At 64.9% G+C, this 230686-nt stretch carries 201 protein-coding genes and 5 pseudogenes (2 of these 206 only partly in view); 118 read left to right on the top strand and 88 right to left on the bottom strand.

Going from position 1 to position 230686, the window contains the following annotated elements:
- Nucleotides 1-2936, top strand: partial view of an excinuclease ABC subunit UvrA gene (uvrA, locus tag WS87_RS32120; protein WP_059814737.1) — the 3' end only. It extends 2968 nt beyond the left edge of the window; the window shows 2936 of its 5904 coding nt (coding positions 2969-5904); the start codon falls outside the window, past its left edge; it ends in the stop codon at nt 2934-2936.
- Between the two features lie 86 nt (nt 2937-3022).
- Here uvrA and WS87_RS32115 read toward each other — a convergent pair whose 3' ends face one another.
- The gene (locus WS87_RS32115; protein ID WP_059814741.1) at nt 3023-3964 is read right to left on the bottom strand and encodes an amino acid ABC transporter substrate-binding protein; all 942 of its coding nucleotides are present in this window, start codon (nt 3962-3964) and stop codon (nt 3023-3025) included.
- Nucleotides 3965-3977: 13 nt separating this feature from the next.
- Complete coding sequence (locus WS87_RS32110; RefSeq protein ID WP_059814745.1) at nt 3978-5285, bottom strand: dicarboxylate/amino acid:cation symporter; 1308 nt, start codon at nt 5283-5285, stop codon at nt 3978-3980.
- Between the two features lie 633 nt (nt 5286-5918).
- Between WS87_RS32110 and WS87_RS32105 the strand changes: the two genes are divergently transcribed.
- Nucleotides 5919-6758 (top strand): HpcH/HpaI aldolase/citrate lyase family protein, encoded by an 840-nt coding sequence (locus tag WS87_RS32105; protein ID WP_059814804.1) that lies wholly within the window; start codon nt 5919-5921, stop codon nt 6756-6758.
- Between the two features lie 214 nt (nt 6759-6972).
- Here WS87_RS32105 and WS87_RS32100 read toward each other — a convergent pair whose 3' ends face one another.
- Together WS87_RS32100 and WS87_RS32095 are read right to left on the bottom strand one after the other, a co-directional pair.
- Entirely contained in the window at nt 6973-7350 is a 378-nt protein-coding gene (locus tag WS87_RS32100; RefSeq protein WP_059814748.1) for a hypothetical protein, read from the bottom strand.
- A 96-nt stretch (nt 7351-7446) separates the two neighbouring features.
- Nucleotides 7447-7899: a pyridoxamine 5'-phosphate oxidase family protein gene (locus WS87_RS32095; protein ID WP_059700995.1), complete on the bottom strand. Its 453-nt coding sequence runs from the start codon at nt 7897-7899 to the stop codon at nt 7447-7449.
- A 289-nt stretch (nt 7900-8188) separates the two neighbouring features.
- Between WS87_RS32095 and WS87_RS32090 the strand changes: the two genes are divergently transcribed.
- From WS87_RS32090 to WS87_RS32065, 6 genes are all read left to right on the top strand, one after another.
- Nucleotides 8189-9280 carry an Acg family FMN-binding oxidoreductase gene (locus tag WS87_RS32090; RefSeq protein WP_059814750.1) on the top strand — a complete coding sequence of 364 codons (1092 nt, stop codon included), beginning with the start codon at nt 8189-8191 and terminating at the stop codon, nt 9278-9280.
- A gap of 369 nt (nt 9281-9649) precedes the next feature.
- Entirely contained in the window at nt 9650-10729 is a 1080-nt protein-coding gene (locus WS87_RS32085; RefSeq protein ID WP_218929487.1) for a type II asparaginase, read from the top strand.
- Nucleotides 10730-10903: 174 nt separating this feature from the next.
- A complete protein-coding gene (locus WS87_RS32080) occupies nt 10904-12301 on the top strand; it encodes an MFS transporter (RefSeq protein ID WP_082750524.1) in 1398 nt (465 codons plus the stop codon).
- A 67-nt stretch (nt 12302-12368) separates the two neighbouring features.
- A complete protein-coding gene (locus WS87_RS32075; protein WP_059814753.1) occupies nt 12369-13379 on the top strand; it encodes a LysR family transcriptional regulator in 1011 nt (336 codons plus the stop codon).
- A complete protein-coding gene (locus WS87_RS32070) occupies nt 13345-14757 on the top strand; it encodes an aspartate ammonia-lyase (RefSeq protein ID WP_059814757.1) in 1413 nt (470 codons plus the stop codon). Before WS87_RS32075 ends, WS87_RS32070 begins: the two co-directional genes overlap by 35 nt.
- A 76-nt stretch (nt 14758-14833) precedes the next feature.
- Nucleotides 14834-15337, top strand: a complete 504-nt coding sequence (locus WS87_RS32065) for a YbaK/EbsC family protein (protein ID WP_059814760.1) — start codon at nt 14834-14836, stop codon at nt 15335-15337.
- 218 nt (nt 15338-15555) lie between these two features.
- Here the strand turns inward: WS87_RS32065 and WS87_RS32060 are convergent, their stop codons facing one another.
- Nucleotides 15556-15957, bottom strand: coding sequence for a hypothetical protein (locus WS87_RS32060; RefSeq protein ID WP_059690449.1), 402 nt, complete (start codon nt 15955-15957; stop codon nt 15556-15558).
- A 521-nt stretch (nt 15958-16478) separates the two neighbouring features.
- On the opposite strand from WS87_RS32060, the gene WS87_RS32055 reads away from it, so the two are divergent.
- On the top strand, nt 16479-16712 hold the full coding sequence (locus WS87_RS32055; protein WP_011549124.1) for a hypothetical protein: 234 nt from the start codon (nt 16479-16481) through the stop codon (nt 16710-16712).
- Between the two features lie 11 nt (nt 16713-16723).
- Here the strand turns inward: WS87_RS32055 and WS87_RS34615 are convergent, their stop codons facing one another.
- The gene (locus WS87_RS34615; protein WP_335671941.1) at nt 16724-17164 is read right to left on the bottom strand and encodes a hypothetical protein; all 441 of its coding nucleotides are present in this window, start codon (nt 17162-17164) and stop codon (nt 16724-16726) included.
- A gap of 684 nt (nt 17165-17848) precedes the next feature.
- Here WS87_RS34615 and WS87_RS32045 point away from each other — a divergent pair.
- Nucleotides 17849-18769 (top strand): LysR family transcriptional regulator, encoded by a 921-nt coding sequence (locus WS87_RS32045; protein ID WP_059814764.1) that lies wholly within the window; start codon nt 17849-17851, stop codon nt 18767-18769.
- Between the two features lie 141 nt (nt 18770-18910).
- Here WS87_RS32045 and WS87_RS32040 read toward each other — a convergent pair whose 3' ends face one another.
- Complete coding sequence (locus WS87_RS32040) at nt 18911-19774, bottom strand: NmrA family NAD(P)-binding protein (RefSeq protein ID WP_059814767.1); 864 nt, start codon at nt 19772-19774, stop codon at nt 18911-18913.
- A 213-nt stretch (nt 19775-19987) separates the two neighbouring features.
- Here WS87_RS32040 and WS87_RS32035 point away from each other — a divergent pair, with 213 nt between their 5' ends.
- Nucleotides 19988-20542 carry a TetR/AcrR family transcriptional regulator gene (locus WS87_RS32035; RefSeq protein WP_059814770.1) on the top strand — a complete coding sequence of 185 codons (555 nt, stop codon included), beginning with the start codon at nt 19988-19990 and terminating at the stop codon, nt 20540-20542.
- 419 nt (nt 20543-20961) lie between these two features.
- Here the strand turns inward: WS87_RS32035 and WS87_RS32030 are convergent, their stop codons facing one another.
- Both WS87_RS32030 and gltP read right to left on the bottom strand, forming a co-directional pair.
- Complete coding sequence (locus WS87_RS32030) at nt 20962-22251, bottom strand: aminotransferase class V-fold PLP-dependent enzyme (protein ID WP_059814773.1); 1290 nt, start codon at nt 22249-22251, stop codon at nt 20962-20964.
- 48 nt (nt 22252-22299) lie between these two features.
- The gene (gltP, locus tag WS87_RS32025) at nt 22300-23625 is read right to left on the bottom strand and encodes a glutamate/aspartate:proton symporter GltP (protein ID WP_059814776.1); all 1326 of its coding nucleotides are present in this window, start codon (nt 23623-23625) and stop codon (nt 22300-22302) included.
- A gap of 146 nt (nt 23626-23771) precedes the next feature.
- On the opposite strand from gltP, the gene WS87_RS32020 reads away from it, so the two are divergent.
- Nucleotides 23772-24680: a LysR family transcriptional regulator gene (locus tag WS87_RS32020; RefSeq protein WP_059814779.1), complete on the top strand. Its 909-nt coding sequence runs from the start codon at nt 23772-23774 to the stop codon at nt 24678-24680.
- Between the two features lie 593 nt (nt 24681-25273).
- On the opposite strand, the gene WS87_RS32015 is transcribed toward WS87_RS32020, so the two are convergent.
- The 8 genes from WS87_RS32015 to WS87_RS31975 form a co-directional block, all read right to left on the bottom strand.
- The gene (locus WS87_RS32015) at nt 25274-26071 is read right to left on the bottom strand and encodes a hypothetical protein (RefSeq protein ID WP_059814782.1); all 798 of its coding nucleotides are present in this window, start codon (nt 26069-26071) and stop codon (nt 25274-25276) included.
- 175 nt (nt 26072-26246) lie between these two features.
- Nucleotides 26247-27064 (bottom strand): IS5 family transposase gene (locus WS87_RS32010; RefSeq protein WP_107938028.1). Its coding sequence is split into 2 segments (ribosomal slippage): nt 26247-26716 and nt 26716-27064, totalling 819 coding nucleotides; the frame shifts between segments, so codons are not numbered across the junction.
- 32 nt (nt 27065-27096) lie between these two features.
- A complete protein-coding gene (locus tag WS87_RS32005; RefSeq protein ID WP_159085734.1) occupies nt 27097-28512 on the bottom strand; it encodes a hypothetical protein in 1416 nt (471 codons plus the stop codon).
- Between the two features lie 487 nt (nt 28513-28999).
- Nucleotides 29000-30892: an SAM-dependent methyltransferase gene (locus WS87_RS31995; RefSeq protein WP_059820008.1), complete on the bottom strand. Its 1893-nt coding sequence runs from the start codon at nt 30890-30892 to the stop codon at nt 29000-29002.
- A 236-nt stretch (nt 30893-31128) separates the two neighbouring features.
- Entirely contained in the window at nt 31129-31470 is a 342-nt protein-coding gene (locus WS87_RS31990; RefSeq protein ID WP_059535930.1) for a DHCW motif cupin fold protein, read from the bottom strand.
- Between the two features lie 176 nt (nt 31471-31646).
- On the bottom strand, nt 31647-32174 hold the full coding sequence (locus WS87_RS31985) for a RidA family protein (RefSeq protein WP_236873281.1): 528 nt from the start codon (nt 32172-32174) through the stop codon (nt 31647-31649).
- 268 nt (nt 32175-32442) lie between these two features.
- Nucleotides 32443-32727 carry a hypothetical protein gene (locus WS87_RS34390; protein ID WP_236873280.1) on the bottom strand — a complete coding sequence of 95 codons (285 nt, stop codon included), beginning with the start codon at nt 32725-32727 and terminating at the stop codon, nt 32443-32445.
- Between the two features lie 63 nt (nt 32728-32790).
- Nucleotides 32791-33696 carry a LysR family transcriptional regulator gene (locus WS87_RS31975; protein ID WP_059820011.1) on the bottom strand — a complete coding sequence of 302 codons (906 nt, stop codon included), beginning with the start codon at nt 33694-33696 and terminating at the stop codon, nt 32791-32793.
- A gap of 118 nt (nt 33697-33814) precedes the next feature.
- On the opposite strand from WS87_RS31975, the pseudogene WS87_RS31970 reads away from it, so the two are divergent.
- From WS87_RS31970 to WS87_RS31960, 3 genes and pseudogenes are all read left to right on the top strand, one after another.
- Nucleotides 33815-34404 (top strand): annotated as a pseudogene (locus tag WS87_RS31970) (flavodoxin family protein).
- A gap of 71 nt (nt 34405-34475) precedes the next feature.
- Entirely contained in the window at nt 34476-35531 is a 1056-nt protein-coding gene (locus tag WS87_RS31965; RefSeq protein ID WP_059820012.1) for an aldo/keto reductase, read from the top strand.
- Nucleotides 35532-35660: 129 nt separating this feature from the next.
- Entirely contained in the window at nt 35661-37100 is a 1440-nt protein-coding gene (locus WS87_RS31960) for a DEAD/DEAH box helicase (protein WP_059820013.1), read from the top strand.
- 108 nt (nt 37101-37208) lie between these two features.
- On the opposite strand, the gene WS87_RS31955 is transcribed toward WS87_RS31960, so the two are convergent.
- The gene (locus tag WS87_RS31955; RefSeq protein WP_059820014.1) at nt 37209-38153 is read right to left on the bottom strand and encodes a LysR family transcriptional regulator; all 945 of its coding nucleotides are present in this window, start codon (nt 38151-38153) and stop codon (nt 37209-37211) included.
- Nucleotides 38154-38289: 136 nt separating this feature from the next.
- On the opposite strand from WS87_RS31955, the gene WS87_RS31950 reads away from it, so the two are divergent.
- Complete coding sequence (locus WS87_RS31950) at nt 38290-39054, top strand: SDR family oxidoreductase (RefSeq protein ID WP_059820015.1); 765 nt, start codon at nt 38290-38292, stop codon at nt 39052-39054.
- An 81-nt stretch (nt 39055-39135) separates the two neighbouring features.
- On the top strand, nt 39136-39927 hold the full coding sequence (locus WS87_RS31945) for an SDR family NAD(P)-dependent oxidoreductase (protein WP_059820016.1): 792 nt from the start codon (nt 39136-39138) through the stop codon (nt 39925-39927).
- A 160-nt stretch (nt 39928-40087) separates the two neighbouring features.
- On the opposite strand, the gene WS87_RS31940 is transcribed toward WS87_RS31945, so the two are convergent.
- The 10 genes from WS87_RS31940 to WS87_RS31895 all read right to left on the bottom strand — a co-directional run bounded on the left by WS87_RS31940 (nt 40088) and on the right by WS87_RS31895 (nt 49478).
- Nucleotides 40088-40429 (bottom strand): cytochrome C oxidase subunit IV family protein, encoded by a 342-nt coding sequence (locus WS87_RS31940; RefSeq protein WP_059820017.1) that lies wholly within the window; start codon nt 40427-40429, stop codon nt 40088-40090.
- 8 nt (nt 40430-40437) lie between these two features.
- Nucleotides 40438-41145 carry a heme-copper oxidase subunit III family protein gene (locus WS87_RS31935; RefSeq protein WP_059690457.1) on the bottom strand — a complete coding sequence of 236 codons (708 nt, stop codon included), beginning with the start codon at nt 41143-41145 and terminating at the stop codon, nt 40438-40440.
- The gene (locus WS87_RS31930; RefSeq protein WP_059820018.1) at nt 41142-41756 is read right to left on the bottom strand and encodes a cytochrome c oxidase subunit 3; all 615 of its coding nucleotides are present in this window, start codon (nt 41754-41756) and stop codon (nt 41142-41144) included. Before WS87_RS31930 ends, WS87_RS31935 begins: the two co-directional genes overlap by 4 nt.
- Nucleotides 41753-43513, bottom strand: coding sequence for a cytochrome c oxidase subunit I (gene ctaD, locus WS87_RS31925; RefSeq protein ID WP_059820019.1), 1761 nt, complete (start codon nt 43511-43513; stop codon nt 41753-41755). Before ctaD ends, WS87_RS31930 begins: the two co-directional genes overlap by 4 nt.
- A gap of 13 nt (nt 43514-43526) precedes the next feature.
- Nucleotides 43527-44681: a c-type cytochrome gene (locus tag WS87_RS31920; protein WP_059820020.1), complete on the bottom strand. Its 1155-nt coding sequence runs from the start codon at nt 44679-44681 to the stop codon at nt 43527-43529.
- A 317-nt stretch (nt 44682-44998) separates the two neighbouring features.
- The gene (locus WS87_RS31915) at nt 44999-45511 is read right to left on the bottom strand and encodes a hypothetical protein (protein ID WP_059535952.1); all 513 of its coding nucleotides are present in this window, start codon (nt 45509-45511) and stop codon (nt 44999-45001) included.
- 56 nt (nt 45512-45567) lie between these two features.
- Entirely contained in the window at nt 45568-46077 is a 510-nt protein-coding gene (locus WS87_RS31910; RefSeq protein ID WP_059535954.1) for a hypothetical protein, read from the bottom strand.
- A 175-nt stretch (nt 46078-46252) separates the two neighbouring features.
- On the bottom strand, nt 46253-47431 hold the full coding sequence (locus WS87_RS31905) for a CaiB/BaiF CoA transferase family protein (RefSeq protein ID WP_059820111.1): 1179 nt from the start codon (nt 47429-47431) through the stop codon (nt 46253-46255).
- A 13-nt stretch (nt 47432-47444) separates the two neighbouring features.
- A complete protein-coding gene (locus tag WS87_RS31900) occupies nt 47445-48602 on the bottom strand; it encodes an acyl-CoA dehydrogenase family protein (protein WP_059820021.1) in 1158 nt (385 codons plus the stop codon).
- A gap of 18 nt (nt 48603-48620) precedes the next feature.
- Nucleotides 48621-49478 carry an FAS1-like dehydratase domain-containing protein gene (locus WS87_RS31895; RefSeq protein ID WP_059820022.1) on the bottom strand — a complete coding sequence of 286 codons (858 nt, stop codon included), beginning with the start codon at nt 49476-49478 and terminating at the stop codon, nt 48621-48623.
- A 131-nt stretch (nt 49479-49609) separates the two neighbouring features.
- Here WS87_RS31895 and WS87_RS31890 point away from each other — a divergent pair, with 131 nt between their 5' ends.
- Nucleotides 49610-50560 (top strand): LysR substrate-binding domain-containing protein, encoded by a 951-nt coding sequence (locus tag WS87_RS31890; RefSeq protein ID WP_059820023.1) that lies wholly within the window; start codon nt 49610-49612, stop codon nt 50558-50560.
- Here the strand turns inward: WS87_RS31890 and WS87_RS31885 are convergent.
- Nucleotides 50526-50705: a hypothetical protein gene (locus WS87_RS31885; RefSeq protein WP_059820024.1), complete on the bottom strand. Its 180-nt coding sequence runs from the start codon at nt 50703-50705 to the stop codon at nt 50526-50528. The genes WS87_RS31890 and WS87_RS31885 overlap by 35 nt on opposite strands.
- Before the next feature lie 393 nt (nt 50706-51098).
- On the opposite strand from WS87_RS31885, the gene WS87_RS31880 reads away from it, so the two are divergent.
- The 13 genes from WS87_RS31880 (at nt 51099) to WS87_RS31820 (ending at nt 68365) form a co-directional block, all read left to right on the top strand.
- Nucleotides 51099-52001, top strand: a complete 903-nt coding sequence (locus WS87_RS31880) for a sigma-54 interaction domain-containing protein (RefSeq protein WP_236873279.1) — start codon at nt 51099-51101, stop codon at nt 51999-52001.
- A 161-nt stretch (nt 52002-52162) separates the two neighbouring features.
- Complete coding sequence (locus tag WS87_RS31875) at nt 52163-52561, top strand: DUF3467 domain-containing protein (protein WP_059820025.1); 399 nt, start codon at nt 52163-52165, stop codon at nt 52559-52561.
- 9 nt (nt 52562-52570) lie between these two features.
- Complete coding sequence (locus WS87_RS31870; RefSeq protein ID WP_236873278.1) at nt 52571-56359, top strand: N-acetylmuramoyl-L-alanine amidase; 3789 nt, start codon at nt 52571-52573, stop codon at nt 56357-56359.
- Nucleotides 56360-56429: 70 nt separating this feature from the next.
- On the top strand, nt 56430-57548 hold the full coding sequence (locus WS87_RS31865) for a hypothetical protein (RefSeq protein WP_059820026.1): 1119 nt from the start codon (nt 56430-56432) through the stop codon (nt 57546-57548).
- Nucleotides 57545-57808 (top strand): hypothetical protein, encoded by a 264-nt coding sequence (locus WS87_RS31860; protein WP_059820027.1) that lies wholly within the window; start codon nt 57545-57547, stop codon nt 57806-57808. The genes WS87_RS31865 and WS87_RS31860 overlap by 4 nt, the downstream gene beginning before the upstream one ends.
- The gene (locus tag WS87_RS31855; protein WP_059820028.1) at nt 57805-58626 is read left to right on the top strand and encodes a hypothetical protein; all 822 of its coding nucleotides are present in this window, start codon (nt 57805-57807) and stop codon (nt 58624-58626) included. Before WS87_RS31860 ends, WS87_RS31855 begins: the two co-directional genes overlap by 4 nt.
- A complete protein-coding gene (locus WS87_RS31850) occupies nt 58623-60095 on the top strand; it encodes a S8 family peptidase (RefSeq protein ID WP_059820029.1) in 1473 nt (490 codons plus the stop codon). Before WS87_RS31855 ends, WS87_RS31850 begins: the two co-directional genes overlap by 4 nt.
- Nucleotides 60096-60153: 58 nt before the next feature.
- Complete coding sequence (locus WS87_RS31845) at nt 60154-61956, top strand: hypothetical protein (RefSeq protein WP_107938238.1); 1803 nt, start codon at nt 60154-60156, stop codon at nt 61954-61956.
- A 56-nt stretch (nt 61957-62012) separates the two neighbouring features.
- The gene (locus tag WS87_RS31840; RefSeq protein ID WP_236873277.1) at nt 62013-63059 is read left to right on the top strand and encodes a hypothetical protein; all 1047 of its coding nucleotides are present in this window, start codon (nt 62013-62015) and stop codon (nt 63057-63059) included.
- A gap of 33 nt (nt 63060-63092) precedes the next feature.
- Nucleotides 63093-64475 (top strand): hypothetical protein, encoded by a 1383-nt coding sequence (locus WS87_RS31835; RefSeq protein WP_059820032.1) that lies wholly within the window; start codon nt 63093-63095, stop codon nt 64473-64475.
- Nucleotides 64476-64478: 3 nt separating this feature from the next.
- Nucleotides 64479-65786, top strand: a complete 1308-nt coding sequence (locus WS87_RS31830; protein WP_082750705.1) for a hypothetical protein — start codon at nt 64479-64481, stop codon at nt 65784-65786.
- A gap of 3 nt (nt 65787-65789) precedes the next feature.
- Nucleotides 65790-66785 carry a hypothetical protein gene (locus WS87_RS31825; protein WP_059820034.1) on the top strand — a complete coding sequence of 332 codons (996 nt, stop codon included), beginning with the start codon at nt 65790-65792 and terminating at the stop codon, nt 66783-66785.
- Between the two features lie 224 nt (nt 66786-67009).
- The gene (locus tag WS87_RS31820; RefSeq protein WP_159085733.1) at nt 67010-68365 is read left to right on the top strand and encodes a hypothetical protein; all 1356 of its coding nucleotides are present in this window, start codon (nt 67010-67012) and stop codon (nt 68363-68365) included.
- Between the two features lie 172 nt (nt 68366-68537).
- Here the strand turns inward: WS87_RS31820 and WS87_RS31815 are convergent, their stop codons facing one another.
- Entirely contained in the window at nt 68538-69272 is a 735-nt protein-coding gene (locus WS87_RS31815; protein WP_059820036.1) for an ABC transporter substrate-binding protein, read from the bottom strand.
- A gap of 110 nt (nt 69273-69382) precedes the next feature.
- Complete coding sequence (locus WS87_RS31810; protein WP_059820037.1) at nt 69383-69676, bottom strand: antibiotic biosynthesis monooxygenase family protein; 294 nt, start codon at nt 69674-69676, stop codon at nt 69383-69385.
- Between the two features lie 229 nt (nt 69677-69905).
- Between WS87_RS31810 and WS87_RS31805 the strand changes: the two genes are divergently transcribed.
- Together WS87_RS31805 and WS87_RS31800 are read left to right on the top strand one after the other, a co-directional pair.
- Nucleotides 69906-71312, top strand: coding sequence for an HD domain-containing phosphohydrolase (locus WS87_RS31805; RefSeq protein ID WP_059820038.1), 1407 nt, complete (start codon nt 69906-69908; stop codon nt 71310-71312).
- Nucleotides 71313-71394: 82 nt separating this feature from the next.
- Complete coding sequence (locus tag WS87_RS31800; RefSeq protein ID WP_059820039.1) at nt 71395-73167, top strand: histidine kinase; 1773 nt, start codon at nt 71395-71397, stop codon at nt 73165-73167.
- Between the two features lie 18 nt (nt 73168-73185).
- On the opposite strand, the gene WS87_RS31795 is transcribed toward WS87_RS31800, so the two are convergent.
- The 6 genes from WS87_RS31795 to WS87_RS33830 form a co-directional block, all read right to left on the bottom strand.
- Nucleotides 73186-74265, bottom strand: a complete 1080-nt coding sequence (locus WS87_RS31795) for an extracellular catalytic domain type 1 short-chain-length polyhydroxyalkanoate depolymerase (protein ID WP_059820040.1) — start codon at nt 74263-74265, stop codon at nt 73186-73188.
- Nucleotides 74266-74557: 292 nt separating this feature from the next.
- Nucleotides 74558-74941, bottom strand: coding sequence for a GtrA family protein (locus WS87_RS31790; protein WP_059820041.1), 384 nt, complete (start codon nt 74939-74941; stop codon nt 74558-74560).
- A gap of 15 nt (nt 74942-74956) precedes the next feature.
- Nucleotides 74957-76000 carry a glycosyltransferase family 2 protein gene (locus tag WS87_RS31785; RefSeq protein ID WP_059820042.1) on the bottom strand — a complete coding sequence of 348 codons (1044 nt, stop codon included), beginning with the start codon at nt 75998-76000 and terminating at the stop codon, nt 74957-74959.
- 28 nt (nt 76001-76028) lie between these two features.
- Nucleotides 76029-77408, bottom strand: coding sequence for a glycosyltransferase family 87 protein (locus tag WS87_RS31780; RefSeq protein WP_059820043.1), 1380 nt, complete (start codon nt 77406-77408; stop codon nt 76029-76031).
- Nucleotides 77405-78643, bottom strand: coding sequence for a glycosyltransferase family 87 protein (locus tag WS87_RS31775; protein WP_059820044.1), 1239 nt, complete (start codon nt 78641-78643; stop codon nt 77405-77407). Before WS87_RS31775 ends, WS87_RS31780 begins: the two co-directional genes overlap by 4 nt.
- Nucleotides 78644-78893: 250 nt before the next feature.
- A complete protein-coding gene (locus WS87_RS33830; RefSeq protein ID WP_159085732.1) occupies nt 78894-79427 on the bottom strand; it encodes a hypothetical protein in 534 nt (177 codons plus the stop codon).
- 253 nt (nt 79428-79680) lie between these two features.
- On the opposite strand from WS87_RS33830, the gene WS87_RS31770 reads away from it, so the two are divergent.
- The 18 genes from WS87_RS31770 to WS87_RS31690 all read left to right on the top strand — a co-directional run bounded on the left by WS87_RS31770 (nt 79681) and on the right by WS87_RS31690 (nt 97574).
- A complete protein-coding gene (locus WS87_RS31770) occupies nt 79681-79863 on the top strand; it encodes a Flp family type IVb pilin (RefSeq protein WP_059451855.1) in 183 nt (60 codons plus the stop codon).
- A gap of 167 nt (nt 79864-80030) precedes the next feature.
- Nucleotides 80031-80237 (top strand): Flp family type IVb pilin, encoded by a 207-nt coding sequence (locus tag WS87_RS31765; protein WP_059536016.1) that lies wholly within the window; start codon nt 80031-80033, stop codon nt 80235-80237.
- A gap of 31 nt (nt 80238-80268) precedes the next feature.
- On the top strand, nt 80269-80808 hold the full coding sequence (locus WS87_RS31760) for an A24 family peptidase (protein ID WP_059820045.1): 540 nt from the start codon (nt 80269-80271) through the stop codon (nt 80806-80808).
- A gap of 32 nt (nt 80809-80840) precedes the next feature.
- Nucleotides 80841-82241: an ATP-binding protein gene (locus tag WS87_RS31755; RefSeq protein WP_059820046.1), complete on the top strand. Its 1401-nt coding sequence runs from the start codon at nt 80841-80843 to the stop codon at nt 82239-82241.
- A gap of 35 nt (nt 82242-82276) precedes the next feature.
- Nucleotides 82277-83122, top strand: coding sequence for a Flp pilus assembly protein CpaB (gene cpaB / locus WS87_RS31750; RefSeq protein WP_059536027.1), 846 nt, complete (start codon nt 82277-82279; stop codon nt 83120-83122).
- Nucleotides 83123-83237: 115 nt separating this feature from the next.
- Nucleotides 83238-85193 (top strand): type II and III secretion system protein family protein, encoded by a 1956-nt coding sequence (locus WS87_RS31745; RefSeq protein ID WP_059820047.1) that lies wholly within the window; start codon nt 83238-83240, stop codon nt 85191-85193.
- A gap of 20 nt (nt 85194-85213) precedes the next feature.
- The gene (locus WS87_RS31740; RefSeq protein ID WP_059594593.1) at nt 85214-85513 is read left to right on the top strand and encodes a hypothetical protein; all 300 of its coding nucleotides are present in this window, start codon (nt 85214-85216) and stop codon (nt 85511-85513) included.
- 25 nt (nt 85514-85538) lie between these two features.
- A complete protein-coding gene (locus WS87_RS31735) occupies nt 85539-86810 on the top strand; it encodes a pilus assembly protein TadG-related protein (RefSeq protein WP_059820048.1) in 1272 nt (423 codons plus the stop codon).
- Nucleotides 86811-86823: 13 nt separating this feature from the next.
- Nucleotides 86824-87357, top strand: a complete 534-nt coding sequence (locus WS87_RS31730; protein WP_059690483.1) for a TadE/TadG family type IV pilus assembly protein — start codon at nt 86824-86826, stop codon at nt 87355-87357.
- Nucleotides 87354-87797 (top strand): TadE/TadG family type IV pilus assembly protein, encoded by a 444-nt coding sequence (locus tag WS87_RS31725; protein WP_059820049.1) that lies wholly within the window; start codon nt 87354-87356, stop codon nt 87795-87797. The genes WS87_RS31730 and WS87_RS31725 overlap by 4 nt, the downstream gene beginning before the upstream one ends.
- A gap of 22 nt (nt 87798-87819) precedes the next feature.
- On the top strand, nt 87820-89028 hold the full coding sequence (locus WS87_RS31720) for an AAA family ATPase (protein WP_059536047.1): 1209 nt from the start codon (nt 87820-87822) through the stop codon (nt 89026-89028).
- Between the two features lie 19 nt (nt 89029-89047).
- Nucleotides 89048-90415, top strand: a complete 1368-nt coding sequence (locus WS87_RS31715) for a CpaF family protein (RefSeq protein WP_059536051.1) — start codon at nt 89048-89050, stop codon at nt 90413-90415.
- A gap of 33 nt (nt 90416-90448) precedes the next feature.
- Nucleotides 90449-91426, top strand: coding sequence for a type II secretion system F family protein (locus WS87_RS31710; protein ID WP_059820050.1), 978 nt, complete (start codon nt 90449-90451; stop codon nt 91424-91426).
- A 38-nt stretch (nt 91427-91464) separates the two neighbouring features.
- Nucleotides 91465-92439 carry a type II secretion system F family protein gene (locus WS87_RS31705; RefSeq protein WP_059690485.1) on the top strand — a complete coding sequence of 325 codons (975 nt, stop codon included), beginning with the start codon at nt 91465-91467 and terminating at the stop codon, nt 92437-92439.
- 383 nt (nt 92440-92822) lie between these two features.
- Nucleotides 92823-93005, top strand: a complete 183-nt coding sequence (locus tag WS87_RS33825) for a hypothetical protein (protein ID WP_159085731.1) — start codon at nt 92823-92825, stop codon at nt 93003-93005.
- Between the two features lie 341 nt (nt 93006-93346).
- A complete protein-coding gene (locus WS87_RS31700) occupies nt 93347-96079 on the top strand; it encodes a xanthine dehydrogenase family protein molybdopterin-binding subunit (protein WP_059820051.1) in 2733 nt (910 codons plus the stop codon).
- The gene (locus tag WS87_RS31695) at nt 96076-96594 is read left to right on the top strand and encodes a (2Fe-2S)-binding protein (RefSeq protein WP_059690487.1); all 519 of its coding nucleotides are present in this window, start codon (nt 96076-96078) and stop codon (nt 96592-96594) included. Before WS87_RS31700 ends, WS87_RS31695 begins: the two co-directional genes overlap by 4 nt.
- A complete protein-coding gene (locus tag WS87_RS31690) occupies nt 96591-97574 on the top strand; it encodes a hypothetical protein (protein ID WP_059820052.1) in 984 nt (327 codons plus the stop codon). The genes WS87_RS31695 and WS87_RS31690 overlap by 4 nt, the downstream gene beginning before the upstream one ends.
- A 117-nt stretch (nt 97575-97691) precedes the next feature.
- Here WS87_RS31690 and WS87_RS31685 read toward each other — a convergent pair whose 3' ends face one another.
- From WS87_RS31685 to WS87_RS33820, 4 genes are all read right to left on the bottom strand, one after another.
- Entirely contained in the window at nt 97692-98801 is a 1110-nt protein-coding gene (locus WS87_RS31685; RefSeq protein ID WP_059536073.1) for an S-(hydroxymethyl)glutathione dehydrogenase/class III alcohol dehydrogenase, read from the bottom strand.
- A gap of 58 nt (nt 98802-98859) precedes the next feature.
- Nucleotides 98860-99135, bottom strand: a complete 276-nt coding sequence (frmR, locus tag WS87_RS31680; RefSeq protein ID WP_006753040.1) for a formaldehyde-responsive transcriptional repressor FrmR — start codon at nt 99133-99135, stop codon at nt 98860-98862.
- A gap of 110 nt (nt 99136-99245) precedes the next feature.
- Nucleotides 99246-100208: a LysR substrate-binding domain-containing protein gene (locus WS87_RS31675; RefSeq protein WP_059820053.1), complete on the bottom strand. Its 963-nt coding sequence runs from the start codon at nt 100206-100208 to the stop codon at nt 99246-99248.
- On the bottom strand, nt 100205-100357 hold the full coding sequence (locus WS87_RS33820) for a hypothetical protein (protein ID WP_156441476.1): 153 nt from the start codon (nt 100355-100357) through the stop codon (nt 100205-100207). Before WS87_RS33820 ends, WS87_RS31675 begins: the two co-directional genes overlap by 4 nt.
- Here WS87_RS33820 and WS87_RS31670 point away from each other — a divergent pair.
- From WS87_RS31670 to WS87_RS31660, 3 genes are read left to right on the top strand one after another with little or no spacing between them, the layout of a single operon-like run.
- On the top strand, nt 100345-101514 hold the full coding sequence (locus WS87_RS31670; RefSeq protein WP_059820054.1) for a M20 aminoacylase family protein: 1170 nt from the start codon (nt 100345-100347) through the stop codon (nt 101512-101514). The two genes, WS87_RS33820 and WS87_RS31670, sit on opposite strands and share 13 nt — an antisense overlap.
- Nucleotides 101515-101567: 53 nt before the next feature.
- Nucleotides 101568-102362, top strand: coding sequence for an ABC transporter substrate-binding protein (locus WS87_RS31665; protein WP_059536085.1), 795 nt, complete (start codon nt 101568-101570; stop codon nt 102360-102362).
- Between the two features lie 55 nt (nt 102363-102417).
- Nucleotides 102418-103602 carry a porin gene (locus WS87_RS31660; protein WP_059820055.1) on the top strand — a complete coding sequence of 395 codons (1185 nt, stop codon included), beginning with the start codon at nt 102418-102420 and terminating at the stop codon, nt 103600-103602.
- A gap of 99 nt (nt 103603-103701) precedes the next feature.
- On the opposite strand, the pseudogene WS87_RS34610 reads toward WS87_RS31660, so the two are convergent.
- From WS87_RS34610 to WS87_RS31645, 3 genes and pseudogenes are all read right to left on the bottom strand, one after another.
- Nucleotides 103702-103827: pseudogene (locus WS87_RS34610) on the bottom strand (LacI family DNA-binding transcriptional regulator); the annotation flags it as partial.
- Between the two features lie 53 nt (nt 103828-103880).
- A complete protein-coding gene (locus tag WS87_RS31650) occupies nt 103881-104969 on the bottom strand; it encodes an aldose epimerase family protein (protein ID WP_059536093.1) in 1089 nt (362 codons plus the stop codon).
- A 27-nt stretch (nt 104970-104996) separates the two neighbouring features.
- Nucleotides 104997-106190, bottom strand: coding sequence for a XylR family transcriptional regulator (locus WS87_RS31645; RefSeq protein WP_059820056.1), 1194 nt, complete (start codon nt 106188-106190; stop codon nt 104997-104999).
- Between the two features lie 263 nt (nt 106191-106453).
- On the opposite strand from WS87_RS31645, the gene xylA reads away from it, so the two are divergent.
- From xylA to WS87_RS31615, 5 genes are all read left to right on the top strand, one after another.
- Nucleotides 106454-107776, top strand: coding sequence for a xylose isomerase (gene xylA, locus WS87_RS31635; RefSeq protein ID WP_059820113.1), 1323 nt, complete (start codon nt 106454-106456; stop codon nt 107774-107776).
- A gap of 4 nt (nt 107777-107780) precedes the next feature.
- The gene (xylB, locus tag WS87_RS31630; RefSeq protein ID WP_059820057.1) at nt 107781-109259 is read left to right on the top strand and encodes a xylulokinase; all 1479 of its coding nucleotides are present in this window, start codon (nt 107781-107783) and stop codon (nt 109257-109259) included.
- 108 nt (nt 109260-109367) lie between these two features.
- Nucleotides 109368-110396, top strand: coding sequence for a D-xylose ABC transporter substrate-binding protein (gene xylF, locus WS87_RS31625; protein ID WP_059536104.1), 1029 nt, complete (start codon nt 109368-109370; stop codon nt 110394-110396).
- Nucleotides 110397-110469: 73 nt separating this feature from the next.
- On the top strand, nt 110470-112029 hold the full coding sequence (xylG, locus tag WS87_RS31620; protein WP_059820058.1) for a D-xylose ABC transporter ATP-binding protein: 1560 nt from the start codon (nt 110470-110472) through the stop codon (nt 112027-112029).
- A complete protein-coding gene (locus tag WS87_RS31615; RefSeq protein WP_059820059.1) occupies nt 112026-113225 on the top strand; it encodes a sugar ABC transporter permease in 1200 nt (399 codons plus the stop codon). Before xylG ends, WS87_RS31615 begins: the two co-directional genes overlap by 4 nt.
- Before the next feature lie 27 nt (nt 113226-113252).
- Here WS87_RS31615 and WS87_RS31610 read toward each other — a convergent pair whose 3' ends face one another.
- Both WS87_RS31610 and WS87_RS31605 read right to left on the bottom strand, forming a co-directional pair.
- Nucleotides 113253-114209, bottom strand: coding sequence for a mannuronate-specific alginate lyase (locus tag WS87_RS31610; RefSeq protein ID WP_059820060.1), 957 nt, complete (start codon nt 114207-114209; stop codon nt 113253-113255).
- 111 nt (nt 114210-114320) lie between these two features.
- Complete coding sequence (locus WS87_RS31605) at nt 114321-115250, bottom strand: LysR family transcriptional regulator (protein ID WP_059536119.1); 930 nt, start codon at nt 115248-115250, stop codon at nt 114321-114323.
- Nucleotides 115251-115350: 100 nt separating this feature from the next.
- On the opposite strand from WS87_RS31605, the gene WS87_RS31600 reads away from it, so the two are divergent.
- A complete protein-coding gene (locus tag WS87_RS31600) occupies nt 115351-116226 on the top strand; it encodes an aldo/keto reductase family oxidoreductase (RefSeq protein ID WP_059820061.1) in 876 nt (291 codons plus the stop codon).
- Nucleotides 116227-116278: 52 nt separating this feature from the next.
- On the opposite strand, the gene WS87_RS31595 is transcribed toward WS87_RS31600, so the two are convergent.
- The 5 genes from WS87_RS31595 to WS87_RS31580 form a co-directional block, all read right to left on the bottom strand.
- Complete coding sequence (locus WS87_RS31595) at nt 116279-116677, bottom strand: cupin domain-containing protein (protein ID WP_059820062.1); 399 nt, start codon at nt 116675-116677, stop codon at nt 116279-116281.
- Nucleotides 116678-116822: 145 nt separating this feature from the next.
- On the bottom strand, nt 116823-116993 hold the full coding sequence (locus tag WS87_RS34115; RefSeq protein ID WP_162999306.1) for a hypothetical protein: 171 nt from the start codon (nt 116991-116993) through the stop codon (nt 116823-116825).
- 143 nt (nt 116994-117136) lie between these two features.
- Nucleotides 117137-118330, bottom strand: a complete 1194-nt coding sequence (locus tag WS87_RS31590; RefSeq protein WP_059820063.1) for a fumarylacetoacetate hydrolase family protein — start codon at nt 118328-118330, stop codon at nt 117137-117139.
- 35 nt (nt 118331-118365) lie between these two features.
- Nucleotides 118366-120147: an IlvD/Edd family dehydratase gene (locus tag WS87_RS31585; RefSeq protein WP_059820064.1), complete on the bottom strand. Its 1782-nt coding sequence runs from the start codon at nt 120145-120147 to the stop codon at nt 118366-118368.
- 242 nt (nt 120148-120389) lie between these two features.
- Nucleotides 120390-121427 carry a LacI family DNA-binding transcriptional regulator gene (locus tag WS87_RS31580; RefSeq protein WP_082750706.1) on the bottom strand — a complete coding sequence of 346 codons (1038 nt, stop codon included), beginning with the start codon at nt 121425-121427 and terminating at the stop codon, nt 120390-120392.
- Nucleotides 121428-121722: 295 nt separating this feature from the next.
- Between WS87_RS31580 and WS87_RS31575 the strand changes: the two genes are divergently transcribed.
- Nucleotides 121723-123069: an MFS transporter gene (locus tag WS87_RS31575; protein ID WP_059820066.1), complete on the top strand. Its 1347-nt coding sequence runs from the start codon at nt 121723-121725 to the stop codon at nt 123067-123069.
- A gap of 144 nt (nt 123070-123213) precedes the next feature.
- Here WS87_RS31575 and WS87_RS31570 read toward each other — a convergent pair whose 3' ends face one another.
- Entirely contained in the window at nt 123214-125319 is a 2106-nt protein-coding gene (locus WS87_RS31570; RefSeq protein WP_059820067.1) for a TonB-dependent siderophore receptor, read from the bottom strand.
- A gap of 402 nt (nt 125320-125721) precedes the next feature.
- On the opposite strand from WS87_RS31570, the gene WS87_RS31565 reads away from it, so the two are divergent.
- From WS87_RS31565 to WS87_RS31525, 9 genes and pseudogenes are all read left to right on the top strand, one after another.
- Nucleotides 125722-127305, top strand: coding sequence for an acetolactate synthase large subunit (locus WS87_RS31565; protein ID WP_059820068.1), 1584 nt, complete (start codon nt 125722-125724; stop codon nt 127303-127305).
- Between the two features lie 51 nt (nt 127306-127356).
- Nucleotides 127357-128169: an SDR family NAD(P)-dependent oxidoreductase gene (locus WS87_RS31560; protein ID WP_059820069.1), complete on the top strand. Its 813-nt coding sequence runs from the start codon at nt 127357-127359 to the stop codon at nt 128167-128169.
- Nucleotides 128170-128184: 15 nt separating this feature from the next.
- Nucleotides 128185-129222 (top strand): WD40/YVTN/BNR-like repeat-containing protein, encoded by a 1038-nt coding sequence (locus WS87_RS31555; protein ID WP_059820070.1) that lies wholly within the window; start codon nt 128185-128187, stop codon nt 129220-129222.
- Nucleotides 129223-129234: 12 nt separating this feature from the next.
- Entirely contained in the window at nt 129235-129750 is a 516-nt protein-coding gene (locus WS87_RS31550; protein ID WP_059820071.1) for a VOC family protein, read from the top strand.
- A 50-nt stretch (nt 129751-129800) separates the two neighbouring features.
- On the top strand, nt 129801-130406 hold the full coding sequence (locus WS87_RS31545) for an amino acid synthesis family protein (protein WP_059820072.1): 606 nt from the start codon (nt 129801-129803) through the stop codon (nt 130404-130406).
- Nucleotides 130407-130432: 26 nt separating this feature from the next.
- Complete coding sequence (locus WS87_RS31540; RefSeq protein WP_059820114.1) at nt 130433-131317, top strand: alpha/beta fold hydrolase; 885 nt, start codon at nt 130433-130435, stop codon at nt 131315-131317.
- A pseudogene (locus tag WS87_RS31535) lies at nt 131314-132942 on the top strand (bifunctional 3-(3-hydroxy-phenyl)propionate/3-hydroxycinnamic acid hydroxylase). Before WS87_RS31540 ends, WS87_RS31535 begins: the two are co-directional and overlap by 4 nt.
- Nucleotides 132932-133264 carry an NIPSNAP family protein gene (locus WS87_RS31530; RefSeq protein ID WP_059820073.1) on the top strand — a complete coding sequence of 111 codons (333 nt, stop codon included), beginning with the start codon at nt 132932-132934 and terminating at the stop codon, nt 133262-133264. Before WS87_RS31535 ends, WS87_RS31530 begins: the two are co-directional and overlap by 11 nt.
- Before the next feature lie 84 nt (nt 133265-133348).
- On the top strand, nt 133349-134800 hold the full coding sequence (locus tag WS87_RS31525) for an NAD-dependent succinate-semialdehyde dehydrogenase (protein WP_059820074.1): 1452 nt from the start codon (nt 133349-133351) through the stop codon (nt 134798-134800).
- 48 nt (nt 134801-134848) lie between these two features.
- On the opposite strand, the gene WS87_RS31520 is transcribed toward WS87_RS31525, so the two are convergent.
- Nucleotides 134849-135577 carry an IclR family transcriptional regulator gene (locus tag WS87_RS31520; protein WP_059820075.1) on the bottom strand — a complete coding sequence of 243 codons (729 nt, stop codon included), beginning with the start codon at nt 135575-135577 and terminating at the stop codon, nt 134849-134851.
- A gap of 312 nt (nt 135578-135889) precedes the next feature.
- Between WS87_RS31520 and WS87_RS31515 the strand changes: the two genes are divergently transcribed.
- Nucleotides 135890-136945 carry a porin gene (locus WS87_RS31515; RefSeq protein WP_059820076.1) on the top strand — a complete coding sequence of 352 codons (1056 nt, stop codon included), beginning with the start codon at nt 135890-135892 and terminating at the stop codon, nt 136943-136945.
- A gap of 59 nt (nt 136946-137004) precedes the next feature.
- On the opposite strand, the gene WS87_RS31510 is transcribed toward WS87_RS31515, so the two are convergent.
- The 13 genes from WS87_RS31510 to WS87_RS31450 form a co-directional block, all read right to left on the bottom strand.
- Nucleotides 137005-138153, bottom strand: a complete 1149-nt coding sequence (locus WS87_RS31510; protein ID WP_059820077.1) for a porin — start codon at nt 138151-138153, stop codon at nt 137005-137007.
- Nucleotides 138154-138347: 194 nt separating this feature from the next.
- A complete protein-coding gene (locus WS87_RS31505) occupies nt 138348-138911 on the bottom strand; it encodes a cytochrome b (RefSeq protein ID WP_059820078.1) in 564 nt (187 codons plus the stop codon).
- Between the two features lie 145 nt (nt 138912-139056).
- Nucleotides 139057-140421: an aspartate aminotransferase family protein gene (locus WS87_RS31500; protein WP_059820079.1), complete on the bottom strand. Its 1365-nt coding sequence runs from the start codon at nt 140419-140421 to the stop codon at nt 139057-139059.
- 56 nt (nt 140422-140477) lie between these two features.
- Complete coding sequence (locus WS87_RS31495; protein ID WP_059820080.1) at nt 140478-141923, bottom strand: aldehyde dehydrogenase family protein; 1446 nt, start codon at nt 141921-141923, stop codon at nt 140478-140480.
- A 255-nt stretch (nt 141924-142178) separates the two neighbouring features.
- Nucleotides 142179-143618: an APC family permease gene (locus tag WS87_RS31490; protein WP_059820081.1), complete on the bottom strand. Its 1440-nt coding sequence runs from the start codon at nt 143616-143618 to the stop codon at nt 142179-142181.
- Nucleotides 143619-143908: 290 nt separating this feature from the next.
- Complete coding sequence (locus tag WS87_RS31485) at nt 143909-144817, bottom strand: helix-turn-helix domain-containing protein (RefSeq protein WP_236873274.1); 909 nt, start codon at nt 144815-144817, stop codon at nt 143909-143911.
- Between the two features lie 501 nt (nt 144818-145318).
- On the bottom strand, nt 145319-147277 hold the full coding sequence (locus tag WS87_RS31480; protein WP_059820083.1) for a phosphatase PAP2 family protein: 1959 nt from the start codon (nt 147275-147277) through the stop codon (nt 145319-145321).
- 215 nt (nt 147278-147492) lie between these two features.
- Nucleotides 147493-149013 (bottom strand): GGDEF domain-containing protein, encoded by a 1521-nt coding sequence (locus WS87_RS31475; RefSeq protein ID WP_059820084.1) that lies wholly within the window; start codon nt 149011-149013, stop codon nt 147493-147495.
- 191 nt (nt 149014-149204) lie between these two features.
- A complete protein-coding gene (locus WS87_RS31470; protein WP_059820085.1) occupies nt 149205-150677 on the bottom strand; it encodes an NAD-dependent succinate-semialdehyde dehydrogenase in 1473 nt (490 codons plus the stop codon).
- A gap of 108 nt (nt 150678-150785) precedes the next feature.
- Nucleotides 150786-151277 carry an Lrp/AsnC family transcriptional regulator gene (locus WS87_RS31465; protein ID WP_006749694.1) on the bottom strand — a complete coding sequence of 164 codons (492 nt, stop codon included), beginning with the start codon at nt 151275-151277 and terminating at the stop codon, nt 150786-150788.
- Nucleotides 151278-151363: 86 nt separating this feature from the next.
- A complete protein-coding gene (locus tag WS87_RS31460; RefSeq protein WP_059820086.1) occupies nt 151364-152764 on the bottom strand; it encodes an aspartate aminotransferase family protein in 1401 nt (466 codons plus the stop codon).
- Between the two features lie 160 nt (nt 152765-152924).
- Entirely contained in the window at nt 152925-153851 is a 927-nt protein-coding gene (locus WS87_RS31455; protein WP_059820087.1) for a 2-hydroxyacid dehydrogenase, read from the bottom strand.
- Nucleotides 153852-153863: 12 nt separating this feature from the next.
- Nucleotides 153864-154724, bottom strand: coding sequence for a GNAT family N-acetyltransferase (locus WS87_RS31450; RefSeq protein WP_059820088.1), 861 nt, complete (start codon nt 154722-154724; stop codon nt 153864-153866).
- A gap of 432 nt (nt 154725-155156) precedes the next feature.
- On the opposite strand from WS87_RS31450, the gene WS87_RS31440 reads away from it, so the two are divergent.
- The 13 genes from WS87_RS31440 (at nt 155157) to WS87_RS31380 (ending at nt 170741) form a co-directional block, all read left to right on the top strand.
- Nucleotides 155157-155825 (top strand): haloacid dehalogenase type II, encoded by a 669-nt coding sequence (locus WS87_RS31440; protein ID WP_059536187.1) that lies wholly within the window; start codon nt 155157-155159, stop codon nt 155823-155825.
- A gap of 203 nt (nt 155826-156028) precedes the next feature.
- Nucleotides 156029-157567 (top strand): methyl-accepting chemotaxis protein, encoded by a 1539-nt coding sequence (locus WS87_RS31435; protein WP_059820090.1) that lies wholly within the window; start codon nt 156029-156031, stop codon nt 157565-157567.
- Nucleotides 157568-158258: 691 nt separating this feature from the next.
- A complete protein-coding gene (locus WS87_RS31425) occupies nt 158259-159842 on the top strand; it encodes an ABC transporter substrate-binding protein (protein ID WP_059820092.1) in 1584 nt (527 codons plus the stop codon).
- 79 nt (nt 159843-159921) lie between these two features.
- The gene (locus tag WS87_RS31420) at nt 159922-160875 is read left to right on the top strand and encodes an ABC transporter permease (RefSeq protein ID WP_059820093.1); all 954 of its coding nucleotides are present in this window, start codon (nt 159922-159924) and stop codon (nt 160873-160875) included.
- 30 nt (nt 160876-160905) lie between these two features.
- Nucleotides 160906-161865, top strand: coding sequence for an ABC transporter permease (locus tag WS87_RS31415; RefSeq protein WP_059820094.1), 960 nt, complete (start codon nt 160906-160908; stop codon nt 161863-161865).
- Nucleotides 161865-163736 carry an ABC transporter ATP-binding protein gene (locus WS87_RS31410; protein WP_059820095.1) on the top strand — a complete coding sequence of 624 codons (1872 nt, stop codon included), beginning with the start codon at nt 161865-161867 and terminating at the stop codon, nt 163734-163736. The genes WS87_RS31415 and WS87_RS31410 overlap by 1 nt, the downstream gene beginning before the upstream one ends.
- Nucleotides 163737-163902: 166 nt before the next feature.
- Nucleotides 163903-165180 carry an NAD(P)/FAD-dependent oxidoreductase gene (locus WS87_RS31405; protein WP_059820115.1) on the top strand — a complete coding sequence of 426 codons (1278 nt, stop codon included), beginning with the start codon at nt 163903-163905 and terminating at the stop codon, nt 165178-165180.
- Nucleotides 165181-165205: 25 nt separating this feature from the next.
- Nucleotides 165206-165352, top strand: a complete 147-nt coding sequence (locus WS87_RS33815) for a hypothetical protein (protein ID WP_159085730.1) — start codon at nt 165206-165208, stop codon at nt 165350-165352.
- 11 nt (nt 165353-165363) lie between these two features.
- The gene (locus tag WS87_RS31400) at nt 165364-165819 is read left to right on the top strand and encodes a helix-turn-helix domain-containing protein (protein ID WP_059820096.1); all 456 of its coding nucleotides are present in this window, start codon (nt 165364-165366) and stop codon (nt 165817-165819) included.
- A gap of 90 nt (nt 165820-165909) precedes the next feature.
- Nucleotides 165910-166644: a cupin domain-containing protein gene (locus WS87_RS31395; protein WP_059820097.1), complete on the top strand. Its 735-nt coding sequence runs from the start codon at nt 165910-165912 to the stop codon at nt 166642-166644.
- A gap of 2 nt (nt 166645-166646) precedes the next feature.
- Nucleotides 166647-167972: an NAD(P)/FAD-dependent oxidoreductase gene (locus WS87_RS31390; protein ID WP_059820098.1), complete on the top strand. Its 1326-nt coding sequence runs from the start codon at nt 166647-166649 to the stop codon at nt 167970-167972.
- Nucleotides 167973-168033: 61 nt separating this feature from the next.
- Nucleotides 168034-169503, top strand: a complete 1470-nt coding sequence (locus WS87_RS31385) for an aldehyde dehydrogenase family protein (RefSeq protein WP_059820099.1) — start codon at nt 168034-168036, stop codon at nt 169501-169503.
- A gap of 50 nt (nt 169504-169553) precedes the next feature.
- Entirely contained in the window at nt 169554-170741 is a 1188-nt protein-coding gene (locus tag WS87_RS31380) for a M20 aminoacylase family protein (RefSeq protein ID WP_059820100.1), read from the top strand.
- Nucleotides 170742-170817: 76 nt separating this feature from the next.
- On the opposite strand, the gene WS87_RS31375 is transcribed toward WS87_RS31380, so the two are convergent.
- Nucleotides 170818-173022, bottom strand: a complete 2205-nt coding sequence (locus WS87_RS31375) for a LamG-like jellyroll fold domain-containing protein (RefSeq protein WP_059820101.1) — start codon at nt 173020-173022, stop codon at nt 170818-170820.
- 649 nt (nt 173023-173671) lie between these two features.
- Here WS87_RS31375 and WS87_RS31370 point away from each other — a divergent pair.
- Nucleotides 173672-175861, top strand: a complete 2190-nt coding sequence (locus WS87_RS31370) for a TonB-dependent siderophore receptor (RefSeq protein ID WP_059820116.1) — start codon at nt 173672-173674, stop codon at nt 175859-175861.
- A 48-nt stretch (nt 175862-175909) separates the two neighbouring features.
- Here WS87_RS31370 and WS87_RS31365 read toward each other — a convergent pair whose 3' ends face one another.
- Nucleotides 175910-177028, bottom strand: a complete 1119-nt coding sequence (locus tag WS87_RS31365) for a helix-turn-helix transcriptional regulator (RefSeq protein WP_059820102.1) — start codon at nt 177026-177028, stop codon at nt 175910-175912.
- A gap of 233 nt (nt 177029-177261) precedes the next feature.
- On the opposite strand from WS87_RS31365, the gene WS87_RS31360 reads away from it, so the two are divergent.
- From WS87_RS31360 to WS87_RS31350, 3 genes are all read left to right on the top strand, one after another.
- Entirely contained in the window at nt 177262-179343 is a 2082-nt protein-coding gene (locus WS87_RS31360; RefSeq protein WP_059820103.1) for a hypothetical protein, read from the top strand.
- A gap of 686 nt (nt 179344-180029) precedes the next feature.
- A complete protein-coding gene (locus WS87_RS31355) occupies nt 180030-182162 on the top strand; it encodes a polysaccharide deacetylase family protein (protein ID WP_059820104.1) in 2133 nt (710 codons plus the stop codon).
- Between the two features lie 34 nt (nt 182163-182196).
- A complete protein-coding gene (locus WS87_RS31350) occupies nt 182197-183435 on the top strand; it encodes a S53 family peptidase (protein WP_059820105.1) in 1239 nt (412 codons plus the stop codon).
- Nucleotides 183436-183537: 102 nt separating this feature from the next.
- Here WS87_RS31350 and WS87_RS31345 read toward each other — a convergent pair whose 3' ends face one another.
- Together WS87_RS31345 and WS87_RS31340 are read right to left on the bottom strand one after the other, a co-directional pair.
- Nucleotides 183538-183819, bottom strand: coding sequence for a hypothetical protein (locus WS87_RS31345; RefSeq protein ID WP_059820117.1), 282 nt, complete (start codon nt 183817-183819; stop codon nt 183538-183540).
- A 673-nt stretch (nt 183820-184492) separates the two neighbouring features.
- Nucleotides 184493-184639 carry a DUF3096 domain-containing protein gene (locus tag WS87_RS31340; RefSeq protein WP_081053095.1) on the bottom strand — a complete coding sequence of 49 codons (147 nt, stop codon included), beginning with the start codon at nt 184637-184639 and terminating at the stop codon, nt 184493-184495.
- A 232-nt stretch (nt 184640-184871) separates the two neighbouring features.
- Here WS87_RS31340 and WS87_RS31335 point away from each other — a divergent pair, with 232 nt between their 5' ends.
- The 3 genes from WS87_RS31335 (at nt 184872) to WS87_RS31325 (ending at nt 186767) form a co-directional block, all read left to right on the top strand.
- Nucleotides 184872-185048, top strand: coding sequence for a CsbD family protein (locus WS87_RS31335; protein ID WP_082750707.1), 177 nt, complete (start codon nt 184872-184874; stop codon nt 185046-185048).
- 572 nt (nt 185049-185620) lie between these two features.
- Nucleotides 185621-186079 (top strand): helix-turn-helix transcriptional regulator, encoded by a 459-nt coding sequence (locus tag WS87_RS31330; protein WP_269467400.1) that lies wholly within the window; start codon nt 185621-185623, stop codon nt 186077-186079.
- A 394-nt stretch (nt 186080-186473) separates the two neighbouring features.
- On the top strand, nt 186474-186767 hold the full coding sequence (locus tag WS87_RS31325) for an H-NS histone family protein (RefSeq protein WP_059820106.1): 294 nt from the start codon (nt 186474-186476) through the stop codon (nt 186765-186767).
- 520 nt (nt 186768-187287) lie between these two features.
- Here the strand turns inward: WS87_RS31325 and WS87_RS31310 are convergent.
- Both WS87_RS31310 and WS87_RS31305 read right to left on the bottom strand, forming a co-directional pair.
- Nucleotides 187288-187602 carry a hypothetical protein gene (locus tag WS87_RS31310; RefSeq protein WP_059536285.1) on the bottom strand — a complete coding sequence of 105 codons (315 nt, stop codon included), beginning with the start codon at nt 187600-187602 and terminating at the stop codon, nt 187288-187290.
- 55 nt (nt 187603-187657) lie between these two features.
- Nucleotides 187658-188077 (bottom strand): DUF1810 domain-containing protein, encoded by a 420-nt coding sequence (locus WS87_RS31305; protein ID WP_059820107.1) that lies wholly within the window; start codon nt 188075-188077, stop codon nt 187658-187660.
- A 324-nt stretch (nt 188078-188401) separates the two neighbouring features.
- On the opposite strand from WS87_RS31305, the pseudogene WS87_RS31300 reads away from it, so the two are divergent.
- Nucleotides 188402-189976, top strand: a pseudogene (locus tag WS87_RS31300) (UPF0182 family protein); the annotation flags it as partial.
- A gap of 266 nt (nt 189977-190242) precedes the next feature.
- Nucleotides 190243-190599, top strand: a complete 357-nt coding sequence (locus WS87_RS31295) for an Arm DNA-binding domain-containing protein (protein ID WP_442861415.1) — start codon at nt 190243-190245, stop codon at nt 190597-190599.
- Here the strand turns inward: WS87_RS31295 and WS87_RS31290 are convergent.
- A protein-coding gene (locus tag WS87_RS31290; protein WP_179952362.1) for an IS3 family transposase occupies nt 190591-191789 on the bottom strand; the annotation gives its coding sequence in 2 pieces (ribosomal slippage) (nt 190591-191474 and nt 191474-191789; 1200 coding nt in all). The two genes, WS87_RS31295 and WS87_RS31290, sit on opposite strands and share 9 nt — an antisense overlap.
- A 94-nt stretch (nt 191790-191883) precedes the next feature.
- Between WS87_RS31290 and WS87_RS31285 the strand changes: the two are divergent.
- A pseudogene (locus tag WS87_RS31285) lies at nt 191884-192740 on the top strand (tyrosine-type recombinase/integrase); the annotation flags it as partial.
- A 348-nt stretch (nt 192741-193088) separates the two neighbouring features.
- Here WS87_RS31285 and WS87_RS31280 read toward each other — a convergent pair.
- Complete coding sequence (locus WS87_RS31280; protein ID WP_082750711.1) at nt 193089-193382, bottom strand: H-NS histone family protein; 294 nt, start codon at nt 193380-193382, stop codon at nt 193089-193091.
- A gap of 687 nt (nt 193383-194069) precedes the next feature.
- On the opposite strand from WS87_RS31280, the gene WS87_RS31275 reads away from it, so the two are divergent.
- Nucleotides 194070-194636 (top strand): hypothetical protein, encoded by a 567-nt coding sequence (locus WS87_RS31275; protein ID WP_082750712.1) that lies wholly within the window; start codon nt 194070-194072, stop codon nt 194634-194636.
- Between the two features lie 65 nt (nt 194637-194701).
- Here the strand turns inward: WS87_RS31275 and WS87_RS31270 are convergent, their stop codons facing one another.
- The 4 genes from WS87_RS31270 to WS87_RS31255 form a co-directional block, all read right to left on the bottom strand.
- Nucleotides 194702-195355 carry an acyl-homoserine-lactone synthase gene (locus tag WS87_RS31270; protein ID WP_082750713.1) on the bottom strand — a complete coding sequence of 218 codons (654 nt, stop codon included), beginning with the start codon at nt 195353-195355 and terminating at the stop codon, nt 194702-194704.
- A 243-nt stretch (nt 195356-195598) separates the two neighbouring features.
- A complete protein-coding gene (locus WS87_RS31265) occupies nt 195599-196381 on the bottom strand; it encodes a helix-turn-helix transcriptional regulator (protein WP_082750714.1) in 783 nt (260 codons plus the stop codon).
- A 344-nt stretch (nt 196382-196725) separates the two neighbouring features.
- Complete coding sequence (locus tag WS87_RS31260) at nt 196726-197652, bottom strand: 3-oxoacyl-ACP synthase (RefSeq protein ID WP_059820110.1); 927 nt, start codon at nt 197650-197652, stop codon at nt 196726-196728.
- Nucleotides 197649-198461 (bottom strand): 3-oxoacyl-ACP synthase, encoded by an 813-nt coding sequence (locus WS87_RS31255; RefSeq protein WP_159085729.1) that lies wholly within the window; start codon nt 198459-198461, stop codon nt 197649-197651. Before WS87_RS31255 ends, WS87_RS31260 begins: the two co-directional genes overlap by 4 nt.
- Nucleotides 198462-198497: 36 nt before the next feature.
- Between WS87_RS31255 and WS87_RS31250 the strand changes: the two genes are divergently transcribed.
- From WS87_RS31250 to tnpC, 3 genes are read left to right on the top strand one after another with little or no spacing between them, the layout of a single operon-like run.
- Nucleotides 198498-199040 carry a transposase gene (locus tag WS87_RS31250; RefSeq protein ID WP_059531437.1) on the top strand — a complete coding sequence of 181 codons (543 nt, stop codon included), beginning with the start codon at nt 198498-198500 and terminating at the stop codon, nt 199038-199040.
- The gene (gene tnpB, locus WS87_RS31245) at nt 199016-199366 is read left to right on the top strand and encodes an IS66 family insertion sequence element accessory protein TnpB (protein ID WP_059531434.1); all 351 of its coding nucleotides are present in this window, start codon (nt 199016-199018) and stop codon (nt 199364-199366) included. Before WS87_RS31250 ends, tnpB begins: the two co-directional genes overlap by 25 nt.
- Before the next feature lie 31 nt (nt 199367-199397).
- Nucleotides 199398-200963 (top strand): IS66 family transposase, encoded by a 1566-nt coding sequence (tnpC, locus tag WS87_RS31240; RefSeq protein ID WP_059820731.1) that lies wholly within the window; start codon nt 199398-199400, stop codon nt 200961-200963.
- Nucleotides 200964-201232: 269 nt separating this feature from the next.
- Here tnpC and WS87_RS31235 read toward each other — a convergent pair whose 3' ends face one another.
- The 8 genes from WS87_RS31235 to WS87_RS31200 all read right to left on the bottom strand — a co-directional run bounded on the left by WS87_RS31235 (nt 201233) and on the right by WS87_RS31200 (nt 209370).
- A complete protein-coding gene (locus WS87_RS31235; protein ID WP_236873272.1) occupies nt 201233-201784 on the bottom strand; it encodes a GNAT family N-acetyltransferase in 552 nt (183 codons plus the stop codon).
- A gap of 38 nt (nt 201785-201822) precedes the next feature.
- The gene (locus WS87_RS31230; protein ID WP_059815429.1) at nt 201823-202941 is read right to left on the bottom strand and encodes an acyl-CoA dehydrogenase; all 1119 of its coding nucleotides are present in this window, start codon (nt 202939-202941) and stop codon (nt 201823-201825) included.
- Nucleotides 202942-202969: 28 nt separating this feature from the next.
- Nucleotides 202970-204178 carry a pyridoxal-dependent decarboxylase, exosortase A system-associated gene (locus tag WS87_RS31225; protein WP_059815426.1) on the bottom strand — a complete coding sequence of 403 codons (1209 nt, stop codon included), beginning with the start codon at nt 204176-204178 and terminating at the stop codon, nt 202970-202972.
- Nucleotides 204175-205794: an acyl-CoA ligase (AMP-forming), exosortase A system-associated gene (locus WS87_RS31220; protein ID WP_059815422.1), complete on the bottom strand. Its 1620-nt coding sequence runs from the start codon at nt 205792-205794 to the stop codon at nt 204175-204177. The genes WS87_RS31225 and WS87_RS31220 overlap by 4 nt, the downstream gene beginning before the upstream one ends.
- Nucleotides 205795-205844: 50 nt before the next feature.
- Nucleotides 205845-206792 carry a 3-oxoacyl-[acyl-carrier-protein] synthase III C-terminal domain-containing protein gene (locus tag WS87_RS31215; RefSeq protein WP_059815419.1) on the bottom strand — a complete coding sequence of 316 codons (948 nt, stop codon included), beginning with the start codon at nt 206790-206792 and terminating at the stop codon, nt 205845-205847.
- Entirely contained in the window at nt 206789-207688 is a 900-nt protein-coding gene (locus WS87_RS31210) for a 3-oxoacyl-[acyl-carrier-protein] synthase III C-terminal domain-containing protein (RefSeq protein WP_159085728.1), read from the bottom strand. The genes WS87_RS31215 and WS87_RS31210 overlap by 4 nt, the downstream gene beginning before the upstream one ends.
- A 121-nt stretch (nt 207689-207809) precedes the next feature.
- Entirely contained in the window at nt 207810-208079 is a 270-nt protein-coding gene (locus WS87_RS31205) for an acyl carrier protein (protein ID WP_059815416.1), read from the bottom strand.
- A gap of 31 nt (nt 208080-208110) precedes the next feature.
- Nucleotides 208111-209370, bottom strand: a complete 1260-nt coding sequence (locus WS87_RS31200) for an acyl-CoA dehydrogenase family protein (protein WP_059815412.1) — start codon at nt 209368-209370, stop codon at nt 208111-208113.
- Between the two features lie 231 nt (nt 209371-209601).
- On the opposite strand from WS87_RS31200, the gene WS87_RS31195 reads away from it, so the two are divergent.
- Nucleotides 209602-210441 (top strand): FadR/GntR family transcriptional regulator, encoded by an 840-nt coding sequence (locus tag WS87_RS31195; protein WP_059815445.1) that lies wholly within the window; start codon nt 209602-209604, stop codon nt 210439-210441.
- Between the two features lie 44 nt (nt 210442-210485).
- Here WS87_RS31195 and WS87_RS31190 read toward each other — a convergent pair whose 3' ends face one another.
- A complete protein-coding gene (locus WS87_RS31190) occupies nt 210486-211916 on the bottom strand; it encodes an amidase family protein (protein ID WP_059815409.1) in 1431 nt (476 codons plus the stop codon).
- 505 nt (nt 211917-212421) lie between these two features.
- Nucleotides 212422-212808 (bottom strand): helix-turn-helix domain-containing protein, encoded by a 387-nt coding sequence (locus WS87_RS31185; protein ID WP_059815406.1) that lies wholly within the window; start codon nt 212806-212808, stop codon nt 212422-212424.
- A gap of 358 nt (nt 212809-213166) precedes the next feature.
- Here WS87_RS31185 and WS87_RS31180 point away from each other — a divergent pair, with 358 nt between their 5' ends.
- The 19 genes from WS87_RS31180 to WS87_RS31080 form a co-directional block, all read left to right on the top strand.
- A complete protein-coding gene (locus WS87_RS31180; protein WP_059815403.1) occupies nt 213167-214042 on the top strand; it encodes a branched-chain amino acid ABC transporter permease in 876 nt (291 codons plus the stop codon).
- Between the two features lie 3 nt (nt 214043-214045).
- Entirely contained in the window at nt 214046-215119 is a 1074-nt protein-coding gene (locus WS87_RS31175) for a branched-chain amino acid ABC transporter permease (protein ID WP_059815400.1), read from the top strand.
- Nucleotides 215119-215853 carry an ABC transporter ATP-binding protein gene (locus WS87_RS31170; RefSeq protein ID WP_059815398.1) on the top strand — a complete coding sequence of 245 codons (735 nt, stop codon included), beginning with the start codon at nt 215119-215121 and terminating at the stop codon, nt 215851-215853. The genes WS87_RS31175 and WS87_RS31170 overlap by 1 nt, the downstream gene beginning before the upstream one ends.
- Nucleotides 215840-216610 carry an ABC transporter ATP-binding protein gene (locus WS87_RS31165; protein ID WP_059815395.1) on the top strand — a complete coding sequence of 257 codons (771 nt, stop codon included), beginning with the start codon at nt 215840-215842 and terminating at the stop codon, nt 216608-216610. The genes WS87_RS31170 and WS87_RS31165 overlap by 14 nt, the downstream gene beginning before the upstream one ends.
- Before the next feature lie 8 nt (nt 216611-216618).
- On the top strand, nt 216619-217797 hold the full coding sequence (locus WS87_RS31160) for an ABC transporter substrate-binding protein (protein WP_059815441.1): 1179 nt from the start codon (nt 216619-216621) through the stop codon (nt 217795-217797).
- 52 nt (nt 217798-217849) lie between these two features.
- Nucleotides 217850-219262, top strand: a complete 1413-nt coding sequence (locus WS87_RS31155; protein WP_059815392.1) for an amidase family protein — start codon at nt 217850-217852, stop codon at nt 219260-219262.
- Nucleotides 219259-219813 carry an amino acid synthesis family protein gene (locus WS87_RS31150; RefSeq protein ID WP_059815389.1) on the top strand — a complete coding sequence of 185 codons (555 nt, stop codon included), beginning with the start codon at nt 219259-219261 and terminating at the stop codon, nt 219811-219813. Before WS87_RS31155 ends, WS87_RS31150 begins: the two co-directional genes overlap by 4 nt.
- 61 nt (nt 219814-219874) lie before the next feature.
- Nucleotides 219875-220912 (top strand): porin, encoded by a 1038-nt coding sequence (locus WS87_RS31145; protein WP_059815385.1) that lies wholly within the window; start codon nt 219875-219877, stop codon nt 220910-220912.
- 154 nt (nt 220913-221066) lie between these two features.
- Nucleotides 221067-221519 carry a hypothetical protein gene (locus tag WS87_RS31140; protein WP_059815381.1) on the top strand — a complete coding sequence of 151 codons (453 nt, stop codon included), beginning with the start codon at nt 221067-221069 and terminating at the stop codon, nt 221517-221519.
- Between the two features lie 280 nt (nt 221520-221799).
- A complete protein-coding gene (locus WS87_RS31135; protein WP_081052594.1) occupies nt 221800-222051 on the top strand; it encodes a helix-turn-helix transcriptional regulator in 252 nt (83 codons plus the stop codon).
- A gap of 755 nt (nt 222052-222806) precedes the next feature.
- Nucleotides 222807-223649: a ParA family protein gene (locus WS87_RS31125; protein WP_159085727.1), complete on the top strand. Its 843-nt coding sequence runs from the start codon at nt 222807-222809 to the stop codon at nt 223647-223649.
- Nucleotides 223642-224190, top strand: coding sequence for a hypothetical protein (locus WS87_RS31120; protein WP_082750546.1), 549 nt, complete (start codon nt 223642-223644; stop codon nt 224188-224190). Before WS87_RS31125 ends, WS87_RS31120 begins: the two co-directional genes overlap by 8 nt.
- Complete coding sequence (locus WS87_RS31115; protein ID WP_059815438.1) at nt 224190-224858, top strand: lytic transglycosylase domain-containing protein; 669 nt, start codon at nt 224190-224192, stop codon at nt 224856-224858. The genes WS87_RS31120 and WS87_RS31115 overlap by 1 nt, the downstream gene beginning before the upstream one ends.
- 48 nt (nt 224859-224906) lie before the next feature.
- The gene (locus tag WS87_RS31110; RefSeq protein WP_059815374.1) at nt 224907-225248 is read left to right on the top strand and encodes a TrbC/VirB2 family protein; all 342 of its coding nucleotides are present in this window, start codon (nt 224907-224909) and stop codon (nt 225246-225248) included.
- 18 nt (nt 225249-225266) lie between these two features.
- Entirely contained in the window at nt 225267-225587 is a 321-nt protein-coding gene (locus WS87_RS31105; RefSeq protein ID WP_059493347.1) for a type IV secretion system protein VirB3, read from the top strand.
- 1 nt (nt 225588) lies between these two features.
- Nucleotides 225589-228054: a VirB4 family type IV secretion/conjugal transfer ATPase gene (locus WS87_RS31100; RefSeq protein WP_059815371.1), complete on the top strand. Its 2466-nt coding sequence runs from the start codon at nt 225589-225591 to the stop codon at nt 228052-228054.
- The gene (locus WS87_RS31095; RefSeq protein ID WP_059815369.1) at nt 228054-229223 is read left to right on the top strand and encodes a type IV secretion system protein; all 1170 of its coding nucleotides are present in this window, start codon (nt 228054-228056) and stop codon (nt 229221-229223) included. Before WS87_RS31100 ends, WS87_RS31095 begins: the two co-directional genes overlap by 1 nt.
- 16 nt (nt 229224-229239) lie before the next feature.
- Nucleotides 229240-229935 (top strand): P-type DNA transfer protein VirB5, encoded by a 696-nt coding sequence (gene virB5, locus WS87_RS31090; protein WP_059815366.1) that lies wholly within the window; start codon nt 229240-229242, stop codon nt 229933-229935.
- A 209-nt stretch (nt 229936-230144) separates the two neighbouring features.
- Nucleotides 230145-230686: the 5' portion of a virB8 family protein gene (locus WS87_RS31080; protein WP_059676217.1), read on the top strand. The gene runs 157 nt beyond the window's last position; the window shows 542 of its 699 coding nt (coding positions 1-542); the start codon lies at nt 230145-230147; its stop codon lies beyond the right edge, outside the window.

Raw genomic sequence — 230686 nt, 5'->3', positions numbered from 1 at the left:
CGATGGACGGCGAAGCCGCGCTCGCCGACGAAGGCGTGCCGCTGCAGGCCGTGCTGAACGCCGCCCGCGAGCGGCGCGCGATCGAGGGCGAGGACGTCGTGCGGATCGTCAATGCGCGCGAGCACAATCTGAAGGCGCTCGACGTCGACATCCCGCACGGCAAGTTCAACGTGATCACCGGCGTGTCGGGTTCCGGCAAGTCGACGCTCGCGTTCGACATCCTGTTCCATGAAGGCCAGCGCCGCTACCTCGAATCGCTGAACGCGTATGCGCGCTCGATCGTGCAGCCGGCCGGGCGGCCGGAGGTCGACGCCGTGTACGGCATTCCGCCGACGGTGGCGATCGAGCAGCGGCTGTCGCGCGGCGGCCGCAAGAGCACGGTCGCGACCACGTCCGAAGTCTGGCACTTCCTGCGGCTGCTGTACGTGAAGCTCGGCCTGCAGCATTGCATCCACGACGGCACGCCCGTCACGTCGCAAACCGTCGAATCGATCGCCGCGCAGTTGCTGCGCGACCATCGCGGCGAGCACGTCGGGATGCTCGCGCCGCTCGTCATCAACCGCAAGGGTGTGTATACCGATCTCGCGAAGTGGGCGAAGGCGCGCGGCAGCACGCATCTGCGTGTCGACGGCGAGTTCGTGACGGTCGATCCGTGGCCGAAGCTCGATCGCTTCCGCGAGCACACGATCGAATTGCCGGTGGCCGACATCGTCGTGTCGCCGGACAACGAGGCCGAGTTGCGGCGCGTGCTCGACGAGACGCTCGAGCTCGGCAAGGGCGTGATGCACCTGCTCGCGCCGCTCGACGGGCTGCACCACGCGATGCAGAACGATCGCTCAACCGCGCGCGTCGGCGAGATCAAGGTGCTGTCGGTCAAGCGCGCGTGCCCGGTGTGCGGCACGAGCTACCCGGAACTCGATCCGCGGATGTTCTCGTACAACAGCAAGCACGGCTGGTGCACGACCTGCGTCGGCACGGGCGTCACGCTCACGCGCGAACAGCGCGCCGCGTATGACGACACGGTGCTCGCCGGGGACGATCGCGGCCGCGAGCAGACTCTGCCGTCGGACGAGCAGGAACCGGAAGGCGTCGGCAACGAGCCGTGCCCGGATTGCAGCGGCACGCGCCTGAACCCGTCCGCGCGTGCGGTCACGTTCGATGCGCATCCGATCGTCGAGGTCGCGCAGTGGACGGTGTCCGATACGCGCCGCTGGATCGACGCGCTGGAGCTGACGGGGCGCGACGCGCAGATCGCGCGCGACATCGTCAGCGAGATCGGCAGCCGCCTCGCGTTTCTCGAGGAAGTCGGGCTCGGCTACCTGAGCCTCGATCGCGCTGCGCCGAGCCTGTCGGGCGGCGAAGCGCAGCGCATCCGGCTTGCGGCGCAGCTCGGCAGCAACCTGCAAGGCGTGTGCTACGTGCTCGACGAGCCGACGATCGGCCTGCATCCGCGCGACAACCAGATCCTGCTGGATGCACTGCGCAAGCTCGGCGACAAGGGCAACACGCTCGTCGTCGTCGAGCACGACGAGGACACGATTCGCCGCGCCGATCACATCATCGACGTGGGCCCGGGCGCCGGCAAGCGCGGCGGCACGCTGGTCGCCGAGGGCGCGGTCGCCGATCTGGCCGCGCGGCCGGACTCGGTGACGGGGCGCCTGCTCGCGCATCCGATGACGCACCCGCTACAACCGCGCCGCGCGGTGAGCCTGCCGGGCAAGCAGGGTGCGCCGGCAGTGCCGGAGGGCTGGCTGACCGTGCACGGCGCGACGCTGCACAACCTGCGCGACGTCACCGTCGGCATTCCGCTCGCGCGGCTCGTCGCGGTGACGGGCGTCAGCGGTTCGGGCAAGTCGACGCTCGCGCGCGACGTGCTGATGACGAACCTGCTCGATGCGGTGGGCCGCTCGGTGCTGTCGTCGCCGGCCACGCGGCGCGCACGCAAGGCCGCGCAGCAGGATGCGCCGGCCACGAACCGCCGCTCGAGCGTGCTCGCGCGCAGCGCGCCGCGGCCGTCGCTGAACGTCACGCATGCGTGGCAGGGCTGCGAGTCGCTGAGCGGCTGGGAACGGATCGACCGCGTGCTCGAAGTCGACCAGACGCCGATTGGCAAGACGCCGCGCTCGTGCCCGGCCACCTATATCGGCGTGTGGGACACGATCCGCAAGCTGTTCGCCGATACGCTGGAAGCGCGTGCGCGCGGCTACACGGCGTCGCGTTTCTCGTTCAACACCGGCGACGGGCGGTGCCCGGCCTGCGAAGGGCAAGGCGTGCGCACGATCGGAATGAGCTTCCTGCCCGACGTGAAGGTGCCGTGCGACGTGTGCCACGGGCAGCGCTTCAATCCGGAGACGCTCGCGGTCACGTGGCGCGGCCGGAACATCGGCGACGTGCTGACGATGGAAATCGACGAAGCGGTGGAGTTCTTCGCGCCGATTTCCAACATCGCGCATCCGCTGCAGCTGATGAAGGACGTCGGCCTCGGCTACCTGACGCTCGGCCAGCCGTCGCCGACGCTGTCCGGCGGCGAGGCGCAGCGCATCAAGCTCGTCACCGAGCTCACGAAGGTGCGCGACGACATCACGCGGCGCGGCCAGAAGGCGCCGCATACGCTCTACGTGCTCGACGAGCCGACGGTCGGTCTGCACATGGCCGACGTCGCGAAGCTGATCCGCGTGCTGCACCGGCTGGTCGACGGCGGGCACAGCGTGGTCGTGATCGAGCACGACCTCGACGTGATCGCGGAAGCCGACTGGATCATCGATCTCGGCCCGGAAGGCGGCGTGGGCGGCGGCACGATCGTCGCGGCGGCGCCGCCCGAAGGGCTCGCGCAGGTGAGGGCGAGCCATACCGGGCACGCTCTGAAGCCCGTGCTGGCGCGAACGGCGACGGAAGGCGATGACGCGGCGCGGCAGGGAGAAGCGCGGGTCGGTTGAACGCGGTGCTTCATGTGAACGGCCCCGGTGTCCGCTCAGACACCGGGGCCGCTTTTACACGCGTCCGTGCGGTCAGCCGCGCAATCTCATTCGCCCTTGACGCCGATCGTCTCGATGATGGTTTCCAGTTGCGGGCTCATCGGCAGATTGAGACTCATGCCCGACGGAAGCGGGCGCAGGAACCAGCGCTTGTACTGTCGCGTGATCTCGCCGTCGACGGCCAGCTCCTCGAACGTGCTTTTCACGACCTGCGCGAGCTGCGGATCGTCCTTGCGGAACATGATTCCGTACGGGTCGTATGACAGGAAATCGCCAACCACGTCGTACTTGCCGCCCTTGCCCGCATTCTCGGCAATCAGGCCGTACAGCAGCACGTCGTCCGTCGCGAACGCGTCGGCTTGACCGTTCGCGACGAGCGCGAAGCCCTGCGCATGGTCCGGCACCACCTGCAGCTGGATCCCGAGCCTGAACCGCGCGTCCAGGTCGCGCAGCGCCTTCTCGTTGGTCGTGCCGGCCGTCACCGCGACCTTCTTGCCCGCGAGATCGCGGAACGAGCGGATCGGCGAGCCTCGCTTCACCATCACCTTCGTGCCGGCCACGAAGATGATCGGCGAGAACGCCACGCGCTTCTGGCGCTCCAGGTTGCTCGTCGTGGAGCCGCATTCCAGATCGACCGTGCCGTTGACCACCGCGTCGATGCGGTTGTCGGACGTGACCGGCACCCAGCGGATCGTCAGGCTCTTGTTGACCGCATCCTCGATCGACGACACGAGCGCCTTGCAGAGCTCGATCGAATAACCGATCGGCTGGTTGCGCGCATTCAGGTACGAGAACGGGATCGACGCGTCGCGATAGCCGATCGCGATCGTGCCGCTGCTGCGCACCTTCGCGAGCGTGCCGGTCAGTTGGGCCGGCGCGAACGGCTCGACGCGCGGCATCGTGGACGGCGCATCTTCCGCGCGCGCGGTGGCGCCCGCGGCAAGCAGGCCTGCGAGCGCGAGCGCACGCCAGAATCGCTGCATCTTCATCGCCGGGCCTCCGTCAGACATCCGCTGGATGCGCGATCGTCCCTTCCTGCTCCGCGTCGATGCGCGCCAGGTTGGCCTCGGCTTCCGCCTCCGACATGAGCTGGCCTTCCCACTTCGCGACCACGGCGCTGGCGATCGAATTGCCGACCGCGTTGGTGGCCGAGCGGCCCATGTCGAGGAACGTATCGACGCCGAGGATCAGCAGCAGCCCGGCTTCCGGAAGCCCGAACTGGTGCAGCGTGGCGGCGATCACGACGAGCGACGCGCGCGGCACGCCGGCCATCCCCTTCGACGTCAGCATCAGGACCAGCAGCATCGTGATCTGCGTGCCGAGCGACAGGTGGATGTTGTACGCCTGCGCGATGAACAGCGCCGCGAAGGTGCAGTACATCATCGAGCCGTCGAGATTGAACGAATAGCCCATCGGCATCACGAAGCTCGAAATTCTGCGCCGGACGCCGAACCGGTCGAGCGCGTCGAGGATCTTCGGATACGCGGCTTCCGAGCTGGCCGTCGCGAACGACAGCATGAACGCTTCCCTGATCAGCACCAGCAGCTTGAATACGCGGCGGCCGAGGAACAGCAGCCCCGCACAGACGAGCAAGGTCCAGAGCAGGAACAGGCTCACGTAGAAATCGCCCATGAACACCGCGAACTTCAGCAGCACCGACAGCCCGTTGACCGCGACGGTCGCGGCCATCGCCGCCAGCACCGCGAGCGGCGCGAGCTTCATCACGTAGCCGGTGATCTTGAGCATCACGTGCGACAGCTGGTCGATCGCGGCCACGAGGATCTTGCCGCGCTCGCCGAGCGCGGCGAGCGCCACGCCGAAGAACATCGAGAACACGACGATCTGCAGGATCTCGTTGTTGCTCATCGCCTCGGCGAACGACCTCGGCACCATGTGGCCGACGAAATCCTTGAGCGTGAACTTGGACGTCGCGAGATTCGCCGATGCGCCGATGTCCGGCAGCGGCAGGCCGAGGTTGTCGCCGGGCCGCAGCAGGTTCGCCATGAACAGCCCGAGCAGCAGCGAGATCAGCGACGCGGTGATGAACCAGCCGATGGATTTCGCGAACACGCGCCCGACCGATGCCGCGTCGCCCATGTGCGCGATGCCGACGACCAGCGTGGAGAAGACGAGCGGCCCGATCACCATCTTGATCAGGCGCAGGAACACGTCGGAGATGAGCGAGATGTATCCGGCGATCTCGGTGGTGGCCTTTTTGTCAGGAAAGCTCGTGAAGATCATGTAGCCGATCAGGATGCCCGCCACCATCGCGATCAGGATCCAGACGGCTGCAGCGTTCTTTTTCTGCATCGTGAGCCTCCCATGCACCGGTTCCGCAACCGGGGATGGAAGGACAATACAGGACCCGAACGGCGATGAACAGTGCAACCGGGGGCGGGTTTGCGCTAGCGCGGTGTCGCGACCGATTGCCCGGCGACGATTGCGCCGGTGGCGCCGCGGTGCACGGGGCCGGCGCAACCGGGTATCCGATTTGTGCGGAGCAGCACACGGCTCGTCTGATGGCCGGTGAATCTTGACGGCGGTTTCGCGGGGGAGCGGCGCGCTTTGCGCCGGCTTCCGGCTTCGGAGAAAGGCCGCGCGGTCCTCGAATCGCTGCGCGGGTGAATGCCGCCACTCATGCAGCGCACAACATTCGGAAGCAGGCAGGCGCAATGAAGGGGAGGCGTGGCCGTGGGGGACTTCTTACCGGCGCTCAAAAATGTGCGGCGCAATAGGTTCGGGCTATGACCGGCAGTGTCGATCGATAGTTGTCGCGTGGCGGGTTTCCGCGTGTAATGGCCTCCGAAACCGGATGATGCCAACGACTCGACGGAGGAGCCGCCCGTGAAGATGGCAGCAGCAGTGAAACGAGCGGTCGATGACGACGTGAAGGTCCGCGTAAGGTCGGACAACACGGGCGTCGACATCGCGGCGAAAGAGGCGATGCGCGTGAATGCCCGGTCATACCTGTTCGTGCCGGGAAACAAGCCTGAACGGTTCGACAAGGCGCTCGCGAGCGGCGCCGATGCAGTCATCATCGATCTCGAGGATGCGGTCGAGCCGGACGCCAAAGTGGCCGCGCGCGAGGCGATAGCACAGTGGGTTTCACCCGGGCATCCGGTGCTCGTTCGAATCAACGCACGAAACACGCCGTGGTTCGAGGCAGATGCCGCGCTCGGCGCGTTGAACGGGGTGGCCGGTATCGTGCTGCCGAAGGCCGAGCGTGCGGATGATGTGTGCGCTGCCGTTGCGCTTGCGCGCCGGCGTGTGCCGGTCTATCCGCTGATCGAAAGCGCGCGTGGCATGTGGAATGCGCTTGAGGTCGCAAAGGCACCGCATGTCGAACGATTGTTGTTCGGCACGCTCGATTTCATCGTGGACATGGGTATGTCGGATGATGGCGTTTCGCTCAATCACTTTCGCTCGCAGCTGACGTTGATTTCGCGCGTCGCCGGGATCGAATCGCCGGTCGACGGGGTGACGCCGGATATTCACGACGGTGAACGGATCGCGCGCGACGCGTTCAACGGAAAGCAACTGGGATTCGGCGGAAAGCTGTGCATTCATCCGAAGCAGATCGGATTCGTGCACACGTGCTTTCGACCGAGTGCGGATGAGGTGCGCTGGGCGCGCCGCGTGCTCGACGCGACGCGCGATGCGAACGGCGGCGTGGTGACGGTCGACGGGAAGATGGTCGATCGGCCCGTGTTGTTGCGTGCGACCCGCATTGCGGAACTGGCCGCGTCCGTCAGCTCGGCAGCGGAGGGGGCGGGCCGTGCATGACAAAGCGCGACCTTGCCGGCATCGGGACGAGATGCGACTCGTTCCTGGCGACATCGCACACGTTCATCGCCTGTCCACCGAAGCAGGTTCGTTCATCAGCTCGACAACCCAGTCGATGAACGATCCTGTTGTGGAAATTCGGAGACGTTGCTCATGAGCGACGTCGGCCCTCGCATGTGCAAGCACGGCGTTCAAAACCACGCGGCAATCGCGTTCACCTGCTCGATTCGATTCGGTGACCGCTCGCCTGCAGAAATGGAAAGCCTGCAAAGCAAAGTTGGCTTGCGAGGCCGATCGCGCCAGGCACAGACCAAAAGCCGGCAAAGTACTCGAGCACGGTCCTTCTGAACAGGAGCCAGCTCGTGCACCACTCCGCAAACGTCAATATGGCCAGCGCGATCGCGCCCATCAGCAACGCCTCGTTGGTGTCTGTCAGCATGTCGTATTTTTGCGCGCTCCAGCGCGACAGGTACCAACTCGCGGCAAGCATGAATGGCGCTTCGAGCGATACCGCTGCCGTCTCTCCCAGGAGCCGCACCAGCAGCAGGACACGAATCGCGCCGAAGGCGAAGCCGATCACAAAAACGGTCAATGCATAAACGCAGCCCGCTTTGGCGCAGGTTGCCCACCTGGGGCTACGATGCGAGCGCCGCGTCACGGAGTTTCACGTGTTTGATAGGGAGGGGCACTAGCAAGTGAAAAGATCGGTGTGTCCGAAGCCCTGCGAGTAATCGAGCACCGAAATGACTGTCGGAATCACGCGAAATATCCGGACTTCGTCAGGAGACGGCATCGGCATCGGCGGCGCCTGCATATCCGGATACTTCAGTGGAAGCATGCGCAAGACCTTCTCTGCTTCGGCACGATCGGTCACGGGTTGTGCGTGCGCCGCCATCGACAAGCCGGTAATCGCCATCAGATCTGACGTGTCGTGATCGATCGTGAGCGATACGCGGTCGTCGCGGGCCAGATTGGCCGCCTTCTGGCTTTCCAGACCACAAAGGAAGTAAAGCGTCAGTCCCTGGCTCACGTAGCCTACGGTGGTCGCCTGCGGCCAGCCGTCCGGCCTCAGCGTGGCGATCGTCATGATCCGATGCTGGTCCAGCAATGACAGGATCTTTTGCTTGATCTGCTCGTCCATGGATCACCTTCCCGTTCGTGAAATCCTATCCTGTACCACCGTGTCATACGACGCTTGATGCAAATCAAATGCCGAAGATGAGCAACTTCGAGACGCACGGCGCGCAAGAGCGACCGGCCCGCCTGCACGGCCCGCTTCGCAGGACTCGACTCAAGCCGACCGCAATTGACTGAAATCAACAGCGCCGGCATTTGCCTGACATAGGTTGAGGCACGGGGGATTTGGACTCGCGGTCCAAAGGGGGCATTGCGAATTTTCCGTTGCCCGCTGCAACGTACGGGAATCTGGCATGAACAGGCGAACTTTTTTCGTCGGCGCCGGCGGCGCCTTGTTGCTGGCAGGCGGCACGACGGCGTGGATGTCGTCCGTGGGATCGATGGCCGACTATCAGGCCTATGCAAAGCGCCTGCGTGCCGATCTGACAATGCCGCCGAACCTTGGCGGCCTCATCCGCCATGCGACACTTGCCGCCAACAGCCACAATACGCAGCCTTGGCGGTTTCATGTCGGCGACGGGTTCATCGACATTCTGCCGGATATCTCGCGCCGCACACCCGCTGTCGACCCGGACGACCATCATCTGTTCGTGAGCCTTGGATGCGCGGCGGAAAACCTCGCCATCTCGGCGGCGGCAACGGGCTGGCCGGGCGAGGTGCAGATGGTGCCCGGCGGAGACGGCGCGCGTTATGCATTCGTACACGGATCGACGAGGGCGAGTTCGCTCCATGCTGCAATTGCCAAACGACAGTCGACGCGCGCGGAATATGACAGGCATCCCGTTCCTGTCGTCGATCTCACATTCCTCGAGCAGGCTGCCGCCACGCCCGGCGTTCACTTGACCCTCATCACTGACCGAATGAGGATCGACAAGGTCAGAGATCTGGTTGTCGCGGCCAACGACGTTCAAATGGCGGATTCAGCTTTCATGAACGAACTGGAGCAATGGATCCGATTCAACCCACGCAGCGCCATGTCGTCGGGCGACGGCCTGTTCTCCGCTGCGAGCGGGAATCCCGTGCTGCCGAGCGCACTCGGCCGCTTCGCGTTCGAACGGTTCTTCAACGCCCGAACGGAGCGCGACAAATATGCACGCCAAATCGATTCGTCAGCGGGCATCGCCGTGTTTGTCGGCGATCGGGAAGACAACGAGCATTGGGTCAGGGTCGGTCGGGCCTGTCAGCGCTTCGCGCTGACGGCGACAAACCTTGGAATCAAGGTTGCCTTCGTCAATCAGCCCGTCGAGGTCGCGCGCTTTCGTCCGCTTCTGGCAGGCATCGTCGGCGATACTGGCCGGCGCCGGCCGGATATCGTCATGCGCTTCGGCTATGGGCCGACCTTGCCGTTCTCGCCCCGCCGTCGCGTGGAGGCGGTGCTGGTTTGATGCCGCCGGTATTGCCGCGCTGTTGGCGTCGTGGAGCACGATGTGAGGAAGTGACTGTTTGACCTGGAAAGTTGCCGTTTGCGTGGAACTCCGATCGCGATCGGGCATCGCCCGACGTTCGACAATGTTCACGAAATCTCTCGCTCGGTATCAGAATTAGTAATCGTAGTGTCCGACAAATTTGGCGCGCTCCGCTGCTCACTAAACTGCCCCTCATCGGACGCCAGGCACCCCAACGTCGTCGTTGTTCCGCATCCCGTCGGGACGGCCATCGAATAGTCCGATCAGAGCAACCGCGTCATCGCCCGATGCGGCCCCAGCTTTTACACTTTTCATTCGGAGTCCGTTGTGAGAGACGCGTGTGAGCAAATGAGCAAGTACAGAAAGGTGGTTCGCCGATTTTTTGCAATCGGTTGGATCGTTAGCGGGTCAGCGATGGCTCAGACCCCGCCTCAACCTCCAACGCAAATATCGCTTCCGCATGTCGCGGTGCTTGCGACAGGTGGCACCATCGCCGGGACCGCCGCCAGCGAAACGCAAAGCACGGGTTACAAGTCCGGCGTGCTCACGGCCGATGCGCTGCTGAAGTCGGTTCCGTCGCTCGGGAAGGTGGCGCAGGTATCGGGAGAACAGATATCGAACGTTGGAAGCGAAAACATCACCAATGAAATTCTTCTCAAACTTGCCAAGCGTGTGAACCAGCTCCTGGCTCAGCCCGACATTGCGGGTGTCGTCATCACGCACGGAACGGATACGCTCGAGGAAACCGCCTATTTTCTCAACCTCGTGGTGAAAAGCGAGAAGCCCGTGGTGCTGACGGGCTCCATGCGCCCGTCGACCGCAATCAGCGCGGACGGTCCGAGCAACATCCTCCAGGCAGTCACGATTGCGGCATCTCCAGCAGCACGCGGACGAGGCGTAATGGTTGTCCTCAACGACCGCATTGGCTCGGCCCGGTATATCACCAAAACCAACGCCAACACCCTCGATACGTTCAAGAGCCCGGACGACGGCTATCTCGGTACCTTGATCGACAATGTGCCGCACTTCGAAACCACCGTGGCCAAGCTGCAGACCACCCGGACGCCGTTTGACGTGTCGAAACTGGACTCGCTTCCCGAAGTCGACATCGTTTACGGTTACCAGAATGACGGCGGGTATATGTATGACGCTGCAGTGGCGCACGGCGCGCGCGGCATTGTGGTCGCCGGCGTCGGTGCGGGCAGTGAATCCCTGCTCACACTTCCGTCGATCAGGAAGGCCGTTGACAAGGGCGTTATCGTTGTCCGTTCATCGAGAACCGGAAGTGGCTACATCCCTGAAGACCCTGCGTATATTGGTCTGCTCGGCGATAACCTGAACTCACAAAAAGCCCGAATCCTCTTGATGCTCGCGCTCACGGTGACGAACAAGCCGGAGCGTGTACAGGAGATGCTTCACCAGTTTTGAGCGTTCGTGGGCGCGGTGAGGCTGTCGCATCGTCGCGCCCGTTTTCATCCCTGATGACAGAGAGTATTAGTATTACTGATACTGTGCAGACACATGCTGTTTTCTTGAAATCGCCGCTCTACACTGGTCTCCAAGGTGCATCGATATGGACACCACATTAGACAGGAGACGATTGTGAGCAAACAGGTACTACTCGAAGACTTGCCTCTGCACCCATTTCACGTCGGGGTTGCATTCAGTGGAACGGGCGGCCAATTCAGCGACGGCTTCGTGCTCGGCATTGTCGGCATCGCGGTCAGCATGGCAGTCGCGCCGCTGCATCTCGATGCGCTATGGATGGGGCTGCTCGGCGCGGCATCGCTTGCAGGCCTGTTTTTCGGCAGCATGCTGGCTGGCCCCATCGCGGACAAGTATGGCCGTCGGACGATTTTCGCGTATGACATGCTGCTCTTCGCAGTCGTCTCGGCGGCGCAGTATTTCGTGACGTCGCCCTCGCAGTTGCTCGTTTTGCGCCTGTTGCTCGGCCTCATCCTCGGCGCCGACTACGTGGTCAGCAAGTCCCTGGTGACCGAATACTCTCCACGCCGCTATCGTGGCCGTCTGCTCAGCGTGCTTGCGGCAGCGTGGGCGGCGGGCTATGTCGGTGCATATCTGGCTGGCTTCGCCATGCGCGATATCGGGCCCGATGCCTGGCGCTTCATGCTCGCTGCCAGCGGCATTCCGGCGCTGCTGATTCTTCCGTTCCGCCTGATCGTTCCCGAATCACCGATGTGGCTGATGAAGCGCGGCCGCGGTGACGAAGCGCTTGCCATCATTCATCGCAGATTCGGTCCTGAAGTCGCGCTCGCGACGACGTCGGCCGGACCGCAGCGACAAATGGGTGCGTGGTCGCAGTTGTACTCGACCCGCTGGCGCAAGAACACGTTGGTTGGCTGCGTCTTCTATACCTGCCAGGTCATTCCGTACTTTGCGTTGGGCACCTTCGCGCCCAAAGTCCTTGAAGCGCTGCATGTCAAAGACAAGTTCGTGGGCGGCCTCGTCTACAACGTCCTGCTCTTCGCCGGTGCCGTGATCGGCCTGCTGTTGATCGATCGCATATCCCGTCGCACGTTCCTCATCGGAACCTTCTACCTGGCCGCGCTCGCCCTGGCCGTGCTGACATACGGCAGTTTCGGGCCCATCGGCACGATGCTCGTCTTCGGTCTCTTCGCGTGCGTTCTCTCGGCAGCAGCGAACCTTGAATTCGTCTATCCGCCCGAACTTTTCCCGACACACCTGCGCGCGTCGGGCGTTGGCCTTGCGGTCGCTTCGAGCCGCTTTGGTTCGGCAATCAGTACGTTCCTGTTGCCAATCGCCGTTCAGCAGGTCGGCATTCGCACAGCGCTAGGTGTTTGTGTCGCGGTACTGCTCTTCGGCGGTGTGTTCTGCCACTTCATGGCACCCGAAACGGGCAAGGAGAATCTCTCCGACGTGAAGTCCGACAGTGTCGCCGAGGACCAGGTAAACACCGCCGGGCACCATGATGCATCTTTCGTCACATCGGCGTCGGGCGGCAGGGAGACGCGCCTTTGATGACTTCGGAAGTCGATGGCGACGAGATGCGAGAACATATGCCGAGACGCTCACATTAGGACACGCCATGCCGTCGAACAAACCCATTGACATGCATGCTGTACAAGTCTTCGTCGCTGTCGCGGAAGAGGGCAGCATGTCCGCCGCCGCAGCCAGGATGGGCATATCCCAGTCGGGCGTTTCGCAAATCATCCGGCAGCTCGAAGACGAACTGGGCGTCGTGCTGGTCAACCGGACGACGCGACCGATGGCGCTGACGCCCTTTGGCATTGCACTCAGAAATCGGGGAGCCGTGCTGAGCGAAGAGATCGCCAATCTCAAGGCGCAAGTGGTCGAAGCAGGTAGCGGCATCAAACCTGATTTGCGCATCGGACTGGTCGATTCGTTTGCGTCCACGTGCGGCTCGGTTTTTACGAAAACGCTGCTGGGAAAGGTGTCGCAGTTGTCGATTCGCACGGGCCTGAGTCCTCAGCAGGGAGAAGCCCTCCTGCGCAGGGACCTCGACCTGATTGTCACGAGCGACCCGCTGATGGATGCCAATGACGTTGTCCGATATCGACTGTTCTCGGAGCGGTACCTCGTGATAACGCCGAAAAATCTCGGCACGCCCGTGAAGACCATCGACGACTTGCGCACGCTGGTTAACAGCTTGCCCATCGTCAGGTTCAACCGAACGTCTCAGGTGGGCATGCAGATCGAACGGTACCTCCGGCGCATCGAGATACGCGTGCCGAACAGGCTCGAACTGGACAACGCCGATGCCTTGACATCGATGGTGGCGGAAGGAATCGGCTGGGCCATTACGTCGCCGATGTGTCTGCTTCAGGGCGTGACGCATGCGGGCAACGTAGCCACGCACGTCGTGGACAACCTGGGTCTCGAGCGCTCGCTGTACCTCGTCGCGCGCCGGGGCGAATACAACGCTTTCTTCGACGACGCTTGCGATACGGCGCGCGACGTGATCGAAACATCGTTCTTGCCGAGGCTGGCAGCGCTCGGCCGGGGCATTGAAAAACTCATCACTGTTGGTGGAAGGAAACCACATGAACAAGATTGCTCAGGGCGGACATCGAATTGAACGTGACTATGTCGGCGAGGTCTCCATTCCAGGAGACAAACTGTATGGCGTGAATACGGTTCGCGGGGTCGACAACCTCACCGTTTCGCCCTTGACCATCGCCCACTATCCGGCGTTTCGGGATGCTTTTGCGCAGGTCAAGTGGGCCGCGGCATTGGCCAATCGCGACAACGAGGTCATCACCAACGCGCAGTGCGATGCCATCGTTGCGGCGTGCAAGGAAGTCATCGAGGGGAAATTCGACTCCTCATTCGTGGTCGATCTGATGGAAGGATCGGGCGGCACCTCGACCAACATGAACTTCAACGAGGTCATCGCGAATCGCGCCCAGCAAATCCTGGGGCACGCTGCAGGGTCTTACGAAGTCATTCATCCGAATGACCACGTCAATCGCTCCCAATCGACGAACGATGCGTATCCTGCTGCCTTGAAGATCGCCACGTTCGCGATGCTCGGGCCGCTCATCAACGAAGTCACGCAACTTTCGGCCCTTTTCAGCGGAAAGGCCTCGATGTTCGCCGACATTCTGCACCTCGGCCGGACATGCCTGCAGGATGCTCAGCCGATGCGTCTTGGTCAGCTTTTTGGCGGCTACGCGTCTCTCACTGAGCGTCTGGCGGGGGAACTTGTCGCGGTGCGCGACAAGCTTCGTACGCTTCCGCTCGGCGGCACCGCAATCGGGACGGGCTTCGGCGCTCCAGCGGGCTACCGCGCGGCCGTGTACTCGCATCTCCGGGCCGTCACCGGCGTCAATTATCAGGCGCCGGAAAATCCGTTCGACGCCATGCAGAACATGGACGTGTTCTCGCGCGTTTCTGCCGAACTTCGAACCTGCGCCGTGTCGCTTGCAAAGATCGCTTCCGATCTGACTGTCTTGTCGTCAGGTCCGGTCGGCGGGCTCGCGGAACTGATGCTGCCGGAGGCACAGGCGGGTTCTTCCATCATGCCGGGCAAGATCAATCCGGTCTTGCCGATGGCGATGGTCCAGCTGAGTTTTGCGGTCGTCGGAAACGACGTCGCCGTCGCTCAAGCGGTTCAGTACGGCGAACTGGAAATCAATCACTTCGAGCCGGTGGTTGCTTCGCGCGTGTTCGACAGTATCGCCCTGCTCAGCAATGGTATTCGGCGTTTTGGCGACAAGTGCGTGAAGGACATCGCGGCAGACGTAGCGCGCAACGAGCAGCATCTGATGGAGTCGATGGCGGTTGCAACAGCACTCGTCCCGAAGCTTGGCTATGCCCGTGTGAGCAAGCTCGCGCGCCAATCCGTGGCCGAAGGTCGCTCTTTGGTCGAAATTCTGGAGGAGTCCGGATTGCTGTCAGCGGAGGAAACGATCGCGGCGATTCGCAAGGCGTCGCACCCCGTGTTCGACGCGTGACACGTAATGGGTGAGAGGGCCGGCCCTGGAGCGCGTCCGGGGCGGGTCGCCACCTTGAGATCAGGACGAACGACAGATGCTGGGAAAAGATGGAGTCTTGAAGCTCCTGGAAGAAACGGGGATTCCGTTCTCGTGCGAGGAGCACAGCTCGGTGTCCAACATGACGGAGTCCGGAATGTTGGCGCTTTCCGTAACGGGGACTCGCTGCAAGAACCTGCTTCTGCAGGACAAGAAAGGCCGCTGCTTCCTCGTCGTCACGACTGCCACGAAGTCGCTCGATCTGGCTGGTGTCGCCGAAACCATCGGTAGCAAACGTCTTTCGTTCGCGTCTGGTGACAAGCTCTTCGAGTTGCTCGGGATCCGTACGGGCTCCTTGAGCCCACTCGCGCTCGTCAATGACGAGGCCACACGCGTACGACTTGTCATCGACGCTGAACTGGACGGCGAAGAAATCTTTCTGTTTCATCCACTCGAGAACAATGCGAGCGTATCGCTCTCAAGAAGCGCTTTGGATACCTTTCTTCGCAGCATCGAACGCTCGGCGGACTGGCTACCTCTCGCTGCCAGAAAATCAGATTGAGGGAAAAAGGGATCGTATTCCGCCGGCGTGAGTCCAGAGGCTCGCCGCCGCAAGCGGCCGCGACAGCATCACTGGCCGGGTTCGGCCGCTCTGTGACGCTGGGGCATGCAACGGTCGCGAGCTGCGGTTGTCCATGCTCGGCCTTCCCGTGAAACGTAGTCTGATCGGCGAGCCTCTTTCCGTTTGAGTCGGTGGGTTCGGGAAAGTCAGCGGATCCGCTATCCGAAAACCCGAGCCCATACCGCCCGAAGGCGTCGCGCGCGATCTTCGAGCAGATATGAGGCCGCGAGCGTCAAGAGACCTGAAATTGCACCCGTCAGGATGTGCTCGACAAAGGGGATGCGGTAGTGACTCGTGTGTGAGTAGGCATCACCCAACGTTGTCAGGACACCAACGATCAGCGCATTGCCGTATCGATGCGTGTAGAGCTTCGCCGCGGGCGTGAAAGTCAAAAGTACAGCCAGGAGTCCGGTGAACAAACCTGTATGAAATGCAATGGACCAGTGGGCAAGGCTCGTGATATTTCCCCAGCTTCCCGGCATGCAGGTCATGCACGCACTGGTCGGCTGCCAGAAGCGCTGGATAAACAGTCTGACGCGGTGCTTCCACTCGGTTGACATGACGTATTCCCGTCGACGCCATCGTCACGGCCGACGCCACCACACGCATTGTTCAAGCGGTTTCCAAACCCTCCAACGAGCTTGCCGCCCTCGTCACGGATGGGTTGGCAGTGCGTCGCAGAGGCCGAGCAATAACTTGGACATTGGGGGAATACTACTCCACAATTAGACGGCTGCTGTTTCCGCCGAGACCGGAATTCAACTCTCGCGTCTATCGGTGCGGGCCAGTCCATGACGCGCATCGAATGATGTGCTTCCTCGCGACGTCGACGTCCGGCATCGACCCCGAACGGCCCTTCAGATTCATCCAAAGCGGCCAATCGTTGTGACCTGCGGCGGGATTTTGTAGCCACGCTCGATGAGTACTTGGCCTCGGCGCGACTGCGGAATCATTCCCGATTAAATCGCTTCTCGCGCAGCGTGCCGTTGGAACTTTCAACGGAGTCGTTCTGCCAAGGGCGGCAAGAACGGACACAGCGTGTACGATCTGGTCTTCAAGAAAACCATCCAGGGAGAGTGGAATGAATCCGGAACAGGCCCGAGCCGAAGAAACCCAGGCGATGGAGCGCATGGTGGCCGCCACGCTGCGTGTGCAGAGTACGTTCGCCTCGATGCAGAAGCAATTTCCGCCGCAAGGCAGCGGCGAGCCTTCGCCGTTCGCGCTGCAAACCTTCGATGCCGCCCTGCAGGAACTTGAAGACGCACAGGCTGCGTTCGATGCGCTGCTGAACGATCTGATCGACGGTAACCGCTAAAGGCTACGCCCTTATCTGCACCGATTGTCGACGATCAAAAATGCTGTGTCGAACGGCCGTTTGTGGCCGCCGACGGACTGGTCTGATCGATTGAAGTTGGTCTCGCCGATCACCTTGGCAAAGGCGAGCCAGCTCCAGGTCACCCCCTTTTGCTGATTTGCGCGTTGGGCAGATTCGGTTTTGATATTCAGCACTGTTCTAAAGTGACGGCTCCTTGCCAACCGAATGGTCTCCGCCGCTGAAACAGCAAACATCCGGCGTCCCTCGGGGACAGGGCCGTGGCGCAGAGACATTACTATCACGCCGTCGTCCCGTAGCAAGGAACTGATAGTCGACATCGCCTCACAACGTTCGCGTTCGTCCAGATGCATCCAAACGGCAGAAAGCATGATCAAGCCGAATGTTCTCTGCCGGGAACGGACATGCGTGAGATGCGGCAAACTGTCGTCCACCCATTCTATCCGTGAAGACGAGGCAACCCCATTCCTGCACGGCGCAACGCGTCCACAGGTTCTACTGCCACAACTGTATGTCCCATCGCTGCCAACGCAGCTGCGTCGGTTCCGATGCCAGCACCCACGTCGAGCACGTCGGTCGGGCGGAGGGGTAGGAGATGTATAACCGATTTATGTTTTATTTCGAATGAGACGTCCTGCCATCGCTCGATGAGCGACTGAGCATCTTCGTCGTAGCCTTCCGTTCCGCTTACGTTGATGGACACCACCGCCTCCACATGGAGCGATCCGACGCGAATTGCTGGATTGTCGCCAATCTAGCCACAGACGTCCAACGTTCGGTTATGGCCGACTGCCGACTGCCGCCTGATGCCGTTGGCCGAACCCGACGCCGAATAGCGCCGGACGTGGTCGCCGCCATCCGCTACCGCCCTTCGAATCCGAATGGATTGACTTCCGGCGTTGATAGACTTGTGCCCAACGCTTTCGTCCCTGAACACCTCGTATCAGTTCCCCAACAGTCCAGCCAGGTTGACGTGCGTGATCCGAGGAATCAGTGGCAAAGCGTCGTGGCGGCTGCCAAAATGGCGCCTCCCTCCAGCGGCCGCGAGGGAAGTCTCGACCAAGTGGCGCCCCAAGCCCTGAGTCCACCATCAGACGCGTATCCAGCAGGTAATCGCTTTGAAGTTGTCGTTTGAAGTTCTCGAAGTGCTCGATGCCATAGACCGGGCAGGCACGTTCGCGGAAGCGGCCGTGCTGCTTCATCGCGTACCGTCTGCATTGACTTACCTGGTGCAGAAGACGGAGGCTGATCTTGGCGTCGCCCTCTTTGATCGCAGCGGCCGGCGTGCGCAACTGACCGACGCGGGACGACTGCTCGTCGAGGACGGTCGTCGTTTGCTGAGAGCCGGGCAGGAGCTGGAGAGCAAGGTTCGAAGCGTCCATGCGGGTTGGGAGGCTGAGCTCAGGCTGTGCGTCGACGAGATTCTTCCGTTGTCTTCGTTGTGGCCGCACGTGCGTGATTTCTACGAACTGAAGATGACGACACGGCTTCGCTTGTCGACCGAAGTGCTCGGTGGCGTATGGGACGCGCTTGTGACGGGGCGTGCGGATATCGCGATCGGCGCCGCGGGAGAGCCGCCACACGCGCCGAACATTGCAGCAAGGCCGATCGGCCTGTTGCGTCACGTTTTTGTCGCGGCGCCTCATCATCCGCTTACCGCGAACGAAACGCCGCTCGACAGCGGCACAATTTCAAGTCATCGCGGCGTCGTCATCAGCGATACGTCGCGTGACCTCGAGCCGAGATCGGCGGCCATTCATGACGGACAACCGGTCATCGTCGTACCGAACCTGACCGCCAAGATCGACCTCCTTTGCGAAGGGATTGCCGTCGGCATGCTGCCCGCGCCCGTCGCCGAGGAATTGATACGACAGGGCAGGCTCGTCGAGCGCCAGGTAACGGGCGTGCGGGCGCACACGAACTGCTACCTCGGGTGGCGCGAGGACAAGACAGGACGCGCGTCGAGATGGTGGATTGAACAACTCGATCAGATCGATCTGATATCCAGGCTTTTCAGCACGCGCAGCATCGCTTCCTGAAGCACATGCGCGTCTCGCACCTCGGCGCCGGCTCGCTCGATCGGGAGGATGCCCGGTTCCGATTGCCGGATTCCTCCCGCCGATACACTCGCCGAGCACATTGCGACATCGCAGCTGCTCGAACGATCGACTGCAGTCAATTCAGACCAAGCGTTGACGATGCGCTTCGATAAACTGTTCCGGCGTTGTCAGCGGCTGACCGACTATCTGCTCCGCGGTCTTGTCGACGCCGGCAAGCAGTTGCTCCTGCTGATCGATCCTGGCCGCCGTGAAGTGGGCGGCAAACGAAGGGTCGCTATCGAGGCCGATGGCCTTTACGAATTCATCCGGCGACACCTGTTCGAAGCGAATCTCCTTTTCGAGCGTCCTCGCGAGGATGCCCGTGAGTTCGATGTGACTGACCTCGACCGGGCCTGTGACCGGAATGATCACGCTACCGAACGCTTCGTGATTCTCGAGAATCTTCACGACCACTCGCGCGATATCGATTGCCGCGACCGGCACGAAGCGACTCTCCGGATCGAACGGTGTCAGGTAGCGGCCGGCGCGGATCTCGGCCGCTATGTACAGCATCCATTCGGCAAAGAAATTGACTCTGAGGTGCGCTGTCGGGATACCCGACCTGTCGAGTATCCGCTCGGATAGCCAGTGGCTCATAGTCGCCGGGCTGCGTGCGTGCGGGCGCGATTGACGTTGCGACATGTACACGATCTGCTTCACACCGTGCTCGCTTGCCGCCTGCGCGAGTATCGCCGTCGCTTCCACCGCACCCTGCGTCAACGGATAGCAGAAGTACACGCCGTCGATACCCTGCATCGCACGACGAACGTCTTCGATCTTCAACATGTCGCCGATAACGATTTGCGTGCCCATTCGCTTCAGCGCGTCGGAACGTTCGTCTTCACGACGGACGAACGCCGCGACCGCGTGACCGTGGTCCAGCAGCAGACGGACGGTGGGAGCGCCTGTCGCGCCAGTGGAACCCGTCACGAGAAACTTCTTCATATCAACCTCCTGAGACTGAGGAAACCCGGGCCCGGCTTGCGCGCCGGTCCGAACGCTCAAGCAGTACGATCATCATGTTATGAGCCGCGCGTATGACCCCCGATCGCGTGGAACGCCGGCCTCAAACATGATGATCATCATGCTTTCGTTCGCGAAGCATGATGGCTATACTGCTTCCCGTCAATCATTTTCTTCGCAGTTTTCGGAGGACGTATGCGTTACCCGCCAGAAGAGACGGCAGAAAAACATGCCCGGATCCTGGAACAGGCATCCATTCTGTTTCGCGAACACGGGTTTTCCGGCGTCAGCCTGAGCGAAATCATGAAGGCAACCGGCCTCACCCACGGCGCCTTCTACCATCACTTCGAGTCAAAAGAGGACCTGATCGCGAAGTGCATCGAAGACACGTCGGGCAAAGCGCTCGAGTCGATGAGACAAGGCACGGCTCGCGGTGAGTCGAGAGCTCAATACCTTGACGGGTACCTCACCGAACAACATCGCGACGAGAGGGGCAACGGATGCATGATGGCAGGATTGGCAGGCGAGATTGCGCGTCAACCGGCAGCGCAACCGCCCTTCACGCGGCACGTCGAGGGTATGCTCGAACGCTTCGTCGAGTCTGATTCGAAGGCACGGAAAAAGCATGCGCGTCGCGATGCGATTCATGTACTTTCGAGCATCGTCGGCGCCCTCGTTCTGGCTCGCGCGGTCGACGACCCTGAACTGTCGCAAGAGATTCTTAGTGAAACACGAGCGGCGCTGGACTGACCTGCGTCTCTCGATTGAGGTGCCTGAGCCACGCCGTTAACGTAGTCGCGTAGGCTCCGCAGAAGTGCATCCGGGCTTTAAGCGTGCACACCGGTCGATGTCTGCAAGTCAGTGCAAATCCGGTGGTCGTATGACGGTGAAACGCAACGGTCGGTGACCGCTGATGGCCTGCTAGCACCCGACGACCGAGCGTGGCGATCGCCGCGGGCGCGACCTTTCATGCAGAGGGCATAAAGCGACCCTGAACTGCCCCTCGACGCGGCGTGTCGGCAGTCGGGTGTTGGCTGGAACTCGGCCATTTGTTTGGAAGCGATACCTGTGAATCTCCCAACATGCAAACTAGCTGCCCCTCCGACGTGGCTATGGGGACGCACCGAACATCACAATAAAATCTCGATGCGTCTCTGTCTCACCCTCCGCTATCCGACAAGCCGACTCGCGATCGCAATGTCCTCAGTCACTGCCAGGAACTTCGCAACGTCACTCGGCGCATGGCAATGCAAAGGAGAGATGCGCACCGCACCGTCGAGGCTGAACGATTTCAACATCCGCCCCGAGTAAAGGCTCGTCGCAATCCGCTCATAGACGATCACGCCCCGCTCTTCATAGGCGCGTACGGCGGCGGTCGGGTCCAGGTTATCGAAGTCGATGCCGGCGATCAGATCGCGGCGCGTCAGATCGTCGTGATCCCAGAACACGCGTACGCCTTCGATCGCTCGCAGCCCGCGCTGTCCGTCAACGCCGTCGAGTAACAACGAAAGCAGCGCGCGCTCGTGCTCTTCGATGCGCTGCATGCCTTGTACGAACCGTTCGCGCCGGTCTTCGGCGTCGCTAAACTGGGTGCCGATCCACGCGACATAATCGACAATCGCGCTCACCACGGCGAATTGCGCGGGCGCGGGGCTGCCGAGTTCCCAAACACCTTTGTCCTTGGCCGCGAGCCGATGGTGCGGAAGTTCGGCAAGCCGTTCGGACAGCCATGACACGCCAGAACCACGGCACCCGAAGAACTTGTACGGCGCGAAATTGATGCCGTCCACAGGGGTCTTTTGCAGATCGATAACCGCATGTGGCGCATGCTGAACCGCATCGACGATGATAAAAAGATCCGGCTTGCGCGCCCGCGCACGTTCGACGATGGTCGCAATATCGAGCTTCGCGCCCGAGATATTCGATGCGTACATCACGCTTAAAAGCGCTGTATCGTCGTCGATAAGCGCGACGATGGCATCGGTATCGACGCCGCCGGTTTCGGCATTGCTCGGTGCGATGCGAAGCTCCTTGCTCGTACGCTCGCAGTACATCGTCATCGCATCGAAAGACGACGGATGCTCGAGAATCGTGGTGACGGCGTTCGTGCCCGGCACGTTCTCCATCACCGCGCGGACCATGTCGAACATCGCCGCCGAAGCGGTCAGCGAGAGGTACACACTTCCGCCACGCGCGTTGAGGATGCGGCGCACGTCGTCTTCGCCGCGCGCCTGAATATCCTGCAGAAACAGCGCGCGTTCGTGGATACGCTCGGGGCAGTCCGGCAGCGCATCGATTCGCGCGAATGTTTCCACTGCCGATTTCAGTCTGAACGACCCGCCTGCGTTGTCGAAGAAAAGACGCTCACGGTTGTCGATATCGCGATCGACGTAATGAAAGCGCTGCTTGATGGCTTCCATCATCGATGCTGAAAACAACTGCCCGCGATTGCTGCTCATCGGATCTGCTCCTCGTTCCATGTTAGTCATTACTGAATTCAACGAATCTCATGCGTCCAGCGACGCGATATACGCCTTGCCTTTCTCCGCATCGTACTGGCCTTCCCAGCGGGCGATGACGAGCGGCGCGAGCGCGTTGCCCACTACGTTCAGCGCGGTGCGTCCCATGTCCATGATGCGGTCAACGCCTGCGATGAACGCGAGCCCTTCGAGCGGCAGTCCCGCACTGGCGAGCGTCGTGAGCAGGATCACGAACATGAAGCCGGGCACGCCTGCCGCGCCTTTGGAGGTCACGACCATCGTGAGCACGAGCACGATTTGTTCTTGCACGCCCAGATGCACGTCATAGAGCTGTGCGACGAACAGGGTGCCGATGCCGAGATAGATCGACGCGCCATCCAGATTGAATGTGTAGCCCGTGGGAACCACGAACGTCGTGATGCTCTTCGGCACGCCGAAGTCTTCCATCTTCTTCATCAGTTGCGGCAAAACCGTCGCCGAACTGCACGTCGAGAAGGCGATGATTAATTCGTCCTTGATGACGCGCACCAGCGTGAAAATGTTGAAGCCAAAGAGGCGTGCCGTAATGCCGAGCACGAACACCGCGAACAGCACGATCGCGAGATACGTCACCGCAACCAGCTTGATGAGCGGCAGCAGCGAACCGAAGCCGAAACTCGCGACTGTCACCGCGATTAGCGCACACACACCGAACGGCGCATAACGCATCACCATGCCGGTGACCTTGAACATCGCGTCGCTGATGCCCTTGAAGGTTGCGAGCACTGGCTGGCGATATTCGGCAGGCACGGATTGCAGGCCCAATCCGAACAGCACAGAGAAAAAGATCACTGGCAGCAGATCGCCGCGCCCCATCGCCATGACGATGTTGTCGGGAATGATGCTCAACAAAAGCGCCATGAAGCCGTGATGCGCCTGCGTTTGCTGCGTGGTCTGCTGATAGCGCGAAATATCGGTGTGGCCGAGCTGCGACAGATCCGTGCCCAGCCCCGGATGCAGCACGTTGCCGAGCACGAGTCCCAGCACGATGGCGATCGTCGTAATGACCTCGAAGTACACGAGCGTCTTCAGGCCGATGCGCCCGAGCGAGCGCCCGTCGCCGACGCCCGCGATACCCATCACCATGCTCGTGAACACGATGGGTACGACCACCATCTTGATCAGACGAATAAAGATATCGCCGGCAGGTTGCAGGAAGCCGTTGATGGCTGACTCGCGAAACTCCGGGAAACGGTTGAGCACCAGTCCGACCGCAATGCCGGCGATTAGGCCGATCAAAATTTGCCACGCGAGCCCGATGCGAGGCTTGCGCGCCGCGCGTTCGGGGTGAGGTGTTTCCATGACGGACTCCATGCGCTCTCCAGACACGTATCAGTTGATATAGACGAGTCGAGCCTCTGCAGGGACTCGTTAGAGGAAAAAGTACCCAGTCAAAATGAACTAAAAAAGCGATTTTTTCTATGAGAAACTATCGCTTTTAGTGATGCGAGTCCGGAGCCATGCTGACGTTCAAGCAAATGGAAGCCTTGTACTGGATCGTCCAGCTCGGTTCGTTCGAAGCGGCCGCGACGCGCCTGAATACCACGCAATCGGCGATCTCCAAGCGCGTGCAGGAACTGGAGCGGGCTTTCGACATGGCGGTGTTCGACCGCGCGAATCGCAGCGCGCGCCTCACGGAGAAGGGCACAGAATTCTTCGAGCACGCGAGGGAATTGCTCGAGCGGCGCGACCAGATCGTCGAGCGCATGAGCTCGAAAGAGGCGCTGGTTCGGCAAATTCGCATTGGCGTAACGGAACTCACGGCCCTGACGTGGCTGCCGCGCCTCATTGCCGCGATTCAGGCCGAATACCCTAAGGTCAAGGTCGAAGCGGAGGTCGATCTGAACGCAACATTGCGCGAGCGCCTGGCGGCGGCCACGGTGGACGTGATCATCGTGCCGCAGATGCACGAAGTCGAGCCGTATGCATCGACGCTCGTCGGTCAGGTTCGGAATGCATGGATGTGCGCGGCCAGTCTCGCGCCCGGAAAGCGTGCGATTCCCCTTGCCGATATCGCGAAGTTTTCGCTGATTTTGCAGGAGGGCCTGTCGGGTACGGGCTACGTGTATAGCCGGTTTCTGGAGGAGCAAGGGGTCGCGTTGCAGAAAGTGCTGGCGAGCAACAGCCTGATTGCGCAGATTGGGCTCACACTGTCGGGGCTTGGCGTTAGTTACCTACCCGAAGCCTGTCTTGCGCGTATGGTCGAGCGACGTGCGCTCGTTGTGGTGCCGACACAGCCCGCGCTCCCGCTAGTGCGGTACGTCGCCATGCATCGGGCGGAACAGTCGCATTCGCTCAGTGCCGCCGTGGCGCGACTTGCGGCGCAATCGTGCGACTTCTCCTCTAATCTGCTTGATCCGGGAATCTAGGCATCAGCAAAAGCGGTCGAAGTCGTTGACTCGTAGAATCGAGTGTACGCGGCGCTCGAAAGCACGCGATCTAGAGCTGGCAACTATTGCTCTTCAGTCTGGCGGAGCGAGCCGCTTTCGTGTGTCTTCAATCGGGACTGGACCGGCCACTTGGTCCGTGCATCAGAAAGTCCCCTTGTGGCCGAATCCGGAAGCTCGAAGTTGGTGGCCAGTCACCCGCGCTGGCACCGGCCGCCGAACTCCCACTGCCGACCCTCAAGAGACGTAGAACCCGGCGCTATCTGTGCGACCGTGTTGAGCGGTACAACGGTCATCCCTCTATCTGCAGCGGCCACCACATCCCTAGCCGGGTGAGTAACTGCCAGAGCGGCGCCATCCACGGGGGCACTCGCTTAGTCGCATGCGATCGTTCGGTAAATCCCAAAATGCCTGCGTGAGTGGCTCGGAGCCAGCAGAGCCGCCCCATTCTTGCTTCAGTTGATGGCCGCCCGCCAAAGGCGCGCAAGATCATGAGCGGGGTCGCGGGACTGTCCGGTGGCGGCCTTAACTCGGGCTCGTCATCGCGCGACGACGAGCCCTGGATTCCGCGATGGCTACTCTCCGAGCAAACACGCATTCAATCGCTCGAGTATCGACCAGCAAGGAATTGGCATCTTGACGACCTGGGTTGCATCGCCGCCCCGTTTCACCCACGAACTGGTGACAACCCGCGACGCCTTGCGATCGATCCTGTAGTCGGCCGTGTAGATATCGCCCAGCATGGCAACAAGCAGCGTCCCGTCCGCACACGGGTATAAATTGGCGACCTCGGGGCGATTGAATTGCGTGTCGAAATCGTGACAGATCCACGACGGACTCACGATCTTGCCTCTTCGGCATTTGAGCATCGAGGCATGCGTCGCGCACGCGATGCCTCCCTTTCCGAATAGCCACACATAGTGAGCATCGACCTCGATCGCGTTGTAGCTCTTCCAGCCTTCTGGACCTTCAACGGTGGACGCCTCACTCTTTTCCGTCACATACAACTGATTTTTGTTGCGAATCCCGCCATATGTGAGCACCGAGTTCGGTTTGGGCTGGTTGTCGCCGGTCAAGGCATCGCCGTCCGGGTCATCCGATAAAGCACTCGCGGGAGCATACACGGAGCGAATTTCCGCCAGGTTGGCCAGACCATGCCACCCGGTCACCCGGGTGGCCTTCCCGTCTTTCCCGATCGTGTAGTAATTCACATAGCGCGCATCGTTCATCTCCCTGTTCTCGATCGCAAGCGAAACGAGCGTCTTGGGGCGCGTGCTGCCTTCAACACCGAATGTGCCATCGTTGAACGCAAGTCCGCTGACGTCGAGGTACGTCTCCGGGTTCCTCCCATCCCGGAGATCGTCGCCGATCACGGGGCCGGTGTCGGACAGGTTGCCACTAACAGAATCGAGAAGAAAGTGCGAAACACGGGACGGACCTTTTTCTGTCGCCAGAAGTTCATATTGGGGGGTGAACGAGTCAATCTGGGCCTTGGGAGTATGGATGGAGAGGCTACCAAGCCAACCGGTGTTACTCTTAGAGACGGTTTCATAAAGGCTGTTCGGCGCGCCGGAGGGTATTCCAGCAGATCAGGCAGCAACCGAGTTTGAGGAACGCGCCGTGAATGTCAGCACGGCGCTCGAAACGAATACGGAGACGACGGAAGTGATGCAGCCAGGCATGCGTGCGTTCCACGACCCAGCGATATTTGCCAAGGCCGCTGCCGTGTTCGGTACGGCGCTTGGCGATCACCGGCTCGATACCGCGATTGCGCAACGCACGTCGATGTCGCTCGGAATCGTATCCGCGATCGGCGTAGACCACACGCGGTCTGTGCAGCGGGTGGCCGCGCAAACCGCGAATCGGCGGAATCGCGTCGATCAGCGGCAGCAATTGCGTGACGTCGTTGACGTTCGCGCCGGTCAGGATCGCGGCGAGCGGCGTGCCGTTGGCGTCGGTGACGATGTGGTGCTTGGAACCGGGTCGCGCGCGATCGGTAGGGTTTGGCCCAGTTTTTGGCCTGCCCCAACGGCGCGAATCGATGATGAATCGACAGCGGCTCGAGAGAAGTCGATCTGGTCTGCTGCTCGCAGCTTCGCGAGCAGCAGCTCGTGCAAGCGGTCCCACACGCCGGCAACCTGCCAGTCGCGTAGCCGTCGCCAACATGTCACGCCCGAGCCGCAACCCATCTCGGCAGGCAGATCGCGCCAGCGCAGTCCGGTCTTGAGAACGAACAAGATGCCGGTCAGCGCGGCGCGGTTCGAAACCGGCAGGCGGCCCGGGTTCTTCTTGCGCCGTGGCTTGGATGGCGGCAGTAACGGCTCGATCAGTGTCCACAACTCGTCGTCGATGATCGGCTTGGCCATCTCCTCAGTCTCGGTTGTTTCGATGCCTGAGGTTAACAGCTCGCCGCGAAAGTTAACAGCCCCAAGGGGCCATTTTGAAACCGTCTCTTATAGTCCCACGCGAAGGGGGCGGCTTTGCCATTACCGCGGGCGACATACAGCCCAAGACCGGTCCCGCGACGTCCGACGCGCAGGTAGAGTCCACGCTCACGCGCAACAGGCCGTACGGCTGTCAGGATATTGAGCATTTCCTTTTTATCCCCGTCCCACGAAATGGGAAGTGCTTTCACGAGTGCCCCAAGATAAAGCACGGCTTTATGGCACCGACGCCGGACACCCTTGGAAAGAGGGCTTGTCGTGTTCTCCTCTTGGGTAGCGGCCAACACCGCCTCCAGTTTTTCTCGACTGATTATGCAACTGAGCATCGTGTTTGCTGTCAGCAATTCGATATAAGTCTGGCACCATACGCCGAGGACTTCAGGCCATCCTTCCTTGCTCTGATTCGACGGCTTCAGGAGATATGCCGCCACTTTCCAGTTCAAGAAAACCGGGGAGTCGAGTTTCGCCTGATCCCTCCCAAGTCCCCAACCGAGCGCGATCAACTCCGTCATGAAAGCGTCCGCTTCGGTCTCGTTCGTGAGGGGCATGCCCAGAATTTCGTCGATGCTTCTTTTCACGATCTTCCGACGCCGGTACTGGCATGTGCCGGCTGACAGCGACTTTTCGTCATATTTCGTTGCCAGCGTCAAACTCGTATCGCTGTCGATCTTCTCGATCTGGTAGGGTTTTGTCGGCGCGTCGGAATCGAATGTGAGCCACTGACCGACCTCGGCAGTCGTGCTGAACTTCGTACCGGTTCCGACGACATTTGCTGAACCTTTTGTCAGGGAAACCGTACCGGGGAGCGCGACTGCCGCCATCCACGTCTTCTCACCCGAGCATTTCCAACGCAACGACGATGCGTAGCTGCTGATACTGTGGCCGAAACCCTTGATCGACTCGATCTCCTCGTCGGTCTTGAGTTGATCCAGCATCTTTTGGATCTTGCTTTCAAGCGAGGGCTGCTGCGGCGCGAAGAAACTGAGAATCTGCGCCACAACCGAGAACAGTGCGCCGATAAATACACCGACAGGCCCGCTCATTGCCGTCGCTGCGGTCAAAATCGGGAGTACGCTCGCGCAGATGCTCATCATCGACGCGGAGGCCGAAATATAGTCGCCCTTCTTGAACGCCTTGTCGGCTGCGTAAATGCCATTCACGAGAGCTGGGAGGTTCTTTGCGATGGAGTCACTGAGATCTTTGTACTGAGCGGAGGTTTTTCCCTTTTCCACCGCCAACTCATATTGCTTTTGGATTCCATCTATACTGCTTTTCAAGTTCGATTCGTCGACAGGGTCCATGCCATCCAGTTTTAATTGCAAGAGCAAATCGATTTGCGCTTTAATTTGTTTCTCTGCAGGCGTAGGCATGATTGGGTCCCCCGGCTTGAGTGTTGGATGCAACAGTGGTGTTTCTGCTCATGGATCTCGGTCAGGCAGCGGCATTATTCACCGCATATGCATGATAGCCGGGAATCTTTTCGGAAAATAGTGAGAAATCCCTGTAAGCGAGTCGCCGTTCTGCCGCGACTGGCAACGCTGGCTTCCGAGCCAGGCGTATCAGTCGCACGCTTGACGATGGAACACGGCCTGAACGCGAAATTGCTATTCAAATTCGGGTTCACCCGATGTTCTGAGCCATCGCAGCCGTGCTCTGACGTGGACCGCAAAATGGCTGACGAGTGGCCGCTCCCAAATGACATCTTGCCTTTCGAATGGCTCACTACCAGCCACGGTCGATGTCCGGAAGTGGCCGGTAGCAGGCTCACGTGGAGGCCTGCTTCCGACCCGAAGCGGTCCTTCAATCTTCCTCAAAGGAGGCGTTGAAAATCACCACATGGTCGAGGCGCAAGTAGTCTCAGACCGTTGCGAGAATCAGACGCGCGGGCGTCACACCGATGAGCAGTCCGTCATCGCGGTTCGCAAGATAGCGCTGGTTCAATTCCTCGGGCGTCCACGCATTGGTATGGTTGAATCCCAATGCACTCAGCGTCTCGGTAATGACAGCCGGTTCAAAGAAGGTCTTCCACGGCTCACCGCGCTCGGCGAATCGCGCCGTCAACTGCTCCATCGCAATACGCATGATCGGCGGCAAGCTCGAAAGCGGCGTCACATACTCGAACAGGACCGCGCTGCCTTTGGCGCAACCGGCGATGAAGCGCAACGTCTCGATGACGGCGACCTCATCGAGATACATCGTCACGCCGAGCCAACTGAAAACGGCCGGTGCATCAGCATCGAAACCCGCACGCGCCAATCCTTCTGCCAGTCCGACGCGCTCGAAGTCAACCGGCACGAAATGCAGCGACGGCGGCACCGTCAGGCCGGCTTCGCGCAGGCGCGCCTGCTTCCACGCCTGCGTCGCCGGCAAATCAACCTCGAAGATTCGAGCCGGTGTATCGGGATGCCGGAACGCGCTGGTATCGAGCCCCGCCCCGAGAACCACATACTGGCGAATGCCGCGTTCGACAGCCTCGCCCCACACGTCCTCGGCAAGCCGGCTGCGCACGATCACGGAGCTGCGCATTCCCACCGAAGTCGGATCGCGGAACCGGTCGATGTTGTCATGCAGTACCTGTGCTTCGGCGGCGCCGAGGATAGTCAGCGCAACGGGATCATCCAGCACCAACGGCCGATCGAGCAGTTGATGCGCGGCCCGTTGCGTCGCCACCATCAACGCGCTCGGCTTGGGCCCGGCGTCGATTGGCGACGTGTCCCGGCCGACGATATGCGCTTTGTGCAGATAGGCCAACAGCGAATCGTCGAGGCCGATGCCCAGTTGCAGATCCGGCTCGCGCATCAAGGCATCGCGCACACGCGCCTCCAGCACAGCGTCGTCTCCGCAAAAGCTGTCTCGGAACAGTTGCTGCCAGCGTTTGACGATCGCCTGCACGGGCGCGGCACCGGCGTCGACCCCGGCTTCCATATTTGCCCTCAGTTCGACCACCAGCGCCGGCCATGCATGATTTTTCGCGGTGGCGAATTGGCGACGCCGCACCTCGTCGGCCTGTGCCGGGCTGAGGTACTTGGCGAACAGCGCGCAGCGTGCGTGCGTGAAAGCCTCGTCGATCCATTCCAGCATCTCTGCCGTAATGCCGACGATTTGCCTGGCCCGCGGCTCGCGGAGCTGCATCATCATCAGCTTGGTTGCGAGGTCCGGGTCATTGCGGGTCATTCGGATCACGAGCCGGATCCAGCGCCAAGCCAATGCCTGAGCCGCATCGCTTTCGGTCGGCAACGCCTCCTGCACGGCAACGCGGACCTCGTCTATCAGACCGGCCCATGCCGGATCCGACGGCGGCACCGTTTCCGGCCCGGATGCCAACAGCGCATCGAGTTCCTCGTCATCAAGATGCTTTTGGTACATGTTCATCAGCTCCAGAGCATTCATCCAATCGGTCGCCGCGATCTCGCTGCCCGCGGACACCATGTCAACGATGTATTGCAAGTGACGGCCGAGACGCTGCGCGCGCAGTGCCTGCGCATTCAGTTCCGTGATCTGGCGTTGCAGAAGCTGCAGGGGGATGAGGGCCGGTTGACCGTCGAGGCTGGCCTTGATGTCCGGCAGCGAGTACCCGAACCGTTTCAGGGCTTCAATGCGATGCAGACGGATCAGGTCGTCCTGCCCATACAGGCGTGCGCCTCCGTCGGTACGCTGCGACGGTGACAGCAGCCCGATTGCGTCGTAGTGGTGCAGGGCGCGGACACTCAATCCCGTCTTCTTTGCCAGTTCGCCGATCTTTAGTCGCATTGCTTTCCCAGTCGTCGGTGTCAACCATAAAAGCTAACGTGGCGTCAGGTGCAAGCGAAATCGACGCGCTTGCGCGCCGGGGGGTAGCGTGCATGCACCGAAACTTGCAGTGGGCGTCGATCGGGTAGTTTTGGCCGGCAAGCGACCGCTCGCCGGTCGCGATGCCATCAAACCTCCGCTTGCTCTGCCATCTCAAGGGCGCCGTCGGCTTGGATGCCGAGATAGCGGGCCGGGCTTCAGTCCACAATGAAGAGCTTCGCTCCCGTTCTGGTATAGGACTGATGTGGCTCCGCGTCGTCGCCAACCTGGTAGCTCATACCTGCTGTCAAAACGAACTTTCGCCCATCCTCGAGCGTCGTTTCCAGTTCGCCTTCCATGCAGAACAAAATGTGTCCCTTTTTGCACCAATGATCTGCAAGGTAGCCAGGGGTATATTCGACCATCCGCACGCGAATTTGATTCGGGGGATCACCGAAAAACCGTGTGCGCCAATAAGCCATGCCGGTTTCGCCTTGGTGTTCCGTCTTTTCGACTGCCGCCCAGTTGGTCGTGCCGAACGCAAATGCATCCATTTTCATTCTGTAGATTCCTATGCAGGTCCACTTTATACGCGCAGGTCAATTCGCCACGGTGCTCCGAACGCTTTTTCCGAACTCGAGCGGCTTGAGGCAATAACAACGACGTTATTGATTATCTGATTTTCAACGATCGACGACGCCTGTGTGCCACGCTTGGAGTGGCGCCCGGCGATGCCTTAGTATCCGTTCACGATCTCTACGATCGCTTCGATTTCCACAGACATCCCGTTTGGCAGAGAACCCATCCCGACCGCCGATCTGGCGTGTCGGCCGCGATCACCTAGAACCTCGACCAACAGGTCTGAGCAGCCATTGATGACCTTCGGGTGATCATGGAAATCCGGCTCGGCGTTTACCATTCCGAAGATCTTCAAAACTCCCTCCACGTGGTCGAGCGACCCCACCGCCTGCTGAATTGTCGATAAAAGCTGTAGACCCACTTGACGGGCGTCGGCGTAGCCACGATCGACACTATAATTTCGACCCAATTTTCCCTTGATCACGGAGCCGGAAGCATCACGTGGCCCCTGACCAGATAAATAAAGAATCTGACCGGATCGACGCCAGCTCACGAAGTTGGCGATCGGGGTGGGAACTGGAGGCAGCACTAAACCTAAACTTTGAATGCGATCGGCGGTAGTCATGGCGGTCATGGTTTTAGTACCCGATTTGAACGCGAAAGGTAGATCAGCTTCGCTTGTCATTTTGGCATATCTGCGTGTGTTATATCCACGACGGCCTCAGCGTGAGTGAGGTGCTTCTATTAATGAAGCGTCCATTTTCGGGAACGTGGAGTCGATCGTGAACAAATCATGTGATGCCATCGAACGGTTGAATCCGCCGCGTTTTGAGCCATTCGACGCGACCGGCTGGTTCATGGGCGACTGGCCGTCGAACGAGCGCCAGGAATCCGGCACGGGCCCACGTCGGCCGCCCAGCCGCAATTCCCAAGATGGCGATCTGATAGCTGATCTAGGGGCGTACGCCGGCACCGCGAACCGCTTGGCCCGTTTCCCGTGCCGCGCGTTGACGTCCAATTTGCAAGAGCGCGATGCTCGCCAGAATCAGGACGATGGCCGCCGCTTTCTGCATTGGGCTGATCAACGCCGCGGCCCACTTCATGTAGATGAAGTTTGATCCCCAGATGAAGCCAAGAAGGACGAAAGAAACCTTGGTCAGTCTCATGGCGCGCCCCTGCCGGTCGACGATGAACACGGTCGTCAGTAAATCAAGGCACAACATCCGCTGATAGAACAAGCGCGGCATCGCCGTAGGACATATTGGTCGTGACGGGTGGGCGCATTCATCTACATACCGCCCTCAATCGAAATAAGGCTGCAACACCCCCTCGATCCAGTCCATGAACGCCCGAACGCGCGGCGACAGATTGCGCCGATGCGCGACGACGAGCGATGCCGCGAGAGGCTCGGGACGCAGATCGGGCAGCACCTCGACCAGCGCGCCGCTTTCGATGTGATTCGCGAGCGCCGAATACCCGGCCTGGATCAACCCGATGCCCGCAAGCCCGGCTGCGTGATAGGTCTGCACGTTGTTGACCTGCATCGCGCTCGGCAATGCGAGCGTCGCATAGCCGTCGCCGCTCGGATATTCCCACCCGGGGTGCCGCGCGCCGAGTGTCAGCGCGTAGTGGACCATCCGGTGTCCCTGACCGACGAGATCGTCGAGCGTTTGCGGCACGCCATACCGCGCCAGATAGCCGGGACTCGCCGCATTGATCATGCGCAGGCGGCCCAACGGCCGGGCAATCAGCGTCTCGTCCACGATCGGCCCCAGACGGATCACGCAATCGAATCCTTCCTGGACGAGATCGACGCGCCGATCAGTGCTCGAAAGTTCCAGTTCCAGCTCCGGATGTATCGCCATCAGTTGCGGCAGCGCGGGAACCACGACGCTGCGCGCGAGCTCGGTGGGCATGTCGACGCGCAATCGTCCGCGCAGCCGCGTGCCATTGCCGGAAAACATCGACTGCAGTTCCTGTACGTCGGCCAGCAGGTCCCGCGCGCGCGCATAAAAGGCGCGTCCGTCCTCGGTCAGCTGCACGCTGCGCGTCGTCCGATGCAGGAGCGCGACGCCCACGTCGCGCTCGAGCGCGCGAATCACCATCGACACCCGTCCTTTCTGGATGCCCAGGCTTTCGGCCGCGCGCGTGAAGCTCGTCATTTCGGCGACACGGGCGAAGATCAACAGCGCGTCGAGGTTTTGCATTGTTCTCCCCGGGAGTAACAGAACGTTCAATCGGCCGTCATTTATAACTCAATTTCAACTCAGTAAAGTGCTTTCCGATGTCGTCCCCCGACGACCACCTGAACGAAAGGGCACAACCATGACACAGCACATCTCTCCGGTTAAAACGATCGTCGTCTATCACTCCGGCTACGGGCATACCGAACGCATGGCGACGGCTGTCGCGAAGGGGCCGGCGGCGTTCTCGTCGCAATCGACGCCGATGGCAACATCGCACCGGACGCGTGGGACGCGCTTGCCGGCGCGGATGTCATCCTGTTCGGCTCGCCGACTTACATGGGCGGTCCCAGCTGGCAGTTCAAGAAGTTCGCCGATGCATCGTCGAAGGCCTGGTTCGAAGGCGCATGGCGCAACAAGATCTTCGGCGGCTTTACCAACAGCGCAAGCATCAACGGCGACAAGCTCAATACGCTCGAATACTTCGTTCTGCTTGCCGGGCAGCACGGCGGCATCTGGGTGAGCATGGACATCAAGCCGGCGAACCTGAAGGCGTCGATGCGTGACGACCTGAATCGCATGGGCTCCTATATCGCGCCGATGGCGCAGACGCCGGCCGATGCGTCGCCCGATGAAATGTCGCCGGGGGACCTCGAGACGGCACGCCGCTATGGCGCACGGGTCGCAACGATCGCCGGACAATTCCGGGCGGGACACGCTCGCATCAGCTGAAACCTGGCGTGCGGGGCGCCCCGGAACGGACGCCGCCGCAGTTTTTCCCGCCGACCTCGAAGGAAACGACCATGAAATACAAGCAACTGGGCCGCACCGGCCTGTACGTCTCCGAGCTGTGTCTCGGCACGATGACGCTGGGCGGCAATGCCGATGCCGGCATGTGGGCCGCGATCGGCGCGGTCGGCCAGGACGACGCGACCCGACTGATTTCCCGCGCACTGGACGAGGGAATCAACTTCATCGATACCGCCGACATCTACTCCTTCGGTCAGTCCGAACGCCTCGTCGGACAGGCGCTTCGGGACCTCGGCGTCGCACGCAGCGAGATCGTGCTGGCGACGAAGACAGCGGGCGTGATGGGCACGAAACCCAACGATCAGGGCGCGTCGCGCGGCCACATCATGGATTCCGTGCAGCGAAGCCTGGAACGGCTGCAGGTCGATCATATCGACCTTTACCAGATCCACGCGAACGATCCCGTGACACCGATCGAAGAGACGCTGCGGGCGCTCGACGATCTGACGCGTCAGGGGCTGGTTCGCCATGTCGGTGTCTCGAACTGGCGCGCCGGGAAGATCGGCAAGGCGCTCGGGCTCAGCGAAGCGCTCCATGCGACGCGCTTCGAGACCCTTCAGGCCTACTATTCGATCGCCGGACGCGACGTGGAGCGCGAACTGGTGCCGCTCGCGATCGACGAGCAGATGGCGCTCCTCGTCTGGTCGCCGCTCGCCGGCGGGCTGCTGTCGGGAAAGTTCGGCCCTGGCGCGCCGACCGAAGCGGGTTCGCGGCGCAGCCATTTCGATTTTCCGCCGGTCGATCTCGAGCGCGCCTGGCCGTGCGTTGCAGCGATGCGCGCGATCGCGGACGCGCGAGGCGTGTCGGTCGCCCGGATCGCGCTCGCGTGGCTGCTCGCCAAGCCGCACGTCACGAGCGTCATCGTCGGTGCCAAACGCGTCGAACAGCTCGAAGACAATCTCGGTGCTGCCGATATCGTGTTGACCGGGGACGAGCTTGCGCAGCTCGATGCCGTGAGCGCGTTGCCGCCCGACTATCCCGGTTGGATGATCGATCGTCAGGCGGCGGGCAGGGTGCCGCCGCCTTTCACGCGTGCGGTATCGAAATAGGGCGGCCGACGGCGATCCTTGTCGTGCTCGACGGGATCGCCCGATGCTGAACGCCGCCCCGCACCGGGTATCCGCACGGCGATCATCGCCGCAACCGCTAGAATTGCGGTTTTAGCCCGGAACACGTCCATGTCTTTTGCCTCGCTAGGCCTGATCGATCCCTTGCTGCGTAATCTGCAGGGCCTCAATTACCAGACACCCACGCCGGTGCAGGCCAAGGCGATTCCCGCGGTGCTCGGTGGCAAGGACGTCATGGCCGCGGCGCAGACCGGCACCGGCAAGACGGCGGGTTTCGCGCTGCCGCTGCTGCAGCGGCTGGTGCAGCATGGGCCGGCGGTGTCGAGCAACCGCGCGCGCGTTCTGGTGCTGGTGCCCACGCGCGAACTGGCCGAACAGGTGCTGCAGAGTTTCGTCGAGTACGGCAAGGGCCTCGACTTGCGGTTTCTGGCCGCCTATGGCGGCGTGAGCATCAACCCGCAGATGATGAAGTTGCGCAAGGGCGTGGATGTGCTCGTCGCCACGCCGGGTCGTCTGCTGGACCTCAATCGCCAGAACGCCGTGCAGTTCGATCAAGTCCAGACGCTGGTGCTGGATGAAGCCGACCGCATGCTGGATCTGGGCTTCGCGCGCGAACTCAACGCCGTCTTTGCCGCGTTGCCGGTGCAGCGCCAGACGCTGCTGTTTTCCGCGACGTTTACCGACGACATCCGTGCGATGGCGGCGAGCATTCTGCGCAATCCGGTCAATATCAGCGTCAGCCCGCCCAACGTCACCGCCAGCAAGATCAAGCAGTGGGTGGTGCCGGTGGACAAGCGGAACAAGCCTGACCTCTTCATGCACCTGGTGGCCGAGAACAACTGGGACCACGCGCTGGTGTTCGTCAAGACGCGCAATGGCGTGGATTACCTGGCGGCCATGCTGAACGATGCGGGTTATGCGGTCGACACGATCCACGGTGACAAGCCGCAACCCGCGCGCCTGCGTGCGCTCGAGCGCTTCAAGACGGGCGAAGTGCAGATGCTGGTCGCAACCGACGTGGCCGCGCGCGGGCTGGATATCGACGACCTGCCGCTGGTCATCAACGTCGATCTGCCGATCGTCGCGCAAGACTACGTGCACCGTATCGGCCGTACCGGCCGCGCGGGCGCCAGCGGTGTGGCGGTGTCGCTCGTGTGTGCCGACGAAGCACCGCAACTGGCCGCGATCGAGGCGCTGATCCGGCAAACGCTGCGCCGTGAGGAAGAGCCGGGTTTCGAAGCTGAACACCGCGTGCCGGAAACCAGCGCGACCGGGCAGATCATCAAGAAACCCAAAAAGCCGAAGAAGCCCAAGGTGCCGCAAGCGGGGGCGGGCGCCATGCCGGCGGCCGGCAAAAAGCCGCGACCGCAAGGCGGGGAAGGCAAGCGCAAGCCCACGGGGCAGCGCGCAGCGCCCACGGGCAAGGGGGCAAGCCTGTCGAGCGGTAGCCCGTTCAGCGTGCAAAAGCCGCGCGGCAAACCGGCCGGCAAGACGTCGGCGGGTTCGCGCAAGCCGGCTGGCAAGCCCGCGGGCGGGCGCGGGACGCGCTGATGCCGATCGGTGCGGCGCGGACTGTCGCCGTGTAGTCGAACATCGGTCGATCGCGCGCGCCCGAACCTGAATATCAGAACATGGCGGGCTTGCGTCCGGGATGCGCTTTCAGCCCGCCGCCGGCGTGGTGCCGGCCGAACTTCCGTCCTCGCGATCCCACGGCGGCACCCCGCCGAATGCATCGGCCAGGAAATCGATCATGACGCGCACCCGGGCGCTCAAATGTCGGCGGCTCGGGTAGACGGCGAGAACGTCGATGTCGGGCAGACGATACCCAGGCAACACCTGAACGAGTGTGCCGGCGCGGAGATCGTTGCCGATCAGGAACGTGGGTTGCCAGATCACCCCTTGCCCGGCGAGGGCGGCGGCGCGCGCCGTGTCGCCGTTATTGGTATGCATGTGAAAGTTGGACCTCACGCCATGGGTCCTGCCGCCACCGTCGATCAGTTCCCACTCATCGCCGGTGGCCGCATAGGTATACCCGATGCAGCGATGACGGATCAGGTCCTCCGGCACGGTCGGATGTCCGAAGCGCGCCAGATAGTCCGGCGACGCACACAGGATGTTTTGCGATGTCGCGAGTTTTCGGGCCGCGTGGCTGATCGAGCCCGCGCGTGAAATGCGAATGGCGAGATCGTAGCCTTCGTCGACGATATCCACGACGCGGTCAATGAGCCCGATATCGAGTTCGATTTGCGGATATTTCTGCATGAAACCGGGCCACAGCGGCGCCAGATACAGAATGCCAAAGCTCACGGGCGCATTGATGCGCAGTCGCCCACGGGGTTCCACCGACGCGGATGACACGAGCCCTTCCGTCTCCGCGACATCGTCGAGGATGGTCTTGCAGCGCGCATAAAGGGTCTCGCCGCCCTCGGTGAGAGACAGTGTGCGTGACGTGCGATTCAGCAGGCGCGTGCCGAGGTGCGCCTCCAGTTCGTGCACGTAGCGGGTGACGTTGGCAGGCGAGGTGCCGAGCGCATCCGCCGCGCGCGCAAAACCACCCCGGCTTACGACCGTCACGAAGACCTCAAACGCGCGCAGGCGGTCCATGCCCCCTCCGATCATTCATAAAAACTTAATGATACAACCACGTTTTATGCCTTTCTTCAATCAAAGTTGAATCCTATAGTGCTCTCACGGCCGAGGCATGGGGCACTGGCCAACGCAGTACATCAGGAGATGGAAAATGCAACGTTTGACAGGAAAGGTTGCCATCGTGACGGGTGCCAGCGCGGGAATTGGCCGGGCAACGGCGAAGTTGTTCGCGAAGGAAGGCGCCAAGGTCGTGATCGCGGCGCGCCGCGCGGGAGAACTTGAAACACTCGCGGCAGAGATCGCGAGCGAAGGTGGCGAAGCCGCGTATCTGGCGGGCGACGTGCAATCGGAGGACTTCGCGAAGGCGCTGGTCGCGCTCGCCGTGAGCCGCTTCGGTCGTCTGGACATCGCCTACAACAATGCCGGTACGCTGGGCGAGATGGGTCCGAGCACCGGTATTTCCGAAACAGGCTGGAACGCCGCGCTGGCGACCAATCTGACCAGTGCCTTCCTGGGCGCGAAGCATCAGATTCCCGAAATCGTGAAGCAAGGCGGTGGCTCGATCATCTTCACGTCGACGTTCGTCGGTTACTCGTTCGCGTTTCCCGGCACCGCAGCCTATGCGGCGAGCAAGGCCGGCCTGATCGGCTTGACGCAGGCACTGGCCGCCGAGTATGGCGCGCAGGGTGTGCGCGTCAACGCGGTGCTGCCGGGCGCGGTGGACACGGAGATGTATCGAGGCATGAACGACACCGACGAGTCGCAGCAGTTCGTGACCGGGCTGCATGCCCTCAAGCGCGTCGCGAAGCCGGAAGAGCTCGCGCGCTCGGTGCTCTATCTTGCGTCGGACGATTCGTCTTTCGTGACCGGCACCGCATCGCTGGTCGATGGCGGCGCGTCGATCACCCGTACCTGAGCACGCTTGCAATATCCGATCGATCAAGACTCGATATCGTCATTTCCACTTCGTTCAAGGAAAAGGAAAAGGAAATCACTCATGGACCTCAATCTGAAAGGCAAACTCGCGCTCGTCAGCGGCAGTACCGCCGGCATCGGTCTGGCCATTGCCCGCACACTGGCACAGGAAGGCGCTCGCGTGATAGTCAATGGCCGCGCCCAATCATCGGTGGATGAAGTGGTCGAGCAACTGAAGGCGGACACCGGCGGCGATGTGGTTGGATTTGCGGGCGACCTGAGTACGGCCCAAGCAGCCGACGAACTGGCGCAACGCTATCCGGGCGTGGAAATTCTGATCAATAACCTCGGCATCTTCGAGCCCAAGCCGTTTGAAGAAATCCCCGACGCGGACTGGACGCGTTTCTTCGACGTCAACGTCCTGAGCGGCGTACGCCTTGCCCGCCTGTTCCTGCCGGCGATGAAGCAGGCCGACTGGGGGCGCATCATTTTCATTTCGAGCGAAAGCGGCGTGCAGATTCCGGCCGAGATGATCCACTACGGGGTGACGAAAACCGCGCAGATCGCGGTCGCGCGCGGGTTGGCCGAGGCCGTGGCCGGCACGGGCATTACGGTCAACAGCATCCTGGCGGGGCCGACGAAATCGCGCGGCGTGGGCGAATTCGTCGAGACGCTCGCGAAGGCCGACGGCAAATCGTTCGAGGCGTTCGAGAAGGAGTTCTTCGAGAAGGTCCGGCCCACTTCACTCATCAAGCGATTCGGCTCGCCGCAGGAAATTGCGTCTCTCGTGGCCTATATCGCCAGCCCGCTTGCGTCGGCCACGACCGGCGCCGCATTGCGAGCCGACGGGGGCGTGATAAAGAGCGCCTTCTAGCTCCCGGGCCGGACTGGCTTCGGCCAGTCCGGATTGTGCTCGTTCAGTGTTCCGATGCGATCGGTCGATTGCCGGGCAAAGCCAGCCGTTCGCACGCCGGCGCGCCGGATCATACGTGATCCGAAGCATCCTTCATCCGACGAACGAACGCGAAAAGCGATCAGTGAAAGAAGAGTTCCCGCATCCCGAAGGTGTGATGCGCTTCGGCGGCCATCAGCACCATGAGCACCAGCAGGCACAGCGGCGGTATCAGGATCGCGTACACCAGCGCCAGCCGCTCCCACATCATGTGCATGAAGATCGATACGATCAGCCCGGCCTTGGCGATCATCAGCACGACGATCAGCACCCAGCGCATCAGGCCCTGCACATGGAAATAATCCACCAGATACGACAACGTGCTCAGGACGAACAGCAGGCCCCAGATCTTCAGGTAGATGCCGATCGGATGCTGCTGGCCGTGCGCGGCGTCGGGGTGATCGGCGGGATCGGAGTGGTCCATGGACGGCCTCACCACAAATAGAACAGCGCGAAGATGAACACCCACACCAGGTCGACGAAGTGCCAGTACAGGCCGGCGATCTCGACGATCTGGAAGTTGCCGTGCTCGGTGAACCCCGGCTGCAGGATCTTGCGCGCGATCAGCAGCAGGTAGATCACGCCACAGGTCACGTGAAAGCCGTGGAACCCGGTGATCATGAAGAAGCACGCACCGAATTGCGTGGCGCCGAGCGGGTTGCCCCACGGGCGAATGCCTTCGTGGACGATCAGCTTGGTCCATTCGAAGGCCTGCATCGACACGAAGGTCACGCCGAGCAGCGCGGTCGCCAGCAACAGTGCGGCGGCGCGCCGAGCATTGCGCCGGTAGCCGAAATTGACGGCCATCGCCATGGTGCCGCTGCTGGTGATCAGCGTGAATGTCATGATGGCGATCAGCAGCAACGGCACGTCGACGCCCGCCACGGTGAGGCCGAACACCTTCGACGTGTCGGGCCACGGCGCCGTGGTCGACATGCGCACCGTCATGTAGCCGATCAGGAAGCTGCTGAAGACGAAGGTGTCCGACAGCAGGAAGATCCACATCATCGCCTTGCCCCACGGCACCTTGAAGGCTTCGCGGTCGGCCGACCAGTCCGTGACGATGCCGCGCCAGCCGTCAGGCCCGGCGTCGGCGGGCGGGGTGGCAGCGGATTCCGGCGGGAGCGTGGGCGAGGTCATGGCGCGGCTCCATACAGCGGCCCGCAGATGGCGGCGACAACCGCGGGGGTGAGCCACCACATCGCCGCCAGCAGCACGAGCCAGACCGCCAGCAGGAAATGCCAATAGAGGGCGCACAGCGAAATGGCGCGTTGAGCCCGGAACGGGTCCACATGCCGGCGTTGCGCGATCGTCACGGCCCAGGCCGCCAGCCCGCCGAGCACGTGCAATCCGTGCAGGCCGGTGAGCAGGTAGAGGAAGCTGTTGGAAGGATTCGCGATGACGGTCTGCCCGGCCGCCGACAGCATGCGCCACGCGCTCAGTTGCCCGATCACGAACACGGCGGCCAGCCCGCCGCCGCACACCAGCCACGCCACGCGGTGCACGGTCAGTTGCCGGGCCCGCTGCATGGCGACGCTGGCCAGCGCGAGCGCGCCGGTATTCCACCACAGCAGCGCGGGATGCGGGATCGGCTGCCAGTCGGGTTCGCGCATGCGCATGCCGTACGCGAGCAGAAGCAGTGAAAACAAGGCCGTTGCCACGGCCATGAACACGATCAGGCCGACGCGGCTCGCATTCGGCAAGACGGGCGGTGGCGTGTCGGGAACGAAGGTGCGCGGCAGCGTGGTCATTTGCGTGCCTCGCCGGGTTGAATCGTCGAGCGGGCCGGTTCCGGTTGCGGTGCCGTCGCGGGCGGCTGGTTTTGCGGGACGAAGTCTTCCGCTTGTCCCGGCGGGCTGTATTCGTACGCCCAACGGTAGACGACGGGCAGTGCGGCCCCCCAGTTGCCGTGCGCCGGCGGCGTTTGCGGCGTCTGCCATTCCAGCGTGGTGGCCCGCCACGGATTGCCGTCGGCACGCTTGCCGCGCACGAGGCTCCACGCCAGGTTGTACAGGAACAGCAACTGCGCCACCGCCACGATCAGCGCGACGACGGTGATGAACGTGTTGAGCGTCTGCGCCGAGTGCGGAATGAAGCTGTAGCCCTCGTACGCGTAATACCGCCGCGGCATGCCGAGGATGCCGAGATAGTGCATCGGGAAGTAGATCGCGTAGGTGCCGACGAAGGTGGCCCAGAAGTGCGCGCGCCCGAGCGTGTCGTCGAGCATGCGGCCCGTCACCTTCGGATACCAGTGGTAGATGCCGCCGAACACCACCAGAATCGGCGACACGGCCATCACCATATGGAAGTGCGCCACCACGAAGTATGTGTTCGACAGCGGAATGTCCACGCTCACGTTGCCGAGATAGAGCCCGGTCAGCCCGCCCAGCACGAAGGTGCTGATGAAGCCGATGGCGAACAGCATTGGCACGGTCAGGTGGATATCGCCACGCCACAGCGTCAGCACCCAGTTGTAGACCTTGAGGGCGGTCGGGATGGCGATGATGAGCGTGGTGGTCGCGAAGAAGAAGCCGAAGTACGGATCCATGCCGGCGATGAACATGTGGTGCGCCCAGACCACGAAGCTCAGTGCGCCGATGATGACGATCGCCCACACCATCATCCGGTAGCCGAAGATGCTCTTGCGCGCGTGCGTGCTGATGAGGTCCGACGCGATGCCGAAGGCCGGCAGCGCGACGATGTAGACCTCCGGATGCCCGAAGAACCAGAACAGGTGCTGGAACAGCAGTGGGCTGCCGCCCGCATGCTTGAGCGATTGCCCCATCGACACCACGGCCGGTATGAAGAAACTGGTGCCGAGTGTCCGGTCGAGCAGCATCATCACCGCCGACACGAACAGCGCGGGAAACGCGAGCAGCGCCATGATCGTCGCGGTGAAGATGCCCCACACCGTGAGCGGCATGCGCATGAGCGTCATGCCGCGGGTGCGCGCCTGCAGCGTGGTGGTCACGTAATTCAGGCCGCCCATGGTTGCCGCGACGATGAAGATCGCGAGCGACACGAGCATCAGCAGGATGCCCCATTCGACGCCCGGCGTGCCGGGCAGGATGGCCTGAGGCGGATACAGCGTCCAGCCAGCGCCGGTCGGGCCGCCCGGCACGAAGAAGCTCGCCACCAGCACCAGCACGGCCAGCAGGTAGACCCAGTAGCTCAGCATGTTGAGAAAGGGGAAGACCATGTCGCGCGCGCCCAGCATCAGCGGGATCAGGTAGTTGCCGAAGCCGCCCAGGAACAGCGCGGTCAGCAGGTAGATCACCATGATCATCCCGTGCATGGTGACGAACTGGTAATAGTGGTTGGCGTCGATGAAGCTGAACTTGCCGGGAAAGCCGAGCTGCAACCGCATCAGGTCCGACAGGACGAGGCCGACCAGGCCGATGGCGATGGCCGTCAGCGAATACTGGACGGCGATGACCTTGTGGTCCTGGCTCCAGACATAGCGGGTCCAGAAGCTTTTCGGGACGTGATCGGTGTGCGCGTAGGGCATTGCGTCTGCTCCGCTAGGGCTGGCGGTTGGCCGCGGTGCTGGCAGCCGGGCCGCCTTGCGATTCGATGTAGGTCACGAGCGCGGTCAGCTCCTGCTCGCTCAGGTCGAAATGCGGCATGATCGGTGCGTACCCCTTTACGACGCGGGCCGTCGGGTTGCGGATGAACGCGCGCAGATAGGCTTCGTCCACCTTCGCGGTGCTGCCGTCGACCATCGTTTCGGTCTTGCCGTACAGGCCCTTCCAGGTCGGGCCCACGCGCGGACTGCCGTCAACGGTATGGCATGCGAAACAACCTTTGGCCGCCGCAAGCGCCTTGCCCTGGTCGGCGAGCGCCTGGGCGCTGCCGCCCGCCGTGGCGGCAGCGGCCTGCACGCCGGCCTGCTGCCGCTGCGCGAAGGTGGTCTGCTGCGCCAGCCAGCGCGAGAACGATGCCTCGTCTTCCACCACCACCACGCCGCGCATGCTGGCGTGCCCGAGACCGCAAAGCTGCGCGCACAGGATGTCGTAACGTCCCGCCTTGGTCGGCGTGAACCAGAAGGTCGTCACCATGCCGGGCACCATGTTCATGCGCGCACGGAACGGCGGCACGTAAAAGTCGTGCAGCACGTCGAGCGACCGTGTCAGGACCTGGACCGGCCGGTTCAGCGGCAGGTGGACCTCGGGCGTCTCGATCAGGTAGTTGTCGCGGCCGTTGGGGTCGCCGGGATTCAGGCCGAACGGGTTGTCGTTGCTGACGTAGCGCACGTCCGTCGTGCCCAGCTTGCCGCCGGGGCCGGCGAAGCGGAAGCGCCATTGCCATTGACGGCCGAGCACCTCCATCTGCAGCACGTTGCTCGGCGGCCGGATGTAGTCCGCGTAGACGAACAGACCGGGTGCCAGCAACGCCGCGACGCCGACGGCGGTCAGGCCGATCAGCCACCATTCCAGCCGCCGGTTGTGCGGCTCGTAGGCCGCGCGATGCCCGCCGCGGTGGCGGTAGCGCATCAGTGCGATCGCGATGAACAGGTTGATCGCGATGAAGAATGCGCCGGTGATGACGAGCGTGATCGTCAGCATGTCGTCCATGCGCACCCAGTTCGACGCGATCGGCGTGATCCACCAGGGACTGGCAAAGTGAAACCCCACCGCCAATGCGATGATCACGATCAGGGCAATCGCAAGCGCCATGGGCCGCCTCGCCGCGCGTCACACGCCGGAGCCGCCAACCCGCGCTCCTGGCATCGTCGTGCCGCCTTGCCGGATTTCGTATTACATGTTGCCGGCAGTCCACCAAGACCGATTCGCCAAGCGTCGTCGGCGGCTCTAAAGAAAAGGTAGTCTGCTCCTTTGCATCGTGCAAGGCAGCGGAATGGAGGAAGCACGCTCCCATACCCGCATGCATCGCACAACTGATGGTTCAATCTCCCGGCGACGACCAGCAAAACGGCCGCCGCCGGCGTGGATCGTCGAGGCAGCCGTCCTGCGCGGCGCGAAGCAACGGCGTGTCAGGGCGTCGCGTTCTGCTTGCGCCGTTCGAGCATGCCGTAGACGACGGCGGTGACCACCCCGAACAGCAGGTTGGCCAACAACGGTCCGGAGCCGCGCTCCGAGATGAACCAGGGGAATACGGCGGTCATCACGTAGAAGTTCCAGACATACGCGACGATCCCGAACGCCAGGCCGATGACGGCCTCCATGCCGACGCTCGAATCGAAGCGGAACGGGGCCATGATCGCGGCGAGGATCATCCCCATGATGGCGCCGAGCACGTAGTGCAACAGCAGCGCCACTCCCACGATGCTGAAGCTGAACACCGACATCTGTTCGAGCGCGCCACGGCCCATCACCATCGCCGCGATCTTGTGGGTCGGTTGCCACGGGCTTTCATCGAGCACCATGGTCGACCAGAAGAATTCGAGCACGATCACCAGGGCGCCACCCGCGAGACCGGCCACGGCAGCGGCGAGCCAGTCCGGCATGCGCCGTTGCCAATGGTGTGACTGAATGTGCAGTTCCATAGGACCTCCTTGCTGAAGGATCGACCTCAGCACTCAGGCAGGCCGGTTTCCGCGTGTCAGGGGAAAACCGGTGACGTAGGCTCGCCGCCTTCCAGATCCGCTTGCGGAAAATGTCGGGCGATCATCTGCTCGATTTCCTGCTCTCGCAGTGCCGGCACGTCGGCCATGATCAGAATCTGGCCTTCCTTGATCGCGTCACGAAATCGCTCGAGTCGCGCATTCGGCTCGGCGATGCCGATCATCCCGGCCGTCCACGCGCCGAAGCCCGCGCCCACCACCGTCAATGCAACGACGGCGCCGCCCGCGATCACGAGCTCGGCAGGGGGAAACACGAGCGCGACGAGACCGATGAGCGCCCCCGTCGCGCCGCCGAGTGCGACACCACGCTCGAGCGCGTGCACGACATCGCTGCTTTGCAGCAGAGACGCTTCGGGCAATTCTTCAAGGGTGACGCTGTGATCGGCGAGGACGTGGATATGGCGCCAGATGATGCGCGCGCGGAGCAGGTCATCCACGATCGCCTTGGCCATCTGCGTGTCGGGTACGAGGAAATAGAGGCGCCTCATGTCGGCCCCCTTTTTCAGTCTGGAGTACGTTCTATTTTATGTCACCATCGGCAGCGTGGTGCCTGCTCGCGCGTACGGGGTTACACGCGATCACGCTTCAGTGCGCGGCGGAAATTCGCACGGAACCCTTTTTATCGAACCCTTCGCGCGCTTCGCTCAACGCGGAAAGGCCCGGTCAGACCGCGCCGGATGCGTGCAACGTATGAATCTGTTCATCGGCATAGCCGAGTTCGCGCAGCACGCCATCGGTATGCTGGCCAAGCGCCGGCACCGGGTCCATGCGCGGCTCGTCGCTCGGTGCGACGCCGGGCGGCAGCAGGGCAGGGATCTCGCCAGCCGGCGTATCGACGCGGGTCCAGCGATGTCGCGCGGCGAGCTGTTCGTGCGCCCAGACGCCGTGCATGTCGTTCATCCGCGCGTTCGCGATGCCGGCTTGCTCGAGCCGGTCGATCACGTCGGCGGCCGTCAGCGTCGAGAACGCGCGGACGATGACGGACGCGAGTTCGTCACGATTCGCGACGCGGCGGCTGTTCGACCCGAAGCGTTCGTCGGTCGCCAACCCGGGCATGCGGATCACGGTCTCGCAGAAGCGTTTCCATTCGCGCTCGTTCTGCAGCCCGAGCATCACGATCTTCCCGTCGCCGGCCTTGAACGGACCGTACGGAAAGATCGTCGCGTGCGATGCGCCGGCTTGCGGCGGCGGCGATTGTCCGTCGATCGCGTAGTAGAGCGGATAGCTCATCCACTCGGCCATGCTTTCGAGCATCGACACGTCGATGTGCCGGCCGTGTCCGGTGCGGCCGCGCTCGATCAGCGCGGCGAGGATGTTCGTATACGCATACATGCCTGCCGCGATGTCGGCGATCGAGCAGCCGGCCTTGGCCGGCTCGCCGTCGGATCCGGTAATGCTGAGGAATCCGGATTCACTCTGGATCAGCAGGTCGTACGCCTTCTTGTCGCGGAACGGTCCGTCGAGCCCGTAGCCGGAAATGTCGCAGACGATCAGCCGCGGATAGCGCTCTCGCAGCGTGTCGTCGTCGAGCCCCAGGCGCTGCGTCGCGCCGGGTGCGAGGTTCTGCACGAACACGTCGGCATCGGCGAGCAGCCTGTGCACGATGTCGAGCGCCGCGGGCTGCTTGACGTTGAGTGTGATGCTTTCCTTCGAGCGGTTGGTCCACACGAAGTGGGACGCGAGCCCCGGTACGCGTTCGTCGTAGCCCCGCGCGAAATCGCCGACGCCCGGCCGTTCGACCTTGATCACGCGCGCGCCGAGATCCGCGAGCTGGCGCGTGCAGAACGGCGCGGCGATCGCATGCTCGAACGTGACGACCTTGATGCCTTCCAGTGGGCGCATGCTCATCGCTCCGTCAGAACGAACGCGGCAGGCCGAGGATATGCTCGGCGACGTACGACAGGATCAGGTTCGTCGAGATCGGCGCGACCTGATACAGGCGCGTCTCGCGGAACTTGCGCTCGACGTCGTATTCGCACGCGAAGCCGAAGCCGCCATGGAACTGCAGGCACGCATTCGCGGCTTCCCACGACGCATCGGCGGCGAGCAGCTTCGCCATGTTCGCCTGCGCGCCGCACGGCTCGTGTGCGTCGAACCGGCGCGCGGCCTCGAAGCGCATCAGGCTCGCAGCCTCGACGTTGACGAACGCGCGGGCGATCGGAAACTGCACGCCCTGGTTCTGGCCGATCGGGCGGCCGAACACGACGCGATCCTTCACGTACCGCGACACCTTGTCGACGAACCAGTAGCCGTCGCCGATGCATTCGGCCGCGATCAGCGTGCGCTCCGCATTCAATCCGTCGAGGATGTACCGGAAGCCCTGGCCGTCCTCGCCGATCAGGTTCTCCGCGGGGATCTCGAGGTTGTCGAAGAACAGCTCGTTCGTCTCGTGGTTCACCATGTTCGGGATCGGGCGCACCGTCATCCCGTTGCCGATCGCGTGGTGCAGGTCGACGATGAAAATCGACATTCCTTCGGATTTCTTCTTAACGTCCGACAGCGGCGTCGTGCGCGCGAGCAGGATCATCAGGTCGGAGTGCTGCACGCGCGAGATCCACACCTTCTGCCCGTTGATCACGTAGCGGTCGCCCTTGCGTACCGCGGTTGTCCTGATCTTCGTCGTGTCGGTGCCGGTGGTCGGTTCGGTCACGCCCATCGACTGCAGACGCAGCGCGCCGCTCGCGATCTTCGGCAGATAGCGCTGTTTCTGCTCGGCCGAACCATGGCGCAGCAGCGTGGCCATGTTGTACATCTGGCCGTGACACGCGCCGGAATTGCCGCCCGCGCGGTTGATTTCCTCCATGATCACCGACGCCTCGGTCAGGCCGAGGCCCGAGCCGCCGTATTCCTGCGGAATCAGTGCGGCGAGCCAGCCGGCTTTCGTCAGCGCGTCGACGAACGCGTCGGGATAGCCGCGTTCCGCGTCGATCTTGCGGAAATACTCGGCGGGGAATTCGCCGCACAGGTCGCGAACGGCTTCGCGAATGGCTTGGTGCGCGTCGGCAGGATTCATGTTTCGTATCGGGGAACGTCAGGCGAGGATCGCGCTCGCGGACATGGTCAGCCAGCCGTCGTGATCCCTGGCCCAGAGATCGACGGTCTTGCCGTCGTCGGCGAGGCGGCCGCACACGCTGAAGGTGTTGCCGAGGAAAGTCGGCCGTACCGCGCGATACGCGTATTCGCCGATCGTCGCACCGGGCAGCGAGCGCGTGACGAGGTCGAGCAGCAGCGTCGAGATCAGCGGGCCGTGCACGACGAGGTCCGGATAGCCTTCGACCTCGCGCACGTAGGTGCGGTCGTAGTGAATGCGATGGCCGTTGAAGGTCAGCGCGGAATAGCGGAACAGCATGACTTCATCCGGCGTGATGTCGCGCTGCCATTGCGCATCGTCGGGTGCGGCCTTCGGTGGGGGCGCGGCGGCGCCGGGCGCGGCCGGGCCGCGATAGACGATGTCGTGTTCCTCGCGGATCGCGACTTCGCCCCCGGATTCGATCACGTGCTCGACGGTGACGAAGCCGAGCGTGCCGCTGCGGCCTTCCTTGCGTTCGACCGACAGCACGCGCGACGTGCGCGTCGCGATCGCGCCGATCGTCAGCGCGCGTTCGAACGTCAGGCGGCCGCCGGCCCACATGCGCCGCGGCAGCCCCAGGTCCGGCAGGAAGCCGCCCTTGCGCGGATGACCGTCCGGGCCGAGTTCGGCCTGCTGCGCGATCGACCAGAAATACAGCCAGTGCCAGGCGGGCAGCAACGCATCGCCGGTCGCGGGAACGGTCGGATGGTCGAGCGTCGCCGCGAGGGCGATTGCCCGTTCGGCGCTGATCAGGTCGGTCGCGACCTGTTGGACATCGTCGCTGGCATGCGACCGGGGAGCGTTCACTGTCACCTCCATCGCCGGGCCGGCCGGCGGTTTCGACTTGGCATGAAGTGACTCTAGGTGAAGCTCGCGCGCGGCGGGAAATACCGTTTGAATGTGCCGGTCATAGGGGTACCCTATGACTTTCTCGCATCGACCGACCCGCCATGGACATCCGCCAGCTCCGTTACTTCGTCAGCATCGTTGAATACGGGAGCCTCGGGAAAGCGGCCGAAAAACTGTTCGTCGCGCAACCGTCGCTGAGCCAGCAGATCGCGAAGCTGGAGGGCGACATCGGCGTCACGCTGCTGGTGCGCAGCCCGCAGGGCGTGAAGCCGACCGCGGCTGGACAGGCCCTGTATCGCCATGCGCGGCTCGTGCTCCGGCAGATGGAGCAACTGCGCCAGGAAGTGCGGGAAGGCGCGGGCAGCGAGTCGGGCACGGTCGCGGTGGGTTTTCCCACCACGATGACGTCGAGTCTCGCCGTGCCGCTGTTCGAACGGGTGAGGGCGCGCTATCCGGGTATCCGGCTGCAGTACCTCGAAAGCATGAGCGGCTTCATCAACGAATTGCTGGCGAACGGGCGGCTCGACCTCGCGATCCTGTTCCGCGAATCCAACACCACCGGCATCACCGCGATGCCGCTGTTCGACGAGGTGCTGCATCTGCTCGGCGAGCCGGGCGGCGCGGTGTCGTCGCGCGCGCGCACGTGCACACTCGCATCGCTCGCCGGCGTGCCGCTCGTCGCGCCGGGCGTGCAGAACGGGCTGCGCCTGCTGCTCGAACGCACATTCGCGCGCGAGGAAGTGCCGCTCAACGTCATCGCGGATATCGATTCGCTGCCGACGATGATCTCGCTCGCGCAGTCGGGGCTCGCGTGCACGATCCTGCCGGCGTCCGCGCTGGCGTCGCGCGAGCCGTCCAGCCGGCCGAGGATGCGCCGGATCGTCGAGCCGGAAATTCGCCGGCCTGCCAGCCTGTGCTGGTCGAACACGTCTCCGGTCAATTCCGCCGCGCTCGCCGTGCGGCAAACGATCGTCGAGCTGATCGGCGAACTGGCCGCGAGCGGCGCGTGGACGGGCATCACGTTGCGCGAGGGCGAATCCGCGCCGTCGTGACGGGCAGGGTGAGCGGAATGCGCGGACCGCCGCCGCGGATGCGGTGTGCGAAGTCTCCGCGCGCGCCGCGTGAACGATACGCATTCTCCAATGCCGCGATCGGCTTTTCGTTCGGCATGCTGATTGCAGACGGATCGATGAACATGCGTGACACGACACATACATCACACATTCGCCATCGCGCCGAGCATGCCCGAGTCGATCGGATCGCCCGCGCACCGACGGCCGGCCGTTCGCGCGCAAACATCGGCCGTCGGCAGGTTGTACGAAGCGCGATATTGAAACTACACTGGTTATCGGCCGGCGCCGAGACACGCGGCTCATCCATTCAACACGCATCACAGTACTAATTAAACGCGTGCCGACAATCGCCATAGAGGATGCTTGCCTTGTTCCTCAACATCCACCGGGGGAAGTGGCGATGAAAATCGGGGCTGCGCGTCATCCGTCAGCGGTTTGTTAGCCGAACGGCGCGCGCATGAACACGACCGCAGGCATTCACGCGACGTCACTCGGGCTGCACGGCTCGAGCCCGGCGATGGCCGACCTGCGCCGCTATCTGGCGAAGGTCGCGCAGACCGATACGACGGTGCTCGTGACCGGTGAAACCGGCACCGGCAAGGAGCGCGTCGCCACCGCCGTCCACCGCCTCAGCCCGCGAACCGACAAACCGTTCATCGCTGTGAATTGCGCCGCGGTGCCCGACAGCCTGTTCGAGTCCGAGATGTTCGGTCACGAGCGCGGCGCCTTCACGAGCGCCCAGAACGCGTTTCCCGGCCGCTTCGTCGAGGCCGACGGCGGCACGCTGTTCCTCGACGAAGTCAGCGAGATGCCGCCCGCCGTTCAGGCCAAGCTGCTGCGCCTGCTCGAGGACCGCACGGTGATGCCGGTCGGCTCGCTGCGCCGGCGCCCGGTCGATGTCCGGATCGTGGCCGCCAGCAACGAAAGTCTGGAGGACCTGGTCGCGGAACGCCGTTTCCGCGCCGACCTGTTCTATCGCCTGAACGTCGCGCGCATCGAGATCCCGCCGCTGCGGGAGCGGCCGGAGGACATCGCGTCGATCGTCGATCACTTCGTCGCCGAGCACAACCAGCGGCGCGCGATGCGCGTGGGACGGCCCGATCCGGCGTTGCTCGAGTGCATGCGGCACTACCGGTGGCCGGGCAACGTGCGTGAGCTGCGCAACCTGGTCGAGGCGTTGTTCGTCGATGCGCCGGAAGGGCGTCCGTTCGGGCTGGGCGATCTGCCGCCGGCATTCCGCCGCCTGTTCCTGCAGGATTTCTCGGCCGGTGAGCACGAGCGCGAGCGGCTGGTCTCGGTACTGCGCCAGACCAACTGGAACAAGATGGAGGCGGCGCGCCAGATGAACTGGTCGCGCATGACGCTGTACCGCAAGCTGGCCAAGTACAACCTGGACGCCGGCAACACTGCCTCGGTGTGACAGCCGGGCTGTCACATGGTACAGCTCCGCCGCTTTCTCGAATCCCGCTCCGGTCGGGAAATTCCACGCCAAATCAAGCGCTTGTGTCGGCGCATATGCATTGGCCCGCTCCTTGCGAAGCAGAACGGACAGACCGCCCGTCGCCATGCAAGGAGGCCGTCGTGCACGTCATCGAGCCACTCCAGGACGCCCCGCCGGAACCGGCGCAGCCGGCCGGCCAGCCACGGCCGCTGCTCGCCAGCTATGCAAACTATTTCGAGGTCGGGCACAACGCGTTCGAGTTCCTGATCGATGCCGGGCAGGTCGAGCCGCAGTCCGGCAACGTCCAGTTGATGAGCCGCGTCGCGGTCAGCCCGGTGCACGCCAAGCTGCTCGCGCAATTGCTGGCGAGCGCGATCGCCCAGTTCGAGGCGACCCACCACGCCATCCCCGACATCGGCGAACCGGAAACGGATCTAGCGATTCTTCCCCCGCAGGAATTCGAGCGGCGCGCGATCGATGCGCGCAGCAAGCCGATGCTCGGCGGCCGTCGCGACGAGCCCGATCAAAACCAGAGCTGAGGACACGACATGGCAGCGCAACTCCATCCCAACCGCATGGTCCTGACCGACCGTTTCCCGATGCTGGGCTTCACGATTCGCGTCGGCCACGCGCCGTGCGTCGCGGAACTGGTGATCGCCACCGATCCCGCGCTGTTCACGCGCAAGGACGGGCGCACGTCGTCGACGTTCTACACCAGCCGCGAGGACGGCCTGCTGGCGATCCCGCGCGGCGAAGCGGTGTACATGGTGCCGCCGGCGGTGCTGGCGCGCTTCGTGGGCGCGGGCCGCCTGTGGTTCGGTCTCGCCACGGCCGCTTCGCCCGATGTCGATGCATGGACGATCGACGTGCTGCCGAATGCCGACAGCCCCTACGTGTCGCTGTCGGGGCTCAGCGATCGCGGGTTGCGCAGGGTCCGCGTGTTCCCGACGCGCGGTGGCGCCGCCGCCAGGAGTCCGCTGTTGAACTGGGCGGGCGACGGCACCCGGCCGGGCGCGACCGCCGTACCGGCGCCTGCCGCGCCGGGCGCTGCTTCCGCCGCGCCGCGGCCGGCCGTCGAACCCGTTGCGCCGCACCATGATGTTCACTACGACGACGGGTTCGGTCCGCTTCCGCCGCTGAATGTCGCAACGCCCGTCGAGGCGAAGCCGCAGGCACCGGTACCGGTGCCGGCGCCGGCCACGCACACGGCGCCCGCCGCCGCGCCGGCGCCCGTCTCGCAGGGGATGAGCGACGATGCCGAGTTCCGCATCGCCGGCGACCGACGCAGTTTTACCTGGCCGCGGCCCCGCAAGCTGTCGACCGTCGAGCGGGCCGCGCTGCGCGCGATCCTGAGCGCGAATCCGGCCACCGCGTCGCTGATGCTGCTGCTGCCGGTCGCGATGCGCAACGGCCTGTCGGTCTCGATCGGCGCGGGCGCGGGCGCCGGGATGGAGTCCGGGGCCTCGGGCGCGGTCGGCGTCATCTTCGACGCCAATGGCGACGACATCGGCGTGTTCGTGTCGGGCGAGCTCGACTTCGGCTACATCGTGTCGGCGAGCCTCACCGGCCAGATCAGCCTGCTGCGCGGCCATATCGACGACTTCTCGGGCACCGGCACGACCGCCGGCGTGATGGTCGGCGAAAGCGCGGCCGGGGGCATCTCGGCGCTGTTCAACGCCCGCGGCGAATTCGTCGGCGTTACATTGTCGGCCGGCGTCAGCGTCGGCAACCCGGTGAGCATCTTCGTCGGCGTCTCGCGCGCCGCGGCGGGCACGATTGCCACGTCGTCGTCGCTCGCGTGGTCGCGCGCCCTGAGCGACGACCCGGAGGCCTACGGCATCGATACGCCGCCGTACAGCGACGACGATGCGGGCGCCGAGCCGCCCGCGACGGCCAGCGCGCTGGCGCTGGGCGCGCGCGAGAACAGCCTCGTCACGCGCACCGCGGCCAGCCCGAATTTCGACGAGGGGCGCGGCAGCAAGACGATCGACCGCATCATCATCCACATCGCCGACGTACCCACCGTCCAGCGCGTGGTGAATACCTTCACCAATGCCACCTCCAAGGTGAGTTCGCATTACCTGGTCGGGCAGGAGGGCGAAGTCGTCCAGTTCGTCTCCGAGGCCGACACGGCGTGGCACTGCAAGGGCTCGAACCAGCGCAGCATCGGCATCGAACACATCGCGGTGAAGCGCGGCGGCGCCGACTACCCGCGTCGCAACGGCACCGTCCAGCATTTCGACGCGCTGGCGCCGACCCAGCTTCAGTACGAAACCTCGGCCGCGCTGGTCGCGTCGCTGTGCGACAAGTATCAACTGCCGATCAATCGCACGACGATCATGGGCCATCGCGAGGCCGACACCTCGACCGGCCATACCGCGTGCCCTGACGGCAACTGGGACTGGGACTATTTCATGCGGCTGGTCACCAGCCGCACCTGCCAGCCGCAAGCGGCCGGCCAGGCGCTGGGGCTCGCCGCCCGAGGCCTCGGCGACGACATTCCGCTCGACCCCGGCGTCGGCGGGCTGTCGATCGGCACCGACGCACTGGAGATCGGCGACATCATTCTCAGCACCACCGGCAATCCGGGCTCCGGTGTCATTCGCGCCGGCTCCGGCGCCGAGGTCAGCCACGCGATGCTCTATGTCGGCCAAGGCGGGCAGGTGATCGAGGCGATTCCCGGCGGTGTTCAGCTGCGTCCGCTCGCGGATGCGCTGGCCGATGCGCGCCTCGCGGTCGCGTTCCGGGTGCCGGGCCTGACCGATACGCAGCAGCGGCAGGTCGCCGATGCCGCCGCGCGCTATCTCGATCGCGGTTTCAACTACGTCGGGCTGGTCCGCTGCGGCAGCTATTTGATCGACCGTCGCGCGTGCGACCTGCTGTCGGGCGATGCGGCGGAGCGCTGCCGCCGCTTCGTCGGCCGCATCGAACTCGGAGACGGCGCCGACACCGACAACTTCTTCTGCTCGCAACTGGTCGCCCAGTCATTCCAGGACGCAGGCAGGCCGATCGTCACCGTGCCGCCTCACTGGGTGCCGCCGGGCGATCTCGCCAGTCTGTCGACCGGCACGATGGCCCCTGGAACGCTTGCATACGTCGGCCATCTGAAGGCGCCGATCCCGAGCCGCGGCTTCTTCGGCATGAGCCAGGCGCTGGCGGTCGCGCCGGGCGCCGCGCGCGCGCTGGGGGCCGACGACTGGACGGTGAACTGGGACGACGTGCAGATGACTCCGCAGCCCACCGACATGGGGTGCTGGGCGACGGCCGCGTCGATGGTGCTCGGCTGGCGCGACAACCAGAGTGTCGATCCGACGCTGCTGGCGCGCTGCATCAGCCTCGAGCGCCAGATGCGGGACGGCCTGGCGCCGGCCGAAGTGGCGGGGTTCGCCGCTGCGTCGACCCTCACCGTCGAGCCCAACGCGTGCTTCGCGCCCGAAGGCTTTCGGCGGCTGCTGGAGGCGAACGGGCCGATCTGGGTCGCCGAAGTCGTGCGTGCGCCGGTCAACTTCTTCCATGCGGTGGTGGTGACGGGCATGTATCGCAGCGGCGACGCGTATTTCGTGCGGATCACCGATCCGCTCGACCGCGTGGTCGGCACGCCGGGCCATCCCGGCGCGCGGACGCTGCCGCCGACCCACGCGACCGGCAGCCGCTACATCATGACCTACGAGGATTTCGTGTCGGAATTCGAGGCGGCGGCCGGCATCGGCGTGATCCAGCTCATGCATTCGGGCGGCACGTTCGGCCACATGATCAATCGCGGCAGCGCGGCGGGCGCGGGTTACGCGCTCGGCATCGAGCCGCCGTCCGCAGGCGGCGAATTCGGCCTCGGCGTGACCCTGACCCGGCGCACCGAGAGCCGCGACGGGCGCAGCTACGATCTCGCGCAGCTGGCGGGGCTGGTCCAGCCCGCCAACGCGCTGGCGGGCGGCGCGGGGCAGCCGCGCATGCCGGGTCAGCGCATCACGCTCGACGACTGGCCATACATCGACGGGCCGAGCGGCCGCACGTCGGCGCCGGTGTCGATCGACTGGGCGTGGCAGGGCGGCGCGGTCGGCGACGTGACGATTGGCGCGGCCCAAGGGCAGATGCTCGACGGCTGGACCGCATTCGTGCGCGCCGATATCGGCCGCGGTTCGGGAACCCCCGAGCGGGCGAGTGTCACGCTGCGCATCACCACCACGTTCCGGCATGCCGGCGAGGAGGAGCAGGTCGGGGTGACGGAGGTGGTGCTGAACGGCGACGGCCGCTTCCAGACCGTGCACGGCGCCGACGGCGCGCCGCCGCTTCCGGCAAGCGGCACGCAGCCCGCGCCGCGCGAACCGCAACCTGCCTGACCCTCGAGGGACACGCGCGATGGCCCGCCTCATCCCCCCTCCGCCACCACGCGGCGCGGTAACGCCCGCGGTGGCACTTGCTCGCGACGCATTCGGCCGCGAGATCGTCGACGGCTCCGGATCGAGCGACCCGGGCAGGCAGGACGGCGTGCTGCCGCAAGCGGCGCCGGCCGGCGCCGCGGTGTCCGGCGCGCCGGGCGCGTCGGCGCCGCCCAAGGAGAAGGCGACGGACGCCATCGGCCGGCGTGCGGCGGCGCTGGCCGATGCGATCGACTTTCCGACCTTCGTCGCGAGCCTGGTGCATGGCACGTACGACGCGATCGTCGACAGCTCGATCAAGCAAGTGGAGAGTTTCGCCGACCTGGTCGGCGCGGTGGCCAAGCCGCTGGACCAGTTCACGCAGGAGAACGTGACCGACGGACAGGCGCGCGCATGGCTGGTCGAGCAGTATCCGCACGACGTGACGCTGGTGCAGGACGGTGGCGAATACCGCCTCGCGCCGGTCGCCCGGCCCGGCGACGACGACACGACGCCCGCGCCCGCGTGGCTCGCCGATTTCGGTGCGGCCGACGGCGCGTTCGACACCCAGACGCTCGAATCGGTGGTGCTGCCCCACGCCCGCGAGCGCGTCGCGCAACATCGGCTGTCGACGCTGTCGACGATGGTGCTGCTCGGCATGCAGCGGGTCGTGGTCAAGGACGGCACGATCGCGGCCAGCCTCAATTTCCAGGCCAAGGCGCGCGACCGGGCCGCCGTGCAGTACGCGACGTCGAACGACCCGTCGTCGGGACAGACGACCTGGGGCGGACGCGGCACGTCGGGCGATGTCGTCACCACGGTCTCGACCGTCGCGGTCAATGCGCAGACCGACACCGATCTCAAGGCGACGCTGACCGGAAAGGTGAGCATCAATTTCGCCTCGGAGACGCTGCCGCTCGACCGTTTCGTCGATGAGGCGTCGCGCAATCTGCTGGAGCGCCACAGCCGGCCTGCGGCGCGGATCGCGCCGCAGGCGGCGACGGGCACCCCGCCCGCGGCACCGGCGGCGGCGCCCGTACTCGCGCCTGCGGTGACACCGGCGCCGGCCGCCGCGCCGGCATTGCCGGCCGCGTCCGCGACGCCCGCCGTGCTTGGCGCACCGGCCGCTCCCGCCACGCGGCCCGCATCCGCCCGGGGAGAACCGACATGATTTCGCCGCGGCCGCTGGGCGAGACGCTGGGCGCGTTCGCCGACGTTGCCGAACAGCTGACCGCGGGCGCGGCGCAGGGGTTGCGGGTGCGCTCGGTGGCCATGGAGCTGCCGCTCGACCTGCGCGTCGCGCACAGCGCCGACGGCATCGAGCTGGTCGGCGACCTGCCGCAGTTCCTGACCCGCACGGCCTTCGATCCGGAGCCGGCGCGGCTCGCGATCGTCCTCGAAGCCGTGCCGATCGACGGAGCGGGGCAATGAACAGCAACGCCAGCCTGCGCCTCGAGGATTTCATCCAGGCCGTGCAGAGCCAGCTCGACAACGCGCAGGCGGCGATGGCGATCAAGGCGCGCAACCTCAACCTGCCGCTGACCTTCGCGATCAAGGACGTCAACCTCGACTTGCGCGCCCATGTCGAATTCGTCGAAAGCGAAGTCTGGATTCGCCCCGCCGGCCCGGGCGACACCGACAGCAGCACGTTCCATCTCGTCTTCACGACCATCACGCGGCCGGCGATCGAGGAAAACGCGATCGCGTTGTCCGAGGACAGCAAGGACCAGCCGCTCGACGCGCTGGGCGACGAGCTTTCGGCCGAGGACCGCAAACGGCTGGAATGGGCCGGCGTGCGCACGGTCCGGCAATTCCGGCAGGCCGAACAGCGCGACATGGTGCATGCGATCGGCCGCGTCACCAACCTGTCCGTGGACCGGCTGCGCCGGGCGCTCGACCGGGCGTCCGCGCCGAGCGTCGAGCGGGTCGAGGCCGTGGCGCCCGCCACCGATGCGCAGCCCGACGCGTCGCCGCTGCTGCGCGTGATCGGGCGCAACCTCGTCAACGGCACGCACGCGCCGCTGGTGCGGATCGGCAATCGCCCGGTCGCGGTGTTGCAATCGACGGACGACGAGCTGCTGCTCGCGCCCGGTCGCGACCAGTGGGCGGGCGAACTCGCCGTCTCGCCGACGAGCCGGCATGCTGCCGCGCTGGCGTTCGACCTGAGCGCATTCGCGCCGACGTCCGCGCCCGCGGCCAGGCCCATGACGCTGGCGGCCGTTCCCGGTCAGGAGGAGGCGCGGCCATGACGATCCATGCACTCGGCACGCCCTGGGCATCGCCCGGCGAGCGTCAGTTCAGCCTGCCGACCAGTCTGCTCGTCAAGCTGGCGCTCGGCGAAGCGCCCGAGCACGTGCCGTCGATCCGCGACGTGACGCGCGGCGCGCTGGCCGCCGCGCAATGCATCGACGGCGGCCCGGTCGACCGCATCGTGGCCGCGTTCGCCGGCCGCTTTCTCGCGGTGCGCCCGTTCAGCGCGGCAGCCGGGCGCTGGGTGCCCGGGCACGCGCACCTCGGATACGACGCGATCGAACAGATGACCGGCATGGCCCGCACGCTGCTGTTGCGCGTGCCGGCCGGCACGCCGATCGGCGAACTGTGCGACGCGCTCGCCCAGCTCGCGACCGTGGAAAGCGTGACGCCCAACTACGTGGCGACGGTCCCGATGGACGCGCCCGGCCGCCTGGCGCCCGTGCCGCCGGCCGCGCGGGTGGCGCAGGATGCGCGCGCGCTGGTGCGCATGGCCGACGCGCACGCGATCGAGCCAGGCGACAGCGGCGTCACGGTCGGTCTCATCGACAGCGGCATCGCCCGCCAGCATCCCGAATTCGCCCACGCATTCCGCGCCGGCGCCGATACCGTGCGGCTGGAGCCTGGCGATCTGTCGCCGGGCGTGCAACTGCTGAGCGGTCACGGCCATCGCGGCGATTTTCCCGAAGACCGCTTCGTCGGTCACGGCATGGGCTGCGCGGGCATCATCGCGGCGGAGGGCGTGGCGATGCCGCGCGGGCTCGGCGGCGACTGCCGCATCCTGCCGATGCGCGCCCTGGCCGCTGCCCGTTTGCCGGGCAAGGCGCACGCGATCGGGCTCGGCGCGATCGCCGATCTCGATCGCGCGCTCAAGCTCGCGGTCGACCTCGGCGCGAAGATCATCAACATGAGCTTCGGCACCGACGATGCGACGATCGCCGCCAACCGCCCGAAACCGCACGCCGACACGATCGCGTATGCCGCCGCGCGCGGCTGCATCCTCATTGCCGCGAGCGGCAACAACGGCAGCGTGAGCCGCTACTGGCCCGCCGCCTACCCGCAGGTGATCGCGGTCGGCGCCGTGGGCGACGACGGCCGGCCGGCCCCGTTCTCGACGCGCGGGCCGCACGTCGCGCTGTGCGCACCCGGCGAACAGGTGCTGACGACCGCGATCGAGGCTTATCAGCTTGCGACCGGCACCAGTTTCGCCGCGCCGTTCGTCGCGGGCGCCGCGGCGCTGCTCGTCGCATACGCGCAGCGTCGCGCCTATCCGCTCGACGGCGCGACGGTGCGCGATCTGCTCGTTGCCGCCGCGCGCCCGTTCGCGCGCGGCGCGGCCGACGGCTGCGGCGCCGGCATTCTCGACGCGGCCGCGGCGCTGCAGGGGCTGTCCGGCCGCATCGACGCCTATGACGCGGCGGGCGACGACGGTTGCACGGGCAAGGAAGGCCGTGCCGACGACGGCTGACTTGCGCACCGGATCCCGTTCACTCCCCCGAACCGACCGGATTTCAAGGAGAAGTTAAATGTTTCATGTCAACAATCAAGTCCGCTTCCTCGACCTCGTCGACCTCGAGACCCGGGCACGCGACGGGCTGGTCGATATCGTCAACCGGCTCGAGTCGCTGAAGCGGCCGCCGGTCGCCGCCGAGCGGGAGCAGCTCGCGCTGTGCAAGGCCATCCTCGCGGTCGTCTACGACACGAAGCCGTCCGACGGCGTTCCGGAAGTGTGCGATCCGCTGTTCGTCGCCACCCGCGAACTGCTGGCCAGCAAGTCGCTGGTCAACCCGCCGCTGCTCTCCGAGGTCAACGGCCAGCTGGTGTTCGACGCGGGCGACGTGAGCGGCGCCAATGGCGCGAACGGCGCGAACGGCTCGGACCCGGAGGCTGTGTCGATCACGCTCGTCGCGCTGGTGCTGGGCATCCTCTCGGTGGACGGAGCCACGCCGCCGCCCGTGAAGGTCGACGGCGGCAAGACCGTGCCGGACGACGACAACGTGCTGATGAACACCTTTACCCGCCAGTTTTTCGCGGCGGTGGGCGAGGCCAATTCGTACGGCGCGCTGGCGCAGCGGGTGCTGGCGCTGCTGTGCATCGAGGGCGATCCCGACGGCCGCGGCGGCGAGCAGCCGGGGGTGGTCACCACCGAATTCGCGCGCGTGATGCGCGGCCTGCAGGCGCGCAAGATCCAGGCCGACGAACCGCAATTGCGTCGCCGCATCAACGAGGAGCTGAACACCGTCCAGAACATCGGCGGCGAGGACGCGATCGCCGATCTCGGCATCGACCTGCCGAACCTCGAGGATCTGGAGGACGCGAACATCGTCGCCGACAACGTGCGCGTGATGGGCCCGATGATCGTCGCCGCGATGTTCGACGAGCTCAAGGTGTTCCAGGTGGTCGACCGCATCGTCGAGCAGTTCCAGCACGGCACGCTGCCGATCGGCCCGGGCAACGCCGGCAAGCTGCTCTATCGCTACTGGCGCGAAACGCCGAACCGCATCTCCGAGCAGGAGCGCAAAAACTTCGCGGCGATCACGCTCGGCGTGCCGGGCGGCGATCCGAATACGGCCGGCAACCGCGAATTCAACGACTTGTGGATCCGCTTCGTGTCGTCGGTTTCATCGTTTGTGCGCCAGACCGAAGTCGACTCGCTGCTGCGCGCGAGCGTGCCGAACCCGATCAACCACCAGCAGGTGCGCAAGGCCGCCCGCGATCTCGCCGGCAACCTGTCGCTGCACGGCTACGGCATGGCGCATTACGCCGCGCGCGAGATCCAGTCGCAGGTCAAGTTCATGATCGACCTGCTGCAGGACCCCGAGATCCGCGGCTGCTACGGCGCCAAGGACATGTGGCAGGTGATCGACCAGGTCGCGACCTACGATCTGGGCGGCGCGCGCACCAGCTCGCGCTATCGCACGCTGGCGACCTGCGGCACGATCATCACCGCGTGGCTGGCCAACAACGTCGATCGCGTCAACAAGGCGACCGGCCCGCTGCTCAGCATCGACCAGATCGCCAACCCCGACGTCTCGTCGAACCACAAGTCGACCGTCGACCCGACCGATTACGACCTGGTCAACGCGTGCGAGCTGTGGCTGGCCGATACCGCGACCACCGATACGCAGATCGAGCAGTTCTCGCAGCCGCGCGAGGCGCCGCAGATGACGTCGAAGCCCGTGCCGATCCCGGCGATGGCGCGCGAGATGCTGGACGGCGTCGGCGATATCGGCGCCGGCATCGGCCTGGGGGCGGGCGTGCCGGTGAAGGCGGGCTACGGCGTCGGCACGCACAACGGGGCGAGCTATTACGCGAACCGTCCGCACTGAACCGGCGTTGCGTGCGCTGCGCCATTCCCGAACCCTGCCGGAGCCGAGCCATGCCCATGACCACATCCCGCGAACCGGTCGTCGCCCGGGTCGAGCGACGCCTGAAAAGCGCCGCGCGAAGCCTTGGCACCGCCGATCCATTCGCGCCGTCGCGCGACCTGTTCCTGCGCACGTTCGGCGACGGCGCCGACGATCTGCGGTTTCGCGACAACGCGCTGATGCCGATGGCGGTACCGTTCGAGCCCAGCTTCTCGGAAAGCCAGCCGGGCAACCTGCGCTTCACGATCGAGCCGCTGCCGCCGGAGGCGTCCGCGATCGACCGGCGCGACGAATCGACCCGCGAAATGCGCAAGCTGATCCGGGACTTCATCGGCCGCGAAGCGCTGCACTGGTTCGACCAGGCGAGCGAGCCGTTCCGCGGCTTCGCGCGGCCGGGCGGCAATCTCGATTACGGCGCGTTCTTCGGCTCCAGCTACGACCGCGACGGGCTCTATGCGTCCAAGGTGTACTACGAGCTGCCCGGCGACGCCGGCACGATCGAGAACCTGCCCCGCGACCTGGCCGGCGTCGTCCAGGCCGCGCTGCGGATGGTGCCCGGGCTCAAGCCGCTCTTTACCACGATGGCGGCCCAGCGCGATCTCGGCGGCCAGCGGCTCACGTTCGCGTGCACCCGGGCGCTGCGGCTCGCCGATCTGCAGCCGGTCATGGACGCGCTCGGCATCGGCCATCGGCTTCCCGGCATCATGCAGCTTCTGGGGCTGGTGCTCGGCGGGCGGTTCGACCTGCCGCCGCATGGCGCGCTGCTCGCGTTCGGGCTCGGTCCGGACGGGCCGGATTTCGAGCTCTACGTGCTGCTCTCGGCGATCCCCGACGTGCCGCCGGCGTTCCTCAGCCTGCTGACGATGGGGCTCGCCGAGCGTCCGCGCGGGCTGCAGGCGCTCGAGCGATGGATGGGCGCGTTCACGCCTGAGGACGCGCACTGGCCGGGCCGCTTCTCGATCATCAGCTTGCGCACGGACGCGGCCTGCCCGGCACGGGTGAGTCTCTACCTGCGCCCCATCGAGTTCGAACTGCCTGTGGACGCGCCTGCCCAGGCCAACTGAATCGCTTCGTCACGCGTTTCCCGCGAGGTCGCCATGTTCCCGCAAGCCGCCCGTTCCACGCCGATCGCGCCACCGCCCAGCGCCGCCGCGGCCACCCCGCGCCATATGCCGCCGGCGCCGGTGCCGGCCGACGAAGTGCGCCACGGCGTCGCGCAGATGCTGACCCGGTCGCAGGCATTCAACGCGATGCCCGACGCCGATCGCCGCGACATCGCGCGCAACACCGCATTGATCGCCGACTATCTGGCCCGGCCCGAGGGGTTCGCCGGCAATGAAATCCCGGGCGGGCTGGGCACCGCCACGGCGCGCACGCTCGACGACAACACGGATCATTCGGCGCACGAGCAGGATTTCAACGTCCACAACAAGGCAGTCGAGGACATCGGCAAGTCCAAGTTCACCGCGTCGGCCGCGCGCGAGGGCGCGGCGGTCGCGGGCGAGCTGCTGAACCAGGTCAAGTTTCCGACCTTCGTCGCCAGCCTGATCAGCGGCGTGTTCCAGTCGATCACGCACAGCTCGATCGAGCAGATGAAGGCGTATCAGGAAATGATCGCGCAGGTGGCGAAATCGCTCGGCCAGTTCGCCGACGAACATGTGACCGAGAACCAGGCGCGCGATCATATGGTCGGCCAGTTTCCCGACCTGTTCGAGATCGGCATGGACGACAGCGGCGATACGCCGAGCCCGCGCGTGCAGGTGCGCGACGGGGTCGACCCCGACGAGGCGTCGAAGACCGTGCGCGCCCGCCTGCAGATGGGCGACGGCGACACCTTCGACCTGTCGGACGAGGCCTCCGAGCTGGCCATCGTCAACCGCTTCAAGATGCAGCTCGCCAAGCAGCGTCAGCAGATGCTGGCCTCGATCGTGCTGATGGGCATCAACCGCATCGTCGTCACCGACGGCAAGATCTCGGCGAAGATCATCTACGACGTGCGCGCGCAGGACACGCTCACCAAGCAGCGCAGCGCCAGCGCGGTCGACCTCGCCCGCGACAAGGACGGCAACGTCCAGTCGACCTACGCGGGCAAGGGCACTTACGATCGCGGCGGCAAGTACGACTCCAGCAACGACAAGGACAACGGCCGCCAGTACAGCGCCGACTACTACGCGAAGGGCGACTACGAATACGAGAACAAGCCGATCGTCACCGCGTCGACTGCCGCGTCCGAAACCAGCAACGCGGCGATGCAGACCAAGATCCAGATGTCCGGCGCGGTCGACGTCAACTTCAAGAGCGACTACCTGCCGCTCGACAAGATGGCGACGCCGCAGATGATCGCCACCATCACCGGCAACGCGACGCCGGCCGATCCCAACGTGCTGCCCAGTCCGAAAACGCCGCCGGCCGCGGCCGCACCCGCCGCGGCTCCTGCCCCGGCAGCGGCGGCGGCTCAGGCGCCGGCCAAGGGAAACTGAGCCATGCGCCCGCCCGCTTCACCCGACGCGCTTCACCCGGTGCGGCCGCCCACGAGCGCCGCCGCGTTCGACGCGACGCGGCCCGAGGTACGCCGGCTGCTGACCGCGATTCCGTCGTTCCTCGACCTGCCCGACGACGAGCGCCGCCGCATCGCCGCGGATACGGTGCGCGTGCTCGCTTACCTGGCGGATCCGAACGGCGTGCATGCCGAGATCGCCGAGCGCGAGGCGAACGGTGAACTGCCGCCCACCGGCCTCGCGCACCCGATCGCGCAGCCGCAGCCTCGGCCGGCGCCGGCCGCCGCGACGCTGGCTGACGACCCCGTCACCGCGACCAAGCGCCAGCTCGCGCAGGATCCCGGCTTCGCCGGCAAGGACTTCCAGGCCGGTGCGGTGAAGCAGGGCGTCGAGCAGTTCGGCCAGATGGTGAAGAAGGTCGATTTTCCGAAATTCGTAGGAGGACTGATCAAGAACGTGTTCCAGGCGATCGTCGAAAGCTCGATCGAGCAGATGCGCGCATATGGCGAGTTGATCGCCAACGTCGCCAAGACCACCGCGCAGTTCATGAGCGACAACATCAGCGAGGGCGCCGGCCGTGACTATCTCGCCGATTCGTTCCCGGACGTGCTGTCGGTGCAGGCGCAGGAAGGCGCCGATGCGTTCGACGCGGACAGCACCGGCGCGGCCGCGGCGGCGGCCCCGACGCGGCTGGTGGCGCAGGGCGACAACGCGCAGCAGCGGCTTGCCGAGATCAGCCGGAACTACAACCTCGATCCGCCGGTGACCGACCTGTCCGACGACAAATCCGAGCTGCGCCTCGTCACTGCGGCGCGCCTCCAGATGGCGAAGCAGCGGCAGCAATTGCTGTCGTCGATGGTCATGCTCGGCATCAATCGCATCGTCGTCACCGACGGGTCGATCAACGCCAAGGTGGTATTCGATATGCGCGCGAGCGACACCGCGAAACGCACCTACACCGCGTCGATGCACGACCGCGAAAGCCAGAAATACAAGGAATCGCTCAACGCCCATTACGGCAGCTGGTACACGCCGTATTCGGCCGACGCCGCGTTCGAGGGGCAGCAGGAACACGTGGCGACCGTCGGGTCGGCGCTCGACGACACGAGCGAATCGAAGGCCGAGGTGAAAGCGAAGCTCTCGGGCGAGGTGCGCGTCAACTTCAAGAGCGACTACCTGCCGCTCGAGAAGATGGCGACGCCCGAGATGATGTCGGTGATCCAGGGCAACTCGACGCCGTACAACCCCAACAAACCGGCCCCCGCCGCCGGTTTGCCCGCCGGGCAGCACTGAATCATGGCGCGCATGCTCATCGCCCCGCCGGCGGATGCCGGACTCGCGGCGGCCATCCGGTCGGGGGAGCGGCTCGTCGAGCGTGCGACCGCGCACGGCCTCGCGTTCGCGCTCGACGAACTCGGCGACATCGCGATCCCCGATCCCGTCGCCGCACGCGTCGACAAGGCGCAGCTGCGGGCGCTCGCGTCGCTCTATCTGGCGGCCGACCTCGAGTCCGCGGGAGTGATCCCCGCAGTCGAGGCGCTCGCCGGTTTGTCCGCAAGCGGTGCCGTCGGCGTCGACCTTGGCGGCGCGGCGCCGCTGGTCGTCAACTGGTGGCGCCACCGCGCCGAGAAGCTGGCGGCCGGCGAACGTGCGGCGTTCTATTCGCGATTGTTTGGCACTGCGTACGGCCCTGCCGCCGCGGATGCCGAGCGCAACGTTCCGTTCGAGGAGTGCATGCTCGAGCTTTGCGAGGCGCTCTACAAGCTCGACGAGACGCCAGGCGCCGACCCGCGCGGGGATCTCGGGCAGCAGGCGCGGGTCCGCAATGCCGCGCGCGCCCTCGCGCAGAACCTCGGTGCCGCCTGCACCGGCGTGACCGCATTCATGGCCGGCGAGATCGTCGGCATGCTCAGGGACGCGTTCGCGATCCTCGGCCATGCCGATCTGCGTCAAGGCTTCGCCGCGCGCGACATCTGGGGCGTGGTCGCCGGCATCGACAGGCTCTCGCGCCAGCCGTCGCGCTCGCCCGCCGCCTATGTGCGGCGCGGTAAAGCGGGGATGACCGTGATCGCGTGGCTGGCGGACGTCGCGGACGGGCTGGGCGCCGCGTCGCCGCTGCTGAGCACGGACAATCCGGTGATCGCCTCCGCCGCCGACTGGATCGAGGCGACGCTCAGTCTCGGCGAGAAGCCCGACGGCCCGGCGCGTTCCGCTCCGGACGACGGCCGCGCCGTGCCGCAGACTGCGCGCCCGGCGGCGCCGGCAAACTCGTGGGCGGCACTCGGAACCTGACATGAAACCGCGCTGCTCAGGCCGTCGCGACACGGGCGGCGCAATCCGGGAACCGACGGCGGCAGGCGTGCCGTCGCCATCGCGGCCGCACGCCATGCGGCGGAGCGGTTGAAATGGCGGCAAGCGCACCTCTTGCGCGTTCGCCGGTGCCGCGGCCCGACGTTCGACACCATGTCCGCGAACTGCTGTCCGCTCAGCAGGGTTTCGGCGCGCTCGATCCGGCCATGCGCCGCGATCTCGCGTCAGGACTCGCACGGATCGGCTCGATCGCGCTCGACCACCACGAACTCGCGGCGCGCCCCGGCACGGCACTGGCCGTTGCGCAGAACGCGGGTTCGGAGTATTCGGGCACCGCCATCGACCGGATGGCCGGCACCACCCGGGCGGTGCTCAACGCGGTGTCGTTCCCGCGCTTCGTGACCGAGCTGATCACGGGCGTCTTCAAGGCGATGAACGATTCGAACCAGCAACAGCTGACCGCGTTCGTCGACCTGATCCGCAATGTCGCGCAGACCACCGAAGGCTTCGCGGACAGCAACGTGGGCATCGCCGGCGCGCGGCAATGGCTGGCCGAGCATTTCCCCACTGCCTACGAGGTCACCGGCGACGACGAGGCTGCGGACGACGCCGACGAACTGGCGGGCCTGCCGCCGGACGAGCGCCGCCAGCGCCAGCAGGAACTGCAGGCCGAGCGCGATGCCGCGACCCGTTTGGCGTTGCGCCCGGGCGCGACTCCGCCGGCCGAAGCCGCGCTGCGCAGCGCGCTGGGATTGGGGCCGGGCGATGCGGTTCCGGCCTCCGATCCCGAGCGTCTGGTGCCGCTGGCCCAGCAGGTGCTGGCCCGCAACCGCCAGCAGTTGCTCGCGACGATGGTGCAGATGGGTTTGCAGCGCATTGTCATCGAGAGCGGGCGTCTCAACGCCGCGATGAATTTTCATATCGACGCGAGCAGCGCTGCCGCCAACGACCGCGGCTCGCAATTCGACACGCGCAACACGGTGGGGGTGAGCGGGGGCGCACGCTTCGGGCCCTGGGGCGCGGAGGCCAACGTGCAGAGCACGATCGGCTACGTGTCGACCGACCGAACCCAGACGACCGAGAGTTCGCACGCCGACGTCAACCTGAGCAGCGGCGTCGAACTGGTGTTTCGCACCGACTACGTGCCGTTGAACCGGCTGGCGGGCGTGGGCGACATCGAACGCATCCGTGTCAACACGATCAATCCGGATGCCGAAGCGGCGCGCCTGTCCGCCGATCGCACCGCGCAGCGCAGCGCCGAACAGGCCGACATGGCCGCTCGCCGGACTTCGCTGGACGGCGGACTGCGCGCGCCGCCGCCTTTGGGTCCCGCAGCGTCGGGTTCGGCAGGGGGCGCGCGTCCGAGCCAGCCGGGCTCGTCGGCCCCTTCGGGCTCTTCCTCCTCTTCGGCCTCGTCGCCGAATTCGGCGTCTGCTTCCGCGCCTGCGCCGCAGCCGCTGGCCAGGCCGGGCGCCGCAGCGTCCCCGTCGCCCGCGCACCCCGCGACGGCCGTGCCTCGATCGCCGGCCGGCGCAACGGCGGCGGGACATCGCGCAGCGTGACGAACGTGCACGCCGGCAGCCGTTGGCGACATCCCGTGCCGTGCCGAAGCGCGTCGATGACGACGTTCAGCCGCGCGAGCGACGTGTCGGGTACGAGGTGGCGCGAGGGCGTCGACGGGCAGCGCCGATCTGGCGCGACGACATCGTGAGGAGGACTTGACGTATGCGTCGATCAGGCACGCGGTGCGACCGACGCACCGACGATGCCATGCCGCCGCAGCGAATCCGCGACGAAGCCCGACACCTTCATCTCCTCGACGAACGCGCCGAGCAACGCGGCGGCCGCTTCGCCGCGGCTCTTCGGCACGCCCATCGCCTGGCGGATCACCATGAAGCGCTCGTCGAGCAGCCGCAGGCCCGTCGTCTTCGCCGCGTCGGCCTCGAGTTGCTGCTTTACGCCCGCCGCGACTTCGAGCTGCTGCTCGACGAAGGTCGGCACGACGGCCTGCGACGACGGCGCGCGCACGATCTGCGCGGCTTTCAATTCGCGCGTGAGGAACAGGTCGTACGCGCTGCCCTTGCCGACGGTCACGCGGTTGTGCGGCTGGTCGACGTCGACATTGCCGCGGATCGGCGAATCGTCGCGCACCAGATAGAAGCCTTCGATCAGCACGTACGGCTCGGTGAACGCGACCGTCTCGCCGCGCAGCGGATCGACCGCGAAGAAGCCGAAATCGGCGCGTTCTTCGGTCAGCGCCTGCACCGACTTGCCGGCGGTGTCGAACACGACGAGTTCGAGCTCGGCCGACAACCGCTCGGCAAACGCGCGCGCGAGGTCGACCGATACGCCGAACGGCTCGCCCGTGGCCGGGTCGCGGTTCGCAAGGATCGGATTGCCGAGATTGATCGACGCGCGCAGCTTGCCGGTCGGGATGAATGCGGAGCGGACGGAGGGATCGACGGTCATGAAAGGCTCGTAAGGAATCGGATGGGCCGGAACGGTGAACGGCCTGGGCGCCGAGGCATCGTCATCCGCGACGGATCGGGTGGCGCGTCGCGGCGGTGGCTTCGCCGCGATTACTTCACTGCGACTTCCGTATGCACGACTTGCGGCGGGCTCTTGAAGAACGGCCCGGCCAGTTGCCGCCACGCCTGGAAGTCGTCCGATTGCCGGAAATGGACCATGTGATCGTCGACGGTCTCCCATTTGACGACGAGCAGATAGCCGCCGCTGCGCTCGATCACGCGGTGCAGTTCGGCGCCGCCGCAGCCGCGCGCGCGGTCAAACAGCGGAAGTGCCTGGCGGACCGCCGCTTCGAATTGCTCGGCCTGCGACGGATCGATCTCGAGCGATGCCATTTCCAGAATCATGAATGCTCCATGCGGGGTGAATGATGCGACGGGGCGCGCCATGATCGACGCGTCCCGCAACGATACCGGAAGTCGGCATCACGCGTTCCGGATGACCGGCTCGTGCGCGGCCGACCGCGCGAGGGATGCCGCCGAACGGCTCATACGAATCAGCGTTTTCCCCAATATGGAATATGCGGCACGCGCCGATGTCACAGAGGTGGTGAAGATAAACAATCCGAGGACAGCCATGACCACATCCGCGATAAACGGAACGAATGATGCACCACCCGAAACGATCGCCGAAGCCGTATCCGACAACCCCGTCGCTGCTCCGTCGATCCTGCTGGTCGACGACGAGCCGAGCGTGCTGTCCGCGCTCAAGCGGGTGTTGCGGCCCGCGCGCTACGACATCCTGACCGCCGAAAGCGGGGAAGCCGCGCTCGACATTCTGGCTGCGACCGAAGTCGACCTGATCGTGTCGGACATGCGCATGCCGAACCTGAGCGGCGCGGCGTTTCTCGCCCGCGCCCGGTCGCTGTACCCGGACACGATGCGCATCCTGCTGACCGGCTATTCCGACATCGCGTCGATCGTGGAGGCCGTCAACGAAGGCGGCGTGTATCGCTACCTGAACAAGCCGTGGGACGATCACGACCTGCTGATGACCATCGAGCAGGCGCTCGAACAGCGGCGCCTGCGGGGCGAGGCCGCGCGGCTGGCCGCGTTGACCGAAGCGCAAAACGAAACGCTGCGCCGCTTCAATACGGAACTCGAAACGCAGGTTCGCGCGCGCACCGAGGAACTCGGGCAAACCGTGATGTTTCTCGAAGCGGCGCAGCATGACCTGAAAAGCAGTTTCACCGCGATGGTGCAGGTCTGCGCGAGCATGATCGAGATGCGCTGCGGGTCGGCGAGCGGGCATGCGATGCGCGTCGGCGAGATTGCGCGCCGTCTCGCGCTGTCGGCGGGGATGAGCAGCCTGCACGCGCAGGACGTGTATTTCGCGGGACTGCTGCACGGCATCGGCAAGCTGTCGCTGCCCGACGAGCTGTTGCACAAGCCGATCGTGAAGATGACCACGGACGAACACAGCCTGTTCCAGCAACACCCGCTGCGCGCGCAGATGGTGCTCACGCCGGTCGCGCAATTGCACAAGGTCGCGTCGATCGTGCTGCACCAGTACGAGCGATTCAATGGACGCGGCACGCCGGACGGGCTCGCGGGCGATGCAATTCCGCTCGGCTCGCGGATCGTCGCGATCGCGCGCGATTTCGAAGGGTTGCGCAACGGCGAGATCGGTTCGCCGCATTCGGTCGAGCAGGCGATCGACGTACTGCACTCGCAGGCCGGTGTGCGTTACGACCCGCTGCTCGTCGCGCGCTTCATCGACCTGATGCGGGATCCGGCGAGCCTGCGCATCGCGGCGTCCGTCACGGAGATCCGGTCCGAGCAGTTGCGCGAGGGAATGCAGCTCGCCGACGATCTGCGCACGCATCGCGGCGTGCTGTTGATGACGAAGGGCAGCGTGATGTCGGGGCACCAGATCGAGCTCGTGCGCCGTTTCGAGGCACGCGAAGGCACGACGTTCGACATTCTCGTGACGACCGGCACCACCGCGTCGACGCAGTCGCCGGCCGTCACGCCGCCTGACTGACGTTGCGCGGGACGGCTCGACCGTGGCGCGCGATCGGCCGCGCGTCGCGGCATCGCGTTCAATTCGACCGGGGCGCTCGATCATGCATGGCACCTACGACCTGCTGCTTGTCCTGCTGTCGCTCGTCATCGCGACGCTGGCTTCCTATACGGCGCTCGATCTGGCCGCATTCATTTCGCTGCTCGACAACCCGACGCTCAAGCGCGCGTGGCTGGCCGGCGGCGCGGCCGCGATGGGCACCGGAATCTGGTCGATGCATTTCGTCGGCATGCTGGCGCTGTCGCTGCCGATTCCGCTCGGCTATGCGCTGCCGGATACCGGCGCGTCGCTGGCGATCGCGGTGCTCGTTTCGTATTTCGCGCTGAACGTCGTCACGCGCGCGCGGTTGGGCCGGCGGCGCTTGCTGGCGGGCGGCATGCTGATGGGCGCCGGGATCGTCGGGATGCATTACACCGGCATGGCCGCGATGCACATGGCGCCGGGCATTCGCTACGATCCCGCGCTGTTCGCGGCGTCGATCGGCGTCGCGGTGATCGCGTCGACCGTCGCGCTCTGGATGGCGCAGACGTTGCGTGCGCAACAGGCTCGCCATGCGACCGCGCAACGCATCGGCGCCGCGCTGATCATGGGCATCGCGATCACGGGCATGCACTACACGGCGATGGCGGCCGCGCATTTCGCGCCGGATGCGCGCTGCGGCGCCGCGAACGGCATCGACGCACCGTGGCTCGCGACGACCATCGCGCTGTTCACGATGGCGACGCTGATCGTCACGCTGCTCGTCTGCCGCTTCGATGCGCGCACGACCTTTCTGCGCGGCATGACGGACACGCTCGAACGGCTGGTGCGATTGCGGACCGCGGAACTCGAAGCGGCGTTGCAGCGTTATGAGCAGACGACGGCGATGCTGCAACGCACGCGCGAGAACATGGCGACCGAGATCGACGAGCGCCGGGCGGCGCAGAGTCGGCTCGAACAGGAAAAGGACGAACAGCGGCGCCTGCTGCGGGCGCTCGAGGAAACCCACGTTCAGTTGCTGCAATCGGAAAAACTCGCGTCGATCGGCCAGCTCGCGGCCGGCGTTGCGCACGAGATCAACAATCCGATCGGCTTCATCAGCGCGAACCTCAATACGCTGAGGACGTGGGTGCGAAGCCTGCTCGACGTTGTCGCCGCGCATGATGCCGCGCTGACGCAGTTGGAACCGGCGACGCGCGACGTGCTGACGTCGATGCGCGTCGCGGCCGATCTGGACTACGTGCGCGACGAGATCGTGACGCTGATCGACGAATCGATCGATGGCGCGGTGCGGGTGCGGCGCATCGTGCAGGACCTGCGCGATTTCTCGCGGCCGGGCAGCGGCGAGTGGAGCGTGGTGGATATTCACGCGGGCCTCGAGAGCACGCTCAACGTCGTCCACAACGAACTCAAGTACAAGGCCGACATCGTCCGCGAGTACGGCGACGTGCCGCAAGTCGAGTGCCTTCCGTCGCAGTTGAACCAGGTATTCATGAACCTGCTCGTCAACGCCGCACATGCGATTCCGACGCGCGGCGTGATCACGATCCGCACGTCGAGCGACGGCGAACAGGTGTCGATCGCGATCAGCGATACCGGAACCGGCATGACGCCCGACGTCGTTCGGCGGATCTTCGATCCGTTCTTCACGACGAAGCCGGTCGGGCAGGGCACGGGGCTCGGGTTGTCGGTGTCGCATGGGATCGTCGAGCGCCATCGCGGCGCGATCGACGTGACGAGCGAGCCGGGGCGTGGCACGACGTTCTGCGTTCGACTGCCGATCCGGCGCGCGGATGTCAGCGCGGATGCGGCGGCAGCCGTCGAGCAACGGGCGTGAGCGACAGGTGACGCGTCGTCACCGCGCCCGCTTGCGCCGCCGCCTGCGAAAGAAATTCCAGAGCATCGCGGTCGCGTCCGGCCCCGTCGCGGAATGGAACGCTTCGCGCGGATCGCCGCCGCTCCACGCGTGCGCCAGACGGCGCACGATGCAGACGCGGACGATCAGCCGGCCGCCGCGCAGATAGTCGGTGTAATCCGCGTCGTCGTGCGCGTACGTATGTTGCTCGCCGACACGCAGTTCACCGTGCTCGTCGACGAGCCGATTGATCCGCGCGAACGCGACGCCGAGCTGCCGCGCGTTTTGCTCGGCGACGACCGTATCGAGTCCGCCATGCACGACGAGCGCGGGCATGCCCGGATAAGCGCGTACGTCGACGCAGGCGTCGACGACGCCTATCGGATCGTCGTGCAGGCCGCGGCGCATCAGGCTCATCGCGGCCATCGTCGACAACGGCGGCGCGATGGCCGGACCGGAGTGCAGGCCGACGGCCGCGAACAGGTCGGGAGATTCGATCGCCAGCCGTGCCGCGAGCCCTGCGCCGGCCGACATGCCGGCCAGGTAGATTCGGTCGCGGTCGAACCCGCGCGCCTGCACGATCGCATCGATCAGCGACGCGATCGCCGGGGCCTCCGACTGCGACGCATCGCCATGCCAGTTCCAGCAGCGATGCGAATGGGCGGTCTTCGCCTGTTCGGGAAACAGCACGGCAAACCCGGCGCGCTCGGCGATGCGGCAGATGCGCGTGCCGGCGGCGAACGATTCGGCCGTCTGCTTGCAGCCGTGCAGCATCACGACGACGGGCATGCCGGCGCTCGGCGCCGAAGCGGCGGGCAGGTACAGCGCGTACGCGAGATGGTTGACGAGGCGGCCGGCGGCCGGGCGCGCGGAATGAAACGAGCGCAGCCACGTGCCGGGTGCCTGGTGCGGCGATGTCCGCGCGGCGGTCGTCGAACCCGGGCGACGCGGGGGCCGTATGTTGGCGGCGCGCTTGGCCGCTGCCGCTGGTTTGGTCGTCTTCCTTTTGGGTCGCGTGCTCATCGCGGCGGAAAACAGATCGAACGGGCGTAGCCAGAGGCTGGATTTTTTCTTGGGCATGGACGGATCTCGTGCCGGCGGGGGCGTGCGACAGCATGCGGCGAAGCCGGCCGCTGGATGGCGGGCGAATGCGGGGGCAGCGCACAATGCGTGCCGCGGGACGTATCCGCGTCGAGGTGCTCCGGCATGGCCGACATGGGGAGCGACGATCGACGGAACACCACGCCCCGCGACATCCACCCGGCAGCGCCCCGATTCGGGCCGGCCACGCATCATGCTAGCAGGCGTCGCTCGCCTCGGGTGCGATGGTTCCGTGACCAATCGGTGAATGCTTCGACCCCACTGCCTGCGGTTATCGATATGTCCACAACCGGTGCGTCACGAACATCGTCGGCGGGATCAGCAGCGCGATCGCGACGATTGCCCAGCCGCGCGGCACATCGAACAGCTCGGCGGTGCGCGCGAGCAGCATCGTTTCGGCGAAGCCGGCCAGCGCGACGGTCAGATAGCGCAGCAAGCTGCGCGAATGCACGGTCGACGAGAAGCTCCACAGCGTATTCGCGAGATAGGAGAACGCCGTCGCGCAGACGAACGCGACGGCGTTGGCGATCACCTGAGTGGCATCGAACAGCGCATACATCGCGGATGCGACCAGCACGTGCAGCGCGGTCGAGCCGAGTCCGGACAGGCCGAAGCGCGCCAGCCGTACGCGCTCGGCATAAAGCAGGTCGAACATCGCTGCCTCCGCTACTCAGCGCTCGCCCACCCGCACGCGGGCCGGCTGCGCGCGGCGGCGTGCGCTCGGGCGCCGCGTATCGCGCGCGACCGGCAGTTCGATCACCTTGGCGTGCGTCTGGTAGCGGCGGCGAATCAGATAGACCGGGCGTTGCTTCGACTCGTCGTAGATGCGTCCGATGTACTCGCCGACCACGCCGATGCCGACGAGCTCGATCCCGCCGATGAATAGCGTCACCGACAGCAGCGACGCATAGCCGAGCACCGGGTTGCCGAACAGCAGCGTGCGGCCCACGATGAACGCGCCGTACAGGAATGCGAGTGCGGCGATGCTGAGGCCGATGTAGGTCCAGCTGCGTAGCGGCACGGTGCTGAAGCTCGTGATTCCCTCGAGCGCGAAGTTCCACAGCTTCCAGCCGGAGAATTTCGAGTGCCCGGCGCTGCGCGCTTCACGCTGATATTCGATGATCACGGTCTGGTAGCCGACCCACGCGAACAGCCCCTTCATGAAGCGATGACGCTCGGGCAGGCTGCGCAGCGCGTTCACGACCTTGCGGTCCATCAGCCGGAAGTCGCCGACGTTCTCGGGCAGCTTCACGTCCGACAGCATGTTGTGCACGCGGTAGTAGATCGCGGCGGCGGTGCGCTTCGCGAACGAATCGCATGCGCGGCTGCTGCGCTTCGCGGCGACGACTTCCGCGCCGTCGCGCCAGTGTTCGAGCATCACGGGAATCAGGCTCGGCGGATCCTGCAGGTCGGCGTCGAGCGGAATCACCGCGTCGCCGGCCGCTTCGTCGAGGCCGGCCGTCAGCGCCGCTTCCTTGCCGAAGTTGCGGGTGAGATCGATGACGCGCACGCGGCGGTCGGTCATGCTGACCCGGATCAGGCGTTCGAGCGTGTCGTCGCGGCTGCCGTCGTTTACGCAGACGATCTCGAAGCGGATCGAATCGAGTTCGGCCATCAGCGGAATCACGACGTCGAAGAAGCGTTCGACGGCCTCGCCTTCGTTGTAGAACGGTACGACCAGCGAGACAAGCGGTGTGTAGAGTGGTTCGCGCATGATGGGTTCCCCTGTAATGACGTGCGTGTCAGCGGCCGGCGCCGAATGTCGGGCGGCCGGTGCGGCGCAGTCCGTGCGCCGGGCGGTGGTGTGAGCGGACCGGATGCGGGAAGCCGGTCTCGGTCGAGTTGTCGCGTGCGTCGGGCATCGACGGCACGTCGTGCCTTTCTTGTGCAATCCGGCTGACGAGCAGCGCCAGCGATGCCAGCGTGATGAGCGGCATGAACTGGAACGGCAGATGCGTGACGATCGCGAGACCGGCGAGCGGCGTCGCCCACATCAGCATCAGCCATTCGCGATCGAAGCGGCGCCAGCCGTGCGTCCACGCGTAGCGCGCATACCACGCGATCACGAGCCCGTACCAGGTCAGGTCGTAGTCGTACAGGTACGGGCTGACGATCAGGCATGCGCAGGCGAGCGTGGCGGCGCGCAGCGCGTACGAACACGCGCCGCGCCACGCGTACACGACGGCGATCGCGGCGGCTGCGGCCGAGAGCAGCTGCAGGCCGCGCGCGATGTAGGCGGGCCAGCCGGCGAGGGTGGCGAGCGCGAACACGGTCGGCATGCGCGCGAGCTTGACGTGGCCCGCGTTGACCGTCTGATACGCGTCGTTGATGCCGTGCGCGAACGCGATCCACGACCCGATCCCGAACGCGAGCGTCGTCAGTACGACGCCAGCCGCTATCGTTGCGGCCCATGCGGCCAGTGCGCGCCATTGTCCGGCGCAAAGCAGCGCGAGCGGAAACAGGACCGCCATCTGCGGCTTCATCGTCAGCAGACCAAAGCAGATGCCGGCGATGACGGGGCGGCGATTCAGCGTCAGCAGTCCGAGGCCGGCGAGCGTGGCGGTCAGCAGGCTCGTCTGCCCGACGATCACCGTGAGGAACGCGCCGGGGAACGCGAGCGCGCAGAGCAGCGCGGCATCGCGCTGCACGGTGGCGCGGATCGTCACCGCGAACAGCATGTAGGTCCCGCCGAGCCACAGCACCAGCGCGAGCAGGTACGGCATCCAGCCGAGCGGCAGCACCAACAGCAGCATGGTCGGCGGATAGAGCCACGGCAGCGAGCCGTCCGCGGCGTTCAGCGTCGGGATCGCGAGTTTCTCGATCGCGAAGAGCGAGGAGAACTGCCATGCGTCCACCGCGCGCCCGAGCGCCGCGAGCCGCGCGGCGCTCCAGATCGGTGCGAAATCCTGCGCGAGCGGTTCGGGCACGGCGGTATGCGACCCATGCACGCGTGCGAGATAGATGCAGATGAACAGCAACTCGGTGAACAGTACCGCCGCCGCATAGAGGCGCACCCGATTGCGATTGAGCCAATGCGGGAAACGGCGCGGGCCGGCGATCGGCAGTTCCGGACGGGCGTCGAGGGCCGAATCGACGTGCAGAAGGGAGAGTGGCGTTTTCATTGCGCATTCCGCGACGCGAGGGTCGAGCGACGCACGACGACGAACAGGACGGCGAGCAGCACGACCGGGCCGATCTGCGGCAGCCGCGTGATCCGGTTGAACACCTCGAATACCGGCAACAGCCACGCGAGCACGATCACGATCTGATCTCCCGGCAACCAGCCTTCATCGAGCCCGTGGGCGATCAGGCAGAAGACCGCGATGCCGAGCCAGGCCAGTTCGTAATGCCACAGATAGGGCGTCGACAACAGCGTGGCGACCACCAGCGCCGCGCCGCGCAGCCGCATGTCGTCCGTGCGACGCCAGACCTGAACGGCGGCGGTGATGGCGAGCAATCCCACGGCGGCCTGCGCGGCGAGCGAGGCCGGAATCGATGCACCCGCGAGGCGGAGCGCCGCGAACGTCGTCGGCGAAACGAACCAGTAGGCGGGAAGGGTGAAGTGCATGCCGCGTACGATCGACATCGCATGGGCCAGGCCGCTCAGGGAGCCCGTGCCGGTCAGTGCAATGCCGGCCACGGTGAACAGCACGGTCGTGATCGCCGCCGACATGAAGGTTCGCCACGAGCGCGTCGCGATCAGCACGAACGGAAACACCATCGCCATCTGCGGCTTGATGGCGAGCAACCCGATCAGCATGCCGGCGACGATCGGGCGTCGGCCGAGGAAATGCAGCGCGAGCGCGGCGATGCCGGCGGTCAGGATGCTGTTCTGCCCGTACAGGATGGACGCGAACACGCCCGAATAGGCGAGCACCACGAGCGCCGCGGCGCGCGGAACGGGCAGGTGCGCACGCAGGCCCGACAGTCTCAGGGCGGCATACGCGTAGCATAAAAGACTGCCCGCAAAAAAGAGGAAATACGCGGGCAGGAAAGGCACGAGGGCAACCGGCGCGATGAACAGCAGCATCGTCGGCGGATAGAGCCAGGGCAGCGATTGGTGACCGATATAGGCACCGAATCGCGCGACCTCGGCATGAGAGAAGAAGACCGGATCGTAGATCGCTGCGGCGTGGCCTTGCAGCACGAGTTGCGACGCGGTCCAGAAGACGGAGAAGTCGACACCCGGTCGGGCAGTCGACTGTGACGTGAAGGCGTCCGTTACGACGCCCCAGACGATCAGAAAGGTCACGCACAGCAGCAGCATGACGCAGCTGTACGGAACGATCCGGTCAGCCGTCAACCATTGAGCACAGCGTTTGGCGCGATAGCGCACTCCACGATTGGCTGTGTACATGATGCCCCGTTTGCAGTGAAGGCTGCCTGATCTTCCGCAGCCTTTTTGTGTTGTCGTGTATCCGGATCGAATCGCGCTCGATGGCGCTGTCCGGTGAATGCATTGTTGGAGAAAAAATCGTGTGACGCAAACCGCGGGCTGAATCGTGAAATCGCGATTCGACGGCGACATGGCTGAAAAGCGGGTTTTCACGTCTGAGAAAACCGTACCGGCGCAAATGATGTTTCTCGCTTGAAACATTCCGTGTTTTTCACCGGTCCGGCGGTATGCGGAATGCACGTCGGGCGACGGGTGATCCGGATTCGGGAAAATCCCGAGAAAATTTTTTGGCGCCCTTGCACAGCACGGCGGCGCGCTGCCGGCACGCGGCGCCGGCCGGCATGCGTATATCAAATCTGAAACATTTTGTGCAGTGCGCCGAAACCCGGTCGACGGGTGAATCGCCGGAACCCTTGATGCGCCTCGTTTTCCCTCCGGCTGGCCTGCTCTTTGCGTCAAGGTCCGCACGACAGTCGACGACGTGATGAACGACCGGTTGAAGCAACAGGCTGACAAGACCGGATTCAATCACCTGCGGAAAGCAACGGATCCAGGGCGCGTCGGGGAATACGCCGCCCAGGCCTTGAAAACCGCCGGAAACGTCGACTGGGCGAATAGGCGACGGCATCGTCCGCGCAAAAAGAATCACATGACAGCATTGGGGAATAAAAATGAAAGACCAGAGCACGCCGCGGCTCGCATGCCGCGCAGAAGATCCGCAGTCGCATCGACGCATCAGCGTCATCCGCTCAATCCGTATTCATGCACGGAACGGTCGTTTCGCCGTTCTGCTCGATCGCGTCATTCGCCAGATCGCAGCGCGCATGGATATCGCACGCATCAGCTCACCGACCATCGTTCGCCAGGCCAGGCTCGTACCCTGCCGTGTGCGTCGCTGAGCGCAGCATCCGAATCCTTGTGTTGTTCCGGTAGTACCCCGCTCCCCGCGTCGATCCCCGACAACGGGATTTTCATAGTAGTGCGTAAGGAGAATAGCCATGTCCACGTTCATCCAGAAAATCCGCGGTTTCGTTCAAGACGAACAAGGCGTGACGGCCATCGAATACGGCCTGATTGCCGCACTGATCGCAGTCGGCCTCGTCGCAGCACTGACGCTGGTCGGCAACGACCTCAAGACCGTCTTCAACACGATTGCAGACGATCTCAACGCGGCGATCTGAATGGCGGGGCGGCGAACGGCGGGTCCGGCCCGTTCGTCGCCATCCCCCCGCGCGAGCAGGGCCGGACACTTCACCAACAGATGTCGAATGGATCGAACGGCGGACGACTCGGCCGGTGCACTGCGCGAGTCTCCCCGCTCTCTTGTTCAACCGAATCGGAGGCTGTCATGCGGACCAGCGGACGTGCGGTAGCGGTATCGCGATGGATCGGCGACGAGCAGGGGGTGACGTCGATCGAGTACGCGCTGATCGCGGCAGTGTTCGCCACCATCGTGCTGGGAAGCGTGGTCACACTGAAAGGTTCGGTTGAAGACGCGTACAACATGATCGCGTCGATCGTGACCGCGGCGGTCAATACCGCGCTGGGTCAATGATTCCGACTATTACAGCCAATCGAGGTTCGCCATGTTGCCTGCCGCGCTGCCTTATCCGGTCCCGTTGTGCGTGACGGTGCTCGTCGTCGTCGCGGCCAGCATGGACATCACGAGCCGACGCATCCCGAACCGGCTCGTCGCGATCGGGCTGGCCGGTGCGCTGATCGCCCAGTGCGCGCTGCACGGGGTCCAGGCCGGAGCACTCGCGTGGCTCGGCGGCGCGGCGACCGGCTTCGGCATGCTGCTGCCGTTCTATCTGCTGCGCGGGATGGCTGCAGGCGACGTGAAGCTGATGCTGGCGATCGGCGCATGGGTCGGCGCGCAGATGACGTTCTACATCGTGCTGGCCACCTTTCTGGCCGGCGGGATCGGCGCGATCGGCCTTGTGCTGGTGCGCGGGCGGATGCGCCAGATGTGGGCGAACGTCCGGGCGCTGATCGCGCATCGCTCGATCCGCGCGTATGCAGGGGCAACCGACGGCCCCGTGGAAGTCGCGTCGGTCGGCGCGTTGCCGTATGGCGTCGCGATTGCCGCCGGCACGCTGGGCATGCTGTTCGTTTCGCGCGTCTAGCGCGACGAACCTGCAATGAGGATGAAACGCACATGAACACGATCCCCACCGAACCGAAGCGCGACGCGCAGGTTACGCACCTGCCGCATCCGTCGCCGTTGCGGGAGGCGTATGCGAAACCGGGCACGCAGTTGCCTGCCGCGCCGCGCTCGCTCGAGGAAACCGGACTGAGCCAGTCGTTCGTCGCGGGGCTCGTGCTGAAGTCGACGCTGGTGCTTGGCCGCCCGTCCTACGGCGATCTGATCGAGCGCCACTGCCTGCCGCTCGCGGTGCTCGACGACGTCTTCGCGTTCCTGGTGCGCGAGCATCTGGTCGAACTGACCCATCGCGGCAAGACGGATCTCGACGTGACGTTCCGCCTGACCGACGCGGGCCGCGTGGCCGCGCTCGAAGAATGCGCGCGCAGCACGTACAGCGGCCCGGCGCCGGTGACGCTCGACGCGTATCTCGACTGCGTGTCCACCCATTCGGTACGCAAGCTGCGCGTGGCCCAGAACGACGTATGGGCCGTATTCGAAGGCGTCGTGATGGACACGTCGGTACTCGACTCGGCGGCCGCCGCGCTGAACTCCGGCCGTCCGCTGCTGATCTACGGCCCCGCCGGCAGCGGCAAGACCTTCCTCGCCGAGCGGCTCGGCGCGTTGATGGGCGGCCATGTACCGGTGCCGTATGCGATCTGTGCGGCCGGGGAAGTGATCCAGATCTACGATCCGCTCGTGCATGTCGACGCGCCGTCGCAAACGGAGGGCCAGTCGATCGATCGCCGCTGGCGCCTGTGCGAGCGGCCGGTCGTGATGTCCGGCGGCGAGCTGACGCTCGACGAGCTCGACCTGCGCCGCGATGAAGCGGCGGGCTTCTACCAGGCGCCGCCGCACATGAAGGCGAACATGGGCATGTACATCGTCGACGATCTCGGCCGCCAGCGTGTCGAGCCGCGCGACCTGCTCAACCGCTGGCTGCGTCCGCTCGATCGCGGCGTCGATTTCCTGACGCTCGAGTCCGGCAATCGATTCGTGCTGCCGTTCGACGTCTGGCCGGTGTTCTCGAGCAACCTGGCGCCGGAGCAGTTCGCCGACGACGCATTCCTGCGCCGGCTCGGTTCCAAGCTTCACGTCGGCGCGCTGTCGATCGAGCACTACCGCGCTGTGTTCGACGCCGCATGCGAGTCGCTCGGACTGGTGTCGTCGCAGGACGCCTTCGACTATCTGCTGCACCGGCTGCACCTGCCGACCGGCAAGGCATATCTCGCATGCTTCCCGATGGATCTGCTGCGCCTCGTCGCCGCCGGCGCGCGGTATCGCGGCGATCCGCCCGAAGTGACGCACGACGCGCTGCACGACGCATGGGCCAGTTATTTCGGCACGGCGCCCGAGCGCGACGGCGGATATCTGCCGCCTGCCGAGCACGGCGGTCACACAGTCATAACCGGTTGAGCCGTTTCTTTCACGATTCGTTGAGGAGCATTGCCATGAAAAACAGTCGAGCGCTCATGATGCTGATCGTCGCGATGGTCGCGGGGCTTGCCGCGGTCGTGTTCGCGTCCCGCTGGTTGATGAATACATCCAGCAGCTCGGTCACGTCGGTCGCGGTGGCGACCACCGACCTGAACCTGGGCGAGCCGCTCGGGCCGAACCAGATCCGCATGGTGAGCTGGCCGTCGGGCAGCGTGCCGACCGGCGCGTTCACCGACACGAAGGAACTCGAAGGGCGCGTCGTGCGCACGAGCCTCGCGCGCGGCGAGCCGGTGATCGAGTCGAAGCTCGCGCCGGTCGGCACGAAAGGCGGGCTTTCCGCCGTGATCGCCGACGGCAGCCGCGCGATCACCGTGCGCGTGAACGACGTGGTCGGCGTCGCGGGCTTCGCGCTGCCGGGCAACTACGTCGACGTGATCGTCAACACGCAGGAACAGCAGGGCAAGACCGACGGGCAGAGCATCTCCAAGATCGTGCTCGAGCACATCCTGGTGCTGGCCGTCGCGCAGCAGGTCAGCCGCGACGACACCGCACCGAAGGTGGTCAACGCGGTGACGCTCGAAGTCACGCCCGACCAGGCCGAACGCCTCGACCTCGCGCGCAGCGTCGGCACGCTGTCGCTCGTGCTGCGCAACCAGGTCGACCAGAAGACGCTGACGACCGACGGCGCGACCAAGCTGACGCTGCTCGGCAAGGCCCCGGTGCCGGATGCACCGCCCGCACCGGTACACGAACGCGTACGGACCGTGCGCGTGCACGTCGCGTCGCACGCGGCACCGGAGGCGCGCCACGATTGTGTCGGCGTGCTGACCGGAGTACGTGGCAGCGTCGAATGCTTCTGAAGCCGTAGAACACACATCCAGATAAACACATCAACCAGATCGGCCGCCGTCAGGGCACGGCGGCCTTGGAAGTCGACAACCGGCGGCTCGCCGGTCACTCGGGGGATCAGACGAAATGAAGATCAATCCGCAATATTCAGGTACCGGCCCAGTGCGCACACGCATCGCACGGGGCACGATGATGGCCGCGATCCTGTGTACGGGGTGGCTGACGGTATACAGCGCGCTGGCCCAGGAAGGCGCGGAATCGGCTGCGCTGATGAAGGGCGGCGCGAGCGCGCCGGCTGCCGTCGCCAAGGGGCCGATGCAGATGACGATCAGCATGGCGCCGGCGGTTGCCGCCGCGCCTGCCGCGTCGGCAGGCCCGCTGCGCGGACCGAATTGCGTGGGCGCGGTGCGCGAGTCGACCAGCGTCAGCGTGCCGCTCGGCAAGTCGCTGCTGGTGCCGATGCCGGAGCCGGTCCGCAACCGGACCATCGGCAACCCGGCCGTCGCGCAGGCGACGATGGTGTCGCCGCAGACGCTGTACATCCTCGGGCTGACGGTCGGCACGACCAACATGATCGTGCAGGGCCGCAGCGGTGCATGCCGCGTAATCGACGTGGCGGTCGGCGCGGACGCCGGCGGCCTGCAGGCGTCGCTGATGCAGCTGATGCCGAACGAGCGCGACATTCACGTCTCGACCGCCGCCGGCACGATCGTGCTGGCGGGCAACGTGTCGAACTCGCAGGCCGCGCAGCAGGCGGTGCAGATCGCCCGCGCGTACAGCGAAAGCGCCGGTGACGGCAGCGGCAAGGGCGCCGGCGTGCTGAACATGCTGGCCGTCACGTCGCCGCAGCAGGTGATGCTCGAGGTGAAGGTCGCCGAAGTGTCGAAGACGCTGATCAACCAGATGGGCAGCGCATTCAACATCCAGGGCGGATTTGGATCCTGGAGCGGCGCGCTCGTCAGCCAGCTGCTCGCGGGTGTCGCAAGCGCCGCGGTCTTCAACAAGGCGAACAACAAGCCGTTCAGCATCGCGGCCGATGCGCAGAACACCGACAACCTCGTCAAGATCCTCGCGGAGCCGAACCTCGTGACGATCAGCGGCCAGGAGGCGACGTTCCTCGCCGGCGGCAAGATCTTCATCCCGGTACCGCAGAGCAGCGGGACGGGCACGTCGACGATCACGCTGCAGGAAGAGGAGTTCGGCGTCGCGCTGAAGTTCACGCCGACGGTGCTCGGCAACGGCCGGATCAGCCTGAAGGTCGCGCCGGAAGTGTCGGAACTGTCGCAGACGGGCGTCACGCTGAGCGCGACCAACATCGGCGGCACGTCGATCCTGCCGCTGATCACGACCCGGCGCGCGTCGACGACGGTCCAGATGGGCGACGGCGAATCGTTCGCGATCGGCGGGCTGATCAAGGACAACGCGAGCGGCGCGCTGAAGGCGATTCCCGGCGTCGGCGAGGTGCCGGTGCTCGGTGCGCTGTTCCGCAGCACGTCGTTCCAGCAGGACCGCACCGAGCTGATCTTCGTGATCACGCCGCACCTGGTGAGGCCGCTGCAGACCGCCGACCTGCCGCTGCCGACCGACAGCTTCTCGAAGCCCAACGAAGCAGACGTGTATGCGACCGGCAACATGGAAGGCCGCAAGGGTGTCCGCAAGGCGGGCGCGCAACCGGCGAGCGGCGCGATGAATGCACCGCAGACGCCGGCACCGGCTCCCGCGCCGCAATCGGCTGCACCGGCCGCACCGGCCGCCGCACTGCCCGCACCGCGTGCGCCGCAACCTGCCGAAGCACCGGCACCGGTGCCGGCGCAGCCCGAGAAGCCGGCGGCTGCAGCGGCCGCCACGGCGGGGGCGGTGAACGTCGAACCGGTGCCTGCCGTGCCGTTGCGGCCGCAACCGCAGGCCGACGCGGCCAGCGCGGCACGGATCGCGCGCATCGAAGCCGCTGCCGCGCGTCTCGCGGCGGCCGGCTCCGACACGCCGGCAAAACCGGCGCCGCGTTCGAAGCAGAGTCTGCCGGCCGCCGCCCACGCGCAGATCGCGCGGGCGAATGCGGAACCCGCGTCCAACGATCGTTGAAGCCATCCAAGGGGAAGCTCATGAAATCCGCCTACCTCGTATTCGTGCGCCGTGCGGCGCTCGCCGTCCCGCTCGCGTTCGCGCTTGCCGGCTGCATGTCATCCACGCCGGTGTGGGACAGCCGCTTCGGCGACTCGGTCCGCGCCGTCACGCAAGCCCAGATCATCGATCCGCATGCCGCCGAACACGCGGCCTCGCGGCAGGGGGTCGACGGCAGCGCCGCCGCGTCCGCGCTCGACAACTACGACAAGTCGTTCAAGCAGCCCGAGCCGAAAGCCAATGCATTCGTGATCGGGATCGGCAAGTCGTCGGGGCAATAACACAGGCACGCTCAGGGAGAACGCCATGTCCAGCGCAGCTCGTCATCCGAAACTCACGCGTCGCGGTATGCGTCGTCAGCAAGGCGCCGTCGCGATCATCGTCGGCCTCGCACTGGCGGTGATGATCGGGTTCGTCGGTCTCGCGCTGGACGTTGGCAAGCTGTACGTCACGCGCAGCGAACTTCAGAACAGCGCCGACTCATGCGCGCTGTCCGCTGCGCGCGACCTCACGTCGGCCATCAGTCTTCAGGTCGCAGAGGCGGACGGCATCGCCGCCGGCCACTCGAATTTCGCGTTCTTTCAGCAGAACGCGGTGCAGATGCAAACGGATTCGAACGTCACGTTCAGCGATTCGCTGACCAATTCGTTCCTGACGAAGTCGGCCGTCGCCACGCCGGCGAACATCAAGTACGTGAAGTGCACCGCGCAGTTGACCAACATCGCGCACTGGTTCATCGAAGTGCTCAACACGATTCCCGGCGTGCAGGTCGCGAACGCGGCGCAGGTTTCGGCGAGCGCGATCGCGACGGTGGGCGCCGGGCAGACCACCTGTGCGATCCCGGTGTTCGTGTGCCGGGCGTCGTCCACCGCGCCGTACAAGGTGGGCGACTGGATCGCGTCGCCGTCCGGCTCGTCGTCGACGTACGGGCCCGGCAACTTCGGCTGGGCCGCGCTCGACGGTTCGACGAACGAGCCGACGATCGCAAGCGAATTGTCCGGCAATACCTGCAACATCACGTCGCCGCCCAAGCTCGGTTCGACGGGCCTGAAGTCCGCGTCGCTGCGCGCCTGGAATACCCGCTTCGGCATCTACACGAACGGCGCCAACGGCTCGAGCGGCCAGCCGGACTTCACCGGCTACGCATACGTCGGCCCCAAGTACGGGCCGCCGGGAACCGCGGGCATCGTCGGCGACGCGTACACGCAGTTCGTGCTCGATCGCGCAAGCTTCAAGTCCTACCAGGGCGACGGCGCGCCGCCGGCCGGCAGCGGCATTGCGACCAATGGGACCGCCACGGCAAGCAACTATCAGACGTTCGGCGGCGACCGCCGCGTCGCGCTTGCCCCCGAGGGCGACTGCTCGACGCTGAATGGGGCGAGCAACCAGTTGACCGTCACGCAGTGGGACTGCGTGCTGATGCTCGATCCGCTGCCGTTCAGCCCGGGCGCCGGCGGGGTCGTCGCGCATCTCGAATACCTCGGCTCGGCGTCATCCGGCAGCACGCCTTGCGCGACGCACGGTTTGCCGGGCAGCGGCAGCTCCGTCGGCCTCAAGGTGCCGATGCTCGTTCAATAGGGGAGACGCGATCATGAAAAGGTTCCCGATTCGCCGGTCGCGCATGCGCGGTGTCGCCGCGGTCGAGTTCGCGCTCGTGCTGATGCCGATGATCGTGCTCGCGACCGGTGTGGCCGAGTTCGGCCGTGCGATCTATCAGTACGAGACCCTCACCAAGGCGACGCGCGACGCGGCGCGCTACCTGTCGGTCTATCTGCCGGCCGACAGCGCGTATCCACTCGCGGCGGCGCAGTGTCTGGTCGTCTACGGCAACACGACGTGCGGGTCTGCCGGCACCGAGCTGGTGCCGGGGCTCACGACATCGATGGTGATCGTGTGCGACGCCGCGCATTCGACCGATTGCGCCGATGCGTCCGACCCGCCGCAGTTCGCGAACCTGCCGACGTACGACTCGACCAACAACGCGGCGAGCGGCACGGCGACCGGCAGCATCAACGTCGTCGAGGTGAAGGTGAAGGGCTACCAATACCAGCCGATTCCGGCCTACCCGGGGTTGTCGTCGATCACCTTCGGCAACATCGTCACCGTGATGAGGCAAGTGTCATGAACGCGCGCCCCTTCCCGCTGTCGCGGTGTCGCGGCCAACGCGGCGCGACGATCGTCGAGTTCGCGCTGATCGCATCGATCCTGATCATGCTGCTGATCGGCATCTTCGAATTCGGGCGCGTGCTGTTTTACTGGAACACCGCGACCGAGGCCATCCGGCTCGGCGCACGCACGGCGATCGTCTGCGACGTGAACGCCGCCGGCGTCGTGAAGCGCGTGAAGTCGCTGATGCCGATGCTGTCGAACGCGAACGTGTCGGTGAGCTACACGCCGTCAGGTTGCGACGTGAGCTCCTGCTCGTTCGTGACCGTCAGCATCACCAACGTCACGGTCAGGACGATGATTCCGATCGCGAACGTCGCGATCACGATGCCGCCGTTCACCACGACGATGTCGCGGGAAAGCCTGAACTCCTCGACGGGCGGTAGCGCCTGTCAATAATCGAAACCGACGAGGCACAGTCATGATCAATATCCTCGTAGCTGCCGACGATACCGCCCGGCTCACGCAGACCGCGCGCCTGGTCACCGACAGCGGACACTATCGCGTGACCCGCGCGCATGGACGGCCGTCCCAGATCGAGCATCGAACGGACGGGCTCGATTCATTCGACATCCTGCTGATCGACGGCGCGACGACCGATGCGTCCGAGCTGTCGGCGCTCGAACGGATCTGCCGGCTGCACCCGGGCCTGACCTGCATCCTGGTGACGGCCGATGCGGCGCCGAACGTGCTGCTCGACGCGATGCGCGCCGGCGCGCGCGACGTGCTGCAGTGGCCGCTCGACCCCGCGGCGCTCGCCCGCGCGCTCGAGCGTGCCGCCGCGCAAAGCACGCGGCGCGACGGCGACGATACGCGCTTCGTGTCGTTCATGTCGTGCAAGGGCGGCGCGGGCACGAGCTTCGCCGCGAGCAACGTGGCGTACGAGATCGCCGAAACCCACAAGCGCCGCGTGCTGCTGGTCGATCTGAACCAGCAGTTCGCGGATGCCGCGTTCCTCGTCAGCGACGAGACGCCGCCGTCGACGCTGCCGCAGCTGTGCGCGCAGATCGAGCGACTGGACGGCGCGTTTCTCGACGCGAGCGTCGCGCACGTGACGCAGAACTTCCACGTGCTCGCGGGTGCGGGTGATCCGGTCAAGGCCGCGGAGATGCGCGAGGATGCGCTCGAATGGATCCTCGGTGTCGCGGCACCGCGCTATGACTTCGTGATCTTCGACATCGGCGTGAGCATCAATCCGCTGTCGATGATCGCACTGGATCGCTGCGACCAGATCCAGCTCGTGCTGCAGCCGGCGATGCCGCACGTGCGCGCGGGCCGCCGGCTGCTGGAGATTCTCGTGTCGCTCGGCTACCCGACCGACCAGATGCGGCTGGTGGTGAACCGGATGACGCGTGCGAGCGAACGGTCCCGCACCGCGCTCGAGGAAGTGCTGGGTCTGCACGCGAGCAGCACGATACCCGACGACGCCGACACCGTGCGCGAGGCGCTCGACCAGGGGCATCCGGTCTCGCGCGTCGCACGCAGCGCTGCGGTGACGCGTGCGTTGCAGGCCTGTGCGAAGCAGATCGTCGAAGGGGACGTGCGCACCCGGCACGACACGTCCAGCAGCGAACCGTTGATGTCACGGCTGTTCGGCCGCAAGGCCACGCCGAAGCTCAAGTCCATGTGAATCTTTCGGGGAAACCATCATGTCATTGCGCGAACAGATGTCCTTGTACCGGACGCAGCCGCAGGCGGCGGGCACCGAACCGGCAGGTGCGACGCATTCGTCGGTACGCGACGCGTACCAGAAGCTGCGCCGTGAAATTCATCTGGCGGTTCTTGAACGGGTCGAGCTGGAGCGCCTGTCACGCCTGCCGCAGGAACAGGTCCGGCAGGAAATCGCGGCGCTGATCTCGCGCATCCTCGACGAGGAGCGCCTGCTCGCGAACGACATCGAGCGGCGCCAGCTCGTGATCGACGTGTACGACGAAATGTTCGGTTTCGGACCGCTGGAGGCGCTGCTGCGCGACCCCGGCATCTCCGACATCCTCGTGAACACGTACCGCCAGGTGTACGTCGAGCGCGCCGGCCAGCTCGAACTGACCGACGTGACGTTCTACGACGACGCGCACCTGATGAAGGTGATCGAGAAGATCGTGTCGCGGGTCGGGCGCCGCATCGACGAATCGACCCCGATGGTCGATGCGCGTTTGCCGGACGGCTCGCGCGTGAACGCGATCATTCCGCCGTCGGCGATCGACGGGCCGCTGATGTCGATCCGGCGTTTCGCGGTCAACCCGCTGAAGATGGACGACCTCGTGAGTTACCAGAGCCTCACGCCGCCGATGGCGGAACTGCTCGATGCGCTGGCCAGGGCGAAAGTGAACGTGCTCGTATCGGGGGGGACGGGCAGCGGCAAGACGACGCTGCTCAACATCCTGTCGGGCTTCATCCCGCGATCGGAGCGGATCGTGACGATCGAGGATGCGGCGGAGCTGCAGCTTCAGCAGCCCCACGTGCTGCGGCTCGAAACGCGGCCGCCGAACATCGAGGGCAAGGGCGAGATCACGCAGCGCACGCTCGTGCGCAACGCGCTGCGGATGCGGCCGGACCGGATCATTCTCGGCGAAGTGCGCGGCGCGGAAGCGCTCGACATGCTCAATGCGATGAACACCGGCCACGAAGGCTCGCTCGCGACGATTCACGCCAACACGCCGCGCGACGCGCTCACGCGGCTCGAGAACATGATCAGCGTCGGCGGCCTGACGCTGCCGCCGAAGACGATGCGTCAGCAGATCGCGTCGGCGATCTCGGTGGTGGTCCAGGCGACGCGGCTCACCGACGGCAAGCGCAAGATCGTCAGCATCCAGGAGCTGACCGGGATGGAAGGCGACATCATCAACATGCAGGAGATCTTCACGTTCAAGCGCACCGGCATGGATCGCGACGGAACGGTGCGCGGGCACTTCTGCGCGACCGGCGTGCGGCCGAAGTTCGCCGAGCGGCTGCAGGCGTTCGGCATCAACCTGCCGGATTCCCTCTACGACCCGGCGCAGCGTTACGAGACGAAGTGACGACGCGCGTTCGTCTGATTCCGGGGAGGTCTCATGGACTCGATATTCTACGGTTTTGTGATTCTCACCTTCGTCGCGGTTGTGCTCGCGATCGAAGGTGTCTATCAATGGTGGAACTCACGCCACGGTGCCGCGGCACGCCGGATCGAGTCGCGCCTGCGCGCGATGTCGGCCGGCGGCAGCGTGCAACAGGAGCGACTGTCGATTCTCAAGAAGCGGATGCTCGACGAGTCGAAGCCGTTCGACCGGCTGCTGCTGCGCGTGCCGCGTGTGCAGTCGGTGGATCTGCTGCTGCAGCAATCGGGGCTCGACTGGACGGTGGCGAAGCTCGTCGTGTACAGCGCGGTATTGCCGGTGACGGCGATGCTCGTCCTGTTGTTCACCCCATTGCCGTTGATCGCCGTGGTGCCGATTGCGTTGCTGACCGCATGCTTTCCGGCCTTGTACGTGATGCGGCATCGCAACCAGCGGATGCTCAAGCTCGAGCGCCAGCTGCCGGATGTCTGCGACATGATCGCGCGCGCGCTGCGCTCCGGCCACTCCTTTACGAGCGCGCTCGGGATGGTCGGCGAGGAGTTTCCGGATCCGATGGGCGGTGAATTCCGGATCACGTTCGACGAGATCAATTACGGCGTATCGCTGCACGATGCGCTGGTGAACCTCGCGACGCGCGTGCCGGCCCATGACCTGCGCTACTTCGTGATCGCGGTGCTGATCCAGCGCGAGACCGGCGGCAATCTGGCCGAGCTGCTCGACAGCATCGCATCGCTGGTTCGCGAGCGCTTCAAGCTGTTCGACAAGGTCCGCGTGCTGTCGGCGGAAGGCCGGCTGTCGGCCTGGATCCTCGGGCTGCTGCCATTCGGCACGGCGGGCATGATGGCGGTGTTGAACCGGGAGTTTCTGTCGGTGCTCTGGCAGGATCCGGCCGGCATCAAGATGGTTGGCGTGATGCTGGGGTCGATGGCATTCGGCATGCTGTGGATTCGCCGCATCATCCGGATTCGCGTCTGACGCGTGTCTCAGGCTTCACGAACCGATTCGAGGTTGTCATGCAAAACCTGAGCGTAGTACATACCGTGATGCTGGCCGGCTTGTTCATCTTCGTCGCCGGCGGCGTGCTGGTCGCGATGCTGCTGTTTGCGCCGCGCAACATGGAGCGCCGGATCCAGCAGGCGAGCGGAGCAAGTGTCGGCATCGGCGCCGGCGCGGGCGACGGCGGCGGGCAGGCATCGCGCTGGGTCGCGAAGCTCGTCGAGCTGTCGCAACCGATTTCCCGGCTGTCGGTGCCGCAGGAGGGTTGGGAGAATTCACCGCTGCGGATCCGGCTGATGAACGCCGGCTGGCGCGATCCGAACGCGGGCGCGCTTTACTTCGCGGCGAAGACGGTACTCGCGCTGGCGCTGCCGGGCGCGGCGCTGCTGGCACTCGCCACGACCCGGCTCGCGGGTCAACGCATGCTGCTGTCGTTCATCCTCGTCGCGCTCGCAGGGATCGGCTACTACGTGCCGAACGTGATCCTCAAGCGGCGGATCGCGACGCGTCAGCGGGTGATCTTCGAGGACTTTCCGGATGCGCTCGACCTGCTGACCGTATGCGTCGAAGCAGGGCTCGGGCTCGATGCGGCGTTGATGAGGGTGAGCGAGGAACTGCGCTTTCGCAGCGAAGTGGTCGCGAGCGAGCTCGACTTGCTGCTGCTCGAGATGCGTTCCGGATTCACCAAGGAAACCGCGCTGCGCAATCTGGCACTGCGGACCGGCGTCGAGGACATCGAATCGTTCTGCGCGATGCTGATCCAGGCCGACCGCTTCGGCACGAGCATCGCCGAATCGCTGCGCGTGCTCTCCGACATGCTGCGCACGCGGCGGCGGATGCGCGCCGAGGAGCGCGCCGCGAAGATCGCGCTGAAGCTGCTGTTCCCGCTGATCTTCTGCATCTTCCCGGCGCTGATGTGCGTGTTGCTCGGGCCGGCGATGATTCACGTGTATCGCGTGCTGCTGCCGACCTTCACGAGTATCGGGCAGTAAGCAGCGGCGCGGGACTGCCGCGCGAACCGGATGTACGTGCCGCCTGGCATCGCCTGCCGGCACGGCCACCGTCTTCATGGGAGGCTCCTCCTCCCCCCGGGCGGCGCCGCGAGACAGGTCGATCATAGCGGCGTCAACGCAACCCGGACCCATGGTCGACCATGGAGACAGCCGTAGTCCACTGCCCGCGCGGGTGGCCCCCTACGGCTAACCCCGGACGCAGCCGCGGCGGCGTGCCGACCGGACGGAAAACCGCTCGGAACGGACCAGCCGTCACGGCTGAATCCATTCGTGTCGATAACGCGAGCGATTGTTTACCGGATTGCCGGTCGACGCAGGCAACCGCCGCGCGGCCGTGGCACCCTCGGTCCGCCAAGGCAGGGATGCGCCAGGCGACGACGTGGCACGTATCGACAGATGCCGCCGCCGATGCGCGCGTCATCGTGCCCGAAAATCTCCTTGAAATCGTCGATTCGAATTCCTACGATTGTTCAAAATCAGGCTTGAATGACGCCGCGAACTGGACGATCGCCCCGCGTCGCGGAAAGAACCAACACAACGCCTGAAAACCGAGCGACTGCCCGACGATACGGGCAACAGGCCAGTCAAGCACGATCGGGGCCGGGGGAATCATGAACGAATACGCAGCGCGATGCACGCCGCCTGACGCTTCATCGAACAGGCGCCCACCCGCGCGGACCGAACCCGCGATGCCGCCGGGCTTCGGCGTGCGTCGTCTCCCTCCCGATTCCTGACGGCCGGCGCGCGCAATCGCGCCCGGAACACCGCTTTCTCACCGACATCCTGTGCACCGACGCACACGCGTATCGGGCCGCTCGCGGCCGGCGTGGCGACACACGTCGCGCACTCGACGGACCGACATAACAATTCGAACGAGGGACGCAGCATGGCCATCCATGTGCCTGTGACACGCCGGACGTTTCTGAAGCTCGCCGGCAGCGGCGCCGTCGTCGCCGTTTCGGTTACGCATTTGCCGGCACTCGTACTCGCCGCAGGCGAGACGCAGGCCGATCCGGACGGCCCGAACTGGGCGCCGGTGCCCGGAAAGGCGCGCTGGCGCATCGACGGCATGCCGAAGGTAATGGGCCAGAAGATCTACGCGCGCGACTTCAAGTCCCGCGACTTCGTCGGCTGGCCGCAGCAGGAAAACTGGCTTTATGCACTGCGCTGCGACCGGGTCGACGCCGTGTACCAGGGCTACGATCTCGGCGTGCTGCCGCACGAACTGCGGCCGATCGCCATCGTCGATAACGCATTGCTGAGCGCGCGCAGGATCAAGCTTGCACCGGGACCCGATCCGATCGCGAACCAGGACATCTACTGGCTCGCGCGAGTGGGTTTCCCGGCGGACTGCTACGGGCAACCGGCCGCGCTGTTGATCTTCGAGAACTTCGACATCTATCGTCGCGCGAGGAAGCTGCTCGATTTCAATCGCAGCGTGATCCGGTACGGCGCGCCGGTCGGCACCGGTCAGGCTGCACCGGTCGTACCGTATTCGCCCGTGACCGTCTACGTGCGCGACGACGCGCGGCGGTTCAGCTACGTCGACAACTACCAGACCGACGGCAACGGCAAGCCGACGGCGAAGTACCTGGAGGAACGTGAGGCGGCGGTCGCCAACATCGATGCGACGATCGCCAGCCACGCGGCCGCCGGCACGTGGATCGGCATCCGGGCGACGGGCGACGACGGATTCGAGACGCCGGCGATGGACCCGATGTTCATGGAGCCCGAAGCGGGACTCGCATGGTACGACGCGTCCGCGTCGAAGATCAGCCTCGTGCTCGGCACGCAGTCGGCGAACGACGATGCGAATGGTGCGTGTGCGCTGTTCGACGGCAGCGCCGTCGCGGTCAAGGAGGCCCAGGTCATCGCGTGCTACCCGGGCGGTGGCTTCGGCGGACGCGACAAATCCTACTTCCCGCTGTATCTCGCCCTTGCGGCACCGTTTGCGAAGGGCGCGCTGCGTTGGCAGCAGTCGCGCTACGAGCAATTCCAGGTTGGCCTGAAACGCTGCGAAACGCAGTTCTCCGAATCACTGTGGTTCGACCGCCGCGGCAAGCTCGAAGCGATCACCTGCGATTTCCTGATGAACGGCGGCGGGAAGAAGAACCTGTCGCCGTACGTCGCGCAGCTTGCCGCGTTGAGCGCGATGAGCTGCTACGAGATTCCGCGGGCACGCGCGCAGGCCGCGTCGACCTACACGCGGGAAGTCTTCGGCGGTTCGCAGCGCGGCTTCGGCGGGCCGCAGGCGTTCATGGCGATCGAGACGTTGATGGACGAGGCTGCACGTCGGCTGGGGATGTCGCCGTTCGAGATCCGGCGCGCCAATCTGCTCGGCAAGGCGCCCGAGCTCGGCAAGGGCCGCGCGATCACGGGCGCGCCGATCCTGTTCGACCTGCAGCTGGACGCGCTGCTCGACCGGCTCGAACGTCATCCGTTATGGCTCGAGCGTGAGCAGATTCGTGCCGAGCGCAGCGCGCGCGGCCTCCGCTACGGTGTCGGCCTCGCGATGGCGAACGAAGCATACGGCACCTCCGGCGACGGGATGTTCGGGATGGTGCAGATCCTGCCCGACGGCAACCTGCGCGTGGTCACGCCGTACACCGACATGGGCAACGGCGCGGCCACGACGCTCGGTCTCGCGCCGGCCGAGTTTCTCGGGCAAAACGCGCAAACGATTGCGATGAGCGAGATCGGGCCGTTCAACGCGCTCGGGTTGAAGCGTTCGAGCAGTCCGCCCGACGACAGCAAGTACGTCTGCTACACCTACGGTTCGTCGAGCGCCTGTCTCGGCGCATTCCATCAGTACCACGCGGTCAAGGGCGCCGCGCAGGTGCTGTTTCTGCAGAGCGTGCTGCCCGCTGCGCGCGCGTGGTGGGGCATACCCGTGCGTGCGGAGGATGTGCGCTGGACCGATCGCGCACTCGCCGCGAACGGCCTCGCACCGATTCCGTGGGCGGCGCTGCTCGGCACGATTAGGAAGCTAGGATTACAGACGATCGCGGCCGTGCATGCGAGTTATGCCGGGTATTTCTGGAAGGGAACCTATCCGTTCGCGTCCGGCAATGCACAGGTCGACTACGACTACGTGGCGGTCGGCCTCGATCCGTATCACCTGACGCCGTTGAAGCGCGTGCTGCAGCCGCCGCCGGTCAATACGACGCTTTACGGGCGCACGACCTACGCGCCGTCGGCGACGCTCGTCGCGGTGTCCGTCGATTCGGCGACCGGACGCGTGAAGGTCGAACGCGTGGTGACGGCGGTGAGCGTCGGCCGACAGTTGTCGCCGGAGCTCGTGGAAGGGCAGTCGCAGGGCGCGGTCGCGATGGGTATCGGCAACGTGCTGACCGAAACCTGTCCGCTGGGGCCGGACGGGCCGGGCGGCGGCCGATGGAATCTGGATCGCTACGAGGTCACGCGGCTGCCGGACGTCCCCGTGCAGGAGCTGATCGCGTTACCGCCGCCCGGCGGCGATCCCGCGAATGCACGCGGCATCGCGGAAGCGGTGATGTGTCCGATCGCGCCGGCGCTGCTCAATGCGCTCGCGATGGCGACGGGGCGGCGGTTCCGGGTGACGCCCGTGACGCCGGAGAAGATTCGGGAGGCACTGCAATGAGCAATCCGGTCCGAATGATCGTCAACGGCAAGCCCGTCGAAGCAGACGCGGCCGACGCGGACATGAACCTCATCGACTTCCTGCACGAGCGGCAGGACCTGACGGGCACCAAGCTGTGCTGCGGCATCGGCGTGTGCCGCGCGTGCACGGTCGGCGTGCGCAATGCGCCCGATGCGCCGATGGAAAAGACGCTGTCGTGCTCGACGCCGGTCAGCGCGATGGCGGACATGCACGTGTACACGATCGAGGGGCTCGCGCAGGGCGGCGCGCTGTCGCCGCTGCAGCAGAGCTTTCTCGAGTCGTTCGCGTTCCAGTGCGGTTACTGCGTGTCGGGTTTCCTGATGGCCGCGACCGCGATGCTCGATCATCTGCGCGCGCAGCCGGTGCACGAGCGCGATCTGGACGCGATGATCGAAACTTGGGTAGGCGGCAACATCTGTCGTTGCACCGGTTACGTGAAGTACATCGAGGCCATTCGCAAGGTGGCGATACGCTACACGAAGGGGGCGGCATGACGATGAGAACCTGCGTCGTCGCGCTGGCGACGATGCTGGCCGCACAGGTCGCGCCGCTCGCGCTCGCGGCGGCAAGCGGCGATACGTCGCTGCACGAATATGCGCAGCAGTGCACCGACGAAATCGGCGAGATTCCCGCGTTCGACTGCAATGACGGCACCGATGTGCCGATCACCGTCAACGGCCGCGTGCCCGCGCGCTACGCGGCGCACATGACGTGCGATCGTCCGGCGCTGCTGCCCTACGACGCGCCGACGTCCGGACAGTGCACGCCGTATTCGAAGATCCTCGACCTGTCGCGCGGCGACACGCAGATCTCGGCGTTTTGCCGCCGCAAGCAGATCCGCGCGAACCGGAGCCCGTATTACGACGAAGTCGACATCGTGCTGCATCATGCGGGCAACGGCAAGACCTGCTGGTTTCATGCGGAGAAGGGCGGCACCGAGGGCATGAACGCAGCGCGCGTGCCGCCGCCGAACGAGACGACGCCGCCGCCCGGCCACCCGTCCGCGGCGGAGTTCTGGTGGAAGCCGTCCGCGACCGCGACGAAGCGCTGCGTGTCGTGTCACGACGCGAGCCCGGTCATGTACAGCCCGTGGATCGGCCAGGTCTGGAACAAGGTGCCGACCGACCCTTGGGGCAAGTACGTGAATCTCGGCGCCGACTTCGCGTCGTGGACGTCGCACGCGATCAGCACGCCGGGCAATACCTGCATCGGCTGTCACCGGATCGGCGATCAGAACAGCTGCAAGATCTACGTGCCGCTGGCCGCCGGTTTACTGCCGCCGCCGAAGGGAAGCAACGCGCGTGCGAGCCGGTATCCGATGACGCACTGGATGCCGATCGACAACAACAAGAGCCTGTATGAATGGAATGCGGCGAACGCGAAGTCGGTGAGCGACCTGCTCGAATGTTGTTCGGCGCGGGGCAAGAACGATCCGAAGTGCAGTTTCACGCCGGCGGCGCAGGCGGCCAAATAGGTCGCGCGCGGGTTGCGCGCCGGTTCCGACCGCCGGCACGTCCGGGCCGAGCGCCTGGCGTGCCGGCGGTATCGCGCAACGAGACCGGTTACTGCAGCCGATCTCGTCGCGCGTATTTCAGAAATGCACGACGGTCCGGATGGACTTGCCTTCGTGCATCAGGTCGAACGCTTCGTTGATGCCGGTGAGCGGCTTCGTGTGCGTGACGAACGGTGCCAGCTGGATCGTGCCGGCCATCGCTTCCTCGACCATGCCCGGCAGTTCGGAGCGGCCCTTCACGCCGCCGAATGCCGTACCGAGCCAGCGGCGACCGGTGACGAGCTGGAACGGGCGCGTGGAGATTTCCTGGCCGGCGCCCGCGACGCCGATGATGACGGACTGGCCCCAGCCGCGGTGCGCGCATTCGAGCGCGGCGCGCATCACGTTGACGTTGCCGATGCATTCGAAGCTGTGGTCGACGCCCCAGCCGGTCATGTCGACGATCACCTGCTGGATCGGCTTTTCGTGGTCCTTCGGATTGACGCAGTCGGTTGCGCCGAACACGCGTGCGAGGTCGAACTTGCCGGGGTTGGTGTCGATCGCGATGATGCGGCCGGCCTTCGCGAGCTTGGCGCCCTGAATCACCGCGAGGCCGATGCCGCCGAGACCGAATACGGCCACCGTATCGCCTTCCTGCACCTTCGCGGTGTTCTTCACCGCGCCGAGGCCGGTCGTGACGCCGCAGCCCAGCAGGCACACCTGCTCCGGGTTTGCGTCCGGGTTGATCTTCGCGAGCGAGACTTCGGCGACGACGGTGTATTCGCTGAACGTCGAGCAGCCCATGTAGTGATAGATCGGCTGGCCGTTGTAGCTGAAGCGCGTGGTGCCGTCGGGCATCACGCCCTTGCCCTGGGTGGCGCGCACCGACACGCACAGATTGGTCTTGCCGCTCTTGCAGAACAGGCACTCGCCGCATTCGGCGGTGTACAGCGGAATGACGTGATCGCCGGGTTTCACGCTCGTCACGCCTTCGCCGACTTCCACCACGATGCCGGCGCCTTCATGGCCGAGCACGGCGGGAAAGATGCCTTCCGGATCGTCCCCCGACAACGTGAAGGCATCGGTGTGACAGACGCCGGTATGGGTGATCTTGATGAGCACTTCGCCCTTGCGGGGTGGTTCGACGTCGATTTCGACGATCTGGAGCGGCTTACCCGCCTCGAACGCAACTGCGGCACGTGATTTCATGGCAATCCTGTCAAAAAAGAATCATCGAATGGCTCGGACGTCGACGAACCTGCACCGGTCAGCGCAAGTAGGACCGGACGAGGGTCACGATATCGTCGATCGATCCGGACGAGGGCCGCGGGGCGTCCGCGAGCTGGGTGAATTCCTCGCGCAAATGGCTTTCGAGCACGCCGGCCATCACGCCGTTGATCGCGCCGCGGATGGCAGCCAGTTGCTGAAGTATCGGACCACAGTCCGCCCCCTCCTCGAGCGCTTGCTCGAGCGCGTTCAGTTGCCCGCGAACACGGCGCACGCGGGTCAGGACGCGTTTCTTTTCTTCGGGGGAATGGGGCATGGGATCGGTGGGTTCCGGATACTGGGGGGCAGTATAGAGCAATGCGGCGCGGAGGTATACGGGATCGCTGCCGGGCAGGCGCCGCGTGCGTGCGCCTGCCCGGCATACGGTCAGATCAGCAGCGTGAGTGTGCGGAACAGTGCAAGATCCTCGTTGCGCGCCGACCGCGCATGCCGCCGGATCACCTGCAGCAGGCAGTCGATGAAGCAGCGCGCGGCGTCGCTCAGCGTGCTGCTGCGGCGCGTGACGATGCCGAGTTCGCTCGGCTCGAAGGTCTCCCTGAGCGACAGCACGCGCATCCGTTCACCGAACGGCGGCACCGCCGCGAGGATCGTCGGGCACCACGTGCACATGCCGGCCTGCTCGAGCATCGTCTGCAGCATCGCGACCGATTGCGCGCGCACGATGCGCCGTTCGTCGATCCGTGCGCCGTGCCGCGTGAACAGATAGTCGACGAGCGCGGCCTGGCCGTCGGCCGACGAATTCAGCACCCAGTCGCATTCGAGCAGGTCGTGCACCGACTTCGCGCGTTCGAGCGGATGCCCGGCGCGCACCATCACCGACGTCTCGTAGCGCAGCAGCGGCTCGAACGCGAATTCCTGCGCGCCGCCGCCGGCCTGCACGTGACCCAGCGCGAAATCCATGCTGCCGTCGCGCAGCAGCGGTTGCGCGACGGCCATCAGCGCTTCGTAGAGTTCGAGGCGCACGTCGGGCATCCGCTCGCGAAACCGCAGCACGGTTTCCGCGAGGAACGTCATCGTCAGCCACGGCGTGACGCCGACGCTCAGCCGCCCCTCGACGCGCCCGCGCATTCGTTCGAGATCGCTTTGCGCGTGCTCGAGCTGCTTGAGCACGAGCTTCGCGTGCGTGAGCAAGGTTTTCCCGTATTCCGTGAAGCCGATGCCTTCCGGCGCGCGCACCAGCAGCGGCAGGCGCTCGCTGGCCTCCAGCTCGCGCAGCGCGCGGGTGACGGCCGCCTGCGACAGCCCGAGCGTGCGCGCCGCGCCGCGGATGCTCCCGGCCTCCGCGCTCGCGACGAGCGCCTGCAGTTGATGCAGCTTGATCGTGCTCATGGTGCGATACCCGACAACGAAAGGTTGTCATCATAACGAAACTGCGGCTGTTCGCCGGTTTTTTCGCTGCCTACGATTTCGCCACGATCCGCCATCCCGGCGATCGACAACCGGCACGCATCGAGGAGTAACGGGGTTGGATCGAGCACGCATTCCGCCTGAAATGGCGGCCATCGAGACGGAAATGATCGCGTTGCGCCACCGGCTGCATGCGCATCCGGAGCTCGGGTTCGAGGAACACGCGACGAGCGAACTCGTCGTCGATCGCCTGACAACATGGGGTTATCGCGTCACGCGCGGGCTCGGCGGCACGGGGGTGGTCGGCACGCTCACGCGCGGCACGGGGAAGCGGCTCGGGCTGCGCGCGGACATGGATGCGCTGCCGATCCGCGAGACGACCGGGCTGCCGCATGCGAGCCGGCGCGACGGCGTGATGCATGCGTGCGGCCACGACGGCCATACCGCGATGCTGCTCGCGGCCGCCCGCTGCATCGCGGAGCGCGGACGCTTCAGCGGCACGCTGAACCTGATTTTCCAGCCGGCGGAGGAAGGGCTCGGCGGCGCGAAGCGGATGATCGACGACGGGCTGTTCACGCAGTTTCCGTGCGATGCCGTGTTCGCGATGCACAACGTGCCGGGGTTGCCGGCGGGCGTGCTCGGCTTCTGCGACGGCCCGGCGATGGCGTCGGCCGACGAGGTGCGTGTGCGCGTGACCGGGCAAGGTGGCCATGGCGCGGCGCCGCACACGACGATCGATCCGGTGGTGGTCTGCGCCTCGATCGTGATGGCGTTGCAGACGGTCGTGTCGCGCAACGTGAATCCGCAGGAACTGGCGATCGTCACGACCGGCTCGATTCATGCAGGCACCGCATCGAACGTGATTCCGCCGCATGCGGATCTGGAACTGAGCGTGCGGGCGCTGTCGCCGGACGTGCGCGCGCTGCTCGAACGGCGCGTCCGCGCGATCGTGCACGGGCAGGCCGACAGCTACGGCGCGACGGCCGAAATCGACTATCGCCACGGCTATCCTGTGCTCGTCAATCACGCGGCGGAAACCGCGTTCGCCCGCGACGTCGCGCGTGAATGGGGCGGCGACGATGCGCTGATTCCGCACCTGCGGCCGATCGCGGCGAGCGAGGACTTCGCGTTCATGCTCGACGTCTGCCCGGGCAGCTACCTGTCGATCGGCAACGGCGACGGCGCGGCCGGCTGCGGGCTGCACAACCCCGGCTACGACTTCAACGATGCGTGCCTCGCGACGGGCGCGAGTTACTGGATCGCGCTCGCCGAGCGCTACCTCGCGTGAGGCGGCCGGACCGATTCGATTTACCTTCAACGATGGAAACAAGGAGACTGGCAATGAAACAGTGGATGGCGGCGCTTGCGGTGGCGCTGACGGCAACGACGGTGGCAGGCGTCGCGCATGCCGGCGACTGGACGGGCAAGGAGATCCGCCTCGCGGTCGATCCCACGTATCCGCCGCTCGAATACAAGCAGCCCGACGGCACGCTGACCGGCTTCGGGATCGACATCACGAACGCGTTGTGCGCGGAGCTGCATGCGCGCTGCGTGTGGGTCGAGTCGAGTTTCGACGGGATGATTCCGGGGCTGCTCGCGCGCAAGTTCGACGTGATCGCGTCGTCGATGACGATCACGCCGAAGCGGATGCAGCAGATTGCGTTCACCAACCGGATCTCGAATGCGCCGGCGCGGCTGATCGCGCGCAAGGGTTCGCCGTTGCTGCCGACGGCTGCGTCGCTGAAGGGCAAGCGGGTCGGCGTCGAGCAGGGTTCCGCGCAGGCCGACTATGCGATCGCGAACTGGCAGCCGGCGGGCGTGCAGATCGAGTCGTACCAGAACCAGGATCAGGTCTATGCCGATCTCGTGACCGGGCGGCTCGACGCGGCGTTCCAGGCATCGATCGCGGCGAGCGACGGTTTCCTGAAGAAGCCGCAGGGCAAGGATTTCATGTTCGTCGGCGCGGCGATCGACGACGCGAAGTATTTCGGGCAGGGCGATGGCCTCGGGCTGCGCAAGCAGGACACCGACCTGCGCGATGCATTCAACCGCGCGCTGGCGGCGATTCTCGCGAACGGCACGTATCAGCGGATCAACCGCAAGTATTTCGACTTCGACATCTACGGCACGAAGTAAGACGCGCCGACCCGTATCGAGCGGGTAGCGACCATCATATCAATAAGGAAAACGAATGAACTGGAGATTGTTTTTCGTCGCGATGCCGGCACTTTGTGCTGCGCCGGCCTTCGCGCAGAGCAGCGTCACGCTGTACGGGCTGATCGACGCGGGCATCGACTACACGAACAACGTCGGTGGCCACGGCGCATGGCAGATGGCGAGCGGTTTCGCGCAGGGCAGCCGCTGGGGTCTCAAAGGGTCCGAGGATCTCGGTGGCGGCTACAGCGCGCTGTTCCAGATCGAGAGCGGCTTCAACGTGAACAGCGGCACGCTCGCGCAGGGCGGCCGCATGTTCGGGCGGCAGGCTTACGTCGGGCTGGGCAGCACGCGCTTCGGCACGCTGACGCTCGGCCGGCAATATGACTCGGTCGTCGACTATCTCGCGCCGACGACCGCGAATGGCAACTGGGGTGTCTATCCGTTCTCGCATCCGCTCGACAACGACAATACCGGCAATACGTTTCGCGTGAACAACACGGTCAAGTACGCGAGCCCGGATTTTGCCGGCTTCTCGTTCGGCGGCACGTACAGCTTCAGCAACGACACCGGGTTCGCGAACAACCGGCAGTGGAGCGTCGGCGCGCAGTACGAGCAGGGTGGCCTGCTCGTCGGCGCGGCGTTCCTGAATGCGGACAACCCGGGCGCGACGGCCGGCGGCGCGATCGCGGGCTCGGGGTCGGTCGGCGCGGATGCGAACTTCGCGTCGGCGCGGCTGCGGATCTTCGGGGCGGGCGTCAACTACACGGCAGGGCCTGCGACGGTCGGGTTCGCCTATACGAACAGCAACGTCACGCGGCCGACCGCGAACGTCGGCTACCTGTTCGGCGACGAGACGATCGAACCGGTGACGGGGCCGCTCGCGGGCGGTACGGTCACGGCGATCAAGTATCAGAACTTCGAAGTGAACGGCAAATACCAGTTCACGCCGGCGTTCTTCGTGGGCGCGCAGTATGTGTATACGACCGTGCGCTACGAGGCGACCACGGGCAGCGCGAAACCGAAGATCCATTCGATCGGGCTGATGGCGGACTACAACCTGTCGAAGCGCACCGACGTCTATCTGATGGGCGCGTACCAGCGGGTTGCCGGTGACGCGACCGGCTCGTCGCTCGACCAGGCATATGTCCCGGGGGCGGCCGATCTGTCGTCGACGTCGAAGCAGTTGATGGTGCATGCGGGGATTCGGCACAAGTTCTGACCGGATCGGGATCGAAAGCGGGACGGCCGGCCATTCAGGCAGAAACGCGAGCGTGAACGGCTGGCCGGTGCGCGACGTCGACGCGGCGCGCTCCGTGAGTCAACCCCGCGCCACCCCCGTCGATTCCCGCACGACGCGCTCCGGCGCCCCGATCGCATGTGCCGCCCCAGCCGGCTCGACCCCGTCGATCATGTCGAGCGTCAGCGCGATCGCCCGCGCGGGCAACGCTGCAGGAGCGCAGCCGCCGATGCCGACGCAAAGAACGCGTGCGCTGCCTGCTATCCGCGAATACCGACCCGATACCGGGTCGTCTGGCGATAGGTCTGGCCCGGATGAAGGATGGTTTCGTCGCGCAACGCGTCCATGTTGACCTGGTTCGGATAGAACCCGGCTTCGACGCACAGCGCCGCATGCCGCACGCACGGGATGCCGCCGCCCACGCGCACGCCATCCAGATAGTTGCCCGTATAGAGCTGCAGTCCGCGCTGATCCGTCGACACGGTGAGCTCCCGACCGCTTTCCGGATCGTAGATCGATGCGACGGGCCGCACGCCGCGCGTAGGGTCGCGCAGCACGTAACAGTGGTCGAAGCCGCGCCCGCGCGCGAGCTGCGCATGCGGCCAGTCGAGGCGGGCGCCGATCGGCGCGCTCTGCCGGAAATCGAACGCGGTACCGGTCACGTCAGCCGTGCCGGTCGGGATCAGCGCGTCGTCGACTTCGACGAACGCGTCGGCGTCGACCTGCAGCAGGTGGCCGCGCACGTCGCTGCCCGCGCGTCCGCTGAGGTTGAAGTAGCTGTGATTCGTGAGGTTCAGCGGGGTCGGCGCATCGGTTCGTGCCGAATAGTCGATCGTCAGCGTGCCGTCGTCGTCGAGCACGTAGCGCACCTGCACGCTCACGTTGCCGGGGAATCCCGCATCGCCTTCAGGCGAATCGAGCCGCAGCGTCAGCTCGCCGCGGTCGTCGATCACGTCCCAGCGCGCGCGATGAAAGCCGCTTGCGCCGCCGTGCAGCAGATTACCGTTCTCGTTGCGGTCGAGCGTGTAATCGATGCCGTCGAGCGTGAAGCGCGCGTCCGCGATCCGGTTGGCCCAGCGGCCGACCGTCGCGCCGAGGTACGCACCCGATTCGAGGTACTCGGCCGGCGTGTCGTGCGCCAGCACGATATCGGCGAAGCGCCCCGTGCGGTCGGGGGCGAGCCACGACACGACGGTCGCGCCGAGATCGCTCACGACGACGCGCATGCCGTGCGCGTTGCGCAGCGTGTAGCGCCGCACTGGGTCGCCGCCAGGCAGCGTGCCCCACGGTTCGGACGGAATGCGGCCGACGTCGGATGCCGGGCGGGGGGAGTCGGTGTCGATATGCATGTGTGGGTTCGCTCGTGAGCGGTGAATTCAGTGAGCCGATGCCGCGCGTTCCTGGTACTCGCGCGGCGTGCAGCCGAGTTCGCGGCGGAACACCGCGTACATGTATTGCAGCGACGTGAAGCCGCAGCGGATCGCGACCTCCGCGCTCGACGCATTGCGGCTCGCGAGCAGCGCCTGCGCAGCCTCGATCTTGTGACGCAGGATTTCCTGGTGCACGGTGCGCTGCAGTTCGCGCCGGAAGTGCTCTTCGAGCAGCGAGCGCGACACGCCGACATAGTCGGCGACCTGTTCGGTCTTGATCCCCTGGCACGCATACTGCCGGATGAAATGCCGGGCGCGCATCACGTGCGGGCTCGCGAGTGGCTGGTGGCGCGTCGATTCGAGCACGTTGATGCCGACCGGCGGCACGAGGATGCGCTGCCCGGGAAACCTTGTGCCGCGCAGCATCCGGTGCAGAAGGTGCGCGGCGGTGCGGCCCATTTCCTCGGTGCCCTGGATCACCGACGACAGCGGAATGCGCGTCAGCGTGCGCGTGAGCGGATCGTTGTCGATGCCGATGATCGCGACCTGTTCCGGCACCGCGATGCCGGCGAGCAGGCACGCCTGCAGCAGATGCCGCGCGCGCGCATCCGTGACCGCGATCACGCCGACGGGCTTCGGCAGCGCATGCAGCCAGCCGATCAGCTGCTCGATCGCGTGATTCCAGCCCGATGCGCTCGTCGACACGCCGCGGTAGATCGGCGCGTCGAGCCCGTCCGCGCGCGCGAGCCGGTCGAACGCGAGCTCACGCTGCTGCGCCCAGCGGTTCTCCTGCGCGACCGGCAGGCTGTACATCGCGAAATGCGCGAGCCCCGCGCCGATCAGGTGCGTATAGGCGAGCGACACGAGCTTCGGGTTGTCCGTCGCAATATATGGGACGCCGTCCGGGTACTGCGCCGGATCCTCGTACGACGAGCCGACCGCGACGATCGGCAGCGGTGAGCCGGCAAGCGCGTCGGCGACGGCCGGATCGTCGAAGTCCGCGATGATGCCGTCGCCGTCGAAGCGTTCGATGCCGGCGAGCCGGCAGCGGAAGTCGTCTTCGAGGAACAGGTCCCACACGACGCGCGTCGTGTGCAGGTACTGGCCGATGCCGCTGATGATCTCGCGGTCATAGACCTTGTTCGCGTTGAACAGAAGCGCGATGCGGTGCGGCGTCTGGGCGGAAGAGGCACGGGTCATGTCGGTCTCGGGGTGGGCGCCGCTCGGGCGTCTCGCCATTGTCTCCGGGGCGCGCGGGCGGTGCCGCGCGGTTCTCTGGTGTCCGGCGATTGTAGGACGGAACGCACGCCGCGCGCAGCGGCTGGCAAGAAACGTTAAGCGTGCTGCGCAATTTCGCAATTGCCGGCCGGCAGTCGCGCGGGCACGATCCAGCCAACCGGATTCGGCCGCGTGCGTCATCGCGATGCGCGTTGCGCTGCAACAAGACCCAGCACGGAGACACCATGTCGTATTTCGAACACATTCCCGCCATTCGCTACGAAGGTCCGCAGTCGGACAACCCGCTGGCGTACCACTATTACGACCCCGAGAAACGTGTGCTCGGCAAGACGCTCGCCGAGCATCTGCGGATCGCGGTCTGCTACTGGCACACGTTCGTATGGCCGGGGCACGACATCTTCGGGCAGGGCGCGTTCCGGCGGCCGTGGCAGCAGCCGGGCGACGCGCTCGAACGTGCGCGGATGAAAGCCGATGCCGCATTCGAGTTCTTCACGAAGCTCGGCACGCCTTTCTACACGTTCCACGACACCGACGTCGCGCCGGAAGGCGACAGCCTGCGCGAGTACGCGGCCAATTTCGCACGGATGGTCGACTATCTCGGCGAGCGCCAGCAGGCGAGCGGCGTGCGGCTGCTGTGGGGCACGGCGAACCTGTTCTCGCACCCACGGTTCGCGGCCGGCGCCGCGACGAATCCGAACCCCGACGTGTTCGCGTGGGCCGCGACCCAGGTGTGCCACGCGCTCGACGCGACACACCGGCTCGGCGGCGAGAACTACGTGTTGTGGGGCGGCCGCGAAGGGTACGAGACGCTGCTCAATACCGACCTCAAGCGCGAGCGCGATCAGTTCGCGCGTTTCCTGTCGATGGTCGTCGAGCACAAGCACCGGATCGGCTTCAAGGGTGCGCTGCTGATCGAGCCGAAACCGCAAGAGCCGACCAAGCATCAATACGACTACGACGTCGCGACCGTGCACGGCTTCCTCGTGCAGTACGGACTGCAGAACGAGATTCGCGTCAACATCGAGGCGAACCACGCGACGCTCGCCGGCCACTCGTTCCATCACGAGATCGCGAACGCGTTCGCACTCGGCGTGTTCGGCAGCGTCGACGCGAACCGCGGCGATCCGCAGAACGGTTGGGACACCGACCAGTTCCCGAACAGCGTCGAGGAACTGACGCTCGCGTTCTACGAGATCCTGCGCCACGGCGGCTTCACGACCGGCGGGATGAACTTCGACGCGAAGGTGCGGCGCCAGAGCATCGATCCGGAAGACCTGTTCTACGGCCACGTCGGCGCGATCGACGTGCTCGCGCTCGCGCTCGAACGCGCGGCCGTGCTGGTCGAGAACGACCGGCTCGATGCGTTGCGCAGGCAGCGTTACGCGCAGTGGGACGACGCGTTCGGCCGCAAGATCCTGTCGGGCGGCTATACGCTGCAGTCGCTCGCGGACGACGCGCTCGCGCGCGGCGTGGACCCGCGGCATGTGAGCGGCGCGCAGGAGCGGCTCGAGAACATCGTGAACCAGGCGATCTACGGGCTGCGCTGACGCCATGTATATCGGACTCGATCTCGGCACGTCGGGCGTGAAGGCGGTGCTGCTCGACCGCGACGGTGTGGTGCGGGCGAGCGCGAGCCGGCCGCTGACGGTGAGCCGGCCGCGGCCGCGCTGGTCCGAACAGGCGCCGCGCGACTGGTGGGATGCCGCGTGCGGCGCGCTGGCCGCGGTTGTCGATGAGGCACGCGCGGCCGACATCGATCCGCGCGACATCGACGCGCTGGGACTGACCGGGCAGATGCACGGCGCGACGCTGCTCGATGCGCACCGCGACGTGCTGCGCCCCGCGATCCTGTGGAACGACGGCCGTGCGGACGCGGAGTGCGCGGAACTCGAGCGGCTCGTACCCGCGCTGCGCGCGGTGACGGGCAACGTCGCGATGCCGGGCTTCACCGCGCCGAAGCTGCTGTGGGTGCGTCGCCACGAGCCCGACGTGTTTGCGCGCATCGCACACGTGCTGCTGCCGAAGGATTACCTGCGCTACCGGCTGACCGGCGCGTTCGCGACCGATCCGTCGGATGCCGCCGGCACGCTCTGGCTCGACGTCGCGAAGCGCGACTACGACGATACGCTGCTCGCCGCGTGCGGGCTGTCGCGCGCGCAGATGCCGGCCGTGTTCGAGGGCAACCGCGTGACCGGCACGCTGCTGCCGGCCGTCGCGCGCGCGCTCGGGCTGCGCGAGATTCCGGTGGTCGCCGGCGGCGGCGACAACGCGGCAGGCGCGGCGGGCGTCGGGATCGTGCGGCCCGGCGACGCGTTGCTGTCGCTCGGCACGTCGGGCGTCTATTTCGCGGTGTCGGACGGGTTTCGCGCGAATCCGGAATCGGCGGTGCACAGCTTCTGCCACGCACTGCCCGATACCTGGCATCTGATGTCGGTGATGCTGAACGCGGCCGGCTGCATCGACTTCACCGCGCAACTGGCCGGTTACGACGGCGTTGCCGCACTCCTTGCCGATGCCGAGGCGAACGCACGCGCCAGTCGCCCATGGTTCCTGCCTTACCTGAGCGGCGAGCGCACGCCGCACAACGACGTGAATGCGAAGGGCGTGTTTTACGGGCTCACGCCCGACACGCAGCGCGCGGATCTCGCGAACGCAACGCTCGAAGGCGTCGGCTTCGCGTTGCTCGACGGCATCGACGCGCTGCATGCGGCCGGACTGGCGCCCGACGGCATCACGGTGATCGGCGGCGGCTCGCGCAGCGCGTACTGGACGCAGATGCTCGCCGACCTGAGCGGTCGCGCGCTGACGCTGCGCGCGGGCGGCGAGGTCGGCCCGGCGCTCGGTGCCGCACGGCTCGCGCGTCTCGCGCTCGAACCGGATGCGTCGCTCGACGACGTGTGTCCGCAGCCGCCGATCGTCGCGGTGCGCGAGCCCGATCCCGCGCGACACGCGTGGTATCGCGACGCGCGACGGCCGACGTTTCGCGCGCTTTACCGCGCGCTCGAGCCGGTGTTTGCGACGGGCGCATGACCGGCGCTTCGCCGGTGCGATCCCGTGCTTTGCAGTGACTCGATGCGGGCGGCGCATTCCCGCGGCCGCCCGGTGTTCGTGAGTTGTCCAATAACAAGGAGTGGAGACATGAAATCCGTGACGCGTCGTACCGTATTGAGTTCCCTTGCCGGCGCGGCAGCGCTGGCGCTCTTCGCGCTCGGCGCGCCGCTCGCGCATGCGAGCAAGGACAAGCCCGAGATCGGCTTCTGCATCGACGACCTGCGCGTCGAGCGCTGGTCGCGCGATCGCGACTATTTCGTCGCGGCCGCGACGAAGCTCGGCGCGAAGGTGTCGGTGCAGTCGGCCGATGCGAGCGAGGAGCGGCAGATTTCGCAGATCGAGAACCTGATCTCGCGCGGCGTCGACGTGATCGTGATCGTGCCGTTCAATTCGAAGACGCTCGGCAACGTCGTCGCCGAAGCGAGGAAGGCCGGCATCAAGGTCGTGTCGTACGACCGTCTGATCCTCGATGCGGACGTCGACGCGTACATCTCGTTCGACAACGAGAAGGTCGGCGAACTGCAGGCGAAGGGCGTGTTCGATGCAAAGCCGAAGGGCAACTATTTCCTGCTCGGCGGCGCGCCGACCGACAACAACGCGAAGATGCTGCGCGAGGGTCAGTTGAAGGTGCTGAAGCCGGCGATCGATCGCGGCGACATCAAGGTCGTCGGCCAGCAGTGGGTGCCCGAATGGAGCGCATCGACCGCACTGCGCATCGTCGAGGATGCGCTCACCGCAAACAACAACCGGATCGACGCGATCGTCGCGTCGAACGACGGCACCGCGGGCGGCGCGATCCAGGCGCTCGCCGCGCAACATCTGGCCGGCAAGGTGCCGGTGTCGGGGCAGGATGCGGACCTCGCGGCGGTCAAGCGCGTGATCGCCGGCACGCAGACGATGACCGTCTACAAGCCGCTGAAGCTGATCGCCAGCGAAGCCGCGAAGCTCGCGGTCGATCTTGCGAAGGGCACGAAGCCCGCGTTCAACGCGCAATACGACAACGGGAAGAAGAAGGTCGACACGGTGCTTTTGCAGCCGACGCTGCTGACCAAGCGCAACGTCGACGTCGTCGTGAAGGACGGCTTCTATACCCAGGCCCAGCTCGCGAGCCAGTAACGGCACGACGGGCAGGATGCATGCGGCCGGCTAGGTGCGGCCGGCCGCATGCTCACTGCGAGGCAATGAACGTATGACCGAACCCTTGCTGACGATGCGCGGCATCGTCAAGGCATTCGATGGCGTGAAGGCGCTCGACGGAATCGATCTGACCGTGCGCCCCGGCGAGTGCGTCGGGCTGTGCGGCGAGAACGGCGCCGGCAAGTCGACGTTGATGAAGGTGCTGTCGGGCGTCTACCCGCACGGCACGTGGGATGGCGAGATCCGCTGGGAAGGCGCGCCGCTCGTCGCGTCCGGCGTGCGCGATACCGAGCGCGCGGGCATCGTGATCATCCACCAGGAACTGATGCTCGTGCCCGAGCTGTCGGTCGCGGAGAACATTTTCCTCGGCAACGAGATCACGCTGCCCGGCGGGCGCATGCACTACGCGGAGATGGTGCGGCGTTCCGAGGCGCTGTTGCGCGAGCTGCGGATCGACGCGATCAACGTCGCACAGCCGGTGATGAACTACGGCGGCGGCCACCAGCAGCTGATCGAGATCGCGAAGGCGCTGAACAAGCGCGCGAAGCTGCTGATTCTCGACGAGCCGTCGTCGTCGCTGAGTGCGGCCGAGACGCGCATCCTGCTCGACATCGTGCGCGACCTGAAGCGGCGCGGCGTCGCATGCGTGTACATCTCGCACAAGCTCGACGAAGTGGACGCGGTGTGCGACACCGTGACCGTGATCCGCGACGGCCGCCACGTGGCGACCGAGCCGATGCGCGGGATGACGACCGACCGGATCATCGCGATGATGGTCGGCCGTGAGATCCGCAACCTGTATCCGCGCGAGCCGCACGAGATCGGCGACGTCGTGCTGGAAGCGCGCAACGTCACCTGTCACGACGTGGCGAACCCGCGCCGCAAGCGCGTCGACGACGTGTCGTTCAGCGTGCGGCGCGGCGAGATTCTCGGCGTCGCCGGGCTCGTCGGCGCCGGCCGCACCGAGCTGATGCAGGCGATCTTCGGCGCGTATCCGGGCGCGAGCGCGGCGACGGTGCGGATGAACGGAAGGCCGCTCGCGGTCCGTTCGCCGGCCGATGCGATCCGCGCGGGGATCGCGATGGTGCCCGAGGACCGCAAGCGTCACGGGATCGTGCCGCAGCTCGGCGTCGGCCACAACATCACGTTGTCGGTGCTGCGCCGTTTCGCCGCCCACGGGCGGATCGACGCGGCCGCCGAACTCGACGCGATCCGCACCGAGATGCAGCGGCTGTCGGTGCGTGCCGCGCATCCGTTCCTGCCGATCGCGAGCCTGTCCGGCGGCAACCAGCAGAAGGCGGTGCTCGCCAGGATGCTGCTGGCCGACCCGCAGGTGCTGATCCTCGACGAGCCGACCCGCGGTGTCGACGTGGGCGCCAAGGCCGAAATCTACCGGCTGATCTTCGCGCTCGCGCAACGCGGCGTCGCGCTGATCGTCGTGTCGTCGGAGTTGCCGGAAGTGCTCGGGCTTGCCGATCGCGTGCTCGTGATCGGAGAAGGCGAGCTGCGCGGCGATTTCGTCAATGACGGTCTCACGCAGGAACAGATACTCGGCGCCGCGCTGAAGCCCGCGCGGCAGCCGGCCGAACCCATTGCAGCGAGTGCCACATGAATAGCGAACTTTCCTCCTCTTCCGCCGTGCCGCCGGACGCCGACGCGCGCCGCACGCATCGCCATCCGCTTCGACAGATCTTCGTGCGCTACAAGGTGCTTGCACTGCTGTTCGCGGTCGCGGCGATCTGGGTGTTTTTCTCGGTGCTGACCGACGGCGCGTTCGTCACGCCGCGCAACGTGTCGAACCTGCTGCGGCAGATGTCGATCACCGGGATGCTCGCATGCGGGATGGTGTTCGTGATCATCGCGGGCGAGATCGACCTGTCGGTCGGCTCGCTGCTCGGCCTGCTCGGCGGCATTGCGGCGATCCTCGACGTCAATCGCCACTGGCCCGTGGCCGCGACGGTGCCGGCCGTGCTCGCGCTCGGCGTGCTGGTCGGGTTGTTCAACGGCTGGTGGTCGACCTACCGGCGCGTGCCGTCGTTCATCGTCGGGCTGGGCGGGATGCTCGCGTTCCGAGGCATTCTGCTCGGCGTGACGGGCGGCTCGACGATCGCGCCGGTGTCCGACGGCTTCGTGTTCCTCGGGCAGGGCTATCTGCCGCGCGCGGCCGGCGACGGCCTCGCGGTGCTGCTGTTCGCGCTCGTCGCGCTGCTGGTCGTCCGGCAACGCGGCACGCGGCACCGCTATCGGCTCGCGGTCGCGCCGCTGTGGCAGGACGTCGCGAAAATCGTCGGCGCCGGCGCGGTGCTGTTCGCGTTCGTCGCGACGCTCGACCGCTACGGCGGCATCCCGGTGCCCGTGCTGCTGCTGCTCGCGCTGCTCGGCGCGTTTTCGTGGATCGCGACGCAGACCGTGTTCGGCCGGCGCATCTATGCGGTGGGGTCGAACCTGGAGGCGACGCGGCTGTCGGGCGTCGACACCGATCGTGTGAAGCTCGCGATCTTCGCGCTGATGGGGCTGATGTGCGCGTTCGCGGGCATCGTCAACACCGCGCGGCTCGCGGCCGGCTCGCCGTCGGCCGGCACGATGGGCGAGCTCGACGCGATCGCCGCATGCTTCATCGGCGGCACGTCGATGCGCGGCGGGTCGGGCACCGTCTATGGCGCGCTGATCGGCGCGCTCGTGATGGCGAGCCTCGACAACGGGATGTCGATGCTCGACGTCGACGCATACTGGCAGATGATCGTCAAGGGCGCGGTGCTGGTGCTGGCGGTGTGGATCGACGTCGTGTCGCGTTCGAACCGGCGGTGAGGCTGTCTTCGTGGAGGCGCTTGCCGCTTACCGCAGCGGCGCGCCCCACGCCGCCGTCACGTTGCCGCCGAGCCGCCATTCGCTGAACGGGCGGCGCGGCGCAATGATCGCCGGCAGGCGGCGATCGCCGAAGCGCGCGTAGTAAGGTTCGACCCAGGCGAGCTCGTCGCGCAGCGTCCACGGGAACAGCTCCTGGCGGATCGGCGTGATTTTCGCGAAGCTCGCGGGATCGTCCACCGCGTCGATCACGAGATTCGCGAGACGGCCGATCGCGCCATCGTTTTCCCGATAGAGATTGATATGGCGCCGTTGCACGAGTTCGGCCGCGAACACGAGCGGCAGCAGCGCGAACGTGTGGTAGTGCAGCGCGCGGTTGCCGCGTTTCACTTCGCGCGCGAGCGCACCGTCGGGGCCGATGTCGCGAATGCCCTCGCGCACTCTCAGCAGCCCCGAATCGACGAGGTTTGCGTTGTTCGTCACGGTGCCGATCGCGATCAGGTCGAGCCCGGCCCAGTACACGAGATTGTTGTGCAGATGGTTGATCGCCTCCGAATCGCGGGTGGCGATCGCGATCCGTTCGAGCCACGGGCCGATTGCATCGAGCCGCGCGCGGTTTGCGTCGCGCACGTCGCGCGGCATGCGCAGGATCACCATCGCAAAGTCGGTGCCGGCCCACGAACGCTCGTAGTAGCCCTGATAACCGGAGATCGGCCCCATCAGCGCGTCGGCTTGCGCCCAGCTTTCGAGCTGCATCACCGCGCACGACCAGTCGCCGTTGTCAGCCGACACATTGAGCCGCGCGATGAAATCGCGCATCGGCTTCACCGCGCGCGCATAGCCGGCTGCATCGTCGTAGTAGCCGGGGGGATCGATGCGCGTGACCGGAGCGGGCACGTCGCACGCGCGCGCAGGCGGCACGGCGCACGACAGTGCGGCGGCAGCCAGCAGCATGGCGAACAGCGGGCGTTTCGTCGGATGGCGCATGCGGGCCTCGTCGATGACGGTGAAAGGGCACGCAGGCCGTGGCGGGCCGAGCGGCGAGCCGCGCCCGCTTACGCGAGGGACGTGCCGCACGCAGTCTAGCGTCGAGGTCTTTCATCCGCCTTTCTCGATGAACGCCTGTTGCTCGACATCCGCCTTGATGAAATCGACGAAGGCCCGCAGCGGAGCCGGCACGAAACGCCGCCCCGGATAGTACAGATACGGGCCGGAGAACGGCCGCCACCAGCCGTCGAGCACGGGCTCGAGCGCGCCGCTCGCGAGATGCGGACGAAGCCAGTCTTCGTAAAGATGCACGATGCCGAGCCCCGCACAGGCGGCGTCCACGACGAGATCGACGGCGCCGCCGATCTGCACGACGAGCGGCCCCGACGGCTCCACGCGGACGACTTCGCCGGCGCGCTCGTATTCCCACGCCGGCATCGCGCCGCTCGCGAACCGGCCGCGCAGGCATGCGTGATCGAGCAGTTCGCGCGGATGGGCAGGACGGCCGCGACGGTCGAGGTAGGCGGGCGCCGCGGCGGTGGCGAAGCGTTGCGAACGCGGGCCGATGGGCACGGCGATCATGTCCTGTTCGAGGCGCTCGTCGTAACGGATGCCCGCGTCGCAGCCGGCCGCGAGGATATCGACGAAGCTTTCGTCCGCCACGATCTCGAGCCGGATCTCCGGATACGCGTCGAGAAAGCGCGGGACGATCGACGGCAGCACGAGCCGCGCCGCGCTCGTCGGTACGTTGAGCTTCAGCGTGCCGACCGGCCGCTCCCGAAACGTATTGACGACGTCGAGCGCCGCCTCGACCTCGCCCAGCGCCGGCGCGAGCCGCGCGAGCAGGCGCTCGCCGGCTTCGGTCGGCGCCACGCTGCGCGTCGTGCGGTGCAGCAGCCGCACGCCGAGTTGCGCCTCCAGCCGGCGCACCGCTTCGCTCAGGCCGGACGCGCTCGCACCGATCGTGCGCGCACCTTCACGAAAGCCTTTCGCACGCGCCACCGCCACGAACGCGTTCAGATCACCCAGATCGACTTGCATTGTTCGCCCTTTCGTACAGGTCGTGCGGATTATGACCGGTTATCGCGCAGCGCGTCGCGGCGTAACCTGCGGCTCATTCATTCGCCACAGGAGCACGCTCATGTCCCCCGTCGTCCAGTCCGGCACGTTTTCCATCGCGGGCCGCCGCGTTCACCGCATCGGGTATGGCGCGATGCAGCTCGCCGGTCCCGGCGTGTTCGGCCCGCCCCGGGACCGCGATGCGGCGCTTGCCGTTCTGCGCGAGGCCGTTGCATCGGGTGTCGACCACATCGACACGAGCGACTTTTACGGCCCGCACGTGACGAACCGGCTGATTCGCGAAGCGTTGCATCCGTATCGCGACGATCTGCTCATCGTGACCAAGATCGGCGCGAGGCGCGGCGAAGACGGTTCGTGGCTGCCGGCATTCTCGGCCGAAGCGCTCGCCGCCGCCGTGCAGGACAACCTGCGCAACCTCGGACTCGACGTGCTCGACGTGGTCAATCTGCGCATCATGTTCGACACGCACGGCCCGGCCGAGGGCTCGATCGAGGCGCCGCTGTCCGCGCTGGCCGAACTGCAGCGGCAAGGCTTCGTGCGGCACATCGGGCTGAGCAACGTCACGGCCGCGCAGGTCGCGGAAGGGCGCCGGATCTGCGACATCGTCTGCGTGCAGAACCACTACAACCTCGCGCACCGGGACGACGACGATCTCGTCGACGCGCTTGCCCGCGACGGCATCGCCTACGTACCGTACTTTCCGCTCGGCGGCTTCAATCCGTTGCAGTCGTCCGCGCTCGACACCGTTGCCGCGCGGCTCGGCGCGACGCCGATGCAGACCGCACTCGCGTGGCTGCTGCGCCGCGCGCCGAACATCCTGCTGATTCCGGGAACGTCGTCGGTCGCGCATCTGCGCGAGAATCTCGCCGCCGGCGCGCTGGCGTTGCCGGAGGATGCCGTGCGCGAACTCGACGGCGTCGCGTCCGCCCGCGGTTGAACCCGGTGCGGCCGTCGCGGGGCGGGTGGCCGAAGCGACGCCGGCACGGGACTCAGCGCGCCTGACCCAGCTGCTCGTCGATCGTCCGGGTCAGCGGCGACTGGACGTCGCCGGTGTGTTTCGTCTGCACGGGCTCGATCAGCACGACCCAGCATTCGTCGTCGGCGACCGGATTGTGCTGCGTGCCGCGCGGCACGACGTGCATCGAGCCGGCGGGCAAGTCGACGGCGCGGCCGCCTTCATACTCGATCCTGAGGTGGCCGCGCACGACGAAGAACAGCTCGTCTTCATGCGCATGGTCGTGCCACACGAACTTGCCGCGCACCTTGGCGACTTTCACGTACTGGTCGTTGACCTGCGCGACGACCTTCGGCGACCAGTACTCCGATACATCGGCGAAGGCAGCCTCGAGGTCGAACGATTCGGCAAACGGAACGGCGGGGAGGGTCATCTCGGCTCCAGATTCGGCTGTACGAATACACGATCGAAACCGGCACGTCGCCGATCATCGATTCGTCGGGAAAGCCGATTATATTGACGCGGCCGCCACGCTGCACGACGCCTGAATGCATGCGGCATCCGGCGGCGTTCAGGGGCTACGTCCGGTCGCGATTGCGGGCGCGCGTCGCGCCCGTGATCACCGCGATGCCGAACAGAATGACGGCGACGATCTCGATGATGTGTTGCGACACGTGCAGCGTCATCAGGCCCCATGCCACGCCGGCGATGAAAATGATCCATCCGAGCAGGTAGATAAGCAGAGTCATCGCTTTTCTCCTTGTAATTGCGGGTCATGACGCCGGTTGCCTGCGTTGCAAAACCTGCCGTGCAACCGGCAAACCGGGATGCGCGCATATTTCGTTCCCGGTTCGGCTGCGTCGTGGGCTCGGGCGGCATGCGGTCTATCGGCTCAACGGCATGCCGCGGCATCGAGCAGGCCGCGTGCGGCCAGATTGGCGTACAGCGCGCGCACGCCGAAGGTCCACGGCGCGATCTCCGTGCAAAGCCGCACGACGTTGACGAGCGCGCCGAGCGCGGGCGTGGAGATGGTGACGCGGTCGCCCAGGTGATGCGTGAATCCGCCGCCGGGCGCGTCGCGGTCCTGGATCGGCGAGAACATCGTGCCCAGGAACAGCATGAAGCCGTCCGGATACTGGTGATGCGCGCCGCAGGTCTGCGCGACGAGATCGGCCGGGTCGCGGCTGATCTCGCGCATGTGGCTGATGCCGTCGAGGACGAAATCGTCGTCCGCGCCGTCGACGCGCAGCGACACGCTGGCCTGCCGCACGCTGTCCAGCGTGAAGTCGCCGTCGAAGAGCCGCACGAACGGGCCGATCGCGCACGAACCGTTGTTGTCCTTGCATTTGCCGAGCAGCAGCGCGGAGCGGCCTTCGATGTCGCGCAAATTCACGTCGTTGCCGAGCGTGGCGCCAACCGGCCGGCCGTCGCTGCCGACCGCCAGCACGATCTCCGGCTCCGGATTGTTCCACACCGATCCGGGCAGCAGCCCCACGTCCGCGCCGAAGCCCACCGCGGACATGGGCTGCGACTTGGAGAACACCTCGGCATCCGGGCCGATGCCGACTTCCATGTATTGCGACCACGCGCCGCGGCGCTCGAGTTCCGCCTTCAGGCGCATGGCGGCGTCCGAACCGGGGACGATTTTCGACAGATCGGTGCCGATGGTCGCGGCGATGGTTTCGCGTACTTCCGTCGCCTTGGCGGGATCCCCGCCTGCCTGTTCTTCGATCACGCGTTCGATCAGGCTGACGGCAAAGGTTACGCCGCACGCCTTGATGGCCTGCACGTCGCACGGAGCGAGCAGGCGCAGCGCGCCGGACGCGCCGTCCAGCGCCGCCTGCAACAGCGGCTCGACGCGGCCGAGCGATTCGCCGGGGGCGGTGCGGGCGATGTCGACTGCGTCGGGGCGGTCGAACAGGTCCGCGGTGGTCGGCACGATGCGCGTGATGTCGAACACGTCGCCGCCACGCACGGCGACGACGCTCGGGCCCGCGTGGGCGCCGTCGTGCCGCCAGACACGGCCGATCAGCAGGGCCTGCGCAAGGTCGTGCGGCAGGCAGTCGGAAACGGAAGGAGTACGCATGGTCGTCAGCTCGGCAAGAGTCGTGGGCGGGTGGATCAGTGCGAATGGCGCGGGTTGCCGCGCTGCTCGATGACCTTCAGATAGAGCGTGGCCGGTTCGAGGCAGCCGCCGGTGGACAACTGGCCCACGAACTGGCGATAGAGTGCCTGCCACGGCGTTTGCGCCTGCGGCACGGTGAAGCTTGCGGTCTCGCGGCGGCGCGCGAGTTCTTCTGCGTCGACGAGCAGGTCGACGCTGCGGCGATTCAGGTCCACGCGGATGCGATCGTTCGTGCGCAGCAGGGCCAGGCCGCCGCCGACGGCCGCTTCCGGCGACACGTTCAGGATCGACGGGCTGGCCGATGTGCCGCTTTGGCGTCCATCGCCGAGACATGGCAGCGACGTCACGCCACGCTTCACCAGATTGGCGGGCGGCGCCATGTTGACGACTTCCGAACTGCCCGGATAGCCGACCGTGCCGCAGCCCCGGATCACCAGGATGCAGCGTTCGTCGATGTCGAGCCGAGGGTCGTTGATGCGGGCGTGGTAGTCCTCGGGGCCATCGAAGACGATGGCGCGTGCCTCGAAGGTGTTCTCCGCGCCCGGCTCCGCAAGGTAGGTCTGCCGAAAGGCCTCGCCTACGACCGACATCTTCATGATCGCGCTGTCGAAGAAGTTGCCGGACAGCACCATGAAGCCGGCGCCATGCTTGAGCGGCTCGTCGGGCGTGCGGATCACGTCGCGGTCGGCCTCCTGCGCCGTGTCCGCGATCTCGCCGATCGCGCGGCCGGACACGGTCAGGCAGTCGCGCCGCAGCAGGCCGGCCGCATCGAGTTGACGCAGCACGGCGGGCACGCCGCCGGCGCGGTGGAAGCTCTCCCCGAGGTACTCGCCGGCCGGCATGCAGTTGACGAGCAGCGGCACGGATTCGCCGAAGCGCTGCCAGTCGTCCAGGCTCAGCGCCACGCCCATGTGGCGCGCGATGGCGATCAGGTGCGGCGGGCAGTTGGTCGATGCGCCGAGCGCGGAGGCGACGACGATGGCATTCTCGAAGGCCGCGCGCGTCATGATCTTCGACGGGCGCAGGTCTTCGCGGACGAGCTCGACGGCGCGCTTGCCCGTCGCGTAAGCCATCTGGCCGCGCTCGCGGTAGGCGGCGGGAATGCTCGCGCATCCCGGCAGCGACATGCCGAGCGCCTCGGCCAGACTGTTCATCGACAGCGCCGTGCCCATGGTGTTGCAGTGACCGATCGACGGCGACGCCGCCGTGGTCAGCTGCATGAAACCTTCGTAGTCGATATCGCCGGCGGCCAGCAGATTGCGGGCGTGCCAGATCACCGTGCCCGAGCCGACGCGCTTGCCTTCGTGCCAGCCGTCGAGCATCGGCCCGCCGGACAGCACGATGGCGGGCATGTCCACGGTGGCCGCGGCCATCAGGCAGGCGGGGGTGGTCTTGTCGCATCCGGTCGTCAGGACCACGCCGTCCAGCGGAAAGCCATGCAGGACTTCCACCAGCCCGAGATACGCCAGGTTGCGGTCGAGTGCCGCGGTGGGCCGGCGGCTTTGCTCGGCCAGCGGATGCACGGGGAATTCCATCGGGATGCCGCCCGCGTCGCGAATGCCTGCCTTGGTGCGTTCGGCCAGTTCGATGTGGTGGCGATTGCACGGCGCCAGGTCGCTGCCCGTCTGCGCGATGCCGATGATGGGACGGCCCGACTGCAATTCCTCACGCGTCAACCCGTAGTTCATGAATCGCTCGACGTAGAGCGCGGTCATGTCTGCGTGTGTGGGGTCGTCGAACCACTCCTGGCTGCGCAGGCGGCGAGGGGTTTGCGGCATGGCGGGTTGTCTCCGAATAGGGCCGTGTCCGGTTTTTTTGTGCCGGATAGTTACCGGTAACATTCGGGGCATGTTAGCACGGGGTTTTTGCGTCGCGGAAGGGAATTTTGCGTATGGGTGGGTGCAGGCGGTGGGGAACGTGCGGCGACGGAGGAGGGGGAGGTGCCTCCATGACGTCGCGCACGTTGCGCATCGGACGCCGCCGCTTCTCGTGAAGGACGACAGGTCCGGCAGTCGGCTCGTCAGGCGCTTTCCCGCGCGACGATCGTGTAGTCGACGCGGATGCTGTGCGGCTCGATCCGTTCGCCGCCGTCGCGCGCCTGCAGCGCGGCGAGCAGGGCCTCGCCCGTGCGCAGGCCGATGCCGTAGGCGTCGACCGACACCGTGGTAATGGTCGGGTGGCAGCATGTCGCCACTTCGAAGTTCCCGAAGCCGGCCACGGCCATGTCCGCGGGCACGGACAGTCCGCGTCGATGGCATTCCATGATTGCGCCGAACGCCGACATGTCGCTCACGCACATGACCGCGGTGGTGTCCGGCCACGTCTCCAGCAGTGCCGCCATGGCGGGCCCGCCGTGGCTCATGGTGATCGGCGATTCGCCCAGTCGGACGACGCGCGGCTCGCCCAGCCCCAGTGCCTTGATCTCCGCCTGGTATCCCTTGAGCCGGTCCAGCCCGCGGCGGTCCAGTGCGCTGGCGCCGCCGAGAAAGCCGATGCGCTCGTAGCCGCGCTCGGCCAGATGACGCACCATCGCGCGTGCGGCGCGCACGTTCGAGAAGCCCACCGCGGTATCGATCGGATGCGTGGGCAGGTCCCACATCTCGACCACGGGGATGCCCGAGCGTGCCAGCACCGTGCGCGTCGCATCGGTGTGCTGCGCCCCCGTCAGCGCGATGCAGCGCGGCTGGTGACGCAGCATGGAGCGTACCAGCCGTTCTTCCCGCGCCAGGTCATAGTCGGTGTCGCCGAGCAGCAGTTGCAGGCCATGCGGCTCGAGTGCGTCGGTCAGGCCGCGCACGGTGTCGGAGAAGTTGGAACTCGACAGCGACGGCACCAGCACCGCGACAAATTCCGACCGCCCGGACGACAGCGCACCTGCGGCGGCGTCGGCCACGTAACCGAGCTGATCGATGGCCCTGCAGACCCGTTCGCGCGTCTCGGCGGCCACGCTGTGGCCGGCCAGCACGCGCGAGACGGTCATCTTCGATACGCCGGCCAGGCGCGCTACATCGGACATGCGGGGCGGTCCGGCAGGCCGGACGGCGGTGGGGCTGGGCATGGGAATTGCGATCGGGAGAAACCGGGAAAGGCTACATGATACCGGTGCCGTGCGGGCCGCCGCCGCGCGCCGGTGATTCGCGCGGCACTAGGGAAACCACTTGTCGATCGGGACTTGAGCACGGTTGTCGCGGCATGCTACCTTCAAAGCTGTTACCGGTATCAGGCTGCCGGTTGCGCCCGTCGCCAGATCGGCGCCTTTTTTTGGGCGGGAATGTTATCGGTAACATGGGCGCATCAGTTCCTCAGCGAATCCGCCGGCACGAAGAAGTCCTACACAATCAGGAGACAAACCGATGCCATCCCTCACGCAGACCGCCGCCGCACCGGCCGCGGTCGGCTCGTCCGAAGACGCCCTCTACCGCAAGGTCATGCGGCGCATCCTGCCGTTGCTGCTGCTCTGCTACGTCGTGGCCTACCTGGACCGCGTCAACGTGGGTTTCGCCAAGCTGCAGATGCTCGATGACCTGAGCCTGAGCGACAGCGTCTACGCGCTCGGCGCCAGCGTTTTCTTCTGGGGCTATTTCCTGTTCGAGATGCCGAGCAACTTGCTGCTGCACCGCTACGGCGCACGCTTCTGGATCGCGCGGATCATGATCACATGGGGCATCGTGTCGTCGTCGATGGCCTTCATCGTGCCGCTCGCTCAGTTCTTTCACGTGCAGACGTCCACCATGTTCTATACGCTGCGCTTCCTGCTCGGTCTGTGCGAAGCCGGCTTCTTCCCGGGCGTCATCCTGTACATGAATTACTGGTTTCCCGCGCGCCGCCAAAGCGTGGCCATGTCGGGCTTCCTGGTGGCGATCCCGCTGAGCCTGACGCTGGGCAGTGTCATTTCCGGCTGGCTGATGGAGCAGACGCACGGCTTGTCAGGCATGAGCGGCTGGCAATGGATGCTGTTGCTCGAAGGCCTGCCGTCGATCGTGGTGGCGTTCATCGTGCTGGCCTGCCTCGGCGATGGCCCGCAGTCGGCGAAGTGGTTGTCTGCCGAGGAAAAGGCGGTGCTGTCGCGCAACCTCGAATCCGAGGCCGCGCACAAGTCGCACGGCGTGGGTGCCGCGTTGCGCAGCCCGCGCGTCTGGCTGCTGACCTTCATCCTGCTCACCTTCAATACCGGCTTCTACGGGCTGGCCTTCTGGCTGCCGTCGATCATTCGCGCGTCGGGCGTGCGCAGCCCGATGCATATCGGTCTGCTGACTGCCGTTCCGTATCTGACGGCCATCTTTGCGATGGTGTGGAACGCGGCGCACTCGCGCAAGACCGGCGAACGCCGGCTGCACGCCGCGATTCCCGCGCTGATCGGCGGCGTCGGCCTGATCATGAGCGCGGCATGTGCACAGAACGTGGTGCTGTCGATCCTGTTCCTGACCATCGCCACGTGCGGCATCCTGGCACTGATGCCGATCTACTGGACCTTTCCGGGGCAGATACTGTCCGGCACGGCCGCGGCCGCCGGCATTGCACTGATCAACTCGGTGGGCAATCTGTCCGGCTTCACGGGTTCGATGATCACGGGCATCGCAAAGGAAATGACCGGCAACATCAACAACGGAACCTACGCGCTGGGCGCCTGCCTGCTGGTCAGTTGCGTGCTGATCATGTTGATTCCGCGCGGCGTGCTGTTTCCTCCGGCCGCGAAGTAGGTTCGTGGCTGTTGACCGGACCGACGGGGCAGATGGCTCGCCCTTTGCCCCGTCTGACCGATTCGATGCGGCCATGCGCCGTCTTCCACGCGACTCGCCAGTGGCGAGTTGAATGCCGCGGCCGTGTCGGGAAACCGAATCAGGCTAGAACGCGTAGGAGAGCGACGCAAACAGGCTGCGCGGTGCGCCCGGCGTGACCCACAGGCTGTTGTAGGAACTGACGTAAGTAGTGCGATTGAACAAATTGTTCAGAACGACCGACGCACGCAGGTGCTTGTTGACCTGCACATAGCCGTTGAGCTGCACGGTCGCATAGGCCGGCAGTTCGAAACCGTCCTGCGTGTTCGCGGTGTTGCCGGCCCGGCGCCCGACGTAGATCACGCCCGCGCCGGCGCCGGCCTTGTCCGCGAACGGGACGCTGGTTTCGTACATGAGCAGCGCGCTGCCGCTCAGACGCGGAATGTCGACGAGGCGCGCGCCGGGTGTCAGTACGGCATCGCGCGTGACCTGTGCATCGACATACGCAAGATTGACGAGGCCGCGCACGCCGTGGCCCAGGTCGCCGTTCCATTCGAATTCGATGCCGCGGCTGCGCACTTCGCCGGCCGCGCGCGAGAAGCCTGCATTGGCCGGGTCGGCGGTCAGCACGTTGCGCTTGTTGACGTGGAATGCCGCGACGGTCGCGAGCCAGCGTGCGCCGGCCCATTTCGCGCCGACCTCATAGCCATGCCCCTTCTCCGGATCGAACGCGCGGCCGTCGACGCCGGCGCCGTTGTTCGGCCGGAACGAATACGCGGTGTTCGCATACACGGAAAACGCGGGGCTCATTTCATACACGATACCGATGCGCGGACTTAATGCAGTCTGCAACTGGCTGCTCGTCGTGCCCTTCAGGCGATTCTCGACCGACTGGTGAAAGCGATCCCAGCGCAGTCCCGCGAGGATTTTCCAGTGCGGCCCGAACGCGAGCGTGTCCTGCGCATAGAGGCCCTGGCCGTCGTCGCGCTCGAGCAGATTGGTCGCGGTGCGCGGTACGGGTGCCGGCTGACCGTAGACGGGATCGAAGATGTCGATCGCATACGGCGCGGCGGCAGTCGGCGTCGAGCGCGCGACGAACTGGTCGTAGTTGAAGCGGTACGCATCGACGCCCAGCACGAGCGTGTGGCCGATGCCGCCGGTGCGGAACGCGCCGGTCGTCTCGACGCGGCCTTGCAGATCGTTCGAATGAAACGCGACTTGCCGGTAGCGGCGCCACAGCGTGCGGCCGTCGGACTGCAGCGCGAACGCCTCGGACGATCGTCCGGACAGGTCGGTGGTGCGCTGCGCGAAACCGGCGTTGATCGACCAGCCGGCATCGATGCGATGCTCGAGCGTGAACTGGTGGCCCGTGTTGCGCACGTCGTAGTCGCCGTCGCGGGGCTCGCCGAGAAAGCGCGAAGCCGGAATCGCGCCGAGCTGCCCGCCCACCGCGACGACGCCGCGATCGAGCGGCGCGCGCTGGCGTGCGCTCTCGAATTCGTAGTGGAGCGTCGTGTCCGCGCCGATGTCCCACGTGAACGACGGCGCGAACAGGTAGCGTTTGCTCGACACCGTATCGCGGAAGCTGCCGTTGTTCTCGTTCATCGCGACGAAGCGGTACGCGAGCGATTTCGTGACGGGCCCGGTTGAATCGAAGGTCTCGCGCAACGCGCCGTAGCTGCCGACCGACACGCCGACGGTGTTCGAGCGCGCGAACTGCGGCTGCTTGGTCGTATAGCTGATGAGCCCGCCCGGATCGCCGCGGCCGTATAGCGCCGACGCGGGCCCTTTGAGCACTTCCATGCGCTCGAGGTTGACCGTGTCGCGCGGGACGCTGATTCCGCGGTTCCACGAGAAGCCGTTGACGAGGTAGTCGGTGCCGGACGTGTTGCCGTCGCCGGCAAAGCCGCGCACCGCGTAGTTGTCCCACAGGCCGCCGAAGTTGTTCTGCCGCGAGACGCCCGCGACCCAGTCGTACAGGTCCTCGCCGCGTGTCGCGGCGACGGTTTGCACGAGTTTCGCATCGACGCTGCTGACCGCGAACGGAATCTCCATCACGTCTGCCTCGCTGCGCGTCGCGCTCGTCGATTCGCGCATGCGAAACGGCGCGCTCGCGCGCTGCCCCGAGACCTCGATGGTGGACAGCGTTGTTTCCTGCGCGTCGGCCGTGCTCAGGCCGGCCGCGCCGACGACGATGGCCATCGGTGCGGCCGCCCAGTTCTTCCTGCTCATACCCCGTCCCTTGATGTGGATTGCATTCGGGCACGGTGGATGGGCCTTGCGCCGACGGCTATGTTCCAAACAGTACATTCGCGCCGAAATTTAATGCAAATGAGAGGCATTTGCAATCTCAAATTCATTTGCCCACGGATGATGTGATTCGGCCGCCGGCTGCCGCGGCAGCAACGGGCGTTCTCTTGATTCGAAATTTCAGAAATTCCGAATGACGGGAATCGTCTTGATGCTGGATGTCTATCTGATCGACGTTGGTAAGTCAAATTCACGGGATTCGCCGTTGTAGTCGCGGGTAAACGTTGATCATATCCGGACTTTCGTTGTTCGCTGCGCGTTTGACAAATCCCGTAATTCGGGATTAAAGTGACATTCACTTCATTCAAGCAACCGGGCGGACGCATGAACATCCCACAGTTGGACACCGAGGCCGGAACGCGAAGCGGGGCGGGCGTCGTGCTTGCGATGGCACGAGACGCCGGCGTCGACGTTTGTTTTGCCAATCCCGGCACCACCGAGATGCCGTTCGTCGGCGCGCTCGATGCCGTGGCTGGCGTGCGATCCATCCTCGGGCTGTTCGAGGGCGTATGCACGGGGGCGGCGGACGGGTACGGCCGCATGGCCGGCAAACCCGCGATGACGCTGCTGCATCTCGGGCCCGGTCACGCGAACGGCATCGCCAACCTGCACAACGCGCGCCGCGCCCGCACCCCGATCCTGAACATCGTCGGCGATCACACGCGTGACCATCTGAAGTACGACGCGCCGCTCACGTCCGATATCGAGTCGCTCGCGCGGCCGGTGTCGGTGTGGTATCGCAGCGTCGCGCACGCCACGGATCTCGCGACGGATACGGCCGACGCGATTTCGGCCGCAATGGGTGCGCAGCGCGGCGTCGCGACCCTCGTGCTGCCGGTCGATCTGCAGTCGGCCACGGTGCGCGGCACGGCGTCGCCCGCCGTGGTTCGCCCGGCCGACGTGTCGTTCGACCCCGCGCGGGTCGAACAGGTCGCCGATCTGCTGCTCGCCGGCCAGCCCACCGTGTTGTTGCTGGGCGGGCGCGCGCTGTCGGCACGCGGGCAGCGCGCGGCGGCACGCATCGCGGCAGCGACCGGCGCGTCCTGCTTCAGCGAAACCTTCCCGGCGCGGGCGGAGCGCGGTGGCGGCCTGCCGGACATCGACCGCCTGCCTTACTTTCCGGAGCCGGCGCGCGCGGCGCTGGCCGACCGGCGCGTGGTACTGGCCGGTGCGCTCGCGCCCGTCACTTACTTTGGCTATGAGGGGATTCCAGGCGAACTCGCGCGCCCCGAGGACATCGTGATGCTGGCCGAGCCGGGCGACGCGGCGGACGACGCGCTCGAAGCGCTGGCCGATCGCATCGGCGGCGCGTCGGCGAACGCCGGTGGCGTGCCCACCGAATGCTGGCAAGTGGAGGACGGGCCGCTGACGCCGCAAGCGGCCGGCCGCGTGCTGGCGAATGCGTTGCCCGACGACGCGATCGTGTCGATTGAGGGCGGCACGTGCGGCTACCCGTTCGTGACCGCATCGGCGCGCGCGCGCCGTCACACGATCCTCACGAATACGGGCGGCGCGATCGGCCAGGGCTTGCCGGTGGCGCTCGGCGCCGCCGTCGCGTGCCCGGCACGCCGCGTGTTCGCGCTGCAGTCCGACGGCAGTGCGCAATACACGATCCAGTCGCTGTGGACGATGGCGCGCGAGCGTTTGCCGATCGTCATGCTGATTGCATCGAACCGGCGCTACGGCATCCTGCAGACCGAACTCGCGCGCGGTGGCTTACCGATCGACACGCCGCACGCCAGCCGCCTGACGCTTCTGGACGATCCGCCGATCGACTGGCTCGCGCTGTCGCGCGGCTACGGCGTGCCGGCCGAGCGCGTGCGCACCGTGCAGGCGCTGGTCGAAGCGCTCGACGGCGCCATCGAGCACGCCGACGGGCCGCGGCTCATCGAAATGTGCCTGTCCTGATCGCAGCAACACGCTGACTTCTTCAATCCCCGACTCTCACCTTTCATCGCTATGGATCTGCAACTCCACGGAAAAGCCGCGTTCATCACCGGCGGCAGCATGGGCATCGGCAAGGCAGTCGCGCTCGAGCTGGCCCGCGAGGGCGTCAACGTCACCATCGCCGCACGACGCATGGAACATCTCGAAACGGCCGCCGCCGAGATTCGCGCGGCACTCGCGCCGTTGGGCACCGCGTCCGGCGCGATTCTGCCCGTCACGGTGGACACGACCGACATGGCATCCATTGAAGCGGCGATGGCGGCGAGCGTCGAACGCTTCGGCCGGCTCGACATCCTGCTGAACGGTGCCGCGCATCCCGGCGGCCTGGTGCGGGCGGAGCTGGAGCATGCCGACCCGGACGGACTGCTTCAGGACATCGATATCAAGGTCGTCGGCTACCTGCGTTGCGCGAAGGCGGCCGCGCCGTACATGCGGCGCCACGGTTTCGGCCGGATCGTGAATATCGGCGGCCTGACGGGCCGCGGCAGCAAGCAGCTGTCCGGCATGCGCAACGTGGCGATCGTGCACCTGACCAAGACGCTGTCCGATCAACTCGGCCCGTTCGGCATCACGGCCAACACGATTCACCCGGGCGTCGTCGAGACGCCGCACATTCACGAGCTCTACGAGAAGGAAGCGCAGAAGCAGGGGCTGACGGCTGCGGAGGTCGAGGCCAATTACGTGAAGGTCACGCCGATCCGGCGCGTGCTGCAGCCTGAAGAAATGGGGTGGATCGTCGCGTTTCTCGCGTCGCCGAAATCCGGCTCGATCACCGGCGAGTCGATCGGCTGCGACGGTGGGCTCACGCGCGGCATTTTTCTCTGACACAAGGAGCATTTCATGACCGCAACCGTACTGGTCGCCACGGCCGGCCAAGGCATCCTGCGCTCGAACGACGACGGCAAGACGTGGCATCGCCTCGGCTTGGCCGAGCCCATCGAGTTCGATGGCATCGTGCGCACACTCGCGGTGGATCCCGCGACGCCGTCGCGCGTCTACGCGGGTGCAGATTCGGGGTTGTCCATCAGCGAGGACGGCGGCGCGCACTGGTTCCGGCCCGACAACGCGCTGAACGGGCAGACGGTCTGGTCGATCGCGATCGATCCCGCGAATCCGGCGGTGCTCTATGCAGGCACCGGCGCTCCGTCGCGCGCCGCGCTCTACAAGTCGAGCGATGCGGGTCTGACCTGGGCGCGAACGGCCCCGGAATTCCCGGAGTTTTGCTCGGGCGTCAATCGTCCGCGACTGCTGACGATCTGCGTCGATCCGGACGACGGCCGCAACGTCTGGTACGGCGTGGAGGAAGGCGGTGCATGGCGCAGCCGCGACGCCGGCGCAAGCTGGTCGCGCGTGGACGGTCCTGGCACGGCGATCCGAAACAGCGACATTCATGCGATCGTGGTGCTGTCCGCGACGCCGGACAAGCCGAAGACCACGGTGCTGCTGACGGTGAATGCGGTACACGTGAGCGAGGACGACGGACGGACGTGGGACGGCAAGCTGTCGCGCGAGCGCTTCGGCGGGCTGTACTACACACGTACGGTTGCCCAGTTGCCGGCGCCCGGCGGCGACCTGCTGATGGCAGTCGGCGACGGCACGCCGGGCACGCGCAGCCGTATCTACCTGTCGACCGATCGCGGCCATGCGTGGCACGAGACCGATCTGCGGACACCGCCGAATTCGACTTTCTGGGCGTTCGGCGTCCATGCGGCGCGGCCCGAGCTCGTTTACGCGGGTACCAAGTACGGGCATCTGTTCCGGTCGCATGACGGCGGGCGGAGCTGGACCAAGGAATGGCGCGATTTCAGCGAGATTACGGCTGTTGCGTGGACGCCGTTCGAAGCGCCACTCGTCGCACACGCGCAGTCGACCCATTGAGCGGAGCGAGCGATGACCCCGTCCGACATCCAGCACTATGCGGCGCGCGCGAACGCCAGCGGACTGCCGCTGCCGACACCGCGCGTGCAGCGCACGCACCTGTCGCTGTTCGTACGTGATCCGGTGCGCTCGAGCATCTGGTACGCCGACGTGCTCGGCATGACGGAAACCGCGCGCGGCGAGCAGTGGGTGTTCATGTCCTTCGGCCAGAAGCATCACGACATCGCGCTGATTCGCGCGGCGTCCGATGCGGAGCTCGGCACGATCGGCCTGCAGCACTACGGCCTCGAAATCGCGGGCGGGCTGACCGAATTGCGCCGCCTGTACGGGATGCTGATTCGCCGCGACGTGCCGATCGTCAAGATCACCGATCACAAGGTCGGGATCGGCGTGTATTTTTCGGACCCGGACGGAAACCGCCTCGAATTCTTTTGCGAAACCGTCACGGACGACGAGGAGGGAAAGCGCGTGCTGCACCGCTACAACGCGCCGAGCGATCCCGTGCAGATCGACCCGCTGTTCGACTGACACACCAGACTTCCATTTCTGCCATACCGATACATCATAGAGGATTCCTGATGAGCAAGATCGCAAATTTCGAAGGCTTTCATATCCGCAAGTGGTACACGCAGATCGAGGATTCGCTCGCGAACGAATCCGGACAGCTTGCGGATGGCGAACCATTGCGCAAGATCGTGATCGCGGCGGCCGTGCACAATCCGTACGCAGCACGGTTCAGCGAAAACCTCGATGATCTTGTGCGCCCGTCGCCTGCGCTCGGCAAGGAGTTTGCGCGGCGTATCGAGTCGCTCGCCGAAGGTCGTGCGATCGAGAGCTACGGCAAGGCTTGTCTGGTCGGCGCAGCCGGCGAGTACGAGCACGGCAACGCGTTCCTCACATCGATCTTCGCGGAGCCGATCCGTGCGGCGCTCGGCGGCGGGAAGTCCTGGGTCCCGTCGAGCGGCAAGCGCGGCCCGATCAACACGGTGATCGACGTGCCGCTCGCGCACAAGGACGCCCTCTACGTGCGATCGCACTACGACACTGTGACGTGCCTGTTCCCTGACGCGCCCAACGACGACGAAGTGCTGGTGATCTTCGCGTTCGCGACGCGCGGCCGCCTGCATGCGCGGCTCGGCGGCCTGAAAGCGAGCGAGATCGTCGGTCGCGACGGCCTGGTCTGATCGCGGACGCTGCCGGAGAGCGAATGATGAATACGGCATCCGTCAAGGATGGATGGGTCGAGAACGACGGGTTGCGGCTGCACTACGTGAGCTGGGGGCGCGACGATGCGCCGGCCGTGGTGATGCTGCACGGCTTGCGCAGCTACGCGCACACCTGGGCGAGTGTCGCCGATGTGCTGGTCGACTGTTATCGGGTCGTCGCGCTCGACCAGCGCGGACGTGGCTGGAGCGACTGGGATCCGCGGCGCAATTACTACGCGGCGGCCTATGTGCGCGATCTCGACGCGCTCGTGCACGCGCTCGGCCTGAAACGATTCGTGCTGGCCGGTCATTCGATGGGCGGCGCCAACGCATTCGTCTACGCCGCGGCGAAGCCGGAGCGGCTCGCGGGCCTCGTGATCGAGGACATGGGCCCGGGCGCGTCCGCTGGCTCGCAGGGTTCGGAGCGCATCAAGCGCGAGCTGAAGGAGACGCCAGACGCGTTCGCGTCGTGGGACGACGCGCGTGCATTCTGGCGACGCCAGCGGCCGAACATCGCGGAATCCGCGCTCGATTCGCGCCTGACGCACTCGCTGAGAGAGGATGCGCAAGGGCGGATCGTGTGGCGGCACGATGCCGAAGGGATTGCAGCGGCGCGGCTGGCCGCGACATCGGAGCAGCTCGTTCATCTGTGGCCGCTGGTCGTCAATTTGCATATACCGACGCTGCTGTTGCGCGGTGGCGAATCGGATTTTCTTTCCGCGGAAGTCGCGGCCGAAATGGCGGCCGCCAACGCCGGAATCGAGCGGGTCGACATACCCGGTGCGACGCATTACGTGCATGACGATCAGCCCGCCGCATTCAATCGCTCGTTGCGCACGTGGCTCGATCGTCTCGACGATCCGGCATGGCGCGGGAGGGGTGACGCATGAAGGCGAATCATTCCGAGCGCACGTCGGTCGCGATCGTCGGCGCGGGGCCGAACGGCGTGGCGATGGCAAACCTACTCGGCCTGTATGGCGTCGCGACGGTCGTCATCGAGAAGGCACCGCGGATTGTCGAGTTTCCGCGTGCGGTCGGCATCGACGACGAAGCACTGCGGATGTTCCAGACCGCGGGCCTCGCCGACGAGCTGAGCCGAGACATCATCCAGAACGTGCCATTGCGCATGTTCGATGCGAACGGCGAGTGTTTCGCCGACATTCGCCCGTCGGTGCGCGAATTCGGCTGGTGGCGACGCAACATCTTCATGCAGCAACTGGCCGAGCGAACGTTGCGCGACGGGCTGGCGCGCTATCCGAACGTGTCCTTGCGGACCAGCGAGGAAGTGGTCGGCCTTCAACAGGACGATGCATGCGTCACGTTGCAGGTGCGCCGCGCCGACGGGCGATGCTACCTGCTCGAGGCCGACTACGTGGTGGCGGCCGACGGTGGTCGCAGCCCGATGCGCGAGCTGCTGGGCGTCAAGCTGGGCGGCACGACGCATCCGATCAAATGGGTCGTGGTCGACGTGAAGAATGCGGGACTCGATCAGCCGTGCACGGCGCTGAACTGCGATCCGCGCCGTCCGAATGTGTGCATCTATCTGCCGTTCGATTTCCGGCGCTGGGAGTTTCTCGTGTTCCCGCACGAGGACGAAGAGACGATCGCGAAACCCGAATCGATTCGCGCGCTGATCGCACCGTACGTCGACGACATCGATCGGGTCGAGATCGTGCGCGCACGAACTTATACGCACCATTCGCGCGTGGCGGAGCGTTTCGTCGTCGGTCGCGTGGCACTGGTCGGCGACGCGGCGCATCTGAGTCCGCCGTGGATCGGCCAGGGCCTGAACGCGGGGCTGCGCGATGTGGGCAACCTCGCGTGGAAGCTGGCGGGTGTCGTCCGTGGTGCGCTGCATCCCGGCGTGATCGCGACGTACGAGTCGGAGCGGCGCGATCACGCGAAGGCGATGATCGACCTCGCCGACACCTTCGGCGCGATGCTGATGCCGACCAACCGGTTCGTCGCATTCCTGCGTGACCGCTTCCTCCGGCTCGCCCGGTTCGCGCCGTGACTGAAGGACTACATCCTACAGATGCGTTTCAAGCCGATGCCGAGCTATACGCGCGGCATCGTGCTGCCGGGCGAGTCGGGTGCGGTCGGCAGGATGATCGCGCAGCCCGACGTCGAAACGGCCGATGGCGTGCGTCGCAAACTCGATGACGTGTTGGGCCCGTGGTTCTCGATCGTCGGCTGGCAATGCGATCCGCAAGCGTGCCTGAGCGACGACGATCGCGCGTACTGGACGTCGCTCGGCGCGACCTTCGTTCAGGTTAGCCGTTCGCGCAGCGGGACGAGTCGGACACGGCGGGTGACCAGCGCGCATGGCAGCACATGTGTCGAGGACGTCGACAACGCGCTGGCGGCATGGTTCGACCGACATGCCGGCCCGCTCGTGGTGGTGCGCCCCGATCGCTACGTGGCGGCGCAAGCCGATGCCGTCGGCATGGCCCGCGTGACCGCGGCCTTTCACGCATTCGCGCCGCGACAACGGGAGGCAGCGCATGTTTGTTGAGCAACGCACTTATACGCTGGTGCCAGGCGGCGTCGCCGAATATCTGCGGTTATACGCAGAATGCGGACGCGCGCCGCAGGAGCAGGCGCTCGGCACGATGATCGGCTGTTTTGCGACGGAAGTCGGGCCGCTGAACCAGCTCGTCTATCTGTGGGCGTTCGATTCGCTCGACGATCGCGCCCGGCGTCGCGCCGCGTTGATGGCCGATCCCGCATTCAGTTCGTTTCGCGGCAAGGTCCGGCATCTGCTCGTGCGGCAGGAAAACCAGATTCTCCGGCAGGAAATCGGCGGCCTGTTGCGTGCGCCGCGGCAGGCGGCGTGAAGCGATCGTCGCATCATCCGTGCCAATCGTTCAGTCTTTATCGAGGTATCCGTCTTGATTCCCTTTACGCCGCTGACTACGCGCATGGCACCTGAAGCGCGCCATGATTACGCGCCGCTCCGCCTGTATGTCGATGGACGGTTCCTGCAGGCCGACGGACGGCGCACGCAGCCCGTTCTCGATCCTGGCAGCGGCCGTGTGCTGGGCGAACTGCCGCTTGCCTCACCGGACGATATCGATGCCGCGATCAACGCCGCGCATCGCGCATTCGCGACATGGCGACACGAGTCGCCGCTCGTGCGCTCCGACATCCTGCGCCGCGCCGCGGCGCTCGTGCGCGAGCGCGCCGACGACGTCGGCCGCCACATCACGATGGATCAGGGCAAGCCGCTTCGCGAGGCGATTGCCGAAGTCATATCGTCCGCCGAACAGCTCGAATGGCATGCGGAGGAAGGGCGTCGCACCTATGGCCGTGTCGTGCCATCGCGTTCGCCCGACGTGATACAGATGGTCGTCCGGGAGCCGATCGGCGTATGCGCCGCGTTCTCGCCGTGGAATTTCCCGTTCAGCCAGGCGATGCACAAGATCGCGGCCGCGCTTGCGTCGGGCTGCACGCTGGTGCTGAAGGGGCCCGAGGAATCGCCGAGTGCGATCGTCGCGCTCGCGCACATCTTTCACGATGCCGGGTTGCCCGCGGGCTGCCTGAATATCGTGTGGGGCGTGCCGGGTGACGTGTCGACGCAACTGATCGAGTCGCCGCTGGTGCGCAAGATCTCGTTCACCGGTTCGGTGCCGGTCGGCAAGCGGCTGGCGGCGCTCGCCGCGTCGCACATGAAGCGCATGACGATGGAGCTGGGCGGACATGCGCCGGTGATCGTCTGCGAGGATGCGGACATCGAACGCGCCGCGACGATGCTGGCCGCGTACAAGTTTCGCAATGCCGGGCAGGTGTGCGTGTCGCCGACGCGGTTCTTCGTGCAACGTGCGGTGTTCGACCGCTTCGTCGGCGCGTATCTGGATGCGGTCGGCAAGATCCGCGTCGGCTACGGGCTGGAAGAGGGGGTCACGATGGGGCCGCTCGCGCATGCGCGGCGCGTGTCGGAGATCGACGCATTCGTCGCGGATGCGACGGCCAGAGGCGCGGAGATCGTCGCGGGCGGCGCACGCTTGGCGGGGCCGGGGCACTACTTCGCGCCGACGGTCGTCTTGGCGCCGCCGCGCGAGACGCGTCTGATGAACGACGAACCGTTCGGACCGATCGTCGGGATCGTACCGTTCGACGAACTCGACGATGCGCTTGCCGAGGCCAATCGTTTGCCGTTCGGACTCGCGTCGTACGCATTCACGCGTTCGTCTCGCAACGCGCACCGGATCGGCCGCGCGCTCGAAGCGGGCATGGTCAACATCAATCACTTCGGCATGGGGCCGGCGGAGATCCCGTTCGGCGGCGTGAAGGACAGTGGTTTCGGCAGCGAGGGAGGAACGGAGACGTTCGACGGCTATCTGGTCACCAAATTCATCACGCAGCTGAACTGACGGAGGTGTCGACGATCCCGCGCGGACCGGTTCGCGCCGCGCGGATTATCAGGTGGCTGCGCCGATCCGCGCGGTGGCGTCGATCAGAAGCTTGCCGAGCACCTGCTCGTCGAACAGCGCGAAGTGTTCGGCGCGAAACACCAGCGACAGGCTGCTGTTGATTTCGCCGCTGCTGGCCGTGCGAATTGGCGCAGCGATACCTACGAACCCTGCATCGAGTTCGCCGTGCGAGATGCAGTAGCCGGCCTCGACGATCTGCTGGCAGTGCCGCCAGAAATGCGTCCAGTCTGCCGCGAACTCGCCGAACTCGGCATTGTGTCGTTCGTGCAGGCGTTTCAGGCGCGCGCGCGACATCGCGGCCACGATCACTTTCGACGACGCGCCCTGGAACAACGGCATAATGCGGCCCCGGCCGAAGCCCAGCTGCAGGTTCTCGGCGCCCGTTTCGTGCATGACGTTGATGATCTGCTCGTCGAATAGCGTCGACACAAGTGCATCGCCGCCAGTGACCTGAACCAGTTTCTGGATGACGGGTTTCGCGGCGATGAGCGTCGGGTCCGACTGCCGCATGTTGTAGTCGAGATGGATGATGCGCGGGCCGAGCGTATAGCGGCCGTTGCTGCCGACCAGCAGGCCGACGGACGCCAGTTCCTTCACGTACCGATAGCACGTGGTGCGTGAGAAACCCATGTGTTCGGCGATCTCCTCGGCCGTCATCGACGTCGCGGACGAAGAGAAGACGTCGAGGATGGACAGCATTTTGGTGAGACTCGACATGACGTGATCCGTGAATCAGACGGCTTGCGGCAATGGAACGGAAAGGACGGAAATGGCTCGGGCCGCCATGCAGCGGCATGTAGTGCGGCATCGGCGGCGGCAGGGCCGTAGTCTAACTGAAGTCAAGCGGGCGGGAAGCAGATTCCGATCAAGGAACTGGAGCGACGCCGGCCTGCGGTGGCACAGCGACCGTGCCGCCTTTGATCGATACGGAATCCTATGTTGACGATGTGAATCATGCAAGCCGATACGGTCGTCGCGCCGTCCTGATCACAGACGCGGGGGCAGCAAAAACACGATGAGGAGAATTAGATGAAAACCTGGTTCAGGACGATGGCGCTCTGCGGTTGCGGCGCTGTTTCGCCGACGTTCGCGCAGTCGAGCGTGACGCTCTACGGTTCGCTTGATGCCGGCATCACCTATACGAGCGACGTGGCGTCCGGGCCGCGCGGCGGCCGCCAGCTCGCGCTTCAGGCGGGCGTGGCCCGCAACGACGTATGGGGCCTGACGGGCAAGGAGGATCTCGGCGGCGCCAACTTTGCCGTGTTCCGGCTCGAAAGCCAGTTCCAGACGTCGGACGGCGCATTGACCGTGCCGGGGTCTGCGTTCAGCTCGCAAGCGTACGTCGGGCTCGGCGGAGACTGGGGCACCGTGACGCTCGGGCGCCAGTTCGATTTCGTCGGCGATCTCATGCCGTCGTTCGCGACCGGCGCGAACACGCCGGCCGGCCTGCTTGCGTGGGGTTTGCCGGCGAACGCGTCTGCAGGCGGCGCGCTCGATAACCGCGTGTGGGGCATCCAGGTGAACAATGCGGTGAAGTACGTGAGCCCGACGTTCGGCGGATTGTCGTTCGGCGGCCTGTGGGGGTTCGGCAACGTGCCCGGCTCGGTCGCGCACAGCAGCGTGCAGAGCGCGATGCTGTCGTATGCGCAGGGCGCGTTTAGTGCGGCGCTCGCATACTTCGGACAGCGCGACGTGAATGCCGGCGGCAATCTGCGCAATTTCTCGGGCGGGGCCGGCTACAACTTTGGCCAGTTCCGCGTCTTCGGCATGGTGTCGGACGTACGGATCAGTACCGCGGCACCGCTGCGGGCCACCACCTATGACGCCGGGCTCACCTATGCAGTCACGCCGTCGTTGCAGTTGGGCAGCGGCTTCCAGTATCAGCAGCGCGGCGGCGACATCGGCTCGGCCAACCAGATCACGTTGAGCGCCGACTACGCTCTGTCGAAGCGCACCGGCCTGTACGCGGTGTTCGCACGCGGCCACGACAGCGCTTACGGCGCCCAGGTGGAAGCCGCGCTCAGCGGGCCGGCGGCCGGCTCGACACAGACGGCGGTACGCGTCGGGGTGCGGCATCAGTTCTGACGACACGGGAAGGGACGGACTGCCGCGCACGCCGCGCGCCAGTCCGTGCGGCATCGCTATCAGAACCGGTGCATCATCCCGACGCGCAACGCCAGCTGATTGCGGCCCGACGATTGTCCGGCGGTACCGAGCACGTGCGCGTAGTCGAAGTCGGTGCCTGTGTTGCCCGTTGCGTGTTGGTACGCGCCCTGAATGTATGTCGAGGTCCGCTTGCTGAGGTCGTAGTCGAACATCATCGATACCTGGTGCCAGCTTGGCGAAGCGTCGCCCTTCGCCGTTGCCACATGCGCGTGCGTGTAGGTATAGGCGGCGCCGAGCCAGAGGTCCGGACGGAAGAAATACTGACCGTTGACCTCGAAGTTGTCGAATTTCCACGCGTTCTGCGAGCCCGCTGCCGGCTGGTTCGCGAAGTAGAGATTCGATTCGGGGTTGTATACGTCGACGTGCGAATACGCGGCGGACAGTGTCAGCTTGTCGCCGAACTTGTAGGATGCGCCGGCATCGATGTTCTGCTGCGAGCGGCCGCTGAAGACCGTATCGTCGCTCGACAACGCGCCGGCCGCGGTCGCGCCGCCGTTGTTCGCCTTCAGATAGGCGACGGCGGCGGAGAACGCGCCTGCCTGGTACTGCACGGCGGCACTGTAGACGCGGTTACGAGCGAAGCCGCCAGCCTGGTTCGCGAGGCCGTAGAGCACCTCGCCCTTGAAGCCGGCATACGTCGGCGACACGTATTTCACGCTGTTCTGGATGCGGTAGTCCCAGTCGGCATTGTCGTTGTCGTACGGATGCGCGCCGAAGTCACCGAGCCAGTTTCCGGTGGCCGTGAATGGGCTCCACATGTCGAGCGTGGGGTCGTACTGGCGGCCGAGCGTGAGCGCGCCGAAGCGGTCGGAATCGAGCCCGACGTACGCCTGCCTGCCGAACATCCGGGACATCACGCCGAGCGCGCCAGTGCTCGCGTTGAAGCCGTTCTCGAACTGGAACAGCGCCCGCAGTCCGCCGCCGAGATCCTCGGTACCTTTCAGCCCCCAGTTACTGCCGACGGTGTCGCCGCTGACCATCTGGTAGGCCTTGCTGCCCGCCGCATTGCTCGTGAAATTGATGCCTTCGTCGATCAATCCGTACAGCGTCACGCTGCTCTGCGCATGGGCCGTCAAGGCGAATCCCATGGCGCTGGCGGCCGACACGGCTGTAATCATCTTCTTCATTGTCGATCTCCAGATGTGGGCGGGCAGGGCGGTGCGGCGCCGTTTTCGAGGGCGTGCGAAAGCGCCGGACGCACGAGGCCAGTCCACTTGTCGTTAGTAAAACGAAATATAAGAGGCGAGGAAAGTCGGGCTGCGGTGATCGGGCGGCCCGCATGGGAAACATCGCCGAGGGACGACTCGGTGCGACGGTGGTATTACAGCATGCGTCGCAGTACGTCGTTTTCCGGGTTGCGGTCGAAGAACCGGTGTTTCAGCGCGCCGCATACATGCAGGACGATGAGCGCGAGCAGTGTATAGGCCAGCGTCTTGTGCAGCCACTGGAAGGCTTCGAACCAGTGATCGTTCTTCGGCAGCAGCTCAGGCACGCGGAAAAAGAAGAACGGTACGCCGTCGCTCTGCGTATACGTGCTGGACATCGAATAACCCATCAGCGGCACGACGATCGCCAGCGCGTACAGCAGGTAGTGGCCGATCTTGGCGAGCTTGCGGTCGAGCGTCGGCAGGCTCGCCGGCAGCGGCGGCAAAGGTTTCATCGAGCGGATCGCCAGTTGCGTGACGACCACCAGCAGCGTGAGCACGCCGAACTCCTTGTGGGTTGGGTAGTACCAGTCGAACTTGGCCGACAGGTTGTCGTCGAGCCGGACCATGGTCCAGCCGGTCCAGAGCTGTGCACCGATCAGAATCGCCCTGGCCCAGTGAAGCAGCCGAAGCGCGAGCGGATATTTTTCCGTGGCGAAGGTAATGGCCTGGTTTTCCATCTGGCTTGTCATCCTTGAAAACGAAATGGCGACGGGCGGGACGCCGGGTCTCGACGCCCCGCGACGACTTTCATCGCGACGCGGCCGCACTGCGATGTGCACGCACCCGCGACGCGAGGCCCGTGCACCCTGAAGATCCGCGATATCAGGCAATCGATCGCGTATCCGCGCAACATTCCTGCAGCGCTTCGCGCAGCGTCACCGCGATGAAGTTGGCTTCTTCCTGCAGCAGCGTCAGCGGCGGCGACATCACGACCTTGTTGGCGATCGCGCGGACCAGGACGCCGCGTTTGCGCGCGGCATCGGCCACGCGTGCCGCGAACCCCTTGCCCGGGTCGAGCGGCGTGCGGCTCGCCTTGTCGGTCACGAGATCGAGCGCCAGCATCAGGCCCTTGCCGCGGACGTCGCCGACGGTTTCGAAGTCGGCTTTCAGCGGCAGCAGCTGCTCGAGCAGGCGTTGGCCCACCCGTGCCGCATTGCCCGGCAGATCCTCGGCTTCGACGATGTCGAGCACCGCGAGCGACGCCGCGCACGCGAGCGGATGCCCGCTGTACGTATAGCCGTGCATGACCACGTGCGAGAAGCCCACGCCGTGTTCGATCGCCTGCGCGATGCGCCCGTTGTACAGCGTCGCGCCGAGCGGCACGTAGCCGGCCGAAATTCCCTTGGCGACGCACAGGATGTCGGCGGCGACACCCCAGCCGCGGCTGCCGAGCATGCTGCCGGTACGGCCGAAGCCGGTTACCACCTCGTCGGCGATCAGCAGGATGCCGTTGCGGTCGCAGACGGCGCGCACGCGCGGCCAGTAGTCGGCGGGCGGGACGATCAGCCCGCCCGCGCCCTGGACCGGCTCCGCGACGAACGCGGCGATGGTCTGCGGGCCGTGGAACGCGATCGTTTCCTCCAGTTGCCGGATGCAATGCTCGACGAGCTGCTGCGGATCTTCGCAGTTCCACGGGTTGCGATAGAGCCACGGCGTGTCGAGCAGCACGCAGCCGGGCAGCAGCGGGCCGTGATTATAGTGGTAGACGCCGTTGCCGCCAATCGACGTGCCGCCCATGTGCACGCCGTGATAGCCGTTGCGCAGCGACAGGAACTTCGTGCGCGACGGCTCGCCCGCGGCAACCCAGTACTGGCGCGCCATCTTGAGCGCGGTCTCGATGGCGTCGGAACCGCCGCTGCCGAACATCACGCGCTGCATGTTCTCCTGTTCGAACATCGCGCACAGGCGGTCGGCAAGATCGTACACGCGCGGATGAGCGACGCCGTCGAAGGTCTGGTAGTAGGACAGCTCGTCCATCTGGCGGGCGATCGCCGCCTTCACTTCGGGCCGATTGTGGCCGACGTTGACGTTCCACAGGCCGCCGACGCCGTCGAGCATGCGGTGCCCCTCGACGTCGTATACGTAGTTGCCGTCGCCGCGCTCGATGACGACGGTGGGAGTCGTATGTCCGGCCGCGGCCGAGCTCATCGGATGCCAGAATCGTTTTTGTCGCGTTTGATAGTTCATGGTGTTTCTCTCACGAAGTGCTTGAACACATTGCGGCGCGGTGTGCGCCGCGGGATTCACAGGGCTGCGGTGATGATCTTTTCCTCGAGGTATGAATCGAGCGCCGCCTTCGACAGGTCGCGCCCGACCCCGCTCTGCTTGGTGCCGCCCCACGGCAGGCGTGCGTCGATCGGGCTCCATGCATTGATCGCGACTGCACCGACATCGAGCCGTTCGGCGACGCGGTGCGCGGTCGCAATGTCCTGCGTCCACACCGAAGCGGACAGGCCGAACGGAGTGTCGTTGGCGATGCGAACGGCCTCGTCCTCGGTATCGAACGGCATGACCATGCCGACCGGACCGAACACTTCGTCGCGGGCGATCCGCATGCCCGGATGCACGCCGCCCAGAATCGTCGGGCGCATGAAGCAGCCGCGCGGCAGCACCTGTTCGTCGCCGGCGAGCATGACCGCGCCTTCGGCGAGCGCGCCATCGACGAGCGAGCGTACACGTGCGAGATGACGCGGGTTGATGAGCGCACCCATTTGGACGCCGGACTCGGAAGGCGGACCGACGCGGATGGCGCGGGCTGCATCGGCGAGCCGCGCTTCGAGAGCACCCGCGATCGAGCGGTGGGCGAGCACGCGCGAGCCGGCCGCGCACGTTTGTCCCTGGTTCGCGAACATGCCCGCCATCAGCGACGGGATCGCGCGGTCGAGATCGGCATCCGCGAACACGATTTGCGCGGCTTTCCCGCCAAGTTCGAGCGTGACGCGCTTGAAGGTCCTGGCGGCTTCCCCGGCGATCACGCGACCGACCTCGGTGCTGCCGGTGAAGCTGATCTTGCTCACGAGCGGATGCGCGACCAGCGCAGCGCCGACTTCCGCGCCGACGCCGTGCACGATGTTGACGACGCCGGCGGGCAGGCCCGCTTCGCAGACGAGCTCGCCGAGCCGGGATATCGCCAGCGGCGTGTCCTCCGACGGCTTGATGACAACAGGGCACCCGGCAGCGAGCGCGGGCGCGAGCTTCCACACGGCGATCATCAGCGGCGCGTTCCACGGGATGATCTGGGCGGCGACGCCCACCGGCGCGCGCCGTGTGTAGTTGAGCGTCGGGCGGCCCATGAAGCCGTCGGTCGGAATCGTGCGGCCCTCGAGCTTGTCCGCCCAGCCGGCGAAGTAGCGCAGCGTGTCGATGCTCATCGGGATGTCCATCATCCGCATCTCGGCGAGCGGGCGTCCTTGTTCGACGGCGAGAAGCTCCGCCAGCGCGTTGCCGTCGCGCTCGATCAGGTCCGCCAGCCGAAGCAGCCAGCGCGCCCGGGCCGCGCCGCCCGCGCGTGCCCATGCGTCGTCGTCCAGCACGCCGTGTGCGGCGCGTACGGCGCGGTCGACGTCGTCGGCGTTCGACGCGGGCACGGCGGCGACGCGGTCGCCCGTCGCCGGCGCCAGCTTGTCGAAAGTGCGGCCGGTCGAGGCATCGCAATGCTGGCCGCCGATCAGGTTCTGAATTTTCATCATCGTGTCCGTATTTCCCAGGGGCGAATCGTCGAGCCGGGCCGGTCGGGGAGGTGTCGGCTGCTGCCGCGGCCCGGCTTCAACGTCGGATCCACTGTAAGTCGATGCACGGGCGGGTCTTGTCCGCTATCGGCAATCGCTTCGACGTGACCGGGACAGGGAATACCCGGCCAACGGCGGCGCGTTGCGGCGACGAATCCGCTGCGAGAGGGGTGACGATGCGGAGCCCGTGCCGCGCAAGACACAGGCCGGCCGCGACTATTGGACGGCGCGTCCGAGTTCGCGATACAGGTCGGGATCGCTGCGTTTCAATCGCAACGCGGAGCGGATGCCGAGCGCGCCGATGGCGAGCAGGAAATACGGAAATAGTGCGACGAAAGCCGAATCCGATCCGCTCAGCACGGACAGGTTGCGCAGGACCAGCACGAGGCATGCGCCGAGCGCGATCATGCTGACGAGCGGTGCGATCAGGCGGTGCACGAGGCTGGCGTCGCGGCGGTCACGCGCGAAGAACGCGATGACCGATGCCGCCACGAGGATCTGTACGGCGATGATGCCGATCGTGGCCAATGCGCTCATCCACGAGAACACGATCGCGAACGGGTCGAGACGGAATGCGGCGGAGCCGACGATGGCCACGAGCGCGATCAGCGTCTGCACCTTTCCGGCCACGTCGGGGCAGCGATGCACGGGACACGTATGGCCGAGCTTGCGCCACAGCACGCGTTCGCGGCCCATCGCGTAGAAATAGCGCGTGATCGTGTTGTGGAACGACAGGATGGCCGCGAAGAGGCTCGTGACGAGCAGCACGTTCATCGCGTCCGTCGCGACATTGCCGAGCAGCCGCCCGCTGACGGCAAACCACAGGTTGGCCGGGTCGCGGGTCGCTTGTGCGGCGATCCGGCCTTCGCCCCACGCCTCGACGATCGCCCACGACGACAGCGCGTAGAACACCATGATGAGGATCACGGCCAGGTAGGTCGCGCGCGGAATCGTGCGTTTCGGGTCGCGGGCTTCCTCGGAGAAGATGGCTGTCGCCTCGAAACCCATGTACGAACCGAGGACGAACACGAGCGCGGTGCCGAGCCCGGGCGCGAACACCATCGCGGGGCTGAACGGTTTCGCGCTGAAGCCGCCGGCGCTCGCGCCGTGCACGACGATCGCGAGATCGAGCAGCATCACGATCGCGATCTCGCCGAGCATCAGCATGCCGAGCAGTCGCCCGCTGAACTCGATACGCCGCGCGCCGCAGCAGTGGACAGCCGCGATGCAGCTCAGCGCGAACGCCCACCATGGCACGTCGATGCCGTAATGCTGCTGGACGCCGTTGTTCAGGAAAAAGCCGAACATGGAGTAGATCGCGATCTGCACAGCGTTGTACGCGACGATCGCGACGAACGCGCCGCCCACGCCGATGGGGCGCCCGAGCCCGTTCGCGATATACGCATAGAACGCGCCTGCGTTGGAGATGTGCCGGCTCATCGCCGCGTAGCCGATGCTGAAGATCAGGTACATCACGCCTGCCAGCACGAATACGCCAGGCACGCCGGGGCCATTGCCGAGCGAAAACGCCGCGGGTGTCGCGCCGACCATCGCGGTGAGCGGCGCGGCCGCGGCGACGACGAAGAAGACGATGTGCGAAAGGCCGACGGCGTTCCTGCTGAGCCCTGCGTCGGACCGGGATGACGATTCGTTCATGAGTAGTCCCGCTGACCGGATCGTCCGTCAGGAAGCGATCGCGGCATGCCTGATCAATGTCCCTGCGTCGCGGGCCGATCCTGACGATCCGGCAGCGGAGGCTGCCGTCCGCCGACGACACAGGTGTGCGCTTCGACGGCCGTCCGATGATGCGCGCGAGGCGCACGATCGGGCCGACGACCCAATTTAAGATGCCGAAAAGCGCGACGTTGTCCGCTTTCGGCAATCCGCGCGGGCCGGAGCGGCAGGGGATTACCCGGGTGCGGTGCAGCGCTGCGGATGCGCGGTCGTCAACTCAGGCGCGGCGTGTGCGAGGGGAACTCGTGGAAATGCTGCTGGTAGTAGGCGGAGAAGCGCCCGAAATGGCGAAAGCCGAATTGCGCCGCGGCGTCGCCGACCCGCACCGTCTCGGCTGTCGTCATCAGGAAGCGTCGCACGGCGTTCAGCCGGATCGAACGAAGGTAGGCCGTCGGCGTGGTGCCGACCACGTTCTGAAAGCTGTATTGCAGCGTGCGGCGGCTGATGCGAAGGTGATGACAGAGATCGAGGACCGTCGGCACGTCATCGCTATCCAGTGCGATTTCCTGGCTCCGGCGAACGATGTAGCTTTGCGTCGACGCCGACGGCAGTGCGCCCGTCGCGGATTCGTCGGACTGTACGAGATCGAGCACGATGCCGACGACGCCGTGCGCGAGCACGCGTTCGTCGAACGCGTCGCGTGCCGTGAGCGAATCGTGGTCGAGCGCCTGGACAAGCACGTGCTCGAGGCCATCCAGCGCTTGGCGGTAACGCGCGGGCGAGATGGGGAGCACTGGCTGCTGCAGGATGCGAGCGGGCAGGTTCGCGAGTTCGTCGAATTCGCGATCGGCGGTGAGTGCGCGATCGATCGTGAAGGCGAGCACCTCCGTGTCGCTTGGGAGATGGGCGACGAACTCCTCGCCGCCGCGCAAGGTCAGCAGGCTGGGCCGCTCGACGGTGCGCCCCTGGACGACCGGCGCGACCGTGCTCGCGATCGGCAGCGCGAAGCAGAGGCGGTTGCGCGGCGCGAGCCCGTGCTGCATGACGCGCTGGTTGATGCGTTCGCGAAAGACGTGAAAGCGCTGGCCGGCGACCTGGCGCAACGTGGTCGTGGCGGTACCGGGACTGATCTGGTCGTAGTGCTGCGACCAGTTCACGATCGCCTGGGAATGGAGGAACACATCCGAAAAGCATCGTGTTTCAGCGTGCAGGTTCATGGTCTGGCCAGCGTGCCCCTTCTCAAGTTCGGCTCCGGATGGAGCCAGGTCGTGCCGTGCGGGCTCGGGCAGCGAGATCGCGCCACCCGGCCGGTTCAGCGATCATATCCAGAAAAAAACCGCCGGGGGGGCATCGGCAAGACCGTTGGCGTGCATTGCATCACGTGCAGGCGTTGTGTCGGAGCGCGCGATGCAATGCCCGTCATGGAATTGAAAAGGAAACCCCGATGTAGGAGATTGGATCAGGATCCAACAACTTTCGAGGGAATTGTTTACGAAAATCCCATTTTAGGGGATTTCTGTAAACTCACGAGATGGGGTTTACACATGGTCACGTGCGACGCGTCGTGACAAGGGGGATATAGCGGTCAATCAGGGGCGGCTTTCAGGCCCGCGCTGCCGCCTGACCTCCGGGCGAAGCCGCCCGCGAGCGGCCCCGTTACGAGGATCGATGGCCAATGCCGGTTACGCCGCCGACAACCTGACCGACACGCCCGTCGCCGTATAAACCGGCGTTGCCTTGAAGCCGTCGACCGTCACCGCCGAGAACTTCGCGGAAGCCGCTGCACCGTCGATCAGCGCGATGGTGTCGCCGGCCTTGGGCGCATAACCGTTCACGAACTTCACGTGCAGCGTGCCGCCCGCGACGGTGAGCGGGCCGCCGACGCGCAGGCGGCCGCCCCCGTTGCCGTCGATGTCGAGTTCGAGCGTCGTGTTGTCGAGCTGTGTATAGCGCGTCGCGATGACCACCGGCGCGCTGGCGGCAATCCTCACGCTGCCGCCCGAGCCCACGTACACGTCGCCCTTGCCAAACGCGCTTGCCGATGCCGCCGCAAGCGTGCCGCCGCTTACCTGCGTGCCGCCCGTATAGCTGTTGTTGCCCGCCAGCGTCAGCGTGCCGCTGCCTTGCAGCGTCAGCTTGCCCGCGCCGGCGATGTCGTTGCGCCACAGGTCGGCGGTATTGAACCCGCCCTGTGAAGCATCCATCGACACGATCACGTTGCCGTTGAATGCACCGTAACCGTCGGCCGCGATGAACAGGTTGAGGCGGCCCCAGCCTTCCGCATCGTCCATGACCGGATAGCCGGACGGCAGTTCGGTCGTCTTCAGCACGACGCGGCGCTGGTCCGCGCTCAGGTACGGGAAGCGCGTCTGCAGCAGGATCTCCGCTCCCTTCGGCACGACGGGCGGCGCGTCGGTCGACTCGATCGCGCCGAAGCCGAACGTCAGGCGGCGCGCGAAGGCCGTCTTGTTCGTCGCGTAATCGGCGAAGCGGTCGGTGGCCGTCGTGCCCGAGTGCGCGAAGGCGGCGAACGTCGTGTCGGTCGTGCCCGTGAGCTGCTGCAGCGCCTGATGGGCCTGGCCGTACGCGGCCTGCGCATCGCTCGCGTACGCGGTCAGGTTCGCCGCGCTGACGGCCAGCGCGAGCATGCGGCCGCCGATCACGTCGAGCGGCGAGTGCATGCCGGCGAGGATGCGGTTCTCGCCGAGTTCGAGGCCGCGGCCGACCATCTCCTGGAAGCGCTCCGGCACGAGCCACGCCATCGTCATCGCGTCGCGCACCGCTTCGGCCGTATGGCCGCTGATGAAGCCGCCGTCGGTCGCCGGCGTCGTGCTTTCCGCCGGCACGAGCGTCGGTGCGACGACGACGCTGGTGCTCCAGCGGTACGGCCGCGCGTACTTGTAGAAACGCTTCGACGGTTCGGTCGACGCGTTGTTGCCCATTTCGTTGAGCAGGTCGACGACCTTGCCGAAGCTCACGTTCGTGCTGCTGCCGACGCCGACGTTGTTGCCGGAATCGTTGTACAGCACCGTGGTCGCGTCGGCGGGCACGCTGGTGATGCTGGTCGTCTGCTGCGCGGCCGCGCGCCATGCGCCGGTGAGCGGGCCCATGCCGTCGGTCACGCTGTAGCCCTTGGCGCGCCGGTCGTCGAAGTACGCGGCGTCGGCCTGTTGCTGCGTGCGTGCGGTCGTTGCGTTGATCACATATTGAACGTTGGCGGCCAGCACCGTGTCGTTCAGGCTCGTGCCGCACGGCGTGCCGCTGCCGGGCAGGCCTGAGCAGGTCGACTGCGAGATCGCCGGAAACCCGCCGTTGGCCGGCGCGCTCACGCCGGCATCGACGAGCATCGTCGCCGGCTGCCACAGGTCGAGGAAGCGGCTCACCACGCGCACGGCCGCGTTGGTCGACAGCGTGGCATAGCGCGCGTCGCCGCGCTGGTTGGTCGCGATGTTGTCGACGAAGGCCGGCACGCTCGGCACGGGCGCGCTGTCGACGAAGCCGGGGTCGGCCGGCGGTGCCGGCATGGCCGCGCTGGTCGTGGTGGTCGATGCGACATCGTCGCCGCCGCCGCACGCGGCGAGAACGATCGCACTCGACAATGCTGCGACGTGCAGCGGAAAACGGCTTCGTGACGCAAACATGCAAGGCTCCATCCTGAGTGTCGAAGATGGCGGATTGTCGTGGGCGATCGTGACGCAGCCGTTACGGATTTGCTTCGGGGCGCGGTCGATGCGCCAAAATTCTCACTATTTGGTGAATTCGTGATGCTGAACGTAGCGACGGGGGCGATCGGGCCGTCGGCAATGTCCGGTCCGGCCAGCGCGCGCGTTCGAAAAGACGATCGGATCCGGCGCGCTCACGCCGATTGGGCGACCCATTCCGCGTCGGCGCGGCACACGCGGTTTCTGCCTTGACGCTTCGCCGCGTAGAGGGCGAGGTCGGCCTGATGCGACAACGCGTGCACGGACCGCGGGTGCGCACGGTGCCCGGTCGCGTAGCCGATGCTGACCGTGAAAGGCGGAATGGTCGCGTCGAACCCGTCGAGCCGGTTGCGTTCCACGGCGCGGCGAATCGCTTCGGCGACTTTCGCGGCGCCGCTTTCATCCGTGTCGGGCAATACGACGACGAATTCTTCGCCGCCGTAGCGCGCGGCAAGATCGCCGCGCCGCCGCGTATGCGCGCGAATGCACTCGGCGAGAAAGCGCAGCGCGGTGTCGCCTTGCGCATGACCGAAGCGGTCGTTGTACTGCTTGAAGTGATCGGCGTCGATGAACAGCACCGACACGCTGCCGTCGCTGCCGCGCTGCAGCCGTTCCCATTCGTCGGCGAGCGCGGCATCGAGCGCGCGACGGTTGTGCAGACCCGTGAGCGGATCGGTGCGCGTCAGGTCGGTGAGCAGCGTCTGCTTGCGCAGGTTGTCCCGCAGCGCGAACGCGAGCAGCCACACCACCGCGCAGAACAGCGCACCGATGACGGACGCGGACACGCCGACCGTCCACATCAAATGCGTGGTGCCGGCCAGCACGTCATGCTCGGCCGGTGCGACGACCGCGATCAACGGCGTGCCGGGCACCCGCTGGAACGTATAAAGCCGCACGACGCCGTCGATGCTCGAGCGCGCCGCATAGAAGCCCGATTCGCGACTCACCATGCGTTCGAACGACTTCGAGCGGCGCAGGCGGACCATCTGGTGATCGGTCAACGGCGGGTTTCTCGCGAGGATCGTGCCGTCGGCGCGCAGGATCGCGCTGACGCCATGCGGCCCGACGTTCAGGCGTGACAGAAGCCGATCGAAGTACGCGAGGTCGATGGCGACCACCGCGATTCCGTCGAACGTGTGATCCGCCCGCTCGATGCGCCGCGACAGCGCGATCGATTCCGTATTGCCGCGCGAACGCGCGCGATATGCCTCGGACACGTACAGGCCGACGTTGTCGGCATCGCGATGGACCTTGAAGTAGTCGCGATCGCTGAAATCCCAGTTGTGGGTCGAGCTGCAACAGCCGTCGATCAAACGGCCGAAGCGGTCCGTCACGCCCATGCCGGTCACGTATTGCGCGGCCGTGCGCTCGAACAGCACGTCGTGACGCAGCCCGGCGTCCATGCGCGCGACGGCGGGATTGCCGAGATCGGTGGCGAGCGAGACGAGCGCGTTGTTGGACGTCTCGACGGTGCGCGCGATCTCGCTGACCAGGACGGCCGCGACGTTGCGCGACGTCTCGTGCGCATGTCCGACGACCTCGCTACGTGCGGCCCACAGCGTCGCCGCGCTGATGCCGAGCGCGGCGAGCGACATCAGCGTGCCCAGCACGCCGACGATCAGGTGGTGGCGGCCGGCCCAGTCGGCAACTTTCTCGATCGGAATGGATGCAGGCATTGCTCGCGCTCGTGCGGGAAGCCGGCTGCGATCGCAGCGGCGCTGGTCAAATCCGGGTTAACGGCAGGGATGCCCGGAAATCGAGGCCGGCATGCGACGCAATGACTGCACGAGGTGCCGCAAACGTGTGCGTCCGGGTTGCGCCGTGCAACGAGCACGCGACAGCGGCGAATCCCGGCGGTCGCGTGAGATCAGTCGAGCCCGCCCTGGCACAGGTACTTGATCGACAGATAATCGTCGAGGCCGTAGCGCGAGCCTTCGCGGCCGTAGCCCGATTCCTTCACGCCGCCGAACGGCGCGGCTTCGCTCGCGAGCGCGCCTTCGTTGATGCCGACGATGCCCGTTTCGAGCCGCGCCGACACGCGCGCGATGCGCCGCACGTCCTGTGTGTAGAAATACGCGGCGAGCCCGAACGGCGTGTCGTTCGCGGCCGCGACGGCTTCGTCCTCGGTGTCGAACCGGAACAGCGCGGCGACGGGGCCGAAGGTTTCCTCGCAGGTCAGCTGCATGTCTGCGGTGGCGTCGGCGAGCACCGTCGGCGCGTAATAATTCGGACCGAGCTCGGGCAGACGCTTGCCGCCGGCGAGCACGCGCGCGCCGCGCTCGATGGCGTCGCTGACGTGGCGCGCGATTTTATCGACCGCGCGCGCGTTGATCATCGGCCCGATCTGCGCGGCCGGGTCGGTCGCGGGCGCGACCTTCAGCGCGGCGACGCGCGCGGCGAGCTTCGCGGCGAACGCATCGTAGACGCCGGCCTGCACGTACACGCGATTCGGCGATACGCAGGTCTGGCCGCCGTTGCGGAACTTGGCGGCCATCAGCCCGTCGATCGCGGCGTCGAGTTCCGCATCGTCGAACACGATGAACGGCGCGTTACCGCCCAGCTCCAGCGACAGCTTCTTCAGCGTCGCCGCCGATTCGCGCGCGAGCAGCTTGCCGACGGGCGTCGATCCGGTGAACGTGATCTTGCGCACGCGGCCGTCGGCGAGCCAGTCGGCCACCGCATCGATGCCGCGTTCGCGCGATGCGGCGATCAGGTTCAGCACGCCGGGCGGCACGCCGGCTTCCTGCGCGAGGAAGGCCAGCGCGAGCGCGGTGAGCGGCGTGTCCTCGGCCGGCTTCGCGACGACCGTGCAGCCGGCCGCGAGTGCCGGGGCGATCTTGCGCGCGATCATCGCGAGCGGGAAATTCCACGGCGTGATCGCGGCGACGATGCCGATCGGCTCCTTGATCGCGCTCAACCGCTTGCCGCGCTGCTGCTGCGGAATCAGGTCGCCGTACGTGCGCGTCGCTTCCTCGGCGAACCAAAGCACGTACGACGCGCCGTAGGCGACTTCGCCGCGCGCTTCGGCGAGCGGCTTGCCCTGTTCGCGCGACATCAGTTTCGCGAGATCGTCGGTGTGCGCGACGATCGCCGCATGCCATGCGCGCAGGATCGCGGCCCGTTCGCGAGCGGGCGTCGCGCGCCATGCGGGCAGCGCGCGCGCGGCCGCATCGGTCGCGGCGCGTGCGTCGGCCGCGCCGCTGTCGGGTGCATGGGCAACGGTCTCGAGCGTCGCCGGATCGGTGACGTCGAAGCGGCGGCCGTCTAGCGCGTCGCGCCAGGCGCCGTCGATCAGGTTGGCGGTGCGAACGAGTTCGGTTCGGGACAGCGTAAGCGGCATGACAGGTCCTTGGATGGAGAGATTCGGTGACGACGGCTGAAGCGCGGACGCGCGACTACCCCGCGCGGACGGCGTGCCGCCGCGTTCGCGGATGCCGCACGCTGCCCGTCAGTGGCGTTCGCCGAACAGCGATTCGAGCGGGTAGTGCCGTTTGACGAACGGCGACTTGATGATCACGTAACTGAAATACTTCTCGATGCCGATGTTCTGCTCGAGCAGCCCTTCGACGATCGTCTGGTAATGGCTCACGCTGCGCGTGATGAACTTCAGCAGATAGTCGTAGCCGCCGCTCGCGAGGTGGCACTCGACGATCTCATCGACGTTGCGGATCGCCGCGACGAAACGGTCGAAGTCCTCGCGGCGGTGGTCGGCCAGCGTGACCTCGGTAAACACGACCTGCACGTCGCCGAGTTTCTCGAGCTGGATGTGCGCGCCGTAGCCGCCGATATAGCCGGCCTTCTCGAGCCGCTTCACGCGGATCAGGCAAGGGCTGGGCGACAGCCCGACCGCATCGGCCAGTTCGACGTTGGTCATGCGGCCGCGCTTTTGCAACTGGGAGAGGATGCGCAGGTCGATGCGATCCAGCTTGCTGTCCGTCATGGTCGGGTGAGAGGGGAAAAAATGGAATGTCCGGTTACTTTAGAGTCGAACGATTGCCGCCACAAGCCCGGCTTTCCCTTGGCCGGTCAGGCCGGCTGCGCGTGCGCGGCGTCGAGCGCGCGCTGCACGCCCGCATCGGCCAGCACGTCGTCGAGCGTCTTGCGCACGCGTTCGAACATCAGGTCGAACTCGCCCGCGGTGAAGCTGAGCGCCGGCGCGAAACCGAGCACGCCGTCGCCGAATGCGCGAAACACCACGCCGTTCGCATACGCGGCGGCTGCGATCCTGTCGGGCACGTTGAGCGCGGGGTCGAAGCGCGTCTTGCGCGTCTTGTCGGCCACCAGTTCGAGCGCGCCGAGCAGGCCGGCCGAACGCGCGTCGCCGACGAGCGGATGCGCGCGCAGCGCATCGAGCCCCGCGGCGAAACGCGGCGCCATCTCGCGGCCGTTCGCGAGCAGCCCGCCTTCGTGATAGAGCTTCAGCACCTCGAGGCCGATCGCCGCGCTCACCGGATGCGCGGAATACGTATGGCCGTGGCCGACCGCGGGCGAATCGGCGCGGCTGCCCGCGATGCCTTCGTAGATTTCATCGGACATCAGCACGGCACCCATCGGCGCATAGCCGGCGGTCAGCCCCTTCGCGACGGTCATCAGGTCCGGGTCGACCTGCTCGGTCTCGCACGCGAACAGCGGGCCCGTGCGGCCGAAGCCGGTGATCACCTCGTCGGCGACGAACAGGATGCCGAGGCGCCGGCATGCGTCGCGCATCGCCTTCAGCCAGCCGGCCGGCGGGACGATCACGCCGCCGGACCCCTGCACGGGCTCGCAGAAGAATGCCGCGACGTTGTCCGCGCCGAGTTCGGCGACTTTCGCCTCGAGCGCGGCGACCGACGCGGCGATCAGCGCCTGCGCGTCGTCGCCGAGCGGATGGCGATACGGGTAGGGCGACGGGATGTGGTGCTGATCCGCGCGCGGCAGGTCGAAGTGACGATGGAACGCGGGCAGCGCGGTGAGCCCGGCGCCGATCGACGACGAGCCGTGATAGCCACGTTCGAGCGCGATCATGTGCTTTTTCGTCGGGCGACCGGTCGCGTTGAAATAGTGCGTGATGAAACGCACCGCGGAATCGACCGCATCCGAGCCGCCGAGCGTGAAGTACACGCGATTCAGCGACGGCGGCGCGAGTGCCGCGAGCCGTTCGGCCAGCTCGATCGCGGGTTGCGAGCCGAAATGGAAATAGCCGGTCGCGTAGGGCAGCTTCGCCATCTGGTCGGCGGCGGCCTTCACGATGCTGTCGCGGCCGTAGCCGACGTTCACGCACCACAGGCCCGAGAACGCATCGAGCAGCGTGTGGCCGTCGGCGTCGCGCAGGAACACGCCGTCGGCGGATTCGAGCACGGTGACGCCGCGCGCCTCGTGCGCACGATAGTTGACGACAGGGTGGATCAGGTGTTGACGATCGGCTTCGATCAGCGCGGCTTGGTTCATGGCAGTGCGGGACTCTCGTCGGGTGTCAGCGTGAGGTCATGCTACCGGGCGAGAAATCCGTACGCGCTTTCAATTTGCGACCTGAAACGTACGAACGCGGTGTTTGCACGGGGCGCTTCGGCATTTTCTGCTGCGTGCCACGCCGGGCCGGGCGCGCGCGTCAGTAGCCGCGTGCGCGGTCGACAACGCCGATCATCGGCTGTCCCGCGCGATGGCGCGCGAGGTTCGCGAGCACGGCGTCGACCGCGGTGTCCGGCCGCGTCGCGCTGGCGATGTGCGGCGTGATGCGAATGCGCGGATGCGTCCAGAACGGGTGGCCGGCCGGCAACGGCTCCGGGTCCGTCACGTCGAGGATCGCGCTGTCGAGGCGGCCGCCGTCGAGCGCGGCGAGCAGCGCGGTCGCATCGAGTTGCGGGCCGCGCCCGACCTGCACGAGCGATGCGCCGGCCGGCAGCGCGTCGAATACGCGTGTGCCGAGCAGGCCGCGCGTGTCGTCGGTGAGCGGCAGCAGGCAGATCAGGATGTCGGTGCGGGCGAGGAACGTGTCGAGCGCCGCGTCGCCCGCATGGCAGTCGATGCCGTCGAGCGAGCGCGGCGTGCGGCTCCACCCTGCGCACGGGAAACCGAAGCGCCGCAGCGTGTCGAGCACGGCCTGCCCGAGCGTGCCGAGCCCGAGCACGCCGATGCGCCGCGACGCGGCCGCGCGCACCGGCTTCTCGCGCCACACGTGCGCGCGCTGCTGCGCCGCATAGTCGAACAGGTCGCGATGAATCGTCAGCACGGCCTGCGTCACGTATTCGACCATCCCTTCGACGATGCCCGGTTCGATCATCCGCACGACCGGAATGTGCGCGGGCACGCGCGACAGGTCGAACTGATCGATGCCGGCGCCGACCGAAAACACGATCTCCAGATTCGGCAGCAGTGCGGTCGGGTCGTCGGGCGGCTGCCACGCGGCGAGATAGCGGACGGCTTCAGGATCGCCGAGGTCCGGCCAGATCCGGAACGCGAGGTCGGGCGCCTGTTGCGCGAAGCGCCGCGCCCATTGCGCGCCGCGCACCGGGTCGGCCTTGTAGAGGAAACTCATCGCGCGCGCCGCTCAGCCGAGCGCTTGATTGACGATCGCGAACGCGCGCAACGACGGATCGCGGGCGGGTGCCGCGCCGCGCGCCATCGCGACGACGGTATCGACGCGCGGCAGGCCGAGCCCCTGCAGCCAGTCCGACAGGCCGCTGTCGCCCGGCACGTCGAGGCGCACGAACATGCCTTCGTGCAGCGCGAGCCAGTGGCTGATCAGCGCCTGCGCGCGCAGCGCGTCCGGTGCGACCACCGGGCCGATCACGTGCCCGCGGCCGAAACGGCGGAACAGCGCGAAGCCGAGCAGTTCGCCGTCGCGGTCGAGTGCGATCCCGTTGGCGACGCCGAGCAGCGCATCGATCACCGCGTCGCGCGGGTAGCCGGCCGCGCGCGATGCGAGCGCGGCGAGGCGCGGGCCGTCGTTGGTGCCGAGCGGGCGCAGGCGCTCGCCCGGCGGCAGCGAGATCAGCGGCGGCTGGAACGCGGCGCCCTGGTGCTGGTCGATCGTGCCGATCGCCTCGAAGCCGAACTTCACGTAGAGCGGTTCGCCGGACGGCGTCGCATGCAGGAAGATCGTGCGTGCGCCGAGGCTGTCGACGACGCGCGCGAGCAGTTCGCGGCCGATGCCGCGGCCCTGGCGCTCGGGCGACACGATCACCATGCCGAGCGATGCGTGCGATTCGCCGAAGCGCCAGCCGAGCGCGGTGCCGACGATGCCGGCTTCGTCTTCGGCGACGAAGCCGTTGCCGAGCTGGAATGCGAAGCGCCAGTCGTCGAGCCGGTGCGGCCACTTGACTGCTTCCGACAGCCGGTGCGCGGCAGGCAGATCGGTTTCGGCGAACGGGCGATAGGTGAGCGTGCTGGAAGAATTGAGGTCGGCCACGCCGGACTCCGGATGGGTAGGAATGACATATCGACTCTGCCAGCGCCACCGCGGCGCGGATAGGACGATTCGCCTGTTTTCCGGCGTCGGCGGGCGGTCGTGCGAGATCGACGCAAACCGGCTCGATCGGCACGGGCGAACGCGCGCTGCATGCCGGAGCGGCCCGTCATTGCGACAGCTTCTGCTGTGGGAATGCCGCTACGATGGAAACGCGGCGGCCGCATGACGGTTTCGTGAAGTCGGCCGGCTCGCCGCCGACGGCGCCGCGTGCGATCACGCCGCAGATCGTGCTGCCGGCGGCCTGCAACACGCGGCGAATCTGCGTTTCGAGCCGCGTCGAACGATGCGCGACGGATTTTTTGCCCTGATTCAATTTCGTTGAACCCAGACCGTCCCCGGCCCTGCCGGGGCTTCACACCGACAGGACGTCACATGATCCAATTTGAACCGAAGTACATCACGTTCGACTGCTATGGCACGCTGACCCGCTTCCGGATGGCCGACATGGCGCGCGAGGTCTACGCGGACCGGCTGTCGCCGGTCGCGCTTGAGGAATTCGTGCGCGCGTTCGCCGCGTATCGGCTCGACGAAGTGCTCGGCGCATGGAAGCCGTACCGCGACGTCGTCGTCAATGCGATCCGGCGCACCTGCGCGCGGATCGGCGTGAAGTTCGACGAGGCGGAGGCCGAGCGTTTCTATCTGGCGGTGCCGACGTGGGGCCCGCATCCGGACGTGCCGGCCGGGCTTTCGCGGCTGGCCACGAAGTACAAGCTGGTGATCCTGTCGAACGCGTCGGACGACCAGATCATGAGCAACGTCGACAAGCTCGGCGCGCCGTTCCATGCGGTGTTCACCGCGCAGCAGGCGCAGTCGTACAAGCCGCGGATGCAGGGCTTCGAATACATGTTCGACAAGCTCGGCTGCAAGCCGGAGGACGTGCTGCACGTGTCGTCGAGCCTGCGTTACGACCTGATGACGGCCGAGGATCTCGGCATCAAGCACAAGGCGTTCGTCAACCGCGGCCATGAGCCGGGCACGCCGTTCTACAACTACTACGAGGTGTCGGACATCGGCCATCTCGCGACGCAGCTCGGGCTGTAAGCGACGCCGCGCCGGCGTGGGGCCGCGTGCCCCGCGCGCGCGGCCGTGCGCGTCGCGAACGACCGGCGTGGTGCGCCGGCCGTGCCGCCTTGCGCGTGCGATCACCGCACGAACCGAGGGTAATTACCGATACGGCGCCATTCAAGGCAGGGCCGCCCGGGCCGATATATGTACCGAACGGTTAATATTGCGAGGCCCTCCGCATGAAGTTGTCCACGAAACTGCTGATGCTCGTCGCCGCGGCGCTGCTCGGCGTTGCATTGCTTGCCGCGATGTCGCTGCACACGCTGCGCGACGCGCTGATCGACAGCCGCCGTGACGAGATCGTCATTCTTCTGACCAAAGCCGAGCATCTGGTCGACGCGTATCGCGCGATGCAGGCGAACGGCACGCTCACGCGGGAGCAGGCCCAGCAGCAGGCCAAGGCCGCGTTGTCCGCGCTCAATGCGAATTCGAAAAGCTACTTCTGGGTGACGACGTCCGACGGCGTTAACCTCATGCATCCGAACGCGAAGTTCATCGGCACCCGCGCGAAGGGCAACCGCACGACCGGCGGCATGACCGACAGCGAGGCGTATCGCGCCGGAATGGCCCAGGCGCATTTCGCGCTCGTCGACGTGCTGATCAAGCGCAGCCCGGACGCGGACGTGGAGCCGAAACTCCAGGGCGTGGTCGCCATTCCGGAGTGGGATTGGTGGATCGGCACGGGATTCTTCTACGACGACATCAACGCCGCGTTCACGCGGCTTGCGCAGGTGCTCGGCGCCATCACGCTCGTCATCGCGGCGTCGCTGGCGGCGATCGCGTGGGGCGTGTTGCGCAGCGTCCGACGGACGCTGGGCGGCGAGCCCGCGCACGCGACCGAGATCGCGGCCCGCATCGCCGCCGGCGAACTGGACGTGCAGTTCGATACGGCGCACGCCGCGCCGGGCAGCCTGCTCGTCGCGCTCGCCGACATGAAGGCCCGGCTGACCGAGACCATCGCCGAAATCCAGACCACGACCCACTCGATTGCGGTCGGCACCGGCGAGATCGCGCAAGGCAATCTGGACTTGTCGCAGCGCACGGAGGAACAGGCCGCGTCGCTGCAGCAAACGGCCGCGAGCATGGAGCAGATCACGTCGACGGTCAAACAGAATGCCGACAATGCACGTCAGGCCAATACGCTCGTGACCCACGCGAAGGAGGCGACGGAACTCGGCGGCGCGGCCGTGCGCGAAGTCGTCGAAACGATGCGGCAGATTTCGGACGGATCGGTGCGGATCGCCGACATTACCGTCGTGATCGAAAGCATCGCGTTCCAGACGAACATTCTCGCGCTTAACGCCGCGGTCGAGGCCGCGCGGGCCGGCGAGGAGGGGCGCGGGTTCGCGGTCGTGGCCTCGGAGGTGCGCTCGCTCGCGCAACGCAGCGCGGCGGCCGCGAAGGACATCAAGGGATTGATCGAGGCGTCGGTCGAGCGGGTCGGCAGCGGCAGCCGGCTCGTCGAGACGGCGGGCGCGCGGATGACGGAGATCGTCCGGTCGATCGACCGGGTGGCCGACATCATGGGCGAGATTTCAGCGGCATCCGCCGAGCAAAGCACCGGCATCGAGCAGGTCGGCCTCGCGGTCGCGCAAATGGACGAAGTGACGCAGCAGAATGCCGCGCTGGTGGAGCAGGCTGCCGCTGCCGCGTCCTCGCTGGATGAACAGGCGGCACGGTTGCGGGCCGCCGTCTCGGTGTTCAGGCTGGCTGCCTGACGGCCGCGTGCCGGCATCTGCCGGCAACGGCATCATCTCGTCTCCCTCTCGCCACGCCGGCCGGTGTCCGGCGTTCGCGCCGACGCGCAGGCATCGACCGCGTCGGCCGCATCACAGCGGGGAATTGCGGCCTGGCGCCGCGCCACGGGTTCGTACCCGCATCGGGCAATCCGGCCGTATTCCTGTTGTCTCGCAAAGCCGCTTCAACGTCGCGGCAATCTCCCGATCTTTCATGCGCCGGGCGTCGTCGCAGGCGGCATCCGCCGTCGCATGCGCACGCGGGCGTTCCGGTCGTTTCGGGCACGGCGGGCCGCGAGTGCGCATTCCACGCAAACATGCGGTTTGCGTGAGCCGAACGCGCTTCGGATGCCGAATCGCCAATTTTGTCGGCGCAATCTGCCGCGTGCATCGCTTTACGATTTCCTTCGTCGCGCACGTGCTGCGCAGCCGTCGCGACACGGCATCGAGCAAACGGCGGCACGCGTGGCCGCGCAGCAAATCATGCTGCGCAGGTGGCCCAAAACGGTCGAATCGTATCGTGCAGCCGCCCCGAATCGCGACAACCCGCATTTTGGCGATGCTTAAATGAACTCAATGCGCAGACGTCGCGCCCGCTACCAGCAGGCGGCGCGACGGTTTCTCGAACCACGCTGGACCCCAGACCCACTTTCCACAGTCAGGAGCAGTTCGGATGAGCGACGATATCGACAACGGCGGCAAGGGCGGCTTCACGCGCCGCGACATGATGCGGGTCATGGCGGCGAGCGGCATGATGGCCGTTGGCGGCGGCGGGCTGCTGATGGACGCGCAATCGGCGTTCGCCGCGCCGGCGCCCAAGCGCGGCGGCAAGATCCGGGTCGCGAACGAATCGAGTTCGACGGCCGACACGCTCGACCCGGCCAAGGGCTCGACGGGCGCCGACTACATTCGTTTCTTCATGTTCTACAGCGGCCTTACGCAGCTCGACGCGAGCCTGACGCCGCAGATGAATCTCGCGCAGTCGTTGCAGACGACCGACGCGAAGACGTGGATCATCAAGTTGCGCAAGGGCGTCACGTTCCACGACGGGAAACCGGTCGGGCCGGCCGACGTGGTGTTCTCGCTGATGCGCCACAAGAACGCGGCCACCGCCTCGAAGGTCAAGCCGCTCGCCGATCAGTTCGCCGACGCGAAGGCGAGCGGCCCGGACGAGGTCACGCTCACGCTCGTCAGCGCGAACGCCGATCTGCCGGTGATCCTCGCGACGCCGCAGCTCGTGATCGTCAAGGACGGCACGACCGACTTCAGCACCGGCATCGGTTGCGGCCCGTACAAGCTGAAATCGTTCAAGCCGGGCGTGTCGACCGTCGGCGTGCGCAACGACAGCTACTTCAAGCCGGGGATGCCGTACCTCGACGAGATCGAGCTGATCGGCATCAGCGACAGCGCCGCGCGACTGAACGCGCTGCTGTCGGGCGACGTGCACCTGATCAACGCGATCGATCCGCGCTCGACGCAGCGGGTCGCGTCGACGCCGGGCTATGCGCTGCAGGAAACCAAGTCGGGGCTCTATACCGACCTGATCGTGCGCAGCGACAATCCGATCACCGCGAACCCGGATTTCGTCGAAGGGATGAAGTACCTGTTCGATCGCGAGCAGATCCGCTCGGCGGTGTTCCGCGGCTACGCGGTGATCGGCAACGACCAGCCGATCCCGCCGGGGCATCGCTACTTCAACGCATCGCTGCCGCAGCGGCCGCACGATCCGGACAAGGCGAAGTTCCTGTTCCAGAAGGCGGGCGCGCTGGGCGCCACGCTGCCGCCGATCTATGCGACGTCCGACGCGAACGGGTCGATCGAAATGGCCGTGCTGCTGCAGCAGGCCGGCCAGAAGATCGGGCTGAACCTGCAGGTGAACCGCGTGTCGCCCGACGGCTACTGGTCGAACCACTGGATGAAGCATCCGCTCGGCTTCGGCAACATCAACCCGCGCTCGAGCGCCGACGTGGTGTTCACGCAGTTCTTCAAGTCGGATGCGCCGTGGAACGAGTCGGGCTGGAAGAACGCGAAGTTCGACCAGTTGCTGCTCGCCGCGCGATCGGAAACCGACGACGCGAAGCGCAAGCAGATGTATGGCGACATGCAGGTGCTCGTCGCGCAGCAGTGCCGGGTCGGCATTCCGGCCTTCATCAGCTTCCTCGACGGCTACGACAAGCGGCTCGCGGGCCTCGGCTCGATTCCGACCGGCGGAATGATGGGCTTCATGTTCGCCGAGCACGTGTGGTGGAACGCCTGAGCACGACGCGTGCCGCCGCCGCGCGACCGGTGCGGGTCACCGCCCCGGTCGCGCGCGACCTTTTCCGGAGTGCCGCTTCATGAATCGAATCCTGCTCGGGCTGATCGGCCGGCGCATCGCGGTCACCGCGCTGACGCTGCTGATCGTGTCCGCGATCATCTTCACGATCACGAACCTGCTGCCGGGCGACGCCGCGCAGGCCGCGCTCGGCCAGTCCGCGACGCCGGAGACGATCGCCGCGCTGCGTCAGCAGTTCGGCCTCGACATGCCGGCCCACGTGCGCTACCTGCACTGGCTCGCGGGGCTGCTGCACGGCGATTTCGGCCGCTCGCTGTCGGGCGACATGCCTGTGTCGGAGATGATCGGCGGACGCCTGCCGAAGTCGCTCGCGCTCGCGGCGATCACGACCGCCGTGTCGGTGCCGATCGCGCTGATGCTCGGGATCCTCGCGGCGGTCAAGCGCGAATCGGTGGTCGATCGCGTGATCAGCCTCGGCACGCTGTCGCTCGTCGCGACGCCGGAATTCCTGATCGCGACGGTCGCCGTGCTCGTGCTGGCCGTGAAGCTGCACTGGCTGTCCGCGCTGTCGTACAGCGGCCCGATCGAAAGCCTGCACGATTTCCTGCGCGCGTATGCGATGCCGGTGCTGACGCTGTGCGCGGTCGTGATCGCGCAGATGGCACGGATGACGCGCGCCGCGGTGATCGAGCAGCTGAGCGCGTCGTACGTCGAGATGGCCATGCTCAAGGGCGCGAGCCCCGCGCGTGTCGTGCTGCGCCATGCGCTGCCGAACGCGATCGGCCCGATCGCCAATGCGGTCGCGTTGAGCCTGTCGTATCTGCTCGGCGGCGTGATCGTCGTCGAGACGATCTTCAACTATCCGGGCCTCGCGAGCCTGATGGTCGACGCCGTCGGCAACCGCGATTTCCCGTTGGTCCAGGCGTGCACGCTGATCTTCTGCGTCGCCTATTTGACGCTCGTGCTGTTCGCCGACCTGTGCTCGATCGTGTCGAACCCGAGACTGCGGACCTGAGCGTCCCGTCCTTCTTCCGAGATGCCGCCCATGCACCCGACCGAACCCGTTCAACGCAGCAGCGCGCTGCCGCCGTCCGGCGATCCGCCTCCGCCGTGGAGCGGTGCGACGCCGCCCGCCGCGCCCGCCCCCGACCAGCCGCGCAAGCGCCGCGCCGCGCGCGTGAAACTGACGACCGGCGGCCGCGTCGGCCTGTCGATGGTCGGCCTGATGCTGTTCATCGCGGCATTTGCGCCACTGCTCGCGCCGCACGAGGTCGGCGCGATCGTCACGCCGGACGTGTTCGCGCCGTTCAGCGCGAAGCTGCCGTTCGGCTCCGACTTCCTCGGTCGCGACATGCTGAGCCGGATCCTGTACGGCACGCGCCTGACCGTGCTGCTCGCGCTCGCGGCGGTGCTGCTCGCGGCGCTGACCGGCACGACGCTCGGGCTGCTCGCGACGGTGTCGGGCCGCGCGGTCGACGAGACGATGAGCCGGCTGCTCGATGCGCTCACGTCGATACCGTCGAAGATGTTCGCGCTGATGTTCGTCGCCGCATTCGGCTCGTCGCTGCCGCTCCTGGTCCTGACCGCGGCGGTCAGCTACATGCCGGGCTCGTACCGGATCGCGCGGGCGCTGGCGGTCAACATCAGCACGCTCGAATTCGTGCAGGTGGCACGCGCCCGAGGCGAAAGCGCGCTGTACATCGCGTGTGTCGAGATGCTGCCGAACATGATCCATCCGATGCTCGCCGATACGGGGCTGCGCTTCACGTTCGTCGTGCTGCTGCTGAGCGGCCTGAGCTTTCTCGGGCTCGGCGTGCAGCCGCCATACGCGGACCTCGGCTCGCTCGTGCGCGAGAACATCGCGAGCCTCGGCGACGGCTCGGCCGTCGCGATCATGCCCGCGGTCGCGATCGCGATCCTGACGGTGGGCGTCAACCTGTTGATCGACGGCCTGCCGCATCGCGGTCGCCGCAAAGGCGCGGCCGCTGCCGCCGGAGAGCGCTGATGCGACACGATTCGACTCCGCTCGTCGAGGTGCGCGGGCTGCGCGTGGTCGGCGGCCGGCCGGGCGGCGAGGAAACGACGATCGTCCACGGCGTCGATTTCGATATCGGGCGTGGCGAGGTGCTCGCACTGATCGGCGAATCGGGCTCCGGCAAGACCACGATCGCGCTGTCGCTGATGGGCCATGCGCGTGCCGGCTGCCGGATCGCGGGCGGCTCGGTGAAGCTCGGCGGCACCGATGTCTGCACGTTGTCGGCACCGGCGCTGGCCGCGCTGCGCGGCCGCAAGGTCGCCTACATCGCGCAGAGCGCGGCCGCCGCGTTCAACCCGTCGCGCACGATTCTCGACCAGGTGATCGAGAGCGCGCTGATCCACAAGACGCTGTCGAAGCGCGACGCGCAGGCGAAGGCGGTCGAGCTGTTCCGCGCGCTCGCGCTGCCCGAGCCCGAGACGATCGGCAAACGCTATCCGCATCAGGTGTCGGGCGGTCAGCTGCAGCGGCTGATGGCCGCGATGGCGCTGATCACCGATCCGGAGCTTGTGATCCTCGACGAGCCGACCACCGCGCTCGACGTGACCACGCAGATCGACGTGCTGCAGGCCTTCAAAAGCGTGATCCGGCGCTACGGGATGAGCGCCGTATACGTGTCGCACGATCTGGCGGTGGTCGCGCAGATGGCCGACCGGATCGTCGTGCTGAGCGACGGCGTGATCCGCGAAGCGGGCGATACCGAACAGATCCTGCATGCGCCGGCGCATCCGTACACGCAAAGCCTGATCGCGGCGGTGACGCCGAGCGATGCCGAACGCGACGCGAAAGCGGCGAGCGCCGCGCCGGCGCCGCTGCTCGACGTGCGCGGCGCGATCGCCGGTTACGGCGGCCGTACCGCGAAAGGCTGGCCCGCGAAGGTGATCCTGCACGAAGTGGACCTGCGCATCGGGCGCGGGCAGACGGTCGGCGTGATCGGCGAATCGGGCTCGGGCAAGACGACGCTCGCGAAGGTGATCGCGGGCCTCGTGCCGGCGACGGCCGGGCAGATTCTGCTCGACGGCGAGCCGCTCGCGCTCGATATCGGCAAACGCACCAAGGAGCAGCACCGTCGCGTGCAGATCGTGTTCCAGAACGCCGATACCGCGCTCAACCCGGTGCATAGCGTCGAGCGCACGCTCGCGCGGCCGCTCGCGTTCTATCACGGGATCAAGGGCGCGCGTGCACGCCAGCGCGTCGCGGAGCTGCTCGAACTCGTGCGGCTGCCGCAGGCGGTGGCCGCGCGGCGCACCGGCGAGCTGTCCGGCGGACAGAAGCAGCGCGTGAACCTCGCGCGCGCGCTGGCGGCCGAGCCCGACCTGATTCTGTGCGACGAGGTCACGTCGGCACTCGACACCGTGGTCGGCGCCGCGATCATCGATTTGCTGCGCGTCCTGCAGGCGAAGCTCGGCGTGTCGTACGTGTTCATCACGCACGACATCGCGAAAGTGCGCGCGATCAGCGACGACATCGTCGTGCTGTACGCGGGCCGTCGCGTCGAAACGGGTAGCCGCGACGCGCTCTGTGCGCCGCCTTACCACCCGTATTCGCATCTGCTCGTGTCGTCGGCACCGGAGTTGCGCGCGGGCTGGCTCGACGATGCGGCCGAGCGCTGCCACCGGCCGCTCGTGCCGATCGGCGCGAGCGCCGACGACGCCGAGCTGTGTCCGTTCCTGTCGCGCTGCGCGATGCGGGTGGACGGCGTGTGCAACCGGACCGCACCCGCGCTGCGCACGCTCGAGAACGGCGCGCAGGTGTTGTGCCATCGCAGCGAGGAAGATCTCGCGCGCTTCCAGGCCGAGCCGGCGGAGGGTGCCGCGCCGGTGCAGCCAGTGCGTTTGTAGCGCGCCGCGCGGCGATCCGCATAGTCTGCTGCGGCGGTCGTGCAAAACGGTGCATCGTGCGCGCGCCGTGCGCGAATACGCGGCAACCGCGCTTTTTGACGGTGATTAAATGACTTTCAACGGGCGATCAGCGATCGCTGTCGACGGAATGCTCGAGAAGGATCCGATGAAATTCGAATCGTACTGGCTGGATACGCGCCCCGCGTTTCGTGCAGGCTGCGAAGGGCCCGTCGAAGGGCGCGCCGATGTGGCCGTGATCGGCGGCGGCTTCACCGGCCTGTCGGCGGCGCTCGCGCTGGCGCAGCGCGGCGTATCGGTGGTCGTGCTCGAAGCCGCGCAGATCGCGGGCGAAGCGTCTGGCCGAAACGGCGGCCAGTGCAATACCGGCGTCGCGCAGGACTACGCATCGCTGGCCGCGCGGATCGGCGCCGAACCTGCAAAGCAGTTCTATCGCGCCTACGAAAGCGCGGTGAAGAGCGTCGAGGCGATCGTCGCCGAACATGCAATCGACTGCGATTTCCGGCGTGCCGGCAAGCTGAAGCTCGCCGCGAAGCCGCAGCATTTCGCGGGACTGGCGAAGACGTTCGACGCGCTGCGGCGTGACGTGGATCCCGACATCGAATTGATCGAGCCGTCGCGCATTCGCGATGAAGTCGCCTCGGACGGCTTCCACGGCGGGCTGTTGCAGCGTAACGGCGTGCAGATGCACATGGGCAAGTTCGGCGTCGGCCTCGCACAGGCGGCCGTGCGGGCGGGCGCGCGCATCTACGAGCAGGCGGCCGTCACGCAACTCGAGCGGATCGACGGCGAGCGCCACGTGATCACCTGCACGCGCGGCACGCTCGTCGCCGATCGCGTGCTGGTCGCGACCGGCGCGTCGCAGCACGGCCCGTTCGCCTGGTTCCGGCGGCGCATCGCGCCGGTCGGCAGTTTCATCGTCGTGACCGAGCCGCTGCCCGACGCGCAACTGAACCGGCTGTTCCCGCATCGCCGTGCGTACGTCACGTCGCGCCAGATCGGCAACTACTTCCGCGTGACGCCCGACAACCGGCTGCTGTTCGGCGGTCGCGCGCGCTTCGCGATGTCGAGCCCGCGCTCCGACGCGAAAAGCGGCGAGATCCTGCGCGCCGGTATGGCCGGCTATTTCCCGGAACTGGCGAACGTGCGGCTCGATTACTGCTGGGGCGGGCTGGTCGACATCACCGCCGACCGGCTGCCGCGCGCGGGCCAGCACGACGGGCTCTATTACTCGATGGGCTACAGCGGCCACGGCGTGCAGATGTCCGTGCACATGGGCCGCGTGATGGCCGACGTGCTGTACGGCGCGGCCGCGTCGAATCCGTGGCGCGAACTCGACTGGCCGGCAATGCCCGGCCATTTCGGGCAAGCGTGGTTCCTGCCGTTCGTCGGCGCGTATTACCGGATGCAGGATTTCCTGCATTGAAGCGGCTGCTCCGGGAGGATTCGATATGACCGCACGATTTGTTTGCCTGCTTGCCTTGGGCGAAGGCCGCCACGACGGGACGGGCGGCGGTGACACGATGGCCGCGTCGATCGAGCCGTGCTCGATCGCGCATTTCGCCGCACAAGGCGCAGCCGTCAAGACGATCGCATGAGGACGGCAAGCATGGTCACCCTGTTCCACGATTCGCTTGACGGCGCGCCGCCGCGTGCACCGCGAGTTCCGCAGCCCGTCTCGCCGGCGATCGGCGACGTGCTGCGCACGATCGATGCATCGTTCGCACAAGCGCTGAATCTCGACACGCTCGCGGCGGTCGCCGGATTGAGCGTATCCCGTTTCACCGCGCGCTTTCGCGGCGAAGTCGGCTTGTCACCGCACCGGTATCTGTGTCTCGTACGCGTGCGGCGTGCGCAGGATTTGCTGCGCGCCGGTCTGGCGCCGTCGGTCGTCGCGACCGAGGTCGGCTTCTTCGATCAGAGCCATCTGTGCCGGCATTTCCGGCGGGTGCTCGGGATCACGCCGCGCGATTACATGGTCGCCCGGCCGGGTGACGCGCCGGCGCGAACGTCGTCGACGCGCACACGCGCCGAACGCAGCGAAGCGTCGTGTCACGTTGCATAGGCGCGCGGCGGGCGACGTCCGCGAACAACGATTTCCGATACCGCGCGACGGGTTCTCGACAACATCGCCGCGCACTGGGCAGGAGCAGAAATGACCGCAGTTTTCGTGTTGCATCGTGCCGACGGCATGACCAATACAACCGCCTTCCGCAAGCAGGCATTCGGGGAGCGCGATCCTTTCGCGCGACATCGCGAGATCGCGTGGGAAGGGCCCGACGCGATGGCCGCCGGGCGTATCCGTTTCGTTGGCGAGCTTGATGTCTCGCGTTACCCGCACATCGAGACCCTCCTCGTCGTCGAAGGCGAGCTGACGCTCGAAGCGGCGGGCGCCGCACCGTTGGTGCTGGGGCCGGGGGAGGGGGCGGTTATCGGCGGCGGCTCGGCACTCCGCATTGCCGCGGAATCGCACGTGCTCGTCATGTTCTGCGCGGCTGCATGCGCGGAACCGACGAAGCGCGGCGTGTTCCCGCTGCGTGCCGACGCCAACTTCAAGCCGTCCGCATCGCTGCCGCCCGAGGTGCTGCTCGGCCCCGCACCGCAGTGCCGAAGCGACAACGTGTTCATCGACGACGGCGCCGAATACTGCGCCGGCACGTGGGATTCGACGCCCTATCACCGGATCGTTCGCCCGCATCGCGTGAACGAGTTCATGCTTCTGCTCGCCGGCAGCGTACGGTTCGCCGCGCCCGACGGCAGCATGCTGTCGCTCGGCGCCGGCGACGCGCTCTTCGTGCCGCGCGGCGCATCGATCGGATGGGAAAGCCGCGAACGCGTGGCGAAATTCTACGTCGTGCAGAACGTCCACGTATCAACCGAACGAGACTGAACATGTCCCCTCCGTTGCGCCAAATCGAAACGCCATCCACGCCGCCGGCTTCGGCCGATGTCGTCGTGATCGGCGGCGGCATCATCGGCGTCTTCACCGCGTACTACCTGGCCCGGCGCGGGGTGTCGGTCGCGCTGGTCGAGAAAGGCCGAATCGGGGCCGAGCAGTCGAGCCGCAACTGGGGCTGGTGCCGGCAGCAGAACCGCGACGAGCGCGAATTGCCGATGGCAAGCAAGAGCATCGATCTGTGGGAACGCTTCGCCGTCGAATCCGGCGAAGACACGGGCTTTCATCGCTGCGGGCTGCTGTATCTGAGCAACGACGAGGCCGAGCTGTCGCGCTGGGCCAGCTGGGGCGATTTCGCGAAGACCGCGGGCGTGACGACGTACATGCTCGACAGCAAGCAGGCCGGCGAGCGCGGGCACGCGACCGGGCGGTCGTGGAAGGGCGGCGTGTTCTCGCCGAGCGACGGCACGGCCGACCCGGGGAAGGCCGCACCGGCCGTGGCGGCCGCGTTCATGAAGCTCGGCGGCAGCGTCAACCAGCACTGCGCGGCGCGCGGCATCGAGCTGGAGGGCGGGCGCGTCAGCGGCGTCGTCACGGAAGCCGGCGTGATCAGGACCCGGACGGTCGTGCTTGCCGGTGGCGCGTGGGCGTCGTCGTTTTGCCGTCAGCTCGGTATCCGGTTTCCGCAGGCGTCGATCCGTCAGTCGATCCTGAGCGTGTCGCCCATCGAACAGCGCCTGCCGGATGCGCTGTATACCTCAGGCGTGTCCGTGACGCGTCGCGGCGACGGACGCTACGCACTGGCCATCAGCGGCCGCGCACGCGTGGACGTGACGCCGCAGTTTCTGCGATTCGCGCCGCAGTTCGTGCCGATGTTCGCGAAGCGTTGGCGCAATCTTTTGCCGGGCGGGCTCGAAGGGATGCGCGGCGGCCACGAAACGCTGAAGCGGTGGCGCCTCGATGCGCCGACGCCGATGGAGGCGGTGCGCATCCTGGATCCGAAGCCCGATATGCCGACGGTCGCCGAAACGTATCGACGTGCCGTCGAACTGCTCCCGGAACTTCGCGAATCGACGATCACGCACGCATGGGCCGGGTTCGTCGACAGCACGCCGGACGGCGTGCCGGGCATCGGCGAAGTGCCGGGCGTGCCGGGATTGATCCTGGCGGCAGGCTTTTCCGGTCACGGCTTCGGCATCGGCCCCGGCGCCGGTCACCTGATCGCGGATCTCGCCACGGGTGCGCAACCGATCGTGGACCCGGTACCGTATCGGCCGAGCCGGTTCGGCGATTCCGCGTGGGGCAAGGTGGCCGATTTCTAGTCGGCAAACCGCGGCTTCGGCCGTTCGCGAGCCCATGCCATCGACTCAAGGACATCCTCCAATGAATTCACCCATCGCTTCACCGGTTCGCCACCTGATGGAAGCCGGCAGGCTCGATCGCTTCTTCATCGACGGCGACTGGGTTTTGCCTGACGGCGGCGAGCGGTTCGCGGTCGTCTGCCCGTCCACCGAGGACGTGCTGTGCGACATCCCGCTCGGCAACGCGCGCGACACCGACCGTGCGGTGCGGGCCGCGCGCAATGCGTTCGAACGCTGGTCGGCGACGTCGCCGCAAGAACGCGCCGCGCTGCTCGACCGCATTCACGCGTTGATCCTGGAGCGTGCCGAACGGTTCGCCATGGCGCTCGCGATGGAAATGGGCGCGCCGATCGGCTATGCACGCAGCGCTCACGTGCCGCTCGCGGCCGAACATATCCGGGTCGCGCGCGACAATCTGGCCAGCTATCCGTTCCGGACCCGGCGCGGGACGACCGCGATCGTGCGCGAGCCGATCGGCGTCTGCGCGCTGATCACGCCGTGGAACTGGCCGATCTATCAGATCACGGCGAAGGTCGGCCCGGCGCTCGCGGCGGGCTGCACGGTGGTGCTGAAACCCAGTGAGCTGTCGCCGCTCAGCGCGTTGCTGTTCGCGGAAGTGATCGCCGATGCGGGCGTGCCGGCGGGCGTGTTCAACCTGGTGAGCGGCAGCGGCACGGAGGTGGGCGCGTCGCTCGCGTCGCACCCGGAGGTCGACATGGTGTCGATCACCGGCTCGACGCGCGCAGGCGTGCTGGTTGCGCAGGCGGCGGCGCCGACCGTCAAGCGCGTCGCGCAGGAACTGGGCGGCAAGTCGCCGAACATCGTGTTGCCCGATGCGGACCTGTCGCGCGCCATCGCGCCGGGCGTTGCCGCCGCGTTCCGGAACATGGGCCAGTCGTGCAGCGCGCCGACCCGGCTGATCGTGCCGCGCGGCGTGCTGGGCAGCGTCGAGGCGCTGGCCGTCGCGGCAATGGAACGCATGGTCGTCGGCGATCCGTTCGCCGAGGCGACGACGCATGGCCCGCTGGCCAATCGCGCGCAGTTCGGCCGCGTCGCGCAGATGATCGACGCGGGCATCGACGAACGAGCGAAGCTGATCGCCGGCGGCCCCGGGCGGCCGGCGGGATTCGACCACGGGTTCTATGCGCGTCCGACGATCTTTTCGGATGTCCGCACCGACATGACGATCGCGCAGCAGGAGATCTTCGGCCCGGTCCTCGCGATCCTGCCTTACGACACCGTCGACGAAGCCGTCGCGATCGCGAACGACACGGTCTACGGACTCGGCGCACACGTGCAGGGCACGGACAAGGAGCGCGTGCGCGAGGTGGCTGCGCGCATCCGCTCGGGGCAGGTGCACGTGAACTACCCGGCGTGGGATCCTCAAGCGCCGTTCGGCGGATACAAGCAGTCGGGCAACGGCCGCGAATACGGGATCGAAGGGATGGAAGAGTACATGGAGGTCAAGTCGATCCTGGGGTTTCATGATTGACGCGGCCGCAGTCCCGACTTGAACCGGTTTGCCTTGCAAGGGTGTCGAAATTGGAAAACCCCATCATTCCCGAGACGTCGTTGAAAGCGCATCACGCGCACTGGGCGACCTTGCGTCGCGACTTGCATGCGCATCCCGAGTTGCGATTCGAGGAACACCGGACGGCCGACGTCGTTGCACGCGAGCTTGAAGATCTCGGCTATGCGGTGACACGCGGGATGGGCGGCACGGGCGTGGTCGCGAGCCTGCCCGGTGCGGACCCACGCCGCGGAATCGTGCTCCGTGCGGATCTGGATGCGCTGCCGATCCAGGAAGCCAATGATTTCGCGCACGCGTCCGGCGCGCAGGGAATCATGCATGCGTGCGGGCATGACGGGCATACCGTCATGTTGCTCGGCGCCGCGCGCGTGCTGAAGGACCTGCGGCAGTTGCCGGGCACGGTTCATTTCGTGTTTCAGCCCGGCGAAGAGGGCGGCGCGGGCGCGCGGAAGATGATCGACGACGGGCTGTTCGAGCAATGCCCGACGGAAGCGGTATTCGGCATGCACAACTGGCCCGGTTTGCCGGCTGGGCATTTCGGGTTGCGCACGGGGCCGATCATGGCCGCGGGCTGCCGGTTCAGGATCACGGTGACCGGCAAGGGCGCGCATGCGGCGCAGCCGCACCTGGGCATCGATCCCGTCCCGCTCGCCTGTTCGATGGTGCTGCAGTGTCAGACCATCGCCGCGCGGCACAAGGATCCCGTGGATCCGGCCGTCATTTCGGTCTGCATGTTCCATGCGGGAACGACGGACAACGTCATTCCGGACAGCGCCGAGCTGCGCGGGACGATTCGCACGCTGTCGTCGGCCTTGCAGCAACAGTTGCAGCGCGACGTCCGGCTCATGTGCGAGGCGCTCGCGCACGCTCATGGCGCGCAAGTCGATGTCGAGTTCTTTCAGTACTACCCGGCGACGGTCAACACGCCGGCCGAGACCGCGCTCTGCGAAGCGGTGATTCGCGACACCTTCGGCGACGCACGTCTCGACGCCAACGTGCCGCCGAACATGACGTCCGAAGACTTCGGCTTCATGCTCGAGGAGCGCCCCGGCGCTTATGTGCTGATCGGCAACGCGTCGGCCGGAACGGCCGCGCCGGCGCTGCATCACCCGAAATACGATTTCAACGACGACATCATTCCGGCCGGGGTCCGGTATTGGGTCGCGCTGGCGCAGCATTACTTCAGGCGATCGCCGTGAGTGCGTGCGCGATGTCGCAGCGGCGGGCCGCGGAGGCGCGGCCCGCCGCTGCGCACATTCGGAACCTGGGCACGCGTCAAGCGCCTTGAGCGAGTGCCTTCACCTGCGCGGCCGACATCGCACCGCGATGGATGCGGAATTCGTCGATTGCGCCGTTGAAGAACGGGTCGCCCGGATACTGCGAGCGTCCGATCCAGTTCTGCGCGGTTTTGCCGATGCGCCATGGCGCGAAGATGACGTCGCTCGCCGAGCCGATCGCATTGCCGTTCAGGTAGAGCGTCGCGGTCGTGGCCGAAAGCGTGACCGCGACGTGCGCCCATTGCCCGGCCGGCAGTGCGGCGTTGCCGTCGATCGTGCGCTCGCCATGCCCGCCATTGGTCGTGATCGCGAAGCGCATCGTCCCGTGAGCGCTTTTCGGCGTGACGAACAGATAGCGTCCGGTGCCCGAACCGAAATCGAAGATGCGCGACCACGTCTGCCCGCCGCGCCAGTTGACCCACGCCGCGATCGTGAAGTCCGACACGTCGGCGACGATGTCGTTCGGCAGCGCGACGTAGCCGCTGGAGCCGTCGAGCGACACCGCGTTGCCGCGCTTTCCGGCGACGTGCGATGCGCCGCCGGCGAGCGTGGCCGCATGGCCGTTGCCGCTTGCATCCGCCGAAATCGTGCCGCCCGTCTCGTCGAAGGTCAGCAGCGTATGCAGTTGCAGCGCCGTCGACGCGGCGACTTCCGGCGAATTCGCGGATTCACCCGCCGCGGTCCGCGCACTGATCACGTAGTACCAGACGCCTTGCGTGGGTGTGTCCGTGTACGTCAGCGGATCGACGATGCCGCTGGCAACGGTCGTATACGGGCCGCCGGAGACGGACGCACGCTTCACGTCGTAGCTCGCTGCGTTCGCGACGCCCCACCACGACAGCACGACCCGCTCGGCGGCCGGCCACGCGGTCAGCCCGCTCGGTGCGGATGCGGGCGCAACGGGGTCGCGCGTGCACGTCAGCGTGCCGTAGCCGAGTTGATCGTATCCGCCGCTCGCTTCGCCGTAGTTGCCGCCGCCGCCCTCGGGCTGGATCGCGCGCGCGAACTTCGCGGACCACGGTGCCGACAGCCCCTTGCGGTTCACGTAATGGTTGTAGACGAGCGCCCAGCACGGGCGGATCACTCCCTGGCCGGCGGTCGAAAATTGCGCTTGCGTGACATCGACGTTCGCATACGGCGCGTACGGCACCGGAAGGAACGTGCCGTCCGGCTGCACGAGGTTCGCCTTCGCGACGTATTCGGCACCCGCGAGGAATCGGTTGTTGTCGTGCCCGTAAAGGTCGATGCCCTGGTTCCACGCCATTTCGCAGATCGCACCGCCGAGCGCGATGCCGAGCGTGTTGTGCCCCTGGTCGCGGCCCGACTCCTGCCACTGGCCGAGATGGCCGGGATGCAGGTAATAGACGGCCTGCGCGATCGCGCCGTTGCCGGGTCCGTCGATGAAGTAGTTGACGGCTTCGTCGAACTTCGCGTGGTCGTCGCACAGCACGCCGATCGCCATGATCGATGCGATGTTGCACAGATCCCAGTTCGCCCAGTAGTGCGTGATGTCGGTGTTGTTGTGGCGGTTCAGGAAATCGGCGTTGATCGGGTAGAACCTGGTGGCCATCATCGTCTGGAACGCGGCGAAGTCGGAGGCGGCCCAGCCACGGTAAGTGCGCATGATCTCGCCGGCGTTCGCGAATTCGTAGCCGTAGATGCCGGCCGCCAGATCGACGTTCGAATCGCCCGCGAGATGCTGCAGCGTCGACGACCAGGCATTCATGATCTGCACGGCCTTGTCCGCATATGCGGTGTCGCCCGAGATCTTCCAGCGCAGCGCGCACGCATATGCGGCCGCGATGTCCTTGTACAGCACCGGGTAGTTCTGCGAGCCGGTGCCGCCGCGCGTGACGACGGCCTGCGGGCGCGGCGACCACGACAACTGCGCATGCCCGTTCGCGATCAACGTGTTCCAGCCTTCGCGCCAGGGCGATGCGGCGGCCGCCACTTTCTGTGCGATCCGTTCGAAATCGGCTTGGGTGTGCAGCAGGCCGGGGTGCGCGAACGCGTCGGTCATGGCGATGGCCGGGGTGCCCGTGGCCACGCGCGCGAGCGCGCGGTTGCCGGCCGCGGTGCCGGCGACGCTTTCGCTCGCTCCCGTGCCGCCGCAAGCGGAAAGCGCGAGCGCGCCGATGCTGTAAAGGAAGGTGCGCCGGGAAATGCGCGCGCCGGATTCAAGCCGAAGCTGCGAGTCGTTCATGTGGTGTGCGTCCTTCCTTGACGGGACTCAGCTGAAAAGGGGCAGCGTCATTTGAAATCAGTCATCGCATGACGATGCGGATTGTACTGGAAGCGTCGACGTTTTCGAGCACGAGCTGGTGCCGGGGGACGGCATATTTTCGGGAGGCGGATTGGGATGAATTTGTTGATTAACATGCTAAGAATACGGAAATGAATGGTGATTGAAACGTTTGCGAGATATGATCGTCGCCGGCCGGCGAGCGGCAAGCTTTTCAGGTATCCAAAGCGATAGATTCCCACTATTTCATCATGTTGTCGTACAACATATGACATGTTGCGGGTTTCAGATCGTTTCAGGGCCAACGGGCTGCGGCAAGCGCATGCTGGTGAAACGGCGTCGGCACCGCGCGATGAATGAAAAGAACCCGAGGGCGGCGCGAGGACGCGACACAGGCGAGGGAACGGTACATCGTGAACGTTCCTGCGCCCGCGATACCGGGATCGCGTTCATGTGCCTTTTCTTAAGAAGCGCGCATTCCGCGGCCGATATCATTCACGCGCGCGAAAACGACCCGATCGATCGACGCGCACCGATTCGTGCGCGGCAGGCAGCACGGCAGCACACGCGGCGGCGGGGCCGCGACGGCACGACGGAGAGTATCGAAACGATGGGAAAGGCGACACGTTCGGTGCGACGCGCAATTGCGATCGCGGCCGGGGGAACGTTGTGCGCGGCGGCCGCGGGCGGCGTACACGCGCAGGCATCGGGCACGGCGACGGCGCCGCCAGCCGACACGGCGGCGCTGCTGCCGAAGATCGACGTGACAGGCGCGGCCAACCGTGCGTCGCTCGGGCTGGTCGGATTGCGCACGGCCACCGCGACCAGGACCGACACGCCCGTCGCCGAGATCCCGCAGACGACCAACCTCGTGACCGCGCAGCAGATCGAGATGACGGGCGCGACCGACCTGAACCAGGCATTGCGCTACGTGCCGGGTTTCGCGACGTTCGGCGCCGACAGCCGGACCGACTGGTATGCGGCGCTGCGCGGCTTCACGCCGACGCTGTATGTCGACGGCGTGCCGGCGCCGAACACGGCGGTCATCGCGAACTGGCGCGTCGATCCTTACACGATCGACTCGATCGCCGTGCTGCGCGGGCCAACGTCGGTGCTGTACGGCGCGGGCGAGCCCGGCGCGATCGTCGATGCGCACACCAAGCTCGCCGACGGCGAGCGCATTCGCGAAGCCGGCGTCCAGATCGGCAACGATGCGCGCAAGCAGACCATGCTCGATGTCGGCGACACGCTCGATCCGGACGGCAAGTATGCGTATCGCTTCGTCGGCGTCGCGCGCGACGGCAACGCGGCGACCGGCCCGAACGCCGACCGGCGCGTCGCGGTGGCGCCGTCGTTCCGCTGGCGGCCGACGGCCGACACGTCGCTGACGGTGTCCGGATCGTTCCTGCAGGATCACGGCGACATCTCGTCGAACTTCCTGCCGGCGTCGGGCACGGTGCTGCCGAACCCGAACGGCCGCCTGTCGCAGGACATCTACATGGGCGACCCGGCGTTCAACGACTATCGAAAGAAACAATGGTCGCTCGGTTACGCGCTCGAGCATCGCGTCGATTCGATATGGACGCTGCAACAGGACGTGCGCTGGTCGCGGCTGTCGCTCGACGACGCGACGGTATTCGGCAACGGGCTCGTACCCGGCAGCACGACCAACATGATGCGCACCGCCGGGCTGTTCCAGTTGAACTACAGCCGGCTGGACATCGACAACCGCGCGCAGGCGCGCTTTGCCACCGGCCCGCTCGAACACACGCTGCTGCTCGGCCTGCAGTTCGACCGGCAGACCACGACCAACAGCGTGTGGCTCGCGCTGGCGCCGTCGCTCAACCTGTACCACCCGGTCTATCTTCCGGTGACGGCCGCGATCTTCTCCGGCCGGACGTCGCTCGGGCGTTTCGATCAGTACACGGCGATGAACACGCTCGGCGCATACGCGCAGGACCAGATCCGCTGGAATCGCTGGACGCTCACGCTCGGCGGCCGCGAGGATCGCGTGAGCGCGCGCTTCGACGACCGCGTGGCCGGTACCGGCACGCAGCAGGACGTCAGTGCATTTTCCGGACGCATCGGGCTCACCTGGCACGGCGATGCGGGGCTGGCGCCCTACGTCAGCTACTCGACGTCGTTCGATCCGGTGATCGGCGTGCGCATGTACGGCGGCGGCTTGCCGAAACCGACGCGCGGCAGGCAGACCGAGGCCGGGCTGCGCTGGCAGCCGCCCGGCCGGAACCTGATGCTCACGGCGGCTGTTTATCGGATCGATCAGACCAACGTCGTGACGCCGGCGCCGCCGAGTCTCGATCCCACCGGCACGTCGTCCGTGCAGACCGGCAAGGTGCGTTCGCGCGGCGTCGAGCTGAGCGCGGTCGGGAAGGTGACGCGCGAATTGTCGATCGTCGCGTCGTACGCCTACCAGGACGTCAAGAACGTGCAGGCGAACGATGCGTCGCTGAACAACTGGCCGGTGTCGGTGCCGCTGCCGCGACTGATGGCGTCGCTGTGGGCGGACTGGACCTGGCACGGCGGCGCGCTGGCGGGCGTCGGGATCGGTGCCGGCGTGCGCTACCAGAGCGCGTTGGCCGGTGCGCCGGACAATTCGCTGACGGTGCCGAGCACCACGCTGTACGACCTGGCGATGCACTACGACCTGCGTCACTGGCGGCTCGCGTTGAATGTCGCGAACCTGTTCGACCGGCGCTACGTCAGCGGCTGCCAGTCGTACGCGGTATGCGTGTTCGGCAACGAGCGAACGGTGTTGGCGAGCGCGAAATACAACTGGTAGTCGCGGCCGCCGTGTTTCGATACGTCGGTGGCTCGCGGTTTCGCGCGATCACCCGTCACGCACGTGCTGCGGGAGTACCCACAGCATCCGCCCGACCGCCTCGGCCTGATTTCGGGAATGCGTCTTCTCGTAGATTGCGCGCAACTGGGTGCGAACGGTCGAGAGCGACACGCCGGCGATGGCCGCGCATTCCTCCGGCGTCTTGCCGCCGATCAATGCTTCGGCGATGGCCGCTTCGGCGCTCGTCAAGCCGAATGCCTGTCGCAGTTGCTGCGCGACGACGAGCGGAGCGGCGCTGCGACGCCTGGCGGTGATCAGTATCGCGGCGTCGCCGAGTGCGCCATGGCGTGCTTGTCCGGACAGCGAAGCGATGCCGAGAAAGATTTCGTGCGCGGCGCTCACGGTCCCGGACAGGGCAAGGTTCTCGCTTTTGCGGGTCTGCGCGACACGTGCCACGGCCGCCTTGAGCGCATCGTTCTGCGGCGCGCTCGTCGCGCTCAGATGGCCGTGCTCGAGCTTGAGGCAAGTAGTGGCGCGCAGCATCGATTCTGCCGCCTGGTTGACGAATACGACGCGCGAATGCCGGTCGAGCGTGAAGACGGACAAACCCAGTTCCGCCATCAGTTCGTTGCCGAGCGCAGCGTCCCGACGCAGCACGTTTGCGTCCTGCCAGAGGTTGATCGCGCGTTGCAGATGCCCGGCCATGCCCGTCAGGTTCGCGCGTTCCTCTGACGAATAAGGCGGCCGGCCGTGCGCTCTCAGCAAGCCGAGCAGGATGTCGTCGCTGCCCGGGCGCGCGAAGCGCATTCCCATCAGGTAGCGAATGCCCGACGGAATCTGATAATCCTGAAAGAATTCGCTGCGCTCGACATCGCGGTCGGTCAGATGATCCTGGCAGCAAACGAATTCGCCGAGCGGGGCGTTCTCGACGAAGCCGCGGCGCGGATCGAGTGCGCCGTAATACTGGTCGTAGAGTGCGACGATCGAGTCGAGTTCGGCACGCGGCGAATAGATCGAGAATTTCGGGGCATTGCGCGCGGCGTCCCAGCTGAACATATGAAAGATGTTTGCGCCGAGCGATTCGGATACCCGATGGAAGACTTCGAGAAAACCATCCGGGTACAGGGCGGCCTCGTAGAGGTCCCCGATGAGCTGGTCCCGTTGCATGTTGCCCCCGCCGCGTAATGATTTTGTATGTATGTTTTATCTGACGAATATTGATTCGAATACCGAATTTGTTTCAGGCTAACACAGGTTATTTTCCTTCAGGACCGCATTGTTTCCGGATTTTCATTCACCTGAATGATGATTGCAAAAATCGCCTTTGCGAGAATTCCGATCGGCGTGCATGCGCGTCGCGTATCGCACCTGATAACCAGAAGAATCACAGGGGAAAAACAATGAAACTCAAACCTGTCGTGTGGGGTATCGCAGCGCTGGTGGTCTCCGCTTGCGGAGGCGGCGGCAGTTCATCTTCGTCACCGTCCGAACCCGCTGCACAGACGGTCAGCGGCGTCGCGGCCGCGGGCGCGGCCATGCAGGCCGCGACGGTCAAACTCATGGATGCGACCGGCAAATCGGTCGACTGTCCCGCCGACGCCACGACCGGCGCGTTTCATTGCACCGTGACCGGGCTGACCGCGCCTTTCGCGTTGTCCGCTTACGGCAACGTCGCGGATTCTCAAGCCACGCTGATCGCACTCAGTGCCACGGCCGGCACACAGACGATCAACATCACGCCGATCACGAATGCGATCGCCGCCACGATCATCGGCGACAACCCGACGAAGTTGCTGGCCGACACCGGGCTGCTGCAGAGCAAGGTCACCGCCCAGGCGGTCGCCAACACTGTGCAGGCGTATGCGTCGGCGCTGGTCGACCTGCTGACCGCAACCGGCAATACGGGCGTCGACCTGATTTCCGGCCCGCTGACCGCCGGCGGCCCGGGCCTCGACCGGCTGCTCGACCAGGTGAAGATCAACGTGTTGCCGGATGGTGGCGTGCAGATCAGCTCGGTGGCGGGCGCGTCCGGCGATACGCCGGTGCAGCTTCAGCTCGCGCCCGGTGTCGCGCCGCAGCCCAGCGACAAGGCCAGCCTGCCGGCCGCCGCGACCATCAACGGCACGGTGATGTCGAACCTGCCGAGCGCGAGCGACCTGGCGGGATTGCAGAGCGCGCTCAATCAGTGTTTCGCCGGTTCGACCGGCGCGGCGCGTGCGGCCGGCAACGTGTCGGCGTGCGGCCGGATCTTCGTCGACGGCGTCGCGTCGGGCGCACTGAACGCAGGCGTGCCGGCTGCCTATCTCAACAACGGCATGTCGGCCGACCAGGAATTCGGTGCGCATGCCGGCGGCGCGCCGGGCATCTTGGCCGACGATGCGATGAACAATGCCAGCTTCAGCTTGCCGGAAGTCATCCGCGTCGTCGCCAGCGACACGATGTGGGTCAAGCTCGCGTGGACGCGCACCGACGGCATTCGCGACGGCATGCAGCAGCATGTGCAACTCGCGGTGCAGGCGAGCAGCCTCGCGAGCGGCGATACCGGCTGGCGCGTGGTCGGCAATCAGCGCGCGGTGCTGAGCAAGGTGAACGCGAACGCGCAGAAATGGGACTGGCTGAATCCGGCCAATCCGTCGACGGGGACCAACGCGTTCGTCGATTCGCTCAACCTGCAGGTGGGCACCGTCGATGCATCGGGCACCGCGGTGGATTTCGCGATCGTCACTGGCCCGGGATTGCGCAACGGCGTGTTCCTCCAGCCGTCGAGCGGTACGTGCGACACGCTGAACATCCGCGCGCAAATCGCGAGCGGGCAGACGCCGGCCCAGCTCGCCGCGCTGACGAAGAATGCGCAGTGCCGCAACAATTTCCGTCTGGCCGGCGTCGCGCAGGACCCTGGCAGCCAGGGTCTGTTCACGTGGCCCGGCGATGCGCCGCGCAACAATACCGCGTGGGCGAAGCCGCAATTGAGCGCCGCCGAGCTGGCCGACATCAAGCCGTTCAGCGCCTATACGATCGACGTCTACCAGAACGGCGACACGTCGGCGCCGGCCAAGCACTACACGGTCCGGCTGCGTACGCCGTCGCCGTTGCCCGACGCGCTGCGCCAGTATGCGTGGCACGATCTGGCGCAGTCCACGCGCGATAGCCTGACGCCCGGCACCGCCAGCACGTTCGCGGGCGGCGCGACGTTCCCGCTGAGCTGGACGTCGAAGGCGGGGCTGCCGTCCGTCAAGCGCGGCAACGTGCAGATTCGCGCAACCGCGTCGGGGCAGACGGTGCCGACGTTCGTCAACGGTTCGGCACAGGCGTCGCCGGTCCTGCCGGAAGCGGCGGTGACGCTCAACGTGCCGGGCGATCAGGGCGTCGCGTTCCCGTCGGTGGCCGGCTGGACGGGCGGCACCGATTTCTCGTTCGTGAACCTGAGCTGGTCCGACACGGTCGACACGGTCTTTACCGAGGCCTTCGAATACGACCGGTGACGGAGGTAGGGCAGATACGCCCGTTGAGAATGGGGCTGGCGGGGTGAATTTTGATCCCGCCAGCCCCTTTTGCGTCATGGCGTGGCGAGACGGCGTGCGCCACCTCCTGAACGACCTTCTTGCGTGAGCATCTTTCTTGTCACTTCATCAGGCATGACTCGGAAAAGGTCACGCAGTGCACGCGTGCAGCGCCGGTGTTACTCGGCAGAATCATTTTCCGTTGATTTCGGGTGCGTGCTGATGCCCAACCAGGGCGAAAGCGATCGCGAGTCCCATGCGACGCCGCGCCAGATGCCTCAAATCGTCCATCGCGACGCTTCCCGTCTGCTTCGTCACATTGCGCCGCCACGTACACCGTATCGACGCTGTAACGTTTTTGGCGCGATTTTCCCGTTCCGTGCGCTTTCCATGGCCGGTGGCCGTTGCGGCAGCGTGATTGCGAGACTGGCACGTTGTTAGCTTCATCGGTTGTGGTGGGAACGACAGCTGCCGCGCGTTTGCGATCGTCCGACGAATCGACGTACTTGCGTTGCCGAGACGTGTCCGAAACGCGGCACGTTCGCTCTCCCCCTCAGCCGATGGCGCCACACGGCCCGGCCACCGACCGCCCGATCTCGATGGGTGGGGCGCGGCGGCAGCGACGTGTCAGGCATCGGCAGTCATCCCACCTCCGTCGGGAGAGAACAATGTTGGCCAAGTCAATTCGGGCCCTACGAGCCCTTCTGATCGTCTTTTCCGTTTGCCTGATGACGTTCGCAGCCGGGCCGGCGAATGCGCTGTCGAACCAGTTGCTGTTGCTGCTGCCGGACAACTTTACGCTGCCGGACCCGCGTGTGTCCGCGTGGCTCGATTCGGCGGCGGAGGAGGGGTTGCAAATCTCGCTCATCAGCGACACGCAATTCAAGCAGGGCGGAACGTCGCTGCAGCAGTATCAGGGGCTCATCCTGCCGGACCAGGTGCATACGGTCGCCGACGATACGCTCGTGACCGCTATCCAGAACTATGCGCTGAACGGCGGGCGCGTGATGCTCGTCTATGATTTCGGCGTGCTGAACGCGACGGGATTTTATCCGGCCGGGCAATCGCGATTCAGCTCGATGGCCGGCGTCAACTACGTGCTCTACGATACGCTCGGCGGAAGCATGATCGGCCTCGGCCCCGTGACCGGGATGGGCAGCACGCTGCGCGCGCTGCAGGTTCCGCCCGGGAAGTCCATGGCATGGTCCGGTTCGGCGACGGCCGCGACGACGTTGGCTGCCACCACGTCGACTTCCTCGACCGGCTCGACGACGAATCAGCTGCTTTTCCTGCAGCCGAGCACGTCGAACCCGGGCGGGCTTGCCGGGTACAACCATCAGGCGTACTTCACGTACAAGATGGATAACGGGCGCATGACCAGCGTGCCGCTGAATCTTGGGCGCGTGTCGACGGGTGGCAAGGTCAAAACCGGATCGTATTCGCCGACATCGACGAAGCTTTCGTCGGTATCGACCGCGGTGAGTGGCGCGGCGTCGCTCGCGACTGCGACGCCGTCGGCGACGACGGACGTGCTCGAAGGCATTTCCGGCTACGTATACGGCTTCCTCACGTATCCGAGCTACGTCACGCAGGGCACGTATACCGGCACGACGCTGCTGACGTCGCCGAACTTCGGTCTCGTTGCCGGCTATCAGGCGTACGGAAACGGCGGCGTGATGTTCGTCAACCTGCCGCTCGCGTATCTCGACGGACAAACCGACAGCATGCCGATCCACGGCTTCCTGCGTTACTTCACGACGAACATCCTGTCGATGCCGCACCTGTCGCTGCAGCCGCGCGCGCAGGCCGGGATGGTCCTGAACTGGCACTTCTGCGCGGAAGACCAGATCCAGCCGGCGCAGTACCTGAAGAACTTCGGTGTCTGGAACAGCGGCCCGTACTCGATCGTGATGACGGCCGGCCCGGACGACGTGACGATCGGCGACGGTCTCGGGATCAACCTGACGAACAATACGCAGGCGAAGCAACTGGTCGCGTTCCTGCTCAAGCGCGGGCACAAGATCGGCAGCCACGGCGGGTGGGCGCATGACTACTGGGGGGCGAACGCCAGTGAAACGAACGCGAGCACGTTCACGCAATATCTGGTGCTGAACCACAATGCGGTCCAGTCGGTGACGGGCAGGCCGGACGTCGAATGGGCGGCGCCGGAAGGCAACACGCCGACGTGGGCGGTGAACTGGCTCGAGTCGAACGGCTACTCCGGTTACTACTTCACCGGCCATACCGGCAACGCACAAACGCGTGCGTATCGCAACGGTTCGCTGCTGAATCCGGGCATCTGGGCGTTTCCGGTGATGCCGTTCGGCAAGTATGCGACGTTCGAGGAGTTCCAGGAGTTCGCGGTGCCGACGACGGATGTCCAGAACTGGTATCTGTCGCTGATGGATTTCGTCGTCGCGAACCGCACGAGCCGGCTGATCTACATGCACCCGCTGGGCGCGTCATGGTATCCGAACGTCGTGACGACGTTTCTCAGCTACGCGGCGTCGCTCGCGACGACCGGCCAGTTCAAGTGGTTCACGATGGACCAGCTTACGCAGTTCGACCGGCGCCGTCTGCTGGTGAACTGGACGGCGACCGATACGGGGACCAGCTGGACATTCAGCGCGACGCAGCCGACGAGCCTGCAGGACATGACCTGGCTGCTGCCGAAGAGCACATATCAGTTGCCGAGCGTGAAAAGCGGGAGCGCGACGATCGTCACCACCGATCCGAACAACTGGCTGGTCATCGCGGGCACGGGCAAATCGCTGTCGTTTACGAGCGCGAAGGTGCACTGACGCACATCAGCTCGTCTGCCAACGGGGGAGCATCATGAAGCGAGCTTCGTTCACGCGTGTGTTGCGCACGCTCGTCGTCGTATCGGCGAGCGTCGCGCTCTCGCTCGGTGTGTCGTTCGCGCAGTCCGCGTCGCGAGCGCCGCACGCGTTTGCACGGCCGCCGCTCCATCTGCACGGATCCGCGAAACGGAACCCGGTCGGCCTGTCGCCGCAGCAGATCCGCCGTTTCTACGGGTTCGATCAATTGCCGGCGCGCGGCTATGGCGGCGACGATCAGGTCATCGCGATCGTCGATGCATATGACAATCCGAACGTCGAAGCGGATCTGCGGTTGTTCAGCAGCACGTTCGGCTTGTCGCCGTGCGCGTCCCCGCGCTGTTTCAAGAAGGTGTACGCGACGCCGGACAAGCGGCCACCGCCCCCCGATGCGCTGTGGGCGCTCGAGAGTTCGCTGGACGTGCAGTGGGCGCACGCGATCGCACCGAATGCGCGGATCGTGCTGGTCGAAGCCGCATCGAGCTCGCTGGATGATTTGATGAGCGCAATCGCGCTCGCGACGCGTCCTGCGCCGGACGGCGTCGGCGCGAAGGTCGTGTCGATCAGCTGGGGGACCGCCGAATTTCTGGCCGAAACCCAATACGACGGGCAACTCGCCAGCGCGAACGGCGTGTCGTTCGTCGCCGCGTCCGGCGACGGCGGCAATGGTGTCGACTACCCGGCCGCGTCGCCGTACGTGTTGAGCGTCGGCGGCACGTCGATCGCGATCGATGCAAGCGGTGCCTACGCCGGCGAAACGGCGTGGGCCGGAAGCGGCGGCGGACAGAGCGCCGTCGAGCCGGAGCCGACGTATCAGTCGAACTTCGGGATGCCATCGGATAGCCTCGGGCTGCGCGGCGTGCCAGACGTCGCTTATGACAGCGACCCGGTGTCAGGCTTCGCGGTCTACGATTCATACGGCTATGCGGGGCAACGCGGCTGGTTCGTCGTCGGCGGAACGAGCGCTGGCGCGCCGCAATGGTCCGCTTTGGTTGCGATCGCAAACAGCTTGCGCATCGCGCACGGCAAGACGACGCTGAACGCGGTGAGCGCGATTCAGAGCGTGCTTTACGGACTCGCGTCGAGTGCCTACGCGGCGAACTTTCGCGATATCGTCAGCGGATCGAACGGCACATGCGGCACGCTTTGTACCACGGCTGTCGGGTACGACTACGTGACCGGCCTCGGGCGCCCGATCGCCGCCAATCTGATCCAGGCGCTGATGGCTGCGCCTTGACGTATATATGTTCGTGATCCGAATAAATCTGGCCGGACCGTGTGCCACGTACGAGACTGCTGAGCAGCAGCGGTTTTCCTGGTATCTCGCGGCGGGTCTGCACTATTCACGATAGTCGTGTTCGCGCATGCGCTCGCGCCACGGGTCATGTTCACGCGGATGACGATGCATCCATGCGTCGTGCTCCCAGTAGCGATGGCCGTCCCAGTAGCGGTCGCCGTGCATGCCGATTGTGATCGACACACCTGGCGCCGGGGCGGGCTCTTCGTACCTCGGTGGTGGTTCAACGTAGACTTGCGCGAAGGCCGCGCTGGCCGCGACGAGTGCGCTGCCTGCCACGAGCGTCGCCAGAATTCGACGGTTTGAGAGTGTCATGGGCTTCATCGTGCTGTCCTCCATTCAGTACGGGACAACGAGCACGATTCGTTCCCATGCGGAGCGGCGGATGCTTCGCTAGCTATTGCGACCACGCGATCCGCGTCTCTTATCAGCAGTGCCGATCCGATGGTCGAACGCACGATGTCATCATCGCTGCACGGAACGGCATATCGAATAATGTGAAGGAATGCAGAGCATGATGACGAGAGGCGGAAGTGAAAACGCACGCGGACCCGACCCATAATGCAATGTGGATTTGCGTTCATGTCCGACAAAGCAACACTTACATTGAATTGAAATGAAAACGGAGGGAAACCGATAAAAGTATGACGTAGGGGAACTCGATGTGCGATCGAGAGAGTGAAAATCACCCATTCCCGCCGTGCCGATGTCGGGTCGAATATCGCTGCGCATCCGAAGGGAAAGCCTCTGCACCGCATTGCGAGAGGATGCGCCCTGGCGGTATCACGGTCCCCGCATCACGCGGCCGGCGCACGGGAGCGAATCATCTCATCAAGGAAGACGCGCGATGTCGTCGATCGATCATTCACTCGCCCACATGCAGCCGGTATATGTATTGCTCATTGCACTGGCGGTGTTCGCCACCACCGGACCCACGCATGGCACCATGACGTAACTGATGCACGTTCGTAACCGGCTATCTCGTGGTCATATCAATTCAATGGAGACGTCCTCCGAACAGACCGAGCAGCCCGATGACGATCAGGTAGAGCGCAACGATGTAATTCAGGAGGCGGGGCACCACGAGGATGAGAATGCCGGCGATCAGTGAAACCAGCGGGCCGGCGCTAGTGAGCGTGTTCATGCTTCCTCCGCAAGATTGAAAACGAGTGGCCGCAGCCTGCTTTGCCTCCGGCACCCGTTACAGAGATGCGAGCCTGGCGAACGTCAAGCCTTCGGTCGTCAACTCGCTGTTGTCCACAAGCGCGAACGCTTCGACCCGCGCAATCGCCGTGCCTGGACCGACGTTTCGTCGCGATTCCGCTTGGCGTGCCGGACCGCAGCTCGAGCATTCGTCGGTTTCAAGGAGCAATATCATGAACAAGGATCAAATAAGAGGCCGCATCACGGAGGCAAAGGGAAAACTGAAGGAGATGGTTGGCAGGGTCGTGGGAAATGGAACAAGCAGATTGACGGGAAAGGCCGAACAGATCGTCGGCAAGACACAAGCATCATTCGGCGATGCAAAGGAGCGATTCAAGAAGCGGCAGTAGAGCCGGACATGGAAGACACCGAACTGGCGGCCGCGCACTTCGACGTTCAGACTTCGTGGGGAAACCCGCAGATGAGCGAATTTGTTCAGATTGCGACCGGCGTTGTGTTTTGTAAGCACCAGGCCCTCTTGATCGAGGGCCTGCGTACTTCCCAGCGCGGACGGCGAACCTATCCGGACACTGCGCGCCCGCGCTTACGGCAAATTAATGATATTGGTACGGAGCGCAATTTTCGGCCACCCCGCCAAGGGTGTGCGTCAGCTGACAGCGGGACATCAAATATTAGCGCTTCTCCCGGAGCTTCTGCGTCTTGATCCTGTCGCCTTACCTGCTCGAGATTTCGGCTTTGACTTCAAGTCTGTGCAGCTTCTTTTAATAGCCGTAGCTATTGCATCGAGCTGCGACGGCGGGCATGGCGAACGCCATCAAGAGAAGATTCAGGGTTACTTGAACGATCCCAGAAAATCTGAGTGAATGGTTCGCACGGAAGAAATCGTGTTACCAGACCGACGCTTCCCACGCGAACCTATCGTCGTGGAATCTCGTCAGCTCATCAATACGCGCTTCCCTGATTGTCGGATGCTGATGATGTCGAGCAGCGATTCGTCAGCGACCTCAACATGACGATGCGCGCAGGTACGCTCGGTTTTTTCGGCGAGAGCGAGGATCTCGGCGAACTCGCCCGCGCGATCCGCCTCGTGGCAAATGGTCACTCATTTATAAGCGCCGAACTCTCGCACCGGATCACGTGGGGCACGACGACAGATTCACGTGGGGCCGAACCGAGGACCGCTGGCGGCGACGATTCACCGTCGTCCGATTCTGGGTCGGCCGTGGATTTTCTGCTCAGCCCGCGTGAGCATGAAGTGTTGCGGTTCTTTCTTGCCGGTATGTCCGTGTCCGAGATCGCGTCGAAATTCTTCCGAAGTCCCAAGACGATCAGCGCGCAAAAGCAATCCGCATATCGTAAACTCGGTATCCGCAACGATGCCGAATTGTTCGCTGTCCGCAACTTGATCGAGAAGAACTGAATCAACTCCGGTCACATTTCACGCATCGCCATCGTGATCCGCTCCATTGCAGCCATCGCAGCGTCCGGCGCGGGATTGCCAGCGGCCGGTCAGCTTGCGATCGGTCGAAAATGGGACATCTGAACTTGGCGAGAACCGGACATTTGTATTTGTGTGAATTTAAATCGGTAATCCGAAGCGTGAACTCTACGTGCGGAGTACCATTCGCTGAGCGTCAGCAGCGTTTGTGAGATTCACGAATATGACCATGGCGGTAGTGTCATGCGTCGTCGAGCCATTTGGTTCTTGCTAAACCATGAATATAATGTGTCTGTCGAGGTCGACGGGTCTTCGCTCAAGCCCAAGGCCATTTCAACCACCGGTCAATCTTCTAAATCGGAGTCCCTGCACATACATGGCTACCTATCTCGAGTTGAAAGCCCAAGCCGAAGCGCTGGCACAGCAAGCGGAAGAAGTTCGACTTGCTGAACTGGACAGCATCATCACGACGATCCGTGAACAGATTGCCGAGTATGGCATCATGCCGGAGCAGCTTTTCGGGCGGCGCCGTGCGGTTGCGACGAACGTAAGTGCGCCGGTTGCGCCGAAGTATCGCGACCCGAAGACTGGCGCAACATGGAGCGGTCGTGGCCGGGCCCCTCAATGGATTGCGGGAGCAAAGAACCGCGACCGGTTCTTGATCAAATAGTGAGTCGAGTTGCCGGTTGAGCACAAAACCGCTAACGCTTGCCGATGGGAAATACTGGGCGACGTGTCGCGAGCGGACGGTCTTCGCTGCCACGGCAAATGGATACGGCGACGTATTTCCCGGTGCAGACGTGATCGTCAAGGATGGTTGGGCTTCCTTCACCCGTGACGGCGTCGGAGTGTGGAACTGCAGCGCGCGATACGCCGCAGCTCACTTCGACGTTCGGCCCGCTTAGGAAAATCCGCGGATGAGCGAACTTGTTCAGATTGCGCCCGGCGTTGTGTTCTCATCCGATGTGCTTGGCGCCGATTGGGTGCGAAGGTATCGACCGGACGACGGGCGTTCTCAGTCCACGGACAGGCCGAGCCTGACGCCTAGAGAGGGCGATCAAGCAGTTTGCACCAGCACACCGGCCCAGTTATCGTTGTTGTAGAACACCGTGGATAACGGACACCTTGCCAGTCGGGCCCGGCTTCAGAACAGGCGCAACGCCCCCGTCCGCGTCCGGTCCGACCACTGTTTACGCGTCGTTCAACCAGGGCATTTCTACCGGTGACACGACCAGTTGCCGGAAGTCTCGCTTCAGATCGAAGATGAACCCGACCAGGATCATGGAGTCGGCGTAGGGAATCGGAAAAACCTGCGGATTTTCCGGCGTCCGCAGGGGGCGCTCGGGCGTGTCCGCAGTCGCCGCGGCGTTTTCGCGAACGCTTTCCAGTTCGTCAGCCATGGCCAGGCCACCGACTTTCAGTACACGGCTGCGCAGGTCGCTGTAGGGCTCGATGCGCGGAGCGTCTTCGTGGTATTCGGGCACTTCATAAACGAACCAGGACATTGTCGTCTCCCATGAGAAGGGGCGCTATTCTAACGCGGCGCGAGGCCGACATCGCCTAGATTCGTGCAAGCGTGTCGTGATTGGCCTCGCCGCCGAAATATTTCTCGAGCGCCTCCACGAACACCGCGTTGTCGGGAGTCGCATGCGCGAACAACGTGACCGACGACCGAAATTTCAGGTAATCCGGATACCCGAAGATCGTCTGGATTGACTTGCCTTCGACCTGATTGACCAGTCGTGTGCATTCCCGCAGCCTTTCGCCGAGTAGCGGATGCTGAAGATACGCGACGGCTTCGGCCAGTGTCGAGATCGCGTATCGTTGCGCCATCGCGCTGTCGCCAAGCCCTTCGATCTGCGGAAACACGAACCACATCCAATGACTTCGCTTGTGTCCGTGCCGTAGCTCGTCGCAGACCTGCGCATACACCGAATCCTGTGCGTCGACAAAGCGCTGAAGATCATGGGGATCGTCCATTTCGCCCTCCGTCCGTTCCGGCGCGGAAAGCCGCCGGAACGTCTATTGTGAGCGCGACCCGGATGGCGTGCAAACGCCACCTTGACCGTGCGCTCCGTTGGCTGCGCATCGCGTCTCACGGCGGCGAGATCGAATTTGCTGCAGTGCACTGCACCGCATTCGATCGTTGCCGGCGACGTCGCGCATGCCGCCGGATGGCGATGCATCGACAACGGGCGTTGCATTCAGACATGCGGCCGGCCGCGATTCTCGCTGACGGATCGGCGGCACACCCCCGTCCGGTCGCGGCCGGCCACGCATGACGGCCCGGCAAAGGAAGCTTCGATGCGCTCGCAAGCAACGTCCGTCCCACGCCTGAGACGCTATGGGATCGCGGCTGCGATCGTCATCGCCTGCCTGATCGTCGTCGGGCGCAACACCGGTCTCTTGGTCGATTGGCTCTGGTTCTCGTCGATCGGCTATGCCGGCGTCTTCTGGACGATCCTGTCCGCAAGAGTGCTGCTGTTCGTCGCCGTGTTCGCCGTGTCGGCGGTCGCGATCGGCGCGTCGGGGTGGCTCGCGCATCGTTATGCCAGGCCCGTCGATGTCTGGCAGGTAGCGGACACTTCGTCGACGCGGGCGGAGGATGTCCTGCGGGCGCTGGCAGGGGAGGTCGCGTCGCGCATTCCCTGGCGCGCGGTCATCGCTGCGGGCGCCGTCATTCTCGGGCTTGCAATCGCCGCCGGTGCGATGTCGAGCTGGGATGTTGCGCTTCGTTTTCTGCATCGGGTGCCGTTCGGCGCGCACGATCCGATCTTCGGCAAGGACATCGGTTTCTATCTGTTCGCGCTCCCCGTCTGGATCGTGCTGAAGAACCTGCTGCTGCAAGTGGTCGTCTGCTGCGCGATCGTCGCAGGCGGCGTCTACTGGCTGCGTGGCGACATCATGCTGCGCCCGCCGAAGGGGTTTTCGTCGGCCGCCGCGGTTCACGGGTCGGCGCTGCTGGCACTCTTCTTCCTGGTGAAAGCCTGGTCCTGGTGGCTCGAACGCTTCCTGCTGCTATACGACAACAACGGTGTCGTGGTCGGTGCCGGCTATACGGATGTCCACGTGATGCTGCCGGTGTTGTGGCTGCTCGTCGGCCTGGCCATTGGGGCGGTCGTTGCGATGGTGGTCAACATGCGCCAGCCCGGCTATCAGTTGCCGGCCGCTGCGATGCTGCTCGTGTTCGGTACTTCGTTTGCGCTCGGCATCGTCTATCCCGCGCTGTTCCAGCGTTTCTACGTCAAGCCGAGCGAACTGCAGCTCGAGACGCCCTATATCCGGCACAACATCGCGTTGACGAGGCAGGCTTACGGTCTTGCGCAGATCGAGGTCAAACCGTTCGCGGCCGAGCAAGGCCTGAATCTTGCGTCGCTGCAGGCCAATCGCGCGACCGTCGACAACATCCGCCTGTGGGATGTGCAGCCGCTGATGGATACCTATGCGCAGTTGCAGGAGATCAGGACTTACTACAAGTTCTTTTCCGTGGATATCGATCGCTACCGTCTCGACTCCGGCTACCGGCAGGTCATGCTGTCGGCGCGCGAACTGGAACATACGATGTTGCCGGAGAACGCCCGAACCTGGGTGAACCTGCATCTTCTGTTCACCCACGGAAACGGCATCGTGATGTCGCCGGTCACGGAGAAATCCACGGAAGGCTTGCCGTCGCTCTATCTGCACGACATTCCGCCTGTCGCCGATGGCGGACCGGCGATCAACGAACCGCGCATCTACTTCGGTGAAGGCGGGCAGGGCTATGTGATCGTGAAGGGCAGTGTGCCCGAATTCGACTACCCGAAGGGTGACAGCAACGTCTACACGTCCTACAGCGGGCGCGACGGTGTCGCGATCGGCGGTGCGGTACGGCGGAGCCTTCCGCCATGCCGGGCTTCCGCGGCGTTCCTTGAACTTCCTCTGGAAGTCCGCAAGCCCATGATTTCGCGGAGTTTTGTGGGTAACGATGTGCTTGCGACGTCCAGCCGCGTCCTCCACAATTTCCTCACGAAACATGGGTGGCAACATGGGTTTTGTGGGTAGGAAAGGAGGGCGGCATGGCGGGATGACAGTTGCATCGGCTTAGCGCGCTGCGGGTCGCGAAGGCGGTGGATCCAGGACATTATGCCGACGGCGGTGGCCTCTTCATGCAGATCGCCGGCAGTGGCGCACGCTCATGGGTGTTTCGCTTCACGCTCGACAGGCGAGTGCGCGAAATGGGCCTCGGACCGCTTTCGCGAGTCTCGCTTGGTGAAGCGCGAAAGCTGGCCACTAGGTACCGCGAGATGGTCCGGGATCAGGTCGATCCCATCCTGGCACGGCGCGAAGAGCAGCGTCGTCGATTGCTCGACATCTCCGTCGATGCCAACGTGACGTTCCGTGAGGCAGCTGAAGCGTTCATTCGAGCGCACGAATCGGAGTGGCGAAACCGGAAGCACAGTCAGCAATGGGACAATACTGGAGTTGCCCCTGTAACTCAGGACACGCGGACACCGTTAGGTTGATGACACCGCAGCACGCCTGAACTCGCGAGGCGAGCGGTATTTCAGGGCTTTATGCGGGTGACGCTCATTGTAGTGTTCAAACGCAATAGCCAGACGTGAGAGCGCCGTTGGTGCGTCAGGCTTGTCCATATAGGCGACGTAATTGTGCTTCATGGTCTTCACGAACGATTCGGCCATGCCATTGCTCTGGGGCGAACGCACCGGCGTGGTCAGCGGCTCAAGGCCCAGTTCTCGAGCGAAGCTGCGTGTGCGGTGGTCGATGTAGGCCGAGCCGTTGTCCGAGAGCCATTCAATGGGCTGCGCGGCCTGCGTGGCGCCGAAGCGCTGCTCGACGGCTGCCAGCATCACGTCGCGCACTACATCACCGCTATGTCCGCCGGTCGTCGCCGCCCAACTAATCGCCTCCCGGTCGCAGCAGTCCAGCGCGAACGTTACGCGCAGCGGCGTGCCGTCGTCGCACCGGAACTCAAAGCCATCGGAGCACCAGCGGGTGTTGCTTCGGTCCACAGCAACGCGACCGTCATGGCGCCGCTTGTCTCGCCGCACGCCGGGGCGGCGCAGCAGCAACTGGTGCTCACGCATAACCCGATTCACGCGCTTGGCGTTGACGCACGGTGCGCCAGTCTGCTCTCGACTACGGCGCAGCAGCGCCCAGATACGCCGATAACCGTAGGTCGGCAGGTGCGCTACATGCCCCCGAATTTCCTCGACCAACCCGGTATCGTCAGTCGGGCGGACACGGCGGCCATCGCACCAGTCAGACGAACGAGTCCGCTTCACCACCACGGCAGAGCGCGCCACGCCGAGAACTTCGCAGACCGTCTTCATCGGTCGTCCCCTGGCAGCAAGGGCGAGCGCGCAATCAGGTTTTTTGACCGGCCCCAATCCACGGCTTCTTTCAGGATTTCGACCTCCAACGTCTTCTTCCCGAGTAGTCGTTGCAGTTCCTTGATTTCCTTGATGGCGGCGGCCAGCTCAGATGCGGGCACAACAGATTCACCTGCCTTCACCGCCGCCAGACTGCCTTCCTGGTATTGCTTGCGCCAGCCGAACACCTGGTTGGCGTTGACGCCGTGCCGGCGTGCCACGGCCGACACCGAAGCCCCCGGCTCCAGTGTTTCCTGCACGATGGCGATTTTTTCCTGCGCCGTGCGCCGACGACGGCGCTCCGGCTCGGTCAGAATTTCGATACTTTCCACGTAATGACTAGGCTTACTGATAGGCACAAGACTATCCCTTATTTTAATAGAGTCCTCGTGTCCTCAGATACGTGGGGCCGCTCCAAATACGCTGAAGACCTACGCCTATCCCATCATCGGCGATGTGCGTGTGCGCGACATCGACATAGCGATGATTGTCCGCATTCTGCAGCCGATTTGGACCAAAAAGGCAGAGACGGCGCGCCGTGTGCGGGGGCGCATTAAGGCGATCCTGGGCGCGGAGACCGTGATGGGCCACCGCGCCGGTGGTAACCCTGCTCGTTACGTAGACCATCTCCAACTGGTGTTACCACGGTCAAAGAAACGCTCGCAGGTAAAGCATCATCCGGCGTTGCCTTGGGAAGACCTTCCGACGTTTATCCGGGAGCTGGAGCTTCGTCCCCGACGCGCGGCACGGGTGCTGCACCTGCTTATTCTCACGGCGACTCGCACGAACGAGGCACGGTTTGCGCGGGTTGAGGAGTTTGACCTCGACAATCGTGTCTGGAGTATCCCGGGCGATCGTACGAAGAGCGGTCGACCGCTGCGCGTGCCGCTTTGCAAGCGTGCCGTCGAGATCGTACGCAGTGCGCTGCCGAAGGCGAAGTATGGATATTTTTTCCCGGTTGCACGGAAGGGCGCCCACTGTCGAACATGGCGATGCTGTCCCTGCTGAAACGCATGTCGTACTCCGGCAGCACCGTGCACGGTTTCCGGTCGACATTTCGTGACTGGGTCGCCGAATGCACCGACTATCCGGATTCTTTGGCAGAGGAAGCCTTGGCGCATATCATTACTTCGCAGACGATAGCGGCTTATCGGCGTCGCGATCAACTCGAAAGACGGCGGCTCATGATGGAAGACTGGGGGGCGTATTGTTCAGGCGGACACATGCTTGAAACGTCAATGGCGCCGGTCATGCCGCAAACGTTCGCTGCCTAGATCGACGCTGCCTCTGTTCTGGAAACGGTGCTGCGGGCCGGACGGGTTCGCACTTGCACGGTACCGCGAGTGCGAGGCTGTGTCGTCGGTATGTCGCTTGATCCTGATGCAATGCAGGCCGAATTCATCGGCATCTGTCGATATCGCTGCTATGTGTGAAATAGAGTTGCCCCGCAGACGAACGGTATGGATTCCAATGGACCGCAGGGAGTCTTCAACGTTGGTCAGATAAGGCGGATCTGAATCGGTTGGGCCGGCACGGCTTGATACAGATTCAACTGGGTCTGCAGCATGAAGCCGCGGGCCCAGAGGGTGTCCGTAGGGCGACCGATCGCTACGCTGCCGTGATCATTCGGCGATCAAGAAGCGATCACGTTTCTTACCCTTGATCCATGACGGTTCGCGGCCACGCCCGCTCCACGTTTTGCCCGTTTTCGGATCATGATACTTCGCCGTCGCAGGTTGACTGCCATTCGCGCCACGTGCGCGCTTACGGCCGAAGAGCTGTTCCGGCGTGAGGCCATACTCTTGAATGCGCGCACGAACTTCTTCGAGCACGGTCTCTAGTTCGGCCTGCCTGGCTTCTTCTGCTTGCACGAGCAGTGCTTCAGCCTTAGCTTTCAACTCTTGATAGGTGGCCATTCTTCACTCCACGTGGTTAAAGGAAACAGTATTGAAATGGTCGCTTCGAAGAGTCCAATTCGGCGCGATGCACCATGTCTGCGACATGTCATTGTCGGAGGCGTAATTGGAGCGATTACGCAATTTTCTCATCGTTTTGACCCGGAGTCGATCATTTATCGTCTCCGAGGCCGCGAATTTGGTGGGACATCGAAGCCATACATTGGATTATTGCGGTTGGGTATGCAAATTCCTGACGATCATCAGCAAATTGTCGAGCGATCGTACGTCGCCCACCGATGTACGGTCAACCGCTTCGATCCAGCAGGGGCGACGGCGGCCCTCTCTATTGAATTACGTCGTAGGAACAATGAGGAAAGCTATTTTTGTGTGCGCCAGACCGTGTCAACGCGTAAAACGTCAGACACGCCACGTTATTCTTTCGTACGTGCGTGACCTCGTGCAACTGACAGACCAACTCTGCGCCAATGTTTTGATTGGACGATCCGTTTTTTCATATCGTTCAACTTCGCAGACGCGCTGATCGGTACCCCCCCAATCTTCACAGTTGACACTGTTGCGAGAAGGAACGAAAAAAGATGAACCGATTTGCGCCAGCGCGATGAGTCCGGCCAGGTCGGTGCATCATCGGTCCGATTTCTCGCGGCGTGTGGAGTACATATCGCCACGTTCGAGGCGAGGCCTGTTATGGAGCAACGCGATAATGTTTGGCGATCGAGTGATACGAGCGCATGCTCGGCACTGGCCTGCGATTGCGCGACCTTACAGATTCGTTTGCGAAGGGCCGAAACGCAGATTCGGCGTCTCACAAGATGCGTTCAACTAAAAGACGAGAAGCTGTGCGAGCTCGGCAAGGTCCTGGCGAACTCGGCGACCGCGCACTACTGCGTTGAAGAGAGATTGCAGCGTGAACTTGACGCGTTGCGGATAGACCTGCCGGCCGACGTGCCGAGCGATCACTACGGTCCTGTTGATGGCAATTCGATGGGAGGCGGTGTAGTCGTTCGCCTGCCTTACCTGACCACGATCCTCTCAGTTTTGTTCGACGCGATGCATGTGTTCTGGACGGACTGCGATGACGGCCGTCTGCCAAAATCTTCGACTGTCGCTCATGCGATTGATGAACGTCTCGGACTGAGGGCACAGGCAAGCGGCGAAGGTTCACGGACCGGTCAGGCCTACGCGTCCGCCATCCGGCCCGATTGGGTAAAGGATGCGGATAACCGGCATCACCACCGGCGATCCACATCCTAGTTGTAGTCGTGGAAGTCGAGCACACCAATTTCGGCGAAGCGCGACGGTCGCCGCCGGGACCGGATCTATTGGACGTCTGCCGTGCAACGAGCAGCGCGTGGTACCGTCTCGGCCACCGAGCCACGAACATTCGGCGTGAACGGACGATGCCACGTGATTGAAGATCGGAGACTGTCGAGATCGGATCCAAGTTTGGCGAACGCGGCGGGCGTGAGATCAATGGCGCAGACCACGAACGGAGAGGTAGCGGTCTCCGGATGAGGTCCCACATACTGAAGATCGAGGCCAAAGCGGCGATACAGCCGTGCGATGGCTTGGGTGACGGCACCAATGATGCGGGTCGCGCCGAGGGATGCCGCGACGGCCATGACATACGGAAAGAGTTGCATGCCCGAGCCGGCGAACCGCGATAGCTCCCATACGGTCGGTGACGAGGGAAAATCGAGGTTCGACGATTGAGGAAGTAGTTCTCGGAGCAGGTACGGGGCGGTAGTTGGCATCAGACGTGCGCAACCACATATCTGCCCTTCGGAAGTGAGTTCAACAACCTGAATGGTGTATTCGCCATCGAAGTGATCCCATTCTATGGTTTCATTTTCCTTAACATCGGGTAGCGGCCAGCCGAGACGGCGCACGAACACGTCGTACCGGAACGCGCCGAGTCCATCACGAAGTTCAAGCGGTAAGTCGCTCAACCTACCCGCGATAATGAGTGGCATTTGCGTTCTCCATCGTTTATTGATGGGCGCCACCGTATCAAGTCGAAACAACAACAGGAACTAGTTAGGTAGGGAGGAGGTGCAGACGAATATTGGACGCGCATCATCCGTGCGAGATTAAAGATCTCTGGTTTGTCCGGAATTATTCAATATATGGGATTCGAGAAGCTCGGGGGCATGGTTAAATCATGCCGGTGACGCGCTCACGCATTATTCGGAAAATTTTTACTGAAAATAAGATGTTCAATCAAGTAGGCCGTAATTTGAGGCAATGACGGCGGCTGCTATCCTGCTATTCACGTTCAGTACCTTCATTGCTTCAGTGATATGATATTCGACGGTATGGCGGGATATTTCGAGAATCGTGCAGATATCCGTCGATGTTTTTCCTTGTGCGACCCATGAAAGACATTGGCGCTGACGCGGGGAAAGCTGAATGAACGCCTTCGGATGGGGAGGAGCGAATCGATCCAGCTCCAACCGAAATAGATTGCCGATTACGCTCGCGAGCTGCCGGCTCGTCCCTGCATTGATACGGGATGACGGCCCTGACAGATTGATGAGCAAAACACTGCCCCCGATCTCACGAATTGGAATGCTCAGGCCGTTTTTGAGTCCGGCGTCGCATGCTTCCACGAGCACATGTCGCTCAGCATGGTTCAAGTCGGTAATATCGCCCCAGCGATAAGGTCCTGAGGAAGTAAAAGCCGCTCGATGTACGGGATCAATGGGGCCATAGTTGTGCTGTAGATAGTGCTGCACCCAGTTATTGGGATAATGCGAGCAGATTGCCTCCATAGACATGCTAGGTCTAGAGCGAATGCAAGTCAGGGAGATCCGTGTGACGGAGTAACATGGAAAACCCAATGGAAGCACCGCATTGCCAAGCAAGTCAGAAAGAGAAGAAATATCCTTTGCATCGGTAAAGAGAGACAGAATTGGCGCCATTCGGGTGGCTAATGTGACATTCCACGGTGGTGGCTTGGATGCTTTTTTGCTTGTGCGATGCCGGAATCGCGTTCTCATGACTTCTACCTTACTTATTGCCTAGTGGCATTCAAGAGAAATGCTGGAGCAGGGCGCCAGCACTGTGGCAGCGACTCCGGCAAACGATATGGTAGTGGGGTGCTGAATACCCGCGCACCCGCTATGCGATGGCCGACGTCGGAGGTTACGTCGAGATGGACGTTGGGTGCGTAACTAGTGTGGAGTCTAATGGTTTGAATCGGAACGTCATCCAAAAGATTGTAATAATTTAATACGCGATTTTATTTTTAAAAGTCACCGTCTCGGAACAAGAACGATATTGCAACGTATTTAGCGATCGCGTGCCGCGCCATCAGCGAAATTTCCTGAATTCAACGATCCGGTTAACGAACGAAGAGTGCCGCTGCGGAAAATCCTCCCACTCCGCGGGCGCATAGCAGGAAAGGCTTACCGGGGACCAGATCATCGCAGTCGGCGAGATTGATGAATGGATCGCTGACCGTCACATGCGCGACGCGAGCAAAGTTGTCAGTAAACAGGCATCGTGCTGGAAGACCGAGCGATGCGGTAGTTCGGCGCCAGGTTGGCAGATCAAGATGGGAAGGCAAGATGCGCTGAATCTCGGTTGGGGGCACATTTGCTTCGGCGCTCGTTTGCGTCGCGAGTCGACGCGCCGCAAAGAAGTACTGAGCTGCGAAACGCGATTCATCTTCTCCCAGTGTGCCGCGCCAACCTTCTCCACTCGCGTGAAACGCCAACGAGACCAATCGATTGACCGAGGCATCGCGTTCGACGAGCACAGCACATGCGCCGTCGCTGAGCAATCCGGCCCCCGCGATTGACCGGTCGCTTGTAAGGGGCATGACGTCTGCGCCGACCAGCAGGCCGCGGTTGATGGCCGGGCGGGCGGCAAACATCGCGCGAATGATTCGTAGCGCGCCCAGTGATGAGGCGCAATGCTGTTGCGCAAACGAGAATGCCTCTGCCTGCTCGAAACCAAAGTGTTCGCATAGCAGGCGTGGCAGGGATAGCGGCGGAGGGGCGACGCTGCCCTGAAGCGTATGAACGTAGACGAGAAAGTCGATCGTGTCGGGAGCAAGATGGGTGGCACGAACGAGCGATTGGATGGCGTTCGCGGCGAGCGAAAGCGCAGTCTGTCCCCGAGCGTCATAGAATGAGCGCACCCCCGCTTCTTCGAGGCGTTTGACGGTCTCGACGGACTGCTTGGTTCGTTGGGCCCAGCTGCGGACGTCCTCGGCCGGCTCAGGCAGATAGTAAGCGGTATGGACGATCCCGATAGAAGCGCTCATGACGGGTTGAGATATAAGTGCGGCCTGCCATGCGATTCGAACAGTGCGCAACCGACGAAACCGCCCAGGCCGACGCCCCACGTCAGGATTCGATCGCACACTGACAGGTCGTGAGATTCGAGTGCGTTGGCGAGCCGCACGATAGGTTCGGCTGCGCCTAGATGGGCGCGGCGGCGGTCGGAAAATTCAACGACACGGCGACTGAGATGTCGGCAAATAGCTTCATCAAGCTGCGGATCTATTCCTGCTCCTACGACGGTGTCGAGGTCGTTCGGCTGAAGCGCGTGTCGGAGCAGTATCGCGTCGATCGTCGATTGCAGCGCCGGAACCCAATCGGTGCGGATGTCTAGGCTTGAGAGCGGGGCGGGTGGCGCGAACCGGTGGAGGCGGCTGGCGCGTGCGTCGATCACCACCAGTCCGCAAGACGCGGGTCTGGAGCGTTCCACGAGGATGGCACCGGCTGCATCGCCCTGCACAATTCCCTGATCCGTCCATCGCGGAAACGGTGGACACCACTTTTCTGCAGCGACGATCAAGATGGTGTGGATTTCGGGCTCCGCAATCAGCAGATCACTCGCCAGCTGGAGGGCCGTGAACGTGGAGGCCCCCTGCTGTTGGGAGATGGAGAATGGGAAGCAGGGCGTGCCGATTACTGCACGCAAGCGTCCAGCGGTCGTTGTGGACACATGCTCGTTGAGGCTACTGTGGCAGAACATTGCAATATCGATCGGGGCTTCATTGGCTGGCCGCGCAGCACATATTGTCTGCGCCACTTTCGCGGCGAGCCCGGATAGATCGTAAGCCGTCAATAAACGACGCCCTACCAATGGTAGGCAGAAGGTCAGATGCTAAGTGTCCGCGTGGACACATGCACTCAGACCGTGATGACAGAGAAACAGGACCTTCGAAGCAGACTGGTGGTTGGCCGCAGACGGGATGGCCGGCGGGAATTTGATGAAGATGCCGTGCGGGAGCTGGTCGAGTTTTGCCTGAGGCCGGGGGTATCGATCGCCCGGGCGGCCATGGACCATGACGTTAATCCGAACCAGTTGCGTCGCTGGATCTCGCGCCATCAGCAGCATACGCTGCAAACCCCGACGAGGCCGGACCCGCTGGTGATCGACGGCGTATCGATCGACATTCCGGGCACTGCACATCGGGTTCCAATGAGTGAAGCGCGAGCATTCGTTCCTGTCGTCACGACTGCGTCGACTGTGCCTGCCGCTTCCCCAGTATTGCCACCAGCCCCGTCGTTGATGGCGCTCTCGTTACATGTGCGCTTGTCCAATGGTGTCGAATTCGATCTCGGCGAGGCGAGTGTCGATGAGCTGGCCACGGTGATCCAGATGCTCGGGAGGCTGCCGTGTTCCGGTTCGACGAAGGGCTGAAGGTCTACCTGCATCGCGATCCCGTCGACTTCCGCATGGGCATCAACGGGCTGTCGATCCTGGTCGAACAGGCGATGCGCCTGAACTCAATGACCTCGGCGCTGTTCGTCTTCGGCAACCGCCGTCGTGATCGAGTCAAGATCCTCGGCTGGGGCGGCAACGGCTTCTGGTTGCTGCTCAAGCGACTCGAAGCCGACCGCTTCGTCTGGCCGAACGGCGGCGACACGATCACGCTCAGCACTGAGCAGTTGCACTGGCTGCTCGACGGCATCGACCTGGCCGTGATCCAGAAGCATCCCCAGCGATATTACGCGCGGATGAGCTGAACACTACGCAGATGGCATGGTCTAATCGGCCATGCCGAATAGCCCCGTCATGTTGAGCGCGGAGGAATACGAAGCGCTGATTGCCGCGAGCGCCGAACGTGACGCGCTGCGCGGTGAGCTTCGACTCGTGACGGCCCAGCGCGATCTGGCCGAAGAGAAGCTGCGGGCCTACAAGCACGAACTGTTCGGTGCCTCTAGCGAGGCGCGCCATGCCGACCAACTCGGCCTGTTCAACGAAGCTGAAGCATTGGCCACCACTACCGATGCGCCCGCGCGCGAGGACGCGCCCGGCACGTCTGTCGCCGCCCACACGCGAGGCAAGCGCGGACGCAAACCACTCGATCCGAACTTGCCGCGCGAGGTCGTGCGGCACGAACTACCCGAGTCTGAACGATTCTGCGCGCATGATGGCCAGGCTCTCGTCGAGATCGGCGTCGAGACGAGCGAACAGCTTGACGTGATTCCCGAGCAGGTCCGCGTCGTTCAGCACCAGCGCGTCAAGTACGCGTGCCCGTGCTGTGATCTCGGCATCAAGGTCACGCCGGCGCCAGCGCGTATCATCCCGCGCGGGTTGCTCACGGAATCCGCGCTGGCGTGGATCATCACTGGCAAGTACCAGTACGGTATGCCACTGTATCGCCAAGCCACGCTGCTGCGTCGCTTCGGCGGCGACATCTCGTCCAACACGCTGGCCGCCAGCGTGGTGCGGGTGGGACTGGCCACGCAGCCGGTGATCAACCTGATGCGCGACGCGCTGCTCGAGTCGGACCTGATCTACGGCGACGAGACAACGTTCCAGGTGCTGAAGGAACCGGGACGAAGGCCGCAGGCGAAGAGTTACCTGTGGGCGCAGGTCAACGGCTCGGGGCCACCAGTACGGATGTTCTCGTACTCGCCGGGGCGCGGCGCCCAGCATGCGCAGAAGCTCTATGCTGGCGTGCAGCCTGGCACCGTGCTGATGACTGACGGGTACGAGCTCTACAACGGAATCGCCCACGATCACCAGCTCGTGCATCTCGGATGCTGGGCACACGTGCGCCGCAGCTTCATCAAGGCCGAGGAGTCGGTGCCGAAGGCGGCACGCTCGCCGGATCTGCTGGCCACGCGCTTCGTCGTGCTGATCGGCAAGCTGTTCGCGGCCGAGGTGCGCAGCGCGAAGTGGAAGTCTGAACGTCGGCAACGACTGCGCGCTCGGTACAGCGCCCGCGTGCTCGCCATCATCGAGCGCATGCTGGTTGAGCATCTGCCGGGCGTCGTGCCGTCGAGTCTGCTCGGCAAGGCATTGCAGTACATGAGCGGACAGTGGCCCAAGCTGGTCCGATACGTCGGTAACGGCAACTGGCCGATCTCGAACAACCTGTGCGAGAACGCGATCCGGCCGTTCGTCGTCGGCCGCAAGGGCTGGCTGTTCTCCGATACTGTCGCTGGCGCGCAGGCCAGCGCCAACCTGTACTCCCTCGTCGAGACGTGCAAGGCGAACGGCGTCGAGCCGTATCGCTATCTGGTCTGGCTGTTCACCAGGTTGCCGCTCGCCGCAACCGCCGACGACTATGCCGCCCTCATGCCATGGAGCATGCCTGCCACTCCCAACCTCTGATGGGCGTCGTTAAAAGACCGCATACGATAGATCGGTATCGCGCTCAACAGGGACACAACGAAATTCGTCCGGCGCTGCGCTGATTGCAGCGCTTCCGGTTGAAGCCGCCTTCTGTGTGGGGTGAGGGGCGTAATCCGCTTGCCACGACGTGACCCAAGCGTGCCAACCGGACCGCATCGGAGCACTGAGCGGCGGCTCGATTCCGCGCTCACGCTGTACAGCGACTGTGTGCGGCACATAGCTGGCAAGTGCCGTGATCACAGGTGTATTCATGGTGCGCATGGTAGCGCGAGGTCGTCGGGCAGCAGGTCGTAAAGGAGCCGCCCGACGCGCATGCCATCGACGAGATGGCAGTCTCGTTGCTGTCCGATCAGACGAAAACCCAGGCGCGCGAGCAGACGTTGCGACGGAACATTACAGTCGACAGCCCATGCAGTGATGCACCGCAGCCGATCAAGGACGAACGCTTCATGAAGGAGGTATGTCGCGGCGTTGAAAGCCATATTGACGCAGGTTGGCCGCAACCGGTCGCGAAGGATCCAGAATGAGCCCGTCGCGAAGCGATGCGTGACATCACTGATGGCGACTATACCGCTCGGCACTGTATAGCCAACCGAACCGAATACGCGTATTCGATGCTGTCTGCTATGGACCATTGCTTGCACCGCCAATGCGGGTAGGGTTTGGCGGCCGAGCCCGAAGTCGAACCACCGGCTGATGGTCGGCTGGGCGAGCCAGACGACGATGTCGTCGATGTCATTCAGCCTTGGTTCGCGTAGCCAGAAAGTAGAGGACGTTGCATGCGATGCAGCGTTGTCCATTGAGGGCTGAGGCGTGCCATCCGTAGGGGCGCAGCCATTCATCCGTCGACCTCCTCGTTTGCCATCCGCGGCTCCGCGAGCCAGCCGAGCGCTGTGTCGATGCGCTGGAGCAGGAAGGCAAACCAGTGGCCCATCTGGACGCGGGCTGCCGGCGGGAGCCCTTCAACATAACCATGGCCGCCGCAAAGCTGCACGAATTCGCGACTGACGTTGACCGACTCGGCCGCGACGTGTCGCAGTAACTGACGGACCAGCGGGACCAGCGGGACCGGCGCCGACGGGAGAGCCGTACTTACTGCCTGCAAAAACAGGTGGGTGCCATGGGTGACGATCAGCATGTCGGATAATCGCGCCGCGACGAGCTGGTGGCTTGCTAACGGCTTTCGGAACGCTTGGCGAGTCGTCGCGTAATCGAACGCGAACCGGACGCTATGTTGCATGGCGCCCGTCAAGAGCGCAGCGAGATAGAGGCCGATTTCCGTCATGTACGTTTGCGCGGGAGGAACGCTATCGCTGTCGGCTCGCGCAATCACGGCGAGCGGCGTTTCGGCCGCGGCTTCGTCAGAATGCAATTGCTCCAACACGAGGGCGCCGAGCGTGGCGATGCCTGTCGATCCTGAAGATCGCCGATCGCGTGGGCACTCGGTAAGGAGGAGGCGCCGCTTCTCATCTATCCGCATGGTAAGGGTCACCGCGCCGCCCAGTGGGCCAAGTTGCCATATTGTCCCGTTGTCGATACCGGGCACGGACAACGCGATCGCTGTTGTGCCGTCGAAATACGCCTGAACAGGCCGAGCCAGAACTGGACCGAGCGCATTGTGCGTGCGGAGCACCATGAGCGCGGGTGCTGTCAGCGTCAACTCCAACGCACGCTCAAGCGGTCCGGCGGCGAGCGCTTCGACAACAAGTGCCAGGCCGTGACGGTCGATTCCCAGGCCGCCGTGTTCCTCGGGTAGGACCATTGCTCCAAGATCAAGTGTTGCGGCTGCGAGTCTGACGGTTTCTTGCCACGCTGCTACGCTGGGTGAACCGGCAAGCAAGGGCTCCAGTCGGTCGCGCGCGAAGCGTTGGCTCGCGATATAGAGGTTGCGTTGATCATCGGTCAGTGCCCGCGGCGCCGAAGCCGGCCCCGGCGGGAAGGAATCGGGGGAGAACATCACAATCCTCCACAAAGAACGAGGGTGGTCAGACGAGCATCTCGATCGCATCAGGGTGGCCAAGAAAGTCCCTGGGGCTGGCCGAGCGTCCATAGGCGCCCGATTGGAAGACGACCACAAAGTCCCCAATGTGAGCTTCGGGAAGCAGCACATCGTCGGCGATCCGGTCGAGCGGCGTGCACAGGCATCCGACGATGTGGCAACGTTCCGTAGGGGCTTGAGTTTGGCGATTCCCGATGGTGACCGGAAAATTGCGGCGCAGGATTTGCCCGAAGTTCCCGGATGCAGCCAGGTGGTGGTGCAGGCCGCCATCAGTGATCAGGAACGTTTGGTCTCGGGATACCTTGCGATCGATCACTCGGCAGACATAGATGCCGGCTTCCCCGACCAAATATCGCCCAAATTCCAGGACCGTGCGCGTGGCCGGGAAACGACTGCGAAACATCTCGAGCCAATCATTCATGGCCTCGGTGACCGCGGCGAGGTTGAGTGGTGTCTCCCCCGGGAAATAGGGGATGCCGAAACCGCCCCCGAAATTCACGTATTGCGGCGCGACCGACAAGTCACTGGCCAATCTGACGATCAGATCCGCACTCTTCCGTTGAGCCTCGACGACGGTCGGGGCGTGCAGACACTGGGATCCCCAAAAAATGTGAAAACCGGCCAACGTCACTTCTCGAGCATCGAGCTCGCGCAGTAGCGCGGGCACCTGCTCGGCATCGAGCCCAAAAGGGGTGGCCCCTCCACCCATGCGCATGCCGCTGTGATCGACGTGAAAGTCCGGGTTGACTCGAATGGCGACCTTGGGCTGAACGCCGAGCTCCCAGCCAAGGGCTGTCACGAGGTGCAGCTGAGTAATCGATTCGAGGTGAATGTTGACACCGCTTGCGACGGCGCGACGCAAGTCGTCGCGACTCTTGCCGGGGCCGGCGAAGCCGATCAGTTCTGCGGGCATGCCCGCATTCAGCGCAAGTGCCATCTCATTGGCCGATGCCACGTCGAACCCGTCCATCTGTGGCGCGAGGTGATGGACGACCGCGGGCATCGGGTTCGCCTTGACCGAGTAATGTAGGTCGATACCGGCTGGCAGCGTATCGCGCAGCGTGCATACACGCTCGTCGAGCGTTGCGCGATCATAGGCGAAGAACGGTGTGCGCCCTGCGCGATCGGCCAGGCGATTGATCTCGACGCCGCCGACGGTGAGAACACCTTCGCGCTCGCCAAACAACGCGTTCATGATTGCCTCACTTCGGATGCGGCGTCAGGGTCAGCGAAGACGGCGCGCAATGCGGCTCGATCGAATTTCCCGTTGGGGTTGCGCGGAACTGTCTCGCGGACCACGATGCGATGCGGCACCATGTAGCGCGGCAAATGCTCCACGCACCAGGCCTGAAGCACTTGAGCATCTAAGCCATTGGAGACTGGCACGACCAACAGCACGATCGCTTCGCCAAGTTCATCGTCAGGGATGCCTATGGCAAGCGCTTCCGTGACAAGACCGCTGTCGTGAACGACTTCTTCGATCTCTTCCGGGCTGATGCGATAACCAGAACTCTTGATTTGGGCGTCGTTGCGTGCGACGAAGTACAGGAATCCCTCTGCATCTCGCCGTACCAGATCACCTGACCAGACAGCACGATCTCGCGGCGCACCACCGGGTTTCAGCTCGGGCGAAGGTCGATAGCGCTGGGCTGTGCGCGTCGCGTCATTCCAATAACCGAGCGTGACGCAGGCTCCGACATGGACGAGTTCTCCAGTTTCGTTCGGTCCACAAGGCGAGCCATCATCGCGAACGACCAGAATTCGGGCGTTAGGTAAGGCTTTCCCGATGGAATCGGGGCGACGATCGACCTCTGAGGGGTCGAGAAACGTGGAGCGAAATGCCTCGGTCAGGCCATACATTAGATAGGGTTTGGCCTGCGGAAATAATGCCCGGAGTTGCTGCAAGACGGGCGCCGGCAGCTTGCCGCCGGTATTCGCGAAGTAGCGCAGCTTCCGGCGTGCCGTTTCAGGCCAAGCCGCACGGGCCAGTTGCATCCACAAGGGCGGCACGCCCGTGATCGCCGTAATGCGTTCGCTTGCGCAGGCATCGATGATGTCTTGCGGTGCCAGATAGTTGATGAGCACGGCGGTGGCTCCCGCCGCCCAAGTCGATGTGAGCTGACTCAGGCCAGCATCGAAACTGAGCGGCAGGGCGGCGAGGATTCGATCGGATGAGACGTTGTTCAGATAGTGAGCAACGCTCCAGGCACCTTCGAGCAGGTTGCGGTGGCTCAGCATCACGCCTTTCGGCAATCCAGTCGAGCCTGATGTGTAGAGAATGGCGGCCAGATCCGTGTCGACATTGGCCGACGCCGGTGATTGCGGTGGATTGTCACTATCGCGTTCCGTGCGATTTCCGCTCGCGGACTCGGGCCAGCTTTGAACGTGCGTTGTTGTTCGGAGATGTCGGCTTGCGGAGCCGGCATCGTCCACGATGATCGTGTAGGAAACGCCCGTAAGACCATGTTCGTCAAGGACCCGCGCGCGCAGCGCGCTGGTAATCAGGCAATCGGCACCGGAGTCGTGCAGGATGTGAGCGACTTGCTGGGGTTTGAGGAGCGGATTGATGGGAACGAACACACATTGCGCGGCGGCGGCACCCAGCATCGACACGACCGTCTCGATACGTTTGTCCAGATAGATCGCAATGCGCGCGCCGGCTGTGAACCCAAGTGCGTGGAGCGCGTCGCCCATACCGCGCGCGCGTAGAGCCAGATCTTGGTAGCGTATGCGGGCGGAACCGCAGACGAGCGCTTCCGCATCAGGTGTGCGGCTTGCAGCGGCTTGCACGAGGTCGAGTATGTTTCTCATGATGGTATCCGGATCGAATGTCGAGCGTTGAAAGGAAATCGATGGGCTGATCAGTGGCGGACCACCATCGCACCAAAGCACCCTGCCAGGCCACACGAGAACAGCAGCGACCTACCGCCCGGTTCCCGGTTCGAACATGTCTGGAAGTTAATGAAAGGATCGGCGCCAAAGACGTGGCCGATTGGCGCGAAGTTCGCCGTGAAGAGCCGCTCGCGAGGGATGGCTAGCATTGCCATCAGCCTGGACCAGCCCGGAAGATTGGCGTGATGCGGGAGTACGTGTGTAATCTCGCGTGTCGTGACGCCCGCTTGCTGAATGGCGGCACGCATGGTCGTGAACGCAGACCAGTAGTATCGATCGTCGGGAACCGGCTGCAGATCCTCGTCCGTACCGCGGAAGGATCGTCCGTCTGTATACAAGTGCAAGCCCGCGATGGCGTTTCGGTGACCACCTCGTTCTAGCAGCAGCGCACAGGCACCGTCGCTATGGAGTGCAAGATCCTGGATTGCTCGCAGCCGATCGCAGTGGGATCCGATCACATCGGCGCAGACCACAATTGCGCGCCGGAATGCGGGCCGTCGCAGAGCGAGCACCTGCAACACACGGATTGCGGCCATTGGTGAGACGCAGTGCTGTTGCGTGATTGAAAATGCCAGCGCACGGTTCAGATTCATTTGGGACTGGATCTGTTGCGTAGTACTCGCGGGTGGTGCGATAACGCTGGTCTGAATCGTGTGCGTGTACACGAACGCATCGATCGTTTCGGGTGCTGTTCCGGTGTTGCGCAGCAGGGACGATACAGCGTCGACGGCAAGTGTCACGGGCGATTCGCCAGCTGCGTCGTGGAACTGCGTTACGCCGTTTTCGATCAGTGCACGCGCACGAGTCGACGGCTGACCACAGCGCTCCGCCCAGCGATGCGCATCCACAGTCCGATCTGGCAGGCTGAACGCGATGCCAGACAGAGCAAGGGAGCTGGCTTGTTGCGACGCAATCATGATCCACCTCGACGAAATTCAAGGAGCGCGCAACCGGCTTGCCCTTGGAAACCGGCGCACCAAACGAGGGCATGTTGCCCCTCGTTAGGGTTGATCGATTGCAGCAGCGCGTCGAGTCGCGCAGGCGTGTCGGCTGCGCAGAAATGGCCGGGCGCGTCCATGCATATGTGGCAGGCACGTTCGGGCCGTAATCCACAGCGCGTGTGGATTTCGTGAGCCAGATGAGTGTCGATTGGCGCGGGAAGTACCCAGTCGACATTGCCAGGTTGAAAACCCGCGCTTGCGCACGTCTCGCCAATGACATCCATGAGGGTCGATGTGTAGATGGGTTCGCGCTCGCTTGCCAGAGGTGGGATTCCTGGCGTCCGTACCGTGAGCCCGCGTACCCGCCATCCGGGGCTGGGGTGTCTCGCGATCAGGACGGCAGCGGCCCCGTCGCCCATGTCGACCAGTGCACCTATCCGACGTGAGAATGGCCGGCGCCAGCGCTCCGCGGCGACAATCACGACGGTATTCATTCGGCTGTCAGCGGCCATCATCGCCACGGCAATTTCCAACGCCATCAGAAACGACACGCCTTGAAGCTGGCCGACCGCCAGCGGTGCTCGGCTTGATCCAAGTTCGCTGTGGAGACGGCAGGCGCACGACAATGCCAGATCATGCTCGAAGCTCGTTGTGCATACGATGATTTGATCGAGTGTGAGCGCCTCGACCTGAGATGACGAGTCAAGCAGCGTTCGCACAGTGGCAAGTGCCATGTCGGACAATGTCTGGTCGGATTCCGCAGCGACCCGGTTTTCAGTAGCCCGTGATACTTGCGGCAACGGAATACCGGCCACGCCAAATGGGGCACCACGGTCGCGCCACCGCAGCGTATCGGCATAGACTGCTTGCATCACGTCCTCTCGTTCGGACCCACCCGACACCATGAATGGTTCGATATGTGCATTGGCCGGGACATCGTGCAGCGGAATGTATCGCGCCGAGGCGACAATGCGCGGCTCGGCGCCAGTGAGGTTAGTTGAAGGACGCATGGGATTCGACGAAAGAGACGAGATTGCCGAAGCGCAGGAACAGATCGGCGGATAGATCCTCGGGGGCCAGCGTGAAGCCGAAGCGCTGTTCGAGTTGCAGCAGCAAGTCCGTCATATTCATCGAATCCACACCGACATCGAAGAGGTTGGTGTCGTCTACGATGAGATCGGTGCTCAGGGTGCTGCCAAGTACCGATAGCAAGCAAGCTTTCACTGTCTCTGACACGCTGGGGGAAACGGGATGGGTTGCCATGAACGATCTCCAGTGCGAAGTTCGGACGGGTTCAGGATGGGTGCGCTTCTGTAGAGCGGTGCGGCGCGGGAGAGATGACCTCCCAGGGAAGAGAAGCCGAGCGGAGTGTAGAGCGAGCAATCATGAGCCGCTGCAGGTCCCCGGTACCTTCCATGATGTCGAAGGCCTTTGCATCGCGATAGCTTTGCTCAAGCGACGGAAAGGCAGCGATACCATCAAGTCCGGCGAGATCGATTGCAGCTCGGGTGATGCGGGCGGCTACTTGTGACGCGTACGCCTTGGCCATTGACGCGTCCACCGAAGTGGCCATTCCTTGATCTTTTTTCCACGCCGCGTGTCGGCAGAGCAACTGGGCTGTAGTGATTTGCCGATCGATATCGAGCAGAGCTTCGTTCACGTCGGCAGTGCGATTGCGTTGATTCACAGGATGTCCGCCTGCGTCGAAGTAGGCCGCGAGATCGTCGCGTACTCGTCGACATGCGCCGACCATGACCGCGGAAAGTAGGGGGCGGAAGTAGTCCCATGCGTGTTGTGCGCCCGAAAACGCGTCGTTGAGAGGCTTTTCGTCACCGCGTCTGAGAAGTGCGTCGTCGGGTACTTCGCAGTCGTTGTAGGAGAGAACCGCGAGTTGACTGGCGCGCAGCCCGGCCATTTGCTCGACGCGATCGACGGAGAAGCCCGGGGTATTGCGATCGACATGGAACGCTCGAACACCGAAGCGACCAGCGTGCCGATTGATGGTGGCGAACGTGATGACATCGTCTGCGCGTGCGCCATTGGTGATGAAGCACTTGGTGCCGTTCAGCACCCAGCCGCGCGCCGTCTTGCGAGCGGTGGTCCGCATCGCGGTCGCATCCGAGCCGCAGTCGGGTTCCGTAATGGCAAACGCACCCCAGCGCGGTGTGTCGCTGCGAAATCGTTTGAAGAAGCGAGTCTGTTGCTCGCCGCTGCCGAGTGCGAGGACGGGCGGCATTGCGAGGCCGGGGCCGGGCAGCGCGAGTGCTAGTGCCGCGTCTGCATATCCGAGATATTCCATCAGTGTGGTGCGCGACATTAGTGATTGCACGTCCGTGCAACCTCCGTACGCGGCCGGAACGAGATTCAGGTTCAGTGCAGGTACGTCCGAGGGTGCGCAAACTGCATCTGGAATCTGCCGTGTCCGGTCGGCTTCGGGGCCGTGCAAACGCATGCGTGCAGCAAGCTGATCCAGTTCCAGCCCGTCGGCCGAGAAGTTGGCCCGGATGGTCGCAAGCGTGGATTGCATCTGAGACGACTTCACCGACTGTGACATGAGGGATTTCTCCAGATGGCTACCGACATCGAGTGACCGACGTGCAGGGAAGTGATGGGTACTCGGCGTATGGTGTTCGGATTGCAGCGTAGGTCCTGGTCACTATCCCGGCTACTCCTAACCTTGGGAGGGAGGCTTGCATGGAACCGGAATTTTGTCCGTATCGGGCGCGGATGCCCGATAATGGCGCCGGAATACAGCAGTGAATGGCCAACGACGGACTTGACCGATATGGCAGGGCGAAAACCGACAACCGAACAGAAAATGCCGCTGGCACAGCGGGATAACCGGGGTTCGCGCGCGATCAAGCGCGGCGACCTAGTGGCCGAGCAGATCAAGCGTCGGATCAACGACGGGCGGGCACGACCGGGGAAACGGCTCGACAAGGAAGCCGAGCTTCAGCAGCAGTTCAATGTCAGCCGAGGCTCGATTCGTGAGGCGCTCAAGGCGCTGGAAGTGCAAGGGCTCGTGAGCTTGAGCACCGGTCCGGACGGCGGGGCGACGATCACGCGTGTGCCGCTTGCCCGCGCGTTCCAGTCACTGCAGAACTATCTGTTTTTCGAGAACGTCACGCTCGAGGACATCTATGCGGTGCGTCGCACGCTGGAACCCATGGTAGCGGCGGGTGCGGTTCCCTATCTGAGCGACGCGGACTTCGGGGCGCTCGAGCGCAGCGTGTCGGTTTGCGAGCCGTTCGAAGCGCGTCACGAGGAGGCGCTCGGTCAGCGCCACGAAGACATTCACTTCCACGACGTGCTCGCCGCCGCGCACCCGAATGCGTTCCTTCGCAGCCTGTGTCAGATCATCAACCAGATGCTGCACACGCTGGTGATCGTGGCCGGAAACGTGACGCAACGGGACTATCAAGCATTCGGTCGCAACACCGTCGCGGCACACCGCGCGATTCTCGAGGCCGCGCGACGCCGGGATGCCGATGCGGTCGCGCAACTAATGACGGCGCACATGGACGAAGCCGAGGCGCAACTGCGCAAGGTTCACGCAGCGCTACAGCAGAAGCTGGTGCTCGATTCCGAGCTGGACCTGCGCACGGACCGCGCGCGCTCCGAATGAGTCGATTGCGGTCCGTTTGCGCGCGAGCACCATCAGGACGGGAATCAGGCAGATGTCGCGTCGGCGGCCGTGGTGGGCACGGAGAGCACACGAGTGAGCTCGGCAAACGGGGCGGGCCCAAACGCGCGTTCAAACATGTGGCTTGCCCACAGTACCAGTGCATCGGCATGACGGCCGCCTACAATTTGAATCCCGATGGGCAGGCGGGAGGCAGTCGTCCCGGCATAGAGGCTCGCCGCCGGCAGGCCTAACTGATTGCACCATGCCGTGAAATGCGGAAACAGCGCGCTGCTCGAATTCACCTCGGCAAGTGATGGCGCCACGTGCGCATACACCGGACAGATGACGAGGTCGTGCTGTTCGAAGAACGCGTTCACGGCAGCCCCCAGCTCGCCTCGTTCGATCAGCGCGCCTAGCAATGCTTCCCGCGAGATGCTGTTACCGGCTTGCGCATACGCCTGCAGCGACGGATCGAGTTCGGCCCAACGGTCGATCATGCCGTCCGTGAGTTGACGGCAGCAGGCACGCCAAAGGGTTGTGTGGACCGCATTGCATTGCGCGACGCCCGGGGGATCGGTGACCTGAACGTGCGCCCCCCATTCGCGAAACATCCCGGCAGCCCGTGTCACAGCATCGTGGATCGTTGCGTCGACGGCGACCGACAATCCGAGCGTAGGGCTACTGGCAACACGGATGCCGCCCGGCACGGGTTGGCATGGCAGCCCGCGCGCGTAGTCGGCGCCATCGAATGGCAACGCGTACCAGTCGCGGCTGTCCGGCCGGCTGATGATTGTCAGCGTCTGCGCGGCATCTTCCACGCAACGCGTCATGGGACCGACGTGGCTGAGCAGGCCAAACGGGCCGCGTGGCGCATGGGGCACACCCCCAAAGCTTGGCTTGAACCCGAAGGTGCCGGTAAAGGCGGAGGGAATACGAATGGAGCCGCCGCCGTCCGTGCCGATGGCAATCGGACCTATTCCGAGCGCGACGGCTGCTGCTGCGCCGCCGCTACTGCCGCCAGGTGTGCGGGACAAATCCCACGGATTGCGCGTGATGCCGGTCAGCGGACTGTCGGTGACAATCTTGTGCGCGAAATCGGGCAGGGTGGTTTTGCCGAAGCAGATCGCGCCAGCTTCGCGCAGGCGGGCCACGCAGGGGCTGTCAGATTGCATGGCCTCGGGCGCTGTGGCTCGGGATCCGAATCGCGTGGGCAGCCCCGCAATCGCGACGTTGTCCTTGATGCTGACCGGTATGCCATCGAGAGGACTTAGCGGCGCACCGCGCTTCCATCGCGATTCTGACGCGCGCGCGAGGTCGAGTGCGTCATCGGTGATCCGGCAGAACGCATTCACCGTCGGGCCGAGCGACTGGACGCGCGCGAGGGTCGCGTGTATGACGTCTACCGGCGACGTATGCCCAGCCGCATAGATTGCGCTTAGTTCGCGCGCTGTCAGGTCACAAAGATCGCTGCTCATCGTGCCTCTTATTAATCATCATTAATTAACGTTAGGCGCGATCGATGCGGCTGTCAAGTTAAGGGGAGCTCCGGAGGACAGGGAGGTTTTGCGGGTAAACGCTGGATGGTGGCATGTTGACGCCATACCTCGGTCAGCGTACATTTAATGATGATAAATAGTTGCTGGGCGCACTGATTTCGAGCCGAAGCGCAGTGTTCGCCGTGCGTTGTGCATTCCACGCCGCAAAGCGCCGGGCAGCGTGATGGGTGACGCATCAGTCGCGCGAACGCGCTCGACGCATGCGCGCGGATATCATGTCCATGGCGACAGTGTTGTAAGTGGCAAGTCCGATGGAAACGGGTTTGTGCGCAAGCGCGGCGGCGTTGGCAAGCATGCCGCGGAGTCGAGCAGTTTCCTCGGCAGAGGCGGTTTGCGAAGGTCAGCGCCAAACGACTGTTTTATGCCGTGCTGGCGTGCGTTATCGGAGTGAGGCGGAAAGGCGTCGAATCGACGCGCGCTTACATCATCTTGCTTTACGGCGGGGTTCAGCGCGTGAATTGGTCACCAACTTGATCGCTTCGTCGAGCAGGCGCTCGAGTGCTTCCTGTTGGGCCGGCGCGAGCGCAGACAATTTTTCGTGAATGCGCGTGGCCCGGTCCCCGGGCGTAGTGCCTGCTTCGGCGAGCAGATCCGCGAGTCGACAGTGTAGTAGCGCCGCGAGTTGAGCGAGCCGATCCAAGCTCGGCAGAACCTGTCCGCGTTCGATATGGGACAGCGACGCTTGAGCAATTCCGGCGGCTTCAGACAACTGCTCTTGCGTGAGCGCCATGCGCTTGCGTCTGTTTGCAATTGCTTTTCCGACGGTCTTGGCGAGTTCTCCGTCTTCAAAATCGTCAGCTGTCACCGACATCCCCACACGAAGTAGAGACGCGAGTGTGCTTTTCCACGAATACTTGCAGAAGGACTTTATACCTTATAATATGTGTAATACGTTATATTATCATGAGTTCCCCTTCGGGTCGGGTGAGCAGGCTGCCACCCCGACATAGGTTAGCGCGCGACCGCTGACCCGCATCTCTCCGCGCGTCGCTTGAGCGCCCAGGCGACGGAGAAGACTTCAATCGTTGTGCTAGGGCGGGCCTTTAAAGGCCCGAAGCAGCTGGCGTTGGGGCACGACGCGATGGGTTTGAAATCGACGAAAAAAGGCAAGTTTCGCAGGGAAAATAGACAGAAATTTTCAATTTCTTAATAAGGTAGGACTACGAATAATGATGGTATTCCTCAATATCCTGAGTTACGTCAGCATTCTGGCGCTGGTCGCGTTAGGCCTCGCGATCATCTTCGGCATGATGGATATCGTGAACCTCGCGCATGCCGAGTGGGTCACGATCGGCGCCTACACGCTGGCAGTAGCGCAATCATTGGGCGGGGCGCATGCGTTCTGGTTCGCATTGTTCGCGGCGCCAGCAGTGGGGGCGGTGCTCGGTTGGTGCCTTGAGCGCCTCGTGATCCGGCTCCTGTATGAACGACCGCTCGACACGCTGCTCGCGACCTACGCGGTCAGCCTGATCGTCCAGAAAGCCCTCCAACTCGTTTTCGGCACACATCCGATGCTGGTGTATGCGCCCATAAACGGGGCGATTCCCGTGCCGGGCGGTAGTTATCCAGCGTACCGGCTCTTCGTGATCGGCGTGGCGCTCGCAGTGACGGGAGGGTGCTGGCTGTTGTTCGCTCGCACGCGCTTTGGCACACAGCTGCGCGCGGTTATCCAGCATCAGGCGATGGCCGAGGCCGTCGGTATCGACACACGACGGCTCAACCGGCTCGCTTTCTGCGGGGGCGCCGCGCTCGCGTCACTCGCCGGTGTGCTGGTGGCGCCCATGGTTTCGGTGGAATCCCACCTCGGCGTTGCCTATCTCGCCAAGGCGTTCTTCGTGATCGTGTTGGGCGGTATCGGCTCGATTGCCGGGAGCCTGTTAGGTAGCGCCTTCGTCGGCACGGCAGAGACGCTGCTCAGCTATCGCGTGGATCCGTCGCTCGCCTCGGCGATCGTGCTGATCCTGTCCATCGTTCTGATCCGCTTCCGCCCACAGGGCCTGCTGCCCGGCTTCAGCGCCGCGCATCAGCTTCACGGTAAAGGTTAAGTCATGCTCCAACCATCTTTTGCACACGTGCGCCGCTGGTTGTGGCAGCCGGCAATGAGCATCGAAGACATCTCTCCGATGGCAGTCGGCATCGCGATCGTCGCTGCCGCGTTGATCCTGCCGTTTTGCATGGGACCATACCTGCTCTCGACCGTGCGCGACGCGCTGATCATGGGATTGCTCGCACTGAGCTATGACCTGCTGTGGGGCAGGGCGGGTGTGCTCACGCTTGGGCATACGACGTTTTTCGGGCTGGGCGCGTACGGCTTTGCGGTCGCCACCGTGCAGTTCGGACAGACGCCTGTCATCGGACTCATCGTTGGACTGTTCTGTGCGATGTCGGTGGCGGGTGTATCGGGCTACTTCTTGCTGTTCGCGGAGGTCCGGCTGCACTTCTTCGCCATTATCAGCATGGCCGTGCTGATCATCGTCCAGCAACTGGCGACGAGTTGGCAATCGATCACGGGCGGTGACACGGGCCTCCTCGGCATACCGGGACTGTCCTTTTCACTGATCGGGCACACGCTCGATTTGCGCGGAGCGGGTAGGGCCTGGTACGCGGTAGCAGCCGTGCTTGCCATGTTGCTCGTCACGATCTGGCTCGTGTGCCGCAGCCGATACGGCAAGGTTCTGTCGGCGATTGCTACCAACGAATGGCGCGCGAAAGCGTGCGGCTATCACACATCGGCGCACCTGCTGCTCGTGTTTACCGCGTCTGCGGGGCTTGCCGCAATCGCTGGTGTGCTGATGGCCACGTGTTCGGGCGTCGTAGCGCCGGACGTGTTCTCACCGATGCTGGCCACCGAAGCCATTCTCTGGGTCGCGATCGGTGGGCGCGGCACGCTCGGTGGTCCGGTACTCGTGGCGGTCGCGCTCACGCTGCTCAAGCAAACCGTATCGAGCGTCAGCACCGACGGATGGCCGCTGTTGCTCGGTGCGTTGTTCCTCGGCTGCGTGCTGCTCCTGCCGAACGGGGTCTGGCCTCGGGGTTTGATCATTGGCGTGCGGCGAATCGGTCGGAACCGCCTAGGGCGAACCGCTATGCAACGCGCCGAGCACGTAGAAGGAGGACGGTGATGAACGCACCATTGATGAAGGGCGAGAGGCTGCACCGCGCATTCGGCGGCATTCACGCAGTCGACAACGTCGACGTGACGATCGGCACGCGTGACCTGCTGTGCGTCATTGGCCCGAACGGTGCTGGCAAGAGCACGCTGGTCGGGCTGTTGTCCGGGGCGATCGCACCAGGCGCCGGAGAGTTGTATCTCGCCGGCGAGCCCGTGACGGGCCGGCCGATGCATCAGTTCTGCCGGCGTGGCGTGGTGCGCAAGTTCCAGGGCACCAACACGTTTCTGGCGATGAGCGTGCGCGAGAACCTCGTCGTCGCCGGCCTCGGCGTCGCGGCGTATCGGAACACGCCGATGCCGGATCCGGACGCGATCCTCGATGAGATCGGGCTGTCGGTCGAGGCAGCAGAGATCGCAATGCACTTGCCGCACGGCGAGCGACAGTGGCTGGAGATTGGCATGGCGATGATGTGCCAACCGGCGCTGCTGCTGCTCGACGAGCCCGCCGCCGGCCTGTCGGCCAATGATGCACAGCGGCTCGTGCGTTTGATCCACCGTTTGCGCGAGCGCTGCGCGGTACTGGCGATCGAGCACGATTTGAGCTTTGTCGAGGCGCTGCGGTGCGAGACATGGGTCATGCATCGCGGGCAGATCGTCCGCCAGGGCAGTTATGCCGACATCGCACGCGACGACGAAATCCGGCGCATCTATCTCGGTCAGGGGGCAGGCCATGTTGCACATTGAGAATCTGTCGGCCGGCTACGGCGATGTCGCAGTACTGCAGCAGATCGACCTCGAGGTTGGACCTAACGAAGTGGTCGGAGTGCTTGGCTGCAATGGCGCGGGCAAGACGACGCTGGTCAAGGCGATTATGGGCCTGCTGCCGCGCGTAAACGGCGATGTCTTGTTTCAGGGGCAGTCCATCACCGGTCTGCGCACCCATGCGATCGCCCGGCGCGGTATTGGATTGGTTCCGCAGGGGCGTTGGATCTTCCCCAAACTGACCGTGCGCGAAAACCTCATGATGGGCACGCAGGCTGTGGGTGGTGGGGCGATTCTCGACGAAGTGTTCGAGTATTTCCCCATTCTCAAGTCCCGACTCTCGCAGCACGGCGGCACGCTGTCCGGTGGCGAGCAACAGGTGCTCGCGATTGCCCGCGCGCTGTGCGGTCGGCCGAAACTGCTGTTGCTGGACGAACCGTCCGACGGTGTGCAGCCGAATCTGGTCGAGCTGATCGGCGAGGTCATCCCAACGTTGTGCCGCCGATCGCAGCTCGCGGTGCTGCTCGTCGAGCAGAACCTCGATCTCGTGCTGCGCAGCGCGCAGCGCTGCATCGTGCTCAAGAATGGACGAGTTGCCCATGCCGGCCGCATCGAGCCACGCAGCGGTTCGGCGGGGGCTCATCCGTTGGCGCAATACCTGTCGCCGGCCGCCGAGTCTGACACGTTTTCAATCTCTTCACCACATTCGACGCATTCCCACCTGGACCTCATCCGATGAAGACTACGATGAATCGTCGCGCCTTTACCCGAACCGCCTTATTCAGTGCCGTCGGCGCACTCACCACTTCTGCTATGCCGTCGTTGGTACGAGCCACCACGCCGCTCAGGATCGGCTTGCTCGCGCCTTTGAGCGGTCCGCTCACCCGCGTGGGCGAGACCAACCGCAACTGCGCGCAGTTGGCTGTCGACGAAATCAACGCCGCCGGTGGATTGCTGGGACGCCCGTTGCAACTGAGTGTCGAGGATACCCAGATGTCCACCGCCGTGACGCTGCAGAAGGCCCGGCAACTGTTGATGCGCGATGAGGTCGCGGCTCTGACCGGCATGGTGCTACCGTCCGAGCGCGAAGCAGCGTTGCAGGCCGCCAAGTCGGCTGGGCGGTTGGTGATCTACCCGAACTTCGACGAGGGGCGCTGCGATCCGAATCTGTTCACTACGGGCCTGACTGTCAACCAGCGCGTCGATCCACTGATCGATTGGCTGATGCGCAAGGGTGGTCGCACGGTCTGCGCGGTGGTCTCAGACATCGGCAGCAACCGCAAAGTGCTGGTGCCCGCGCTGCAGGCAGCGGTGAAGCGTTACAGCGGGCAGTTTCTCAACGTGTATTGGTTGCCATTCGGCACACGCGATTATGGTGCGGTGTTGCAGCAGATCGCAAGCCAGCGCCCACAGATCGTCTGGCACAGCATCGGCGACGACCCGGTCACCTTCGTCAAGCAGTACCGCTCGTTCGGCATGAAACCGCAACTGGTGACTGACATTGCACACGAGTCGCTGTCGATCGCGACCACGGGCGCGTCGACCGGGATCGTTGGCGTTTCCTCGTATTTCATGAGCGTCGACAACCCGGAGAACCGGGACTTTCTCGCGCGCTACACGGCGCATGAAGCTGGCCCACACGACCCTCGGTTAGGGCAGTTGGCCGTGGTGCTCCCGCACGGCGAATGCACGTATGCCGGACTTCGCCTGTTTGCAGCGGCTGTCAAGGCGGCCGGCAGCGTCGACGTTGCCCGCGTGAAAGTCGCGCTGCCGGGTGTTTCGTTGAATCTACCGCGGGGGAAGGCGGGCGTGAGCCAGGACGGCGACCATATGTTGTGCCAAACCCGTATCGGCAGGGCACTGTCGGACAATAGTTTCGCGGTGTTGGACTCGGCCGGACCGATTTCACCGCAGTGCGAGGGATAGGCATGAAGTAATCAAACACGTTTTAATTTCTCTAGATTATTAAGGAATCCATATGAATGACGTACTGGGAATGAACGTCGAGCAGCTCATGGTCGGCTACCGGCGCCGCTCGTTCTCGCCTGTCGAGGTTACTTGCGCGGTTCTGGACCAGGTCGCGCTCGTCAATCCCCTTGTCAACGGCGTGTGCAACCTCGACGAGGACAGCGCGCTGGCCGCCGCACGCGAGTCGGAGCAACGCTGGATGCGCGGGGAGCCATGCGGATTGCTGGATGGCGTGCCGGTCTCCGTCAAGGACCTCGTCGCCGTGCGCGGACTGCCGACCCGATATGGATCGCTCACGTCACTCAGCGCGCCGGAGGCCGATGATGCACCCGCGGTCGCGCGACTGCGACAGGCCGGCGCGCTGCTGTTCGGCAAAACCACGACCTCAGAGTTTGGCAACAAGATCGTCACGGACAGCCCGCTCACCGGCATTACCCGTAACCCGTGGGATCGGCGTCTCACGTCCGGCGGGAGCAGCGGCGGATCAGCTGTAGCGGTTGCGCTCGGCATGGGACCGTTGTCGCTGGCCACCGATGGCGGTGGGTCGATCCGCGTCCCAGCATGCTGGAGCGGGGTGGTCGGAATGAAACCGTCGTTCAACCGGGTGCCAGCTGGCGCGGCGGTGAGTTGGACTCACCTGTCGACGCTCGGTCCGATCGCGCGTTGCGTAAGCGACGCGGCGCTGATGCTGACCGTGATGTCCCGCCAGAGCGATGCACGAAGTCTTGCTTCTGCTTGTCCCGATCTGCGCATCGGTCTGGATGATGGCATCGCCGGATTGCGCATTGCCTATTGCCCGGCGCCTGCGGGTGTGCAGGTTGAGCCTGACATCACCGTGAGTGTCCGTCAGGCGGTGGGCCTGTTCGACGCGCTCGGGGCACAGGTCGAGGAAACGGATGTGAAGCCGCTGGACGGCTATCTGGAGAGTCGCATGCACGCAATCCAGTGGGCGGTCTTCTTTGCGCAAAGGGCCCGGCAGCTTCCTCCCTCAGCGCGGCCGCAGCTCGATCCGGATGTGTCTGCGTTGGCTGAAGCGGGCGATAGCGTCCTCACTTCGACCTTCGTCGATGCGCTTCAGGCGCGCCACGCGCTCACGGTCGCGATGGCCGCGTTTTTTGAAGACTACGACTTGCTGCTCACGCCGACATTCCATTGTGCCCCACCGCTCGCGGAGGGGCGCCCCGAGCACTCGCGCATGGCGCCGCCGTTGACGTCGTGGTGCAACCAGACTGGGTTGCCGGCGGCGAGCGTGCCGTGTGGTTTGCCTGGCGGATTACCGACGGGCCTACAGATCATCGGGCCGTCGGGCGGCGATGCGCTGGTGCTGCGCGCGGCACGGGCGTACGAGTGCGCACGTGGTCCGTTTCCGGCTCCGCCAGAAGCAATGCAAGGCCAGACTGAGGTCGTAGAGGTGCGGATATGAATCCGCCCGTCACCAAAATCGTCGTTTACCTCCTCGAGCGGCGTGCCGAACTGCAAATACAGGTCGATCCGCCGCATCGGCAAGTCGTGGCGGCGGCGGTTCTGCGGCTCGACGACTGGCACGCGGACGGGCGGACTGTGGCGCTTGAGTCGCTCTATGAACTGGGCGCTGAACTCGGCACGTTGCTCACAGGCCGCGCGCGATGGGCGCTGGATGTCGCGCCGTCGGCAGTTCAGGCCTACGGCAAGGCAGCGCTCGTGGGCAGCGCGGTACCGCTCGAATGTGCGGCGGCGCTCTTGCATCCCCGCATGGGAAGGGCCATGCGCGAAAGCTTGCCAGGCGCGACGTCGTTGATTCCGTCGGTGACCAAGCGTGCGGCGCCGGGCGCGTGTGTGGACATTCCGCTCCACGGCTGCACCGACATGTGGAGCTTTGACCACTTTGACACGGTCTCGCTGACGCTCGCCGATGCGCCAGCGCCGAACGAGATCGTAGTGGCGATCGCGCTGGCCGACAGCGGTAGACCGCTCGCGCGTGTGCGACCGGACTGAACAATGTCGATGCCAAGACGGCACGACACGAACAAACAATCACAAAGACGAAGGAGACATCATGCAGATAAGAACATTTCGGGGAAGCGTGGCTAAGTTGGCTGTAACGTTGGGCGTGTGCACCGGTGCCGGGATCGCACATGCGCAATCATCGGTCTCGCTGTATGGGCTAGCGGACGCATTCATTGGCGAAGTGCATCCTGCTGGTGCAGCCGGCAACGCGTGGCAAGTCGGCTCTGGCGGGATGACGACTTCGTATTGGGGGATGTCCGGTACGGAGGATCTGGGCGGGGGGATGAAGGCCGTCTTCACGCTCGAGAGCTTTTATCGTATCAACGGCGGTCAGGCCGGTTCGTTTCCCGGACAGTCATTTTTTGGGCGAAATGCCTTCGTTGGTCTGAGCGGTCATTTCGGAGAGTTGACGCTGGGGCGCAATACCGCGCCACTGTTCGTGTCGACGCTGCTGTTCAATCCGTTCGGCAATTCGTTCGTCTTCTCGCCGATTGTCGTCCATAGTTTCCTTGGCTCGGGCATGGGTGCTGCGTCGCTCCAGAGCGACACGGCGATCGACAATTCGCTCCTTTATCAGACTCCCGAGGTTGCCGGTCTGTCCGGAAGCCTGCTGTACAGCAACGCTGACGTTGCCGGCCATGCCGGGCAGGCCAACTACAGCGCGAACGTGTTGTACTTTGCCGGTCCCTTTTCCGCGACGGCCGCCGTGCAGAGTTTGCACACGGCATCGCTGTTTCTCAACGGTGCCACTTCTCAGACCGCATGGATGGTCGGTGGCGCGTATCGGTTGCGTTTGGTCAAGCTGTTCGCCCAGTACGAGCGCGTGGACAACAACAATCACGTCACGGACGATACGGTGCAGTTTGGCGCAAGTGTTCGGATAGGGTTAGGAAGCGTACTGATGTCGTGGGCGGGAACGCGGCGGCGACCGTCGGTCGGAGATCATCTTCGTTGGTCGACGCTCGCGCTCGGCTACGACTACCCGTTGTCGAAGCGGACCGATGTGTATGCAGCTTGGCGTTATGACACGATCACGGGTGTGTCGACTGGCAATAGTGTAGGCGCCGGGATGCGGGTCAAGTTCTAAGTTGCGCCGCTTCGTTGCAGCAGAACGCGGCCGGGCCGGTATCCAACTTCGGCTGCGTTGCGCACGCATCGATTCGACAGAGCACGGTTCGCTCTGCCTCGACGTGAGGCTCGCGGTATCATGTCCCAACATCATCACGAACACTTCATGGCTCATGGTTTTGCCGATAGCCCGACGCGCGGGACGCAAGCCGCGTACCAAAGGCGACCTTCTGCCGTTGCCGACCGCGAAGGTCCGAGCGCTGTCCCTCGAAAATCATATGGCACTGGCCGCTGTAAGGGCTGGTCACGGGGGAGAAGAGCAAATTAGTTGTCTGCTACGGGTCGTCTATCTCGCATTCTATATGCGCAACGAGACCGGAGCGGATTTGAACCTGTACCGGCAAGCCGAGGCCGCTTTGGAGGCCTGCATTGCACGTGCGGAGCAGGGCGCTGCCTGGTTGTTGCTCGATCGCGAGCAGTCCACGATCGAGCAGATGTTGGTCGTCCATGACGAGCAGTTGGCGGCGGTATCGATGCACAGGTACTGCACCGCATGGGAAGACCTTCAACGATTCATGACCGGACAGATCCGGTCACCCATTCCGACGTCGGGCGCGGCGCCGTGAAGCCAAACAGCTTACCGTAAGCGCATCCTGAGATCATCCTTTCAGCCGCCGCGTGACCAATACCACATCGGTCACTGTGGAAAGGTCGTATCGAAACGCGATGGCGTTGCCAGGCTTCGATGCGACGGATCACGAGCATGTCGCGTGCAATCTCTGGAGAGACACCATTTTTAACCGACGGAATGTCCCGTCGGTACGACGGGTTTGGTATCTCATCATCCTTGCTGCTTGAATGCCTTTCAGTTCCGGCCATGTTCGTGCCGGATATGGAGGGCTTATCATGTCTTGGAATGATGATGGAACGCGAACGATCTTGCGCCGCCGACAAGTCGAGCGGTGCACGGGCCTATCGAGATCGACAATCTATAAGCGCATGCGGGACGGAACGTTTCCGCCCGCCATTCCGCTTGGTGGACGAATGGTAGGGTGGCGGGCGACCGATATCGAACAATTCCTGGCCGATCCGTCGCGATATCGAGCATCCCAGGCGCACGAGACGGAAGACAGGGGAGATGGCGGTGAAGCACGATGAGCAATCGCCGTCACTCGATGAGCGTCTTCGCAATTGGGGGCAGTCGAATCGCGGCGCGTACGATCCCGGCGATGCCGAACGTGTAACCCGGGCGTGGCGAACGCTGCAGCCACGACATCGGGAGGTTCTGCGGATGGTCTACCTCTGGCATGCGAGTCGGGAGGTCGTGTGTCGACGACTGAAGATTGTTCGCCATCCACGTCATCTGTTCGATTTCGAACTCCGTGCTGCGCGGTCCGCGCTTGCCCGCGCCCTTGAGGAAGGCAAGTTCACACAGTAGCGTTCGCGGAATGAATGTTCGGCGAGTTCAGTTGCATAGGCGCTCATGCAGAGCGAAGCGCAGGCGCATCGCGATGGTGAGTCGTGGACAAGATCACGTTCTTGCCGAACAAAAAATAAATATAGGAACAGCAAGGAATATTGCGGCGCGACTGGGAACGAAATGCGTTCTGTTGGCGAGCGTCGGCGCTTGAATCGCCGTGACGGCTGACCTACAGTGAAGCCAACAATCTGATCCGGTCAACGTGCGTAGCACGACCGAGTACGCGTTAGCGGCCCCGATGCATCGATGTCTGTGAAAGGTGTGCCGTAGCACACATGAGAAAGCCTGCGATTGGTTCGCAATCGCAGGCTTTTTGTTTGCTGGTTGGGTTTCAAGATTCCCCGTTGAACCCGCGGTGGTCTTTGTGACGCCGCGGGTTCTCTTTTTCATGGACGGCCGTCGACGCTCGGAGCTCATCCGAGGAAAGACGGTCATGAAATCGCTTCTAGTGGCTTCGGCCCATGGTGGTACAGGCAGAACGACGTTCGTGTGTCAGTTCGCCCATTATCTTCGTCTGGTACGTGGATGCCGGGTGTTGGTGCTTGATCTAGCCGAGCCGGCATGCAGTGCCATTTCGCTCACACGCGGCACCTGCGCGCGCATGACGAAGTGCCCGTCATCCAATGTTCGGCGCGATCGACTGTCTGACACGGCCAGACCGTACATTGGGGTGCTCGCCGCAGCCACCATCGCCGGCATTGCGTATCGAGACGATCCGGTCGGCGCGCGTTGTTACGCCAACTTGCGACACTTGTTGTCCCAGGTCGACGCATTGTTCGACATCTGTCTGATCGATAGTTCACCGTGGCCTGATTTGCGTGCCGTATGCGCGGCAGCGCTCGCGGATGCGCTGATCAGTCCAGTTACGTTGTCACCAGACGCGCTGGAGCCGATCGTTGATTTTGTCAACGGCGACAAGGGCGTGCGCGATGTACGCGCGCGCCTCAATCCGTCGCTCTGCTTTATCGGCATCGTGCCCAACTGCATCGAGCCGACCTCGCAGCAGACTCGGCATGGTTGGTTCGAGGTGCCCATGGGCGCATGGCTGGTTCCGCATGATCAAAGTCCAACAGGCCATCTGTTGCTGCCTCGGCTCGACGTCATTCCGCGGGCGCAGGCATGTGGGATATCGGTAGCGGAACTTGTCCAGGGCGATGTGAATGTTCATCGCGAATGGATGGCCATGAGCGCGTGTTTCGATGTGATCGCTCGACGACTCGATGCCATACGCGAGGCCCCGTTGCAGTCTGAATGGAGCGAGGCGTGTCATGTGTAAGTTCACGTCGATTCCGAATATACGTCGAACTGTGCGGTTCGGTGTGGTTTCGCTTGCCGTCGTGCTTGGCACGTTCATGGCGTGGCCCGATGTGACGCATGCGGACGATTGGGGCTGTCAGGTGATGTTGTGTCTGTCTAATCCGGGTGGCCCGGAGCAGTACGCGGAATGCGAACCGCCAATCGAAAGCTCATGGGACGCGCTGCGACACGGTGATCCGTTTCCAACATGCGATTTCGCTACAGGTGGTGCGCGAGGCGGATCGGCGACCAACACGTTCGCCGACGCCAGCTATTGCCGAGAACCCATGTTGTACTGGGCCGGGTCGGAGCAGAGCGAACGTATGTGCCAGGCAATTGGTGCGATCAACGCCAAGGTCGACTATCAACTCGATGATCGTGTCTGGCGGCGTGTCGGAAACCAGAGACCGACGGTCACGAAATTCTATGGCGCTGGCAGCGCACCGTCGACCTATGACCTTGCAAGTTCGACAGCGGATCACCTGCAGCAGGTCAATCGACTTGGTTGGAGGAATCGATGATGTCGCTCGATTTCTTGTCCATCGCGCAACGCTGTGCGCCGCAGATCGACCCGACCACGATGGCGGCGATCGTGCGGACCGAATCTGGATTCAATCCCTACGCGATTGGCGTCGTACACGGTCGGTTGCGTCGACAGCCATTGAGTGCCGCCGAAGCGGTCGCGACAGCACGTGCGTTGGAGGAGACCGGCTGGAACTTCAGCGTCGGACTCGCGCAGGTGAATCGGGAGAATTGGCCGGCCTACGGCATGACCCCCGAGAACGCGTTTGAGCCGTGCCGCAACTTGGCAGCCGGGGCGGCGATCCTCCACCGTTGTTTTAGCGCGGCGGCGAAGGCCAGCGAGTTCCGTGTACTGACCGATCATCAATCTGATGTCCAAGCCGCGCTGCGCGCGGGCCTGTCCTGCTATGCGAGCGGTAATTTCTCGACTGGCTACCGGACGGGCTACGTACAGCATGTCGTCGAGAACGCCGCGACGCTGAAGTCTTCCGTACCGGAGATCGTGCCTATTCCGGTCTTACCGATCGGTTCTGTGCCGCCTATCCGTTCATCACGCTCTCGACTTTTGATTCAGCAGCCATCGCGAGGGGATTACGACGGAGTGAATGCGGTGTCGCCCGCTGCGGATCCGGAGCGCGAACCGGACGCGAGTGCAGTGGTGTTCTAGCTCTTCATTTTAGGAATCAGGTGGTGATCAATCGACGCGGAGCCAGACATGTACTCAGGAATGCGATGCAATAAATGGTTGATCGATGTGTGGATGGTGAAACTGCTATCCGGGCGAAGAACGGCTCGCGCAATCGCTCTGGCCGCTTCGTCCCTGATGTTCGTTGTTCCGGCATGGGCGCAACTCTCTCAGGTCAATGCGCTGCTGAACATGATCCAGACAACACTGTTGAGCGTCGGCGGCGTGATCTGTTCGATTTCCATTATCTGGGCGGGATTTCGAATGATGTTTCAGCACGCCCGGTTCGGTGATATCGCGAATGTGTTTATCGGCGGCCCGTTCGTCGGTTGCGCGACGGTCATCGCCGGCATGTTGATCCCGACGAGTTGATCCGGGCGGCGCCGAACCATGCACGCACTCAAAGATCCCGTCTTCAAAGGCTGCACCCGTCCCGCGATGCTGTGGGGGGTGCCGCTGGTTCCGTTCCTGATGATCGGCGGCGGCATGCTGATTCCGGCAATCTGGGCACTGCTGGCCAGTCCGCTGCTGGGCGTCGCGATCCTCTTTCTGATGATTCCCGTGTTCGTCGCGATGCGGTGGATCACGCGCCATGACGACCAGCGGCTCGCGCAGCACGGGCGACGCGTTCGTATGGCGCTGTGCCAGCGCAATCGCCGCTTCTGGGGCGTGCATGCCTATGTGCCGGTGCGCCTGAAGAGGAGGGCGTGAGATGGCGGGAAAGATGCCCATCGTGTCCGTCGCGAACCGGGAAGTGCCGCTTGCCGGCTATATCCCGTACTCGACACATGTGACCGACCACATTATCAAGACGCGCGAAGGCGACTACGTGCAAATCTGGAAGATCGCCGGCATCGCCTTTGAGGCGGCCGCTCCCGCCGACATCCTCGCGCGGCATGACGGGTTCAACCAGTTCGTGCGTGGACTCGCGGGCGGCCATGTGTCGCTGTGGTCGCATCGTTTGCGTCGGCGGGTGTCGGACCAGTTTTCGAGCCAGTACCGCAATCGCTTTTGCGAGGAGCTGGCGACACGCTACTACGGGAGCTTTTCGGGCTACCGGATGATGGCCAACGAGTTGTATCTGACGGTGGTCTACCGGCCAAACCGCACGCGACTGGGACGTGTCTTCAGCCGTGCGGCGCGCCGCACGCGCGACGATATCCGACGCGATCAGATCGACGCATTGAAGGTCATGACGGAGCTCGCCGCTCAGGTTGAATCCAGCCTCAAACCGTACGAGCCGATTGCGCTTGGCGTTTATCGCCGGCCCAGCCCCGTCGGGAGGACCTCGCGTCGCTATTCGTCAGCGCTGGAACTGCTCGGCTATCTGATCAACGGGGTCTGGGAGCGTGAGCCTGTGCCCACCGGCTCGATTCGCGAGGCACTGCCGATTTCGCGGCTGTTTGTCGGTACCGAGAAAGTCGAGATTCGCATGCCGACTAAAACGCGCTTCGCGGCGATGCTCGACCTCAAGGATTATCCGGAAGACACCGAACCAGGCATGCTCAATGGCTTGCTGTACGGCGACTTCGAGTATATCGAGACGCAGAGCTTTACGATCCTGGACAAACCCACAGGGAAGGAAGCGCTGGAGCGGCAGCGCAATCAGCTCATCGCCGGCGAAGATGTCGCTGTGTCCCAGGTCGAAGCGCTTGACCAGGCGCTCGATGAGCTGATCAACGGGAATTTCGTTCTCGGCGAGTACCACTATTCGCTGGCGGTGCTCGGTGACACGCTGGACGAAGTGTCACGAGGCATCGCCAAAGCCCGTACGCAACTGGCCGATGCCGGCTTCCAGACGGCACTGATCGACCTGGTGGCTGATGCGGCGTGGTTCGCGCAACTGCCGGCCAACTGGCGCTATCGGCCGCGCGAGGTAAAGCTCACGTCGCGCAATTTTTGTGGCCTTGCGAGTCTGCACAACTTCGCGACCGGCAAACGCGACGGTAATCCGTGGGGCGAGGCGATCACGATCGTCAAGACGCCCAGCGGCCAGCCGCTCTATCTGAACTTCCACGCGACACCGGACAAGCAAGACTCGCTCGACGAGAAGGCGCTTGCCAACACCCAGATCATCGGCCGAGCCGGCGCGGGCAAGACGGTGCTCGAGCTATTCCTGCTGGCCATGGCGACCAAGTATGGCATCACAGCCGTGCTGTTTGACAAGGACCGCGGCACGGAGATCGCGATTCGTGCGATGGGTGGGACCTATACGGTATTCCGCCGCGGTGAACCAACTGGGCTGAATCCGTTCCAGATGGCGCCGGATGAACTGGTGATCGACTTTTGGGAGCGCCTTGTGCGCAAACTCGTCGACATTGGCGCGCCGCTGTCGGCGAAGGACGAACTCGACATCTCGCGTGCTGTTCGCGAGGTCGCGCGTATGGATAAACCGCTGCGCCGCCTGTCGATGGTACGGCAGCTTTTGCCGAACGTCGGTGAAAACAGCTTGCACGCGCGACTGTCGAAATGGTGTGCGGGCGGGCGCCTGGGTTGGGTGTTGGACAATCCGGCCGATCGCATCGATCTGGCGCACGCGGACCTGTTTGGTTTCGACGATACCGAGCTGCTGGACGATACCGAGGTGTCGACGCCCGTCACGATGTACCTGCTGCATCGGACCGAGCACTTGATTGATGGTCGACGCTTCATTTACGTGATGACCGAATTCTGGAAGCGGCTCAGCGATCCGGTCTTTACCGATTTTGCCAAAAACAAGCAGAAGACGATCCGCAAACAAAACGGGCTTGGGATTTTCGACACTCAGTCGCCGGCCGATGTGTTGCGTAGTGACATCGCGAGTGCGCTGATCGAGCAGAGCGCGACATTCTTCTTCCTGCCGAATCCGCGTGCCGACTACGACGATTACGTGCATGGCTTCAAGCTGACCGAAGCGGAATTCAATATCGTGCGCAACCTGGGCGAGAGCAGCCGCCTGTTCCTCGTCAAGCAAGGCCATCGCTCCGCGATCGGCCGGCTCGATCTCGCCGGGCTCGGCGATGTGCTCGATGTGCTCTCTGGCACGACCGACAACGTGGAATTGCTCGACACGATCCGCGCTCAGGTCGGCGACGCACCGCACGATTGGCTACCCGTATTCCACGACGAGCTCGCAAAGCGCCGCGCGGCGCAGGTCGGAGCGCGACCGTCTTCAAAGCCAGGTCCGGGAGGTGCGTGATGAGCGGCCTCTTTACCGCCGTGGGTGGCACCCTTGAAAACGGCATGTCGAGCTACGTGACGAATGTGTCGTCGGCGCTTTCCGGGACACTCGTGCCCGTTGCGACCACGGCCGTGACGATCTGGGTGCTGGCCTATGGTCTCGCGGTGGTACGCGGCGAGGCCCACGAGGCCGTGCCTGCCTTTGCCTGGCGAGGGTTGAAAGTGGCGATCACGCTGGCGTTCGCGCTGAGCGCCGGGATCTACCAGCAGCACGTCGTCGGTGCGGTCAACGGTGCAACGGCTGGGCTGGCACAGACAATCCAGAATGCGGCGAACACGACGGGTGGGGGTAATCCGGGATGCGGTTCGACCAATGGCAGTAGTGTAACAGCACAGGCTGCTGCGACCAGCATTTATGAGACGCTCGACTGCTACGACCAGCAGGTTGACCTCGTGATGGACGCCTACTTCAACAAGGCGACGCACGAGGGGATCAGCCCGAGCGGTCTGGCCGCCGCGATGGGGGATTTCCTCTGCGGCCTGATTGCCGCGCTCGGTGGCTCGATCTTTTTGATTGTCCTGGCATTCGAGGTGGTGATGGCGAGGATGCTGCTCGAACTTGTGCTCGGACTGGGCCCGATCTTCATCGCGTGCGGGGCATTTGCGCCGACCGCGCGGTTTTTCGAAGCGTGGACCGCGAAGCTTGCCAATTACGCGTTGCTGCAGGTCCTTGTCGCAGCGTTCCTCGGTATGGCGCTCACAGCGTTCTCGGCCGAGCTCACCTCGCTCCATGCGACGAGCAGTTCACCCGGTGCCGACTCGTCAGCCCTGATGCAAGCGATTTCCGCCTCCCTTGACGATGCCGCTCCGGCCGCCGCCGCGATTGGCATGTTTGCGACCGGCGTGTTCCTCGCGATGGTCGGCTGGCAGTTGCCATCTGTTGCGGCTGGCCTGTCTGGTGGCGCAACCCTATCGGGTTTTGGGGCGTTTGCAGCCGGCATGGCGTCGCGAAGTCTCATCACGGCGCTCGGCCGGGTGCTCGTCCGTAACGGACAAGGACCGCGCTCCGGTGGTGAGATTCGCGACCTGACCGGTTTAGGCGGCGGATCGAGTGGTGGATCGGGCGGCGGTGCAGTGCCGGCTTACCAGCGCGTTGCGCGCGCGAATTTGGGCCAGCAGAACAGTTGAGAGGGAGGTGACGACCATGAACGGACGAAGCAGATGGTTGCGTGCCGTATGCATGTGGGCGGCGTGGTGCGCCGGCGCTCACGCGCAAGGGATCCCAGTCTATGACGCGCAGAACGTGGTGCAGGCCATTGCCACTGTCGGTCAGCTCAAGCAGCAGGTGCAGCAGGAAATCCAGATCTACCAGTCGACGGTCGGTACACGCGGCTTCGGTGCGCTGCTGAGTAATCCGGTCGTCGCCAACTCGTTGCCATCGAACTGGCAGGGCGTCTATACCGCCATCCAGAACGGTGGTTACGCGGGCCTGACCGGCAGCGCGCAGGCGTTGCGCTCGGCCAGTCAGATTTACAACTGCGAGGATCAGACCGGAATCGATCGACAGCTGTGCCAGCGCGCGCTCAACAAGCCCTACCAGGATAAGGCGTTTGGCCTGCAGGCATACCAGACCGAGTTGCAGGAGCTGAACCAGATCCAGAGCTTGGCGCAACAGATCAATGCGACGCAGGATCCGAAGGGCGTGGCCGAGTTACAGGCGCGCATTCAAACGGAATCGACAGCGGTCGGCAACGAGATGACGAAGCTGCAACTCTTCCGGATGCTGGCCGAGACCGAGGACAAGCTCGTGGCCGAACAGCGGAGCGAGTTGGTATTGAGCCGAGCGGGCAGGACCAACCGGCCACAGGACCGTATGGCGCCTGCGTCATTCGGAAACTGAGGTGACGCCATGTTCAAGCTGAGCTCACTGACGTTGGCCGGGTGCCTCGCCTGGAGTCTGGCCGCTTGCAGCAGCGGGCCACCGAAACCCGTGTTGCCGGACGGTTTGCATCGCGTGCCGATCAATCGCGTGCCGCCCGTCCCGGACTGGCCAATGGCGGTGCCCACCGCTCCGAACCAGCCGGCATCGTCGGATGTCGGAGACCGATCATGAACGCGTCGCACGACTATGGCCGCGTGCTCGACATCGAGGCGTCGCTGACTGACCTCCAGGAGCGCTCTGAACGACGTGCGTGGTATGTCGCGTATGCGGCGGTCGGTGTCGCGGTGTTTTGTGCCATTGCGCTTGCGGTGATGGTGCCGTTCTATCGCGTGGTCCCCTTGCCGATCGAGGTCGATCGTCTGACGGGCGAATCCCAGGTGATCGACGTGCTCGACGCGCGCCATGTGCACACAAAGGAAATCCAGGACAAGCACTGGGTCGAGAACTATGTGCGAGCCCGCGAGCGCTACGACTGGGGACTGCTGCAGATGGACTATGACAGCGTGCTCGCGATGAGCGATGACGCCGTCGCCCGCGATTATCGCGGTATTTACAGCGGTCCGTCCGCACTGGACCAGCAGTTAGGAGCGGGTATCGAACGGCGCGTTCGGATTCTTTCGATCACGCTGCCACCCGACGAACCGGGCCATGCGGTCGTGCATGTCGAGCGCACGTCGTTCAAGAACGGCGAGGCTCATGCCGAGCCTGC

The organism is Burkholderia sp. MSMB0856 (assembly GCF_001524645.2).
In the GTDB taxonomy this organism is placed as follows: Bacteria; Pseudomonadota; Gammaproteobacteria; order Burkholderiales; family Burkholderiaceae; genus Burkholderia; species Burkholderia diffusa.
This window is presented reverse-complemented; position numbering and strand designations above follow the sequence as displayed.

Bases quoted from the DNA above. Each gene is read 5' to 3' on its own strand.
- WS87_RS31150 (WP_059815389.1), top strand. From the start codon at position 219,259: ATGAATCCGCCCGTCACCAAAATCGTCGTTTACCTCCTCGAGCGGCGT.
- WS87_RS31375 (WP_059820101.1), bottom strand. From the start codon at position 173,022: ATGAACGACTCGCAGCTTCGGCTTGAATCCGGCGCGCGCATTTCCCGG.
- WS87_RS31425 (WP_059820092.1), top strand. From the start codon at position 158,259: ATGAGCGACGATATCGACAACGGCGGCAAGGGCGGCTTCACGCGCCGC.
- WS87_RS31710 (WP_059820050.1), top strand. From the start codon at position 90,449: ATGGACTCGATATTCTACGGTTTTGTGATTCTCACCTTCGTCGCGGTT.
- WS87_RS31415 (WP_059820094.1), top strand. From the start codon at position 160,906: ATGCACCCGACCGAACCCGTTCAACGCAGCAGCGCGCTGCCGCCGTCC.
- WS87_RS31115 (WP_059815438.1), top strand. From the start codon at position 224,190: ATGTCGCTCGATTTCTTGTCCATCGCGCAACGCTGTGCGCCGCAGATC.
- WS87_RS31915 (WP_059535952.1), bottom strand. From the start codon at position 45,511: ATGGAACTGCACATTCAGTCACACCATTGGCAACGGCGCATGCCGGAC.
- WS87_RS31840 (WP_236873277.1), top strand. From the start codon at position 62,013: ATGACCACATCCCGCGAACCGGTCGTCGCCCGGGTCGAGCGACGCCTG.
- WS87_RS32075 (WP_059814753.1), top strand. From the start codon at position 12,369: ATGCCGTCGAACAAACCCATTGACATGCATGCTGTACAAGTCTTCGTC.
- WS87_RS31350 (WP_059820105.1), top strand. From the start codon at position 182,197: ATGAAGCGAGCTTCGTTCACGCGTGTGTTGCGCACGCTCGTCGTCGTA.
- WS87_RS32070 (WP_059814757.1), top strand. From the start codon at position 13,345: ATGAACAAGATTGCTCAGGGCGGACATCGAATTGAACGTGACTATGTC.
- WS87_RS31780 (WP_059820043.1), bottom strand. From the start codon at position 77,408: ATGAAAACGCCACTCTCCCTTCTGCACGTCGATTCGGCCCTCGACGCC.
- WS87_RS31760 (WP_059820045.1), top strand. From the start codon at position 80,269: ATGTTGCCTGCCGCGCTGCCTTATCCGGTCCCGTTGTGCGTGACGGTG.
- WS87_RS31735 (WP_059820048.1), top strand. From the start codon at position 85,539: ATGTCCAGCGCAGCTCGTCATCCGAAACTCACGCGTCGCGGTATGCGT.
- WS87_RS31510 (WP_059820077.1), bottom strand. From the start codon at position 138,153: ATGAAGAAGATGATTACAGCCGTGTCGGCCGCCAGCGCCATGGGATTC.
- WS87_RS31395 (WP_059820097.1), top strand. From the start codon at position 165,910: ATGACCGCAGTTTTCGTGTTGCATCGTGCCGACGGCATGACCAATACA.
- WS87_RS31530 (WP_059820073.1), top strand. From the start codon at position 132,932: ATGTTTGTTGAGCAACGCACTTATACGCTGGTGCCAGGCGGCGTCGCC.
- WS87_RS31790 (WP_059820041.1), bottom strand. From the start codon at position 74,941: ATGTTCGACCTGCTTTATGCCGAGCGCGTACGGCTGGCGCGCTTCGGC.
- WS87_RS31830 (WP_082750705.1), top strand. From the start codon at position 64,479: ATGCGCCCGCCCGCTTCACCCGACGCGCTTCACCCGGTGCGGCCGCCC.
- WS87_RS31525 (WP_059820074.1), top strand. From the start codon at position 133,349: ATGGCACCTGAAGCGCGCCATGATTACGCGCCGCTCCGCCTGTATGTC.
- WS87_RS31465 (WP_006749694.1), bottom strand. From the start codon at position 151,277: ATGACGGACAGCAAGCTGGATCGCATCGACCTGCGCATCCTCTCCCAG.
- WS87_RS31740 (WP_059594593.1), top strand. From the start codon at position 85,214: ATGAAATCCGCCTACCTCGTATTCGTGCGCCGTGCGGCGCTCGCCGTC.
- WS87_RS31845 (WP_107938238.1), top strand. From the start codon at position 60,154: ATGTTTCATGTCAACAATCAAGTCCGCTTCCTCGACCTCGTCGACCTC.
- WS87_RS31935 (WP_059690457.1), bottom strand. From the start codon at position 41,145: ATGACCTCGCCCACGCTCCCGCCGGAATCCGCTGCCACCCCGCCCGCC.
- WS87_RS31765 (WP_059536016.1), top strand. From the start codon at position 80,031: ATGCGGACCAGCGGACGTGCGGTAGCGGTATCGCGATGGATCGGCGAC.
- WS87_RS31495 (WP_059820080.1), bottom strand. From the start codon at position 141,923: ATGATGAAAATTCAGAACCTGATCGGCGGCCAGCATTGCGATGCCTCG.
- WS87_RS31235 (WP_236873272.1), bottom strand. From the start codon at position 201,784: ATGGACAACGCTGCATCGCATGCAACGTCCTCTACTTTCTGGCTACGC.
- WS87_RS31145 (WP_059815385.1), top strand. From the start codon at position 219,875: ATGCAGATAAGAACATTTCGGGGAAGCGTGGCTAAGTTGGCTGTAACG.
- ctaD (WP_059820019.1), bottom strand. From the start codon at position 43,513: ATGCCCTACGCGCACACCGATCACGTCCCGAAAAGCTTCTGGACCCGC.
- WS87_RS31275 (WP_082750712.1), top strand. From the start codon at position 194,070: ATGGAGCAACGCGATAATGTTTGGCGATCGAGTGATACGAGCGCATGC.
- WS87_RS31835 (WP_059820032.1), top strand. From the start codon at position 63,093: ATGTTCCCGCAAGCCGCCCGTTCCACGCCGATCGCGCCACCGCCCAGC.
- WS87_RS31135 (WP_081052594.1), top strand. From the start codon at position 221,800: ATGTCTTGGAATGATGATGGAACGCGAACGATCTTGCGCCGCCGACAA.
- WS87_RS31155 (WP_059815392.1), top strand. From the start codon at position 217,850: ATGAATGACGTACTGGGAATGAACGTCGAGCAGCTCATGGTCGGCTAC.
- WS87_RS31825 (WP_059820034.1), top strand. From the start codon at position 65,790: ATGGCGCGCATGCTCATCGCCCCGCCGGCGGATGCCGGACTCGCGGCG.
- WS87_RS31420 (WP_059820093.1), top strand. From the start codon at position 159,922: ATGAATCGAATCCTGCTCGGGCTGATCGGCCGGCGCATCGCGGTCACC.
- WS87_RS31100 (WP_059815371.1), top strand. From the start codon at position 225,589: ATGGCGGGAAAGATGCCCATCGTGTCCGTCGCGAACCGGGAAGTGCCG.
- WS87_RS31440 (WP_059536187.1), top strand. From the start codon at position 155,157: ATGATCCAATTTGAACCGAAGTACATCACGTTCGACTGCTATGGCACG.
- WS87_RS31455 (WP_059820087.1), bottom strand. From the start codon at position 153,851: ATGAGTTTCCTCTACAAGGCCGACCCGGTGCGCGGCGCGCAATGGGCG.
- WS87_RS31435 (WP_059820090.1), top strand. From the start codon at position 156,029: ATGAAGTTGTCCACGAAACTGCTGATGCTCGTCGCCGCGGCGCTGCTC.
- WS87_RS31335 (WP_082750707.1), top strand. From the start codon at position 184,872: ATGAACAAGGATCAAATAAGAGGCCGCATCACGGAGGCAAAGGGAAAA.
- WS87_RS31685 (WP_059536073.1), bottom strand. From the start codon at position 98,801: ATGAAATCACGTGCCGCAGTTGCGTTCGAGGCGGGTAAGCCGCTCCAG.
- WS87_RS31555 (WP_059820070.1), top strand. From the start codon at position 128,185: ATGACCGCAACCGTACTGGTCGCCACGGCCGGCCAAGGCATCCTGCGC.
- WS87_RS31175 (WP_059815400.1), top strand. From the start codon at position 214,046: ATGCTCCAACCATCTTTTGCACACGTGCGCCGCTGGTTGTGGCAGCCG.
- WS87_RS31770 (WP_059451855.1), top strand. From the start codon at position 79,681: ATGTCCACGTTCATCCAGAAAATCCGCGGTTTCGTTCAAGACGAACAA.
- WS87_RS31565 (WP_059820068.1), top strand. From the start codon at position 125,722: ATGAACATCCCACAGTTGGACACCGAGGCCGGAACGCGAAGCGGGGCG.
- WS87_RS31185 (WP_059815406.1), bottom strand. From the start codon at position 212,808: ATGTCGGTGACAGCTGACGATTTTGAAGACGGAGAACTCGCCAAGACC.
- xylB (WP_059820057.1), top strand. From the start codon at position 107,781: ATGTATATCGGACTCGATCTCGGCACGTCGGGCGTGAAGGCGGTGCTG.
- WS87_RS31140 (WP_059815381.1), top strand. From the start codon at position 221,067: ATGGTTTTGCCGATAGCCCGACGCGCGGGACGCAAGCCGCGTACCAAA.
- WS87_RS31570 (WP_059820067.1), bottom strand. From the start codon at position 125,319: ATGAGCAGGAAGAACTGGGCGGCCGCACCGATGGCCATCGTCGTCGGC.
- WS87_RS31785 (WP_059820042.1), bottom strand. From the start codon at position 76,000: ATGCGCGAACCACTCTACACACCGCTTGTCTCGCTGGTCGTACCGTTC.
- WS87_RS31990 (WP_059535930.1), bottom strand. From the start codon at position 31,470: ATGAAAATGGATGCATTTGCGTTCGGCACGACCAACTGGGCGGCAGTC.
- WS87_RS31390 (WP_059820098.1), top strand. From the start codon at position 166,647: ATGTCCCCTCCGTTGCGCCAAATCGAAACGCCATCCACGCCGCCGGCT.
- WS87_RS31895 (WP_059820022.1), bottom strand. From the start codon at position 49,478: ATGGAGGTGACAGTGAACGCTCCCCGGTCGCATGCCAGCGACGATGTC.
- WS87_RS33830 (WP_159085732.1), bottom strand. From the start codon at position 79,427: ATGACGCTGATGCGTCGATGCGACTGCGGATCTTCTGCGCGGCATGCG.
- WS87_RS31870 (WP_236873278.1), top strand. From the start codon at position 52,571: ATGGCAGCGCAACTCCATCCCAACCGCATGGTCCTGACCGACCGTTTC.
- WS87_RS31370 (WP_059820116.1), top strand. From the start codon at position 173,672: ATGGGAAAGGCGACACGTTCGGTGCGACGCGCAATTGCGATCGCGGCC.
- WS87_RS31820 (WP_159085733.1), top strand. From the start codon at position 67,010: ATGCGCCGCGATCTCGCGTCAGGACTCGCACGGATCGGCTCGATCGCG.
- WS87_RS32030 (WP_059814773.1), bottom strand. From the start codon at position 22,251: ATGAGCAGCAATCGCGGGCAGTTGTTTTCAGCATCGATGATGGAAGCC.
- WS87_RS31365 (WP_059820102.1), bottom strand. From the start codon at position 177,028: ATGCAACGGGACCAGCTCATCGGGGACCTCTACGAGGCCGCCCTGTAC.
- WS87_RS33825 (WP_159085731.1), top strand. From the start codon at position 92,823: ATGCGCCAGGCGACGACGTGGCACGTATCGACAGATGCCGCCGCCGAT.
- WS87_RS31470 (WP_059820085.1), bottom strand. From the start codon at position 150,677: ATGCCGCTTACGCTGTCCCGAACCGAACTCGTTCGCACCGCCAACCTG.
- WS87_RS31305 (WP_059820107.1), bottom strand. From the start codon at position 188,077: ATGGACGATCCCCATGATCTTCAGCGCTTTGTCGACGCACAGGATTCG.
- WS87_RS31475 (WP_059820084.1), bottom strand. From the start codon at position 149,013: ATGCCTGCATCCATTCCGATCGAGAAAGTTGCCGACTGGGCCGGCCGC.
- WS87_RS31560 (WP_059820069.1), top strand. From the start codon at position 127,357: ATGGATCTGCAACTCCACGGAAAAGCCGCGTTCATCACCGGCGGCAGC.
- WS87_RS31995 (WP_059820008.1), bottom strand. From the start codon at position 30,892: ATGCGACTAAAGATCGGCGAACTGGCAAAGAAGACGGGATTGAGTGTC.
- WS87_RS31220 (WP_059815422.1), bottom strand. From the start codon at position 205,794: ATGAGAAACATACTCGACCTCGTGCAAGCCGCTGCAAGCCGCACACCT.
- WS87_RS32115 (WP_059814741.1), bottom strand. From the start codon at position 3,964: ATGAAGATGCAGCGATTCTGGCGTGCGCTCGCGCTCGCAGGCCTGCTT.
- WS87_RS31575 (WP_059820066.1), top strand. From the start codon at position 121,723: ATGCCATCCCTCACGCAGACCGCCGCCGCACCGGCCGCGGTCGGCTCG.
- WS87_RS31180 (WP_059815403.1), top strand. From the start codon at position 213,167: ATGATGGTATTCCTCAATATCCTGAGTTACGTCAGCATTCTGGCGCTG.
- WS87_RS31500 (WP_059820079.1), bottom strand. From the start codon at position 140,421: ATGAACTATCAAACGCGACAAAAACGATTCTGGCATCCGATGAGCTCG.
- WS87_RS31260 (WP_059820110.1), bottom strand. From the start codon at position 197,652: ATGAGCGCTTCTATCGGGATCGTCCATACCGCTTACTATCTGCCTGAG.
- WS87_RS31690 (WP_059820052.1), top strand. From the start codon at position 96,591: ATGACGATGAGAACCTGCGTCGTCGCGCTGGCGACGATGCTGGCCGCA.
- WS87_RS31200 (WP_059815412.1), bottom strand. From the start codon at position 209,370: ATGTCACAGTCGGTGAAGTCGTCTCAGATGCAATCCACGCTTGCGACC.
- WS87_RS31205 (WP_059815416.1), bottom strand. From the start codon at position 208,079: ATGGCAACCCATCCCGTTTCCCCCAGCGTGTCAGAGACAGTGAAAGCT.
- WS87_RS31385 (WP_059820099.1), top strand. From the start codon at position 168,034: ATGAATTCACCCATCGCTTCACCGGTTCGCCACCTGATGGAAGCCGGC.
- WS87_RS31945 (WP_059820016.1), top strand. From the start codon at position 39,136: ATGGACCTCAATCTGAAAGGCAAACTCGCGCTCGTCAGCGGCAGTACC.
- WS87_RS32060 (WP_059690449.1), bottom strand. From the start codon at position 15,957: ATGTCAACCGAGTGGAAGCACCGCGTCAGACTGTTTATCCAGCGCTTC.
- WS87_RS31095 (WP_059815369.1), top strand. From the start codon at position 228,054: ATGAGCGGCCTCTTTACCGCCGTGGGTGGCACCCTTGAAAACGGCATG.
- xylG (WP_059820058.1), top strand. From the start codon at position 110,470: ATGACCGAACCCTTGCTGACGATGCGCGGCATCGTCAAGGCATTCGAT.
- WS87_RS31340 (WP_081053095.1), bottom strand. From the start codon at position 184,639: ATGAACACGCTCACTAGCGCCGGCCCGCTGGTTTCACTGATCGCCGGC.
- WS87_RS32085 (WP_218929487.1), top strand. From the start codon at position 9,650: ATGAGCAAGTACAGAAAGGTGGTTCGCCGATTTTTTGCAATCGGTTGG.
- WS87_RS32065 (WP_059814760.1), top strand. From the start codon at position 14,834: ATGCTGGGAAAAGATGGAGTCTTGAAGCTCCTGGAAGAAACGGGGATT.
- WS87_RS31955 (WP_059820014.1), bottom strand. From the start codon at position 38,153: ATGGACCGCCTGCGCGCGTTTGAGGTCTTCGTGACGGTCGTAAGCCGG.
- WS87_RS31890 (WP_059820023.1), top strand. From the start codon at position 49,610: ATGGACATCCGCCAGCTCCGTTACTTCGTCAGCATCGTTGAATACGGG.
- cpaB (WP_059536027.1), top strand. From the start codon at position 82,277: ATGAAAAACAGTCGAGCGCTCATGATGCTGATCGTCGCGATGGTCGCG.
- WS87_RS31660 (WP_059820055.1), top strand. From the start codon at position 102,418: ATGAACTGGAGATTGTTTTTCGTCGCGATGCCGGCACTTTGTGCTGCG.
- WS87_RS31920 (WP_059820020.1), bottom strand. From the start codon at position 44,681: ATGGCGCTTGCGATTGCCCTGATCGTGATCATCGCATTGGCGGTGGGG.
- tnpC (WP_059820731.1), top strand. From the start codon at position 199,398: ATGCCGAATAGCCCCGTCATGTTGAGCGCGGAGGAATACGAAGCGCTG.
- WS87_RS31505 (WP_059820078.1), bottom strand. From the start codon at position 138,911: ATGGAAAACCAGGCCATTACCTTCGCCACGGAAAAATATCCGCTCGCG.
- WS87_RS32005 (WP_159085734.1), bottom strand. From the start codon at position 28,512: ATGCCTACGCCTGCAGAGAAACAAATTAAAGCGCAAATCGATTTGCTC.
- WS87_RS31810 (WP_059820037.1), bottom strand. From the start codon at position 69,676: ATGATTCTGGAAATGGCATCGCTCGAGATCGATCCGTCGCAGGCCGAG.
- WS87_RS31105 (WP_059493347.1), top strand. From the start codon at position 225,267: ATGCACGCACTCAAAGATCCCGTCTTCAAAGGCTGCACCCGTCCCGCG.
- WS87_RS31230 (WP_059815429.1), bottom strand. From the start codon at position 202,941: ATGTTCTCCCCCGATTCCTTCCCGCCGGGGCCGGCTTCGGCGCCGCGG.
- WS87_RS31715 (WP_059536051.1), top strand. From the start codon at position 89,048: ATGTCATTGCGCGAACAGATGTCCTTGTACCGGACGCAGCCGCAGGCG.
- WS87_RS31360 (WP_059820103.1), top strand. From the start codon at position 177,262: ATGAAACTCAAACCTGTCGTGTGGGGTATCGCAGCGCTGGTGGTCTCC.
- WS87_RS31665 (WP_059536085.1), top strand. From the start codon at position 101,568: ATGAAACAGTGGATGGCGGCGCTTGCGGTGGCGCTGACGGCAACGACG.
- WS87_RS31160 (WP_059815441.1), top strand. From the start codon at position 216,619: ATGAATCGTCGCGCCTTTACCCGAACCGCCTTATTCAGTGCCGTCGGC.
- WS87_RS31585 (WP_059820064.1), bottom strand. From the start codon at position 120,147: ATGCCGCAAACCCCTCGCCGCCTGCGCAGCCAGGAGTGGTTCGACGAC.
- WS87_RS31280 (WP_082750711.1), bottom strand. From the start codon at position 193,382: ATGGCCACCTATCAAGAGTTGAAAGCTAAGGCTGAAGCACTGCTCGTG.
- WS87_RS31880 (WP_236873279.1), top strand. From the start codon at position 51,099: ATGGCCGACCTGCGCCGCTATCTGGCGAAGGTCGCGCAGACCGATACG.
- WS87_RS32035 (WP_059814770.1), top strand. From the start codon at position 19,988: ATGCGTTACCCGCCAGAAGAGACGGCAGAAAAACATGCCCGGATCCTG.
- WS87_RS31250 (WP_059531437.1), top strand. From the start codon at position 198,498: ATGCTAAGTGTCCGCGTGGACACATGCACTCAGACCGTGATGACAGAG.
- WS87_RS31615 (WP_059820059.1), top strand. From the start codon at position 112,026: ATGAATAGCGAACTTTCCTCCTCTTCCGCCGTGCCGCCGGACGCCGAC.
- WS87_RS31885 (WP_059820024.1), bottom strand. From the start codon at position 50,705: ATGTTCATCGATCCGTCTGCAATCAGCATGCCGAACGAAAAGCCGATC.
- WS87_RS31110 (WP_059815374.1), top strand. From the start codon at position 224,907: ATGTACTCAGGAATGCGATGCAATAAATGGTTGATCGATGTGTGGATG.
- WS87_RS31650 (WP_059536093.1), bottom strand. From the start codon at position 104,969: ATGCATATCGACACCGACTCCCCCCGCCCGGCATCCGACGTCGGCCGC.
- WS87_RS31545 (WP_059820072.1), top strand. From the start codon at position 129,801: ATGAGCAAGATCGCAAATTTCGAAGGCTTTCATATCCGCAAGTGGTAC.
- WS87_RS31460 (WP_059820086.1), bottom strand. From the start codon at position 152,764: ATGAACCAAGCCGCGCTGATCGAAGCCGATCGTCAACACCTGATCCAC.
- WS87_RS31705 (WP_059690485.1), top strand. From the start codon at position 91,465: ATGCAAAACCTGAGCGTAGTACATACCGTGATGCTGGCCGGCTTGTTC.
- xylA (WP_059820113.1), top strand. From the start codon at position 106,454: ATGTCGTATTTCGAACACATTCCCGCCATTCGCTACGAAGGTCCGCAG.
- WS87_RS31120 (WP_082750546.1), top strand. From the start codon at position 223,642: ATGTGTAAGTTCACGTCGATTCCGAATATACGTCGAACTGTGCGGTTC.
- WS87_RS31800 (WP_059820039.1), top strand. From the start codon at position 71,395: ATGCATGGCACCTACGACCTGCTGCTTGTCCTGCTGTCGCTCGTCATC.
- WS87_RS31985 (WP_236873281.1), bottom strand. From the start codon at position 32,174: ATGACAAGCGAAGCTGATCTACCTTTCGCGTTCAAATCGGGTACTAAA.
- WS87_RS31860 (WP_059820027.1), top strand. From the start codon at position 57,545: ATGATTTCGCCGCGGCCGCTGGGCGAGACGCTGGGCGCGTTCGCCGAC.
- WS87_RS31405 (WP_059820115.1), top strand. From the start codon at position 163,903: ATGAAATTCGAATCGTACTGGCTGGATACGCGCCCCGCGTTTCGTGCA.
- WS87_RS31310 (WP_059536285.1), bottom strand. From the start codon at position 187,602: ATGTCCTGGTTCGTTTATGAAGTGCCCGAATACCACGAAGACGCTCCG.
- WS87_RS31960 (WP_059820013.1), top strand. From the start codon at position 35,661: ATGTCTTTTGCCTCGCTAGGCCTGATCGATCCCTTGCTGCGTAATCTG.
- WS87_RS33815 (WP_159085730.1), top strand. From the start codon at position 165,206: ATGACCGCACGATTTGTTTGCCTGCTTGCCTTGGGCGAAGGCCGCCAC.
- WS87_RS31645 (WP_059820056.1), bottom strand. From the start codon at position 106,190: ATGACCCGTGCCTCTTCCGCCCAGACGCCGCACCGCATCGCGCTTCTG.
- WS87_RS31975 (WP_059820011.1), bottom strand. From the start codon at position 33,696: ATGCAAAACCTCGACGCGCTGTTGATCTTCGCCCGTGTCGCCGAAATG.
- WS87_RS31580 (WP_082750706.1), bottom strand. From the start codon at position 121,427: ATGCCCAGCCCCACCGCCGTCCGGCCTGCCGGACCGCCCCGCATGTCC.
- WS87_RS31610 (WP_059820060.1), bottom strand. From the start codon at position 114,209: ATGCGCCATCCGACGAAACGCCCGCTGTTCGCCATGCTGCTGGCTGCC.
- frmR (WP_006753040.1), bottom strand. From the start codon at position 99,135: ATGCCCCATTCCCCCGAAGAAAAGAAACGCGTCCTGACCCGCGTGCGC.
- WS87_RS31700 (WP_059820051.1), top strand. From the start codon at position 93,347: ATGGCCATCCATGTGCCTGTGACACGCCGGACGTTTCTGAAGCTCGCC.
- WS87_RS31325 (WP_059820106.1), top strand. From the start codon at position 186,474: ATGGCTACCTATCTCGAGTTGAAAGCCCAAGCCGAAGCGCTGGCACAG.
- WS87_RS31775 (WP_059820044.1), bottom strand. From the start codon at position 78,643: ATGTACACAGCCAATCGTGGAGTGCGCTATCGCGCCAAACGCTGTGCT.
- WS87_RS31270 (WP_082750713.1), bottom strand. From the start codon at position 195,355: ATGCCACTCATTATCGCGGGTAGGTTGAGCGACTTACCGCTTGAACTT.
- WS87_RS31490 (WP_059820081.1), bottom strand. From the start codon at position 143,618: ATGAACGAATCGTCATCCCGGTCCGACGCAGGGCTCAGCAGGAACGCC.
- WS87_RS31345 (WP_059820117.1), bottom strand. From the start codon at position 183,819: ATGAAGCCCATGACACTCTCAAACCGTCGAATTCTGGCGACGCTCGTG.
- WS87_RS31190 (WP_059815409.1), bottom strand. From the start codon at position 211,916: ATGAGCAGCGATCTTTGTGACCTGACAGCGCGCGAACTAAGCGCAATC.
- WS87_RS31905 (WP_059820111.1), bottom strand. From the start codon at position 47,431: ATGCGCCCACTGGAAGGCATCAAGGTCGTCACGTTCGAGCATGCGATC.
- WS87_RS31965 (WP_059820012.1), top strand. From the start codon at position 34,476: ATGAAATACAAGCAACTGGGCCGCACCGGCCTGTACGTCTCCGAGCTG.
- WS87_RS31725 (WP_059820049.1), top strand. From the start codon at position 87,354: ATGAACGCGCGCCCCTTCCCGCTGTCGCGGTGTCGCGGCCAACGCGGC.
- WS87_RS31605 (WP_059536119.1), bottom strand. From the start codon at position 115,250: ATGCAAGTCGATCTGGGTGATCTGAACGCGTTCGTGGCGGTGGCGCGT.
- WS87_RS32105 (WP_059814804.1), top strand. From the start codon at position 5,919: ATGCGCGTGAATGCCCGGTCATACCTGTTCGTGCCGGGAAACAAGCCT.
- WS87_RS31730 (WP_059690483.1), top strand. From the start codon at position 86,824: ATGAAAAGGTTCCCGATTCGCCGGTCGCGCATGCGCGGTGTCGCCGCG.
- WS87_RS31755 (WP_059820046.1), top strand. From the start codon at position 80,841: ATGAACACGATCCCCACCGAACCGAAGCGCGACGCGCAGGTTACGCAC.
- WS87_RS31675 (WP_059820053.1), bottom strand. From the start codon at position 100,208: ATGAGCACGATCAAGCTGCATCAACTGCAGGCGCTCGTCGCGAGCGCG.
- WS87_RS31940 (WP_059820017.1), bottom strand. From the start codon at position 40,429: ATGGACCACTCCGATCCCGCCGATCACCCCGACGCCGCGCACGGCCAG.
- WS87_RS31910 (WP_059535954.1), bottom strand. From the start codon at position 46,077: ATGAGGCGCCTCTATTTCCTCGTACCCGACACGCAGATGGCCAAGGCG.
- WS87_RS31805 (WP_059820038.1), top strand. From the start codon at position 69,906: ATGACCACATCCGCGATAAACGGAACGAATGATGCACCACCCGAAACG.
- WS87_RS31540 (WP_059820114.1), top strand. From the start codon at position 130,433: ATGAATACGGCATCCGTCAAGGATGGATGGGTCGAGAACGACGGGTTG.
- gltP (WP_059814776.1), bottom strand. From the start codon at position 23,625: ATGGAGTCCGTCATGGAAACACCTCACCCCGAACGCGCGGCGCGCAAG.
- WS87_RS32020 (WP_059814779.1), top strand. From the start codon at position 23,772: ATGCTGACGTTCAAGCAAATGGAAGCCTTGTACTGGATCGTCCAGCTC.
- WS87_RS31215 (WP_059815419.1), bottom strand. From the start codon at position 206,792: ATGATTGCGTCGCAACAAGCCAGCTCCCTTGCTCTGTCTGGCATCGCG.
- WS87_RS32040 (WP_059814767.1), bottom strand. From the start codon at position 19,774: ATGAAGAAGTTTCTCGTGACGGGTTCCACTGGCGCGACAGGCGCTCCC.
- WS87_RS31745 (WP_059820047.1), top strand. From the start codon at position 83,238: ATGAAGATCAATCCGCAATATTCAGGTACCGGCCCAGTGCGCACACGC.
- WS87_RS31590 (WP_059820063.1), bottom strand. From the start codon at position 118,330: ATGCGTACTCCTTCCGTTTCCGACTGCCTGCCGCACGACCTTGCGCAG.
- WS87_RS31900 (WP_059820021.1), bottom strand. From the start codon at position 48,602: ATGAATCCTGCCGACGCGCACCAAGCCATTCGCGAAGCCGTTCGCGAC.
- WS87_RS31950 (WP_059820015.1), top strand. From the start codon at position 38,290: ATGCAACGTTTGACAGGAAAGGTTGCCATCGTGACGGGTGCCAGCGCG.
- WS87_RS31295 (WP_442861415.1), top strand. From the start codon at position 190,243: ATGCAGATCGCCGGCAGTGGCGCACGCTCATGGGTGTTTCGCTTCACG.
- WS87_RS31795 (WP_059820040.1), bottom strand. From the start codon at position 74,265: ATGCCCAAGAAAAAATCCAGCCTCTGGCTACGCCCGTTCGATCTGTTT.
- WS87_RS32090 (WP_059814750.1), top strand. From the start codon at position 8,189: ATGAACAGGCGAACTTTTTTCGTCGGCGCCGGCGGCGCCTTGTTGCTG.
- WS87_RS31170 (WP_059815398.1), top strand. From the start codon at position 215,119: ATGAACGCACCATTGATGAAGGGCGAGAGGCTGCACCGCGCATTCGGC.
- WS87_RS31600 (WP_059820061.1), top strand. From the start codon at position 115,351: ATGTCCCCCGTCGTCCAGTCCGGCACGTTTTCCATCGCGGGCCGCCGC.
- WS87_RS31355 (WP_059820104.1), top strand. From the start codon at position 180,030: ATGTTGGCCAAGTCAATTCGGGCCCTACGAGCCCTTCTGATCGTCTTT.
- WS87_RS31850 (WP_059820029.1), top strand. From the start codon at position 58,623: ATGACGATCCATGCACTCGGCACGCCCTGGGCATCGCCCGGCGAGCGT.
- WS87_RS31520 (WP_059820075.1), bottom strand. From the start codon at position 135,577: ATGTCGAGTCTCACCAAAATGCTGTCCATCCTCGACGTCTTCTCTTCG.
- WS87_RS32055 (WP_011549124.1), top strand. From the start codon at position 16,479: ATGAATCCGGAACAGGCCCGAGCCGAAGAAACCCAGGCGATGGAGCGC.
- WS87_RS31125 (WP_159085727.1), top strand. From the start codon at position 222,807: ATGAAATCGCTTCTAGTGGCTTCGGCCCATGGTGGTACAGGCAGAACG.
- WS87_RS31195 (WP_059815445.1), top strand. From the start codon at position 209,602: ATGGCAGGGCGAAAACCGACAACCGAACAGAAAATGCCGCTGGCACAG.
- WS87_RS31815 (WP_059820036.1), bottom strand. From the start codon at position 69,272: ATGACCGTCGATCCCTCCGTCCGCTCCGCATTCATCCCGACCGGCAAG.
- WS87_RS31225 (WP_059815426.1), bottom strand. From the start codon at position 204,178: ATGAACGCGTTGTTTGGCGAGCGCGAAGGTGTTCTCACCGTCGGCGGC.
- WS87_RS31480 (WP_059820083.1), bottom strand. From the start codon at position 147,277: ATGTTTGCGTCACGAAGCCGTTTTCCGCTGCACGTCGCAGCATTGTCG.
- virB5 (WP_059815366.1), top strand. From the start codon at position 229,240: ATGAACGGACGAAGCAGATGGTTGCGTGCCGTATGCATGTGGGCGGCG.
- xylF (WP_059536104.1), top strand. From the start codon at position 109,368: ATGAAATCCGTGACGCGTCGTACCGTATTGAGTTCCCTTGCCGGCGCG.
- WS87_RS32110 (WP_059814745.1), bottom strand. From the start codon at position 5,285: ATGCAGAAAAAGAACGCTGCAGCCGTCTGGATCCTGATCGCGATGGTG.
- WS87_RS31165 (WP_059815395.1), top strand. From the start codon at position 215,840: ATGTTGCACATTGAGAATCTGTCGGCCGGCTACGGCGATGTCGCAGTA.
- WS87_RS31400 (WP_059820096.1), top strand. From the start codon at position 165,364: ATGGTCACCCTGTTCCACGATTCGCTTGACGGCGCGCCGCCGCGTGCA.
- WS87_RS31550 (WP_059820071.1), top strand. From the start codon at position 129,235: ATGACCCCGTCCGACATCCAGCACTATGCGGCGCGCGCGAACGCCAGC.
- WS87_RS31410 (WP_059820095.1), top strand. From the start codon at position 161,865: ATGCGACACGATTCGACTCCGCTCGTCGAGGTGCGCGGGCTGCGCGTG.
- WS87_RS34115 (WP_162999306.1), bottom strand. From the start codon at position 116,993: ATGACTCTGCTTATCTACCTGCTCGGATGGATCATTTTCATCGCCGGC.
- WS87_RS31720 (WP_059536047.1), top strand. From the start codon at position 87,820: ATGATCAATATCCTCGTAGCTGCCGACGATACCGCCCGGCTCACGCAG.
- WS87_RS31515 (WP_059820076.1), top strand. From the start codon at position 135,890: ATGAAAACCTGGTTCAGGACGATGGCGCTCTGCGGTTGCGGCGCTGTT.
- WS87_RS31855 (WP_059820028.1), top strand. From the start codon at position 57,805: ATGAACAGCAACGCCAGCCTGCGCCTCGAGGATTTCATCCAGGCCGTG.
- WS87_RS31695 (WP_059690487.1), top strand. From the start codon at position 96,076: ATGAGCAATCCGGTCCGAATGATCGTCAACGGCAAGCCCGTCGAAGCA.
- WS87_RS31265 (WP_082750714.1), bottom strand. From the start codon at position 196,381: ATGAGAACGCGATTCCGGCATCGCACAAGCAAAAAAGCATCCAAGCCA.
- WS87_RS31595 (WP_059820062.1), bottom strand. From the start codon at position 116,677: ATGACCCTCCCCGCCGTTCCGTTTGCCGAATCGTTCGACCTCGAGGCT.
- WS87_RS31930 (WP_059820018.1), bottom strand. From the start codon at position 41,756: ATGACCACGCTGCCGCGCACCTTCGTTCCCGACACGCCACCGCCCGTC.
- WS87_RS32095 (WP_059700995.1), bottom strand. From the start codon at position 7,899: ATGGACGAGCAGATCAAGCAAAAGATCCTGTCATTGCTGGACCAGCAT.
- WS87_RS31210 (WP_159085728.1), bottom strand. From the start codon at position 207,688: ATGCAAGCAGTCTATGCCGATACGCTGCGGTGGCGCGACCGTGGTGCC.